Origin of the sequence: Sphingomonas corticis, from assembly GCF_012035195.1 — a bacterium.
GTDB lineage: Bacteria > Pseudomonadota > Alphaproteobacteria > Sphingomonadales > Sphingomonadaceae > Sphingomonas > Sphingomonas corticis.
In genome coordinates, this window is the sequence record NZ_JAAVJH010000003.1 from 223,944 (window position 1) to 447,047 (window position 223,104).

Here is a 223,104-nt window from a genome sequence, read left to right on the forward strand (position 1 = left end):
TCGCTCTCGAAGATTGTGCGCGCCACGCGGATGGTGACGTCGGGCCGCATGGCGAGGAGGGTGGTGGTGAACTGCTCCACCGCGCTGGGCACGTCCTCTCCCACCGCCGCGGGCGCGAAGCCGGCGACCCACGACTGGTAATTCGCCGCCATCGAATCCAGCAGCGCGACGATGTCGTCCGGCTCGAACCCGCCGACATAGCCGGCGTCGTTGATGTAGCGCGGCGAGGCGTTGAGGAGGACGAGCCGCTCGAACCGCTCGGGCATCTCCACCGCGGACAGGATGCCGACGGCACCGGCGACGGAGTGGCCGACGAAGCTGCATCGCGCGACGCCCAGCTCCTCCAGCAGGTCGAGGAAGTCGTCGGCGAAGTCGGCCAGATGGCGATAGTCGCCCGGATCGAAGCCGTCGGGCAGCAGTGGGCCGGTGCCCGGCAAGTCGAAGAGGATCACCGTCGCCCGTGCCGGCACGGCATCGACGATTCCGTCCCACGCGTGCTGGTCGGTGCCGAAGCCGTGGCCGAAGACGACGATGTCCGGACCATGCCCGATGGTGCGAACGTGGTGTCGCCGTGCCAGCGGTCCGTTCAGCTGGATCAAGGGTGCGTGCCCGTCCGATCGGCGTCCGTCATCCGCGCGTCCCATCTCCCCTGTCGACCAGCGAACCGGCTTCCCCACCGATTCGATCCGGTCCTGCTGCAACGTCCGTAAGCGTCCGTTCGATCCGAAGTTATTCAACGCTCCTAATACGTTGGTCTAAGCAGGAGGACTAGGGGGCCGTCCCGCAGCCATTGCTTAACCCTGCCGGCCGCTGATCGATCGCAGCATTAGCGCGAAGGGGATCGGCGACGATGGGCATGGGGCGGACGACACGTGGGAGCCGGCATTTCGCCGCCACCGCGCTGGCGTGCGCCCTCGTGCCGGCAAGCCAGGCCGCCGCCGCCTCGACGCCCGCCGGACAGGTGATCCGCAACGTCGCCACGCTGACGCTCGGCACGCAGCAGCAGCAGGTCGCCAGCAACGAGGTGACGCTGACCGTCGCGCACGTGGTCGACGTTGCCGTGGCCGCGGTGGTGGCGTCGCGACCGCAGGCGGACGTGGCGCGTGAGGAGGTGCCCTTTGTCGTGCGCAACACCGGCAACGCGGCCGAGCGCTACCGCCTGTCCGCCGCGGCGACCCCCGCTGGCGTTTCCGTCGTCGAGCTGGCGGCCGAGGGCCTGACGGACGGCGAGATCGTGCTGGCGGCCGGCGAGGAGCGTCGCGTCACCGTTGCGCTGGCCGGGGTGCGCGATGCGGCCGGCGACGCGACGGTCACGCTCACCGCCACGGCCGCGACCGGCCACGGCGCGCCGGGTACGCCGGTGGGCGACGCGGTGATCGGCGCGGGCGGGGCGAGCGCGTCGGCGCGCGCGGTGCTGACCCGCGGCACCGGCGCGCTGTCGCCGGGCGCCGCGCCAACGCTGTCGAAGTCGCAGAGCGTCGCCGCGCCCGACGGGTCGGCTCGCCCGGTCAGCGGCGCGATCGTCACCTATCGGCTGGAGGCCGCGTTCCCGGTCGACACGCCTGCGGTCTCGATCGACGACGCCATTCCGGCGGGGACCGTCTTCGTGCCGGGCAGCGTGACGCTGGACGGCGCGGCGCAGAGCGATGCCGCCGACGCCGATGCCGCCCGCTTCGACGGCACCGCCGTGCGCGTCGCCATGGGCGACCAGCCCGGCGGCGCTACCCGCATCGTCCGCTTCCAGGTCCGCATCAAATGAGGAGGTTTGTCGTGTCCCCCCTTCGTCCGTTCACGGCGCTCGCCCTGGCGGCGGCCGTCCTTCCCGCCGCCGCGCGGGCGTCCGGGCCGCTGGAAGTCGCGTCCAGCGTGCTGGTGGAGGCGCGCAGCCGCGCCGCCGACGGCACCACGCGCGTCGCGCTGGTGCCGGCACGCCGGATCGTGCCCGGCGACCGCGTGACGGTGGTGCTGGCGTATCGCAACACCGGCGCGCGCCCGATCGCCGACGTGGCCTTCGACAATCCGGTGCCGGCGGGCCTCTCCTATCGCGCGCCGGCGCCGGGATCGGCCGCGCCGGAGGTGTCGGCGGACGGGCGCAGCTACGCCCCGCTCGCCGGACTGCGCGTCGGCATGCGCGCCGCCACCGGCGACGACGTGCGCCACGTCCGCTGGCGGCTCGACCGCCCGATCCCCGCCGGCGCCAGCGGCCGGCTCGCCTTCACCGCGGTGCTGCGGTGATCTTCGCCAACTTCCCTCCGTCACGTCGAAAGGAACCCCCCGTCATGTTCGCTCGAAGGGCGCTGGCCGTGCTGACGGCCGGCACCGCCATGTCCGCGCTGGCCACCCCGGCCGACGCGCAATCCGCCGCGGCGCAGACCGCCGCCGGCACGGTGGTGAACAACACCGCCGCGGTCACGTACAGCGTGAACGGCACGCAGCAGACCACCAGCTCCACCACCGCGACCTTTGTGGTGGACCGCAAGGTGAACTTCACCCTGGCCGTCGACCAAGTCGGCTTCACGCAGGTGAACCTGGGGCAGCAGAATGCGGTCACGACGTACAAGGTCACCAATCTGACCAACGCGGCACAGGACTTCCTGCTCGATCCCGACCAGCAGAACATCTCGCTCGGGATCCTGCCCGGAACGGACAATTTCGACATCGCCGGGATGAAGGCCTACGTCGATTCGAACGGCAACGGGGTCTACGACGCCGGGGTCGATACGAAGGAGTACATCGACGAGCTGGCGCCCGACGCCTCTGCGACGGTCTTCATCGTGGGCAACGTGCCGACCAGCGCGTCGGCGAACCTGGCGTTCGTGTCGCTGCACGTCATCGCGGCGGAGGGTGGCGCGTCGGGCACGAAGGGGGCGGCGCTGATCGCCACCGACCTGAACCTCGCCAACGCGGACAGCACCGTGGACGTGGTCTTCGCCGACGACGATACGGACGGCACGCTGTACCTGGGCGATATCGCGCGCAACGGGCAAGGGCGCGTCTATTCCGGCTACGAGGTCGGCACGCGCAACGTCGCGCTGACCGTCGCCAAGTCGGCGAAGATCCTGTCCGACGGCGTCAACCTCGTCAATCCGAAGGCGCTGCCCGGGGCCACGGTGGAATATTGCCTGCGCGTGTCGAACGCCACGCTGACCGCGGCGGCGGACGGCGTGACGCTGACCGACGCGCTGCCGGCGCACACCACCTACGTGCCGGGATCGATCTCCATCGGCACGCCCGGCCTGCTCGGCGTCGCGTGCGTCGTGTCCGGTTCGGCCGAGGACGACGACGCGAACGACGCGGGCGAGACCGACGGCGCGACCGCCTCCTACGACACGGCCAGCCGCACGCTGAGCGCGCGGCTCGACCGGGTCGGCGGCGGCGGCGCCACGGCGGTGGCGTTCCGCGTGACCATCGACTGACCCCATCCCTCCTGAACGAGGAGCGATCCCCTCCGGCGCGTGTCCCCCTCGCGCCGGAGGCGGTAACCCTATGCCCGTCGTCCGTCCCTTCCTGCTCGCCCTCGCCGGCATCGCCGCCGTCGCCGCCTCCGCGGCGGCGCAGCAGGTCGCGCGCGTGGAGAACACGGCGACCCTGTCCTACGGCGCGTCCGACGCGCGCCGCACCGTCGCGTCGAACACCGTCGCGCTCGACCTGTCGCGGGCGAAGAAACCGACGACGCTGAGCTTCCGCATGCCCGCGCCCGGCGCGCAGCTGCCCGGCACCACGTGCGAGACCAGCCCCACGCTGCGCTACACCCCCGCGCCGATCGACCAGGCGATGCTGGCGAGCGCGCAGCGGATCGCAGCCATCGACGGGCAGCAGCCGATCATCATGGTGCTGGAGAACGAGGGCGGCAACCGCGACCCCGCCGTGCGCGAGACCTCCACCGTCACCGTCTCCTCCACCCACTTCAAGCTGGCGCTGCCGCTGCTGGAGACCGGGCCCGACACCGGCGTGTTCGCCGGCGGCATCCCCGCGCCCGGCACCAATCCGCAGAACGCCGCCTGCGACCCGCGGCTGGAGCGCGGCGCGTGGGTCACCGCGTCCTTCACCGAGGATGAGTTCAGCCTCGCTTCCAGCATCAGCCTGCTGATCGATCCGCTGGGCGAGGTGTTCGATTCCGCCACCGGCGCGCTGATCGACGGCGCGCGCGTGACGCTGCTGGACGACGATGACCGGCCCGCCGACGTGTTCGGCGACGACGGTGTCAGCCGCTATCCTTCCACCGTCGTCAGCGGCGCGTCGGCCACCGACGCCAGCGGGCGCGTCTATCCGTTCACGCAGGGGCATTACCGCTTTCCGCTGGTGGCACCGGGCCGCTACCACCTGAAGATCGAGCCGCCCGCCGGCTATACCGCGCCGTCCACGCGCAGCCAGGAGGAACTCGCCCGGCTGCGCGATCCGCGCGGGCGCAGCTTCATCGTGAACGACGCGTCGTTCGGCGCAGCCTTCCCGCTGCTGACGCCAGAGCCCTTCTTCTCCGACATCCCGCTCGACCGGCAGGGCGAGACGCGGCTGCTGGTGACGAAGACCGCGTCCGTGCGCGAGGCATCGCCGGGCGATTTCGTGCAGTATCGCGTCACTGTCGCCAATCGCGGCGACACGCCCGCGCGCGACGTGCGCGTCACCGACATCCTGCCGCGCGGTCTGCGCTACGAGCGCGGGTCGGCGCGGGGCGCGGGGACGCCGGAGATCGCGGCGGACGGGCGGACGCTCGCCTTCACCGTGGCGCAGATCGCGCCGCGCGCCACGCAGGAATTGAGCTACGTCGTCTCCGTCGTGCCCGGCGCGCCGCCTGGCGAGGCGGTGAACCGCGTGCTCGCGTCAGGCGCCGACGGCGCCACGGGGAACGAGGCGGCGGCGTCGGTGCGGCTGCGCCCGCTGCTGTTCACCGACGGCTTCACCGTGCTCGGCCGCGTGACCGAGGGCGCGTGCGGCGACGCCGACGCGCACCGTCGCGGGGTGCCGGGTATCCGCATCCTGTTGGAGGACGGCACCTACGTCGTCACCGACAAGGACGGCCTGTACCATATCGAGGGCGTGCGCCCCGGCCGCCACGTCGTGCAGATGGACGAGGCGACGATCCCGGCGAGCCATGCCGCGCAAACCTGCGGCGGCGACACGCGCGACGCCGGCTCCGCGCTGTCCCGCTTCGTCGAGAGCGACGGCGGATTGGTGAAGCGCGCCGACTTCCGCCTGGAGCTGACCGGCCGCCCCGCGGTGGCCGCCGAGGCGGAGGCGCCCGGCGACGACGCACGGGCGGCGGGCGACCGCGACTGGTTTGCGGGTCAGGCGCCGGGCGTGGCGCTGCTGTTCCCGCACATGGACCACAACCCGCGCGCGCCCGCGATCCGCGTGGTGGTGAAGCACCGACCGGGGCAGCGCGTCGCGCTGACGATCGACGGTCGGCCCAGCGACCCGCTCGCCTTCGACGCGACCGATACCGATCCCACGGGCACGATCGCGATCTCACGGTGGAGCGGCATTCCCCTGGTGGAGGGCGACAATCGGCTGGAGGCGCGGGTGCTGAACGCCGACGGCGGCTTGGCGGAGACGCTGACCCGCACCGTCCACGCGGCGGGCGCGCCGGCGCAGGCGGTGGTCGTGCCTGCGCTCAGCCGGCTCGCCGCCGACGGCGTCACCGCACCGCGCATCGCCGTCCGGCTGACCGATCGCGCCGGCCGTCCGGTGCGCTCGGGGACAGTGGTGCCCTTCGAGGTCTCGGCGCCCCATGCCGCCGCCACCGACGCCGCGCTGGACCAGACCCGCGCCGCCTCCGGCAACGCGGCGCTGGCGACCGCGCGCGTCGTCGGCGACGATGGCATCGCGCTGCTGACGCTGCGCCCCACCGCGCAGGCGGGGGCGGCACGCGCCAGCCTGACACTCGCCGACGAGAAGGGGGCACACCGCGTCGATGTGCGCGCCTGGCTGGTGCCCGCGGCGAAGACCTGGACGGTGGTCGGCTTCGGCGCCGGCACGCTGGGCTACGACGTCCTGAACAAGCACGGGCGCTCGCTGCCGTGGTATTCGCGCGGGAAGATCGTGTCCGACGGCCAGCTGGCGCTCTACGCGAAGGGTCGCGTGAAGGGCGAGTGGCTGGCGACGATCGCCTATGACAGCGACCGCTCGCGCGACCGGACGCGCGGCCGGCTCGGCACGATCGATCCCGACCGCTACTACACCGTCTACGGCGACAACACGCGCCAGGGCCAGGACGCCGCGACCGAGCGCAAGCTGTACCTGCGGCTGGAACGGCGCGAGCTGGTGGCGCTGCTGGGCGATTACGAGACCGGCTTCACCGACACGCAGCTCGGCCGCTACAACCGCACGCTGAACGGTGCGAAGGTCGCCTACGAGGGGCGCCACGTCAGCGTCACCGCCTTCGCGGCGAACAGCGACGAGCTGTACGGGCGCGACGAGATCGCCGGCAACGGCCTTTCCGGCCCGTACCGCCTGTCCGTGCGCGACATCGTGCCGAACACCGACAAGCTGCGGATCGAGGTGCGCGACCGCTACCGTTCGGAACTGATCGTCTCGTCCACGGCGATGGTGCGCCACATTGACTACGACATCGATGCGGAGATGGGCACGATCCGCTTCCGCGAGCCGGTGCTGAGCCGCGACGCCAACCGGAATCCGGTCTTCATCGTCGTCGATTACGAGACCTACGGCGCCGCCCGCCGTCGCGTCGCGGGCGTGCGCGCCGCCGCGCGCACGGTGGACGGGCGCGGGGAAGTCGGCGTCACCGCGCTGCATGACCAGGCGCTGTCCGACGCGTCGCTGATCGCGGTCGACGCCCGCGCCCGCCTGTCCGGCGCGACCACGCTGCGCGTCGAGGCGGCGACCGGCGGACGGCGCGGCTTGCAGGCGGGGCAGGCGTGGCTGGTCGAGGCGGAGCATCACGGGCCGGGCGTCGACCTCCTCGGCTACGCGCGCCAGCAGGACGCGGGCTTCGGCGTCGGCCAGCAGAACGGGGTGGAGGCGGGCAGCCGCAAGATCGGCGTGGACGGGCGCGTCGCGCTGACCGATCGACTGTCCGTCACCGGCACGGCGTGGCGCCAGGACCAGTTCCTGACCGGCGCGGCGCGCACCGCCGCCGACGTGCGCGCCGAGTGGCGCCGTGCCGCCGGCACCGCCTTCGCCGGCGTGCAGCTGGCGACCGATCGCGGGCAGGACGGCGGTGACCGGACCTCCAACCTGTTGACGCTGGGCGGCACGCAGGCGCTGCTCGCCGGGCGGCTGACGCTGGGCGCGCAGACGCAGCTGGCGCCCGGCGGTTCGAAAGACAGCGTCGACTTTCCCGTCCGCCACCAGCTGACCGCCGCCTACCGCCTGACACCCGGCGTGCGCCTGATCGGCGGATACGAGATCGCCGACGGCAGCGGCTTCACGACGCAGACCGCGCAGCTGGGCTTCGACCTCGCCCCCTGGTCCGGCGCGAAGCTGACGAGCACGATCAACCGCCAGGCCGCGGCGGAGCAGGCGGTGGCGAGCGAAGACGGGATGCGTACCTTCGCGCAATACGGGCTGACGCAGTCGCTGCCGCTCGGCCCGCGCTGGACGATCGACGCGACGCTGGACGCCGCCAGCACGCTGCGCGGTCGCCTGCCCGAGGGCGCGCGCGTCACCGCCTTTCAGCCCGCGGCGACCGGCGGCGCGCTGACCCGCGACGGCACCAACGAGGATTTCGCCGCGCTGACGCTGGGCGCCAGCTATCGCGGGCCGGACTGGTCGTGGAACGGGCGGGCCGAGTGGCGCGCCGCTGACAGCGGCGATCGCCTGGGCCTGACCAGCAACCTGCTGCGTACGCTGGGCGACGGGAAGACGATCGCCTCCGCGCTGCGCTGGTACGAGGCGCGGCAGCAGGGGGGCACCACCGCGCGTTTCGCCAGCGCGGACCTGTCGATGGCGTGGCGCCCGCTCGACAGCCGCTGGTCGCTGCTTGACCGCGTGCAGCTGCGCCACGAGCGCGCCGACGCGGGCTTCGCCGGCCGCAACCCGCTGGGCGGCATCGGCTACGCCACGGGCGCGGGCGCGCAGGACAGCTTCCGCGTCCTCGGCAATGTCGCGGTCAACTATCGCAGCGAGGCGGAGCGCGCGCGGCGCGGCTGGGAGGCGACGCTCTACTACGGCGCCAAATGGGTCGACGGCAGCTTCGGCGGCGACGATTTCGCCGGCTACACCGACGCGGTCGGCTTCGATGTCCGGCGCGCGCTGGGGCGCCGGATCGACGTGGGCGCGCAGGGGTCGGTGCAGCACAGCTGGTCGCGCGGCACGCTGGCCTATGCCGCCGGTCCGGTGATCGGGCTGTCCCCCGGGGGCGACCTGTGGCTGACCGCCGGCTACAACCTGTCCGGCTATCGCGACCGCGACGTGGCGGAGGATCGCTACACCCGCGCCGGCCCGTTCCTGACGCTGCGGATGAAGTTCGACCAGCGCGACGTCGGCACTGCCGCGCGCCGGCTGGGGGCAGGGCGGTGAGGGGGCCGTTGCTCCCCGCGATCCTGCTCGCGCTGCCCGCCACGGCGGCGGCCGATCCGCTGACGATCACGAAGACCGCGACGGTCGTCTCCGATCCGCTGGGCAACGCGTTGCCCAGATCGCTGCCCGGATCGATCGTCGACTACCGCACCCGCGCCACCAATCCGCTGGCGAACGCGCTGAAGACGGTGGCGGGCGTGAAGCTGGAGGAGCCGCTGCCGGCGAACACCGTCCTCTACGTCGGCGACCTCGCCGGCGCGGGGAAGGGGCCGGTCGAATTCGCCGACGGCAACCTGCTCGGCACCGGGCTGCTGTCGAGCGGGCTGACCTACAGCTATTCCTCGCTCGCCGCGCCGGGCGACGGACTGGAATTCTCCGACGGGACCAGCTGGTCCTACGTGCCCGTGCCCGACGCGGCCGGCTACGACGCGCGCATCCGCGCCGTTCGCGTCACGCTGGGCGCCAGCTTCGCCGCCACCGCTTCCTTCCAGCTCCGCTACCGCGTGAAGATCCGTTGAGGACACCGACGATGACCGCACTCCTTCGCCATCCGCCCTCGCTCCCCGACCTGCCGCCGGAGCGCCGCAGCCACGTGCGCCAGCGCACCTGCTTCGCCGTGGGCAAGCTGACCGAGCACGGGTCTGAGCGGGTGTGCATCGTGCGCAACCTGTCCGACCAGGGCGTCGGCATCGAGCTGGACGCGCCGCCGGCGCCCGGTGCACGCGTGCGGATCGAGGCGCGCTCGCTGGAGCCGGCGGACGCCACCGTGATCTGGTCGCGCGACCGGCTGGCGGGGTTGCGGCTCGACGTGCCGGTGCTGGCCCCGCCGGCGGACCAGCGCCCGCGCAGCCCGCGCTTCACCTTCGCGCGCAACGCGCGACTGATCGTCGACGATCAGCTGATCGACGCGCCGCTGCGCGACATCGCGCTCGGCGGCGCGCGCATCGGGCGGACGCTGCCGGCGCGGACGGGCACCTTGCTGGTGCTGCTGGTCGGCGAGCTGTCGCTGACGGGGCGGCTTTGCTGGCAGGACGGCGGCGCGGCGGGCATCCGCTTCACGCGCCCGCTCGCCGCGCGAGAGCTCGCCGCGCTCCTGGAGGCGGCGCGATGAGCTACCAGCGGCTGATGCAGGACCATGCGACGATCGAGGCGCTGATCGCCGACCTGCTCCACGCGACGGCTGGGGAAGCGCACCCGGCGCGCGCCAGCGCCCTGCTGGAGCGGCTGGCGGTCGTGGTGCGCGATCACCGTGCCCGGGAGGGCGCGGTGCTGCGCGCGACGATGGAGAGCGCGGCGGGAGACCGGCACGCCGCGACGGCGGTGGCGGCGATGCACGACGTCGGCGAGCTGGAAGAGGACTGGTCGCAGTATCTCTACCGCTGGTCGCCCGACGCCGTGGCCGGACAATGGCCGCTGTTCTGCCGGGTGACGGCGGTCATGATGCCCATGGTCCGCGCCGAGCTGGCGCGCGAGGCGGGCATCCTCTACTCCCTGGCCGTCCACCTGGGTGTGCTGGCGGCGGTTGAGGCGCCCTCGTCGCTCACGCCGCCATGACGGGGAACAGCGCGCTCTCCTCATAGGCCATGCGCCGCCGCAGCCGCCGCGCCAGCAGCCGCGCTTCCGACCGGTAGCGCGGCCATTCGGCGTGGATGCGCGACGGCGTCCAGCCGGCCATGTGGCTGGCGAGATCCGCATCCAGCGCGCGGTCCAGCCCCTGGTAGAGCGCGCCGCCGCGCAGCTTCGTCATGACGCCGGGATAGGCGGTGCGCTCCACCGCCAGGTGCATTGCCAGCTCGCGCACCAGCGCCCAGCGCAGGCGGGAGAAGGCCATGTCGGTCGGCGCCTGCGCGCCGTCGAAATAGACCTCGAGCTGGTCCAGCGTCGCGCGGACGTGGTCGTGGTCGTCGCGCAAACGGTCGGTCAGGTGGCGTTGCGGGTGCTCCATGACCCGACGCTCGGCAATCGAGGTTGACGAGTTCTTGCCTGACCCCGCCCATGCGGCCGGCGTGCGACCAACGTCTTACGCCTGCGCGACCTTCGCCTGTCCCAGCTGCCGCCGGATCTCGGCGGGAAGCGTCAGCGGATCGAACGGCTTCACGATCACCCCCGCCGCGCCGCGCGCGCGATAGGCGTCGAGGTCCGCCTCGCGACCGCGCGCGGTCACGAAGATCACCGGCACGTCGCGGGTCTCCCCGCGCTCGCGCATCTCCTCCGCCAGCGCCATCCCGCCCATCCCCGGCATCATCACGTCGACCAGCGCGGCGTCGAACTGCGGCTCTGCGCGCAGCAGTTCCAGCGCCTCCTCGCCCGACCCGGCGAAGCGCGCGTCGATCGCGCCGTCCAGCCGCAGCGACAGCGCGACGATGTGCCGAATGTCGGCATCGTCGTCGACGTAGAGCAGTCGCAGGGCAGGTGGCGATGCCGCGCCCGTCACGACGCACCCTCCTGCGCGCTGCGCAGCAGCGGCCCGGCGGCGAGCAGCGCCTGCGCGCGGTTGGTGACGCCCATCTTCCGGAACACGGCGGTCAGGTGCGCCTTCACCGTGGCTTCGGTGATGCTGAGGTCATAGGCGATCTGCTTGTTCGAGCGGCCGTCGGCGAGCGCGAGCAGCACCGCATATTGCGCCTTGGACAGCGTGGCGATCTGCGCGCGCGCGGCGGCGATCAGCGGATCGGGCGCGACGTTCGATGGAAAGTGCGTCCGTCCCGCCAGCACCTCGCGAAGGATGCCGGCGATCGTGTCGAGCGGCTGGCTCTTGAACAGGAAGCCCGCCGCGCCCAGCGCCTTTGCCGCCTCGATCAGATGCGACTGCTCGTGCGCGGTGACGATCACGATCGGCGTCGCCGGTGCGTATTGCTGCAACTGGAGCATTCCGGCGTAGCCGTGCGAATCGGGAAGCGCGAAGTCGAGCAGGATCAGCCGGTAGGGCGTCAACCGGCTGAGCAGCGGCACCGCCTCGGCCACCGTCCCCGCGGTGTCCACCTGCACACCGGGCAGCGCCGCGCGCGCCGCCAGCGACAGTCCCTCCCGCGTCAGCGGGTGGTCGTCCGTCACGAGAATACGTGCTCCCCCCACGATGCAACCGCCTCCCCTGCTGCCTCGTTCATAACATAAATCGGTCAGGCCACTTTACCATGCGAAACCGATCCCGCTAGTCGAAGCTTGAGCAAAACAAATGAAAAACAATGGTGTAGTCCTTGTGGTCGCATCATCGGACGGTGCGGCGGCCATCACGACTCTGGCCCATGGGTTTTCGGACTGGCGGGTCGAGCTGGCTGACGTGGAGACGTGCTGCGCCGCCGATGTCGCGGCGTGCACGCCGGACCTGCTGGTCGTGCACGGCGCCGCGTCGCTCGTTGCCGCGGTTCGTGCGCTCGACGGTCCGACGGCGCGCGTGCCCGTCGTCGTCGTCGCCGCGGCTGGGGTGGAGGGAGCCGACGAACACCTGCGGGAAATCGGCCCCGTGGAGGCGGGAGTACTGGCGCGGCGATGGACGCCGCAGCCACTGCCCGACCTCGACCGGCTGGCGGCGGCGCTGGGCGCGGAGGAGATCCGGCGGCTCGCGAGCGGCCTGCGAGACCAGTTGGTCGTCGCGCTGAAGGGACTGGACGACGACGGCGGCGACCCCGCGCTCGCGCACCGCGTGGCGGGCTTCGCCGGGATGCTGGGGCTCGGCGCCCTGGGACAGCGCTGGAACGCGGTGTCGCATGGTGCGCGCGACGGCATCCCCGCGCTGCGCATCGACACGCGGCGCGCCATCGCGGCGCTCGATCGCGCCGTGGCCTCACCAATGCCGCTTGTCTAGCTTTCGCGCCAGCGTGCGGCGATGCAGCCCCAGCCGCCGCGCCGCCTCGGAGATGTTGAAATCCGTGTCCACCAGCGTCTGGTGGATGGTCTCCCATTCCAGCGTGCGGATCGACGTGGGGCGGGTGGCGAGGTCGGTGGCCGCATCACCCTCCACCCGCTCGAACGCCGCCTCGATGTCGTCGGTATTGGCGGGCTTCGTCAGGTAGTTGGTCGCGCCCAGCTTGATCGCCTCCACTGCGGTGGCGATGCTGGCGAAGCCGGTCAGCACCACGATCCGTGTCGTCGCATCCGCCTCGTGCAGCAGGCGGATGCACGTGAGGCCGGAGGCGCCGCCCAGCCGCAGGTCGACCAGCGCGTGCGTCGGTGCGAACCGTGCCGCGGTGTCGGCCAGCCCCTCGGGCGAGGGGAGCAGTTCGACGGCGTAGCCGCGCCGCTCGAACGATCGCGCCAGCGTCTTCGCCAGCACGGCGTCGTCCTCCACGATCAGCAGGCGGCGCGGCTCCATCGTCAATCCTCCAGCGCGAGCGCGGCGAACGGCAGCCGCAGTGTCACCACCGCGCCGCCGGCGGCGCGGTTGCGCGCCTCCAGCGTGCCGCCCAGCTGGCGCAGCACATTGCTGGAAAGGAACAGGCCCAGCCCCGCGCCGCGCCGCGTCTTCGTGCTGTTGTAGGGGCGACCGACCGAGGCCAGCATCTCGGCCGGAAAGCCCGGCCCGTCGTCGGCGGCGTGGATGACGAGGTCGTCGTCCTCGCGTTCGACCGTCAGCACCACATGTGCCGCCCCCGCCTCCGCCGCATTGTCGACCAGGTTGGACAGCGCCTGGCCCAGGGCGCGGTCGGCGACGATGGCGACGTCGCCGACGCGGTTCTCGATCGTGATCGGCCCGCGTGTGCCCGTTGCGATGCCGGACAGGAAGCGGGCGAGGGTGGTGCGCTCGGGCGCCTCGCCCGTCACCTCCCCCGCGGCGAAGAGGATGCCGGCGACGATCTCCTTGCAGCGCGCCACCTCCGCCTGCATCTCCGCCACCTCGGCGGCCAGCGCGGGATGGTCGCGCACCGTGGCGTCGCCGCGCCAGTCGCCCAGCACGATCGACAGCGAGGCGAGCGGCGTGCCCAGTTCGTGCGCGGCGCCGCTGGCGAGCAGGCCCATGCGCACGATCTGCTCCTCCTCGCCCGCGCGCTGGCGCAGCACCGCCAGCCGCGCGTCGCGGTCGCGCAGGTTGCGCGCGATCCGCGTCGTGAACGTGACCAGCAGCACCGCCGCCAGCGTGTAGTTGAACCAGCCCGCCAGCACGTGCGGCGGGGACAGCGTGCTCGCCATGCCTTCCGGCAGCGCCAGCGGCGGGGCGAGCAGCGCCAGCGCGGCGAAGGCGAGGCTGGTGAGCACCACCAGCGTCCAGCTCGCCCACGCCTCCAGCAGCACCGCGCCCAGCACGACCTGCAGCAGGTAGAGCGAGACGAAGGGATTGGTCGCGCCGCCGCTCAGCCACAATTGCCCGGTCAGGCCGGCGACATCGATCAGCAGCGTGGCCAGCAGCGCCTGCTGCGTCGCGGGCCAGCGTCGCCGCGTCAGCATCGCGGCCAGGTTCAGCCCGGCGAGCAGCGCCACGATGGCCAGCATCGGTGTCAGCGGCAGCGCGACGTCGAGCAAGAGGCGCACGGACAGGATGGTCGCCAGCTGCCCGGCGACCGCGAGCCAGCGCAACTGTACCAGCAGCCACAGGTTGCGCCGCGTCGCCTCGTCGCCGACGGGTCGACGCGCCGTCACGCTGCCCCCTCGCGTCGCAGCGCCCGCCAGGCGAGGATCGCGACGAGCGCGGCGAGTGCGAACCAGGTGAGCGCGTAGACGAGGTGGTTGTCGGCGAAGCGCACCACCGTCATGCCGCCGCGGGGCCAGCCCGCGCCGGCGGCATCGGCGTCGATGAAATAGGGCGCCGCATCGCCCAAGCCGCCGGCTCGCGCGATCGCGGCGACGTCGCGCGAGTACCAGCGGCCCGCGGCGGGATCGTTGCTGCGCAGGAACGCGCCGCCCGGCTCGCTGACGCGCAGCAGTCCGGTGACGAAGCGCGCGGAAGGCGGGGCGATCCGCGCGCGTTCCGCCGCGGGAACGAAGCCGCGGTTGACCAGCACGGTCCAGCCCGCCGCCGTGTCGAACGGCGTCACCACCCAATAGCCGCCGCCCAGCGCGGTCACCGCCTGCACCAGCACGTCCGCGCGGGCGCGGTAGCGCCCATCGGCGCGGACGCGGGTGTAGGCGTCTCCGGCGTCGATCGTGCGCCACGCCGCCGGACCCGGCGCGGTGACCGGGGCTGCGGCCAGGCGGCGCTCCACCTGCGCGACCAGCGCGTGCTTCCATGCGCGCCGCTCGACCTGCCAGATCCCGAGCGCCAGCAGCACGGCCACCGCCGCCAGCGCCGCCGCGACGGCGACCCCGCGGCGCCGGCGCACGGCGGCTACATCCCGCCCGACATGTCGCCCATGCCCGGCATCATGTTGGCGTTCATGTGGTACATCACCCACAACGATCCCGTCAGCGCGATGACGACGACGATGACGGTGAAGATCAGCGCCATCATGGTCCAGCCGTTCTCCGACTTGGTGTTCATGTGGAGGAAGTAGACCATGTGGACGAGGATCTGCACCACGGCGAAGACCATGCAGATGCCGGCCGCGGTCTGCGGCCCGACGATCCCGTCCGCCATCACGATCGCGAACGGCACGGCCGTCAGCAGGACGGAGAGCGCGAAGCCGATCAGGTAGGATTTGCGCGTGCCGTGCGGTGCGCCGCCGTCGTGGTCCGCGGCCGCTCCATGGGCGTCGTGATGGGCGCTCATCGCAGCACTCCGAGCAGGTAGACGAAGGTGAACACGCCGATCCAGATCACATCGAGGAAGTGCCAGAACAGCGACAGGCATTGCAGCCGGCGGACGTTGGCGGGGATCAGCCCGCCGCGCGCCACCTGCACCATCAGCACCGCGAGCCAGACCAGGCCGAAGGTGACGTGCAGACCGTGCGTGCCCACCAGCGTGAAGAAGGAGGAGAGGAAGGCGGAGCGCTGCGGTCCCGCGCCCTCGTGCAGCAGGTGGCTGAACTCGTAGAGCTCGATCCCGAGGAACGCCGCGCCGAACACCGCGGTCGCCGCCAGCCAGCCCAGCGTCGCGCCGCGCCGGTCCTCGTCGCTGGCGATCATGGCCAAGCCGTAGGTCAGCGAGGAGAACAGCAGCATCGCGGTATTCACCGCGACCAGCTTCAGGTCGAACAGCTCCTTGGGCGTCGGCCCCCCGGCATAGGCCGAGCCGTAGACGCCCCAGGCCGCGAACAGCATCGCGAAGATGAGGCAGTCGCTCATCAGGTAGAGCCAGAAGCCCAGCATCGTGCTGCCGCCCGCGGGATGCTCGTGCGGGTCGAGATCGTAGAAGGCGGGCGCCTCGGTGCCTGCGGCCGTCGTCGCCATGGCTCAGGCCTCCGCCGGCTTCGTCGACGCGAGGCTGTGCGTCCGCGCATCCTCGACGCGCGCCACCTCCTCGGCCGGGATGTGGTAGTCGCCGTCGTAGTCGAAGCTGTGCCAGATCGCGAAGCCGACGATCCCGGCAAAGGCGAGGATCGCGAGCCACCACATATACCAGATCATCGCCAGCGCGGTGACCGCGGACAGCCCGGCGAGGACGACGCCCGCTGCGGTGTTCTTCGGCATGTGGATGTCCCGGAAGCCGCCCACGGGGCGCTCGGCCTCGCGGCTCTTCATGTCGTACCAGGCGTCGAGATCGTGGACGACCGGCGTGAAGGCGAAATTATACTCCGGCGGCGGGGAGGAGGTCGCCCATTCCAGCGTGCGCCCACCCCACGGATCGCCGGTCACGTCGCGCAGCCGCTCGCGGTCGCGCACGCTGACGTAGAGCTGGATCAGCAGCGCCAGGATGCCCATCGCGATGATCGCCACGCCGATGCCCGCGATGACGAACCAGATCTGCAGCGACGGATCCTCGAAGTGGCGCAGCCGCCGCGTCACGCCCATCAGGCCGAGGATGTAGAGCGGCGTGAACGCCACCCAGAAGCCGACCACCCAGCACCAGAAGCTGATCGTGCCCCAGCGCTTGTCCAGCGTGTAGCCGAATGCCTTGGGCCACCAGTAATTGATGCCCGCGAACATCCCGAACAGCACGCCGCCGATGATGACGTTGTGGAAATGCGCGACGAGGAACAATGAGTTGTGCAGCACGAAGTCCGCCGGCGGCACCGCCAGCAGCACGCCCGTCATACCGCCGATGACGAACGTCAGCATGAAGGCGATCGTCCACATCATCGGCAGTTCGAAGCGGATGCGCCCCTTGTACATCGTGAACAGCCAGTTGAAGATCTTGGCCCCCGTCGGGATCGAGATGATCATCGTCGTGATGCCGAAGAAGGAATTGACGCTCGCGCCTGATCCCATCGTGAAGAAATGGTGCAGCCACACGAGATAGGCCAGGATCGTGATGACCAGCAGCGCGTAGACCATCGACGTGTAGCCGAACAGGCGCTTGCCGGTGAAGGTCGACGTCACCTCGCTGAACACGCCGAACGCCGGCAGGATCAGGATGTAGACCTCCGGATGCCCCCAGATCCAGATCATGTTCACGTACATCATCGGGTTGCCGCCCAGCGTGTTCGTGAAGAAGTTGGTGCCGACGTAGCGGTCGAGGCTGAGCATCGCCAGCACCGCGGTCAGGATGGGGAAGGCGGCGACGATGAGCACGTTGGTGGTCAGCGCCGACCAGGTGAAGATCGGCATCTTCATCAGCGTCATACCCGGCGCGCGCATCTTCACGATGGTCGCGATCAGGTTGACGCCGGAAAGCAAGGTGCCCACGCCCGCCACCTGGAGCGCCCATATGTAGTAATCGACGCCGACGTCGGGTGAGTAGTCGAGCCCCGACAACGGCGCCATCGCCAGCCAGCCGGTCCGCGCGAACTCGCCGACGAAGAGGCTCGCCATCACGATCACCGCGCCGGCCGTCGTCATCCAGAAGCTGAAATTGTTGAGAAACGGGAAGCTGACGTCGCGCGCGCCGATCTGCAGCGGGACGACGTAGTTCATCAGGCCGGTGACGAACGGCATCGCCACGAAGAAGATCATGATGACGCCGTGCGCGGTGAAGATCTGGTCGTAATGGTGCGCGTTGAGGTAGCCCTCGTTCCCGCCGAAGGCCATTGCCTGCTGCAACCGCATCATGATCGCGTCGGCGAAGCCGCGCAGCAGCATGACGAGGCCGAGCACCATATACATGATGCCGATCTTCTTGTGGTCCACGCTGGTGAACCAGTCGCGCCACAGCCAGCCCCACAGCTTGAAGTAGGTGAGCGCGCCGACCAGCGCGACGCCGCCCAGCGCCACCATCGCGAAGGTCGCGATCAGGATCGGTTCGTGGATCGGGAAGCTCTCCAGCGTCAGGCGGCCGAAGATGGTCTTCAATAAGGTGTCGGACATGATGCTCAGCTCAGGCCGGAGACCGGGCGCCCGGGGAGGGCGTGCGGATCGAGGCGGGTCATGTTGCGGTTGCTGCCGTCATCCTCGGGAGAGGCGTTGCCGGCAGGCTGGCCATGGGGGGCGGACATGTGCGGGCTGCTGCCCTTCTCGCCCGGCTCCTTCTGCAGCGCGCCCTCGGGACGGCCGGGCTGCGCCGGGCGATTGTTGACGGGAGGATGCGTGCCATGACCCATCGTGTCGCCCATGCAGGCCTGGCCCGGGCGCACGCACATCTGCACGGCGCGCTCGAAGAGTCGCGGCTCAATCGCGGCGAAGCGGAGGGTCGGCACCTTCTCGCTCGGCCGCTCCAGCGTCAGATAGGCGCGCGTGTCCAGCCGCTGTCCGCCCCCCTTCACCGCCGCGACCCAGCGGTCGAACCCGGTCGAGTCCATCGCCAGCGTGGGAAAGCGCATGTCGGAGAAGCCGGCGCCGGAATAGTTGGCGGACGCGCCCTCGAACCGGCCGGGCCGGTTCAGCACGGCGTGCAGCTTCGTCTCCATGCCGGGCATGGTGTAGATCATGCCGGCCATCGCGGGCACGTAGAAGGTGTTCATCACCGAGGAGGAGGTGAGGCGGAAGCGCACCTGGCGATCGACCGGCACGACCAGCTCGTTCACCGTCGCGATGCCCTGCTCGGGATAGATGAACAGCCATTTCCAGTCGAGCGAGACGACCTGCACCTCCAGCGGGCGCTGCCCCGCCGGCACCGGCTTGCCCGCCGCCAGCCGGCTGAGCGGACGGTAGGGATCGAGCGTGTGCGTCGCCACCCAGGTGAGCGCGCCCAGTGCGATGATGATGAGTAGCGGCGCGGACCAGATCACCAGCTCCAGACCGGTCGAATGGTCCCAGTCGGGCTTGTACTCCGCGTCGCGGTTCGTCGCGCGGTATCGCCACGCGAACAGCACCGTCAGCACCATCACCGGCACGATGATGAGGAGCATGAGGAAGGTCGACCACAGGATCAGGTTCGCCTGCTGGCGCGCCACATCACCGGCGGGATTCATCACGACCCAGTCGCAGCCGGCCAGGGCCGGGAGCGCGAGAAGCGGGAGGGCACGGAGGAAGCGAGTCATGACAGCAGCCAGCTAGTCCTCGTTGTGCACCTGCGAAATAGGACAATTTGTCCTATCCCCTGCAACGCACGACGCGACTATTTGCCCCGCTCGAGCGTTCGGAATCACGGAAACATATGATGGTTGAGGCTACCGCCCATTCCGCGCCGCTGGAGCGCGACGCCCGCGCCATCCACGGCCACGATGACGCGCACGTCAATCCGGCGGAGATCGCCATCGGCGTCATCATCGGCCGTACGTCCGAGTTCTTCGACTTCTTCGTCTACGCGCTCGCCTCGGTGATCGTGTTTCCCGCGCTGGTCTTCCCGTGGATGGACCGGCTGACCGCCACCTTGTGGTCGTTCGCGATCTTCCCGCTGGCGTTCATCGCGCGGCCGATCGGCACGCAGATCTTCATGGCGATCGACCGGCGCCACGGCCGCGGCACGAAGCTGACCATCGCCTTGTTCCTGCTCGGCACCTCGACCGTGGCGGTGGCCTTCCTGCCCGGCGCGGCGCAGGTCGGCATCTGGTCCGCGCTGCTCCTCGCCCTGTTCCGCATCGGACAGGGGATCGCGCTTGGCGGGGCATGGGACGGGCTCGCCTCGCTCCTCGCGCTCAACGCGCCCGAGCAGAAGCGCGGCTGGTGGGCGATGGTGCCGCAGCTGGGCGCTCCGCTGGGCCTGATGCTGGCGAGCGGGCTGTTCGCCTTCTTCCTCGGCACGCTGTCGCCGGAGGATTTCATCAGCTGGGGCTGGCGCTATCCCTTCTTCGTCGCCTTTGCCGTCAACGTCGTCGCGCTGTTCGCTCGGCTGCGCATCGTGGTGACTCCGGAATACAACGAGATGTTCAAGAGCCGCGAGCTGACGCCTAGCCGCGTGACGGCGACGCTGAAGGCGCAGTGGCGCAACATCGTCATCGGTGCCTTCGCGCCGCTCGCCAGCTTCGCGCTGTTCCACATGGTGACGGTGTTCCCGCTGTCGTGGGTGGCGCTGTTCACGCGCGAGAGCATCACGCGCTTCCTGCTGATCGAGCTGGTCGGCGGGATGTTCGGCGTGGCGGCGATCATCGTCTCCGGCCTGCTCGCCGATCGCATCGGGCGGCGCTCGCTGCTCGGCTATACCGCGGCGGCGATCGCCGTCTTCTCCGGCTTCGCGCCGCAGCTGCTGGACGCGGGGGAGCGCGGGGAGGCGGTGTTCATGATCGGCGGCTTCATCCTGCTCGGCCTGTCGTTCGGCCAGTCGTCGGGCGCGGTGACCAGCAACTTTCCCAAGCGGGCGCGCTACACCGGTGCGGCGCTGACCAGCGATCTGGCCTGGCTGTTCGGCGCCGGTTTCGCCCCGCTGGCGGCGCTGCTGCTGGCCGAATGGTTCGGGCTGATCGCGGCGGGCGCCTACCTCCTGTCGGGCGCGGTCGCGACGCTGATCGCGCTCGGCCTCAACAAGGAACTCGGGCGGCGGCTCGACTGAGATGGGCGTCCAGCCGCTCGCGCGTGCCCGGCGGCACGTGGAGACCCAGCTTGCTGCGCCGGAACAGCACGTCCTCGCTCGTCCGCGCCCATTCCCGCGCGACCAGGTGATCCACCTCGCCCGTGGTCAGCCCGCCGCCCAGGTCCTCGCCCCCCGCAGCGAGGATCGCGGCGGCGTCGGTTCCGTAGGCGCGCACCAGCCGCCGCAGCCGCGCGGTCGCGGCGCCGGGATGCGACGCCTGTAGCCCGAGCACCAGCGCCTCCGCATCGCCGTCGGGCAGCGCGCCGCCGGGCAGCGCCTGGCCGGCGGTCCAGTCCGCGGAGGCGGGAAGCCACGGTCCCAGCGTCGCCATCGCGTGTTCGGCGAGCTTGCGGTATGTCGTGATCTTGCCGCCGAAGATGCTGAGCAGCGGCGCGCCCTCGCCGTCGAGGTCGAGGACGTAGTCGCGCGTCACCGCGGAGGCGCTGGCGGCGTGATCGTCGTGCAGCGGGCGGATGCCCGCGTAGCTCCACTTCACGTCGCCCTCCGCCACCGGCCGGGCGAAGTAGCGCGCGACCGTCTCCAGCAGGTAGCGCGTCTCATCCGGTGCGATCGTCGCGGGGCCGGGCGACTGCGTCCACGGCTCGTCGGTGGTGCCGACCAGCGTGAAGTCGCGCTCGTAGGGGATGGCGAAGACGATGCGGCGGTCGGGGTTCTGCAGCATGAAGGCGTGCTCGCCCGCGTACAGCCGCGGCACGACGATGTGGCTCCCCTTCACCAGCCGCACGCCGGGACGCTGCCGGTTGGAGGGCACGCGCCCGAGCACGTCCGCCACCCACGGTCCCGCCGCGTTGACCAGAATGCGCGCGCGGATCTCCCGCGCGGCGCCGCCGTCGTCGATGACCGCGCGCCAGCCGTCGGCGTCCCGGCGGGCGGACAGGAAGCGCGTGCGCGTCAGCACCTCGGCGCCGCGATCCGCCGCGTCGCGCGCGTTGAGGACGACCAGCCGGCTGTCGTCCACCCAGCAGTCGGAGTAGACGAACGCCTTGCCGCGCCGGTCGGACAGCCCCTCGCCGCAGGCGCCGTCCAGCGGCACGGTCTGCGTCCCCGGCAGCGAGCGGCGGCCGCCGATGTGGTCGTAGAGGAACAGCCCCGTTCGAACCAGCCACGCCGGCCGCGGCGAGCGCGTCTGCGGCAGCACGAAGCGCAGCGGCCAGATGATGTGCGGCGCGATGCCGAGCAGCCGCTCGCGCTCGCGCAGCGATTCGCGCACCAGCCGGAACTCGCCATATTCCAGGTAGCGCAGCCCGCCGTGGATCAGCTTGGTCGATGCCGAGGAGGTGTGGCTGGCCAGGTCGTCCTGCTCGACCAGCGTCACCGTCAGCCCGCGCCCGGCCGCGTCGCGCGCGATGCCCGCGCCGTTGATGCCCCCGCCGACGATGAGTAGATCGCGCATCGACCCCCTGTACGCGCCGCGCCGCCTGCGCGAAAGGTGCGCTAGCGGAACGAGCAAACGGGGGAGAGCGGATGGCGGACCACATCCTTGTCATCGACCAGGGCACCACCTCCACCCGCGCCATTGTGTTCGACGGCGAGGCGCGCCGCGTCGCCATCGCGAAGCGCGAATTCGCGCAGCATTACCCCGCGCCGGGCTGGGTCGAGCACGATCCCGCGGACATCTGGCGCGACACACTGGCGGTGGCGCGCGAGGCGATGGAGCGCGCGGCGCGACCGATCGCGGCGATCGGCATCACCAACCAGCGCGAGACGGCGGTGGTGTGGGACCGCGCCACGGGCGAGCCGATCCACCGCGCCATCGTGTGGCAGGATCGCCGCGGTGCCGACACCTGCCGCGCGCTCAAAGGGGAGGAGGCGACCGTGCGCGCGCGCACCGGGTTGCTGATCGATCCCTATTTCTCCGCCACGAAGATCGCCTGGATCCTGGACAACGTCGCGGGCGCGCGGGCGCGCGCGGAACGTGGCGAGCTGGCGTTCGGCACGATCGACAGCTTCCTGATCCATCGCCTGACCGGCGGCGCGGTCCACGCCACCGACGTCACCAACGCCAGCCGCACGATGCTGTTCGACATTCACCGCGGCGAGTGGGACGAGGAATTATGCCACCTGTTCCGCGTGCCCGCGGCGATGTTGCCGCAGGTACACGACAATGCGCACCTCTACGGCACCACCGCCGCCGGGCTGTTCGACCGCCCGCTGCCGATCGCGGGCGTGGCCGGGGACCAGCAGGCGGCGCTGTTCGGCCAGGCCTGTTTCGCGCGCGGCATGGCGAAGTCCACCTATGGCACCGGCTGCTTCCTGCTGCTCAACACGGGCGAGGAGGCGATCGCGTCGGAGCACCGCCTGCTGACCACCCCGGCGTGGCGCAGCGGCGGGACGACCACCTACGCTCTGGAGGGGTCGATCTTCGTCGCCGGGGCAGCGGTGAAGTGGCTGCGCGACGGACTGGGCGTCATCACCCACGCGTCGCAGACCGACGACATGGCGACGCAGGTGCCCGACAGCCACGGCGTCTATATGGTGCCCGCCTTCACCGGGCTGGGCGCACCGCACTGGGACGCGCAGGCGCGCGGCGCAATCTACGGCCTGACGCTGGGGGCCACCGCCGCGCACCTGGCGCGCGCCGCGCTGGAGGCGGTGGCCTATCAGACGATGGATCTGGTCGACGCGATGGTGGCGGACGGCGGCGAGCGGCCCGCGATCCTGCGCGTCGACGGCGGCATGGCGGCGAACGACTGGCTCTGCACCTTCATGGCGGGGATGATCGGCACCCCGGTGGAACGCCCGCACGACCTGGAGACCACCGCCCGCGGCGCCGCCTTCCACGCCGGGCTGGCGACCGGGGTGTGGAGCGGCACCGACGAACTGGGCAGGCTGTGGCAGCGCGAGCGTTGCTTCGAGCCCTCCATGGCCGACGACCGTCGCATCGCGCTGTCGGCGGGATGGCACGACGCGGTGCGGCGGACGCTTACCGGCGACTGAGGCGGGGCGGGCTTGACCGCGGAGGGGAGGATGATAGCCGCCACCGCCTGTCCACTGCGCGAGCGATCCTTGCCCATCTTCAAACCCTTACTGGCCGGTGCCAACCTGCGCGACCGGCTGGTCGCGTGCCTGTGCGCCGCGATCGGCATTGCGCTCACCATCGTCGTCTGCGCCGGGTTGCCGCTGGCCCGCGCGGACCTGCCGATCATCGTCGCGCCGCTGGGCGCCTCGGCGGTGCTGGTGTTCGCCGTGCCGTCGAGCCCGCTGGCGCAGCCGTGGCCGGTGGTGGGGGGCAACACGATCTCGACCCTGGTCGGCGTCGCCGCCTTCCACCTCGTGCCGCAGCCGACGCTGGCGGCGGGGGTGGCGGTCGGCGCGGCGATCCTCGTCATGTCGCTGCTGCGCTGCCTCCACCCGCCCGGCGGCGCCGCTGCGCTGACCGCGGTGATCGGCAGCCAGGGCATCCACGACGCGGGCTATGCCTTCGCCTTCGCGCCGGTCGCGATCAATTCGATTGCGCTGGTCGCGCTGGCCATGTTCCTGCACCGCGCCACCGCCCACAGCTACCCGCACGAACCCGCTCCCGCCGTGACGGTGCGGTGGCTCGACCCGGCGGACGTCGACGCCGCGCTGGAGGAGATGCACGAGAGCTTCGACATCGCGCGCGAGGACCTCGACGCGCTGCTCGCCCGCGCCGAGCGCCACGCTGAGGCGCGGCGCGGGCGCTGACGCCCGACTATTTTCGGGCTTTCCCCACGCGCCCCGTCGGTTACATTGATGGTAGCGATAACGCAGGTGAGGATAGGCGAGGATGCCACGCAGTAGCGGCACGGACGCGACATGAGCGCGCCCACCTTCGATCCAACGCGCGCCGCGCTGATGCGTCCCGCCGGGCGCCGACGCTGGGGCGTGGTGGCGCTGCTCTTCGCCGCGACCGTCATCAACTACATCGACCGGCAGATGATCGGCATCCTCAAGCCGACGCTCTCCGCGGAGTTCGGCTGGTCGGAGGGCGATTACGCGGACATCGTCTTCTTCTTCACCGTCGCCTACGCCATCGGCTACGTCAGCTTCGGGCGCATCGTCGACAAGGTGGGGACGCGCATCGGCTATGCCGTCGCCTTTGTGATCTGGCAGGGCGCGCATATCGCGCACGGCCTCGCGTCAGGGGTCACGCAGTTCGCGATGGCGCGGTTCGCGCTCGGCATCGGCGAGTCGGGCAGCTTCCCCTCGGCGATCAAGGCCGTGACCGAGTGGTTCCCGGCGCGCGAGCGGGCGCTGGCGATCGGCATCTTCAACGCCGGCGCGAACGTCGGCGCGGTGGTGACGCCGCTGTTGGTGCCGTTCCTGGTCGTCACGGTCGGCTGGCGCATGGCGTTCGTCGTCACCGGCGTCGCCAGCCTCGTCTGGCTGGCGGCGTGGTGGGCGCTCTACCGTCGTCCGCGCGAGACCGCGGCGGTCGCGCCGGACGAACTGGCGTGGATCGAGCAGGATCCGCCCGAACCCGTCGCAACCGTGCCGTGGACGCGCGTGCTGCTGACGCGCGAGACCTGGGCCTATGCGCTCGGCCGCTTCTGCATCGATCCGATCTGGTGGTTCTTCCTGTTCTGGCTGCCGGGCTATCTCGGCGAGCGCTACGGCCTCGATCTCAAGAGCTTCGGTCCGCCGCTGGTCGCGATCTACCTCATCTCGGACCTGGGCAGCGTGGCGGGCGGGTGGCTGTCTTCCCGGCTGCTGCACCGCGGCTGGGGCGTGAACGCGGCGCGCAAGGCCACGATGGCGCTGGCCGCGGTCGCGGTACTGCCCGTCCTCTTCGCGCAGGGGATCGACAATCTGTGGCTGGCGGTGCTGGTGATCGGCATCGCCACCGCCGCGCACCAGGCATTCTCGGCGAACCTCTACGCCATCCCCACCGACATGTTCCCGCTGGCCGCAGTCGGATCGGTGATCGGCATCGGCGGCACGGCGGGGGCGGTCGGCGGCATGGTAATGGCGAAGTACGCCGGCTTCGTGCTCGACCGGATCGGCAGCTACGTGCCGCTGTTCGCCGTCGCGGGCAGCGCGTACCTGGTCGCGCTGCTCCTCATCCACCTGCTCTCGCCGCGCCTCGCCCGCGTCGACATGGCGCGGTGAGGTCGCGTCAGGCGCCCGGCGGCGTGGGCGCCTTCTCCTGCCGCTCGCGATAGAATTGCTGCACGACGGCCCAGCCCTCCGCCGCGCTCTCGCAGTAGCGGAAGATGCCGAGGTCGCGCTCGGAGATCACGCCCTCCTCGACCAGCGCCTCGAAGTTGACGACGCGCTCCCAGAACTCGCGGCCGAACAGCAGCACGGGAATCGGCTCGATCTTGCCCGTCTGGATCAGCGTCAGCAGTTCGAACAGCTCGTCGAACGTGCCGAAGCCGCCAGGGAAGGCCGCCAGCGCGCGTGCGTGGAGCAGGAAATGCATCTTCCGCAGCGCGAAATAGTGGAATTGCGTGCTCAGCGCGGGCGTGACGTAGGGGTTGGGCGCCTGCTCGTGCGGCAGGACGATGTTCAGGCCGATCGATTCGGCGTGCACGTCCGCCGCGCCGCGGTTGGCCGCCTCCATGATCGATGGCCCGCCGCCCGAGCAGACGACGAAGTGCCGCTTGCCCGCCTCGTCGCGCGGGAAGTTGGAGCACAATTGCGCGAGCTCACGCGCCATGTCGTAGTAGCGCGACTTGGCGACCAGCCGCTCCGCCACCTTCCTCGCCTTGTCGTCGGTGGCGAGATCCAGCAGCGCCTGTGCCTTGGCGGGCTCGGGTATCCGCGCCGATCCGTAGAAGACGAAGGTGGAGCCGATATGCGCCTCGTCCAGGATCACCTGCGTCTTCAGCAGCTCCAGCTGGAAGCGCACGGGCCGCAAATCCTCGCGCAGCAGGAAGTCCATGTCCTGGAACGCCAGCTTGTACGCCGGGCTTTCCGTCTGTGGGGTGGAGATGCTCTGCTCGGCGGCGCGGGCATCGGTGCTGGCACGCGGGAAAACGCGGCTGGGAACGCGGGTCTCTGTCATCCCAGCGCGATACGGCCGGTTGATGACGGGGGCAAGTAAGCGAGGTTAGCGACAGAAGTTCGCGCCGTCGTCTTCCAGGTGGAGGTGGTCCTTGTGCGCGGCGTTGTAGTCCGGCGACAGCACGGTGCCGAAGCGGCGGCAGGCGGAGGTGCGGATGGTCTGGAGGAACCGGCGCACCTGCGGATCGGCGCTGTTCCAGTCGGACAGGATCGAGACGCGGCGCCCGTCCTTCAGCTCGAACGCGGACACGTCGATCGCATTGGCCAGCGCGTGGCCCGACCGGCGCCCCGGCCCCTTGGTGCCGATGGTGTTGCGGCAGGCGTAACTGCCCATCGTCAGGATGCGCGACAGCTCGCTGCCCAGGATCTGGTAGGCCGCGGGCGCCACGCCGTTGCGCGCCCAGGCGGCGAAGGCGCGCGCCTGACCGCAGCGGATCGCGCCCAGGTTCGCGGTGGGCACGCCGATGTCGAGCAGCTTCACCGTGCCGACCAGCCCGCATCCGGGCGCGAACTGACGGTCGGGCAGGGGCGTGAAATCGACGCCCAGGTTGCGCAGGTCCGTCTCGCACGCCGCGGTCTCGCGGATGGAAGGGCCCGCCACCTTGCCGATCGGTGGTGGCGGCGCGGGGCGCTCCGTGCGGCCGCAGGCGGCGAGCAGGGCGAACAGCGCCAGCGCCGCGCTTCGGCGCCGTCCCGTCGTGCCGTGCCACATGCTGATGCCGCCCCTTGCCACGGGCGACGCCTACGCCGCGACGGATGAACCGCCAATGGCCGCGGGGCGAACGGTGCGGCCGGTCAGTCGAAGCTCGCCGCACGCTCCAGCCGCGCCGCCTGCATCGCCGACAGTTGGGCGATCAGCCGCCGCAGCAGCAGGACAAGCGGCACGTCGATCAGCAGCGAGCCGACGAAGAACCAGTCCACCACGATCAGCTCCGCCCCGGTGTCCGCCTGCAGCGACACGCGGAACACGAGATTGTCGAGCAGCGTGGTGGCGATCCACTATCCCCACCCGTCCTGATCCAGCCGGGCAGGGCGACGGTATCCGGTCGGTCCGGATTTCACCGTCGCGGTTTACGCCTCGCGCACTCCTTGGAACGGTTTCCACAGATTGCCGACCGCCACGAAGAACCAGCCGACGTTCCAGTCGGGCGGCATGGTCATCGCGGCACTGAAGGCATGGGCATTGCGACCCGCCACGTAGATCCAGCGGAAGACCAGGATGCCGCAGATGATCGACGCCAACATGTAGACAAGGGCGGCGATTTCCGTCCCGGTCAGCGGAGCGTCGGCGTTCACGGTAGTGAAGCGCCGGGACCCATCTTCGATCATCGCGCTCAACATCATGATTTCAATGCGCAATGCCAGTGCCTCCACAGCATCGGCCCCCGACCAGATCCTAAGGCCACGATCGTGCGTCTTGCCAGCGCCAGCGGCATCTGTGTCCCGATCGGCTTCTCCATGACGAAACCACGCCGGGGGTGTTCGATACTGTCGAGCGGACGATTGCGGTTGCCAGCCCGCCGCCGCGCGGCTAGTGCCGTCGACGGGCCACGCGGTCCCAACGCCGCGCGTGCTCTCTGTAAGGAGAGTTGAATTGACCGACGTTACCAAGCCGCAGGCGAAGCCTGCGCGGCCGCACTTCTCGTCCGGCCCCTGCGCCAAGCCGCCGGGCTACGACCCCGCCAGCCTCGCCACCGCGGTCCTCGGCCGCTCGCATCGTTCGAAGCTGGGCAAGCAGCGACTGCAATATTGCATCGAGCTGATGCGCGAGCTGCTGAATCTGCCCGACACGCATCGCATCGGCATCGTGCCCGGATCGGACACGGGCGCGTTCGAGATGGCGATGTGGACGATGCTGGGCGCGCGCCCGGTCACCGCGCTGGCGTGGGAGAGCTTCGGCGAGGGCTGGGTGACCGACGCGGTCAAGCAGCTGAAGATCGACCCGACCGTGCTGCGCGCCGACTACGGCCAGCTGCCGGACCTGTCCGCGGTGGACTGGTCGGACGACGTCCTCTTCACCTGGAACGGCACCACCAGCGGCGTGCGCGTGCCGGACGGCGACTGGATCGCCGACGATCGCGAGGGGCTGTCCTTCGCCGACGCGACCAGCGGCGTCTTCGCCTACGACCTGCCGTGGGACAAGATCGACGTTGCCACGTTCAGCTGGCAGAAGGTGCTGGGCGGGGAGGGCGCGCACGGCGTCCTGATCCTGGGCCCGCGCGCGGTCGAGCGGCTGGAGAGCCATACCCCCGCCTGGCCGCTGCCCAAGGTGTTCCGCCTCGTGTCGAAGGGCAAGCTCGCCGAGGGCGTGTTCAAGGGCGAGACGATCAACACGCCGTCGATGCTGGCCGTCGAGGATGCGATCTGGGCGCTCGAATGGGCCAAGTCGCTGGGGGCGGGCGGTTTGATCGCGCGCTCCGACGCCAATGCCGCCGCGCTGGATCGCATCGTCGCGGAGCGCGACTGGCTCGGGCATCTCGCGGTGGACGAAGCGTCTCGGTCGAGGACCAGCGTCTGCCTGACGGTCGATGCCGACGAGGCGGTCATCAAGAAGATGGTGGCGCTGCTCGAGGCGGAGGACGCCGCCTACGACATCGGCGGCTATCGCGATGCGCCGCCCGGTCTGCGCATCTGGTGCGGCGCCACGGTCGACACCGCCGATATCGAGGCGATGGGGCCGTGGCTCGACTGGGCTTATGCGACCGCGAAGGCCGGCTGACGAAATACGTCACCCCAGCGAAAGCTGGGGTCTCTCTCCCCATAGCGTGCCCATGCAGCACGAGATCCCGGCTTTCGCTGGGATGACGAGGTGAACCATGCCCAAGGTACTGATTTCCGACAAGATGGACCCCCGCGCCGCCGAGATCTTCCGCGAGCGCGGCGTCGAGGTGGACGAGATCACCGGCAAGACGCCGGACGAGCTGAAGGCGATGATCGGCCAGTATGACGGCCTGGCCATCCGCAGCTCGACCAAGGTGACGAAGGACATTCTCGAGCACGCCACCAACCTGAAGGTCGTCGGCCGGGCCGGCATCGGCGTCGACAACGTCGACATCCCTGCCGCCTCGGCCAAGGGCGTGGTCGTGATGAACACGCCGTTCGGCAACTCGATCACCACGGCGGAGCACGCGATCGCGCTGATGTTCGCGCTCGCGCGCCAGCTGCCGGAGGCGGACGCCTCGACGCAGGCGGGCAAGTGGGAGAAGAACCGCTTCATGGGCGTCGAGCTGACGGGCAAGACGCTGGGCCTGATCGGCGCGGGCAACATCGGCTCGATCGTCGCGGATCGCGCGCTCGGCCTCAAGATGAAGGTGGTCGCCTTCGACCCGTTCCTGACTGAGGAGCGCGCGGTGGAGATGGGCGTGACCAAGGCGACGCTGGACGAGCTGCTCGCCCGCGCCGACTTCATCACGCTGCACACGCCGCTGACCGACCAGACGCGCAACATCCTGTCGGCGGAGAACCTCGCGAAGACGAAGGCGGGCGTGCGCATCATCAACTGCGCGCGCGGCGGCCTGATCGACGAGGCGGCGCTCAAGGCGGGGCTGGACAGCGGCCACATCGCGGGCGCCGCGCTGGACGTGTTCGTCGAGGAACCTGCGAAGGCCTCGCCGCTGTTCGGCACGCCGGGCTTCGTGTCCACGCCGCACCTCGGCGCCTCCACCACGGAGGCGCAGGTCAACGTCGCGATCCAGGTGGCCGAGCAGATGGCCGACTATCTCGTGTCCGGCGGCGTGACGAACGCGCTCAACATGCCGAGCCTCTCCGCGGAGGAGGCGCCCAAGCTGCGCCCGTACATGGGGCTGGCGGAGAAGCTGGGCAGCCTGGTCGGCCAGCTGACCACCGGCGCGATCGACCGCGTGTCGATCCACCGCGAGGGCGCGGCGGCGGAGCTCAATCCCAAGCCCGTCACCAGCGCCGTCCTGACCGGCTTTCTGCGCACGCAGACCGATACGGTGAACATGGTCAACGCCCCCGTCCTCGCCCGCGACCGCGGCATGGAGGTGCGCGAGGTGCGGATCGAGCGCGAGGGCGACTATCACACCCTGCTGCGCGTATCCGTCCGGACCGCGGACGGCGAACGCTCGGTCGCCGGCACGCTGTTCGGTGACGCCAACCCGCGGCTGGTCGAGCTGTTCGGCATCAAGGTGGAGGCGGACCTCGCCGGGCACATGCTGTACGTGGTGAACGAGGACGCGCCCGGCTTCATCGGCCGCATCGGCACGCTGCTGGGCGAGCGGGGCGTGAACATCGGCACCTTCCACCTCGGCCGGCGCCAGGCGGGTGGTGAGGCGGTGCTGCTGCTGTCGGTGGACGGCGCGGTGTCGCCCGAGCTGCTGGCGCAGGTGAAGGCGCTGCCGGGCGTGAAGACGGCGATGGGGCTGTCGTTCTGACGTGGTGATCTCCTCTCCCCGCTCGCGGGGAGAGGGCCGGGGAGAGCGGGCGTGCGGCGAGCGGGCGGCGAGTTGCTCAACCGCGCCCGTGGTACCATCTGCGTGCAGGCCGCCTCCATGCCGTCAAGTCCAAGCGGCAGGTCTTGATCGCGGGGTTCATCGCAGACTTTGCCTCCAAGTCGCGCCGACTCGTCATCGAGGTTGACGGCGACACCCATGCGGGCGACGAAGCGCGCGACGAGCGCCGGACGGCGGTGCTGGAGGCGCATGGCTACCGGGTCATCCGCTTCACCAACGCGGATGTGGCGATGAATTTTGACGCGGTTTCGGAGGCGATCGTAGCGACGACGGCTGCCCCTCTCCCCGACCCTCTCTCCACGGGGGAGAGGGAGAAGTGACCGCGCTCCTGCCCGAGGGGCTGCGCGACCGGCTGCCGCCGTTCGCCGACGCCGCCGCCGCGATCGAGGCGCGGGTGCTGGCCGCCATCCACGCGCATGGCTACGAGCGCGTCGATCCGCCGCTCGCGGAGTTCGCCGACGCGCTCGGCACCCGGCTGAAGGCCGGCGCACTGTCCGACGCGGTGCGCTTCGTCGATCCCGTGTCGCAGCGCACGCTCGCGATCCGGCCGGACATTACCGCGCAGGTCGCGCGGATCGCCGCGACGCGGATGGGGCATCACCCAAGGCCGGTGCGCCTCTCCTATGCGGGCTCGGTGCTGAAGCTACGCGCCTCACAGCTGTCGCCCGCGCGCGAGTTGCGGCAGATCGGCTGCGAGCTGTTCGGGCTCGACACCGTCGCCGCGGCGAGGGAGGTGGCGAGCGTCGCCGTCGATGCGCTGGAGGCGGCGGGAGTCGCCGACCGGTCGGTGGACTTCACGCTGCCCGACCTGGTCGACACGCTCGCCGCCGGGCCGCTGCCGGTCGCGCCCGACGCACTGGCCGCGCTGCGCGAGCGGCTGGACGCCAAGGATGCCGGCGGGGTGGCGGCGATCGCGCCCGCCTACCTGCCGCTCGTCGCCGCGGCGGGGCCGTTCGCGCCCGCGCTGGAACGGCTGCGCGCTTTCGACACCGCGGGCGTGCTCGCGAGCCGGCTCGACGCGCTGGCCGAGATCGCCGCCGCGTTGGAGGGGCGCGCGGCGATGACGCTCGACCCGACCGAACGCCACGGGTTCGAATATCAGACATGGCTCGGCTTCTCCCTGTTCGCGCGCGGCGCGGCGGAGGAGGTCGGGCGCGGCGGCACCTATACCGTGGTGCACGAGGACGGCGAGGAGGAGGCCGCGACCGGATTCTCACTTTACGCCGGCCGGCTGGTGGGCGAGGCGCCGGCGAGCGAGCGGCGGCGGCTGTTCCTGCCGTTCGGCACGCCGGCAGCGGAGGCGACGGCGCTGCGCTCGCAAGGCTGGGTGACGGTGGCGGCGCTGGAGCCGGGCGACACGCCGGAGGCGCAGCTGGCGACGCACTTCTGGGTCGGGGGAGAGGCGCGGGCGCTGCCGGAATGACGGTGGAGACGGTCGGCGCGATCCTCGTCGATAACGGACGAGTGCTGCTGGGGCGGCGCGCCGGGCACAAGACGTTCGCCGGCTGCTGGGACGTCATTGGCGGTCATGTCGAGCCGGGAGAGACGATCGACGCTGCGCTCCATCGGGAGCTGTCGGAGGAACTCGGTATCACCGGCTCGTCGGCCACCTATATCGAGACCCTCGTAATCGGCGATGGGAACGGATCGTCCGTGCCGCTGCATCTCTTCGCGATCCCCGGGTGGCGCGGCACGCCGGGGGTGCGAAACGACGAGCATGACGAACTGCGATGGTTCGACCTTGCGGAGGCGGCCGTCCTTCACCCGGTCGTCACCGACGATTATCGCCGCGTCCTGGCGTCGCTGCGCATCCCGCGCGGTTGACCCTCCCGGGCGGGAAGGCTAACCGCCCGCCCGAACGTTTCGCAACCCCCGCGCGCCGAGTCCTGTCGAAGGGCCCGCGGGGTATCCCCGGCAGGGTGGAGACGTGTATCCATGGGCAACGTAGCGGTCATCGGCGCGCAATGGGGCGACGAGGGCAAGGGCAAGATCGTCGACTGGCTGGCCGAGCGCGCCGACGCGGTCGTCCGGTTCCAGGGCGGCCACAACGCCGGGCATACGCTGGTCGTCGGCGAGCAGGTGTACAAGCTGTCGCTGCTGCCGTCCGGCATCGTGCGCGGCACGCCGTCCGTGATCGGCAACGGCGTGGTGCTGGATCCCTGGGCGCTGCGCGACGAGGTGGCGCGGCTGGCGGCGCAGGGCGTGAAGGCGACGCCGGAGACGCTGCGGATCGCCGACAATTGCGCGCTGATCCTCCCCTTCCACCGCGACCTCGACGCGCTGCGCGAGGATGCCTCCGGCGCGGGCAAGATCGGCACGACGCGGCGCGGGATCGGCCCGGCGTACGAGGACAAGGTAGGCCGGCGCGCGATCCGCGTCTGCGACCTCGCCCATCTCGACCAGCTGGAGCCGCAGCTCGACCGGCTGACCGCGCATCACGACGCGCTGCGTGCCGGCTTCGGCGAGGGGCCGATCGACCGCGAGCGGCTGCTGGCCGATCTCGGCGAGATCGCCGGGTTCGTGCTGCCGTTCGCCAAGCCGGTGTGGCGCGACCTGAACGCCATGCGACAGGCCGGCAAGCGCATCCTGTTCGAGGGCGCGCAGGGCGTGCTGCTGGACATCGACCACGGCACCTATCCCTTCGTCACCAGCAGCAACACCATCAGCGGGACCGCCGCGGGCGGATCAGGCCTGGGGCCGGGGGCGGTGGGGTTCGTGCTGGGCATCGCCAAGGCGTACACCACGCGCGTCGGGTCGGGTCCGTTCCCGACCGAATTGGGCGACGCGACGGGCGAGCGACTGGGGCAGCGCGGGCATGAGTTCGGCACCGTGACCGGGCGCAAGCGGCGCTGCGGCTGGTTCGACGCGGTGCTGGTGCGACAATCGGCGGCGGTGGGCGGCATCACCGGCATCGCGCTGACGAAGATCGACGTGCTGGACGGCTTCGACGAGGTGCGGATCTGCACCGGATATCGGCTGGACGGCGCGGTGCTGGATTATTTCCCCAGCCATGCCGCGGACCAGGCCAGGGTGGAGCCGGTGTACGAGAGCATGGAAGGCTGGCAGCAATCCACCGCTGGAGCGCGCAGCTGGGCCGACCTGCCGGCGCAGGCGGTGAAGTACATCCGCCGGGTGGAGGAACTGATCCGCTGCCCGGTGGCGCTGGTGTCGACCAGTCCCGAGCGCGAGGACACCATCCTCGTCCGCGATCCGTTCGCCGACTGAGAAGCGAGGCGTTCGCCGATTGAGGAACGGGGCCGGCACGCGTCGTGCCGGCCCCGGTCGCGTCAGCCCTGAGGCGGGGTGGTCGTGCCCGAGACGCTGCCCTGCGTCGTCGCGCTGCCGCTGGCGGCGCCCGGCGGCGTCATGGTCGAGGTGCCGACACCGGTACCGGTCGTCGCGCCGACACCACCCATCGGCGTGGTCGCCGTGGTGCCCGCGCCGATGGTCGTGTCGGTGGACGTGCTGGTCGGCGGCGTGCCGGTGGGCGGCGTCGCCGTGGTGGTGGTCGACGTGCCGGTCATCGTGTCCGCGGTCGTGCCCGTGCGGCCCGTGGTGGAGCCGCGGCGCGTGGTGCTGCGGTCCGGCGTGCGCTGGGTCGAGCGAGTGGTCGTCTGGTTGGGCGTCGTGCTCATCGTCGAGGAGCCGGTCTGGCCCGACATCGTGCTGCCCATCGTGCCGGCCTGGCCCACCGTGCCGCCGACGGTGGAGCCGGTGGTGCCGGTCACACCGCCCGCGATCTGCGCGCTCGCGCCCACGGGAAGCAGCAGCGCCGCCGCGGCGAAGGGAATGATGCTCTTCATCGATACTCTCCTCTGTTCTTCCGCGTGCCAACGACCTGGATAGAGAGGACGTTCCTTCGGCCTGTCCTAGATCAGGCCACATTGCGCACGGTGGAGCAGCGCCTGGTCCGCCAGGACCAGCGCCACCATCGCCTCCACCACCGGCACGCCGCGGATGCCGACGCACGGATCGTGGCGGCCCTTGGTCATGATCTGCGTCGCCGCGCCCTCGCGCGTGATCGTGTCCACCGGCGTCAGGATCGAACTTGTCGGCTTGAACGCGACGCGCAGGCGGATCGGCTGGCCGGTGGCGATCCCCCCGGCGATGCCGCCGGCGTGGTTGGCGAGGAACACGGGCCCGTCGTTCCCGGGGCGCATCGCGTCGGCGTTCCGCTCCCCCGACAGCGCCGCGGCGGCGAAGCCGTCGCCGATCTCCACGCCCTTCACCGCGTTGATCGACATGGCGGCGGCGGCGAGTTCGCTGTCCAGCTTGGCGTAGAGCGGCGCGCCCCAGCCTGCGGGCACCCCCGTCGCCTCGCACGCGATCACCGCGCCGAGCGAGGAACCCGCCAGCCGCGCGGCGTCCACTGTCTCCTCCCACCGCGCGGCGGCGGCGGCGTCGGGACAGAAGAAGGGATTGGCGTCGATCTGCGCATCGTCGAAGGCGGCGGGATCGATCGCGTCGCCGCCGATCGCCTCCACCCAGGCGCGGACGCGCACCTGCGGCACGACCAGCCGCGCCACCGCACCCGCCGCGACCCGCGCCGCCGTCTCGCGCGCCGAGGAGCGGCCGCCGCCGCGATAGTCCCTGAACCCGTATTTGGCGTCATAGGCATAGTCGGCGTGGCCGGGGCGATAGGCGAGCGCGACGTCCGAATAGTCCTTCGAGCGCTGGTCGGTGTTCTCGATCATCAGGCTGATCGGCGTGCCCGTCGTCCGCCCCTCGAACGTGCCGGACAGGATGCGCACCGCGTCCGGCTCGCGCCGCTGCGTGGTGAAGCGCGAGGTGCCGGGCCGGCGCCTGTCGAGCCAGGGCTGGATATCCGCCTCGGTCAGCGCGATTCCCGGCGGGCATCCGTCGACCACTGCGCCGAGCGCCGGCCCGTGCGATTCGCCCCAGGTGGTGAACCGGAAGACGCGGCCGAAGGTGTTGAAACTCATGCGACGGCTCCGGCGCGCCGTCCCGCATGTCGGCGCGAATGTTGAGAGTGTTGAGGCGCCAGCGCGTTTTCAACGGCCGGTGGGAAGAGGCGGGAGGGAGCGGCGGCGGACATGGGCGCTGCTGTGGCAGAAGTGGGGAAGGTAGGACAGGGGGCGTCGGGAGAGCGGTTTCGTGCGAGGCAGATGATCGCGGGCGACGCTTTCCTGTTTCCCCGTACCCGGTCGCCCATTTCGGGGATATGCGATCGGTAACAGGTCTCGGGAAGATTGATGCCCGTTCGTGCCATTCGGCTTATCGCGGAGGGCGTGTTCCCGGCCATTGTTCCAATCGGGAACGGTGTGACGTGAGGGGGTGGACGGCTCCTGCACCAGCGTAGCTGTGCAATGATGCGGCTGTGAAGCCACGTCTGCCTGGGCTCACAGGAGCAATTCACCTGATCGCGCGTAGACCAGCCTTCACGCCGATCGGCGGCGTGTTGCAGGAGTCCATGATGAAGATCTTGGTTGCAGCTGCGCTGATGCTGAGCGCGGCGAATGCCCATGCGCAGGCGTCTGCCTCTGATTACCCCAGTTGCGATCTGAAAGGCCAGCGCGCGCTCAAGGGCGATATGGGCGGATCGATCACGGACCCGAGACAGGCACATGTCTCCGTCCGCGCCAACATTCTCGAAGCAGACCTGGGCAACGCCCGTATTGCGCGACACCTCACCCAGGCGACGGCCGACTCACTCTACGACCGTGTCGAGGCGGCAAGGGCGGGCGCCGATCGTCATACCAAGCGTCAGGGGTTTCTCAGCGCCGGTGAGGTCGCCTCCTATGACCGGGAGCTCGATGCGGTCGCGATGCAGCTCTGCCGCCACGTCGCGGCCCCTGTCCAAGATGCGACCGGGAGCGTTGGCGACTATCTCCAGCACCGTGCAGCGAGTTTGAACAGCCGCATCGACCGCGCGGTAAGGAAACGCAGCCTGACCCGTCGAGAGGCGGCGAAACTGCATCGTGCGGTGGGCCAGGTGCAAACGGAGGCCGGTCATCTCCAGACGGTCGATGGCACGATCGGTCGGCCGGATGCCGATCGGATGAACCAGCGCCTGACCGACGTCGAACGTGTACTGACGCATCAGCCATAGGCTTGATACGGCCATCTCCACTTTTCGAGAACTCGATCCCTTTCGGGAAAGCCGACCCGGGAGTTCGGAGCGGTAACATGGTGCTTTCAAGCGTGCGGGTCCTCGCCAGCCTGGCGGTCATCCGTCACTGGCGCTGACGCAGTTCGCGCGTCAGCCCCCGCCGAGCGCCGCGAACGCCGCCGCGTGGCGTGCCTCGCCGCGTTCGCCGCAGGGGATCAGGCCGCCCTGCAGCGGCAGTGCCATCAGATAGTCGCCGGCGTAGGGCGAGGCGAAGTTGCGTGCGTAATCGGCGTGGAAGCCGAAGCGTTCGTAATAGGCGGGTTCGCCCAGGACGAAGCAGAGGACGACGCCCGCCTCTTCCAGCTGCACCAGCCCGGCGTGGATCAACGCCTCCGCCACGCCTTGCCGGCGATAGGGCGGGGCGACCGCCACGGGGGCGAGCGCCACCGCGGCGAGCGGCTGGCCGCCCACCTCCACCACCATGCGGCTGAACGCGGCGATCCCGGCGAGCGCGCCCGTCGCCTCCTCCGCCGCGACCAGCATCAGCACCATGTCGCCGTCGACGCACAGGCGCCGCACGAGGTCGGCCTCGTCCGCCGCGGGGAAGCTGTCGCGCAGCAGCGCGCCCACCGCGGCGACGTCGCCGGCGCCGGCGGGGCGGATCGCGATCGTCATGCCGTCACGCCAGCGCCCTAAGCCAGCGCGATATCGGGCGCGTCTTCCGCCTTCATGCCGATGACGTTGTAGCCGGCGTCGACGTGGTGCACCTCGCCCGTCACGCCGCTGGCGAGATCGGAGAGGAGGTAGAGGCCGGCGCCGCCGACATCCTCGATCGTGACGTTGCGGCGAAGCGGCGAGTTCAGCTCGTTCCACTTCATGATGTAGCGGAAATCGCCGATGCCCGATGCCGCCAGTGTCTTGATCGGCCCGGCGCTGATCGCGTTGACGCGGATGTTCTCCGGCCCCAGGTCCATCGCGAGATACTTCACGCTGGTCTCCAGCGCGGCCTTGGCGACGCCCATCACGTTGTAGTGCGGGATCACCTTCTCCGCGCCGTAATAGCTGAGCGTCAGCAGACTGCCGCCGTCGGGCATCATCGCCCGCGCGCGCTTCGCCACCGCGACGAAGCTGTAGGCGGAGATGTTCATCGTCAGCAGGAAGTTCTCCAGCGACGTGTCGACGTATTTGCCGCGCAGCTCGTTCTTGTCGGAAAAGCCGATCGCATGGACGACGAAGTCGAGCGTCGGCCAGTCCGCCTTCAGGTCGTCGAACGCGCGGTCGAGCGCCGCCATGTCGCTGACATCGCAGTCGATCAGCTTCGCGGTGCCGAGCTGCTCGGCCAGCGGGCGGACCCGCTTCTCCAGCGCCTCGCCCTGGTAGGAGAAGGCGAGCTCCGCTCCCGCCTCGCTCAGCTTCTGCGCGATCCCCCACGCCAGCGACCGGTCGTTGGCGAGCCCCATGATGAGCCCGCGCTTGCCTGCCATCAATCCGTTCACGCCGTCCCCGCTGCCTGTTTCGCCTGTGTCGTGGCCGTCCCCTCTACTACCCGCTCGGGCGGTTCCGCCAGTGCCGCGTTGAGGTGCGCGCCGAAAACGAGGCCGAGGCCGATGAGATAGAAGAACAGGAGCATCACGACGACGCCCGCCAGGCTGCCGTAGGTGAGGTCGTAGCCGCCGAGCTGCGACAGCACGAAGGGCAGGGCGGCCGTCATGCTGACCCACCAGGCGGCGGTGAACAGCGCCCCGGGCCATTTGCGGTTCTTCGAGTAGCGGTACTTGGACGGGGTGACGAAGTAGAACAGCATGTAGAGCGCGCCGAACATGATGGCGGCGGGGATGAAGCGGGCCAGGCCGAGCCAGCCGGCAACGTCCTGCGCGAAGGGCAGCAGGCGGTAGATGAACTGCTCCGCCGCGGTCAGCACGCCCTGCACCAGGAACGACATGAGCGCGAGCACGACCGAGGCGACGATGCCCAGGCTCAATCCCAGACGTGCGCGCCACAGCGACTGCGAACTCTTCGTGCCGTAGGCGCGGCGGAAGATGTCGCGGATCGTCTCGACGAAGCTGCCGACGGTCCACAGGCCGACGAGGCCGCCCAGCCACAGCAGCGATCCGGTGCGCGCCTGGAGCACGTCGGCGATCGGCTTGCGCAGCAGATCGGCGACGTCGGGCGGCAGGACGGAGAGGAAGCTGGCGACCGCGCGCTGCGTCTCCGCGCTCTGCCCGACGAGCGAGAGGACTGCGGCGGCGACGATGAAGAAGGGAAACAGCGTCATCAGCGCGAGGTAGGCGAGATTGCCGGCGTGGATGAAGCCGTCGTTGTAGACGCCCAGCGCCGATCGCTTCACGATCTCGAACGCGGCGCTGCCGGGCTTCACCTTGGCGTATTCGCGGTTCAGCACGGTACGCGCGCGGCCGTGGTGGTGGGCGCGGGCCTCGGGCGTCAGCTCGCTGTTGGCGGCGGTATCGGTCACGGCAATCCCCCTTGCGGGAGGTTAGACGCCCAGTGCCGAACGCGGGTTCCCCGCGGGCGTCCAGCCGGCGACGAAGGCGGCCAGCGCGGCGTCGTCCGCGGGCACGTCAACGATCAGCGTCACCAGCTGGTCGCCGCGCCCGCCGCCCTTCTTGTGGAAGCCGCGGCCCTTGATGCGCAGCGTGCGACCCGAGGTGCTGCCGGCGGGGACGGTCAGCATCACCGGCTTCTCCACGGTGGGCACCTTCACGGCGCCGCCCTCCACCGCCTCCTTCAGCGTGATCGGCAGGTCGAGGCGCACGTCGTCGCCGTCGCGGGTGAAGAAGCGGTGCGGCTCCACCTCGATCGTGACGATCGCGTCGCCGGCGCCGCCTGGGCCGGCGTCGCCCTTGCCCGACAGGCGCATCTGCGTGCCGTCCTCGACGCCGGCGGGCAGCTTCAGGTCGATCGTCTTGCCGTCGGCCAGCGTGATCCGCTGCGGCGCCAGCGCGGCGGCATCCGTCAGCGGGACGCGCAGGCGATAGGCGACGTTGCCGCCCCTGGGCGGAGGCGCCGCGCCGCGTCGCCCGAACCCGCCGGAGAAGCCGCCGCCCCCGCCGCCGAACCCGCGCCCGCCGAACAGCCCCTCGAAGATGTCGGACACGTCCGGCCCGCCGCCGGCACCCTCGCCGCCGAAATCGAAGTTCTGCGCGCGAAAGCCGCCGCCGGGCGCGCGCGCGCCGCCGAAAGGCATCGTCGGATTGCCGTCGCCGTCGATCTCGCCGCGGTCGAAGCGGGCGCGCTTGTCCTTGTCGTTCAACAGGTCGTAGGCATTGGTGACCTGGCTGAAGCGTTCCGCGGCCTTCGGATTGTCCTTGTTGCGGTCCGGATGCAGCTCCTTGGCGAGCTTGCGATACGCCTTCTTGATATCCGCCTCGCTGGCGCCGCGCGCCACGCCCAGCGTCGAATATGGATCGGCCATGGGTTCCCCGGTTGGTGTGTTACCTCGCTATGTGGGGGAAGCGCGGCGAGAGCGCAATGCACGCGGGGAAAGGGGCGGGAGCCGGGTTCCGTTCGTGCCGAGGAGAGGTTGAGCCCGTCGAAACCCCGTCTCGAAGCAGCTGCGCGTGGCGGTGCTTCGAGACGCGTCTTCGGCTTCGCTCAGCCGCTCCTCAGCACGAACGGGGAAGCTCAGCCGCCCGCCAGCTTCTTGCCGATCAACATCGACTGGCCCGCACCCGAATCGGGCACGATCTCGCCGTTGCGGTCGGTGATCTCGGCCCAGTGCGCCGCCACGCCCTCGGGCGACAGGTCGTCGCCGGTCAGCAGCTTGCCCGGCGTCAGCGTGACATAGCTCGCCTGGAACACGCCCGCGCCGGCCCCGACGATCTGGTTCGTCGGCGCATCCTCGCTGACGAGGTAGAGGGCGGCGGGAACGACCTTCTCCGGTGCGAAGGCCTGGAAGGCGGCCTCGGGAAACAGGTCCTCGGTCATGCGCGTGCCCGCGACGGGGGCGATGGTGTTCACCTTGATGTTGTTCTTCGCGCCTTCGAGGTACAGCGTCTTCGTGAGGCCGGCGAGGCCGAGCTTCGCGGCGCCGTAATTCGCCTGGCCGAAGTTGCCGAACAGACCGGTGGAGGACGCGGTCATCAGGATGCGGCCGTAGTTCTGCTCGCGCATCGTCTCCCACACCGCCTTGGTCGCATAGGCGCTGCCGAGCAGGTGGACGTTGACGACGAAGGCGAAGTCCGCGGGCTCCATCTTCGCGAACGTGCGGTCGCGCAGCACGCCGGCGTTGTTGAGGAGGATGTGGACGCCGCCCCACTTCTCCTTGGCACGCGCGACCATCTCGACCATCTGGTCGTATTCGGTGACGCTGGCGCCGTTGGCCATCGCCTCGCCGCCGGCGGCCTCGATCTCCGCCACCACCTTCTGCGCGGCGTCGGAGGCGCCGGTCCCGGTGCGGTCGCCGCCGAGGTCGTTGACGACGACCTTCGCGCCGCGGCGGGCGAGTTCGAGCGCATATTCGCGGCCCAGGCCACCGCCGGCACCGGTGACGATGGCGACCTTGTTGTCGAAACGGATGGACATGGAAAAGGCGCTCCCCTCGCTTGGATCGGAAGCGCCCTCCATACTCGACCTTCTAACCGGCGCAACCGCCGGTTGACGTTTCCGTCAGCTCAGCCGTCAGCGACGGGTACGCTTCGAGCGGCGCGCGTCGCTGGCCTGCATGCAGCCGTCGTACTGACCCTTCTTGCAGATCGGGTAGCTCTCCTTCGCCGGGGGCGGCGGGAAGGCTTCGGACGGCGACTGTGCGGCCTGGAAGCGGACGTTCGCGCCCGGCTGCACCGGGCCGGAGGCGCCGTTGCCCGCCGGGGCGTAACCGCCCGACGTCTCCGTGGCGGGGCCGGCGCCGGTCGCGGGCGCGCCCATCGGCGGGGTGGCGGCGTCGCCGGTCGTCGGCGTGGCGGGAGCCGGCGACTGCGTCGTCATGCCCGGATCGGCGGGCGCGGTGGCCGGATCGGCCGGCGCGGCCGCGGGGTCGGCGGTCGTGGCGGCGGGGTCGGCGGGCGTCGCGGTGTCCGGCGGCGTGGTGGTCGACTGGTCCGCGGGCGTGGTCTGCGCCGAGGGCGGGGTCGCCGGCGGCGTGTCCTGCGCGATGGCGGGCACCGCGATCACCGCCGCGGCGGCGAGAAGGATCGACTTCATCGGATGGTCTCCTGTCGAGGCGCCACGACGGACGCGGGAACATCAATAGCGGCCGGCCAACGCCCGACGGCGACCTTGGGTTCAATGAAGCGGCAAATTCGTTGCGAAGGCGGAATCCTCTCGGTGGCCGGCCGCGCCAGCACCGAGCCGCTGTACGCCGCAGGCACCTCGTCGCCCCGGCCTCGTGCCCGGGTCCCCCGTGCCGCGAACTCGAAGGCTGGTCGGAGTGCGGCACCGTGGATGCCGGGACAGGCCCGGCATGACGGGAGGGAGGTCGGTTGTTCGACCGGCCGAGGCTGAACGGCATCCCCATCCGGTTGGCGCCTGCACCTGCCTCCCCTGCGATCGGTGGGGAGAAGCGACACGTCGACAAGCTCGGTGCGAACGGGGAAGCTGGTCGTGCGACGACGCCCGGTCAATGCCCCGCGTCGAGGGCGTAGCCGGCGGAGCGGACGGTGCGGATGATGTCGGGGCGGCCGCCCTCGTTGATCGCCTTGCGCAGGCGGCGGATGTGGACGTCGACGGTGCGGCTCTCGATGTCGCTGTCGTGCCCCCACACGCTGTCCAGCAGCCGCTCGCGCGAGAAGACGTGGCCGGGATGTTCGAGGAAGTGCTTGAGCAGCCGGAACTCGGTCGGCCCCAGCGGGATCACCTCACCGCCGCGCCGGACCTTGTGGCCCACCGTGTCCATCTCGAGGTCGGAGTAGCTGAGCGCCTCCCCCGCCAGCGCCGGGCGCACGCGGCGCAGCACCGCGCCGACGCGCGCCACCAGCTCGCGCGGGGAGAAGGGCTTCGTCACGTAATCGTCCGCCCCGGTTTCCAAGCCGCGGACGCGATCCTCCTCCTCGCCGCGCGCGGTGAGCATGATGATCGGCACGTTCTGCGTCTCCGCGGCGCGGCGCAGGCGGCGGCACACCTCGATGCCGGACAGCCCCTCCACCATCCAGTCGAGCAGGACGATGTCGGGCGGCGTCTCCTTGGCGAGCAGCAGCGCCTCCTCGCCGTCGATGGTGTGCTGGACGTCGAAGTCCTCGCGGGTGAAATGCCAGATCAGCAACTCGGCCAGCGCCGAATCGTCCTCCACCAGCAGCATCCGTGCATTGGCCATCACTGATTTCCCCATTCGCGATCGGTCATCTGGTTCCCGGTGGCGGCGAAATGGACCATCTCCGCGACGTTGGTCGCGTGGTCGCCGATCCGCTCCAGGTTCTTGGCGACGAACAGCAGGTGCGCGCACTGGCTGATCGTCTTCGGATTCTCGACCATGTAGGTGACGAGCGTCCGGAAGATGCTGTCGTAGAAATCGTCCAGCGTGCGGTCGCGGCGGACGATCTCGACCGCCTTGGCCGCGTCGCGCGCGGCGAAGGCATCGAGCGCGTCGTGCACCATTTCCGCCGCGATCTTCGCCATGGCGGGAACGGTGGACAGCGGCTCGATCCGGTGCTCGCCCTCGATCAGCGGCACGCGCTTGGCGATGTTCTTCGCATAGTCGCCGATCCGCTCCACCACCGCGGCGATCTTCAGCGCCGCGACCACCTCGCGCAGGTCGTTGGCCAGCGGCGCGCGCAGCGCGATGATGCGCACCGCCGTCCGCTCCACGTCCGCCTCGATCGCGTCGATGCGGCGGTCGTCCTGGCGGATGCGGTCGGCGAGTTCGAGGTCGCCGCGCTGCAGCGCCGTCATCGCGTGGCCGATCGCCGCCTCCGCCAGGCCGCCCATCTGCGAGATGAGGCCGCGCAGCTGCCCGATGTCCTGATCGAACGCCTTGACCGTATGTTCCTGCTGGCTCGCCATGGCTCCGCTCCTCAGCCGTACCGGCCGGTGATGTAATCCTTCGTCCGCTCCTCGCGCGGGTTGGTGAACATGGCGGAGGTGTCGCCGTATTCGACCAGTTCGCCGAGGTGGAAGAAGGCCGTCTTCTGCGACACGCGCGCCGCCTGCTGCATGTTGTGCGTGACGATGACGATGGCGTAGCGGCCGCGCAGGTCGGAGATCAGCTCCTCGATGCGCGCGGTCGCGATGGGATCGAGCGCGCTGCACGGCTCGTCCATCAGGATGACTTCCGGATCGACGGCGATGGCGCGTGCGATGCACAGCCGCTGCTGCTGGCCGCCCGACAGCGCGGTGCCCGATTCGGACAGGCGGTCCTTCACCTCGTTCCACAGCCCCGCGCGCTGGAGCGAGCGTTCGACGATCTGCGCCAGCTCCGCCTTGGATCGCGCGAGACCGTGGATGCGCGGGCCGTAGGCCACGTTCTCGAAGATCGACTTGGGAAAGGGGTTCGGCTTCTGGAAGACCATGCCGACCCGCGCGCGCAGCTGCACCACGTCCATCGCGCGGGCGTAGATGTCCTCCCCGTCCAGCCGCACGTCGCCCTCCACGCGAGCGCCGGCGATCGTGTCGTTCATGCGGTTCAGCGTGCGCAGGAAGGTGGATTTGCCGCAGCCCGACGGGCCGATGAAGGCGGTCACCTCGTCCTGGCGGACGTGCAGCGACACGTTCCGGATCGCCTGCTTGGCGCCATAGAAGACGTTGACGCCTTCGGCCGTGATTTTCGCGTGATCGGTCACCAGCGGGTCTCGAAGCGGTTGCGGAGGTAGATGGCGAGGCCGTTCATCGCGAGCAGGACGACGAGCAGGACGATGATCGCCGCCGACGTCTTCTCGACGAAGCCCTGGCTGACCTCGTCCGACCAGAGGAAGATCTGCACCGGCAGCGCGGTGGCGGGGTCGGTCAGCCGGTCGGGCGGGGCGGCGATGAAGGCCCGCATCCCGATCATCAGCAAGGGTGCGGTCTCGCCCAGCGCGCGCGCCATGCCGATGATCGTGCCGGTGAGGATGCCGGGCAGCGCGAGCGGCAGGACGTGGTGGAAGACGACCTGTACGCGGGATGCGCCCAGCGCGCGCGCGGCGTCGCGGATCGAGGGCGGCACGGCCTTGATCGCGTTGCGGCCAGCGATGACGATGACGGGCATCGTCATCAGCGCGAGCGTCAGCCCGCCGACCAGTGCGGCGGAGCGCGGCAGGTGGAAGGTGCCGAGGAACACCGCCAGCCCGAGCAGGCCGAAGATGATCGACGGCACCGCGGCGAGATTGTTGATCGACACCTCGATCACGTCGGTGACGCGGTTCCTCGGCGCATATTCCTCCAGATAGAGCGCGGCGAGGACGCCGATCGGGAAGGCGAGCGCCATCGTCACCGCCATGGTCAGCAGCGATCCCTTCAGCGCGCCCCAGATGCCCGCGCGGGTGGGATCGGTGGCGTCGGCGCCGGCGAAGAAATCGGTGTTGAGGCCGCTTGACAGCCGGTCGCCCAGCCGGCGCACCGAAGCCTCCGCCTCGGGCGTGCCGCGGCCCTTGCGCGCGATGTCGATCTCCGTCGCCACCGGCACGTCCAGCACGGTGCGGCGGCCGAGGAGGCCGGGATCGCGCTTCACCGCGTCGCGCACGACGAGCCACGCGCCGTCGGACAGGATCGCCGCTCCGCCGGCGGGGGCGAAGGCGGCGTCGGCGGCGCGATCCACCGCGTTCTCCAGCCCCGCGCCCGCCAGCGCCAGGTCCGCGCCCGGCCCCATCAGCCGCGCGCCCTCGATCCTGACGTCCGACAGGTCCAGCGGCAGCGCGACGCGGGTCTCGACGAAGCCGCCGGCGCCGCGCGCCACCATGGAGACCAGCAGGAAGGCCAGGAAGGCCGCGGACGCGAGGATGGCGGCGAGGCCGAGCAGGCGGAAGCGCCGCTCCGCCGCGTAGCGCCGCCGCAGCCGCCGCTGCATCGCAGGCGCGCGCCAGTCGGTGGGCTGCCGCTCAGTCATACGCCTCGCGATACCGCCGCACGACCATCAGCGCGACGACGTTCAGCATGAAGGTGATCGCGAACAGCGTGAGGCCGAGCGCGAAGGCGGCGAGCGTCTTCGCCGAATCGAACGCCGCCTCGCCGGTGAGGAGATCGACGATCTGCTTCGTCACCGTCGTCGTGCTGGCGAAGGGATTGAGCGTCAGCGTGGCAACGCCGCTGGCCGCCATCACGACGATCATCGTCTCGCCGATCGCGCGGCTGACCGCCAGCAGCACGCCGCCGACCACGCCGGGGAGGGCGGCGGGGACGAGGACCTGCCGGATCGTCTCCGACCGGGTGGCGCCCATCGCCAGGCTGCCGTCGCGCATGGAGGCGGGAACCGCGGCGAGGCTGTCGTCCGCCATGGAGGAGACGAAGGGGACGATCATCACGCCCATCACCAGCCCCGCGGCCAGCGCGCTCTCCGACGTGGCGTTCGCGATGCCGAGCGCGACGCCCAGCTCGCGCACCGCGGGCGCCACCGTCAGCGCGGCGAAATAGCCGTAGACGACGGTCGGCACGCCGGCGAGGATCTCCAGCAGCGGCTTGATCCAGCGGCGCGTGGCGGGCGCGGCATATTGCGTCAGGTAGATCGCGCTCATCAAGCCGAGCGGGATCGCCACGGCCATGGCGATGATCGCGCCGATGAAGAACGTGCCCCAGAACAGCGGCACCGCGCCCAGGCTCGCGCCCGGATCGCGCGGGTCGATGACCTGCGGCGACCAGTGCGTGCCGAACAGGAAGTCGGCCACGGGCACGATGCGGAAGAAGCGCGCGCTCTCGACGAGGAGGCTGGCGACGATGCCGAGCGTCGTCAGGATGGCGAGGAGCGAGGCGGCGAGCAGCAGTGCCATCACCACCCGCTCCACGTGCGTGCGTGCGGAGAAGCCGGGACGCACCGCGAGGAACGAGAGCGCACCGCCGGCGAAGGCGAGCAGCAGCGCGGCGACGCTGGCGATCAGGTCGAACCGGTCCTGCGCCGCGGCATAGGCGGGGGCGAGCCGCGAGGAGAGCGGGTGGAACGCGCCATAGGCGTACCCGTTTGCCAGGTTGCGCGCCTCCGACAGGATCGCGGCGCGGTCCAGCCCGGGCGGCGGCAGCGCGGCGGCGGCCGGGGTGGCGATCACGGCGTCGGTGACGAGCGCGGGGGACGTGAACTGCCACACGCTGAGGAACAGCAGCGCCGGGATCAGCGTACACAGCGCCACGAACCAGCCGTGGTGCTGCGGCAGCGAGCTGAAGCGCCGCTGCGTCCCTGCGCGGAACCGCGCCGCACGGGCACGGGCGCTGACCCAGCCGATCAGCGCCAGCGCGGCGACGAGGAAGAGGAGGCCGGAAGCGGGCATCGTCAGTGCAGGGTCGCCGGATCGAGCGGCGTCTCGCGCACGATCGTTTGCGCCGCGGCGGCGCGCACCGCGGGCGGCGAGGCGATCAGGCCGCGGCGCACCAGCGGGCCGTCGTCCGACCACAGCCGCGCATAGTCGCGCAGGAAGGCGCGCAGGCCGGGGATGGCGTGCAGGTGCGCGGTCTTCACGTAGAGGTAGAGCGGGCGCGCGCCGGGGTATCGGCCGGCCGCGATGGCGCGATAGTCCGGCGCCACGCCGTCCACCGCCACGCCGCGCACCGCGCGCAGGTTCTCCTCGAGATAGCCGTAGCCGAAAATGCCGATCGCCTGTGGATTGGCCTGAAGCTTCTGCACGATCAGATTGTCGTTCTCGCCCGCGTCGATGTAGCCGCCGTCCTCGCGCACGCGCTGGCAGCGCGCCTGGAATGCGGCCTCGTCGCGCGCCTTCAGCGCCGCCGCGGCGGGATCGACCGCGAGGCAGCCCCTGGCGAGGATCAGCTCGGCCAGCGCGTCGCGCGTCCCGCTGGTGGCGGGCGGGCCGTACACCTGGATCGGCGTGGCGGGCAGCGCCGGGTTCACGTCGCGCCAGGCGCGCGCGCGATTGGGCCGGCCGCCGGGGGCGAGCGCCAGCGCGCGATACAGGTCCGCGCTGGTCAGCGCCATGCGCGGACCGTCCAGCGCCTCGGCGAAGGCGATGCCGTCGATGCCGACCTGCACCTCGACGACGCCGCCCACGCCGTTGCGGCGGCACTGGTCGTATTCGGCGCGCTTCATCCGCCGCGACGCGCCCGCGATATCGGGATGGCGCGCGCCGATGCCGGCGCAGAACAGCTTCATCCCCGCGCCCGTGCCGGTCGATTCGATCACCGGCGGCTTCGCGGCGGGATGGTTGGCGAGATATTGTTCGGCGACGAGGGTGGTGAAGGGATAGACGGTGGAGGAGCCGACCGCCTTGATCTGGTCGCGCGCGCCCTCGCCCGCGCCCGCCGCCTGATCGACGCACGCGCAGCAGAACAGCGCCGGCAGCAGCGCGGCGAGCGTCGAGAGGCGACGCGGCATCACTTCCCCGCAACGACGCGCCGCCCCCGTTGGCGGCGCATGACGCCCGCGGCCTTGTGACAGCCGCGTTACGCCTTGATGACAGCGGGAGCCGCCGCCGCCGGCAACGCCACGGTGACGCGCGTACCCACGCCCGGTTCGCTGGCGATGTCCAGCCGGCCGCGATGCCGCTCGACGATGTGCTTGACGATGGCGAGACCAAGGCCGGTGCCGCCCAGCGACCGGCTGCGCCCCGCGTCGACGCGATAGAAGCGCTCCGTCAGCCGCGGCAGGTGATCGGCCGCGATGCCGTCTCCCTGGTCCGCGACGACGAGGCAGGCGAGCCCCTCTCGCGGTGTCAGCGAGACGCGGACGGGCGTGCCGGCGCGGCCGTACTTCATCGCGTTGCCGACCAGGTTGTGGAGCAGCTGCGACAGCTGTGCGGCGTCGCCGGTCACCTCCGGCACGTCGGCGGCGACGTCCAGCACGATGTCCCGGCCGCGATCGCCGTGGGTGGTCGCCAGCGTGGCACATACCTCCCGCGCGGAGGCGGCGAGATCGACGCGGGTGCTGGGCAGGCGGAACTTGTCCGCCTCGATCCGCGACAGGCTCATCAGATCCTCGACCAGCCGCTCCATCCGCCGCGCCTCGTCGAAGACGATGCCGAGGAAGCGGTTGCGCAGGGCTGGCTCCTCCCCGGCGGCGTCCTGCAGCGTCTCGACGTAGCCGAGGATCGAGGCGAGCGGGGTGCGCAGCTCGTGGCTGGCGTTCGCCACGAAGTCCACGCGCATGCGCTCGGCCGCGTGCTCGGCGGTGCGGTCGGACAGCTGCACCACCGACGTCGCCGGCCCGATCGCGGCGGCGCGCATCAGCCAGCGCCCCTCCAGCCCGCCCAGGCCGACCAGCTCGATCGCGCCCGGCCGGCCGGTGGCGGCATCGGCGAGATGCTCCGCCGCGCCGGGGTGTCGGATCGCGACGCGCGCATCCTCCCCGACGACGTGGGCGCCAAGCAGCGTGCGCGCCGCGGCGTTGGCGTCGGCGACGCGGCCGTGGCGGACGACCAGCACGGGATCGGCCACCCCCTCCAGCACGCCGCCGCCCTCGTCCGGCGGGGTGGCGGCTGGCGCTTCGGGCGCCGGGGCGTCGGGCTCGTCCATCGTGGCCACGATCGCCAGCAGCGCGGCCCCGCCCGCCAGCGTCGCGAGCGCGGCCTGGCCCGAACCGGACAGCAGATAGACCACGCCCGCGGTGGCGAGCGCCACCGCGACGGCGAGCCAGGTGCGCAGCGGAAGCTCGTCGATCACGCGCGGCGGTGTAGCGGAAGCGCGGCGGCGTGCGCCACGGGAAACTGGTGGCGACTTCCGGCTTCACCCTTGCCGCTTGGACTCCGGCACGAGGCCGGGTGACGGTACGCCGTGACGGCCCGCGCCATCCCGCATCGGCACAGCGCGCCCGGAGCCGGGATTGTGGCCGCGTTAGCGATATGGAAGTGCGCGGCGTGGCAGGACGCGCGCACGATGGACGACACTCCCCCCTCCTCACCCACCCGCCGCGCGCTGATGCTGGGCGCCGCGGGGGCGGCGAGCGTGGTCTCGATCCGGCCGGCGCTGGCGCAGGCGGCGGGATCGGTGATGTTGTGCGAGATTCCGGTGCCCGACGCCGGACGCGCCGGCGGCTACGTCGCCGCGGACGGGACGGTCGTGCCCGCGGGCACGCAGGGTGCCTTCGCGCCCCCCGGCCGACCGCTGAAGGGCGAGGACGTGCGCCGCGCGATGAACGGCGGCGGGACGCTGCCGGGCATGGACTATCAGCGCAGCCAGGCATATCTGAAATATGTCTCCAGGCTCCAGCGCGGAACGGCCGGCTTCACCTGCTTCGTCTCCGTCCAGATGTTGCGCAGGTAGCGCCCCCGTGCTGCGCGGGCCGGGGGAAGCGGCCTTCGTGCTGCGCCCGCTCGGCGCGCTGACCGCGCTGTACCACCGCCCGTCCGCCACCACCCACCTGCTGGCCCCGCCCGCGCCGGAGATCCTGCGCGCTCTCGCCGGCGGGGAGATGACGGAGGCGGCGCTGCTGGCGGCACTGGCGCGCGACTACGACCTGGCCGATCCCGACCCGGCGGCGCTGGCGGCGCGGGTGGAGGAGCTGGTCGCCGCCGGACTGGTGGAACGCGCGTGAGGCACGCGACCTCGCGGCGGATCGGCCCGATAGGCTTCCGCATCGGCAGCGACTGGCGCGCGCCGGTCGCCCTGCTGGACGCGCTCTACGCCGATTACCCGGTTCCCACCGTCGCCGACGCGACGGTGCGGCTGACGGCGACGCGGCCGTGGCGGCGCCGGGTGCGGCCCGCGATCGCGCTCGGCGGCGACCTGATGCTGCCGGACGCCGCGCCGCTGCCGCTGGAACACGGCCTGCTGGCGGCCGAGATGGCGATGAACCTGCAGGTGGCGCTGGGGCATCGCCGCCACCTGCTGCTCCACGCCGCGGCGGCGGAGCGCGACGGGCGGTGCGTGATCCTGACGGGGGAGAGCGGGGCGGGGAAGTCGACGCTGTCCGCGCTGCTGATGGCGGCGGGGTGGCGCTTCTTGGGCGACGAGTTCGTGCTGATCGACCTCGCCAGCGGCATGGCCCGGCCGTTCCCGCGGCTCGTCAGCCTGAAGAACGAGAGCGTGGCGGAACTGGCGCGGCGGATGCCCGGCGCGCGCTTCGGCCCGGTGCTGCAGGGAACGCCCAAGGGCACGATCCGCCACCTGGTGCCCGATGCGCGCGCCGTCGCGGCGATGGACGTGCCCGCCACTCCCGCGCTGCTGCTGTTCCCCCGCTTCGGTGCCGCGCGCGCGGTGCGGCGGGTGGACGAGGGCGAGGCGTTCGTGCGGCTGACGCAGGCGTCGACCAACTACGCGCTGCTGGGCGAGGCGGGGTTCGACGCGCTGACGCGGCTGGTGACGCGCGTGCCGGCGCGGGCGATCGACTATGCCGACAGCGACGAGGGCGTGACGCTGGTGGAGGACCTCTGGTGCGCGCTATAGAGCGGCTTACGGAGCTGCTGGCGCATCCCACCGGGCCCGTGCCCGACGATGCGTGGACCGCGCTGCTGTGCGTCGCGCGGGCGGAGCAGCTGTCGGGCGCGCTGGCCCACCGGCTGGCGGGCGTGGCCGTGCCCGCCCCGGTCGCGCCGCTGCTGGCGGAGGCGCGGGGCGCGGCGGCGGAGCAGCGCCGCGCCGCCCTGTTCGAGGCGGAGATGGCGCGACGCGCGCTCGCGCCGCTGGGGGTGCCGGTGCTGCTGCTGAAGGGAACGGCCTATGTCGCGGCGGGGCTGTCCGCGGGGCGAGGGCGGGCGATCGGCGACCTGGACGTGCTGGTGCCGCGCGAGGCGCTGGGCGCGGTGGAGGCGGCGCTGCGCGCGGCGGGGTGGCGGGACGTGAAGGACGACGGCTACGACGACGCTTATTACCGCCGCTGGATGCACGAGCTGCCGCCGCTGGTGCATCCGGCACGCGACCGGCTGATCGACGTCCACCACACCATCCTGCCGCCCACCGCGCGCATCGCGCCCGATGCCGCGGCGCTGGTGGCGGGCGCGGTGCCGCTGCGCGACGGGCTGTTCGTGCTGTCGCCCGAGGACATGGTCGTCCACGCCGCGCTGCACCTCCTGGCGGACGGTGACCTGGCGGGCGGGCTGCGCAACCTGTTCGACATCGACCGGCTGCTGCGCGAGTTCGCCGACGCGGACGAAGACTTCTGGCTAAAGCTGACCGCGCGGGTGGCCGAGCATGGCGCGGGGGCGCCGGTGGCACGGGCGGCGCGGCTGGCGCACGCGCTGTTCGGCACGCCGGTGCCGGGCGAATGGCGCGCGCCCGCGCCCGGCGACGGCGTGTTCCGCCGCCGCCTGCTGGCGCGCGACGACTGGGGCCGGGAGGATCGCGCGGCGACGCGGCTCGCCTTCTACGTCCGCTCCCACGCCATCCGGATGCCGCCCGCGCTGCTGGCGCGGCACCTGGCGATCAAGGGGTGGAAGCGCTGGCGCGGGAGGCGGGGGAAGGACCGCGCACGATCCTGACGACGATCAGCACGCCGACGATGACGTAGGTATCGGCCAGCCAGTCCATCACGTCGCAATCGCGCCCGATCGCGGGGATCGACTGGAACACCTCGATCAGCGCGCCGAGGAACGACAGCCGCTCGCCGATGCGATGCAGCGGGCTGCGCGGGAAGCCCGCCACCGCCAGGATCGTCAGCGTGCCGAACGCCGCCATGTGCTGCCACTTGTCGCCGACGTGGAGCGACGGCGGGCGCGGCGTCAGCGCCATCGCGACCGCGCCGATCAGCGCGGCGACCAGCAGGATGCGGGCGAGGCGCGCTACCATCGTTCCAGCACCGGCAGCAGCTGGTCGAAATGCGTGATCGTCGCGTCCGCGCCGGGCGTTTCGTGGCCGAAACCGAAGTCGCAGCCGACGACGGGCACGCCCGCCGCGTGCGCCGCCTCGACGTCGTAGCGCGAATCGCCCACGAACGCGGCGCGGCCGCCGCCGCAGCGCTCGATCATGGCCAGGATCGGGTCGGGCGCGGGCTTGTTGCGGCCCGGCCCCATCGTGTCGCCGCCGATGATGCACGCGAACCGGTCCGCGAGACCGAGCCGGGCCAGCAGCTCGCGCGAGATCGCCTCGCGCTTGTTCGTCACCACCGCCACCGTCACGCCCCGCACGGCGAGCGCGTCCAGCGCCTCGCGCGCGCCGGGATAGGGCGCCGTGTGGTCGGTCAGGTGCGCGCGGTACCACTCGCCGTGCAGCGGCAGCAGCCGCTCCTCCAGCGCCGGATCGGTGCCGCCGGTCGCCGCCAGCACGCGGTGCAGCAGCTGCTGCACGCCGCCGCCGACGTAGGACAGCGCCTGCGCGCGCGGGATCGGCGCGCGCCCGGCGAGCGAGAGCGTATGGTTGACCGCGGCGGCGAGGTCCTCGCCGGTGTCCAGCAGCGTGCCGTCCAGGTCGAAGCCGACGATGTCGAAGGGAAAGCGGGACATGTGCGGGGCGCGTTGCCTCGCGACGCCGAACTTGGCAAGCGGCGCGGATGACCGATCCGATCGCCGCCGTCATCCTCGCCGCGGGCAAGGGCACCCGCATGAAGTCCGTGCGCCACAAGGTGCTGCACCCGATCGCGGGCAGGCCGATGCTGCTGCACCTGATCGACAGCCTGGACCGCGCGGGCGCGACGCGGCGCGTGGTGGTGGTCGGTGCCTCGGGCGAGCAGGTGGAGGCCGCGGTCGCGGGCACCGGAGTGGAGATCGCGTGGCAGCACGAGCAGCTGGGCACCGCCCACGCCGCCTTGCAGGCGAAGGCCACGCTGGCCGGGTTCGACGGCATCGCGATCGTCTGCTTCGGCGACACGCCGCTGCTGTCGACCGATACCGTCGCGCGACTGGCCGAGCGGCTGGTGGCGGCGGATGCGCCGATGGTCGCGGTGCTCGGCTTCCGTCCGCGCGACGCGCGCGCTTATGGCCGCATCATCGCCGATGCCGACGGCACGATCCGCAAGATGGTGGAGTTCAAGGACGCGAGCGCCGAGGAGCGCGCGGTCGACCTGTGCAATTCGGGCGTCACCGCGGTGCGCACGCGCGACCTGTGGCGGCTGCTGGAGGCGGTCGGCAACGACAATGCGGCGGGCGAATATTACCTGCCCGACGTGGTGACGCTGGCCATCGCCGAGGGCGCGCGCGCGGTCGCGATCGAGACGGGCGAGGACGAGGTCGCCGGCATCAACAGCCGCGGCGAACTTGCGGCGGTGGAGGCCGGATGGCAGCGCGCGCGGCGGGAGCGGGCGATGGCGGACGGCGCGACGCTGACCGCGCCGGAGACGGTGTGGTTCGCGCACGACACGCAGCTCGGTCGCGACGTGACGGTGGGGCCCAACGTCGTGTTCGGTCCCGGCGTCAGCGTGGCGGACGGTGCGACGATCCACGCCTTCAGCCATGTCGAGGGCGCGACGGTGGGCGCCGGCGCGGAGGTCGGCCCGTATGCCCGGCTGCGCCCCGGCGCCGTGCTGGGCGAGGCAAGCAAGGTGGGCAATTTCGTCGAGATGAAGAAGGCGGTGCTGGGCGCGGGGGCGAAGGCGAACCACCTCACCTACCTGGGCGACGCGGACGTGGGCGCGGGCGCGAACATCGGCGCGGGCACGATCACCTGCAACTACGACGGCTTTCTGAAGTATCGCACGACGATCGGCGCGGGCGCCTTCGTCGGATCGAACAGCGCGCTGGTCGCGCCGGTGGCGATCGGCGACGGGGCGATCGTGGCGGCGGGATCGGTGGTGACGCAGGACGTTCCCGCCGACGCCCTGGCGCTGGTGCGCCCGGCGCAGGTGGCGAAGGCGGGCTGGGCCAGGCGCTTTCGCGAGATGATGGCGGCGAAGAAGGCGGTAGGCCGAGCTTGACCTGATATCACCTTATGATATCAACGCGGCATGACCCGCATCCTCGCCGATCTGCCGGAAGACGATGTGAGGTGGCTCGACAGCCGCGCCGCGCAACTCGGCAAGTCGCGCGCGTCGGTGCTGCGCGAGGCGGTGTCGACCTACAAGGCGCAGGCCGAGGGAACGGACGACGACTGGCTGAAGGCCGGATTCGGGCTGTGGGCGCGCGAGGGCCTGGCCATCGATCCGCACGAGTACGATCGTCAGCGTCGCGCCGAATGGACGCGGCCGTGGGACGACGACTACGAAGACGTGCGTGCCGAGTCGCCGGATTGTTTCGACGAGCAGGACGATCGGGAGCGCGCGCATTATCTGCGCCTCACGGGCAAGGCGGACACCCCGTCCGGTCCGGACGAGCGGTGAGCGGCTACGGGCTGGACGCCAACATCCTGATCGACGCCCTGCTCGGGCACCCGCCGGCCCACGCGGAAATCCGCCGGATCGCCGACAGCGGTTCGGGTATGTGGATCAGCCGCGTGGCGTGGATCGAGGCGCTGTCGAAGGGGGGCGAAGGCACCGTGCGCGAGGCGCGTCGCTTCCTGGGCCGGTTCCGCATGGACGAGATCGACGCGGAGATCGCGGATCGCGCCGCCGCGCTGCGGCGCGAGCGGCCGCGGCTGAAATCGCCGGACGCGATCATCCTGGCCACCGCGCAATTGCGCGGGCGCGTCCTCGTCACCCGCAACGTCAAGGATTTCCCGGCGGCGATGCCGGGCATCCGCGTCCCCTACATCCTCTGAACGGAAGCATCGCGCCATGTGTGGAATCGTCGGCATCCTGGGCCGTGAAGACGTCGCCGACCGGCTGCTCGAAGGGCTGAAGCGGCTGGAGTACCGCGGCTACGATTCCGCCGGCATCGCGACGCTGCACGACGGCGCGATCGATCGCCGCCGCGCATCGGGCAAGCTGAGGAACCTGGCCGCCGTCCTCGACGCCGAGCCGCTGCCGGGCACCATCGGCATCGCGCACACGCGCTGGGCCACGCACGGCGGCCCGACGACGAACAACGCGCACCCGCACGCCACCGACGAGGTCGCCGTCGTCCACAACGGCATCATCGAGAACTTCAAGCCGCTGCGCGAAGCCCTTGAAGCGAGGGGTCGCGTGTTCACCAGCGAGACCGACACGGAGGTGGTCGCGCATCTGGTGAGCGAGCGGGTGGAGGCCGGGGACGACCCCGTCGCCGCGATGCGCGCGGTGCTGCCGCAGCTGCACGGCGCCTTCGCGCTCGCCATCCTGTTTCGACGGCACGAGGGATTGCTGATCGGCGCCAGGCTCGGCTCGCCGCTGGTGGTCGGCTACGGTCCGGAGAGCACGGGGGACGAGCTGTACCTGGGCTCCGACGCGCTGGCGCTGGCCCCGCTGACGCAGCGCATCTCCTATCTCGACGAGGGCGACTGGGTGGTGCTGACCCGCGACGGCGGGGTGCAGGTGTACGATCGCGAGAACGATCCGGTGAAGCGCGACGTGGTCGCCTCGGGCGTGTCCGACGTGTCGATCAGCAAAGGCAACCATCGCCACTTCATGCTGAAGGAGATCTACGAGCAGCCGATCGTCGTCGCGCAGACGCTGCGGTCCTACCTCCAGCGGCTGGAGGAGCGGGTGACGCTGCCCGTGCCCGACGACTTCGACCTCGCCGCGATCCGCCGCGTCACCATCGTCGCGTGCGGCACCAGCTTCTACGCCGGCATGGTCGCGAAATATTGGTTCGAACAGTTCGCGCGCGTCCCCGTCGACCTCGATGTCGCGAGCGAGTTCCGCTACCGCGCGCCGGTGATGGAGGAGGCGGGGCTGATGATCGTCATCAGCCAGTCGGGCGAGACCGCCGACACGCTCGCCGCGCTGCGCCACGCCAAGGCGGAGGGGCAGAAGATCGCCGCGGTCGTCAACGTCCCGACCAGCACGATGGCGCGCGAGGCGGACCTGCTGCTGCCCACCCACGCCGGACCGGAGATCGGCGTGGCCAGTACCAAGGCGTTCACCTGCCAGCTGGCCGTCCTCGCCGCCCTGGCCGCCAATTTCGCGCGCGCCAGGGGGCGGCTCTCGCCCGACGAGGAGCGCGAGATCGTGACTCACCTGGCCGAGGCGCCCGCCGCGCTGAACGCCGCGCTGTCCTACGACGAGGCGATCGCCGCGATGGCGCCCGCGGTGGCGGGGGCGCGCGACGTGCTCTACCTCGGCCGCGGGACCGACTATCCGCTGGCGCTGGAAGGCGCGCTGAAGCTGAAGGAAATCAGCTACATTCACGCCGAGGGCTATGCCGCCGGCGAGATGAAGCACGGGCCCATCGCACTGATCGACGAGGCGGTGCCGGTGATCGTCATCGCGCCGTCCGGCCCGCTGTTCGAGAAGACCGTCAGCAACATGCAGGAGGTGCAGGCGCGCGGGGGCAAGGTGGTGCTCATCAGCGACGCGCAGGGCATCGCCGCGGCGGGCAAGGGCTGCCTCGCCACGATCGAGATGCCCGAGGCGCACCCGCTGATCGCGCCGCTGGTCTACGCGGTGCCGGTGCAGCTGCTGGCGTACCATGTTGCGGTGGCGAAAGGCACGGACGTGGACCAGCCGCGCAACCTCGCCAAGTCGGTCACCGTCGAGTAGCCGCGCGCCGCGCCAGCCACCACCCGCCCGCCAGCGCGGCGACCCCGGCCGCGAGTGCGGGGGCGTGGCGATGCAGGCTGACCCGGCGGCCGTGCTGCACCGCGGATCGCTCGCGTCCGTCGGTGCCCGCGGTGTCGAGATTGTCGCCCGGCGTGGGTGCGCGGGCCGGATCGCGCATGGTCTTCGCGAACAGGCCGCCGGCGAGGTCGAGCAGCCACGGAAAGTGCATCACCGTCAGCGCCTGCAACCGGCCGAGGCCACCGACGGCGATCTCGCGGCGCGGATGCTCTGCGGCATGGAGGATGGCGTCGGCGACCAGCTGCGGATCGTAGACCGGGGGCGGGATCAGCGCCTCGCCCTGCTGATGGTTGGCGGCGTGCTGCGCCACCGGCGTCGCGATCCCGGACGGCTTCACCAGCGTGACCGACACGGGCGCCTTCGCCGCGGCCAGCTCGACGCGGAGCGAGCCGATGTAGCCGGCGACGGCGTGCTTGGACGCGGCATAGGCGCCCATCACCGGGGTCGGGATGTCGGCGACGATGGAGGCGACGGTGACGAGCGCGCCGCCACGCTCGCGCAGGCGCGGCACCGCGGCGAGGGCGCCGTGAACCGTGCCGAAATAATTGGTGCGGAACAGGCGCTCGTGCTCGTCCATCGGCGTGTCGAGCAGAGCGGCGTAGATCGCGACGCCGGCGTTGCTGACCCAGGTGTCGATGCGGCCGAAGCGGGCGACGGCATGCGCGGCGGCGGCCTCCACCTCGGCCAGCACGCCGACGTCGGCGACGACATGGTCCGCCTCTCCGCCCGCGCCGACGATGTCGCGCACCGCCTGCGCCAGCGCGGCCGCGTTGCGGGCGACCAGCACCACCTTCGCACCGCGGGCGGCGGCGGTGCGGGCGGTGGCGAGGCCGATGCCGGAACTGGCACCGGTGATGACGATCACCTGCTCGGCCACCGGCTTCAGGCGGAATGATGTCATGCGATTTCCTGGGCTTGAGGCGGGCGACCAACCGGGGGCGAGCGGCCCGGTTCCCATCAGGGCGGCTTTTCGCCTATGTCCCGCGGGTGAAGCGCCTCGCCATCCTGCTGCTCATGCTGCCGCTCTTCGGCTATGCCGCCGCCGCCGCGGTGGCGAGCCGGATGGCGGCGAATCCGGGATGGCGGGCGGCGGAGCGGGGCGTGACCGTGTTCGTCGAGGACAATGGCATCCATACGTCGATTGTGCTGCCCAAGCGGGCGGCGGGGGTGAACCTTGCCGCGGCCTTCCCCACCGACGACATCGCCGACCCGCGGTACGGCGGCTGGGGCCACGTCGCCGTCAGCTGGGGCGAGCGCGGCTTCTTCGTCGGCACGCCGACATGGTGGGACGTGCGCCCGGCGACCGTGCTGCGCGCGGCGGCGGGGAGCGATGCCACCGTCCTCCACGTCGAGCACGTCGCGCCGCCGGTGGCGGACCGGGGCATTCGCCCGCTGGTGCTGCGGCCGGGGGAATACCGCCGCCTCGCCGCCTTCGTCCTCGCCTCCCGCCGGAACGGAGCGGCGGTGCGGGGCTATGGCGGGTACGACGCCTTCTATCCTGCCCGCGGACGCTACGACGCCGTGCACACCTGCAACGACTGGACCGGGCGGGCGCTCGCCTTCGCCGGCGTCCGCACGGGACGGTGGACGCCGACGTCGGGCGCGGTGATGGCGTGGCGCTAGCCGCCCAGGCCGGTCTGGTTCGCCATCTCGCCGCGTTGCGCCGCCAGCGTGGGCGGGGCCCCGGTGGCGGGGCGCAGCGCCTCGCGCTCGCTGTCGGGCACCGGGGCGGTGGGATCGGGCCGGAAGGCGTCGGGCGCGCGCTCCGTCCCCGGCGTCGGCGCGTCGGCGGCGAGATCGGGCACCGGGTGCTCGGCGTTGCCCGGCTCGCGGCCGAGCGGGCGGTCGAGCCAGCCGAGCTTCAGCGCGCCGAACACCGCCGCGGCGACGGTACCGACCGCGGTGGCGGCGGCGATGGCGACGGTGCGGCCGGCGGTCTTGCCGTGTCCGCTCGAGCCGGAGGCCGGGCGGGTCGCCGGGCGCTTCTTCGAAGAGGTGGTCATGCCGTCCTCAACCGCCGGGGCGGGCGCGTCGTTCCCGCCGCTCATGCCGGCACGGCCCCGTTCACTGCTCCGTCCACGGCCGCGTCGGTGCGGAGCGGGAGGGTCTTGCCGGTCTGCCGGTCCAGCCCGCGGGCCACCCAGCTGTCGAGCGCCAGCGCGCCGACGACGAAGGCGAGCGCGCCCCACGTCGCGCGGTTGCGCGGGCTGTTCGCCACCGCGGCGCCGGCGGCGGCGATATCCATCACGTCGCCCGCGGCACGGTTCCATACGTTGGTGGCGTGCGCGGGGGCCATCAGCAGATTGGCGCCGGCGAGCAACTCGCGCGCGCCGAAGGCACGGACCAGCCCCTCGTGCCCGTCGGCGTCCAGCACGCGGGTGAGGCGGCGCGGGGCGAGCAGCTCGACCGCGCCGAGCGCGATCGAGAAGATGCCGAGGCCTAAACTCAACTTCTTGTAATCCATGTCATTCTCCGCTGACGGACGGGTCGGGTGGCGGGCAACGGGAGCGCGCGGGAGAGGTTCCCCGCGCGCGCCGCTCAATCCTTCAGCCCCGCCGGAACGGTGCCGCCGCTCTTCTCCAGCTCGCGCATCACCGCCTTGTGCAGCCAGATGTTCATCTCCGCCGAGCCGTCCTTGGCGCCGGTGTAGCCGAGCTCGGTCGCCAGTTCCTTGCGGTTGGCCAGGCTGGAATCGAGATCGAGCAGCTTCATCAGGTCGACGATGGAGGTGCGCCAGTTGAAGTCGGGATTGCCCTTTCGCTGGGCGATGCCGGTGAGGACCTGCTCGACGTCCACGGCCGCGGCGGGGGCCGGGGCGGGAGCGGGGGCGGGGGACGGGGCGGCGGGAGCGTGCGGCGCCGGGGTGGGCGCCGGAGCGGCGCGGGGGGCGGCCTGGGTCGGCTGCGGCGTGGGAGCGGGGGCGGCGTCCTTCTTGCCGGAGAACTGGCCGCCGAGCGGGCCGTGATCGCCGAAGATCGCCTTCTTGATGCTGCCGAAGATGCTCATGTCGTTGTGTTCTCCACGATTTTCGCTGTCGTCGCGGGCGGGAGAACGCGTCGGCGCGGGAGGGTATCCGGCGCGCGCGGCGAAGAAGGCGTCGCGCGCCGCGGCGGCGCGGGCGAGGTCGGGCACGGGCGCGGGGCCCATCGCCGCGGCTTCCCGCGCCGTCAGCGCACGCTCGTAATCGGCGTCGCCGGGCTCGCCGAACTCGTGATCGTCGAAGCCGGCGGGCGGGGGAAAGCGCGTGCGCCAATCGCGCTCGTCCTCGTCCCACCACACCGGCGGATCGAGCGCGTCCCCGGCCGAATGTTGAGCGTGTTGAGGCGCCGGCGCGGATCCGACGGGGCCGGGCGGGGGCGCGAAGGCGACGATGCCGGCGGCCTCGGCACGGAGCCATTGCTCCGCGGTCCAGCGCGCGCGGGCGGCGGGATCGAGATCGGCCACCGCCGCGTCGGCGGCGCCGGTGCGGCAGAAGCGGTCGGCGGCGGCGAGCGCGTAGACCGGCGCGAGCGCGGCGGCGGCGTCGGGCGGCTCGGCCGAGGGATCGGCCAGCGTGCCGCAGCGCCGGGCGAGGAAGCGGCCGGCGCGCGCCGGCCCTTCCTCCGCATCGACGAGGCCGAGAAAGGCGTCGAACTCCTGCGCGACCAGCCGCGCCGCCTTCACGTCGGCGTCGGCGTCGGCCTCCACCTGGCGATCGAGCCGGGCGAGGAGGCTCATCGCCAGGCGATTGTCGTGGCGGTGGCGGGTGACGACGGCATCGCCGCGCACGACGGTGTCGACCTGGCCCTGGAGCGCGCGGACGAGCAGCGTCTCCGCAATGGCGTCGCGCGCGACCAGCGTGGCGGCGCGCCAGCCGAGCGCGAAGGCCGCGCCCTTGGCCGTGCGGCGATAGGCATAGGCGGAGGCCGGGGAAAGCCCGACGCGGGCGCAGGCGCCCTCCACGCCATGCCCCTCGGCAATCGCCTCGAGAAAGGCGCGCTGCGCGGCGGTGGACCAGCCGTCCTGCCGGCGGGAGGGGAGGAGGGGGGAGTCGCCCTCGCCGCGGAAGGCGGGCGGCGTGGTGGCGCGGCGGGCGGGGGCGGTGATGCCCTCCATGGGTGTCATGACGGTCATGCGCGGGCGGCCTTGCTGGGGGGCGGGAGGCCGGGAGGGTGCGGGGTGTTGGCGGGTGTAGGACAGCGCGCCGCGCGAGGCGGTAGCGGAGCTACCGGCGAGGCTTCGAGCGGCGCGCCCGGCCAGCGGCGCTATAGCGCCGTCTGACGGCGCGGCTTTGCCGCGGCGGGGCCGGGGGCTTTGCCGCGGAGGGGCCATTGACCTTCACCTTTTTGTAGTTACATATATGATCCGGTGGACATCAGCTTCGATCCCGCCAAGCGCGCCAAGACGCTCGCCGAGCGTGGGCTGGATTTCGCCGATGCGGGGCGGGTGTTCGCCGGACTGACGATGACGCGGTCGGACGATCGCTTCGATTATCCCGAACCGCGATTTCAGACGTTCGGCCTGCTGGACGAACGATTGGTGATGGTGGTGTGGGCGGAGGTGGAGGAGCGCCGTCGCATCATCTCGATGAGGAAGTGCAATGAGCGAGAACGTGATTGGTTCGCCCAGCAACTGGGTTGATCCCGACGATGCGCCCGAGTGGACAGAGGCGATGTTCGCCGAGGCGGAGGTGCGCGTCGGCGATGAGGTGATCCGCCCCGGCAAGTGGCGGAGCGCCGGCCGCCCGCCGCTGGGTGCGGCGACCAAGCGCCAGGTGACGCTGCGGCTCGATCCCGACGTGATCGCGAAGTTTCGCGAGGGCGGGCCGGGGTGGCAGGGACGGATGAACGAGGCGCTGCGGAAGGCGGTGGGGTTGTAGATTGGCTTGGTGTCCAAGCCAACTTATTCCAAAGGCTCACTCAAGCTTGGGGCGGGACGCGTCCTGCCTAGAGTAGACGGCTCAATGAAAATCTGCGATAAGCACGCACGGCGACGGTCGAGTTTGGACCCCGATCCGTCGCCGCTCTTACCCCTTGTGGAAGGGGGCAGTGTGTCTCGTTCAACTCCCTACGGAGTTGTGTCAGATAACAAACGGATCATGTGCCACATGATCTGTGTCCAACTCTCCGGGGGGCTGAGCCCGCCCTCGGTCGGGCGCCGTGGGGGCTTGTTTAGCCAAACATGCTTTCGCGTGTTTGGCTGTCGTTTGAGGAAGCGCCAACTTCCTCGACGTCTGGGGAGGCTTCGGCCTCCCCATTCTCGTTGAGACGGGATTTGAGCGCTACTTTCATGCCGTTACGCTCAATCGTACCGTCTTGCTTCATCTCTGATAGCCCTGGGGACACAGAACTCATTGGTATTTCGCTTCCACGACGGTGCGACGCGGCTTCCTGAATTTCGTTTGCGCTCAGCCAGACGCTCTCAGATTGTGAGAGCACCTCCCACATGAAAGCTTTGTTGGTTGATGCGCGGTACGGATTGCCAGTCTGCTCGCTGGGATCGAACTCACTAACCTCCGAGGTGTTAAGAAGGTCGAAGTCGCTTGGCGCAGACACTCCCCCCATGCGGCTAAGCACGCGCCCCGCCGCGAGGAGATCGCCAATCTCTCCTTGGAGAGTATCAATCCGCTGCTGCGCATCAATGATGGCGCGTTTTGCCGCTTCCACCGCGGCTTGCGCCGCACGGATCCGATCTTCAACGACTCGAACGGTAAGGACAGTCTCCATCTCCAAGCCTGTACGCCATAGGCTTGGGGATTGCAAGCTTGGGACTGTGGGTGGAACAAAAGCACAACAAGATTTCAAGGGCCGGGTAGATCTGAGTTAAATCAGTGACTTTGGTCTGGTTACTCCGCCGCCACCGCCTCCCGCTTCCCCAGCAACGGCGCCAGATACCGGCCGGTGAAGCTCCCGCTCACCCCCGCCACCGTTTCCGGCACGCCCTCGGCGACGATCTCGCCGCCCTTCACGCCGCCTTCCGGGCCAAGGTCGATGACCCAGTCGGCGGTCTTGATGACGTCGAGATTGTGCTCGATCACCACCACCGAATTGCCTTGCTCCACCAGCGCGTGGAGCACTTCGAGCAGCTTGCGCACGTCCTCGAAGTGGAGGCCGGTGGTCGGTTCATCGAGGATGTAGAGCGTCGAGCCGGTGGCGCGGCGGCTGAGTTCCTTGGCGAGCTTCACGCGCTGCGCCTCGCCGCCCGACAGCGTGGTCGCCTGCTGGCCGACCTTGATGTAGCCGAGGCCCACCTCGACCAGCATCGCCATCTTGTCGCGGATCGGCGGCACGGCCTTGAAGAACTCGGCGGCGTCCTCGACCGTCATATCGAGCACGTCGGCGATCGAGTGCCCCTTGAACTTCACCTCCAGCGTCTCGCGATTGTAGCGCTGGCCGTGGCAGACGTCGCAGGTGACGTAGACGTCGGGCAGGAAGTGCATCTCGATCTTCAAGACGCCGTCGCCCTGGCACGCCTCGCACCGCCCGCCCTTCACGTTGAAGCTGAAGCGGCCCGGCTTGTAGCCGCGCGCCAGGGATTCCGGCAGGCCGGCGAACCAGTCGCGGATCTGGGTGAAGGCGCCGGTGTAGGTCGCCGGGTTCGACCGCGGGGTGCGGCCGATCGGGGACTGGTCGATATCGATGACCTTGTCGAGATGGTTGAGGCCCGTCACCTTGTCGTGCTTGCCGGCCAGGATGCGCGCGCCGTTCAGCTCCCGCGCGGCGGCGGCGTAGAGCGTGTCCAGCGTGAACGACGACTTGCCCGAACCCGAGACGCCGGTGATGCAGGTGAAGGTGCCGAGCGGGATCGACGCCGTCACGCCCTTCAGATTGTTGGCGGTGGCGTTGTGCACCGTCAGCTTCTTGCCCGATCCCTTGCGGCGCTTCGCCGGCACGGGCACTTCGCGCTTGCCGGTCAGGTAATCGGCGGTGACGCTGGTCTTGGACTTGAGGAGCTGCTTGAGCGTGCCCTGGGCGACGATCTCGCCGCCGTGGACGCCCGCGCCGGGCCCCATGTCGATGACGTAATCGGCGGTGCGGATCGCGTCCTCGTCATGCTCGACGACCAGCACGGTGTTGCCGAGATCGCGCAGGCGGCGCAGCGTGGCGAGCAGCATGTCGTTGTCGCGCTGGTGCAGGCCGATCGAGGGTTCGTCCAGCACGTAGAGGACGCCCGACAGCCCGCTGCCGATCTGCGAGGCGAGGCGGATGCGCTGGCTCTCGCCGCCCGACAGGGTGCCCGACGTGCGGTCGAGGTTGAGATAGTCGAGGCCGACGTTGTTGAGGAAGCCGAGCCGCTCGACGATCTCCTTCAGGATGCGCTCGGCGATGGCGCGCTGCTGGTCGCCCAGGTGGTTGGGCAGATCGGTGAAGAAGGCGAGCGCGTCGACGACGGACAGGCGCGTGGCGTGGCTGATGTCCTGCATCGCCACCTTCACCGCCAGCGCCTCCGGCTTCAGGCGCGCGCCGTGGCAGGTCTCGCAGGGTTGCGAGGACTGGTACTTGCCCAGCTCCTCCTTCATCCACGCGCTTTCCGTCTGCAGCATGCGGCGGTTGAGGTTGCCGATCACGCCCTCGAACGGCTTCTTGACGTCGTAGCTCTTGCGGCCGTCGACGAAGGTGAGCGTGACGGGCTTTCCCTTCGTGCCGTGGAGGATGGTGCGGCGCACCTCCTCGGGCAGGTCGGCCCACGGCGTGTCGAGCGCGAAGTCGAACGCCTTCGCCAGGCTGCCCAGCACCTGCATGTAATAGGGCGAGGGCGGGTTGGACTTCGCCCAGGGAACGACCGCGCCCTTCTTGATCGAGAGGGCGTGATTGGGGACGACGAGGTCCTCGTCGAAGATCAGCTTCTCGCCGAGCCCGTCGCAGGCCGGACAGGCGCCCTGCGGCGCGTTGAAGGAGAAGAGGCGCGGCTCGATCTCGCTGATCGTGAAGCCGCTGACCGGGCACGCGAACTTCTCGGAGAAGACGATCCGACCCGGGGGGGCGTGATCGCCCAGCACGACGCTCTCCGGCGTGCGCGGCTCCACCGGATCGGCGGGGTCGACGTAGGCGAGGCCGTCGGCGAGCTTCAGCGCCTGCTCGAAGCTGTCGGCCAGGCGGCCCGCGATGTCGTCGCGCACGACCAGGCGGTCGACGACCACTTCGATGTCGTGCTTGTACTTCTTGTCAAGCGCGGGCGCCTCGTCGATCTCGTGGATCGTGCCGTCGATGCGGACGCGGGTGAAGCCCGCCTTCTGCCACTCGGCCAGCTCCTTGCGATACTCGCCCTTGCGGCCGCGCACGACGGGGGCGAGGAGGTAGAGCCGCGTTCCTTCCGGCAGCGCCATGACGCGGTCGACCATTTGCGACACCTGCTGCGCCGCGATCGGCTCGCCGGTGGCGGGGGAATAGGGGATGCCGACGCGCGCCCACAGGAGGCGCATGTAATCGTAGATCTCCGTCACCGTCGCCACGGTGGAGCGCGGATTGCGGCTGGTCGTCTTCTGCTCGATCGAGATGGCGGGGCTGAGCCCCTCGATATGGTCGACGTCGGGCTTCTGCATCAGCTCCAGGAACTGGCGCGCATAGGCGGAGAGCGATTCGACGTAGCGGCGCTGCCCCTCGGCATAGATGGTGTCGAAGGCGAGGGAGGACTTGCCCGAGCCCGACAGGCCGGTGATGACCGTCAGCGTGTCGCGCGGGATGTCGACGCTGACGTCCTTCAGATTGTGCTCGCGCGCGCCGCGGACGCTGATGTGCGATAGGGACATAGCGTTGATCTGTTCCAGATTTGTTCGGGTCGGGCAAGCGCCGCTTGCGCCCGCCATGTGGGGCGGTGGCGCGGGACGGGCAAGGTGCGCTTGTCCCACGGCGATGCTGTCTTATCTATGTGGCACACAAGGTGGCGAGGCGGACCATGGGCGAGAAGAAGAAGAAGCGCATTCCCAAGACGGTGGCGGGGGTGAAGGTGCCCAAGGAACTGCGCAAGGCGGGCGAGAAACTGCTGGACCAGGCGCAGCGGCCGGAGACGCAGGCGAAGATCGCGGGCGTGCTGACGATGGCGGCGGGCGCGGTGGCCGCCGCGGCGGCGAAGAAGCGGGCGGAGCAGGCGGCGCCGCGGCCGCAGGAGCCGCGGGCGGAAGCGCACGCCGGGCGAACGGGCACCGACCCGCAGGCGGTGGCCGACGCGATCGGGCAAGCGGCGGAACAGGTGCTGTCGAAGCTGTTCGGGCGGCGGGTCTGAGCCGACCATGCGCGCGGGAGACGCCACGCGTGGCATTGTGGCTTTCAAGTGTGACGCATCTATAATACACCCGTTGTGACGGTTGACGTGAAACAATTACAGTTGTAATCGTCAGTCGAATCAGGGGATTGCCGATGTCTGTTCGCGTGGAGCGCCGTTCGCGGCGGGGGGCGGCGTGCGCCGTGTTGCTGGTCGCGATGCCCGCGCCGGCGGCTGCGCAGACCGCGGGCGCGCCGGTCAGCAATCCGGCGCCGGAAGGGCCGCAACCCGCCGGGCAGCCTGATCGCGTGACCGGGCGGCGCAGCTACGACGCGGCGTGGTTCGCGCCCTTCGCCCCCGCCACCGCGCTGCAGATGGTGCAGCGCGTGCCCGGCTTCACGATCGAGCGGATCGACGAGGGCGTGCGCGGCTTCGCGCAGGCGGCGGGCAACGTCGTCGTCAACGGGCAGCGCCCGGCGGCGAAGAGCGACGACGTGGAGACCATCCTCTCCCGCATTCCCGCCAGCCGCGTGCTGCGGATCGAGATCGGCACCGGCGAGCAGTTCGGCGCGGAGTTCGCCGCCAAGCCGCAGGTGCTGAACGTGGTGACGACGCAGGCGGGCGGCATGGCCTCCACGCTGGAAGGCGCGTACCGCCGCAGCTTCAACGGCGAGATCCTGCCGCAGGGGCGCGCCTCCACCCTGGTGAAGCGCGGGCGATCCACCTTCAACCTGGCGCTGAACGTGGACAACGAGACCAGCGACGAGGAAGGGTTCGATCGGGTCACCGCGCTGCCCACCGGGGTGGAGACCGAGTTCCGCCGCAAGCACAACAATATCCGCGATCCGCTGGCGACGCTGTCCGGATCGTGGGCGTTCGACGACGGCGCGAACCGCACCGCGCACCTGAACGGCCGCCTGGCCCGCGGGCGCTATGCGCTGACGCAGGAGAACGACGTGACGCGGCCGGGAGGGTTCGCGCGCGAAGATGCGCTGACGCAGCGTCGCACGCTGACGGAGTTCGAGATCGGCGGCGACGTGACCCGGCCGTTCGCGGGGGGCGGGCTGAAGGCGATCGCGCTGGTGACGCGTCGCGACCGCGACGGGCAGGACCGCTCGCTGTTCGACCTGGCCGCGCCGACCGGGTTCGACCAATCCTATACCGAGCGGCTGGAGGAGACGCTGGGACGCGTCGTCTACAATCGCGCCGACCTGTCGGGGTTCAACGTGGAGGCGGGGGCGGAGGGCGTCGTCAACCGGCTGGTCAGCCGCAACGACCTGTTCTCGCTGGCGGCGGGCGGCGGGCGGACGCGGATCGACCTGCCGGTGGACGACGCGACGGTGAAGGAACTGCGCGGCGAGGCGTTCGTCAACGTCGGCCGCGCGCTGTCGCCCCAGCTGCGGCTGGACGGCGGGCTGACCTTCGAGGCCTCGCGGCTGACGGTGACGGGCGACGTCGATGCGGCGCGTACCCTGTCGTTCCTGAAACCGCGCGTGGTGCTGGACTGGCGGCCGAGCGCGAAATGGCACGCGCAGCTGGTGGTGCAGCGCACCGTTGCGCAATTGCAGTTCAGCGACTTCATTTCCACTGCGGAGCTGGGGACCGAGCGGGTGAACGGCGGCAACGCCGCGCTGGTGCCGCAGCGCAGCTGGGAGACGCTGGCGACGCTGGAGCATCCGATCCTGGGCGACGGCGTGGTCCGCGTGGAGGCAGGGTTCAACCGGGTCGAGAAGGTGCAGGACCGCGTACCGACGCCCGAGGGGTTCGACGCGCCGGGCAACCTGGGCGACGGTAGGGTCTACATCCTGCGCACCCGCGTCGAGGCGCCGCTGAAGCAGGTGGGGATCAGGGGCGGGCGGCTGACGCTGTACGGCTCGCTGGTGCCGACCAGCGTGCGCGACCCCTATACCGGGCGGCTGCGGCCGTTCAGCGGCAATTCGCTGTTCTACGGCGAGGCGAGCTTCCGCCAGGACCTGGGCAAGTTCGCCTGGGGCTTCGGCGTGGAGCAGGGGACGCACAGCATCAGCTATCGCCGCGAGGAGGAGGACGAGCGCTGGAGCGACCTGTACGCCACCGCCTTCGCCGAGTGGCGGCCGGACGCGCGCACGACGCTGCGCCTCGAGCTGGACAATGCGCTGGATTCGCAAGCGTACGCGGATCGCCGCTTCTTCACGCCCGACCGCCGCACGCCCGCGCCCGACGAGCGCGAGGAGCGCGTGCGCAACCGCCACGTCCTGCCGGTGGTGAGTTTCCGGCGGACGTTCGGCTAGGAATTCATCCTCCCCGGCACGGGGCGGGGGGACCAGCCGCAGGCTGGTGGAGGGGGTGGGCGGCAGGCGGTGCGCTTCGTGGCGCTCCCCCTCCACCACGAAGCTTCGCGTCGCGGTCCCCCCTCCGCGTGCCGGGGAGGATAGCCTTGCCACTGCTGCCATAAGTCATGTTATGCTCGGCTGCGAGGGAGAGCAGGCATGAACTACGAGCAGATCGACTATTCCGTCGCGGACGGCATCGCCACCATCACGCTGAACCGGCCCGAGAAGCTGAACGCCTTCACCGGCGTCATGATGGCGGAGATGATCGACGCGTTCGACCGGATCGACGCCGACGACGCGGTGCGCTGCGTGATCGTGACGGGGGCGGGGCGGGCGTTCTGCGCCGGGGCGGACCTGTCCGCGGGAGCGAAGACCTTCGACTACGACCAGCGCACCGACCGGCCCGAGAAGGGCGGCGGCGCGAAGACGCTGACCTATGACATGGAGGAGGCGCGCGACGGGGGCGGGCGGCTGACGCTGCGCATCTTCCGGTGCCTGAAGCCGGTGATCGCGGCGGTGAACGGCGCGGCGGTGGGCGTGGGATCGACGATGCAGCTGCCGATGGACATCCGCCTGGCCAGCGAGAGCGCGCGCTTCGGCTTCGTCTTCGCGCGCCGCGGGATCGTGCCGGAGGCGGCGTCGAGCTACTTCCTGCCGCGGGTCGTCGGCATCAGCCAGGCGCTGGAATGGTGCTATTCGGGGCGGGTGTTCGATGCGCAGGAGGCGCTGAAGGGCGGGCTGGTGAAGGAAGTGGTGTCCGCCGACCGACTGCTGGCGCGCGCCAACGAACTGGCGCGCGAGATCGCGGACAACACCGCGCCGGTCTCCGTCGCGTTGACGCGGGCGATGCTGTGGCGTGGCCTCGGCTATTCCAGCCCGATGGACGCGCACAAGGTGGACAGCCGCGCGATCCTGTCGCGCGGGCGATCGGGCGACGCGAAGGAGGGCGTGACCTCGTTCCTGGAGAAGCGCCAGCCGGTGTATCCCGACCGGGTGAGCGGCGACATGCCCGACTTCTTCCCGTGGTGGGAGGAGGAGCGGTACGCGTAGCATCGTCATGCCGGGCTCGTCCGGCGTCCAGGGCGGACAGGCGTCGGCGCTCGGGGCCGGGCCTGCGGAACACGGCCGGGGTGACGGACGGTTGTAGGCGGATGGACGACGACAAGAGACTGGCCGCGGAGGCGGCGCTGGCTGAGGTGCGCGACGGGATGCTCGTCGGGCTGGGCACCGGCTCCACCGTCGCCTTCCTGATCGCGGCGCTGGCGGCGCGCGCGCCGCGGGTCGACTATGTCGCCACCAGCGAGGCGAGCGCGGCGGCGGCGCGCGCCGGCGGGCTGGCGGTGCGCGACATGGGCGAGGTGGCGCGCGTGGACCTGACCATCGACGGCGCGGACGAGGTGGACGCGCGGCTGTACGCCATCAAGGGCGCGGGCGGGGCGATGCTGCGCGAGAAGGTGGTCGCCGCCGCCAGCGATCGGATGGTGGTGATCGCCGACGGATCGAAGCGGGTGCGCGCGATCGGCGCGGCGAAGCTGCCGGTGGAGGTGCTGCCGTTCGCGCGTGCCTTCGTCGCGGCGCGGCTGGCGGGGCTGGGCGCGCAGGTCGAAGCGCGCAAGACGTTGACCGACAACGGCAACCTGATCCTCGACGCGCGGTTCGCCGCGATCGCCGACCCGCAGGCGCTGGCGGCGGCGATCGACGCCATCCCCGGCGCGCTCGGCCACGGGCTGTTCCTCGACGAGGTGGATGCCGCCTATGTCGCCGCGGACGGCATCGTTACGCGGCTGGAACGCGACGGAGCGAGCGGTTAAGGGGGCGCGAATCCGCAACCCGGGCGACCGGCACGCGTTCGACCGCCAACCCCCGTCACGAAGGCGACCCATGACCGACACCGTTCACGAGGACGGCAGCGCGCAGCGGCTGCAGATCGACACCATCCGCACGCTCAGCATGGATGCGGTGCAGAAGGCCAATTCGGGCCATCCGGGCACGCCGATGGCGCTGGCGCCCGTGGGCTGGACGCTGTGGTCGAAGTTCCTGCGCTACGACCCCGGCGCGCCGCAATGGCCCAACCGCGACCGCTTCGTGCTGTCGGTCGGCCACGCGTCGATGCTGCTCTACTCGCTGCTGTACCTGGCCGGTGTCGAGGAAGTGGACGGCGACGGCAAGAAGACCGGGCAGCCGGCGGTGTCGCTGGACGACATCCGCCAGTTCCGCCAGCTGTCGAGCAAGACGCCGGGCCATCCCGAATACCGCCACACCACCGGCGTCGAGACGACCACCGGGCCGCTGGGCGCGGGCTGCGGCAATTCGGTGGGCATGGCGATCGCGGAGCGCTGGTTCGCGGCGCGCTACAACAGGCCCGGCTTCGCGCTGTTCGACCACGACGTCTACGCGCTCGCCGGCGACGGCGACATGATGGAGGGCGTCAGCGCCGAGGCGGCGAGCCTGGCCGGCCACCTGAAGCTCAGCAACCTGTGCTGGATCTACGACAGCAACCACATCTCGATCGAGGGGGGCACCGACCTCGCCTTCGACGAGGACGTGGGGAAGCGGTTCGAGGCGTATGGCTGGCGCGTGCTGCACGTCAACGACGCCAACGACGTGGCCGAGCTGACCGACGCGTTGCAGACGTTCCGCGACACCGACGACCGGCCCACCTTCATCGTCGTCCACTCGGTGATCGGCTGGGGTTCGCCGCGGGCCGGCACGGAGAAGGCGCACGGCGAGCCGCTGGGCGCGGAGAACGTGGCGAAGACCAAGGAAGCGTACGGCTGGCCGACGGAGCCCGACTTCTACGTGCCCGACGGCGTGCGCGAGGGGTTCGAGGGCGCGGTGCGCGGCCGCGGCGCGAAGGCGCGCGAGGACTGGGAAGCGCTGTTCGCGCGCTATCGCGAGCAGTTCCCGGCCGAGGCGGCGGAGCTGGACCATATCTTCGCCGACACGCTGCCGGACGGGTGGGACAGCGAGATCCCGACCTTCGACGCGGACGAGAAGGGCGTCGCCAGCCGCGACGCGGGCGGCAAGGTGCTGAACGCGATCGCAGGCAAGGTGCCGTGGCTGCTCGGCGGATCGGCGGACCTCGCGCCGTCGACCAAGACGGACATCAAGGGCGCGCCCTCGTTTGAGGCGGGGAATTACGGCGGCACGAACTTCCACTTCGGCGTGCGCGAGCATGGCATGGGCGCGGTGGTGAACGGCATGTCGCTCAGCCACCTGCGCGCGTACGGCTCCACCTTCCTCGTCTTCCTCGACTATATGCGCGCGCCGGTGCGGCTGGCCGCGATCATGGAAATCGGGTCGGTGTTCGTCTTCACGCACGACTCGATCGGCGTGGGCGAGGACGGGCCGACGCACCAGCCGATCGAGCATCTGGCGACGATGCGCGCGATCCCCGGGCTGGACACCATCCGCCCCTGCGACGCCAACGAGGTGGCGGCGGCGTGGCGCGCGGTGATGACGACCGGTGACACGCCCGCGGCGCTGGTGCTGTCGCGTCAGGCGCTGCCGACGCTGGACCGCACGAAATACGCGAGCGCGGACGGGCTGGCGAAGGGCGGCTACGTGCTGGCCGATTCGGATGGAACGCCCGACGTGATCCTGATCGCCACCGGATCCGAGGTGTCGCTGGCGGTGCAGGCATACGAGCAGCTGAAGGCGGACGGCGTTGCGGCGCGCGTCGTCTCCATGCCGAGCTGGTATCGCTACGAATTGCAGGACGACGGCTACAAGGAGAGCGTGCTGCCCAAGGCGGTGAAGGCGCGCGTCGCGATCGAGATGGCGGGCGAGATCGGCTGGGATCGCTACACCGGCTACGAGGGGCGGATCATCGCCATGTCCACCTTCGGCGCGTCGGCACCGATCGACAAGCTGCGCGACAAGTTCGGCTTCACCGTGGAGAACGTGGTGAAGGTGGCGAAAGAGGTGATCCACACCACATCCCGTCCGTCCTGAGGAGAGGCTGAGCGCAGTCGAAGGCTCGTCTCGAAGGACATGTGCTTCGAGACGGCGTTTCGACTTCGCTCAACGCCTCCTCAGCACGAACGGTGGACGCGACGAAGGAGTGACGAAGGTGAGCAAGCTCAAGGACCTCGGCGCGGCGGGCACGGCCCCGTGGCTGGATTTCGTCGACCGCAAGTTCCTCGCAGAGGGCGGCCTGCAGACGCTGGTCGACGAGGACGGGCTGACCGGCGTCACGTCCAATCCGACCATCTTCGAGAAGGCGATGGGCGCGCAGGACGTCTATGCCGAGGGTTTCGCCGACTATGACGCGGCGAACCCCGGTGCGGAGCCGATGGCGCGCTACGAGAGCCAGGCGGTGAAGGACATCCAGGCGGCGTGCGACACGCTGCGCCCGGTCTACGACCGGCTGGAGGCGAAGGACGGCTATGTCAGCCTGGAAGTCTCGCCCTATCTCGCGCTGAAGGGGCCGGAAACCGCCGAGGAGGCGGAGCGGCTGTGGAAGGCGGTGGACCGGCCCAACCTGATGATCAAGATCCCCGGCACCGACGACGGCGTGCGCGCGATTCGCGACACGATCGCCAAGGGGATCAACGTCAACGTCACGCTGCTGTTCGGCCAGCAGGCGTATCAGGCGGTCGCGATCGCCCATGCCGAGGGGCTGGAGGAGCGCGTTTCCAAGGGGCTGCCGATCGAGCGGATCGCGAGCGTCGCCAGCTTCTTCGTCAGCCGGATCGATTCGAAGATCGACGAGAAGATCGATGCCGGTGTCGGCGGCGAGGAGGCCAAGGCGCTGAAGGGCAAGGTGGCGATCGCCAATGCGAAGCTCGCCTATGCCTGGTGGCAGGAGTTCGTGGCGTCGGAGCGCTGGCAGAAGCTGGCGGCGAAGGGCGCGCAGCCGCAGCGGCTGCTGTGGGCGTCCACCGGCGTCAAGAACCCGGACTATCCCGACACGCTGTACGTCGACACGCTGATCGGGCCGGAGACGGTGAACACGATGCCGCCCAAGACCATGGACGCGTTCCGCGACCATGGCACGGTGGCGCAGACGCTGACCGCGGACGTGGACGAGGCGCGGCGAGTGCTGGCGGAGACCGAGCGGCTGGGGCTGGACCTGGACGGCGTGACCAAGGGGTTGGTGGACGAGGGCGTGGCGAGCTTCGTGAAGTCGTTCGACGACCTGCTGGCGACGATCGGGAAGAAGTAGCGCTTCCCTTCTCCGGCGGGCTATCGTGCGCGACAACGGCCTGCTCGCGTCGTCACTCCGGGCCTGTCCCGGGGTTCATCATACCGCTTACTCTTCCGCGGGAGGGTCTTGCGGAGCGGTGGATGCCGGGGACGAGCCCGGCATGACGGGGCAGTAGAGCGTCATGGCGGCTTTCGCCCACTTTCCGACATAGCGCGACCTGCTACGATGTCTCGCAGGAGGCTACGTGACGATCTACCAGCGGTTCCGAATTTGGGTCGATGAGGTTCAGTCGGGAAGTCTCTACGCGGGCAAGCTGCTGTATGCCGCTGGCGCACTTCCGCTGTTCGCCACTCCGATTTTTGGCGATTGGTGGCGTATTCCGGGGGTCGTCCTCGCGGATGCGTGGATGGTCTTCTTGCTTAGGAGGCTTTGGCTGATGGCGAAAACTGGCCTGATCGCCAGTGACGTTCCGCAGGGCCGCTTAGTAGATAAGGTCGTGAACCGGCCTTCCGACGAAATGACGAAGAACGGCAGCTAACCACCACTTCCCGCCGTTCAGCGCCTCACCTTACACCGCCGCCCGCACCGTCTCGCGCCCCGCGCCCCACGTCGCCAGCGCCTCGACGATCCGCGGCACCGCCTTGCCGTCGCCGTAGGGATTGTGCACCGCCGCCATCGCGGCGCGCGCGGTCTCGTCGGTGAGGAGGCGGGTGGCCTCGGCGACGATCGCCTCCACGTCCGTGCCGACCAGCCGCACCGTGCCGGCGTCCACCGCCTCCGGCCGCTCGGTCGTGTCGCGCAGGACGAGGACGGGCTTGCCGAGCGAGGGCGCCTCCTCCTGCACGCCGCCGCTGTCGGTCAGCACCAGCGTCGCGGCGTCGAGCATCGCCACGAAGGGGAGGTAGTCGAGCGGGGCGATCAGCTTCACGTTGGCGCGGCCGGACAGGAGGCGGCGGACGGGTTCCTGTACCTGCGGATTGAGGTGGACGGGGTAGACGAAGTCGCAGTCGGCGAAGCGATCGGCCAGGCGGGCGAGCGCGGTGCAGATCCGCTCGAACCCGCCGCCGAAATTCTCGCGGCGGTGGCCGGTTACGAGCACCAGCCGGCGGCCGGGGGCGGGCAGGGGAAGGGTGTGCGTCACTTCCGCGTGAAGGTTGCGGTCGGTGCGCAGCCGGGCGACGACCGCCAGCAGCGCGTCGATCACGGTGTTGCCGGTGACGTGGACCGTGGCAGGATCGATGTTCTCGCGCCACAGATTGCCCGCGGCGCGCGGCGTCGGCGCGAAGTGGAGCGCGGCGACGCCGCCCGTCAGGCGGCGGTTCGCCTCCTCCGGCCAGGGCGAATAGAGGTCGCCGGTGCGCAGGCCCGCCTCGACGTGCGCGACGGGGATGCGGTGCCAATGGGCGCAGAGGCTGGCGGCGAGCGTGGTCAGCGTATCGCCGTGGACGAGGACGATGTCGGGCCGGTCGCGCGCGAACACGCCGGCGAGGCCGGAGAGGATCGCCGTCGCGGTGCCGGTCAGGTCCTGTCCGGGGCGCATGACGGCCAGGTCGTGGTCGGCGGTGAGCGCGAAGAGGCGCAGGACCTGGTCGAGCATTTCGCGATGCTGCCCCGTCACGCACACGCGCGCATCGAAACGCGCGTCGGCGGCGAGCGCGAGGGCGAGCGGCGCCATCTTGATCGCCTCCGGCCGCGTGCCGAAGACCGTCATCGCGCGGATTGCCATGCCCCGTCCCCCTTGACCTGGATCAGGTCATAGCCGGGAAAGGTGGACAAGGGGTTTCAAACCCCCTTCCGTTCGTCCTGAGGAGAGGCTGAGCGAAGTCGAAGCCTCGTCTCGAAGGATGCTCAGGTCGGACCGTCCGTCGGACGATCCTGATTATGCCGGGGCATATTCACCTGAGCATGGGCTTCGAGACGGCATTTCGACAGGCTCAATGCCTCCTCAGCACGAACCGAGGAGGGGTTGGGGAGGCGCCCGTCAGCGCCCGATCGACGTGTAGCGGAAGCCGGCGCGCTCGGCGTCGGCGGGCGCGTAGACGTTGCGCAGGTCGACCATCGCCTTGCCGGTCATTGCGGCGGCGAGGCGGCGCAGGTCGAGGCCGCGGAACTCGTTCCACTCGGTGACGATCGTGACGGCGTCGGCACCGGTCGCGGCGTCATAGGCGTCGCGGCAGTAGGTGATGCCGGGCATCTCCTTCTTCGCCGCCTCCATCCCCTCGGGATCGAAGGCGCGCACGGTGACGCCGGCGTCGAGCAAAGTCTGCACGATCGACAGGCTGGGCGCGTCGCGCATGTCGTCGGTGTCGGGCTTGAAGGTGAGGCCGAGGACGGCGACGGTCTGTCCCTTCGGCTCGCCGTCGAGGGCGTGCAGCACCTTGCGCCCCATCGCGCGCTTGCGCGTGTCGTTCACCGCCACCACCGCCTCGACGATGCGCGAGGGGGTGTCGTAATCCTCCGCGGTCTTCAGCAGCGCGAGCGTGTCCTTGGGGAAGCAGGAACCGCCGTAGCCCGGGCCGGCGTGGAGGAACTTGCGGCCGATCCGGTTGTCGAGGCCGATGCCGCGGCTGACGTCCTTCACGTCGGCGCCCACCGCCTCGCACAGGTCCGCGATCTCGTTGATGAAGGTGATCTTCGTCGCGAGGAAGGCGTTGGCGGCGTATTTGATGAGTTCCGACGTGCGGCGCCCGGTGAACAGGATCGGGTTCTCGTTGAGGTAGAGCGGACGGTAGATCTCCTGCATCACGCCCTTGGCGCGCGGGTCCTCGGTGCCGATCACGACGCGGTCGGGCCGCTTGAAGTCGCCGATCGCGGCGCCCTCGCGCAGGAACTCGGGATTGGAGACGACCGCGACCGCGTCCGCGGCATGGCCCGCGTCGCGCAGGATCGCCTCCACCTTGTCGCCGGTGCCGACGGGCACGGTGGACTTGGTGACGACCACGGTGGGGCCGTCGATCGCTTCCGCGATCTCCTGCGTGGCGGCGAAGACGTAGGAGAGGTCGGCGTGGCCGTCGCCGCGGCGCGAGGGCGTGCCGACGGCGATGAAGATCGCGTCGGCGCCCGCGACCGCGCTCTTGAGGTCGGTGGTGAAGGTGAGCCGGCCCGCCTTCACGTTGTCGGCGACCAGCGTGTCGAGGCCGGGCTCGTAGATCGGCATCCGCCCCGCTTCGAGCGCGTCGATCTTGCCCTGGTCCTTGTCGACGCACACCACGTCGTGGCCGAAGTCGGAGAAGCAGGCTCCCGACACCAGGCCGACATAGCCCGAGCCGATCATCGTGATCTTCATGCGTTATCCTTGGCTGGATGCCCCGTTTCCCCGCGTCTTAGAAGGCGCGGCGGACAGGGGCAACTAGCTGGCGAGGCGGAGCGGCGCCGGCGCGGGCGCGCGCGGCTGGTCCGGCCAGATGCCGCGGGTGTCGTACACGCGCTTGCCCGCGCGCTCGTCCAGCGGGACGGAGCGGAACAGGTCGTGGTCGACCAGGACGATCATGGTCGCGCAGGTCTCGATCGCAGTGTCGAGGTCGGTCAGCGTCGCGCCGGTGCCGTCGAAGGCGGACGGGAGCGCGGCGGCATAGGGTTCGACCACGCGGATGCGATCGCCGAAGCGTCGCGCCAGGGCGGCGGCGACCTTCAGCGCGGGGCTCTCGCGGAAGTCGTCGATGTTCGCCTTGAACGCGAGGCCGAGGCAGGCGACGGGGCCGCGCGTCGCCTCGATCAGCGCCGACGCTTGCGCGACCACGTGGTCGCTCTTCGCGTCGTTCACTTCGCGCGCGGTACGGATCAGCGGCGTGTTCGCCGGGTCGCCGTGGACGAGGAACCAGGGATCGACCGCGATGCAATGCCCGCCGACGCCGGGCCCCGGCTGGAGGATGTTGACGCGCGGGTGGCGGTTGGCGAGGCGAATGACCTCCCACACATCGACGCCCAGCGTGTCGGCCACGCGGCTCAATTCGTTGGCGAAGGCGATGTTGACGTCGCGGAAGGCGTTCTCGGTCAGCTTCGTCATCTCCGCCGCGTGGGCAGTGGTGGTGACGCAGGCGCCGCGCACGAAGCGGCGGTAGAAATGCAGCGCCTTGCGCGCGCAGCGCGGGGTGATGCCGCCGATGACGCGGTCGTTGTCGATCAGTTCGACGAGGATGCGGCCGGGGAGGACCCGCTCGGGGCAGTAGGCGATGGCCACGTCGGCGCCCTCGCTGCCGGGCAGCCTCAGGTCGGGACGCAGCTGCGCCAGGAAATCGCGCACCTTCTCCGTCGTGCCGACGGGGGACGTGGATTCGAGGATGACCGTGTCGCCCGGTTTCAGCACGGTGGCGACCGTGGTGGCGGCCTTCAGCACGTAGCCGATGTCGGGCGCGTGGTCGGCGTCGAAGGGGGTGGGGACGGCGATGACGAAGACGTCGGCGGGGGCGATCTGGGTCGAGGCGGTCAGCTTCCCGCGCGCGACCACGCCGGAGACGAGGCCGTCGAGGTCCACCTCCTCGATATGGACGCGGCCGGAATTGACTGTCTCGACCACCTGGGGCGACACGTCGACGCCCAGCACCCTCGCCCCGGTACGTGCGATGACGGCGGCGGTGGGCAGGCCGATGTAGCCGAGGCCGAGGACGCAGACTGTCAGTTCGGTGTCGTCGCGCAACGTGGTCGCTCCCTTTGCGCGGGGCGGTGTGCGCGGGGAGGGGTTGAGATTGGGTTCACGCGAAGGCGCGAAGGCGAGGAAGGAAGGGCTGGTTCGCGCAGAAGCGCGGAGGCGCAGAGAGGTAGAGAGTTCACGCGGGGGCGCGGAGATTGTTTCCTGCGACTTCGTCTCGCGTCAGCGAGACAGGGTCATGTGCGGCTTGCCTGTTGTTGAGCCGCCGATGGCGGCTCGGGAGCTTGCGGCTGGCGATGGTCCTCCGCGTCTCCGCGTCTCTGCGCGAACAACACCCTTCTTCTTCGTGTCTTCGCGTGAACCCTACCGCAGGAACGGCGCGGCGATCTCCGGTCGCACGCGCATCAGGCGGCCGGTGGCGCGGTCGAGCATGGCCCAGGTGGTGATGCCCTCCACCAGCACGCGGCCCTGCTTCACGAAGCGGAAGTGGCGGTCGAAGCGGGCGCCGCGGGGGGCCTCGGGCACCCAGGTCTCGCCCGTCACGGTCTCGCCTTCGGCCAGGTTGCCGCGATAGTCGATGGCGTGGCGCGTCACGACCCACACGAAGGCGTCGCGATGCTCGTCCGGCGCGACCGCGTGCCAGTGCGCGACGGAGAGGTCCTGGATCCAGCGCACCCACACCGCATTGTTGACGTGGCCGAGCTCGTCGATGTCCGCGGGCGCGGCGGTGAAGGCTTGCGAGAAGGTCATGATCGGCGCCCCTGATACCAGCGCCATGCGCCGAAGAGCACCCCCGCCGCCAGCAGCCCGCCGACCAGCCACCACAATCGGGCGTCGTGGCGCAGCCGGCCCATCACCTCCTCGAACGCCTCGCCGAAGAGGTAGCCGATCGAGGTGAACAGCACGCCCCATGTGGCCGCCGAGGCGAAATTGACCGCGGCGTAGAGGCGGAGCGGCACCTGCGTGGTGCCGATCGCGATCGGGCTGACGGTGCGCAGCCCCCACAGGAAGCGGAAGGCGAAGATGAAGCCGATCGGGCGCCGCTCCACCAGCGCGACGGCCCGCTGGAAGGCGGGTCGCGCGCGGATCTTCACCACCCAGCGGTGGTCGCGGAAGCGGCGGCCGAAGGCGAACCAGCCCTGGTCGGCGAGGAACGAGCCGAGCGCGGCGGCGAGCATCGCGCCGGGCAGCGAGATCAGCCCCTGGTGCGCGAGGAGACCGCCCGCGGTCACCGCCGCCTCGCCCTCCAGCGCGGCACCGGCGAACACCGCGGCGACGCCCCAGCGCGCGACGAGGGCCTCGATCGTCACTTGCCGCAGAGCTTTCCGGTGTCGCGGCAGAAGGCGGCGAGCGTATCCTTCTTGAGGTCGACCTCGCCGAGGGCCGACAGCGCCTCCGCCATCACCGGGGGCTGGAGCGCGCGCAGGCGGCGCTGCTCGGGACTTTCCAGCTGCGTCACCAGCACGCGCAGCTCGGGCACGGAGAAGCGCCGGGCATAGGCGCGGCCGAAGGCGGTCTCGATCCGCGCGACCCCCGCCTTGAACGTGGCGTCCGCGGTGGCGCGCAGCCGCTGCTTCTCCGCGGCGGACAGTTCCGGATGGTCGGCGACCAGCGCGTCGGTGTCCTTCTTCGCCACCAGCGGGAGGAGCGCCATGATCGAGCCGGCGCGCGCGACGCGGACCGCCAGTGCCTCCGCCTCCGCGGACGGGGCGGCGCCGATCGCGGTGGTGGGGCGAGGGAGCTGAGTCTGTGCCGCGGCGGGCGCGGTGGGGGCGGCTTGGGGGAGGAGGAGGAGGGCGATCAGCATGATGCGGCGTTCCTTGCCATCGTCAACGCGGACGTGACCTGAGGGGCCGGTGTCCACGGTGCCGCATTGCCGGACGACGCGGAGGTGCGGCACGGTGGATGCCGGGACAGGCCCGGCACGACCGAGAAGGGGGGATTGCGGACCCTCACTCCTCCACGCCCAGTTGCCACAGGACGAAGGCGTGTTCCTCCGCCGCCTCGCGCAAGGACTCGAACCGGCCGGACTTGCCGCCGTGCCCGGCGCCCATGTTGGTCTTGAGCAGCAGGACGTTGTCGTCGGTCTTCGTCGCGCGCAGCTTCGCCGCCCATTTGGCGGGTTCCCAATAGGTGACGCGCGGATCGTTGAGGCCGCCGGAGATGAACAGCGGCGGATAATCCTGCGCACGCACGTTGTCGTAGGGGCTGTAGCCGCGAATCAGGTCGAAGGCCGCCTTGTCCTCGATCGGATTGCCCCATTCGGGCCACTCGCCCGGCGTCAGCGGCAGCGTCTCGTCCAGCATGGTGTTGAGCACGTCGACGAAGGGCACGTCGGCGATGACCGCCCCCCACAGCGCGGGATCGGAATTGACCACCGCCCCCATCAGCTCGCCGCCGGCGGAGCGACCGGCGATGGCGATCCTGCCTTCCGCGGTCCAGCCGTCCGCCACCAGCGCCCGCGCCACGTCGACGAAGTCGTTGAAGGTGTTCTGTCGCTTCGCGAGCTTGCCGTCGTGGTACCATTGCTGCCCAAGGTCGTCGCCGCCGCGGATGTGCGCGATGGCATAGGCGAAGCCGCGGTCGAGCAGGCTGAGGCGGCCGGTGGAGAAGCCCGGCGGGATGGCGTGGCCGTAGGCGCCGTAGGCGTAGAGGAACAACGGGCGCGAGCCGTCGCGTGGGAAGCCGTTCGGGTACACGATGGAGACGGGGATCATCGTGCCGTCGCGCGCGGCGATCTTCAGCCGCTGCGTCTCGTACTTGCCCGCGTCGTAGCCGGACGGGATCTCCTGCACCTTCAGCACGGTCAGCTCGCCGGTCGCCACGTCGTAGTCGTAGACGGTGCCGGGCGTGACCATCGATTCGTAGCCGAGGCGGACCACCCGCTGGTCGTATTCCGGATTGTCGCCGGTGCCCGCGGCGTAGCTGGCCTCCGGAAAGGCGATCCGCTTCGGTTCGCCGCCGGCGTAGGAATGGATCTCGATCTGGTCGAGCCCGTCCTCGCGCCCCTCCACGACGAAGAAGTCGGCGAAGCAGTCGACGCCGGTCATGTAGAAATGCGGGCTCGGCGCGATCCGCTCGGTCCACTCGCCCGGCGCCGCGATCGGCGCGGTGACGAGGCGCCACATCGGGTCGGTGTCGTTGGTGTGGATGAACAAGGTGTCGCCGTGCGTGTCGACGTCATATTCCCGGCCCGGCTGGCGGGGCGCGACGAGGATGGGGTCGGCGAGCGGATCGCCCGCGGGATAGAGGCGGATCTCGCTGGTCACGTGGTCGCCGGTGCCGATCACGATCCAGCGGCGGTCGCTCGTCTCGCCCACGGCGACGCGATAGCCTTCGTCGTCCTCGTGATAGATCTCCACATCCCCGGCGGGATCGGTGCCGAGGCGGTGAAAGCGCGCGTTGTCCGTCCGCCACTCCTTGTTGGCGAGGCCGTAGAGGAAGCCGGCATCGTCGGCGGTCCACACGATGTCGCTCAGCATCCCCGGGATCACGTCGGGGAGGTGATCGCCGGTGGCGAGGTCCTTCACGCGGATGGTGAACCGCTCGGAGCCATTGTCGTCGATGGCGTAGGCGAGCTTCATGCCGTCGTTCGAGATGGCGAAGGCGCCGAGACGGAAATATTCCTTGCCCGCAGCCAGCGCCGGTTCGTCCAGCAGCAGTTCGTCGTCGCCCCCGGCGACCGGGCGGCGCCACCATTTGCGATATTCGCCGCCGGTCTCGTAGGCGGTCCAGTACAGCCAGTCGCCGTCCTTCTGCGGGACGGTGCTCTCGTCCTCCTTGATGCGTGCCTTCATCTCCTCGTAGAGTCGGTCGACCAGCGCGCGGCGAGGCGCCATCTGCGCCTCGAACCAGGCGTTCTCCGCTTCGAGATAGGCGAGCACGTCCTTGTCCTGGACGTCGGGATAGTTCGGATCCTTCAGCCACGCCCAGGGATCGTCGATCGTGACGCCGTGGCGAGTAAAGGAATGCGGGCGGGTGGCGGCGATGGGCGGCGTTGCTGTCATGCGCCTCCTCTAGCGCGTCGTTCCGGGCTTGTCCCGCGGTCCACGGCGGCGCACATCGCGCGGATGGCGATCGGCGGCATGGCATGACGGTGGTGACGCGGTTCGCGCCGTCGCCGACCGGGCGGCTGCACCTGGGCCACGCCTGGTCGGCGATCCTGTCGCACGATTTCGCGCGGGCGCGGGGTGGTCGGTTCCTGCTGCGGATCGAGGATATCGACGGGACGCGCAGCCGGGCGGAGCATGTTGCGACGATCGTCGAGGACCTGCGCTGGCTGGGGCTGTCGTGGGACGCGGACGTGGTGTTCCAGTCGGCGCGGCTGGCGCGCTACGCGGCGGCGCTGGCGCGGCTGCGCGCGATGGGGCTGCTGTATCGCTGCTACTGCACCCGCGCGGAGATCGCGGAGGCGATGAGCGCGCCGCACGGGGCGGTGGCGGTCTATCCCGGCACGTGCCGCGGGGCGCCGGAGCGGGACGCGCCGTTCTGCTGGCGGATCGACATGGCGGCGGCGGTGGAACGCGCGGGGGCGCTCGACTGGACCGACCACGGGCGCCCGATCGTCGCCGATCCCGCCGCGCAGGGCGACGTGGTGCTGGCGCGCAAGGACGCGCCGGCGAGCTACCACCTGGCCGTCACCGTCGACGACGCGGCGCAGGGGGTGAGCGACGTGGTGCGCGGCGTCGACCTGTTCGCGGCGACGCACGTCCACCGCCTGCTCCAGGCGCTGCTGGACCTGCCGACCCCGGCGTACCACCACCACCCGCTGCTGGCCGGCGCGGACGGTGAGCGGCTGGCCAAGCGCCACGGGGCGCCCGCGCTGGCGGCAATGCGCGCGGCGGGAGAGGACGGCGCGGCGGTCGCGGCACGATTGCGCGCGGGGGTCGGCGTGCCTACATCCGGCCCATGAACACCTTCCTCGTCATCCTGCTGGTCGCCGCGATGATCGCCACGGTGGTCGCGCTGGTGCGCGGCATCGTCTCCTTCCTGTCCGAAGCGAGCGCGGAGGCGCGCGGGCAGGGCGGCCCCACCGCGGCGCAGCTGAAATCCAACCGCATGATGCAGATGCGCATCTTCTTTCAGGCGCTGGCGATCCTGATCGTGGTCGTTATCCTGTTCGCCGCCGGGCGTACCTGATCCTCCCTTGGTCAAGCTGAACCGCATCTACACCCGCACCGGCGACGCCGGGACGACGGGGCTGGTCGACGGCAGCCGCGTGTCCAAGGCGGACGCGCGGATGGTGGCGATCGGCGAGGTGGACGAGGCGAACAGCGCGATCGGCGTCGCCATCGGCACGGTGGCGGATGCCGGATTGGCGGCGCTGCTGACGCGGGTGCAGAACGACCTGTTCGACCTGGGGGCCGACCTGGCGACGCCGGGTGAGGATTTCGCGCCGTCGGAGGTGGTGCTGCGCATCGTACCCGCGCAGGTCGCGCGGCTGGAGGCGGAGATCGACGCGCTGAACGCGGACGTGCCGCCGCTGACCAGCTTCGTCCTGCCGGGCGGGGCGGCGGCGCCGCTGCACCTGGCGCGCGCGATCGTGCGCCGGGCGGAGCGCGCCGTGGTGGCGATGGGGGCGGACGCCAACCCGCAGGCGCTCGCGTATCTCAACCGCCTGTCCGATCTTCTGTTCGTCGCCTGCCGGAAAATGAACCAAGATCAAGGTGGAGACGTTCTATGGCAGCCGGGCGCGCAGCGCTGAGACGGTAGCCGACGCTTCCCGATCCGAAGCGCCGCAAGGGGTGGGGAGCGAAGCGGCCATGTCGACACGTCCTGCGATGCTGGCCATGCCGCGTCCGCTCGCCGCCCTGTTCGCCGAGGTCCGGGCGCGCACGGTCGCGCTGACGGCGCCGCTGTCCGACGCGGACGCCAGCGTCCAGTCGATGGAGGACGCCAGCCCCGCCAAATGGCACCTGGCGCACACCACCTGGTTCTTCGAGACGTTCGTGCTGCGCGACCATGTGGCGGGCTATCGCCTGCACGATGAGCGCTTCCCCTTCCTGTTCAACAGCTATTACGAGGCGGAAGGCCGCCGCCACGCGCGCGGGCGCCGCGGCATGGTGACGCGTCCGACGCTGGACGAGGTGCTGGCGTATCGCGCCGCGGTGGACGCGGCGATGGAGGCGGCGTTCGACGACCTGTCCGCCGATGCGCAGGCGCTGGTGCGGCTGGGCTGCCACCACGAGGAGCAGCACCAGGAACTGCTGGTGACGGACATTCTCCACCTGTTCGGCGAGAACCCGCTGGAACCCGCGCTGTTCGCGCCCGCCCCCAAGGTGCCGGTGGCGATGCCCGGTGCGATGGGATGGATCGAGAGCGCGGAGCGGATCGTCGAGATCGGGCACGAGGGGCGCCGCTTCGGTTTCGACTGCGAGGGGCCGCGCCACCGCGCGCTGCTGCCCGCGCACGCCATCGCCGACCGGACGGTAACGAACGGCGAGTGGCAGGCGTTCATCGCCGACGGCGGCTATCGCGACCCGCGGCTGTGGCTGGCGGACGGCTGGGCCTGGGTGCAGCGCGAGGGCGTGGACGCGCCGATGTACTGGGAGGAGAGGGGCGGCACGTGGACGCGCTTCGGGCTGGACGGGCGGCGCCCCGTCGATCCCGCCGCGCCGGTGACGCACGTGAGCCTGTACGAGGCGGACGCGTTCGCCACCTGGGCCGGCGCGCGGCTGCCGACCGAGTTCGAGTGGGAGGCCGCCGCCGCGGCGCACGACCCGTGCGGGGGCAACCAACTGGATACCGCCGGCGCGGTCGAGCCGCGGCCGGCGGCGGGTGGCCCGGCGTTCTTCGGCGACGTATGGGAATGGACCGGGTCCGCCTATCGCCCGTACCCCGGCTTCCGCACCGTCGAGGGCGCGGTGGGCGAGTATAACGGCAAGTTCATGAGCGGGCAGTTCGTGTTGCGCGGCGGCAGCTGCGCCACGCCGCGCGGGCACGTGCGCGCGAGCTACCGCAACTTCTTCTACCCGCACCAGCGCTGGCAATTCACCGGCGTGCGCCTGGCCAAGGACATCTGACCATGCTGAAGCCCGAGATCGAGGACGGACAGGCCAGCCTCGCCGACCCGCAGTTCCGCGCCGACGTGCTGGCCGGGCTCGCCCGCCGCCCACGCGCGATCCCGGCGCGCTGGTTCTACGACCATCGGGGGTCCGAGCTGTTCGAGGAGATCACCCAGCTCCCCGAATATTATCCGACGCGCACCGAGACTGCGCTGCTGCGCTCGCTGTGCGGCGACTTGCCACAGCTGACCGGCGAGGGACGCGCGGTGGTGGAATTCGGCAGCGGATCGTCGGTGAAGACGCCGATCGTGCTCGAATGCGTGAAGCCGTCCGCCTATGTGCCGATCGACATTTCCGGCGAGTTCCTGCGTGAATCCTCGCGCACGCTGTCGGCGGCCTTCCCGGATCTGCTGGTGCTGCCGTTCGAGGCCGATTTCACCCGACCGCTGACGCTGCCGCGCACGATTGCCGGCGCGCCCAAGCTGGGCTTCTTCCCCGGCTCCACGATCGGCAATCTGACGCCGTGGGCGGCGACCGACCTGCTGCGCGCGATGCGCGCCTCGCTGGGCGAGGGGGCGATGCTGCTGATCGGCATGGACCGGATCAAGGCGCCCGAGGTGCTGGTGCCCGCCTATGACGACGCGGCGGGGGTGACGGCGCGGTTCAACCTGAACCTGCTGGAGCGCATCAACCGCGAGCTGGACGGCGACGTCCCGATCGACGCCTTCCGCCACGAGGCGCGCTGGAACGACGACCGTGCGCGGATCGAGATGCACTTGACGGCGACGCGCGACGCCGCGTTCCACGTCGACGGCCGCCCCTTCGCCATCGCCGCGGGCGAGTCGATCCACACGGAGAACAGCCACAAATACGGCCCGCGCGACGCGCGCATCCTGCTGCGCGGCGGCGGGTGGACGCCGCTGCGCGAGTGGACCGACGACGACGGGCGGTTCGCCGTCATCCTGGCGGAGGCGCAGGCGGAGCGCGTGGCGCCTTAGGCGACGGTGGGCGCGAAGACACGAAGTAGGAAGGAAAAAGGCGGTTCGCGCAGAGGCGCAGAGACGCAGAGGGAGTTCGGCCTTGGCGACGTCTCGCGTCAGCGCGACAGGATCAGCTTTCAGCGCCGGTTCCTGAGCCGCCTGCGGCGACTCGCCCTACAGCAGCAGGCGGATCTCTCGCGCCTCCGCGCCTCCGCGCGATTCAATCTCCTTCTCCTCCGCGCGTTCGCGTGAACCGCTACGTCGCCGCCGCCTTTACCGCGTCGCAGATGCGGTCGACCACGCGCTCCACCTGCTGGCTGTTGTCGCCTTCCGCCATCACGCGGATGACGGGTTCGGTGCCGGACGGGCGGATGACGAGGCGGCCGGCGCCCTTCAGTTCGGCCTCCGCCTGTGCGATCACCGCCTTCACCGCCTCGGCCTCCAGCGGCCGGCCGCCGGCGAAGCGCACGTTTTTCAGCAATTGCGGCAGCGGCTCGAAGCGGTGGAGCACCTCGCTCGCTGGGGCGCCCTGGCGCTTGATCTCGGCAAGGATCTGAAGCGCGGCGACCAAGCCGTCGCCGGTGGTGGCATAGTCGCTGAGGATGATGTGACCCGACTGCTCCCCGCCGACGTTGTAACCGCGCGCGCGCATCGCCTCCAGCACGTGGCGGTCGCCCACCTGCGTGCGGACCAGGCCGATGCCCTGCGCGGCGAGGTGGCGTTCGAGGCCGAGGTTGGACATGACGGTGGCGACCAGCCCGCCGCCCGCCAGCGCGCCGCGCCGCGCCCAGCCGGTGGCGATCGTCGCCATCAGCTGGTCGCCGTCGATCACGCGGCCCTTCTCGTCCACCACGATCAGCCGGTCGGCGTCGCCGTCGAGCGCGATGCCGAGGTGCGCGCCGTGCTCCACCACCGCCTGCGACAGCGCCTGCGGATGGGTGGAGCCGATGCGGTCGTTAATGTTGAGGCCGTTGGGATTGACGCCGATCGATACGAGGTCGGCGCCCAGTTCCCACAGCGCCTCGGGCGCGACCTGATAGGCGGCGCCGTTCGCGCAATCGACCACCACCTTCAGCCCGTCCAGCGTCATGTCGGCGGGGAAGGTGGACTTGGCGAAGTGGATATAGCGGCCGCGCGCATCCTCGATCCGCTTCGCCCGCCCGATCTCGCCCGAGGGCGCCAGCGTGACGTCGCCGTCGATGGCGGCCTCGATCGCCTCCTCGTCCGCGTCGGACAGCTTGAAGCCGTCGGGCCCGAACAGCTTGATCCCGTTGTCGGCGAAGGGATTGTGGCTGGCGGAGATCATGACGCCCATGTCGGCGCGCATCGACTTCGTCAGCATCGCGACCGCGGGCGTGGGCATGGGACCGACCAGCGTCACGTCCATGCCGACGCTGGTGAAGCCCGCCTGCAGCGCGCTTTCCAGCATGTAGCCGGACAGGCGCGTGTCCTTGCCGATGACGACGCGGTGGCGGTGGTCGCCGCGCAGGAAGTGGCGGCCGGCCGCCATGCCGACCTTCATCGCCATCTGCGCCGTCATCGCGCCCGCGTTGGTCAGCCCGCGGATGCCGTCGGTGCCGAAATATTTCCTTGCCATGCGCCCACCCTTCGCCTTCGCTGCGCGGCCTTTAGTCCGAACGCGTGAAAAGAGCGAGAATGTCGCAAGCCACCCGCATCCTGTTGTCGCTCGTCGCGGGCCTTCTCGCCGGAATCGCGCTCGCCGCCTTCGCGCCGGGGGCGGTGGAGCCGGTGGCGGAGGTGGCGCAGCCGATCGGAACGGCGTGGCTGAACGGGTTGCAGATGACGATCGTGCCGCTGGTCGTCAGCCTGCTCGTCACCGGCATCGCCGCGACGGCGCAGGCGGCCAGCGCGGGGCGGCTGGCGGCGCGCGCGATCGGACTGTACCTGGCGATGATGACGGCGTCGGCGGTGCTCGCCTCGCTGCTGACGCCGCTGCTGCTGGAGCTGTTCCCCATCCCCGCGGCCTCCGCCGCCAGCCTGCGCGGGGCACTGTCCGACCTCGGCCCGGTCCCGCCCTCGCCCAAGCTGGGCGACTTCATCGCCGCGGTGGTCCCCGCCAACGTGGTCAAGGCGGCGGCGGAAAGCAGCTTCCTGTCGCTGATCGTCTTCACGCTGATCTTCGCCTTCGCGATCCTGCGCGCGTCGGCGGAGGCGCGCGACCTGCTGGTGCGGTTCTTCACCGCGCTTCGCGACGTGATGCTGATCGTGATCGACTGGGTGCTCTACGCCGCGCCGGTGGGCGTCGGCGCGCTGGCGCTGGTGGTCGGCGCGCGCGCGGGAACGGGGGCGTTCGGCGCGCTGGTCCATTACATCCTGATCGTCTCCGCGGTGGGCTGGATCATCACGATCGCGGCCTATCCGCTGGGCATCCTCGGCGGCCGGGTCTCGCCGGGGCGGTTCGCGCGCGGGCTGCTGCCGGCGCAGGCGGTCGCGGTGAGCACGCAATCCTCGCTCGGCTCGCTGCCCGCGATGCTGGAAGGTGCGCGCGGGCTGGGCGTGCCCGTGACCACCGCGGGCGTGACGCTGCCGATCGCGGTCGCGATCCTGCGCGCGACCGGGCCGGCGATGAACCTGGCGGTGGCGATCTATGTCGCGACGTGGTTCGGCGTCGCGATCCCGCCCGCGATCATGGCGACCGCCGTCATCGTCGCGACGCTGACGTCGCTCGGCTCGGTCAGCCTGCCCGGCAGCGTCAGCTTCCTGTCCGCCATCTCGCCGATCGCCTCCACCATCGGCGCACCGGTGGCGCCGCTCGGCCTGCTGGTGGCGGTGGAGACGCTGCCCGACATCACGCGGACGCTCGGAAACGTGACGATGGACGTCGCCACCACCGTGCTGCTCGCGCGTTGGAACGGCGATGAGGAGAGTGGCGATGCAGACGAGGTACCTGGGTGAGCTGGCCGTATTCGCGATCGGCATCGGCTGCATGCCGATGGCGGGCGTGACGAAGGGCATGTACGGCGAGGCGGACGAGGGCGAGAGCATCGCCACCATCCACCGGGCGATCGACCTGGGCGTGACCTTCTTCGACACCGCGGAGGTCTATGGCCCGCACGCCAACGAAGAGCTGCTGGGCCGCGCGATCAGCGGAAAGCGCGAGGGGCTGGTGATCGCCACCAAGTTCGGCTTCCGCATCGGCACGGACGGCGGGCCGCCCACGGGCGTCGATTCCTCGCCCGAGAACGTGCGGCGCGCGTGCGAGGGGTCGCTACGGCGGCTCGGCATCGAGACGATCGACCTCTACTACCAGCATCGCGTGGATCCCGCGGTGCCGATCGAGGAGACCGTGGGCGCGATGGCGGAGCTGGTGCGCGAGGGCAAGGTGCGGCACCTGGGCCTGTCGGAGGCGGGGGCGGGCACGCTTCGGCGCGCGGCGGCGGTGCATCCGATCGCGGCGTTGCAGAGCGAATACTCCCTGTGGGAGCGCGACGTCGAAACCGAAATCCTGCCGGTCGCGCGCGAGCTGGGCGTCGGCTTCGTGCCCTATTCGCCGCTCGGCCGCGGCTTCCTGACGGGGCAGATCGCATCGCGTGCGGACCTGCCGGCGGGCGACTATCGCCTGAACGATCCGCGCTACTCCGAGGAGAATTTCGACCGCAATCTGGCGATCGTCGACGTGGTGAAGACCATCGCCGCGCGCCACGGTGCCAGCGCGGCGCAGGTGGCGCTGGCGTGGCTGCTGGCGCAGGGGGAGGACGTGGTGCCGATCCCCGGCAGCAAGCGGCGCACGACGATGGAGGACAGCGTGAAGGCCGCCGCCGTGACGCTGGACGCCGACGACCTCGCCCGGCTGGACGCCGCCGCGCCGCGCGGGAAGACGGCCGGGCCGCGCTACGGCGAGCGGATGATGGCGATGACGCGGCTCTGATATCCTCCCCGTGCCGGAGAGGAGACTCAGACCCGATCGGCCGGCGCCAGCACGCACGCGCCGCCGGTTTCGACCTGGATCGTGGCGTGGCCGATGCCGAAGCGGTCGTGGAGCATCGCCTGCGTGGTGCGCAGGAACTCGTCGCCGGGGTGGCCGGCGGGGATGCACAGGTGCGCGGTGAGGCCCGGCTCGGTGGTGGACATCGGCCAGATGTGGAGATCGTGCACCTCGCCGACGCCGGGCAGGGCGGCGAGCGCGGCCTGCACCCTGTCATAGTCGATGCCGCGCGGGACGGCGGCGAGCGACATCTCCACCGTCTCGCGCAGCAGGCCCCAGGTCTGCGCAAAGATCACCGCGGCGATCACCAGGCTGACCAGCGGGTCGATCCAGCCGATGCCGGTCAGGTAGATCGCGATGCCGGCGACCACCACGCCGGCGGAGACCAGCGCGTCCGCCGCCATGTGCAGGTACGCGCCGCGGATGTTGACGTCGCCCTCGCGCCCGCGCGCGAACAGCCAGGCGGTGAGCGCGTTCACCGCGACACCCGCCGCGGCCACCGCGGACACGGCCAGGCCGGGGACGTGCGGCGGCTGGCCGAAGCGCTGCACCGCCTCCAGCGCGATGGCGCCGATCGCGACCAGCAGCAGCAGCGCGTTGGCGAGCGCGGCGAGGATGGTCGACCCCTTCAGCCCGTAGGTGAAGCGCTTCGACGGCGCCTTGCGCGCCAGGGCCGCCCCGCCCCAGGCGACGGCGAGGCCGAGCACGTCCGACAGGTTGTGCCCCGCATCCGCCAGCAGCGCCATCGAGCCGAACGCGAACCCCGCCGCCGCCTCCGCGGCGACATAGGCGAGGTTGAGGCCGATGCCGATCGCGAAGGCGCGGTCCCAGCGGTCGGGCGGCGCGGCGTGGCCGTGGCCGTGGCCGTGGGCATGCCCGTGGTGCTGGCCGTCGCGGTGGTGATGGTGGTGGTGGCCGTGACCCATGCGCGCGTGCGTATCACCGGCGGGGCGGGTGATGCTAGCGCATCGGGGAGCGCGGAATGGGGAGGGGCGGGCGTGCCTCGTCATAACGGGCTCGTCCCGGCATCCACGGCGCGACGTCTTCCGCGGCGGAGGGTCGCGGCACGGTGGACCCGGGACGAGCCCGGTGTGACGAGGCGGAAACAAGTCTTGCATTCAGACGGATGGATTTCCGTCAAGCCTTTTTTGCGCGGAGGCAGGAAACCATCCCGGCGGCCGCGCATTCATCGCACCGACAGCTTCGGCTGGCCGATCAGGATAGGTCAGATGAAACAAATTATGCCGCTCGTTCTAGCACTTGTCCCCTTTGCCGTCGTGTGCGGCGCGTGCGTGGCGGTGCCGTAGGAGCGCAAACGAGCCCCCCGGCGTCGCGACCCTCCCCCCCCGCTAGCGACGCCAACGGAAAGGCCCGCCGGGATCGCTCCCGGCGGGCCTTTTTGTCGCCTGCAACGGACCGGAGCGGCTTACGCCTGCTCCGGCTCCTCGGCGCGCGGCGTCTCGGCGGTGGCGCCGGGTTCCGCGTTGGGGTCGTAGTCCTCGGTGAAGCCGCCCTGGTCGCGGCCTTCCTCGAACACCTGCGCCATGACGTCGACGCCCTGCGCCTGCATCTCGGCCTCCTCGGGCGAGCGCGCGACGTTGACCTTCACCGTCACGACGACTTCGGGATGCAGCTGCACCTTCACGTCGTACACGCCGATCGCCTTGATCGGGCGATCGAGCACGACCTGCGACTTGGTCACCTTGTGACCGTCGGCCTGCAGCGCCTCCACCAGGTCGCGCACCGCGACCGAGCCGTAGAGCTGGCCGGTGTTCGACGACTGGCGGATCAGCGTGATCTGCGCGTCCTTGAAGCTGCCGGCTTCCTTCTCCGCGTCGCCGCGGCGGGCGGCGTTGTCGCTCTCGATGCGGGCGCGGTTGGCCTCGAAGACCTTCCGGTTCGCCTCGTTGGCGCGCAGCGCCTTCTTGCGCGGCAGCAGGAAGTTGCGGGCGAAGCCGTCCTTCACCTTCACCACGTCGCCGATGCCGCCGAGCTTCTCGACGCGCTCGAGCAGAATAACGTCCATCTCGATCCGCTCCTTACTTCACGACGTAGGGCAGCAGGCCCAGGTGGCGTGCGCGCTTGATCGCCTGGGCGAGCTCGCGCTGCTTCTTCGCGCTCACCGAGGTGATGCGCGAGGGGACGATCTTGCCACGCTCGGACACGAAGCCCTGGAGCAGGCGGACATCCTTATAGTCGATCCGCGGCGCGTCCTTCGCGCTGAACGGGCACGACTTGCGGCGGCGGAAAAACGGGCGCGCCATTATGCGTTCTCCTCTTCGCGCTCGCGGCGCGGACCACGATCACCCCGGTCGCCGCCGCGGTCGCCGCGGTCGCCACGACGCTCGCGGTCGCGCTCCTGCTTGCGCATCATGACGGTCGGGCCCTGCTCGTGCTCGTCCACGCGGACGGTCATGTAGCGGATCACGTCCTCGTTGATGCCGGCCTGACGCTCCAGCTCGGCGACGGTGTCGCCCGGCGCGTCGATCTCGAGCATCACGTAATGCGCCTTGCGGTTCTTCGCGATGCGATAGGCGAGGGAGCGCAGGCCCCACGTCTCGGTCTTCACGACCTTGCCACCGTGGTCGGTGACGATCTTCGTGGCGTTTTCCGCCAGCGCGTCCACTTGCGCCTGTGCCAGGTCCTGGCGCGCAAGGAACGTGTGCTCGTACAGAGCCATGCGTTCGCTTTCGTGTTGGCCGATCGCTGACATGGCCCCGTGCCATGCCCCTCCGGCTGTCGTCTTTTCCGCGCCGGCCGAGCCAGCGGGACGCGGGCCTGTAGCGGGGGACGCGCGAAAACGCAACCGGATCGAAAGGATGGCGGGCGCAGGGACGCGGGCATGGACATGCGACCGATCGACCGCCTGGAGGCGGCGCCGCGCCACGGGCTGGGGCTGGCGGCGGTGCTGATCGCCGCCGTCGCGGCGCTGGCGGCGGGATGGGTCGGGTTCATGGCCTCCGACGACGAGCTCTACTGGCACGGCGCGATGGCGTGGCTGACGCAGCCGCCGGCCGCGGGGGCGGACCATTGGTCGACGCGCTTCCCGCTGGTGCTGACGTTCGCGGGCGTGCTGCGCGTGATGGGGCAGGGGTACGCCGCCTTCGCCGTCACCGCGCTGATCTTCTACGTCCTGCTGGTCGCCGTGACGGGCGTCTATGCCGCGCGCGTCGCGGGCGCGCGGGCGGGGTGGATCGCGGCGCTGCTGACCGCCTCGCTGCCGGTGGTGGTCGGCAATGCGACCACCGTGTCGGTCGACCTGGTCGAGGCGAGCGCGCTGCTGGCCGGCGCGCTGCTGCTGGCCGACGCGGGCGCGGACCGACGCGGGCTGATGCGCGCGGGCGGGGCGGGGATGCTGTTCGGCGTCGCGATCCTGTGCCGCGAGACCAGCGTGCTGCCGCTGGCGAGCCTGGGGCTGCTGTTTCTGCACGGCCGCCCGGTGCCGCGCGTGGCGATCCTGGCGGCGGGGGCGGGCTGCGCCGTGGTGCTGGGTGGCGAGGCGCTGTTCCAATACGCGCTGACGGGCGATCCGCTGCGTCGCTGGACGATCGCCTTCCACCACGATTCGCACATCGACCGCGCCGCCAACATGGAGGGCAACGTCCTGCTGTGGCCGCCAATCGACCCGCTGCTGGTGCTGCTGGTGAACGACGATTTTGGCTGGCTGTTCTGGCTGCTGCCGGTGGCCCTCGCATCGGGCGCGACGCGCGTGCTGCTGTGGCCCGGGCGGCGGCGGCTGGTGGTGGTGGCGGCGATGGCGGCGGCGAGCTTCCTGCTGGTCGCCGCGCTCCACACCAAGCTGGTGCTGAACCCGCGCTACTTCACGCTGCCCGCGCTGGTGGCGGTGATCGTCGTCGCCGCCTCAGCCGCGCGGATGCGCGCGGGGCGGCGCGCGGCGCTGCTGGGCGCGACGGTGGGCGCGAACCTGCTGCTGCTGTCGGCGGGGAACGCGCACCCGCACTGGCCGATGGAGGCGCTGGTGCGCGCGGCGGGCGACTTCCCGCGCGAGACGGTGGCGGGACCGGCGGGCGACGTGCGCCGCGCCGCGCTGTCGCTGCGCTATGCCGGCCGCCGCAACGTGGCGGCGGCGCCGACGGCGCCGGGCGGGTTGCAGATCGCGCGTGCCGACGCGGGCGTCGCGGGGCGGATCGTCGCGCGCTATCCCTCGCCGCCGACGCGCCTGGGCGCGGTGGTGCGCGCGCTGGGCCTCGCCCCGCTGGTGCCCGCGCCGGTCGCGCGGCGGCTGTTCGCGCCCGCGCCGGACATGGTGCTGATCCGCCTGCGCGATTGACCCGGGCCGGTTGACCGCCACCGCCGCGCGCGCCTAGCAGCACCCTCCTTCGTGAAGGAGAGGTTTCATGCGCGCGTTCATCTTTCCCGGGCAGGGCAGCCAGGCCGTCGGCATGGGCGTGGCGCTCGCCGCCGCCAGTCCGCACGCGCGCGAGGTGTTCGAGGAGGTGGACGACGCGCTGGGCCAGTCGTTGCAGAAGCTGATGGCGGAAGGACCGGCGGACGAGCTGGTGCTGACGGAGAATGCGCAGCCGGCGATCATGGCGAACGCCATCGCGACGCTGCGCGTGCTGGAGCGCGAGGGCGGCGTTCGGCTGGCCGACAAGGCGGACTATGTCGCGGGCCACTCGCTGGGCGAATATAGCGCGCTGTGCGCCGCGGAGGCGCTGGACCTCGCCACCACCGCGCGCCTGCTGAAGACGCGCGGGCGCGCGATGCAGGCGGCGGTGCCGGTGGGCGAGGGCGCGATGGCCGCGCTGCTGGGCGCCGACGTCGAGAAGGCGGTGGTGATCGCGGGCGCCGCGGTGGACGCGATCCTGGCGGAGGGCGGCGAGGCGCTGGTCTGCACCGTCGCCAACGACAACGATCCGACGCAGGTCGTCCTCTCCGGCCATCGCGCGGCGGTGGAGCGCGCGGTGGCGCTGGCCAAGGAGATGGGCGCCAAGCGCGCGCTGCTGCTGCCCGTGTCGGCGCCGTTCCACTGCGCGCTGATGGAGGATGCGGCGGTGGCGATGGAGGCGGCGCTGCTGGACGCGGACCTGCGCGCGCCGCTGGTCCCCGTGTTCGCCAACGTCGACGCGGCGGCGGTGGCGGAGCCCGGCGCGATCCGCCACCTCCTCGTCCAGCAGGTGACGGGTCGGGTGCGCTGGCGCGAATCGGTGCTGGCGATGGCCGCGGCGGGGGTGACGGAGTTCGTCGAGTTCGGCGGCAAGGTGCTGGCGCCGATGGTGAAACGCATCGCGCCCGACGTGGAGGCGGTGAGCGTGGTTTCGATGCACGACGTGGAGGCGTTGGTTAAAAGGTTGTAGAGTTCTCGCGAAGACGCGAAGACGCGAAGATGGCGGATATCGAGGCAGCGGCGGCGGACGTCATCGACGTGTCGATGCGCATCCACCGCGAGCTGGGACCGGGGCTGTTGGAGAGCGTATACGAAACCGTGCTTGCCACCAAGCTTGCGCGGCTTGGCTATCGAGTGGCACGTCAGGTGCCGGTCTCCTTCTCTTTCGAGGACATGGTCTTCGATGGAGCGTTTCGCATCGACCTGCTGGTCGAGGACACGCTGCTGGTCGAAATCAAATCCGTCGACCGCTTCAATGCCGCTCATTTGAAGCAATTGCTTACCTATCTGCGCCTGACCAAGCAGCCCCTGGGGCTGCTCGTGAACTTCGGCGGAGCCACGCTTCGCGAAGGGCTTCGCCGGGTGGTGAACGGTCACGAACCCTTCGCGTCTTCGCGTCTTCGCGTGAACAAGTAAGAGGAATTTTTGATGTTCGAACTTTCCGGCATGACCGCCCTCGTCACCGGTGCCAGCGGGGGGATCGGGTCCGCGATCGCGCAGGCGCTCGCCTCGCGGGGGGCGCGGCTGGCGGTTTCGGGGTCGAACCGCGACAAGCTGGAGGCGTTTCGCGCGTCGTTGGCGGGGGATCACGTCGCCTTGCCGTGCGACCTGTCCGAGCCCTCCCAGGTGGACGCGCTGGTGCCGCAGGCGGTGGCGGCGCTGGGCAAGGTCGACATCCTCGTCAACAACGCCGGCGTCACGCGCGACAACCTGGCCATGCGGATGAAGGACGAGGAGTGGGACCAGGTGATCCGCGTCAACCTGGAGGCCGCGTTCCGGCTGATCCGCGCCGCCGCCAAGCCGATGATGAAGGCGCGGTTCGGGCGGGTCGTGTCGATCACCTCCGTGGTCGGACAGACGGGCAATCCCGGCCAGGCGAACTATGCCGCGTCCAAGGCGGGGCTGGTCGGCATGTCCAAGGCGCTGGCGCAGGAACTGGCCAGCCGCAACATCACCGTCAATTGCGTCGCCCCCGGCTTCATCCGCTCGGCGATGACCGACGCGCTGCCCGACGCCCAGAAGGAGGCGCTGACGGCGCGCATCCCCGCCGGCACGCTGGGCGAGGGGACGGACGTGGCCGCCGCGGTGGTCTATCTTTCCAGCCGCGAGGCGGGGTACGTCACCGGGCAGACGATCCACGTCAATGGCGGCATGGCGATGGTGTAGTAAGAGCCCGCCGTACGCCGAACGCCGCAACGACCGCCCTTGTCACGAAACGTCCTGCGTTCTACCTGCGTTCAGGATTAACCCAACGACCCCCCAATTCGAGAGAGGGACATTTATGAGCGAGACCGCCGACCGCGTGAAGAAGATCGTCGTCGAGCATCTCGGCGTCGAGGCCGAGAAGGTCACCGAGGACGCCAGCTTCATCGACGATCTGGGCGCGGACAGCCTCGACATCGTCGAGCTGGTGATGGCGTTCGAGGAGGAGTTCGGCGTCGAGATTCCCGACGACGCGGCGGAGAAGATCTCCACCGTGCGCGACGCGATCACCTACATCGACGAGCACAAGGGCTAAGGCCTCCCCTCTTCTTCCGTTCGCCCTGAGCTCGTCGAAGGGCTGCTCTCCTTCCCGGCGAAGGGGAGCAGAACGGGGCTTCGACAGGCTCAGCCCGAACGGGTTGGGCCTGTTTTCGCGTCCGGGCCCCGGCACAGATCACTTCGGAGAATCGTATGCGTCGCGTCGTCGTCACCGGTCTCGGCCTTGTCACTCCGCTCGGAGCCGACGTGGAGACCGCCTGGGCCAACATCCTGGCGGGCAAGTCCGGCGCCGCGCAGATCACGCGCTTCGACGCGAGCGACTACAAGTGCCGCATCGCGTGCGAGGTGAAGCCGGCAGGGCACGAGTACGGCTTCGATCCGGGCAAGCGCGTCGACCACAAGGTGCAGCGCCAGGTCGACCCCTTCATCGTCTACGGCATCGACGCCGCCAGCCAGGCGCTGGAGGACGCGGGCCTGACCGAGATGAGCGAGGCGGAACGGTTCCGCGCCGGCGCCTCGATCGGCGCGGGTATCGGCGGGCTGCCGGGCATCGAGAGCGAATCGATCGTGTTGCACGAGAAGGGGCCGGGCCGCGTCAGCCCGCATTTCGTCCACGGGCGGCTCATCAACCTCATCACCGGGCAGGTGACGATCAAGTACGGCCTGATGGGCCCCAACCACGCCGTCGTCACCGCCTGCTCCACCGGCGCGCACTCGATCGGCGACGCGGCGCGGATGATCGCGATGGACGATGCCGACGTGATGCTGGCGGGCGGCGCGGAAGGCGCGATCTGCCCGCTGGGCATCGCCGGCTTCGCGCAGGCGCGCGCGCTGTCGACCGCGTTCAACGACCAGCCGGAGAAGGCGAGCCGGCCCTACGACCGCGACCGCGACGGCTTCGTGATGGGCGAAGGCGCGGGCGTCGTCGTGCTGGAGGAATATGAGCGCGCCAAGGCGCGTGGCGCGAAGATCTACGCCGAGGTGATCGGCTACGGCCTGTCCGGCGACGCGTACCATGTGACGGCGCCGCATCCGGAAGGATCGGGCGCGTACCGGTCGATGGAGATGGCGATGCGCAAGAGCGGGCTGTCGCTCTCCGACATCGACTATATCAACGCGCACGGCACCTCCACGCCGCTGGGCGACGAGCTGGAACTGGGCGCGGTGCGGCGGCTGTTCGGCGACGCCATCGGCGGGCTGTCGATGAGCTCGACCAAGTCGGCGATCGGCCACCTGCTGGGCGGCGCGGGCGCGGTGGAGAGCATCTTCTGCATCCTGGCGCTGCGCGACCAGATCGTGCCGCCGACGCTGAACCTCGACAATCCCAGCGAGGGCTGCGCCGGCGTGGACCTGGTGCCGCACCAGGCGAAGAAGCGGAAGGTGACGGCGGTGCTGAACAATTCGTTCGGCTTCGGCGGCACGAACGCGTCGCTGGTGATGAAGGCGGTTTGACCTGAGAGCCTGACGATGTGCTCCCGCGCAGGCGGGAGCCTAGACTGGGTCCCCGCCTGTGCGGGGACACGAGGAGTGTCCGATGCGGAAGCTGGGTTGCCTCGGACTGCTGGTGGCTGTCGCCATCGCCGCCGCGCTGTGGATCGCGCAAGGGTGGAAGGGCGCCGGCCCCGCCGCCCGCCCGCTGGCCTTCACCGTGCCGCAGGGCTCGACGCTGGCGTCGGCGGCGGAGCGGCTGGAGGCGGCCGGCGCGATCCCCTCCGCCACGCGCTTCCGCCTCCAGGCGCGCGTGTTCGGTGGGGGCGGATCGATCAAGGCCGGGGAATATGAGATCCCCGCGGGCGCCAGCGCGTCGCAGATCCTGGACATCCTGCAATCCGGCAAGGCGCTCCAGCGCGTCGTCGTCGTGCCGGAGGGGCTCCCGTCCGTCATGGTGCGCGACGTGCTGCTGAAGGCGGACACGCTGACCGGCGACGTCGCGGTGCCGCGCGAGGGCAGCGTGCTGCCCGACGGCTACGCCTTCGAACGCGGCGAGACGCGCGCCGCGGTGCTGGGTCGGATGCAGGCGGCGATGACGCGCTATCTGGCGGAGGCGTGGAAGCGGCGGAAGCCCGCGACGATCGCGAAGACGCCGGAGCAGGCGATCGTCCTCGCCTCCATCGTCGAGAAGGAGACGGGCAAGCCCGAAGAGCGCCGCACCGTCGCCGCGGTCTATTCCAACCGCCTGCGGCTGGGGATGCCGTTGCAGGCCGATCCCACCGTCATCTACCCGATCACCAAGGGCCGCCCGCTCGGCCGGCGCATCCGCCAGTCGGAGCTGCGCGCGAAGAACGGGTACAACACCTATGCCAGTGCCGGGCTGCCGGTGGGGCCGATCGCCAACCCCGGGCGCCTGTCGATCGACGCGGTGCTCGACCCGGCGCAGACGAAGGCACTGTACTTCGTCGCCGACGGCACCGGCGGGCACGTCTTCGCCGACACGCTGGAACAGCACAACGCCAACGTGAAAAAATGGTACGCCATCCGCCGCGCGCGCGGCGAGATGTAGCGGCGCGTCAGGCGGCGTCGCGCCGGACCCACGCGGCGTCGATCCAGGCCAGCGCCTCGCCGTAGTCGACGAACACGCGATAGTTGGACGGCGTCAGCACCCGTCGGCCCTGCAACGCCACCAGGGCGGACGAGACCACGGTCGCGATGGGAGCGGGGTTCATCGCGGCGCTGCGCAACGACAGGTCGTGCAGTCCCGCCGCGACCTCGCCCGACTGCACCGGGCAGGCGCGCGCATCGGTGAGGATCGCGAAGCCGTCGTGCTGCTCGCGGATCCGCGCGCCGGCGGCGAACACCTCCGCACCGAAGCGCGCGAGCAATTCCGCCGACCAGAAACCGTGCATTCGGATGTAGAGGACTCGCTCGCCGGGATCGAAGTGCAGATCGTACACGGGGCGCTCCTGCTCGATAAGGACCGGATCAGGCGACGCGGCGCGATGCCGGCATGTGCGCGTCGATCCACGCCCGCGCCTCGTCGATATCGAGGAAGGTGCGGCAGTTCGGCGCGGTGAGCACGCGTTCGGACTGGAGCTTGCCCAGCATCGATCCCGCCACCGCGGCGATGGGAAAGGACGTGAGCCGCACCGCCTTGCGCATCAGCGCCTCGACCCCGCCGATCACCTCGTTCGTCTGGATCGGCGCCTGGCGCATATCGGCGAGAACGGCGACGGGCCCGTGACGAAGGCGCAACGCGGTGAACTTCGCCACCGCCTCCGCCGAGAAGGCGGCGATCGTGGCGACCGTCCAGAAACCCCAGGTGGTGATCTCCAGCGTCCGCGTCGCGTCGATATAGGCGATCTTGTACATACCTCCCGATAGACCCGGCGCACCGAAGAATTGGTTAAGCGCGGCGCCGGGATCTGCCCGAAACGGACGCGATCAACCGCGCAGCGCGGCCGCCGCGCGCGCCTTTGCCTCGATCTCCGCCGGCGTGCCGCCCGTCACCCAGCTGCCGCCGACGCACAGCACCGGCTCCGCCGCCAGCCACTCGGGCGCGCTCGCCTCGGTGATGCCGCCGGTGGGGCAGAAGCGGCACTGGTAGAAGGGCGCGGCGAGCGCCTTCAGCGCCTTGATCCCGCCGCTGGTCTCCGCCGGGAAGAACTTGAAATGGGTAAGGCCGAGGTCCAGCCCGCGCATGATGTCGCCCGCGCTCGCCACACCGGGAAGGAAGGGGATGCCGCTGGCGATCACCTTCTCGCCCAGCCGCGTCGTCAGGCCGGGGGAGACGATGAACTCGGCGCCGGCGGCCTGCACCTGATCCACCTGCTCACCGGAGACGACCGTCCCGGCGCCGACGATCGCGCCGGGCACCGTCTTCATCTCGGCGATGGCGTCGAGCGCGGCGGGGGTGCGCAGCGTCACTTCCAGCACGCGCAGCCCGCCGGCGACCAGCGCCTGGGCCAGCGGGCGCGCCTCCGCGGCGTCCTTGATGACCAGCACGGGGATGACCGGGCTGGTGCGCATGATGCTGGCGATGTCGGTCACTGTGCGTGCTCCGTCTGTTATCGGTGTTCTTGGGCAAAGGCGGCCGCGGCGCCGAACAGGCCGGGCTGGGGATGGGTGATGAGCTTGACCGGCAGCTTCGCCATCATCGACTGGAAGCGACCCTTGGCGACGAAGCGCTGGTCGAAGCCCGAGCGCAGCAGCTTGTCCTTGATGCGCAGGCCAAGGCCCCCGGCGATCACCACGCCCGCGGCGCCGTGCGCGAGCGCGAGATCGCCCGCCACCGCGCCGAGCGCGAGGCAGAAGCGGTCCAAGGCGGCGAGCGCGATGGAATCGCTGCCTTCCAGCGCCTCGGTCCAGATCGCCTTGTCGTCCTTGTGGATGTACGGGCGGCCTTCCAGCTCGGCCAGCGTCTCGTAGATGGCGACGATGGCGGGGCCGGCGACCACGCGCTCGGCGGAGACGCGGGTGAAGGTCTTGCGCAGCCGCTTCAGCAGCGCATCCTCGATCCCGTCGAGCGGGGCATAGTCCATGTGCCCGCCCTCGGTCGGCAGGACGTGATACTGGCCGTCCGTCTTGAACACCTGTGCCACGCCCAGCCCGGTGCCGGGGCCGCAGACGGTGGTGATGCCCTGGGCGGGCAGCGGCACGTCAGGGCCGCACAGATGCTCGAAATCCTCGTGCGGCAGCTGCGCAACGGCGTGGCCGATGGCACCGAAATCGTTGATGATCGTGTAGGTCGCAGCGCCGAGCCGCTCCGGGATCAGCGACGGGCGGATGACCCAGGGATTGTTGGTCAGGCGGATGACGTCGCCGGTGATCGGCGAGGCGACGGACAGCGCGGCGGCCGGGGGCAGGGTGCCGCCCTGGCGCGCGCGGAACGCCTCGTACGCGGTCTGGAGGCTGGCGTGCTCCGCGGTCTTCAGCGTCACCGGCTCGCCCAGCGCGCGCACGCGGCCGCCGTCGACCTCCGCGATGGCGAAGCGGGCATGGGTGCCACCGATATCGACCGCTACGACTTGCATTCGACTAACTCCCTCTCGCTCGCCCTCACCCTTCCGCGCCTCCGGCGCTCCCTGCCTCTCCCGCCGGGAGAGGGAAGGGGCCCGCCCGGCGCAGCCGGGTGGGAAGGGTAAGGGCGACTTTGTCGCTAGAGCCCCGCGCCCGCCAGCACCGCGCTGGCGCCCTTCTCCGCCTCGTCCGCCGCGCCGCGGAACAGGCCGAACAGCTCGCGGCCCATGCCGGTGGCCGCGGGCGGCGCCTCGGCGGGGACGCGCAGCGCCCATTCGTCGGCCGGCACCAGCACCTCCAGCGTGCCGGCTTCCGCGTCCAGCCGAACGAGGTCGCCGTCGCGGACTAGGCCGATCGGGCCGCCGCCTAGCGCTTCGGGCGAGACGTGGATCGCGGCGGGCACCTTGCCGCTGGCACCCGACATGCGGCCGTCGGTGACGAGCGCCACCTTGAACCCGCGGTTCTGGAGCACGCCGAGCGGGGGGGTCAGCTTGTGCAACTCCGGCATCCCGTTGGCGCGCGGACCCTGGAAGCGAACGACGACGACGACGTCGCGCTCCAGCTCGCCATTCCTGAACGCCTCCAGCACCTCAAGCTGGTCGGCGAAGACGCGCGCGGGCGCCTCGATCACCCAGCGGTCGCGCTCCACCGCGGAGACCTTGATGCAGGCGCGGCCGATGTTGCCGGTCAGGATGCGCATCCCGCCGTCGGGCGCGAAGGGGGCGGCCGGGGTGCGCAGGATGGTGTCGTCGCCGCTCGGCCCGGCCGGCTGCCACGCCAGCGTCTCGCCGTCGAGCACCGGGCGCTCGCCATAGGCGGCGAGGTCCGCGCCCGCGACGGTCATGATGTCGCGGTGGAGGTGGCCCGAGGCGATCAGCTCCCTGATGACGAAGGGCATCCCGCCCGCCGCCTCGAACCCGTTCACGTCGGCCGACCCGTTGGGATAGACGCGCGCGATCAGCGGAGTGGCGCCGGACAGCCGGTCCATGTCCTCCCAGTCGATCACGATCCCCGCCGCGCGCGCGATGGCGGGCAGGTGGAGGAGATGGTTGGTCGAGCCGCCGGTGGCGAGCAGGCCCACCGCGGCGTTGACGATCGCCTTCTCGTCCACGCACAGCCCCAGCGGGCGGTAATCGTCGCCGCGCCAGCCGATCGCGGCCAGCCGCTGCGTCGCGGCGCGGGTCAATTGCTGGCGCAGCTTCGTGCCCGGGTTGACGAAGGCGGCGCCGGGCATGTGGAGGCCCATCACCTCCATCATCATCTGGTTGGTGTTGGCGGTGCCGTAGAAGGTGCAGGTGCCCTGCGAATGATAGGCGGCGATCTCCGCCTCCAGCAGCTCCTCGCGCCCGCAATCGCCGGTGGCGTAGCGCTCGCGCACCGCGGCCTTGGCCTTGTTCGGCAGGCCCGAGGGCATCGGTCCGCCGGGGATCAGCACCATCGGCAGGTGGCCGAAGCGCAGCGCGCCCATCAGCAGGCCGGGCACGATCTTGTCGCAGATGCCGAGCAGCGCCGCCCCCTCGAACGTGCCATGGCTGAGCGCGACCGCGGTGGACAGCGCGATCGTGTCGCGGCTGAACAGCGACAGCTCCATGCCGGCATAGCCCTGCGTCACGCCGTCGCACATCGCGGGCACGCCGCCCGCCACCTGCGCGGTCGCGCCCACCTCGCGCGCCCACACCTTCATCAATTCCGGATAGCGGTAATAGACCGCGTGGGCCGACAGCATGTCGTTGTAGGCGGTGACGATGCCGATGTTCATCGCGTCGCCCGGCTTCATCGCGTCGCGATCCTCCGGCGTGCCCGCATAGGCGTGGGCAAGATTCGCGCAGCCGAGCCGCGGGCGGCCGATCCACGTCTCCCGCTCGCGCTCGATCAGCGCGAGATAGGCGGCGCGGGACGCGCGCGACCGTTCGATGACGCGGTCGGTGACGGCGGAGATGGTGGGGTTCATCATGGGTCGTTCGCTAACTTCCGTTCGTGCCGAACCTAGTCGAAGCACAAGCGCCGCGCCTACCCTTCGACTTCGCTCAGGGCGAACGGAGGACGGCGGAATACGTATTCAGCGCATCGCAGCCGGCGCATCACGCCGCCCAGTGAATGTCCACCGGCAGCTCCACCTCCGCCAGCACGCGGCCGATGGGATAGGGGGAGCCGGCGCCCTCCTTGATCGCGTCCTCGATGACCTTGCGCTTCTCCTTGCCGGTAACGGCGATCATCAGCGCGCGCGCGGTGACGATGCCCTGGCGGCTGAGCGAGACACGGGCGACGGGCGCCTCGGGAGGCAGCGGATCGGGCATGACGCCCAGCGCGCGGCGCTCCTTGGGCCCGTTCAGCGCCTCGTCCAGGTCCGGTCCGGGGAAGATCGAGGCGGTGTGGCCGTCGCCGCCGACGCCCAGCAGGCACAGGTCGAGCGGCCAGTGCAGGTCGCCCAGCAGCGCGTCGGCGCTGCGGCCCGCGGCCTTGTAGTCCGGCACCGCCTTGGGCACCACGGGGATCACGCGCGCCCCCTTGGGAATGAAGGTGCGGCCCAAGGCGGTCACGTTGGACAGCGGATCGCCCAGCGGCACGATCCGCTCGTCGGTCGGCACGATCGTCACCCGCTTCCAGTCGAGCTTGGCCTTGGCCAGCTTCTCGTAGGCCGGCAGCGGCGTCTTGCCACCGGCCAGCGCGATCACCGCGGAGCCGCGTGCGTCGATCGCGCTTTCGATCACGAACTGCACGTCACCGGCGATGGCCTCCGCCAGCTCGTCCGCGTCGTCATATTCCCACCATTCGATTTCGGTCATCATTCTTCCTCTTCTCCCTCTCCCCGGTGGGAAGAGGGATCGAAACTAATCGTCCATCCACGTCACGCCGTCGCGCTCGGTCAGGGCGACGGCGGCGTTGGGGCCCCAGGTGCCGGCGGGATAGTGTTTGGGCTTGGTGCCGTTGGCTTCCCAGCCGGCGCGGATCGCGTCGATCCAGGTCCACTGGGCCTCCACCTCGTCGCGGCGCACGAACAGCGTCTGGTCGCCCTCGATCAGGTCGAGCAGCAGGCGCTCGTAGGCGATGCGGCGGCGGGTGCCGGCGAATTCGGCGTCGAGCGACAGCTTCAGCGGCACCTCGCGCAGGCGCACGCCCTCGCGGTCGAGCCCCGGTTCCTTGGCCATCACGAGCAGTTCGATATATTCCTCCGGCTGAAGGCGGATGACGAGCGTGTTGGGCTGAAGCAGCCCGCCGCGACCCGCGAACATCGAGTGGGGCACCGCCTTGAACTGGATCGCGATCTCGCTGCGGCGCACCGCCATGCGCTTGCCGGTGCGCAGGTAGAAGGGCACGCCCTGCCAGCGCCAGTTGTCGACGTGCGCCTTGATCGCGACGAACGTCTCCGTGTCCGAATCCTTGCCGAGCTCCTCGTCGTAGCCCTTGACGATCTCGCCCTTCACCGCGCCGCCGAGGTACTGGCCGGTGACGGTGCAGTGCGGCACGTCAGCGGGCGTCATCTGGCGCAGCGAGCGGAACACCTTCGCCTTCTCGTCGCGCACCTCGGTCATGTCGTAGCGGGCGGGCGGCTCCATGGCGATCAGCGCGAGCAGCTGGAGCATATGGTTGGCGACCATGTCGCGCAGAGCGCCGGCGCCCTCGTAATAACCGGCGCGATCCTCCAGCCCGACCGTCTCCGCGATCGTGATCTGCACGTTGTCGATGCCGCGCGCGTTCCACACCGGCTCGAAGAAGGAATTGCCGAAGCGCAGCGCGAGGATGTTCTGCACCGTCTCCTTGCCGAGGTAATGGTCGATGCGGAAGATCCGCTCCTCGGGAAAGACCGCGGCGACGGTGTCGTTGATCTCCCGGCTGGAGGCGAGGTCATAGCCGAGCGGCTTCTCGAGGCCGATGCGTACCGTGTCGCCGGCGAGGCCCACTTTCTCCAGCCCCTTCACCGCCGGCTCGAACAGCGAGGGCGCGGTGGACAGGAAGATGGCGAGCCCGCCGGAGACGTCGCCGATCTTGTCCGCCAGCGCCTGGAACGTGCTCTCGTCGGAGAGGTCCGCGGGCTGGAAGAACAGGCGGTCGAGGAAGCTGCCGATCGCGGCATCGTCCTTGCGGTCGGCGGGCAGGAACTCGTCCAGCGCCTCGCGCGCCTCCTTGCGGAAGCCCGCGTCGTCCAGCTCGCCGCGGGCGGAGCCGGTGATGGTCAGCGCGGCAGGCAGCAGCCCGTCGGCGTGCAGGCCGTACAGCGATGGCAGCAGCATCCGCTTCGCCAGGTCGCCGGTCGCACCGAACAGCAGCATCTTCGCTACCGGATTGCGCTGCATGATCGCTCCTTCGTCGGTTCGGCCGCGCCCTAGCGGATGCGGAAAGGGGTGGCGAGATGAATACGTAGGCGGCGATCCGGCCCTCGCGCCGTTCGTGCTGAGCGAAGTCGAAGCACAGCCACCAGCGCGTGGCCTTCGACTTCGCTCCGGCCGAACGGACGTCAGTTCAGACCCGCAACCCCGCCAACGGGTCCAGCCCGGCCATCAAATTCAGGTTCTGCACCGCCGCGCCCGACGCGCCCTTGCCAAGGTTGTCGAGCGTGGCGACGAGCCGCGCCTGGGTGGCGTCGGCGAAGACGTACAGGTCGAGCGCGTCGCTCGGCGGCTGGTCCGTACGGAGCAGCAGCTCGTCCGCCGCTTCGTCGTGCACGCGGACCAGTGCCGCGCCGTCGAACGCGGCGTGCAGCGCGTCGAGCAGTGCGGTGCGCGAGGGGCGGGCCGGAAGGGCCGCAAGGTGAAGCGGCACCTCCACCACCATGCCGCGATAGGCGTTGACGACTCCCGGCGCGAACACGGGCGCATGGGCGAGGCCGGCGTGGCGCTGCATCTCCGGCACGTGCTTGTGCCCGAGTGCGTAGCCGTAGCCGCGAAAGGCGAGGTCGCCCTCCGACTCGAACCGGGCGATCAGCGCCTTGCCGCCGCCCGAATAGCCAGAGACCGCATTGACCGTCAGCGGCCAGTCGGCGGGGATCAGACTGGCGCGGACCAGCGGCGCGACCAGCGCGAGAAAGCCAGTGGGATAGCAGCCCGGATTGGAGACGAAGCGCGCGTTCGCAACGTCGAAGCCGAGCTCGGGAAAGCCGTAGGTCCAGCCGTCCGCGGTGCGGTGCGCGCTCGACGCGTCGATCACGCGCGTGCGGTCGTTGGCGATCATCGCCACCGCGTCCTTCGCCGCGGCGTCGGGCAGGCAGAGGATGACGACGTCCGCGTCGTTGATCGCGGTGCGCCGCGCGTCCACGTCCTTGCGCCGGTCGTCGGCAAGCGTCACCGTCTCGATCCCCTCGCAACTCGCCAGCCGTTCGCGAATCTCGATGCCGGTGGTGCCCTCCGCCCCGTCGATGAAGACGGCGACGCTCACGTCGCGGCCTCCAGCGCGGCGGCATCGACGTAGCCGACCAGGCCGTGCGCCACGGCAATGCCCCACGCCCGCCCCCCGGTGACGTCGAGCACGTCGAACGCCTCGCCCGGCTCCAGCGCCGCGACCGGCGCGGTGCCGTCGACGAGCGGTGCCGGGAAGGCGAGCGTGCGGCGGACGGGAAGCGCGTAGTGCGGCGCGAAGACGCGATCGGCGAGACGGGCGTCGGCGAGATCGGGCCGCACCGCGAAGACGCGCGGGTCGAGCGGCCGCGACGGCCCGGTCAGCGCAAAACCGCTACGCGCTGGCGAGCCGGGGCGGGATGGTGCCGCCTGCGCCGGGTGCATGGTCGTCGCCGTCGCCGATGAGATGGCCGAACTCCTCAAGAAACTCTTCCCCTTCGGACGTGCGCGCCACGAAGATATTGCGCTTGTCGCTGTCGTCCCGCTGGCGGCGCAGATAGCCCAGCGCACCGAGGCGGTTCAAGGCGCGCGTCACCACCGGCTTCGACACGTTCAGGACGCGCGCCAGCCCGCGCACGGTGTGCGGCCCGGGTCTGAGATAGACGACGAGCAGCAGCGCCATCTGTCGGTTGGTGAGGTCGGGTTCGCCCGACCGCACATAGTCGACGAGGGCGTTCATCCAAGAACTGAGTTCGGGCTGCGCAAAGCTTGCCACGTGACCGTCCTGTCCAGCTGGGCGCCCGCGGGCGTTCCGTGTTCGTGCCGTGATTAACGCCCGCTCGCGCGGCTGGTTTCAGTCGTGTCACGATTTCCGTGGCCGCTTTCCACGGCTTGATCGTTGCGCCGCCGTGACGATGGTGCGGTTGATCGACGCGCGCCGTGCGCCTATGTGCCCGCGGTCAGCCTCCCAGCCGGATCGCGTTCTCGACCTATGTTCACCTTTCTCCTCGTCGTGCAGGCCATCATCGCGGCGGCGCTCGTCACCGTCATCCTGATGCAGCGGTCGGAGGGCGGCGGGCTCACCTCGTCGGGCAGCCCGTCCGGCCTGATGTCCGCGCGCGGTGCGGCGGATTTCCTGACGCGGGCGACGTCGATCCTGGCGAGCGCATTCGTGCTGATGAGCATCCTGCTCGCGTTCCTGGCGGCGAATCGCGGTGCGACCAGCGTCGATACCTCGCTCCAGCGGCGCGCGCCCGCGGCGCAGACCGGCCCGGCCGCGGCGCCGGCGCAGCAGCAGGCGCCCGCGCCCGCCCCGGCCGACAACGGCGGCGTCCCGCTCGCGCGCTGAACGGCGCTCCATTATCGGCAGAACGCGCGCGGCGACCCCACGCCGCGCTTGTGCGGACTCGTACTTCAAGGTTAGGCGCATCCTCCCATGGCGCGGTATATCTTCATCACCGGCGGCGTGGTTTCCTCGCTGGGCAAGGGTCTCATGGCGGCGAGCCTCGCGGCGCTGCTGCAGGCGCGCGGCTATCGCGTGCGCATCAGGAAGTTCGATCCCTATCTGAACGTCGATCCGGGCACGATGAGCCCGTATCAGCACGGCGAGGTCTACGTGACCGACGACGGCGCGGAGACGGACCTGGACCTTGGCCATTACGAGCGCTTCACCGGCGTGTCGGCGCGCCAGTCGGACAACGTCACTTCGGGGCGGATCTACAAGACGATCATCGAACGCGAGCGGCGCGGCGACTATCTCGGTGCGACGGTCCAGGTGATCCCGCACGTGACGGACGCGATCAAGGCGTTCGCGCGCGCGGAGACCGACGACCTCGACTTCGTGCTGTGCGAGATCGGCGGGACGGTGGGCGACATCGAATCGCTCCCCTTCATCGAGGCGATCCGCCAGCTGAAGAACGAGGTGGGACGCGGGAACGCGATCAGCGTCCACGTGACGCTGGTACCCTATATCGCCGCGGCGGGCGAGCTGAAGACGAAGCCGACGCAGCATTCGGTGCGCGAGATCGCGGCGCTGGGCGTGCAGCCCGACGTGATCGTCTGCCGCTGCGAGCAGCCGCTGCCGGCGAGCGAGCGCGCGAAGATCGCCCTGTTCTGCAACGTGCCGGAGAGCGCGGTGATCCCGGCGCTGGATGCCAAGAGCATCTACGCGGTGCCGCTGCAATATCACGGCGAGGGCCTCGATTCCGAAGTGCTGCGCGCCTTCGGCATCACGCCCTCCTCCGCCCCCGACCTCAGCCGGTGGGAGGAGATCGTCGAGCGGCTGATGCATCCGGAGGGGGAGGTGACGGTCGGCGTCGTCGGCAAGTACGTGGGACTTCAGGACGCGTACAAGTCGCTGAACGAGGCGCTGGTCCACGGCGGCATCGCGAACCGGGTGAAGGTGAACATCCGCTGGATCGACGCCGAACTGTTCGAAGGCGACGAGGCGGAGATCGCGGGGCATCTGGAGCCGTGCCACGCCATCCTGGTCCCCGGCGCGTTCGGCGAGCGCGGGGCGGAGGGGAAGATCGCCAGCGTGCGCTTCGCCCGCGAGCGCGAGATCCCCTATTTCGGCATCTGCTTCGGGATGCAGATGGCCTGTATCGAGGGCGCGCGCGACCTGGCCGGGATCGCCGCGGCCTCCTCCACCGAATTCGGACCCACCGAGGAGCCGGTCGTCGGCCTCATCACCGAGTGGATGACCGAAAAGGGGTTGGAGAAGCGCGCCGCCGACGGCGACCTGGGCGGGACGATGCGGCTGGGCGCCTATGACGCGAAGCTGGCGGGCAACAGCGTGGTCGCGTCGATCTACGGCGGCGACGCGATCAGCGAGCGGCACCGCCACCGCTACGAGGTGAACACCGCCTATCGCGAGCGGCTGGAAGCGGGCGGGCTCGTGTTCTCCGGCCTGTCGCCCGACGGAATGCTGCCCGAGATCGTGGAGCGGCCCGACCATCCGTGGTTCGTCGGCGTGCAGTTCCATCCGGAGTTGAAGAGCAAGCCGTTCGAGCCGCACCCGCTGTTCGCCAGCTTCATCGCGGCCGCGGTGAAGCAGAGCCGGCTGGTGTGATCTAAGCGGCCTTGCCGGGCGTCCGCTGCGGCCCCCGCCCACCGCGCCTCGGCGTCGGAAGGTGCGTTCGATACAAGGTTGGGAGGCGCAGGGAGCTGCCGACCGAATAAGGGAAAGGCGCCCGGACCCTGCGGCCCGGACGCCCCCACCGGCGCTTCGAAAGGGAGCAAAGAAGCGCCGATCGGTCCGGCGCGGTCGCGCGTCAGGCGGCCTGCGCCTCGTCGTCGGTCCGGTTCTCGACCGCGGCGAGGGGCGCGCCCGTGCGGATCGCGACCTTCTTCGGCTTCATCGCGTCGGGCACCTCGCGGACCAGGTCGATGACCAGCAGGCCGTCGACGAGCCGCGCGTCCTCCACGAAGACGAAGTCGGCGAGCTCGAAACGGCGCTCGAAGCTCCGCGTCGCGATGCCGACGTGCAGGAAGTTGGCGTTATCCTGCCCGTTGTTGCGGGCTTCGTCCTTCTTTCCGGCCACCAGCAGCAGGTTCTGCTGCGCGGTGATCTCGATCTCCTCGCGGCTGAAGCCGGCGACGGCGAGCGTGATGCGGTAGCGGTCGTCCGCCACGCGCTCCAGGTTGAAGGGCGGGTAGTTCTCCGACGCGCCGCGCGCATTCGCCTCGATCATGTCGAACAGACGGTCGAAGCCGATGGTGGAGCGGCGATAGGGGGTGAGATCAAAACGCATATCAAATCCTCCGAACGAAGCGAGTTGACGTCGGGCGCCCGCCCATGGCGCGGCGCCGATCGATGCGCGGCCCGACAGCGGCACCGCGCAGACGAGAGATGGGTGCGGCGCGAAGCGTTTCAAGGGTGCGGTAAATACCTACTTTCTTGATGGGCATTGATCGTTGCGTGCAGGTTGCGCGGGAACGAAGAAGAGGGGAATTGCCGTGTCGATCACGCTCGCCATGTTGCTGGCCGCGCAGACGGGCGAGGCGATCGCCCCGCAGGTGCCGTCGCCGCCCGCCCCCCCGGTCGTGGTGGGCGCGCCGGACGCGCCCGCGACCACCCCCGGCGATCCCGACCGTACCGAGGCCGAGGTGCAGCGCAGCTCCGCCGCCGCCGACGTCGTCGTCACCGCGCGCCGCCGCGCGGAGCAGGCGCAAAACGTGCCGATCCCGATCAGCGTGGTCGGCGTGAAGGAACTGGACGCCACCGGCAGCTTCAACGTGCAGCGGCTGCAGCAATTGCAGCCGACGCTGCAATTCTACTCGACGAACCCGCGCAACTCCTCCGTCAACATCCGCGGGCTCGGCGCGCCGCTGGGCCTCACCAACGACGGCATCGACCAGGGCGTCGGCGTCTACATCGACCAGGTGTACCTCAGCCGCGTGGCCGCGGCGACGCTCGATTTCCTCGACGTGCAGCAGATCGAGACGCTGCGCGGGCCGCAGGGGACGCTGTACGGCAAGAACACGGTCGCGGGCGCGATCAACATCACCAGCCGCGCGCCCAGCTTCACCTTCGAGGGGCGGGCCGAGGTGACGGTCGGCAATCTGGAGTTCAAGCAGGCCAAGGCGTCCGTCTCCGGCCCGATCACCGACCAGGTTGCGATCCGCCTGGGTCTCGCCGCCACCAGCCGGCGCGGCACCGTGTTCAACGTCGCCACCGGCAACTACGTCAACGAGCAGGACAATGTCGGGCTGCGCACCGCCATCCTCTACAAGCCGAGCGAGGACCTGAGCTTCACGCTGGCGGGCGACTACAGCCGCCAGAACCCGGAATGCTGCGCGCAGGTGTTCGTGCGCGTCGGATCGACGCAGCGCGCCGCCAACCGCCAGTTCGACGCGCTGGCCGCGGCGCTGAACTACGAACCGCCGAGCCGCGATGCCTTCGATCGCGTGACCGACCTGGACGCGGACCTGAACGCGCGGAACGAGCTGGGCGGCCTGTCGCTGCGCGGCGAGTACGCGCTGGGCGAGGGGACGCTGACGTCGGTCACTGCCTATCGGTTCTGGAAGTGGCTGCCCGCCAACGACCGCGACTTCACCGGGTTGCCGATCACCACGCTGTCGCAGAACCCGACGCGGCAGGACCAGTACACGCAGGAATTCCGCTACGCCGGCGAGGGGAAGGGCTTCGACTACGTCGTCGGGCTGTTCGGCTTCTACCAGGACATCCACACCACCGGCACGCAACGGCAGGGCGCGGCGGCGAGCCGCTGGCTGATCGCGCCGCCCGCGGGGGGCTGCGTCGCCGGGTCGACCGCGCTGGCGTGCGACCCGAGCGTGCTGGACGGGCTGACCGCCAGCAACGACATCCGCCTGAAGAACTTCAGCGGCGCGATCTTCGGCAAGCTGAACTGGAACGTCACCGACCAGATCACGCTCTCGCCCGGTGCGCGGCTGAACTACGACGACAAGGTCGGCAGCTACGTCAGCATCGTGCGCGACGCGGCCGGCAACCTCGTCCCCTATTCGGGCGGCACCGCGCGCCAGGCGGCGCAGCGCGACGCGATCCAGCCTCAGGCGTTCGAGGACGAGGCGTTCCGCGCCTGGAACGCGACCTACGACATCACCGCGTCGTACAAGCCGTCGCGCGACGTGCTGGTCTACGGCACCTACGCGCACACGTTCAAGTCGGGGGGGCTGAACCTGAACGGCGTGCCCGTCGTCAACGGCGTGGTGCAGACGCAGCTGGCGCAGATCGATCCGGAGAAGGTCGACCATTTCGAGCTGGGCGCGAAGACGCAATTCTGGGACCGCCGGGTGACGCTGAACGTCACCGGATACTGGACGCAGATCAGCGACTATCAGGCGATCGTCAACAACCAGTCCACGTCCACGCTGCGCGGCTATCTCGCCAACGCCGGCAAGGTGCGGGTGCGGGGCGTGGAGGCGGACTTCTCCGTCCGGCCGAGCGACCGCTTCACTCTCTACGTCAACGGCGCCTTCAGCGACGCCAAGTACCTCGACTTCGAGAACGCGCCGTGTCCGCCGGAACGCTCCGGGGGCCCCGCCGCGCCGATCGGCAGCCCCGGCGGCGCGGCGGGCGTGCCGGGCGCGCAGAGCCCGGTGCTCTGCGACATTTCCGGCCAATGGCTGCCCGGCATCTCCAAGTTCGCCTTCTCCTATGGCGGCGAGTACAATCTGCCCGCGCAGGTGTTCGGCAACGACGGCGAGGCCTATGTCGGCATCGACGCCAATTCGCGCACGAAGTTCTCGTCCAACGCCTCGCGCTCGATCTACACCGATATCGATGGGTACACGCTGGCGAACGTGCGCGCCGGCTTCCGCACCGACAGCGGCGTCAACGTCTTCGGCTGGGTGCGCAACGCGTTCGATACCGAATATTACGAAGTGCTGGCGACGACGCCGGGCAACACCGGGCTGATCGCGGGCAACGTGGGGGACCCGCGGACGTACGGGCTGACGGTGGGGCTGAGCTTCTGATCGCGCGGGCGGGGAGGGGCGACGCTCCCCGTGCGTCGGGTCAGTCGCCGGTGACGTCGCCCTCCTCGTCCACCTGCTTCGTCGCGACATGTTCCAACACGTCGGTCTGGATCAAGCAAGACGCCGGCGCGCAAAAGCAAACGCCCGGGCCGTGCGTTCACGACCCGGGCGCCTGCGTGACGATCGCTCGTCAGCCCCCAATTTCGCCCCTCCGCCCGCGCGCCTCGTGTTCGAAGCGGGGCGGGAGAAGCTGTTCCCCGAACCACGGCCATTGCCTGTGTGCCAGTGCGGTCCGTGTACGGGGCGCCATGGGCACGTGTCGACCAAAATGAACGTGGGATAAACCGATTGCGGCGAGGCTGTGACGATTCCGCCACACGCCCGCCCGCTACGCGCCCGATTGCGCCGGCGGGGCGCAGCATCTAGAGCCGCATCCATGTTGCTGTCGCGATACGAGAGCATGATCGCGCGGCGCTACCTGCTGCCGGGCCGGGGCGAGCGCTTCATCGTGCTGGTGGCGGGCTTCTCGCTCGGCGCGGTGATGCTGGGCGTCGCCGCGCTGGTGATCGTCATGAGCGTGATGAACGGCTTTCGCGCGGAGCTGTTCGACAAGATCGTGGGCCTCAACGGCCATGCCGTGGTGCAGGGGTTCAACGGCCGCCTGCCCGACTGGCGCCGCGTGGTTGCGGAGGCGCGGGCGACCCCCGGCGTCACCAGCGCGACCCCGCTGATCGAACAGCCGCTGTTCGCGACGTACAACGGCCGCGCCGAGTTCATCCTGCTGCGCGGAATGCGGGTGGAGGACATCCGCAACAATCCCGCGATCCGCAGCAAGGTGGTGGTGGGCAGCCTCAACGCCGTCACGACGGGCAGCAACAACATCGCCGTGGGCGCGCGGCTGGCCGAGGCGCTGGGGGCGACGGTCGGCTCGGAGATCTCGCTGGTCAGCCCGCAGGGACAGACCACGCCGTTCGGCACGGTGCCGCGCATCGTCAACTATCGTATCGCCGCGATCTTCGAGGTCGGCATCTACGATTACGACAAGGCGTACGTGATGATGCCGATGGCGGACGCGCAGACGTTCCTGCTGATGGGCGACAGCGTGGGCATGGTGGAGCTGGACACGGTGGACGCCGACAAGGTGGGCACGATCCTGGCGCCGCTGGCGCAGAAGGTGGCGGGCGTGGCGGTGATCGCCGACTGGCGCCGGCTGAACGCGGAGCTGTTCGACGCGCTGGCGGTGGAGCGGGTGGCGATGTTCGTCGTGCTGTGCATCATCATCCTGGTCGCCGCCTTCAACATCGCCTCCTCGCTCATCATGCTGGTCCGCGCGAAGACGCGCGACATCGCGATCCTGCGCACCATGGGCGCCAGCCGCGGGGCGATGCTGCGCATCTTCATGACGGTGGGCACGACGATCGGCGTGCTGGGCACGCTGGCGGGCCTGGTACTGGGCGCGGTGTTCCTGTTCTATCGTCAGGCGGTGGTGAACTTCGTGCAGCTGGTGACGGGGCAGAATCTGTGGGACCCGTCGATCCGTTACCTGACCGAGCTGCCGTCGAAGCCCGATCCCGTCGAGATCGCCGCGATCGTCCTCGTCACGCTGCTGATGACGTTCCTGGCCACCGTCTACCCCGCGTCCAAGGCGGCGGGGACGGACCCGGTCGAGGTGCTGCGCTATGAGTGATGCAAGCGAAGCGGCGCACGGCCAGCGCGGCGACGCCGGCGCCATCGGGCGCGGCTTCGCCGCGTCTGACGGCGCGGTGGGTGACGGTGCCGCCCCCGTCCTGCAGACCACCGGCCTGTCCCGCGCCTTCACCCAGGGGGGCGAGACGATCCATGTGCTGCGGGGTGTCGACCTCGCCATCGCGCCGGGGGAGATCGTGGCGCTGCTGGGCCCGTCGGGTTCGGGCAAGTCGACCCTGCTCCAGGCGGTCGGCCTTCTGGAGGGCGGGTTCGAGGGGTCGATCCGCATCGCCGGGACGGAGGCGGCGAAGCTGGACGCGGCGGGACGCACCGACGTGCGGCGCGACCGGCTGGGCTTCGTCTATCAATTCCACCACCTGCTGCCCGATTTCGACGCGATGGAGAATGTCGTCCTGCCGCAGCTGATCCACGGCGCGGAGCGCGCGGCGGCGGAGGATCGCGCGACCACGCTGCTGACCGCGCTGGGCGTCGGCCACCGGCTGCGCCACCGCCCGGCGCAGCTGTCCGGCGGCGAGCAGCAGCGCGTGGCCGTCGCCCGCGCGCTGGCCAACCGCCCCGCGCTGGTGCTGGCGGACGAGCCGACCGGGAACCTCGACGAGCATACCGCGGACCGCGTGCTGGGCGAGTTCCTGCGGCTGGTGCGCGAGGAAGGGTCCGCCGCGCTGGTGGCGACGCACAACGAGCGGCTGGCGGCGAAGATGGACCGCGTCGTCAGGCTGCACGAGGGTGTGCTGACGTAGAGGAGGCGGACATGGCGGCGATCACCGATTTGCGGGTTACTGGCGCCGACGGGGCCGCCGTTCCGCTCGACCGCTGGAAGGGGCAGGTGCTGCTGATCGTGAACACCGCCAGCAAGTGCGGCTTCACTCCGCAGTACGAGGGACTGGAGGCGCTGCACCGCCGCTACGCCGCGCGCGGGTTCGAGGTGCTGGGCTTCCCCTGCAACCAGTTCGGCGCGCAGGAGCCGGGCGACGCGGCGGAGATCGCCAGCTTCTGCTCGCTGACCTACGACGTGACCTTTCCCCTCTTCGCGAAGATCGACGTCAACGGGGCGGACGCCGACCCGCTGTTCGAGCGGCTGAAGGCCGACGCGCCGGGATTGATGGGGACGAAGGCGATCAAGTGGAACTTCACCAAGTTCCTGATCGACCGCGACGGGCGCACCGTGCGCCGCTACGCCCCGACCACGAAGCCGGAGGAGCTGGCGAAGGACATCGAGGCGCTGCTGTGAGCCGCCTCGACCCGACGGGCACCTGGCGCATCCTGGCGGCGATGTTCGTGCTGATCTGCCTGGTGATGGTCGGGCTGCTGTCGCTGATGGCGGTGCTGCACTTCCGCTGAGATGCTATCCCGGCGTGGCGAAGGCGGGGGCGCCGCTGCGGTGGTCGTTCGCGGCCATGATCGCCGCGGCGCCGCCGAACACGAAGCTGATGCCGAGGAGATAGCCCGGCAGCGTCAGCGCGGAGAAGGGCACGGTCAGCACGATGAAGGCGGCGAGCAGGATGTTCACCACGCCCATCGCGATCAGCAGCCCGCGCCGCCGCCGCGTGCGCACGCCGAACACCAGCTCCATCACGCCCCGCGCGCCCAGCCAGATCGCGACCATCAGCGTCAGCGACACCGCGCCCGCGACCGGATTGAACGCCATCACCGCGCCGACGACGACCGAGAGGATCCCGAAGACGATCGCGTAGCCGCGCGATTCGCTGCCCCGGCCGAGCGCGCCAGCCGCGATCGAGAACAGGCCGGAGACGAGGAAGGCGACGCCCACCGCCACCGTCGCCGCGACGGTCGCGATCCACGGCCACACGAAGGCGGCGAGCCCGGCCAGCACGGACACGATGCCATAGGCCATGATCCAGCCCCAGCCCGCGCCGGTGGTGGGCGAAGGAGCGCGCGTATCGGTCATGTTGATGATCCTCCTGTTGCGCGGCGAACGGAAAAGGAGGCGGGCGGTTCCTCGCGCCCGAACACCCTCGCCACGCAGGTTCCGTCACCCCGGCCCTGTGCCCACAGCCCCGGCATGACGGCAGCGGAGGTAGCGACATGATGGCGCGGCGCTACGCCGAACCGGATCGATCCGCGCTGGTCGAATCGCGCGTCGCGCACTAGCCTGGGCCGATGGCGCATTCCGGGTTCGTACCGCTCCGCATCTTCTCCTCCTACACCATGCTGGACGGCGCGATCGATCCCAAGGCGATCGCCAAGCGCGCGGCGAAGCTGGGCTTTCCCGCCGCCGGGCTGACCGACCGCAACGGCCTGTACGCCGCCATGGCCTTCTCCGACGCGGCGGCCGGCGCGGGGGTGCAGCCCGTCATCGGCACGATGCTGGGCGTCGCGCGGCCCGACCTGCCCGATGGCGTCGCCCCGCAGGTCGACTGGATAGCGCTCTACGCGCAGGACGCTGCGGGCTACGACAATCTGTGCGCGCTGGTGAGCCGCGCGCATCTCGACCGGCCGATCGAGCTGGCGCCGCACGTCGGCTTCGACGTGCTGGAGCGGCACGCCGCTGGCGTCATCGCGCTGACCGCGGGAGGCGAGGGCGGCGTGGCGCGGCTGTTCGCCGAGGGGCAGCCCGACCGTGCCCGCGCCTATGCCGACCGGCTGGCGGCGATCTTCGGCGACCGGCTGTACGTCGAGCTGAGCCGGCGCGACGACGCGGTGGAGGCGGCGGCGGAAGCGGAACTGATCGACCTCGCCTACGATCGCGGCTGGCCGCTGGTGGCGACCAACCCGTGCTGCTTCGAGGAAGCGGATTTCGGCTCCGCGCACGACGCCATGCTGTGCATCGCCCATTCGACCTACGTCGAGAGCGACGATCGCCCGCGTTCGTGCGGCCATGCCTGGATGAAGCCCGCCGAGAAGATGCGCGCGCTGTTCGCCGACCTGCCCGAAGCGATCGAGAACACGCTGGTCGTCGCGCAGCGCTGCGCGGTGGCGGCGCCCAAGCGCAAGCCGATCCTGCCCAGCCTGGCGGGCGACCGCGAGGGCGAGGCGGCGATGCTGCGCGAGGAGGCGCGGCGCGGGCTGGACGCGCGGCTGGCGCGAATCGCGGAACTGTCCGCGTCCGCACAGCCGGAGGACTGGACCCGGCCCTATCGCGAGCGCCTGGAATTCGAGCTGGACGTCATCATCCAGATGGGCTTCCCCGGCTATTTCCTGATCGTCGCCGACTTCATCCAATGGGCCAAGTCGCACGACATTCCCGTCGGCCCCGGCCGCGGTTCGGGCGCGGGCAGCGTGGTCGCCTGGGCGCTGACGATCACCGATCTCGATCCGCTCGCGCTCGGCCTGCTGTTCGAGCGCTTCCTCAATCCCGAGCGCGTGTCGATGCCCGACTTCGACATCGACTTCTGCGAAACCCGCCGTGGCGAGGTGATCCGCTACGTCCAGGAGAAGTACGGGCGCGACCAGGTGGCGCAGATCATCACCTTCGGGAAGCTGAAGGCGCGCGCGGTGCTGAAGGACACCGGGCGCGTGCTGCAGATGAGCTACGGCCAGGTCGACCGCCTCGCCAAGCTGGTGCCCAATCACCCGACCGACCCCTGGACGCTCGATCGCGCGCTGAACGGCGTGGCCGAACTGGCCAAGGAATATGCCAACGACAACGACGTGCGCCGCCTGCTCGACCTGGCGATGAAGCTGGAGGGGCTGCCGCGCCACTCCTCCACCCACGCCGCGGGCGTGGTGATCGGCGACCGGCCGCTCGCGCAGCTGGTGCCGCTGTACCGCGATCCGCGCTCGGACATGCCGGTGACGCAGTTCGACATGAAGTACGTCGAGGGCGCGGGGCTGGTGAAGTTCGACTTCCTGGGCCTCAAGACCCTGTCCGTCCTGAAGAAGGCGGTGCAGCTGCTCGCGAAGCGCGGGATTTCGGTCGATCTCGACGCGCTGCCGTGGGACGACGAGGGCGTCTATCGCCTGTTGCAGAAGGGCGACACGGTCGGCGTGTTCCAGCTGGAATCGGAGGGGATGCGGCGCACGCTGTCCGCCGTCCGCCCGACCAACTTCGGCGACATCATCGCGCTCGTCTCGCTCTACCGCCCGGGCCCGATGGACAACATCCCGTCGTTCGGCCGCCGCAAGCAGGGGCAGGAGGAGATCACCTATCCCCACCCCCTGCTCGAACCGATCCTGAAGGAGACCTACGGGATCTTCGTCTATCAGGAACAGGTGATGCAGGCGGCGCAGGTGCTGGCGGGCTACTCGCTCGGCGGCGCGGACCTGCTGCGCCGGGCGATGGGCAAGAAGATCAAGGCGGAGATGGACGCGCAGCGCGCGACCTTCGTCGAGGGGTGCGCCGCGCACAACGGCATCGCGAAGAACTACGCCAACCAGCTGTTCGACTTGATCGACAAGTTCGCCGGGTACGGCTTCAACAAGTCGCACGCCGCCGCCTATGCGCTGCTCGCCTATCAGACGGCGTGGCTGAAGGCGCACCATCCGGCGGAATTCTACGCCGCGTCGATGTGCTACGACCTGCACCTCACCGACAAGCTGGCGATCTTCGTCGACGACGCGCGCCGGCTGGGCGTGCCGATGCTGGGACCGGACATCAACGCCAGCGTGGCGGAGTTCGACGTGCAGGCGGGCGCGGACGGCGAGTGGGGGGTCCGCTACGCGCTGGCGGGGCTGAAGTCGGTGGGCGAGGGCGCGATGGAGCGGCTGGTCGAGGAACGCGCCAACGGCGCCTTCGCCAGCCTCGACGATTTCGCCACCCGCGTCGATCCGCGGCTGCTGAACAAGCGCCAGCTGGAGACGCTGGCCGCGGGCGGCGCGTTCGACACGCTGGAGGCGGACCGCGCGAAGGTGCACGCGGTGGCGGAGACGATCCTGGCGGTGGCCGCGCGCACGCACGAGGGACGGACCAGCGGACAGGGCGGGCTGTTCGGCGGCGAGGCGCACGCGGGCGACGCGATCAAGCTGCCGGCGTCGGCGCGCTGGACGCTGGCCGAGCGGATGGAGCAGGAGAAGGAGGCGTTCGGCTTCTACTTCTCCGCGCATCCGGTCGACCGCCACCGCCACCTGGCGAAGATGCACGGCGCGCGCGCCTTCGCCTCGCTGGGCGAGTTGCAGATCGCCGACGGCGCGCGTGTCGGCGCGACCATGGCGGTGCTGGTGGAGGAGGCGCGGTGGCGCACCTCCGCGCGGGGCAAGCGCTACATGATGGCGACGCTGTCCGATGCGACCGGCCAGTTCGTCGCCACCTGTTTCGAGGATGCGGTCGCCAAGGACCTGGAGGACGCCGCGCGCGTCGGCGGCTGCGCGCTGGCGACGGTGGAGCTGGACCGTCGCGCGGGCGAGGAGACGCCGCGCGTGACGGTGAAGGCGCTGCGCCCGTTCGAGGGGCTGGCCAATGCCGCGCGCTTCGCGCTGGAGGTGACGGTCGCCGACGCCGCGGCGGTGGCGGCGCTCGCCGCGCTGATCGGCGGGGAGCGCGGCGCGCGCGGCAAGGTGTCGCTGCTGGTGCCGCTGACCGGAGGTACGACCGCTCGGGTGGTGCTGGGACGCGACTTCCGGCTGGACGCGGAACTGGCCGAGCGGATCGAGGGACTGCCCGGGGTGACGGGGGTGACGTTCGAGATCGAGGAGACGCGGCTGCGCTCGGTGGGGTGAGCGGGCGCCCCGCCGCTCGTTCTGCCTCGTCATGCCGGGCTGGTCCCCGGCATCCACCGTCCCGCAAAGCCGGCCGCTTTCGACTCTGAAGTGACGGTGACGGAAGGGAAGGTGTTCACGCGGAGTCGGGGAGAGTTGCGCTTCTGGCGGAGCTCCGCGAAGCGGAAGGGCCAAGGTGACGCTCTGGCTTGAGGAGCCGCCGATCGCCGCTCGGTGCGGCGGGGCCAGCACTTGATTCTCGGGCCTCCGCGCCTCCGCGTGAACCTCTTTTCGTCCCGTCAGAACAATTCCCCCTGCGCCCCCGGCGGCGGGCGGAACAGGTCGCGGCGCAGGTTCAGGCGGCGGCGCTCGTCGCTGAAGCCGGCGCGGGTGCGCGCGATGCGGAAGCGGGTGCGCAGCAGGTCCGCCCACGGTCCCTGCCCCCGCATCCGCGAGAAGAAGCCGGGATCGTTGTCGCGCCCGCCGCGCAGCGACTGGATCGTCGCCATCACCTTGCCCGCCCGGTCGGGAAAATGCTCGTCCAGCCAGGCGCGGAACAGCGGCGCCACTTCCCACGGCAGCCGCACCGGGATGAAGCTGACGCCGCGCGCGCCCGCGGCCGCGGCGGCGGCGACCACCGCCTCCACCTCGTTGTCGGTGATGGCGGGGATCACCGGCGCCATGTTGACGTAGGTCGGCACCCCCGCGTCCGCGAGCGCGCGCACCGCCGCCAGCCGCCGCGCGGGCGTGGGCGCGCGCGGCTCCACCGTCATCGCGATGCGCGGATCGAGCGAGGTGACGGAGATCGCCACCGCCGCCAGCCCCTTCGCCGCCATCGGCGCCAGCAGGTCGATGTCGCGCACGACGCGGTCGGACTTGGTGGTGACGATCAGCGGGTGGTCGCACTCGGCCAGCACCTCGATCACCTCGCGCGTCACGCGCCAATGCGCCTCGATCGGCTGGTACGGATCGGTGTTCGTCCCCATCGCGATCGGCTCGCACACGTAACCCTTCTTCGACAGCTCGGTGCGGAGCAGCGTCGCGGCGTCGGGCTTGGCGAACAGCTTCGTCTCGAAATCCAGGCCGGGGGACAGGTCGTGATAGGCGTGGCTGGGACGCGCGAAACAGTAGATGCAGCCGTGCTCGCAGCCGCGATACGGATTGATCGAGCGGTCGAAGGGGACGTCGGGCGAGGTGTTGCGCGCGATGATCGTGCGCGGGTGTTCCACCGTCACCGTGGTGCGCAGCGGCGGCGCCGCACCGTCCACGTCGTCGCGCGCGTCCAGCCAGTCGCCGTCCGCGTCCGCCTGCGGCACGCCGAAGCGCTTGCTCTGCGTGTTCAGCGTCGCGCCGCGATGGGGCCGGGGATTCGCCATTGCGCGATCCTACGGCACTCGATAGAACATAGCAAGAACATGGGAGACGGACGGATGGCACGCCTCAACTACCTCGAACTGCCGACCCGCGACCGGGAGGCGGCCAAGCGCTTCTACGCGGCGGCGTTCGGCTGGACGTTCACCGACTTCGGGCCGGACTATGCGGCGACGCTCAGCGGCGACACGGACCTCGGCGTCGATGCCGCGGACGATCGGATCGCCGCGCCGCTGCCGGTGATCGAGGTGGAGGATCTGGAGGCGACGCAGGAGGCGGTCGCCGGTGCGGGCGGCACGATCACCGTGCCGATCTTCGCCTTCCCCGGTGGCCGGCGGTTCCACTTTCGCGACGCCGACGGGCACGAACTGGCCGCATCGCAGCCCGGCTGAGCGTCACCGCTCGCGCAGGCGCGGCATCAGTTCGACGAAGTTGCAGGGGCGGTGGCGGCTGTCGAGCTGGTCCTTCAGGATGCCGTCCCACCCCTCCTTCACCGCGCCGGTCGAGCCGGGCAGCGCGAAGATGTAGGTACCGCGCGCGACGGCGGCGCAGGCGCGGCTCTGCACCGTGGAGGTGCCGATCGTCCTGAAGCTGAGCCAGCGGAACAGCTCGCCGAAGCCGGGGATCATCTTCTCCGCGACGCGCTCCACCGCCTCGGGCGTCACATCGCGGCCGGTGACGCCGGTGCCCCCCGTGGTGACGATGCAGTCGACGCTCGCGTCGTCGATCCAGCGGTGCAGCTGCGCGACGATGTCGTCGGCGTCGTCGCGCAGGATCAGGCGGTCTGCGAGCACGTGCCCCGCCTCCGTCAGTCGCGCGACCAGCGTGTCGCCCGAACGGTCCTCCGCCGGCCCGCGGGTATCGGAGACGGTCAGCACCGCGATGCGGACGGGGTGGAAGGGAAGCGAGGCGTCGATCGGCATGCCGGCGTCGTACCGTCCCTCGGCGCGGCGATCCAGCGCAGCGTATCATCCTGATACATCAACCATTTAACCAGATTTCCTGTAACAATCGCGCATGTTCTGCACCGCTGGAGCGCGTACATCGCCTGCCACGCCTTCACCGACGAAGGTGAACAGGGGATAGACAACAAGATGAACAGGATCATCGCCGGTGCCGCGATTGTTGCCGCTACCGTCATCGCCGCTCCGTCCGGGGCCGCCACCGTCGCGGGACAGCTGAACGCGCAGGGCACCGCAGACTATCGCTTCACCAGCGCGGGCGGCAACTTCACCGTCTCCGTCGCATCCGCCGGAGCGAACCCCGTTCACGACCCCAGCGTCTATATCTTCAAGGACAATAGCTCCACGCTGTCGGCGAAGACCGGCGAGTTCGTCGCGTACAACGACGATTACTTCAGCCTCAGCTCGTTCATCAGCGTGAACCTGGCGGCGGGCAACTACATCATGTCGGTCGGCCGCTATTACTTCAGCGAGGCCGAGGCGCGCTCGGGCATGGCCGATTACGGTGCCAACCAGACCTTCAATCTCACGACGTCGCAGGCGGTCAGCGCGGCGGGCGTGCCGGAGCCGGCGACCTGGGCATTGATGATCCTGGGTTTCGGCGCGGTCGGTGGGGCGATGCGCCGCCGCGCGGCCGGCGCCGCGGTCCGCTTCGCGTAAGATCGTTCTCCGCGGGGGCGGGCTTTCGCGTTCAGTTGGCGTGGGTGCCGCCTGCCGCGACGATGGCATTGGCGGCGATCGCGCTGGTCGCCGGCGCGGCGTTCATCCGCACCGCGCTGGCGCCGGGCAGGCCGGGGAAGCGCGGCCACAGCCCCTGGGCGAGCGCGGCGCGGCTGGGCGAGGCGATCTTGCCCGCCTGCCGTTCGTACATCCAGTAATTGCGCAGCACGGTGACGACGTAGCCGCGCGTTTCCCAATAGGGGATGCTCTCGATGTAGAGGAGCGGGTCGCCGCCGTCGCGGACGATCGCGTTCCACTCGCCGACGGGCTTCGGCCCGGCATTGTACGCGGCGATCACCTTGGGCAGCAGGCCGCCGGTCAGCCCCATGTCGCGCAGCCGCTCGATATGGCGCTGGCCGATGTCGATGTTGGTCGACGGGCGCGTCAGCGCCGCGGTGTCGACCGTCAGGCCGCGCTCGCGCATGTAGTCGGTCGCGGCGGCGGGCATGATCTGCATGAGGCCGTAGGCGCCCGCCGGGCTCTTCACCTTCGTGCGGAAGCCCGATTCCTGCAGCGCATGGGCGTAGACCAGCGCCTTGTCGACGCGCCACCCGGTGTCGGGCGTCCAGTTGGGCGAGGGGTAGCGCGCCTCCGCGGTGGCGGTGACGCCCGCGGGCATGTTGTGCGCCAGCCACACGGTGGTGGCGGGCAGGTCCATCTGCTCGGCCAGGCGCGTCAGGCTGGCGAATTCCGCCGGGCTGCCGATGCGCGCCTGCTGCCGGATCACGCCCTCGGCCGCGTCAGCCTCGCCGATCTCGATCAGCGCGGCGGCGACGCGCACGTTGGGGCGCTTCTCCAGCACCAGCCAGTCGCCCGAGCCGGTGGAGGAGAGGAGGTCCGCCGCCTTCTTCGCCGCCGCGCGCGGATCGGCGAGGCCGAGCGCCTCGCGCGCCAGCAGCCCGTAGAAGGTCTCGCGATATTGCGACGCCTGCTTCAGCCGCGCCTCGACCCGGTCGGGCCGGCCGCAGCGCATGTCGGCGCGCGCGGTCCAGAAGGTGGCGGTGGCGCGCAGGTCCGTATCGGCGGCGCGGGCGGCCACGCCCTCGAACGCGGGCGCCATGGCGGCGCAGTCGTTCTGGCGCCACGCCGCCAGCGCGCCCGTCCAGCGCGCGTGGATGGCCCATTCGCCGCTGCCGTCCTGCGCCGCCGCGGCCAGCCGCCGCGCGTCGCCGTCGCGCGCCATCAGATAGTAGATCCAGGCGATGCGCGACTGCCATTCCGTGGTCGCCTCCGGCGTCAGGCCCGAGGTGGCGTTCAGCAGCGCCTCCGCCTCCTCGCCCATGTCGCCCTTGACGAACGGCTGCATCTTCAGCGCGAGATCGGCCGCGATCAGGTCGCTCCTCGTCGCCTTGGCACGCACGCGCGCGGGGGCGCCGTCCTGCCAGATCAGCCGCTGCTGCACCGGCAGCGGGGCGAGGTCGGCCATGCCCCGCGCGCGCGCCAGCCGCTCGATCTCCGCCGCCTGCGGCAGTTCGGGCGCCTCCGCCAGCAGGCGGGCAAGCGCGTCGCCCTCGACCCGGGGCGATCCCTTGGCGGTGTACAGCTCGGCGCGGGCATAGGCGTGCAGCGGGCCGGGGGCGAGGCCGTCGAGCGCGATCTGCGCGTCGGTCCAGCGGCCCTCGCGGATCGCGGTGAAGACGGTGCGATAGCCGCCGCGCTGCTCCGGCGTCAGCTGCGCGGGCAGGCTGGCGGACAGTGCGAAAGGGGCCGGGGCGGGCGGCGCGCTGCCCGCCGGTGCGCCCGCGTCGGCGTCCGCCGTTGCGGCGGTCATGGCGAGGACCAGCCCGCCGATCCTTCCCAATACTGGCGTTCCCGTTCCTGCCGTTCTTTTCACCCCGGCAACTCCCCGTTCAGCAGCAACAGGTCGCGCCACGCTTCCGCCTTGGCCGCCGGCCGCTCGATCAGCAGCCGGGGGTGGTGGGTGGCGACGACCTGGGTCACGGTACCGTTCTTATGGTGAAGGGGATGGTAACGTCCCCGCGCCTCTGCCGCGTTCGTCGTCAGGATGGCACGGGTCGCCGCATCTCCCATCACCAGCAGCCGCTTCGGCGCGACCAGCCCGGCGTGATGGCGCGCGATCTCCCCCAGTCGCGCCTCCACGTCGCGCGGCACGCGGCCGATCGGCGGACGGCGCGCGCAGACCGAGGCGAGCAGCACCGTCTCGCGCGACTGGCCGATCGCGGCGAGCATCCGGTCGAACAATGCGCCGACCGCACCTTCGAGCAGCGCCTCCCGGTCGCCGCGCTCGGGACAGTCGAGCAGCACCATGATCGACGCGTCCGCGGGGCCGCGCGACGCGAACGCCGCGCCGCCCCAGTCGCGGTCGGGCGCCTGTTCCCCGGCACGCCACGCCGCGAACGCCTCCAGCGTGTCGGGCAGGGCGGCGGCGGGCGCCGCAGGAGAGGAGGCAAATGAGGGATGGGGGGCGGGCGTCGCCGGCTCGATCGGAGCGGGCGCGTCCAGCCACGCGAAGGGCGCATCCTCCACCAGCACGTCGACGCCCGCGTCGCGCCACCATTCCAGCGCGCTGGCCGTCAGTGCCTGCCAATCGAGATTCTGGTCGGCCCCCATCGCCTTGTCGGTAGCAGCTTTCGTCCCGCGTGAGGAGATGCGCCGCGCGGGCGTCCTTTGTGCCATTGACGGCAGGGGCCGTTCGCTGGCACCGCGAACGGCGGGGAAGGTGGCGGAACGGGGCCGGAATGCCCGTACCTCATCTTCGAAAAGGAGAAGACGAGTGAGCGATCGCGAATCCATGCCGTATGACGTGGTGATCGTCGGCGCCGGCCCCGCCGGCCTGTCGGCGGCGATCCGGCTGAAACAGGTGGCGGCACAGCGCGAGGCCGACATCTCCGTGTGCGTGCTGGAGAAGGGATCGGAGGTCGGCGCGCACATCCTGTCCGGCGCGACGATCGACCCGCAGGCGCTGGACGAGCTGCTGCCGACGTGGCGCGAGGACGGCTGCCCGCTGGCCGAGGTGCCGGTGACCAGCAACCTGCACTGGGTGCTGACGAAGGGCGGCAAGTTCAACCTGCCGCACCTGTGGACTCCGCCGTTCCTGCACAACAAGGGGACGTACACCGGCTCGCTGGGCAATCTGTGCCGCTGGCTGGCCGGCAAGGCGGAGGAGCTGGGCGTGGAGATCTTCCCCGGATTCGCCGCGGCGGAGATCCTGTTCCACGAGGACGGGAGCGTGAAGGGCGTCGCCACCGGCGACATGGGCGTGGCGCGCGACGGCACGCGCAAGCCCGACTGGCAGCCGGGGCTGGAGCTGCACGCCAAATATACCTTCTTTTCCGAAGGGTGCCGCGGGCATCTGTCCAAGGAGCTGATCCGACTGTTCGACCTGGCGCGCGACAGCGACCCGCAGGTCTACGGCCTGGGCGTGAAGGAGCTGTGGGACATCGACCCCGCGCTGCACGAGCAGGGAACCGTGGTGCACACGCAGGGCTGGCCGCTCAGCGAGCATGGCGCCAACGGCGGCGGCTGGATCTACCACCAGGCCAACGGGCAGGTCTCGATCGGCTTCGTGACGTGGCTGAATTATTCCAACCCCTACGTCTCCCCGTTCCAGGAAATGCAGAAGTGGAAGACGCACCCGGCCGTCGCCGCGCTGCTGAAGGGCGGCAAGCGCGTCAGCTACGGCGCGCGCGCGATCAGCGACGGCGGGTTGCAGTCGATCCCCAAGCTGGTGTTCCCGGGCGGGGCGCTGATCGGCGACAGCGCGGGCTTCCTGAACGTGCCGCGGATCAAGGGCACGCACACCGCGATGAAGACGGGGATGCTGGCCGCCGAAGCCGCGGTGGACGCGATCGTCTCGCAGCGCCAGTCGGACGAGCTGGCCGCCTATCCGCAGGCGTTCGAGACGTCGTGGGTGAAGAAGGAATTGTCGATCGTCCGCAACGTGGTGCCGCTGGTGAAGAAGTTCGGCGACTTTCTCGGCTCCGGCATCGCGGGCGTCGCGATGTGGATGGAATATCTCGGCCTCAAGTGGCCCTTCACGATGAAGCACCATCCCGATCACGAGAGCCTGTGGCGCAAGGACCTGGTCTCGAAGATCGACTATCCCAAGCCCGACGGCGTGCTGACGTTCGACCGCCTGTCCAGCGTGTTCCTGTCGAACACCAACCATGAGGAGGACCAGCCGGTCCACCTGACGCTGAAGGACCCGTCGATCCCGGTCGAGTACGACCTGCCGATGTACGACGAGCCGGCGCAGCGATACTGCCCGGCGGGCGTGTACGAGATCGTCGGCGAGGACACGGGCGATCCCCGGTTCGTCATCAACGCGCAGAATTGCGTCCACTGCAAGACGTGCGACATCAAGGACCCCACGCAGAACATCAACTGGGTGGTGCCCGAGGGGGGCGGCGGGCCGAACTATCCGAATATGTGAGGATGGCATCGGGGGTGGCATGTGAGGGGTGGCCGCGGCAGGCCGTGCTGGGCTAGGCTGGCGGCATGACCCGTCTCCAACCCGCCGCACCACCCCGGCGCACGCCGGGGGCCCGTTGCGTCGGCCAGGATGACGGACCCCGGCGCGCCGTCACGATCGTTCCCCGGCTGAATCCCGGCGTGCGCCGGGGTGGTCGCCTCCTCGCCGTCGCCGCGCTGCTGCTCGCCACCCCCGCGCACGCCGTCACCGGCGACCTCGCCGCGTACATGCGCGCGCGCGCCGCCGATGCGGACGGGCGGCCGGCGGCGGCGGCGCAGGATTACGCCCGCGCGCTTGCCGCCGACGCCGCCAGCCCGGTGGTCGCGATCCGCGCCTATCGCGAGGCGGTGCGCGCGGGCGACCTGGCGCTCGCCGACCGCGCCGCCGCGGCGCTGGGCGGGGCGGCGCCCGCCGACGCCGCGCTGCTGGCCGCGGGACAGGCGGTGCGCGATCCCGCCACCGCCGGGGCGGCGATCGACCGGCTGGCCGCGGGACAGTTCGCCATCTTCGCGCCCGCGCTGCGCGCCTGGACCGGCCGGGAGAGCGCGACGCCGGCTGCCACGAGCGCGGGAGGAGGCGACGCCATCGCGCGCCGCCTGCTGGAGGAGACGCGCGCGCTGGCGCAGATCGCGCGCGGCGACACCGATGCGGGCCTGGCCGCGCTCCACGCCCGGCTGGGCAACGATCAGGCGGCGCAGGACAACCGCCTGTTCGCGGCGCGGCTGCTGATCGCGCAGGGCAAGGCGGCGGCGGCGCGCACGCTGCTGGTGGGCGAGGCGCCCGCGATCGTCGCGCTGCGCGCGCGGGTGGACGATCGCGCCGCGGGCGTGGCGCCGACGCTGGCCTCCGCCGCCTCGCACCTGTTCGCGCGGGTCGCCTCCGACCTCGCGCTCGGTCCGCCCTCGCCGGTCAGCTACGCGCTGCTGCGCGCGGCGCTGCGCGCGGACCCGCGCAACGATCGCGCCGCCATTCTGCTCGCCGGGGCGCTGGCGCGCGACGGCGCGACCGACCAGGCGGTGGCGACGCTGGCCGCGATCCCCGCCGACAGCATCCACGCCGCCGCCGCCGCCACCGGGCGCGTGCAGATCCTGGCGGCCGCCGGCCGCGACGAGGAGGCGCTGGCCGCCGCGCGCGCCGCGGGAACCGCCAGCGCGGCGGACGCGAGCCGGCTCGCCGACCTGTACCTGCGGCTCGATCGCCCGGCGGAGGCGGTGCCGCTCTACCGCGCCCTGGTCGAGCGCGCGGGAGCCGGTTGGGCCGAGTGGCTCCAGCTGGGTGCCGCGCTGGAGCTGGCCGGCGACTGGGCGGCGGCGCGCCCGGCGCTGGAGCGGGCGGTGGCACTGGGGCCGGAGCAGCCGCTGGCGCTCAACCATCTCGGCTACTCGCTGATCGAGCATGGCGAGCGTGCGGGCGCGGCGCAGGCGATGCTGGAGAAGGCGGCGCGACTGCAGCCCGACGACGCCGCCATCGCCGATTCTCTGGGCTGGTCCTTCTATCGCCGCGGGCAGCTGGCGCGCGCTCTGCCGCTGATCGAGCGCGCCGCCGCCGCCGACCCGGCCAATGCGGAGATCGCGGAGCACCTGGGCGACGTCTACTGGTCCGCCGGGCGCCGGTTCGAGGCGCGCTACGCCTGGACCGCGGCGCGGCAGATGGGCGAGGGCGACGATGCCGCGCGGCTGGCGACGAAGATCGCGGACGGGCTGTGATACGGGAGGCCGCGCCGGCGAAGATCAACCTCGCGCTCCACGTCCGCCGCCGCCGCGACGACGGCTATCACGAGCTGGAGACGCTGTTCGCCTTCGCGCGCCACGGCGACGAGGTGGAGGTGCAGCGCTGGCCGGTGCCCTGCTTCGCGGTCGTCGGGCCGTTCGCCGCGGGACTGGCCGGATCGGACAATCTGGTCGTCCGCGCCGAAGCCGCGTTCCGCGCCGCGTTCGGCGTCGCGCAGCCGCACGCGATCATGCTCGACAAGCACCTGCCCGTCGCGTCGGGCATCGGCGGCGGATCGGCCGACGCGGCGGCGACGCTGCGCGCGCTGGCGCGGCTGCACGGCGTGGCGGCGGACGACCCGCGACTGTTCGCCGTCGCCGCCGCGCTCGGTGCGGACGTGCCCGCCTGCCTGCTCGGCCGCGCCACCTTCGGCAGCGGGCGCGGGGACGCGCTGGTGCCGGTCCCGGGGCTGGGCGATATGCCCGCGCTGCTCGTCAATCCCGGTGTGGCGGTCTCCACCGCGGCGGTGTTCGCGCGGTGGGACGGGACCGACCGTGGCCCGGTCGCCGCGGGCGAGACGCTGGCGCGCGCGCTCGCCGGGCGCAACGATCTCCAGTCGCCCGCGGCGGCGATCGCCCCGGTGATCGCCGAGGTCGTCGCGCTGCTCGCCGCCCAGCCGGGCGCCACGCTGGCGCGGATGTCGGGATCGGGCGCGACCTGCTTCGCGCTGTTCGCCGACGCCGCCGCGCGCGACGCCGCCGACGCCGCCGTGGCGTGCGCGCGGCCCGGCTGGTGGCGGCTGGCGACGACGATCGCGTGATCGCGCTGCACCTCGACGCGGGCGTCGCGACGCTGACGCTGGATCGCGCGCCGGCGCGCAACGCCCTGCCCGTGGCGGCGTGGCACGCGCTGGCGGATGCAGCGGCGCGGGTGGACGCGGACGCGCGCGTCGTCGTGATCGCCAGCGCGGTGCCCGGGATCTTCTCCGCCGGCGCGGACCTCGCCGAACTCGCCCGGCTGACCGACGACGTGCCCGCGCGCGCCGCCTTTCGCGAGGCCATGCGCGCGGGGATCGAGGCGGTGGCGCGGCTGCCGGTGCCGACGCTCGCCGCGGTGGAAGGCGGATGCTTCGGCGCCGCGGTGGCGCTGGCGATGGCATGCGACCTGATCGTCGCCGCGCCGGCCGCGCGTTTCGCCATCCCGCCGGCGCGGCTGGGCATCGGCTATCCCGCGGCGGACGTGGCGCGGCTGGTCGCGCGGGTGGGGCAGGGGGCGGCGGCGCGGCTGCTGTTCACCGCCGAGGCGATCGACGCGGACGAGGCGCGGCGGATCGGCCTGGCCGACGCGATCGGCAATCCCGCCGCCGTCGCCCACCGCATCGCCGCCAACGATCCGGGGGCGCTCGCCCTTCTGAAGCGGATGCTGCGCGATCCCGGCGACGTCGCGCACGACGCCGCGTTCGAGGCGAGCTTCGGCAGCGCTGCCTTTCGCGCAGGGACGCAGCGCTACCGCCCTTGATTTCGCACTGAAGTTCTCCACTTGTTCTTTTGGAACGGATGGGGTACATCCAACACTCGCGTTGAACGAAGCGCGCGGGTGCTCTAGCGAGGGACAAGGCAGATGGCCGCCAAACTTCAGGTGATCGACACGGGCATGGCAACCGCGACTACGGATCGGCAAAAGGCGCTGGACGCCGCACTGGCGCAGATCGACCGCGCCTTCGGCAAGGGCTCGGCGATGAAGCTGGGCCAGAAGGAGACGATGCAGGTCGAGGTGATCTCGACCGGCTCGCTCGGCCTCGACATCGCGCTGGGCGTCGGGGGGCTGCCGCGCGGCCGCGTGATCGAGGTGTACGGGCCGGAGAGCTCGGGCAAGACCACGCTCGCGCTGCACGTGATCGCGCAGGCGCAGAAGATGGGCGGCACCGCCGCGTTCGTGGATGCCGAGCACGCGCTCGATCCCGTCTACGCGAAGAAGCTGGGCGTCAACATCGACGAGCTGATCGTGTCGCAGCCCGACACGGGCGAGCAGGCGCTGGAGATTACCGACACGCTGGTCCGTTCCAACGCGATCGACGTGCTGGTGGTCGATTCGGTCGCCGCGCTGGTGCCGCGCGCCGAGATCGAGGGCGAGATGGGCGACAGCCACGTCGGCCTGCAGGCGCGCCTGATGAGCCAGTCGCTGCGCAAGCTGACCGGATCGATCAGCCGCTCGCGCTGCATGGTGATCTTTATCAACCAGCTGCGCATGAAGATCGGCGTGATGTACGGCAATCCGGAGACGACGACGGGCGGCAACGCGCTGAAGTTCTACGCCTCCGTCCGCCTCGACATCCGCCGAACCGGGCAGATCAAGGATCGCGACGACATCGTCGGCAACGCGACCCGCGTGAAGGTGGTGAAGAACAAGGTCGCGCCGCCGTTCAAGCAGGTCGAGTTCGACATCATGTACGGCGAGGGCATCTCGAAGATCGGCGAGATCCTGGACCTGGGCGTAAAGGCCGGGCTGGTCGAGAAGTCGGGCGCCTGGTTCAGCTACGACAGCGTCCGCATCGGCCAGGGACGCGAGAACGCGAAGACCTTCCTGCGCGAGAATCAGGAGATGGCCGACCGCCTGGAAAAGGCGATCCGCGCCCGCACGGAGGCGGTGGCGGAGGAAATGATGGTCGGCGAGGGGCCGGACGACGACGTCTGATCGCGCGACCTGGAGAGGGCGGATCGACGCGGACGGGTGGCGTCGACGGGTCGACGGTCGAGCGGGGCGGTGCTGCATGACACGGGCAGGCGGGGAGGCAGGCGGGGAGGTGGCGGTGGCGCCGGCGCGGCCGGGCCCGCGGCTGGCGGGCGGTGTCGCCCTTCTCGCGCGGCGGTGACCGACGCTGCCGCCTGGACCGGCGCGGTGGGGCGCAGCTGGGCGGCGGAACATGCGCGGACCGAGCGTGCCTTTGCCGCGATCGGCGCGACGCTGGACGCCGCGGTCACCGCCGTGGCACCCGCGGCCGGGTGCGCGGTGGACCTGGGCTGTGGCGTCGGCGGCACCGCGCTCGCGCTCGCCGCCGTGCGACCGGAACTGGCAATCACCGGCGCGGACCTGTCCGAAGACCTGCTCGCGATCGCCCGCGGGCGCGTCGGCGGACGGGGCGGTCCCGCCTTCGTCGCGGGCGATGCGGTGGCGGTCGCGGAGGAACTCGCGCCTGTCGACCTCCTCGTCTCGCGCCACGGCGTCATGTTCTTCGCCGATCCCGCTGCGTCCTTCGCGCGGCTGCGCAAGGCGTGCCGGCCGGGCGCGCCGCTCGTCTTCTCCTGCTTCCGCCCGCGACGCGAGAACGACTGGTCGGCCGCGGTCGACGCCGCGCTCGGCCTCCGCGTGCCGGCGTCACCGGGCTACGCCCCCGGTCCGTACGGCTTCGCCGATCGCTGCTTCGTCGCCGGGATGCTCGCACGAGCCGGGTGGCGCGACGCCGGCGTCGCCGCGCACGACGTCCGCTACGTCGTCGGCGCCGGCGCGGATCCGGTCGCCGACGCGCTCGGCTTCTACCGCCGCATCGGCACGGCCGCCGCGGCGCTCGCCGCCGCCGACCCGGCGACGCGCGCCGCGATGGAGGCGCGGCTCGCCGACCTGTTCGCCGCACGGACCCGCGACGGCGTCGTCGCGTTCACTGCCGCGATCTTCGTCTGGCACGCCGTCGCAGCAGGGGACACCGAATGACCATCATCGTCCACCATCTCGAGAACAGCCGCTCGCAGCGCGTGCTGTGGCTGCTGGAGGAGCTGGAGCTGCCCTACGAGGTGAAGCGCTACGAGCGGGACAAGGCGACGATGCTCGCCCCGCCCGAGCTGCGCGCGATCCACCCGCTCGGCAAGTCGCCGGTGATCGAGGACACCGCACCGCAGGACGGGGGCGGGCGCCGGGTCGTGGCGGAGACGGGGGCGATCGCCGAGTATCTGGTCGATCGCGCGGACGGGCGGCTCGGCTCGCCGTCGCGCCGCGACGCCGCGCTCGATTACCGCTTCTTCCTGCACTATGCCGAGGGCTCGCTGATGCCGCCGCTGCTGCTGCTGCTGGTCCTCTCGCGCATCCCGTTGCTGGGCAAGCGCGCGGCAAAGCGGGTGCAGCCGATGCTGGACCGCCACCTCGACTTCGTCGAGGCGCGGCTGGCGGACCGCCCCTGGTTCGCGGGCGATGCGCTGACCGCGGCGGACGTGATGATGAGCTTCCCGCTGGAGGCGGCGGTCAGCCGCGGCGGCCTGGGCGCATCGCGTCCGAACACCATGGCGTGGCTGGAGCGCGTCCACGCGCGTCCCGCCTACCAGCGCGCGCTCGCCGCGGGCGGCCCCTACGCCTATGCCGGCGGGCCAGCGTGATCGCGGGAGCGTGACGATCCCCGCTCGTCCGCCGAGCGACGGCCGACCTTCGCTCGCGCCGGTGCAAGGCGCGACGTCACCGGTGATCTCGCCGCGCCGAGACGCGTGTCGGGATGGCGGAGGTTGGCGAGGTACGGCCGACGATGCGCGTCGCGCGCCGTCGTATCGGGCTGCCCGATCGGGTCCCGGTCGCCGCCCCTGAGCAGCGTCGGGTCGGGTCATCGCGCCGGCTATGCGTGACGCGCGAACCGCACCGCGACTACGTGACGGGGCCGCGATCCGTCGCCGGACGCGAGCGGTCGGCGAGCCGCCGGCGCCCCGCCTCCGCCCGCCCGATCACCAGCCCCACGGCCGCTCGCGATACCATTTGGTGATGACGTACTTGGTCCCGGCGCGCACCTTCATGCCGTGGTGGATCGTGGCGGGGTTCAGCAATCCGTCCGCGCGGCGATTGTCCCAGCAGACCAGCTTTCCCGTCTCCGGCTGGATCGTCTTGTCCACCGCCTTGAACCGCGTCGCGCCGCCCGCCTCGGGTTCGTTGAGATAGACCATCGCCGTCCACGTCCGGTTGCCCGCGACCGAGCAATAGCGGTCGTAATCGACGCCGTTCGGCTCGAAATAGTCGGTGTGCGCCTTGAACTCCTGCCCCACGGCGTAGCGCTGGCCCTGCAGCGGCTCGCCGTGCAGCGGGTCGAGGCCGGTGAACGCGGCCAGCGCCGCGTCCACCGCCGCCACCAGCGGGTCCGCGGCGGCCAGGTCGCAGGTCTCGCTGGTGCGGAACGCCGCGTCGCCGTTGAAGTCGGACACGGTGGAGGGGCGGCGCTGCGCGTCGATCATCGCGACCAGCCCGGCGCAGGCGCCCGCGTCGAGGAAGCCACGCTTCACGAACAGCGTCAGCTTGGGGCTGGGTACTCGCTGGATGCCCGGCTGCGCGGCGATGCGCGCGGCGATCGATGCGTCGGCCATACCGATGTTCCTGCCACCGCGCGCGCCCGCACCTCAAGCGGAGAAATATTACACAAGGCTGCAATGCCGCTGTAACATGTCGCACGTAGCCGGCGCGGGCGGGAGTTTTGCAGGCGGATGCGATTGAAGTTCGACGCCCGGGCACGGGCGATCCTCAGGCGGCTGCCGGTGGTCAACGTCTATTCGGTGGTGGAACTGGCGCTGCTCGCCGGGCTGGCGGTGCAGGCGGCGCGGCTGCTGTGGACGATCGTCACCCCGGTCGCGCCGCTGGGCGCCTGGGTGCCGACCGGCCCCGCCATCCCCGCCGATCCCGCGGGCGTGATCGCCGGCTTCGACCCGTTCTTCCGCGTCAGCGGCGCCGCGCAGGCGCAGGGACCGGCGGCGGTCACCTCGCTTCAGCTGACGCTGTTCGGCACCCGCATCGATGCCGCCGCCGGCGGCGGCTCCGCGATCGTGGCGGGGCCGGACGGGATGCAGCGTTCGGTCAGCGTGGGTGAGGAAGTGGCGCCCGGGGTCGTGCTGAAGGCGGTGGCGTTCGACCACGTCACGCTCGATCGCGGCGGCGCGGCGGAGGACCTGTTCCTCGACCAGTCCGGCGCTGCCGGCGCCCCCGCGGCGCCGCCCCCCGCCGCGGGCGCCCCGCTGACCGCCGGCGCGCCCGCGGTGGGCGGCGGCAGCGCGATCCCGGTCGATCAGCTCCGCGCCGACATCACTGCCATTCCGCGCATCGACGCCGGCCGGATCAGCGGCCTGACGGTGCGCGGGCAGGGCGGCTCCGCCTTCGCCGCCGCGGGCCTTCGCGACGGCGATGTCGTGACCGCGATCGGCGGGCGTCCCATCGCCGGCCCGGCCGATCTCGACCGGCTGGCGCGCGAGGGCGCGGCCGCCGGCACGCTGGCGCTGACGGTCGAGCGCGGCGGCCAATCCCTTCCGCTGACGATCCCGGTGGCCCAGTGATGCGTTCCCTCCTCGCCGCCACCGCGCTGGTCGCTACCCTTTCCGCGCCGCTCGCCCTCCCCGCCGCGGGGCAGACCACGCTGAACGTGCGCGACGCCGACATCCGCGCCTTCATCGCCGACGCGGCGAAGGTGACGGGGCGTACCTTCATCATCGACAGCCGGGTGCAGGGGAAGGTGACGGTCGTCACCGACCGTCCCTTGTCGCGCTCCGAGTATTTCGAGGTCTTCCTCTCCACGCTGCGCGCCAACGGGCTGGTCGCGGTGCCCACCGCCAACGGCAGCTTCCGCGTCCAGCCGATCGAGGGCGCGGCGTCGCAGCCGGGCCGGGTGGGCGTGGCGGGCGCGGCGCGCAACAGCCTGGTGACGGAAATCATTCGGCTGCGCTCGGTCGACGCGACGCAGGCGGTGGAAACCGTGCGCCCGCTGGTCAGCGCGCAAGGGTCGGTGACGGCCAACCGCGGCGGCAACAGCCTGGTCGTGGTCGATTTCGCCGACAACATCCGCCGCGTGCGCGAGGTGATCCGGCGCGTCGACACCGACACTGCGGCGACCCGCATCGTCGCGCTGCGCAACGCCCGCGCGGCGGAGGTGGCCACCGCGCTCGCCGGGCTGATCGGCGCGCAGCCGGGCGGCGCGGCGGGCGGGGTGGGCGCGTCGGCGGTGGCGATCGAGAGCAGCAACGCGGTCGCGCTGCGCGGCGATCCCGCCACGGTCGCGCGGCTCGCCGGCCTCGCCCGCGATCTCGACCAGCGCGCGCGCAACGCGACGGAGATCAAGGTCGTCTTCCTGGAGAATGCGGATGCGGCGCAGCTGCTGCCCGTGCTCCAGCAGCTGGTCGGCCAGGCGCCCGACGCGATCCAGGAGACGACGCTGACGAAGACGGGCGTCAGCAGCACCAGCAGCAGCAATGGCAGCGGCACCACGCCGTCGTCGGGTCTCGCCCCGCAGCAGTCGCAGACGACCACGACCACCACCGGCGGCGGGGCCGCGCCGCAGCAGGCGGCGATCACCGGCGCGGGCGGGCGCACCGCCGCGGTTGTCACGCGCTTCGCCGGGGCCAACGCGATCGTCATCGCCGCGCCCGCCGACGTGCAGCGCCAGCTGTCCGACGTGATCGAGAAGCTGGACCGCCGCCGCCAGCAGGTGATGATCGAGGCGATCGTCGCGGAGGTGTCCGACCAGACGGTGAACCGGCTCGGCGCGCAATTCCTGCTCGGCAATCTCGACGGCGGCGCGTTCGCGGCGTCCACGTTCAGCAATTCCGCGCCCAACATCCTCCAGATCGCGGGTGCGGTGGGCGCGCAGGCGCTCGGCTCCTCGCGTACCGTCACCATCGGCGCGGACGGCACGCGGACGGAGACAACGACGAACAACTCCGCGTCCGACCAGCTGACGCAATCGGCGATCAATTCGATCATCGGATCGTCGGGCGGGTTCGGCGGGTTCGGCGGGCAGATCGGCTCCACCGTGTTCGGCGCGATCATCAATGCGGTGAAGGGCGACACGCAGTCCAACCTGCTCCAGGTGCCGCAGCTGATGACGCTCGACAACCAGGAAGCGCACACGCTGGTCGGCCAGGAAATCCCGATCACGACGGGGCAGGCGCTGTCGAACAATTTCGACAACGCCTTCCGCACGGTCCAGCGACAGAACGTGGGCATCGGGCTCGACGTGCGCCCGCAGGTGAATTCGTCGGGGACGGTGAAGCTGAACCTGCACCTGGAGGTCAGCTCGATCGCAGGGCCGGTCAGCAGCGACAATTCGGACCTGATCCTCAACAAGCGCGAGGTGGAGACCACGCTGACGCTCGACGACGGATCGATCGGCGTCATCGCGGGGCTGCTGAGCGACGAGGAGCGGCGCACGATCGAGAAGATCCCGCTGCTGGGGGACATCCCCGTGCTCGGCAATCTGTTCAAGTCGCGCGCGCGGACGCGGGCGAAGACGAACCTGATGATCTTCCTGCGCCCGCGCATCATCCGCACCGCGGAGGACAACCGCCGCGTGACCGAGCAGAAATACGGTCAGGTGCGGCTTCAGCAGGGGATGCAGGAGCCGGGGACCGAGCCGTCGATCGACGCGCTGGTGCGCGACTATCTCGGCGCCAGCCCGCCGCTGCCCCCCGCGGGCGAGCCGGGCAGCATCGAGGATCCGCGCGTCGGCGTGCCGGTGCAGCGCAACTCCACCGTCGTGATCCCGCGGGAGAAGCGGCGGTGATCGTCCGCACCGGCGCCGAGCCGGAGGCCGGTGAGGTGCTGGCCGAGGCGCCGTCGATCGCGGTACCGCCGGTGGCGCTTCCCTACGCCTTCGCGCGCCGGTTCGGCGTGTGCCTGTCGGGCGAGAAGGTGGCGCTGCGAGAGGGCAGCGATCCGCGTGCGCTGATCGAGGTGCGCCGCGTGCTGCGCCGCCCGTTCGACGTGGAGGTGGTCGCGCCGACCGCCTTCGACCGGCTGCTGAGCGACAATTACGCGATGGACGGTCAGGCGACCGCCGCCGCCGCGGTGGGCATGGGCGACGAGCTGGACCTGCTGGCGGAGGGGCTGCCCACCGCGGAGGACCTGCTCGACACCGCCGACGACGCCCCCGCCATCCGCCTCATCAACGGCATCATCGCCGACGCCGCGAGGAATGGCGTCAGCGACATCCATATCGAGCCGTACGAGACCGGCCTCGTCGTCAGGATGCGGATCGACGGCGTGCTGCGCGAGACGCTGCGGATGCCGCCGCACGTCGCGCCCGTGGTGGTCAGCCGTGTGAAGGTGATGGCGCGGCTCGACATCGCCGAGCGGCGCGTGCCGCAGGACGGACGCATGGGGCTGACGCTGGGCGGCAAGCTGCTCGACGTGCGCGTCTCCACCTTGCCCAGCCGCGCGGGCGAGCGCGTGGTGCTGCGCATCCTGGACAAGGAGAATGCGGGCATCGACCTCGACGCGCTGGGCATGACGGCGCCGATGTACGCGCTGCTGCGCGAGGCGATCGCGGAACCCAACGGCATCATCCTCGTCACCGGGCCGACCGGCAGCGGCAAGACAACCTCGCTCTACGCCGTGCTGCGCCTGCTGAACGACGGCAGCCGCAACATCCTGACCGTTGAGGACCCGGTCGAATATGCGGTGGAGGGCGTCGGCCAGACGCAGGTCAATCCCAAGGTCGGCCTCACCTTCGCCGCGGGGCTGCGCGCCATCCTGCGCCAGGATCCCGACACGGTGATGATCGGCGAGATCCGCGATCGCGAGACCGCCGAGATCGCGGTGCAGGCATCGCTGACCGGGCACCTCGTCCTGTCCACCGTGCACACCAACGACGCGGTGGGCGCGATCACGCGGATGCGCGACATGAAGGTGGAGCCGTTCCTGCTCGCCAGCACGCTGCGCGCGGTGATCGCGCAGCGGCTCGTGCGCCGGCTGTGCCCCGCCTGTCGCCACGCGGTGCCCGCGGGCGAGACGGTGGCGCCGCTGCTGGGCGTCGACCCGGCGGCGACGGTGTACGAGGCGGTGGGGTGCGAGCAGTGCAACCGCACCGGGTTCAAGGGCCGCATCGGCGTGTTCGAGGCGGTGCGCGTCGACGCGACGATTCGCCGCCTCATCAACGAAGGCGGCGACGAGGACGCGATCGCGCGCCACGCCTTCGCGCCCAAGGAAGGCGGGGGTGGCGACACGCTGGCGACTGCGGCGCGGCGGCTGGTGGAGCAGGGGCTGACCACCGCGGAGGAGGCGGTGCGGGTGAGCCGGGCGGAGAATGCGGACGCGGACACGGCGGCGATGGGCGATGCGTGAGCCGATCCTATCCTCCCCGGGACGGGGAGGGGGACCGCTCGCGAAGCGAGTGGTGGAGGCGGCGTGCCACGAGACGCACCGCCTGCGGCCCGCCCCCTCCACCATGCTGCGCATGGTCCCCCTCCCCATGCCGGGGAGGATGTAGGAGGTTGGCTGACTTCGACTATCTCGCCATCGACACGCGCGGTGCCGAGACGCGCGGGCACGTGGCCGCGGCGTCGATCGACGCGGCACGCGCGGCGCTCGACCGCCGTCGCCTGTACGTCGTGCGGATCGAGCCCGGCGCCGCGCCCGCCGCGCGCGGGCGGCCGCTGTTCGGGCTGGACCTCGCGCGCCGGAAGATGTCGGGCAAGCAGCTGACGCTGTTCACCCGCCAGCTCGCGACGCTGAGCCGCGTGTCGCCGCTGGAGGAATCCTTGCGCACGATCACGCGCCAGACCGAACAGGAGCACGTGCGCACCATCGTCGCCGCGGTCCACGCCGCGGTGGTGGAGGGACGCCGCCTCGCCGACGCGATGGCGCGCGAGCCGAGGAGCTTCCCGCCGCTGTACCGCGCGATGGTGGCCGCGGGCGAGAGTTCGGGCACGCTGCCGACCATCCTCGAGCGGCTCTCCGTCCTCCTCGAACGCCAGGCGGAGATCCGCGGCAAGCTGCTGACCGCCATGGCCTATCCGACGATCCTCGCGGTGGTCGCCATGGGCGTCGTCATCGCGCTGATGGCCTTCGTCGTCCCGCAGGTGGTGGAGCAGTTCGACACCGTGGGTCAGGAGCTTCCGCTGCTCACCCGTCTCGTCATCGCGCTGTCCGCGCTCATCACCGGCTGGTGGTGGCTGATCCTGCTGCTCGTCGGCCTGGCCGCGATGGCGGGCTGGGCGGCGCTGCGCCAGCCGCCGGTGCGACTGGCATTCGACACGTGGCTGCTGCGCGTCCCGCTTCTGGGACGGCTGCTGCGCGACCTGCACGCGGCGCGGATGGCGCGCACGCTGTCGACGATGGTGGCGAGCCGGCTGCCGCTGCTGGAGGGGCTGAACCTGACCGCGGGCACGATCCACAACCGGCGGCTGAAGGCGGCGTCGGACGAGATCACCGACGCGATCCGCGGTGGCGGCAGCCTGTCCTCGGCGATGCGGCGTACCGCGGTGTTCCCGCCGCTGCTGGTCTATCTCACCGCCAGCGGCGAGGCGGCGGGGCGGCTGGACGAGATGCTGGAGCGCGCCGCCGACTATCTCGAGCGCGAGTTCGACCGCTTCACCGCCACCGCCATGTCGCTGCTGGAACCCGCCATCATCGTCGTGATGGGCGCGGTGGTGGCGACCATCGTGCTCTCCATCCTGCTGCCGATCCTCCAGCTCAACACGCTGGCGGGACAATGAGGTTCTGATGCTCATTCCTTCCGAAATCTCCCATCCTCCGCTCACCCTGAGCGAAGTCGAAGGGCACGCCCCGCGCATGGGCTTCGACTGCGCTCAGCCCGAAGGGAGAGGCAGTGTGCCGGGGAAGCCTCGATTCTCACCCGCCTGGGCCCCGGCCTCCGGCGGGGCGGCCTCGCGCCATCGCAAGCGCCGGCGCGAGGCGGGCTTTACCCTGGTCGAGCTGATGGTCGTCATCGTCATCATCGGCCTGCTCGCCACCATCGTCGCGCTGAACGTGCTGCCGTCGGGGGACACCGCGCGAGTGCAGAAGGCGAAGGCGGACATCGCCACGATCGAGCAGGGGCTGGAGCTCTATCGCCTTCAGATGGGCAGCTATCCGACGACCACCCAAGGGCTGAACGCGCTGGTCACCGCGCCCGCCGGGGTGGACGCGGGCCGCTATCAGGCGGGCGGCTACATCAAGCGGCTGCCGGAGGATCCGTGGAACCGCGCCTATCTGTACGCCTCGCCCGGACAGCACGGCGCCGCCGACGTGTGGACACTGGGCGCGGACGGCAAGGACGGGGGCGAGGGGATCGATGCCGACATCGGCTCCTGGCAGTAACGGCCGGAAACGCGAGCGTTCCTGGCCCTGGGCCCCGGCCTTCGCCGAGGCGGCCTCCCGCCGTCGCGAGCGCCGGCGGGAGGCCGGCTTCACGCTGGTCGAGCTGATGGTCGTCATCGCCGTCATCGGCATCGCGTCGGCGGCCGTGGTGCTGGCGATGCCCGATCCGCGCGGAAGGTTGATGGACGAGGCGGCGCGCTTCGCCACGCGCACGCGCGCCGCGCACGAGGCGGCGATCGTCGCCGGGCGCCCGGTCAGCCTGTGGATCACGCGCGAGGGCTATGGCTTCGACGCGTGGCGCGGCGGGCGCTGGACCCCCGCGGATGCCGCGGGACTGAAGGTCGCGCGCTGGAACGAGGGAACCCGCGCGGTGGGGCTGGTGCGCGAGCGGGTGACGTTCGACCCCACCGGCCTCGCCGACCGCCCGCTCACCGTCACGCTGACGCGCGAGGGTACGCGGGCGGAGGTCGCCGTGGCGGCGGACGGAAGCGTCCGTGTCGCGGGGTGAGCGGTCGGGCCGCAACCCGGCCTGTGCCGGGTTCACGCTGGTCGAGATCATGGTGGCGCTCGCCGTCTTCAGCCTCGCCGCGCTGGCGCTGATCCGGCTGGAAGGGCAGACGATCCGCTCCACCGGCGTGGTGCGCGCGACGCTGCTGGCGCAGATGGTGGCGCGCAACGTCGCGATCGACGCGGTCACCGCCGCCGCGCCGCCGCCGCGCGGTCGCGCCAGCGGGGTGGAGGAGAACGGCGGCCTGCCGTGGCGCTGGACGCGGACGGTGTCGGCGATCGGCGACGGCGACGTGCAGCGCGTGGACGTGACGGTGGCGGATGCGGCGGGCACGCGGCTCGGCCGGATGACGATGGTGCGCCCGCCCGATCCGCCGATCGCGACGGTGGGGCGGTGAGGCGGCTTCGGCGAGCCGGCGCCTCGCGCGGGGCCCCGGCCGTCGCCGGGGCGCCCGATCGCGCGAGAAGCGAGCGTTCGGGCGGCTTCACGCTGGTCGAGGTGATGATCGCGCTGATGATCTTCGGCATGATCGCCGCCGCGGGCGTCGCGCTGCTGGCCTTCAGCGTGCGCGCGCAGGGCGCGACGGACGCGGTGCTGGACGATCTCGGCGCGGTGAACCGTCTCGCCTCGGTGATGACCGCGGACCTGGCGCAGGCGCAGGACCGCCCGGTGCGCGACGAGGCGGGCGTGCGGCTGCCCGCCTTCGCCGGGGCGACCGGCGCGGTGCCGCTGCTGCGGCTGGTGCGCGCGGGCTGGGCCAATCCCGACGCGGTGCCCCGCGCGGACCTGCAGAAGGTGGAATATCGGCTGACCGGCGGCACGCTGGAACGGATCGCCTATCCCGCGCTGGACGGCGCGCCGCCGTTGTCGCCCGCCGCGCTGGTGGAGGGCGTGCGCGAGGCGCGGGTGCGCTTCCGCTACGCCGGGGCGTGGAGCGACCGGTGGGAAGGGGACGCGCAGGCCGCGCTCCCTCGCGCGGCGGAGCTGACGCTGCTGCGCGAGGACGGGCGCCGCTACCGCATGATGTTCCTGGTCGGGACCGGCGCGCCGCGCGCGCAGGCGACTCCCGATCCGCAACCCACCGGTGCGCCGCCCCCATGAGGCGCCGGCGTAAGGGCGAGCGCGGCGCCGCGCTGCTCACCGTGCTGCTGCTGGTCGCGGTGATCGCGGTGATGGCCGCCACGGCGCTGGAGCGACTGCGGCTGTCGACGCGCATCGCCGCCAACGCGGTCGCGATCGACCGGGCGCGTGGCTACGCCTATGCCGCGGAGACGCTGGCGACCACGCGCGTCACCGCGCTGCTGCGCCAGTCGCCCGACCGCGTGGCGCTGATCGGCGGGTGGAGCGGGCGGCCGTTCGGCCTGCCCGTGCCCGGCGGCACCGCCACCGCGCGCGTCACCGACGGCGGCAATTGCTTCAACCTCAACGGTCTGGTCGCGCGCGCGCCGGACGGCAGCTATGCCGCCAATCCGTTCCAGATCACGCGCTTCGCCCGGCTCGCGCGCGTACTGCGCCTGTCGGAGGGCGAGCGGATCGCCGCCGCCACCGCCGACTTTATCGACAGCGACGACGTGGCGCTAGCGCAGGGCGCGGAGGATGCGAGCTATCGCGGGCGGCGCACCGCGGGCACGCTGCTGGCCGATCCGAGCGAGCTGCGCGCGGTCGCCGGCGTGGATGCGCCCTCCTATGCCGCGCTGCGGCCGTGGCTCTGCACGCTGCCGCTGGCCGAGCCGTCGTCGATCAACGTCAATACCCTGCTGCCGGAACAGGCGCCGCTGCTGGCCATGCTGATGCCCGACGGCGTGGGGCCGGAACAGGTCCGCGCGCTGCTGCTGCGCCGGCCGGAGACGGGCTACGCCAGCACCGACGCGTTCTGGAACCAGCTGTCGCTGGGCGGCGCGGGCACCGCCGCGTTCGACGCGCGCCAGCAGACCAGCGTGAAGACAAGCTGGTTCCGCCTGGCGGTGGACGTGGTCGCGGAGGGCGCCGAATTGCACGAGACCGCGCTGATCGACGCGCGGAGGCTTCCCGTCCGGCTCGCATCGCGGCAATGGGGGGATGCGCCATGACGACCGCCACGCTCCTCTTCCTGCCGCCCGACGAGGCCGCGCCGTGGCGCTGGTGGCGCGTGGCGGGCGACGCGGTGGTCGACGAGGGCGAGGGGCTGCCCGCGCCGGACGATGCGGCGGTCGTCGCGGTCGCGCCCGCGGACGCGGTGACGCTGCACTGGGCGGACCTGCCCGCCCGCTCGCCCGCACAGGCGATGGCCGCGGCGCGCATCGTCGTCGGCGATGCGACGGCGGTGCCCGCGCACGACCTGCACGTGGCGGTCGGCCGCGATGCCGCGGGTGGGGAGCGCGCGGTGGCGGTGGTCGCGCCCGATCGCATGGCGGGCTGGCTGGCGCGGCTGGCGGCGGAGGGGATCGATCCCGCCGCGATCGTCCCCGCGCCGCTGCTGCTGCCCGCCCCCGAGGAGGGCCATGTCCGGGCCGATCTGGCCGGGCAATCGGTCGTTCGCGGGCGGACGAGCGGCTGGGCCGACGAGGCGCGGCTGACCGACCTGGTCACCGCGGGAACGGCCCCGGAGACGCTGCCGCGCGACGTCGTCCACGCCGCCGCCGCCGCGTCGCTCGCCGCACTGCCGCTCGACCTGCGGCAGGGGCCGTTCGCGCGCCGTACCCGCCGCGCGATCGACTGGCCGCTGGTCCGCCGGCTGGCGGCGATGGCGGCGCTGATCCTGCTGCTGACGCTGGCAATCGACGTGGTGCGGATCGCGCGCTATTCCTTCGGTGCCGACGCGATCGAGGCGCGTGCGGACACGATCGCGCGCCAGGGCCTGGCCCGCGGCGCGGCGGCGGGGGAGGGCGACGCCGGGCGGATGCTGGCGGCGCGGCTCTCTTCACTCCGCGGTCCGGGCGCGGGATTCAGCGCCACCGCCGCCGCGGTCTATCAGGTGGTGCAGGCCTCCCCCGGTGCGGAAGTGACGGGATTGCAGTTCGAACCGAACGGCACGATGCGCGTGTCGCTGTCGGCGGCCAGCGAGGTCGAGGCGAATGCGGTCAAGGCGCGGCTGGAGCGCGCCGGCTTCGCCGTCACGGCCAGCGTGTTCCAGTCCGCCAACGGCCGCCTGACCGGCGACCTGACGGTGGCGCCATGAGGAGGCCGCGGTGAAGGAACTGCGCGACTGGTTCGCCGGGCGATCGCTGCGCGAGCGGCGGCTGATCCTCGTCATGCTCGGCCTCGCCGCGGTGACGCTGGTGTGGGCGGCCGTCATCATGCCCGTGCGCAACGGCCTGTCCTCCACCCGCGCGCGCTACACCGACGCGGTGGTACGACTAGGCGAGGCACAGGCGGGGCTGGCGCAGGTGAAGGCGGCGCAGCGCCGTGCCGGGCCGCCGCTGGCCGGCGCGCTGGCCGATGCGGTGCGCACCAGCGCGCAGGGCGCGGGGCTGACGCTGTCGACGCTGGATCCGGACGGTGCCGACCGCGTGCGCGCGGGCGTGGCGTCGGCGCGGGCGGGCGCGCTGACCGCGTGGATCGCCGGGCTGGAGGGCAGCGGCGTGCTGGCGGAGGCGGTGACGGTGGCGGGCAACGGCGATGGCACCGTCAACGCGCAGATGACGCTGGTACGGCGGGGGGCGTGATGCGGATCCGCCTGGCCACCCGTCGCCGCACCCTGTTCCTGGCGCTGTTCGTGGCGGCGCTGCTGCTGTTCCTGCCGATGCGGCTGGCGCTGGGCTGGGCCGGCCTCGATTCGCAGGGTTTCTCCGCGCGCGAGGTGACGGGCAGCCTGTGGTCCGGCCGGCTGGTGGAGGCGCGCTTCGGCGACGTGGCGCTGGGCGATCTCGATGCCGGGGTCTCGCCGCTGGCGCTGCTGATCGGGCGCGCGCGGATCGCGCTGGAAGGGCAGGCGGCCGACCCGGCGCAGCGCCTGTCCGGCACCGTCGAGATCGCGCGCAACCGCGCGGCGGTGCTGGACGCGGACGGGCCGCTACCCGCGGGCGCCGCCTTCGCCCCGCTGCCCGTCACGGGGCTGGACCTCGACGACGTCAGCGTCCGCTTCGTCGACAATGCCTGCGAGAGCGCGGACGGGCGTGTGCGCGCGAGCCTGGCGGGCAGCTACCTCGGCCAGCCGCTGCCCGGCAGCGTCAGCGGCGGTGCGCGCTGCGACGGCGGCGCGCTGCTGCTGCCGTTGCAGAGCCCCGGCGGGGTGGAGGGGGTGGCGCTGCGGTTGTGGCCCGACGGGCGCTACCGCGCGGAGATGACGCTGGTGCCGAGCGACCCCGCGACGGCGCAGCGGCTGGACGCCAGCGGCTTCGTCGCCAACGGCGCGGCGCGCATGATCGCGATCGAAGGGCGGTTCTGAACGGCCGGTTCTCCCCGCTTGCACCCGCGCCGATGTGCCGCTAGGGGGCGGCTCTTCGCGGCGACCGTAGTTCAATTGGTTAGAGCGCCGGCTTGTGATGCCGGAAGTTGCGGGTTCAAGTCCCGTCGGTCGCCCCACTCCGCCGCTTCGGGCTGGCGTTCCCGGTCAAACAATAATATTGCGCTGCGAAGCAACGATCTTCTGCGCGAGTGATGCGGCCATGACCTCCGTTTGGGACTATCCCGACTTCGACGCTCACGAGGGCGTCCACCTGTTCACCGATCCCGCGAGCGGGTTGAAGGCGGTGATCGCGATCCACTCGACCGCGCTCGGCCCGGCGGCGGGCGGCGTGCGCTTCTGGCACTATGCCGACGACGCGCGCGCGGTGACGGACGCGCTGCGGCTGTCGCGCGGCATGAGCTACAAGAACGCGATGGCCGGGCTCGAACTGGGCGGGGGCAAGGGCGTGGTGCTGGCGCCGCGACCGGGCGAGACGATCGCCGACGCGCAGCTGGTGGCCTTCGGCCGCGCGGTCGAGTCGCTCGGCGGGCGCTACGTCACCGCGGAGGACGTCGGCATGTCCGAGGCGCGGATGAAGGTGATCGCCGTCGAGACGCGCTACGTCTCCGGCCTGCCGGTGGCCGAAGGCGCGGCGGGTGGCGACCCCGGTCCGTTCACCGCGCACGGCGTCTACCTGGGCGTGAAGGCGGCGGCGAAGCGGGGTCTCGGCACCGACGACATGCGCGGGGTGCGAGTCGCGGTGCAGGGCACGGGATCGGTCGGCGGCGGCCTCGCCCGGCTGCTGGCCGGCGACGGCGCGGTGCTGACGCTCGCCGACGTGGACCAGGCGCGCGCGGAGCGGCTGGCGGCGGAACTCGGCGCGACGACCGTGGCGCCCGACGCGGTGCTGGCGGCGGACGTCGACATCGTCAGCCCCAATGCGCTGGGCGCGATCCTGACCGAGGCCTCGATCGCTTCGCTGAAGGCGCGGATCGTGGCGGGCGGCGCCAACAACCAGCTCGCGACCAGGGAGGACGGCCGCCGCCTGCACGAGGCGGGGATCGTCTACGCGCCCGACTACGTCATCAACGCGGGCGGCATCATCAACGTCGGCCTGGAGTATCTCGGCCACGGCGACGAGGCCGAGGTGATGGCGCGCATCGCGCAGATCCCCGGCCGGCTCGACCAGGTATGGGACGAGGCGGCGGCGACGGGCGATCCCACCGCCGAGGTGGCGGACCGGATCGCGGCGCGGCTGATCGGGCGCTGAGCTTGGCCTGACGATCGGTCGGCGGCCAGGGGGCACGACGGAGCGCCGTACCGCGCGGTGCGCGCTGGGGTGACGGGGTGACGGGGTGACGGGGTGACGGGGTGACGGGGTGACGGGGCCGGCATTATCCCCTATCGCGCGCGCGTGCCTTCGCTCCACGCCTTCGCCAATCCCGCGCGCTTCCTGAAGATCGCGCGGCCGCTGACGCCGGTGCTGCTGCTGCTCGGCGCGGCACTGGTGGCGATCGGCTGCTGGGCGGGGCTGACGCGGACGCCGGCGGACTATCTGCAAGGGGAGACGGTACGCATCCTCTACATCCACGTGCCCGCCGCCTGGCTGGGTATGGGCGGGTGGAGCGGGATCGCGATCTCCAGCCTCGTCTTCCTCGTCTGGCGCCACCCGCTCGCCGACGTGGCGGCGCGGGCGATCGCGGTGCCGGGGGCGACCTTCGCCGCCCTGTGCCTCGTCACCGGCGCGATCTGGGGACGGCCGACGTGGGGGACGTGGTGGCAGTGGGACGGGCGGCTGACGTCGATGCTGCTGCTGTTCTTCGTCTACCTCGGCTATCTCGCGCTGGCGCAGGCGGATCGCGAGCGCGGCGGCGACGGGCGCATTCCCGCGCTCTACGGCCTCGCCGGCACCGTGCTGCTGCCGATCATCCGCTATTCCGTCGTGTGGTGGAACACGCTGCACCAGGGGGCGAGCATCGGGCTGACGCGATCCAGCATCGACGGCGCGATCCTGTGGCCGCTGCCGTTCACGATCCTCGGCTTCACCCTGCTGTTCGGCGCCATCGTGCTGATGCGGATGCGCACCATCCTGGCGCGCGCGAAGGCCGAAGCCCGGTTGCGGCGCAAGGCGCGGCCGGCGGTGGTGGCGTGAACCCCTGGCCCTTCGTCGCCGCGGCCTATGCGGTCACGCTCGGCACCACCGGGCTGGTCCTGCTGCTCGCCTGGCGGGCGATGCGCGAGGCGGAGAAGTGACCGCGAAGAACCAGCGGCTGGCGCTGGCACTGCTGGCGGTGGGCGCGATCCTGGCCGCGGCCCTGCTGGCGCTGTCGGGCCTGAAGGACCAGGCTGCGTTCTTCTACGCCCCCGGTGACGTGGCGCGCGCTGTGCCCCCGCCCGACCAGGCGGTGCGGTTGGGCGGCATGGTGCAGAAAGGGTCCATCCGCCGCGCGCGCGACGGCGTGTCGATCGCCTTCGTCGTCACCGACGGGCGCGCGACCACGCCCGTCACCTTCAGCGGCATCGCGCCGGACCTGTTCCGCGAGGGGTCTGGCGTCGTGGCGGAGGGGCATTTCAACGCCGACCGTTCCTTCACCGCCACCAACCTGCTGGCCAAGCACGACGAGAAGTACATGCCGCCCGAGGTCGCCGGGCGGATGCACGAAACGACGACGCTGGAGGATTGAGCGGCGATGGGGTTCCTCGCGCTCGCGATGCTCGCCGTCGCCGCCTTCGCCGGGCTGGTGCTGCTGCGGGTCGACCGGCTGCTGTGGTCGCTGGCCGCGGCGGCGCTGTGCCTGGGCGCCGCGGGTTACGCGTGGCAGGGGCGGCCGTCGCTGCCCGCCGCCCCGGCGCGCGCGGTGGCGACGGTGACGCCGATCGAGCCGAGCGCGATCGCGCTGCGCGACAGCCTGCTCGGCCGCTACACCGCGGACACCGCCTATCTGATCGCGTCCGACGCGATGGCGCGCGTCGGCGATACCGGCGCGGCGGCGCGCGTGGTGCTGGGCGGCGTCGCCAAGCTGCCGCGCAGCTTCATCCTGTGGACGTGGCTGGGCACCACGCTGGCGGCGGATGCGCGCGATCAGGTGTCCCCGCCTGCGCTGCTCGCCTTCCGCCGTGCCGCGCAGCTGGCGCCGGAGCATCCCGCGCCGCCCTTCTACCTCGGCATGGCCTATGTCCGCGCCGGGCAGTTCCGCGAGGCCCGGCCGTACTGGGCGCGCGCGCTGGCGCTGTCGCCCGCGCGGACCTCGTACCGGCAGGAGATCGCGCTGCGCCTGTCGCTGCTCGACCGGCTGCTGGCGAGCGGGGCGGTGCGATGACGAAGGAGACCGCATGACGCTCGTGATCCCCGCCCTTCCGCCCGTGCTGCTGCCCGTCGCCGGGGGCGGCGACTATCCGGTCGGCCGCATCTTCTGCATCGGCCGCAACTATGCCGACCATGCGCGCGAGATGGGCGGCGACCCGGCGCGCGAGGCGCCGTTCTTCTTCACCAAATGGGCGCAGGCGGCGGTGCCGTCCGGCACGACGATCGCCTATCCGCCGCAGACGCGCGACTATCAGCACGAGGTGGAGCTGGTGGTCGCCCTGGCGCACAGCGGGCGCGACATCCCGAAGGCCGACGCGCTGAGCCACGTCTACGGCTACGCGGTCGGCCTCGACATGACGCGGCGCGACTTGCAGGCGGCGGCCAAGGCGGCGGGGCGGCCGTGGGACGCGGCGAAGAACGTGGAAGAGGGCGCGCCGGTCGGCCCGATCCACCCGGCCACCGCGGTCGGCCATCCGGACCGCGGGCCGATCGCGCTCGCCGTCGACGGCGCGGTGCGGCAGGAGGGCGACCTCGCCGACATGACCTGGCCGGTGCCCGCACTGATCGCGCATCTCTCCACCTTCTACCGGCTGGAGCCGGGCGACCTGATCTTCACCGGCACGCCCGCCGGGGTCGCCGCGGTGGAGCCGGGTGCGGTGCTGACCGGCACCATCGCCGGGCTGGAGCCGCTGACGATCACCGTCGGCGCGGCGGCGGCGTGAGCGCGCCCGTCCTCCACGGCTATTACCGCTCCACCGCGTCGTGGCGGGTGCGGATCGCGCTGGCGCTGAAGGGCGTCGATCACGCCGACGCCTTCCGCCACCTGCGCAAGGGGGAGCAGCGCGACGCGGACTTCCTGGCGCTAAACCCGCAGGGGCTGGTGCCGGCGCTGGCGGTCGACGGCGCGGTGCTGACGCAGAGCCTGGCGATCTGCGAATATCTCGACGAGATGTACGCGGACCCGCCGCTGCTGCCCGCCGCGCCGGTCGCGCGGGCGCGGGTGCGCGCGGCGGCACAGGCGATCGCGTGCGACATCCACCCCGTGCAGAACCTGAAGGTGCTGCAACGGTTGCGCGCGCTGGGCGTGGACGCGGACGCATGGGCGCGCGAGACGATCGATGACGGGCTGGCCGCGGTCGACGCGCTGCTGCGCGCGGAAGCCGGGCCGTTCGCATTCGGCGCGCAGGTGACGCTGGCGGACCTCTGCCTGGTGCCGCAGCTCTACAATGCGCGGCGGTTCGGCGTCGACCTGCGCTGGCCGCGGCTGCTGGCGATCGAGGCGGCGTGCGGGGCGCTCGACGCCTTCCGCCGCGCCGCGCCAGAGAACCAGCCCGACGCGGAGTGACGCTCAGCGCCAGCGCGCCTGCGCCCGCGTCGCCACCGGCCCGCCCGCGCCTGCGGTCCACAGGTCGAGGCGTCCGTCGACCACGTCGCCCGCGTGCAGCCGCATCGGCTGGCCGTCGAACAGCGGCGATGCGCTGCGGAAGGTGAAGTCGTCGGGTGGCGCGCCGCGCACCCGCGCGGCGAGGTGCAGCAGCAGCGTCGCCTGCAGCGGACCGTGGACCACCAGGCCGGGATAGCCTTCCACGCCCGTTGCGTAATCGCGGTCGTAGTGGATGCGATGGCCGTTGAAGGTCAGCGCGGAATAGCGGAACAGCAGCGTGGGCGTGGGGACGATCGTTTCCACCGCCGTGCCGGCCGTCGCCGCGTCGGCAGAGGGCGGGGCCGCGCCGCCCGCGTCGCGATAGACGATCGACTGCCGCTCGCGCACCATCGTCGCGCCGTTGGCGTCGATGCGATGATCGACGGTGACGAAGCACAGGGTGCCGCTGCGCCCCTCCTTCTCGACGACGTCGACGATGCGCGAGGTGCGGCGCACGTGGTCGCCGACGGTCAGGTCGCCGGCGAAGGCGATCTCGCTCCCCGCCCACATCCGGCGCGGCAGGGCGACGGGAGGAAGGAAGCCGCCGCGCGCGGGGTGGCCGTCCTCGCCCAGCGCATCGGCCGGGGCGACGGACTGGCAAAGGCAGAAGTGGATCAGCCGTGGGGCCGGCTCGCCCTCGCGCGGCGCAGCGCCGGGCAGCGCGAGCGTCGCGTGGAAGCGGGCGGCGAGGGCGGGGGTCAGCACGTCCTCCGCCGCCTCCTCGCGGCCGATCCAGTCGGTGATGCCGGGCATCAGTAGGACCGCGGCAGGCCGAGCACGTGCTCGGCAACGTAGCTGAGGATCAGGTTGGTCGAGACCGGCGCGACCTGGTACAGCCGCGTCTCGCGGAACTTGCGCTCGACGTCGTACTCGCAGGCGAAGCCGAAGCCGCCGTGGAATTGCAGGCAGGCGTTCGCCGCCTCCCACGATGCCTTGGCGGCGAGATACTTCGCCATGTTCGCCTGCGTCCCGCACGGCAGCCCCGCGTCGTAGCGGCGGCACGCCTCGAACCGCATCAGGTTGGCGGCCTCCACTTCGACGAACGCCTCCGCGATGGGGAATTGCACGCCCTGGTTCTGCCCGATCGGGCGGCCGAACACGTGGCGCTCGGCGGCGTAGCGCGCGATCCGGTCGACGAACCAATAGCCGTCGCCGATGCACTCCGCCGCGATCAGCGTGCGCTCGGCGTTGAGGCCGGTGAGGATGTAGCGGAAGCCCTGGCCTTCCTCGCCGATCAGATTCTCCGCCGGGATCTCGAGATTGTCGAAGAACAGCTCGTTGGTCTCGTGATTGACCATGTTGAGGATCGGCCGCACGGTCATGCCGTTCGCCTGCGCCTGCTTCACGTCGACCAGGAAGATCGACAGCCCCTCGGACCGTTTCGCCACCCGGTCCACGGGCGTGGTGCGCGCCAGCAGGATCATCAGGTCGCTGTGCTGGATGCGGCTGATCCACACCTTCTGCCCGTTGACGACGTAGCGGTCGCCGCGCCGCTCGGCGGTGGTGCGCAGGCGGGTGGTGTCACTGCCCGTGGTCGGCTCTGTCACGCCCATCGATTGCAGCCGCAGCTCGCCACGCGCGATCGCGGGCAGGTAGCGGCGGCGCTGCTCCTCCGACCCGTGGCGGACCAGCGTGGTCATGTTGTACATCTGCCCGTGGCAGGCGCCCGAATTGCCGCCGGCGCGGTTGATCTCCTCCATGATGACGGAGGCCTCGGCGAGGCCCAGCCCGGCGCCGCCATATTCCTCGGGGATCAGCGCGGCCATCCAGCCGGCGTTCGTCAGCGCATCGACGAACGCCTCGGGATAGGCGCGCGCCTCGTCCACGCCGCGGTGGTATTCGTCGGGAAACTCGCGGCACAGCGCGCGGACGGCGTCGCGGATCTCGTCATGGCCGTCGCCCGCCGTCGTCTGCATCGCGCTCTCCTCGCCTGTCCCCCGGCGTTACGGAACGGACGGGGCGAGGGGAAGGGGCGACGCCTTAGTTGTAGCGGCGCAGGATCCCGGCCAGTTTGCCCTGGATCCGCACCTGTGCGGGCGCGTAGCGCTGCGGATCGTAGGCGCGGTTGGCGGGGTCGAGCCGCACCATCGCGCCCTCGCGGCGGAAATACTTCAGCGTCGCCTCCGCCTCCTCGATCAGCGCCACGACGATCTCGCCGTCGCGCGCCACTTCCTGTCGGCGGATCAGCGCATAGTCGCCGTCGAGGATGCCGGCCTCCACCATCGAGTCGCCCGCCACCTCCAGCGCGAAATGATCGCCCGAGCCGAGCAGTGCGGCGGGCACGGGAAGCGAGGTGGAGCCCTCGAACGCCTCGATCGGAACGCCGGCGGCGATGCGGCCGTGCAGCGGGATCTCGATCACGTCGTTCGCGGGCTGCGGCACCGGGCGCGCCCGCGCGGGGGCGGTGCGCTTCGCCTCCGCGCGTTCGGGCACCTTCAGCACTTCCAGCGCGCGTGCGCGGTTGGGCAGCCGGCGCAGATAGCCTCGCTCCTCCAGCGCGCTGATGAGCCGGTGGACGCCGGACTTGCTCTTCAGCGACAAGGCCTCCTTCATCTCCTCGAACGAGGGAGAGACGCCGCTCTCCGACAAGCGGTCCTGGATGAAGCAGATCAGGTCGTGCTGCTTGCGCGTGAGCATGGCCGGGGTTCCCTGTTGCGAACAGACGTGGAACCAATATGGAACGTCGGCGCCGCCGTCAAGCGATCATCAGGATTTCCGCCGAGTCGCCCGCGCGGGCCGCCGGGGCATGGGGCGCGCGCACGACCAGGCAGGTGGAACGCGCCAGCGTCATCAGCATGGAGGAGTCCTGGATCGCCGCCACGCGCACCCGTCCGTCGATCACCGCGCCGCGCAGATAGTCGGTGCGTGGCCCGTTGGCGGGCAGGTCCTCGCCCAGTAGTGCGGTGGCGGTGTGGAGGAAGGGATCGCGCGCGCCGGACAGGTGCGCGACCAGCGGACGCACGAAGAGCAGCGCGGTGACGAAGGCGGACACGGGGTTGCCCGGCAGGCCGACGACGGTCATGCCGCCCCCCGGTCGAACGGCGCGCCGCCCCGCCAGCATCGGCTTTCCCGGCCGCAGCGCGATGCGCCAGAAATCCAGCGCGACGCCCGCCGCCTCCAGCGCCGGGCGGACGAGGTCGTGGTCGCCCACCGATGCGCCGCCGGTGGTGACGAGCACGTCGGCCTCGACGCCGGCGAAGGCGGCGGTCAGCGCGTCCATCCGGTCGGGCAGGATGCCCAGGTCGACGATCGCCGCGCCCGTTTCCGCCAACAAGGCGCGCAGCAGCAGCCGGTTCGATTCGGGCAGGTCGTCCGGCCCCGCCGCACCCGGTTCGGCCAGTTCGTCGCCGGTGGCGGCGATGGCGACGCGCACCGGGCGCGCGACGGCGACGCGGTCCACCCCGGCGGTCGCGGCCACGGCGAGCCGCGCGGCGGTGAACCGCTCGCCCGCGGGCACCAGCACGTCGCCCTGCGCGAAGTCCAGCCCGCGCACCCGCACGTTGCGCGCGCGATGCGGCGGCCCCTCGCCGTCGAGATGGAGCGTCGCGCCGTCCCGCCGCGCCTCCTCCTGCACCAGCACCGTGTCGGTACCCGGCGGCATGGCCGCGCCGGTGAAGATCCGCACCGCCTCGCCCGCGCCGACCGCGCCGTCGTGCGGGCGCCCCGCTGCGCTCTCCCCGATGACGCGCCACGGGCCGGGCAGGTCGGCGAAGCGAAGCGCGTAGCCGTCCATCGCCGACAGGTCGCGCGCGGGCTGCGTCCGCCGGGCGACCACCGGCGCCGCGGCGTAGCGGCCGAGCGCGTCGGCGAGCGGCACCTCGCACGGGGGAACCGGCGCGGCGAGCGCGAGGACGCGCGCCTGCGCGTCGGCGACGGGAAGAAGGGTCATGCGCGCGTCGTGCGGCGTCCCTGGCCCGCGATCAAGCGTTCATCCCTGCGGCTGGCGCGCCGGCGGCTCTTTCGGCGCGGGCTGCTGCTGGCCGGGATGGGGATCCTTCCTCAGCTGCTCGTGCCCGCTCAGGATCTGGCCGATCATGAACGTGCCCCAGATCATCGCCGCGATCACGGCGATGACCAGCGCGACACGCGCGGGGCGGGGGCGGGGGGGTGGGCGATCGTTGTCGTTCATGCCATGGCGTCAACGGCTTGGGACGCGCACGGTGCCGCAAGTTGATGAGGATCAGCCAGCTTCCGGCGCGCGCCAGTCGCCCGACTTGCCGCCGGTCTTCGACAATAGGCGGATGCCCTCGATCGTCATCGCCTTGTCCACCGCCTTCACCATGTCGTAGATCGTCAGGAGCGCGACGGACACGGCGGTCATCGCCTCCATCTCCACTCCGGTCTTTCCCTCGGTCGCGACGGTGGCGGTGGCGACCACCGCGTCGTCCTCCAGCCGCAGGTCGATGGCGACGCGGGTGATCGGCAGCGGGTGGCACAGCGGGATGAGGTCCCCGGTGCGCTTAGCGGCCATGATCCCGGCGACGCGGGCGACGGCCAGCACGTCGCCCTTCGCGGCGCCGCGATCGCGAATGGCGTCCACGGCGGCGGGGGTGAGGCGGATGCGCCCGCTCGCCACCGCCTCGCGCCGGGTGGGTGGCTTGCCGCCGACGTCGACCATGTGCGCGGCGCCGGTGTCGTCGAGGTGGGTGAGCGTCATGCGGCCTTCTCGCCGGATCGTGGCGGCAAGTCGAGTTCGTTCACGCGGAGGCGCGGAGAGTTGGTTCGCGCAGAGACGCGGAGGCGCAGAGGGGTGGCGTGCTGGGAGCCGGTCAAAGCCGTCGCAGGCGGCTCACCATCGTTGCTGCGGCGCTCCTGCCTGCGGCGCGAGGCGAGCGCACCGTCTCTGCGCCTCCGCGTCTCTGCGCGAAACGAACCTAGCCCACCAAGGCGCGGGTCGCCGCCTCGACGTCCTGCTGCCGCATCAGCGCCTCGCCGATCAGGAAGCAGCGGATGCCGTGCTCGGCCATCGCATCCAGGTCGGCGCGGCTGGTGAGGCCGCTCTCGGCGACGAAGGTGCAGTCCTGGGGCGCATCGGCGACCAGTTCGTAGGTGCGCTGGAAATGCACCTCGAAGGTGCGCAGGTCGCGGTTGTTGACGCCGATCAGGCGCGAGCGGAGGCGGGCGGCGCGCGCCATTTCCGCCGCATCGTGCACCTCGACCAGCACGTCCAGCCCCGCCTCCAGCGCCGCGGCCTCGCACTCCGCCGCCTGCGCGTCGGACAGCACGGCCATGATGAGGAGGATCGCGTCGGCACCGATCGAGCGCGCCTCCAGCGCCTGCCACGGGTCGATCGTGAAGTCCTTGCGGATCACCGGCAGGTCGCAGGCGGCGCGCGCCTGGCGGAGGTAATCGTCGTTTCCCTGGAAGTAGCGCTCGTCGGTGAGGACGGACAGGCACGTCGCGCCCCCCGCACGATAGGCGCGCGCGTGGCCGGGCGGATCGAAGTCGGCGCGGATCAGGCCCTTGGACGGGCTCGCCTTCTTGATCTCCGCGACCAGCGCGTGGCGGCCCGAGGCGGCGGTGCGGTCCAGCGCGGCACGGAAGCCGCGCGGGGCGGACGGGGAGGGCGGGGGCGCGGGGTTCGCCGCCTTGCGGGCGGCCACCTCCTCGCGCTTGGTGGCGATGATCGTGTCGAGGATGGTCATCAGAAGGCGATCCAGCGGTCGAGCAGGTCGCGCGCGGCGCCGGCGTCGATCGCCTGCGCCGCGCGCGTGGCACCGGCGCGAAGGTCTGCCGCGACGCCGGCAAGCACCAGCGCGGCGGCGGTGTTCAGCAGCACCGCGTCGCGATAGCCGCCCGCCTCCCCGCCGAGCAGGCGGCGCAGCGCCAGCGCGTTATAGGCGGGGTCGCCGCCGCGGATCGCGATGGTCGGGTGGCGCGGCAGCCCCGCGTCCTCGGGCGCGATGCGCGGCGGAAGCGCGGCGGTGCCGATCGAGACGACGCGCGTCGGGCCGGCGCCGGAGATCTCGTCCAACCCCTCCTCGCCCGCGACGACGAACGCCGCCTCGCTGCCCAGTTGCGCCAGCGCCTCGGCGTAGAGCGGGGCATAGTCGGGCCGGGCGATGCCGATCAGCTGGCGCGTCACCCGCGCCGGATTGGCGAGCGGGCCCATCAGGTTGAAGATCGTGCGCCGACCGATGCGGCGGCGGATCGGCGTGATCCGCTTCATCGCGGGGTGATGATTGCCCGCGAAGAGGAAGCAGATGCCGAGTTCCGCCAGCGTCGCCTCCGCCTGCGCGCCGGCGCGATCCATGTCGAGCCCGAGCGACTCCAGCGTGTCCGCCGCCCCCGCCTTGGAGCTTGCCGCGCGATTGCCGTGCTTCGCCACCGGCACGCCGCAGGCCGCGACGACCAGGCTGACCGCGGTGGAGACGTTCAGCGTGTGCTGCCCGTCGCCGCCGGTGCCGCACACGTCGATCGCGCCGGCCGGCGCGGTGATGGGGATCAGCCGCTCGCGCAGCGCGCGCGCCGCCTCGGCGATCTCGATCGAGGTCTCGCCCCGATGCGACAGGGCGAGCAGGAAGTCGGCCACCGCCTCCTCGCTGGTCCTGGCGTCGAGCAGGTCGGCGAAGGCCTGCGCCGCGGTCTCGCGCGACAGCGGCGAGGCGGGGTCGGGCAGCAGCGCGCTCACGGCCGCAGCCCCGCCTCGCGCAGGAAATTGGCGAGCATGTCGTGGCCGTGCTCGGTCGCGATGCTCTCGGGATGGAATTGCACGCCGTGGATCGGCAGGTCGCGGTGGCGGAAGGCCATCACGGCGCCGTCGGGCGCGGTGGCGTTTACCGCCAGCGCGTCGGGCACGTCGGTGACGATCAGCGAGTGGTAGCGCGTGGCGGTGAAGGGCGTCGGCAGGCCGGCGAACACGCCGGTACCGTCATGCGCGATCGCGCTGGTCTTGCCGTGCATCAGGCCGCCGCGCACCACGCGCCCGCCGAAATGCTGGCCGATCGACTGATGCCCCAGGCATACGCCGAGCAGCGGGCGGCGAGCCTCGGCCGCGGCGGCCACCAGGTCCAGGCTGATCCCCGCCTCGTTGGGCGTGCACGGACCGGGCGAGATCAGCAGCGCCTGCGCCCCGGTCGCCAGCGCCTCCGCCGCGGTCAGCGCGTCGTTGCGCTCTACGCGCACCTCCACGCCCAGCTCCATCAGGTAGTGGACCAGGTTCCAGGTGAAGCTGTCGTAATTGTCGACGACCAGGATCATGAGCGGCGACATAGCGGACCCGGGCGGGCGCGCAATCTATTGCGATCCGGCAATGCACGCGAAATATCGCGGCGGAGAAAAGCGCGCATGACGGCGTTGTTCTTTCGTTCGAGGAGCCTGTCCGATGCGCCGCCGTCCCTTCGCCTTCGCCGCCGCTTTCGCCGGGGCCATCGTGCTCCTTCCCGCCGCCGCCCCCGCGCAGCAGGCGCCGCAGCGGATCCGCAACGTCCAGCTGACCGGGACCGAGCCGTGCCCCAAGGCGCAGGGCGACGAGATCGTCGTGTGCAGCCGCATCTCGCCCAACGAACAGTTCCGCATCCCCAAGGAGTTGCGCAACACCGCCGAGCCCGCGCCGCAGAACCAGGCATGGGCGAACCGCACGGTCACCGCGGAGACGACCTCGCGCGTCGCCGCGGGCCTGCCGAACACCTGTTCCCCCGTGGGCACCGGCGGGCAGAGCGGCTGCGCCCAGGCCTATGCCCGCGCCTGGGCGGCGGAGCGGCGCGCGGCGGAGAAGAACGATTCGATGATCCCCGGCGGCGGCGTGGATACGTCGGGGGAGTGAGCGGCGGGCGTTGACCGCGCCGCCCTCACCCTTCCGCGGCTTCGCCGATCCCTCCCTCTCCCGGCGGGAGAGGGAAGGGGCCCGCCCGGCGGGGCCGGGTGGGAAGGATGAGGACAGAATCTACTGGCCGAACCCCGGCGCGCTCGCCTGCGCCAGTGCCTCCCGCGCCGCGGCGAACAGCGCGCCGGACTTCGCCTCGCACTCGCGCTGCTCGTAGGCGGGGTCCGAATCGGCGACGATCCCCGCGCCCGCCTGCACGTGGATGGTGCCGTCCTTCACCACCGCGGTGCGCAGGACGATGCACGAATCCATGCTGCCGTCGGGCGAGAAATAGCCGACGCCGCCGGCATAGGCGCCGCGCCGCTCCCCCTCCAGCTCGGCGATCACCTGGCACGCGCGCACCTTGGGCGCGCCGGAAACGGTGCCGGCGGGGAAGCCGGCCAGCAGCGCCTCGATCGCGTCGCGCGCGGGGTCGAGCCGGCCGACGACGTTCGACACGATGTGCATGACGTGGCTGTAGAATTCGACGCCGTAGCTGTCGGTCACGTTGACGCTGCCCGGCGCGGCGACGCGGCCGACGTCGTTGCGGCCGAGGTCGAGCAGCATCAGGTGTTCGGCCCGCTCCTTCGCGTCGGCGAGCAGGCCGTCGCGGTTCGCCGCATCCTCCGCCGCCGTCCGCCCGCGCGGGCGGGTGCCGGCGATGGGACGGATCGTCACCTCGCCGTCGCGCACGCGCACGAGGATCTCCGGCGAGGAGCCGGTCAGCGCGAAGCCGGGCAGGTCGAGGTGGTAGAGGAACGGCGAGGGGTTGATCCGCCGCAGCGCGCGATACAGCTCGAACGCAGGCAGCGGGAAGGGCGCGGTGAAGCGCTGCGCCAGCACCACCTGAAAGACGTCGCCCGCGACGATATAGTCCTTCGCGCGCAGCACCATGTCGCGATAGGCGCCCTCGGCCAGCACCGGCGTCGGTTCGATCGCGAGCGCGTCCGCGGTCACGCGCGGCGGCAACGGTGCGTGCGCCAGCCGCGCCTCCACGGCGTCGAGCCGCTCCTCAGCCGCGGCGACGATCGCGGCGGGATCGCGGTTCGCGTCCGGCCACACCGGCGCGACGAGGAACAGCGCGTCTGCCAGTCGGTCGAAGACCAGCACCACGGTGGGCCGCACGATCATCATGTCGGGCAAGCCGAGCGGATCGGCGGCCGGTTCGGGCAGGTCCTCGACCAGCCCGATCGTCTCGTAGCCGAAATAGCCCACCAGGCAGGCGAGCGCGCGTGGCAGCTCCGCGGGCACGTCCATCCGGCACGACGCGACCAGCGCGCGCAGCGCGTCGAGCGTGGGCCGGTCGTGCGGGACGAAGGCGTCGCGGTCGTCGAGCCATCGCGCGTTCACCTCCGCGCGGTGGCCGCGGGCGCGCAGCACCAGGTCGGGCGCAAGGCCGATCAGGCTATGCCGCCCGCGCACCGCGCCGCCCTCCACCGATTCCAGCAGAAAGTCGCCGCGCCCCGGCTCGATCAGCTTCAGCGCGGCGGCGACCGGCGTCTCCGTGTCGGCGACGCGTCGGCGCCAGACCAGCGCCGGGCGGCCCGCGTCCAGATCCGCGGCCAGTCGGGCGGCCAGTTGAGCGGGGGCGTCGCTCACTGCTCGCCCGTGCCCAGCAGGTCCTTCTTCAGCTTGTCGATGTTGCCTTGGTTGCGCTTCACGCCGACCGACGCGGCGACGGCGCGGGCGAATTGCTGGACATATTCCTGCCCGATCGAGCGGCCCAGGTCCGCGCGGGTCGCCATGACGACGCCGGGCTGCTTCGTCGCGTCGCCCGGTACGACCTGGTCCAGCTTCATCACCGCCCAGCCGTCCCCGGTCGGCGACGGGATCGTGCGCGCGCCGCCCGGCTTCATCGAGAACATCAGCGCGAGCAGCGGGTTCACCTGGCGCCCGGCCTGCAATTGCGAGCGGGTGGCGGCCAGCGGCTGCGGCGCGGGGCCGCGCACGCCCGCCTGGCGCAGCGCGTCGGCCAGCGAGGCGCCCCTGTTCACCAGCGCGACGACGCGGTTCGCCGCGTCGCGGGCGGCACGGCTGCGGCGGTCGGCGACGATGTCCGCCGCCACCTGGTCGCGCACCTGCGCCAGCGGGCGAGGCGCGGCGCGCACGATACGGTCGAGCCCCACCACGGCGAAGCCGCCGTCGCTGCCCACCGGCACCGTGGTCGGCGTGTCGCCCTCCTCAGCGGCGAAGCCGGCGGCGACGATGGCGGCAAGCGCGGGATCGGCGGCGACACCCGGCTTCTCCGGATCGGTGCCGTTGGCCAGCAGCGCGGGCGTCGCCTGCGCCGTCAGCTTCTGGTCGGCGACGACCTCCGCGATGCTGGCGTTGTCGGCCAGTGCATCCTCCACCGCATCACGCGTGCGCTGCAGCGCGGCGGCGGCCTTCTCGTTCGATACCTTGGTGGCAAGCTCGGCACGCGCCTGATCGAGCGACTTGCCCGGCACCTGCGCGATCGCCTCCACCCGCGCCACGACGAAGCCGATCGCGCCGCGCACCGGGCCGACCACCGCACCCCGGCCCGCGCCGAAGGCGGCGTCGGCGACCGCCGCGCCCGCCGTCTGCGCCAGCGCGGCCTTGTCCGCGCGCTCGACCTTGCGCGGCTCCAGCCCCGCGGCCCGCGCGGCGGCGTCCAGCGCGGTGCCGCCCTTCACCTTCGCGGCGAGCGCATTGGCGGCATTCTGGTCCAGCACCGTCACCAGCGTCACGTCGCGCGTCTCGCGCGCGGCATAGGCGGCGCGATCCGCCTCGTACGCCTTGCGGATCTCCGCGTCGGTGGGCGCGGCCTGCGCCTTCACGCTCTCCGGCGTGACCGTCGCGTAGCGCATCACCCGCCGCTCCGGCACGGTGTAGCGCGCCACGTTGCGCTGATAGAACTGGCCGATCTCCGCGTCCGTGGGCGCAGGCCCGGCGGGGACGGCGGCGAAGGGCACCAGCGCCACCTGCCCGCTGCGCCGCTCCAGCAGCAGCGAGGCATAGGGCAGCGCCACCTGCTGCGGCACCTGCGTCGCGCCGATCGTCGGCACGATCAGGAACTGCGTCATCGTCTCGCGCGCGATGTCGCGCTGCACCTGCGCGTCGGTCAGCCCCTGCTGGCCGATGATCCGCTCGTAGGCGGCCTGGTCGAACTGGCCGGTGGGGCCGCGGAAGGCGGGAATGTTGCGCAGCTCGCTGCCCACCAGCGCGCGGCTGACGGCGAGGCCCTGGTCGCGGCCGAAATTCTCCAGCGCGGCGCCCGTCACCATCCGCTCCAGCAGACCCTCCACCCCGCCGGCGTTCACCAGCTGCTCCACCGTCACGTCGGGCTGCTGCTGGCGCGCGACGCGCAGCTCGTCCTGCACCCGCTTGCGCAGGTCGGCCGAGGCGATCGATTTCCCGTCCACCACCGCCACCGCGTCGCCGCCCAGCACCCCGCCGCCCGCGCCCGCGATCCCGGTGATGTCCCCCGCCGCGAAGGCGAGCGCGATCACGCCGAGAATGCCGAAGGTGATGACGTAGCCGACCTTCGAATTGATGAGGCGGCGGACGAAGCTGAGCATGGAGCGTGGGACCGGCTGTTTGGAACCGGCACGCTTTAGGGGTGGCGCACGGTGGCATCAAGCCGGCGTCGTTGCTAGGCGCGGGCATTCAACGAGGCGAAGGGGCGGGGACGATGCGACGCAAGCTGGTGGCGGGAAACTGGAAGATGAACGGCAGCCGCGCGGCACTGGCGGAGCTGGACGCGATCGCCGCGGCGGCCCGCGCGCACCCGGACGTGGACGTCGCCGTCGCCGTCCCCTTCACGCTGATCGCACCCGCGGCGGAGCGGGTGCCCGGCCTCGCCATCGGGGCGGAGGACCTGCACGAGGCGGAGAGCGGCGCGCACACCGGCTGCGTGTCCGGCGCGATGCTGGCGGAGGCGGGCGCGCGCTTCGCCATCGTCGGCCATTCGGAACGGCGGCACGACCAGGGCGAGACCAGCCAGGACGCCTGGGCGAAGGCGGCGGCGGCGCATCGCCACGGCTTGCAGGTCATCCTGTGCTGCGGCGAGACCGGGGCGGAGCGCGATGCCGGCCGCGCCGAGCGCGTGGTGCAGGCGCAGATCGAGAAGTCGCTGCCGGAAAATGCGAGCGGCGACTGGCTGACGCTCGCCTACGAGCCGCGCTGGGCGATCGGCACCGGCCGCACGCCGACGCTGGAGGACATCGCCGCGATCCACGCCATCGCGCGCGCGAAGATGCGGCAGCTGGTGGGCGACGCGGCGGACGGCATCCGCATCCTCTACGGCGGGTCGGTGACGGGCGAGAACGCGCGCGACATCATGTCCACGCCCGACGTGGACGGCGCGCTGGTCGGCGGCGCCTCGCTGACCGCCGCGAAGTTCGTGCCGATCATCGAGGCAGCGACGCGGAAGGGCGGCGCATGATCGAGCCGCTGCCGCCCGTTCGCCGCGTCGTCACCGCGATCGACGCGGACGGCCGCTCCTTCATCGCGGAGGCGGGGCCGTCTCCCGCGGGCTTCGCGCTGCCCGGCTCGCCGTTTCGCAGCGACAACATCTGGCGCACCCACGCCGCGCCCGCGCCGGTGGATGCGCCCGACGACATCGCCGCGCATCGGGGCGTGCTGCCCCCCGCGGGCGGCACGGTGCTGCGCGTCATCGACTTCCCGCCGATGGAGGGTACGCGCGAGGAGCAGGCGGCGCTGGCGGCGAAGGTCTTCGCGCTGCTGTATCCCGACGCGGACCACCAGGTGGGCAGCGACCGCTCGGCGGGGATGCACACGACGGACACGGTCGACTACGCGATCGTGCTGGCGGGCGAGATCTACGCCGTGATGGACCAGGACGAGGCGCTGCTGACCGCGGGCGACGTGCTGATCCAGCGCGGCACCGCGCATTCCTGGGAGAACCGCTCCCGCCGGATGGCGCGGGTCGCCTTCGTGCTGGTGGACGGGGTGCGGGGGTAGCGAGTGTCTGGCGATTACCCAGCCTCCGTTCGGCCTGATCGAAGTCGAAGGCTACGCGCGACGGTGGCTGTGCTTCGACTTCGCTCAGCACGAACGGAGCTTGCTTGCGCCGCGCGCTAGATCGCTCCGGTCATGGCGAGAGGCTCAGGAACCGAACCGCGCCTTCAGCACCGTCCACGCCGCGCGCAGCCCGTACGCCTCGCCCCCCTTGGGCCGCCCGGGCTTCGCCGCGGGCCGCCAGGCGAAGGTGTCGAGATGCGCCCAGGCGATCCCGCGCGGCACGAAGCGGCGCAGGAACAAGGCGGCGGTGATCGCGCCGGCGAAGCCGCCGTCGGGCGCGTTGACCATGTCCGCCACGTCGCTCTTCAGCATGTCGTCGTAGCCATCGTGCAGAGGGAGCCGCCACAGGGGATCGTACGCCCGCTCCCCCGCCGCCAGCAGCTCCGCCGCCAGCGCCTCGTCCTGGACGAAGGTGGCGGGCAGGTCCGGCCCCAGCGCCACCCGCGCCGCGCCGGTCAGCGTGGCGAAATCGAGGATCAGGTCGGGTGCGCCCTCCACCGCCTTGGCGAGCGCGTCGCCCAGGATCAGGCGCCCTTCCGCGTCGGTGTTCGTGTTCTCCACCGTCAGCCCCAGCCTCGTGGCCAGCACGTCGCCGGGGCGGAAGGCCGCGGCGGAGACGGCATTCTCCACCGCGGGGATCAGCAGGTGCAGCCGCAGCTTCAGCCGCCGCGACATCACCAGGCCGGCGAGCGCCAGCGCGTGCGCCGCGCCGCCCATGTCCTTCTTCATCAGCCGCATCCCCGCGGACGGCTTGATGTCCAGCCCGCCGGTGTCGAAGCACACGCCCTTGCCCACGATCGCCACGCGCGGGTGCGCCGGGTCGCCCCATTCCAGTTCGATCAGCCGCGGCGCGCGCTCCTTTGTGGCGGCCTGGCCGACGGCGTGGATCATCGGATAGCCGGTCGCGAGCGCGTCGCCGCGGGTGACGGTGACGCTGGCGCCGTGCGCGCGGGCGAGCGCGTCCGCCTCCGCCTCCAGCTCCGCCGGGCCCATGTCGCTCGCGCCGGTGTCGACCATGTCGCGCACCCGCGCGGTCGCCTGCGCCAGCCGCACGGTCTCTTCGATCCGCCCCGGCTCCCCCGTCAACAGGACGCGCGGACCGTGCGCCTCCACCGCCTTGTACCGGGTGAAGCGATGCTGCGCGAGACACCAGCCCAGCATCGCCGCCCCGGGCTCACCCGCGTCCGCGAGCCGGTACGTCCCTTCCGGCAGGCCATCGCCCAGCGAGGCGATGCGCCACGGCGAGGCGGAATCCTCGTCGCAGACCAGCAGCATCGACCACTCCTCCGCCGCCTCGCCCGGCAGGATCGCGCGGTTGCCCGGCTTCCCCGTCACCCGCGCCGCCGCGGTGGCGGTGCGCACGCGCTGGGGCTGGCGCGCCAGCCACGCGTCGAAGGCGTCGGGATGGACGACGTGGATGCCGCGGGCGGGCTGGCCGCGGTCGGGCTGGAGCAGGGCGGAGAAGTCGGTCATCGCGGGCGACCAAAGCAGGACTTTGCCGGCCGTGCAATGAACCCTACATCGCCACGATGACCACGCACTCGACTCGCATGCTGATCCTCGGCTCCGGCCCCGCGGGCCTTTCCGCCGCCATCTACGGCGCGCGCGCGGGAATGAAGCCGATCGTCGTCCAGGGCATCCAGCCCGGCGGGCAGCTGACCACCACCACCGATGTGGAGAATTATCCCGGCTTCGCCGACGTCATCCAGGGACCCTGGCTGATGGAGCAGATGCAGAAGCAGGCCGAGCATGTCGGCACGACGCTGCTGTGGGACACGATCGTCGACGTGGACCTGACGCGCCGCCCCTTCCGCCTGACCGGCGACGACGGCGACGTGTACGAGGGCGAGGTGCTGGTGATCGCCACCGGCGCGCAGGCGAAGTGGCTGGGCCTCGCGTCGGAGGACGCGATGAAGGGCAAGGGCGTCAGCGCCTGCGCCACCTGCGACGGCTTCTTCTATCGCGGCAAGAAGGTGGCGGTGATCGGCGGGGGCAACACCGCGGTGGAGGAGGCGCTGTACCTCACCAACCATTCGGACGACGTGACGCTGATCCACCGCCGCGACACCCTGCGCGCCGAGCGGATCCTGCAGGAGCGGCTGTTCGCGCACCCCAACATCACCGTGCTGTGGAACAAGGAAGTGCGCGAGTTCGTCGACGGCGGCGGCACCGCGGGCCTCGTTGCGCTCGACCTGGAGGATACCGTCACCGGCGAGCACAGCCGGCTGGACGTGGAGGGCGGCTTCGTCGCGATCGGGCACCATCCGGCGACCGAATTGCTGCGCGGGCACCTCGCGCTCGACGAGGACGGCTATGTCGCGGTGGAAACGGGCTCGACCCGCACCAGCGTGCCGGGCGTGTTCGCGTGCGGCGACGTGATGGACAAGACCTATCGCCAGGCGGTGACCGCGGCCGGCACCGGCTGCATGGCGGCGCTGGACGCGGAGCGCTTCCTGGCGGCCGCGGAGTTCGACCAGATGAAGGAAGCGGCGGAATAGGGCTGGCCTGCTGACGGCGCGCCGCGAACCTTCGGGCGGCCGAGCGGGTCAGCCTGCCGCGTGCAGGATCGCCCGTTCCACCGCGTCGATGTCGCCCGCGCGGGCGAAGCTGTGCGAGGCGGTGTCGACCATCACCGGCACGATCGCCGAGCCGCGCGCGGCGGCGGCGAAGGCGAGGGCGGTGGCGTCGCCCGCGGCCAGGACCACCGTCGCGCGCGTGCCCCAGCGCTCGATCGCGCCGACGACCGGCGGCACCTCCGCCCGAGCCGGACGCAGCAGCTTCGCCACGCCGCGCGCCAGCTTGCGCAGGTCGACGCCGCCGCGCAGCAGCCGCCGCCACTCGGCGGGATCGCGCAGGCTGGCGGCATAGCCCGCGCGGATCGCCGCCGCCGGTGGCAGGTCGTCCGCCTCCGCGCCCGTCCACGGATTGCTCAGCACGACGGCGTCGATCCCCATCAACGCGCCCGCGCCCGCCAGCAGCGTGGCGGCGTCGCAATTGCCGTAGCCGACGACGCGCGTCACGCCGGTCTCACGCAAGGCGGCGAGCGCGGCGGCCAGGTCGGGCGCGGCGGCCGCGAAGCCGCGGTTCTCCCCGGTCGAATCGCCGATCCCCCGGCGATCGTAGCGGAGGACGCAAAGGCCGCGCGCGGCCAGCCGCGCCGCCAGCATCGCCATGCCGCGATGTGCGCCCGCGCGCACCTCGTTGCCGCCGGACACGATCAGCACCCCGGTGGCGCCCGCCGCCCGGTCCAGCGTCGCCATCAGCGTCTCGCCGTCGCACGCGATGGCGATCACGTCGCGCATCGTTCGATCCATGCGGCGATGTCGTCGGCGAGCACGCGGGCAAGCGCCGCGTCGCCGCGCGGCTCGCTGGCGCGCCACAGCGGAGCGCCGGGAACGTGCCGGTCGGCCGCGCGCGGGTCGCCGTCCAGCCGCACCACGCGCAGCGGCCCCGCGACCCACGGCTCCGCCGCCGCCAGCGCGGCGACCATCGCCTCGTCGATCGCATTGCCCGCATAGTCCGCCGCGCCGCCGAGCGCGCGGACGCGCCGCCATTCGCGCACCTGCGCCGCGCCGGAAACGGGCGACAGGTACCAGCGGCTCGCCACCCGCGCCTCCGCGTCGAGCAGCGCCCCGCCGCGCAGCGCGACGACGTGGACCGGGCCGGGCAGCTCCGCCGCCACGGCGGCGAAGGCTGCGCGCCACTCGGCCAGCCGAGCGTCGGCGGTGGGGACCAGGCTGTCGTTCTGGCCCGGCAGGTCGGGCAGCGCCGCGCCGATCCCGCGCGCGGCCAGGCGCCGCAGCACCTCGACCAGCAGCGCGCGGGTGCGGTTGCCCTCCTCGAACAATGCGGCAGCGGCGAGAACGGTGGGCCCTTGCGCGGGGCCGAAGCGCAGCATCGCCTCGCCGTTGGCGCAGCGTTCCGCCCGCTGGGTCACGCCCGCCACGCCGAAACGATCGCCCGCCTTGATCTGCATCTGCGCAACCGAGGATCGTTCCGCCTAAAGATCAGCGACTTACGAGGGGAGTTGTCGTGACGGACCGGACCAAGCGCCATCTCGCGGCGGCCCTGCTGGTAGCGTTGCTGGCCGCGACGTTCCTCCTCGACACGGGGAGCCGCGTCGGCGCCGCGTTCGACGGCCTGGGCTGATCGCGGCGTCAGACCAGCGCCTTGCCCGCGGCGAAGCGGGTGAGCGCGCCGAAGGTCTCCAGCATCTCGCCGTCCACCTCGTCGTCGTCGATGACGATGCCCAGCCGATCCTCCAGTTCGGTCAGCACGCCCGCCACCGCCATCGAGTCGAGTTCGGGCAGCGCGCCGAACAACTCGGTATCGGCGTCGAACCCGGCGACGCGGCCCGCGTCCAGCGACAGCACGTCGCGCAGCACCGCGCGGACGGTGTCCTCCACCTGATCCATGCCCTCCGCCCTCACGCGCCTCTCCCCGTATTGCTGCGCCCGCGAAGGCGGAGCGATAGGCGCGGGGGATGAAATCCGCAACGGCTTGGCGCTATGAGGCGGCCATGGTGCCGCTCGACCCCGTTCCGCAACCGATCGACCACGCCCTGCGCGGCGCGCCGGACGCGCCCGCGCTGGTCCTGCGCGACGCGGTGACGACCGTGGCGGAGGCGGAAGCGGCGGTGGCGCGGCTCGCCGGCTGGCTGGCGGCCCAGGACCTCGCGCCCGGCGACCGCGTCGCGACCTGGCTGCCGAAGACCGCCACCGCCTGCCTGATCCCGCTCGCCGCGGCACGCGCGGGGCTGGTGCACGTGCCGGTCAATCCGGTGCTGAAGCGCGCGCAGGTGGCGCATATCCTGGCCGACAGCGGCGCGCGGCTGCTGCTGACGCAGGCGGTGCGGGCGGCGACGCTGGAGCCGGGCGACGCGCCGCGGGTGGCGACGGAGGCGGGGGAGGGCGACGCGCTGCCCCGCTCCACCGCCGATCCGCAGGGACTGGCGGCGATCCTCTACACCTCGGGTTCGACCGGCCGGCCCAAGGGCGTGATGCTGAGCCACGCGAACCTGTGGCTCGGCGCGGTGTCGGTGGCCTACTATCTCGGCATCGAACCGGACGACCGGGTGCTGGCGGTGCTGCCGCTGTCCTTCGACTACGGGCAGAACCAGCTGTTCTCGACCTGGATCGCGGGCGCGGCGGTGGCGCCGCTCGACTATCTGACGCCGCGCGACGTGGTGAAGGCGGTGGCGCGCGTCGGCGCGACCACGCTGGCGGGCGTGCCGCCGCTGTGGACGCAGCTGCTGGAGGCCGACTGGCCCGCCGGGACCGCGGGGACGCTGCGGCGGCTGACCAACTCGGGCGGGGCGCTGACCCCCGCGATGGTCCGCGCGTTGCGCGCGCGCTTCCCGGCGGCGCGGCTGTTCCCGATGTACGGCCTGACCGAAGCGTTCCGGTCGACGTATCTCGACCCGGCGCTGGTCGACGCGCATCCCGATTCGATCGGTCGCGCCATCCCCTTCGCCGAGGTGCTGGTGGTGCGCGGCGACGGCAGCGCGGCGGCGGCGGGGGAGCCGGGCGAGCTGGTGCACGCCGGCCCGTTGGTGGCGCAGGGATATTGGCGGGATCCGGAGCGGACCGCGGCGCGCTTCCGCCCCGCGCCGGCGCATGCGCGCCACCGCGGCATGGCGGTGTGGTCGGGCGACACCGTGGTCGCCGATGCGGACGGGCTGCTCCGCTTCGTCGGGCGCGACGACGAAATGATAAAGACCGCCGGCAACCGCCTGAGCCCGCAGGAGATCGAGGAGGCGGTGACGGCCGGGCCGGAGGCGGCGGAGGCGGTCGCCGTGGGCGTGGCGGACGCGCGGCTGGGACAGGCGATCGTCGTCGTGGCGCGCGGCGATCCCGCCGGGGAGGCGACGCTGCGAGAGCGGCTGAAGCGCGACCTGCCCACGTACATGCAGCCAGCGCGGATCGAATGGCGCGACGTGCTGCCGCGCAACGCCAACGGCAAGCTGGACCGCGCGGCCATCGCGACGGAGGTGCGCGCGTGAAGCCGATGGGACCGATCCCTCCCGAGTTCGCCGGCCAGCAGGGCGCGCTGACCATCGGCGGCCGCAGCGCCGACGATTGGGTGGCCGCGCACGGATCGCCGCTGTTCGTCTACGATCCGGCGATCGTCGCCGCGCGGGTGGCGCGGTTCCGCGCGGCGATGCCGGCGGCGGTGGACCTGCATTACGCGGTGAAGGCCAATCCCTTTCCGCCGCTGCTCGCCGCGGTGGCGCCGCTGGTGGACGGGCTGGACGTCGCCTCCGCCGGGGAACTGGCGAAGGCGCTGGCGGTGAAGCCGGGAGGCGCGATCAGCTTCGCCGGGCCGGGCAAGCGCGACGCGGAGCTGGAGGCCGCCGTCCGTGCCGGCGCGACGCTGAACGTCGAGAGCGAGGGGGAAGCGACGCGGGCGCTGGCGATCGGCGACCGGCTGGGCATTGCGCCGCGGCTGGCGGTGCGCGTCAATCCCGACGTGGAGCTGAAGGGGTCGGGCATGAAGATGGGCGGCCGCGCTTCGCCCTTCGGCGTCGACGCGGAGCGCGCCGCCGCGCTGGTGCGCGCGATCCGCGGCGGCGGGGCGGACTGGCGCGGCTTCCACATCTTCGCCGGGTCGCAGGCGCTGGACGCGGGCGCGATCGTCGAGACCCAGGCGGCGACGCTGGCGCTGGCGACGCGGCTGGCGGCGGAGGCGGGCGCGGCGCCGCCGATGCTGAACCTGGGCGGCGGCTTCGGCGTGCCCTATTTCGCGGGCGACGTGGCCGTGGACGTGGCGCGCATCGGCGCGGCGCTGGCGGAGGCGCTGGCGGCCACCGACCTGCCCGGCACCGGCTTCGCGATCGAGCTGGGCCGCTGGCTGGTGGCGGAGGCGGGCGTCTATCTGACCCGCGTCGTCGACCGCAAGGAGAGCCGCGGGGAGACCTTCCTGATCGTCGACGGCGGGCTGCACCATCAGCTGGCGGCGAGCGGCAATTTCGGCACCGTCGTGCGCCGCAACTATCCGCTGGCGGTCGCCACGCGGATGGGAGAGGCGGCGACGGAGGAGGCGTCGGTGGTCGGCTGCCTGTGCACTCCGCTCGACCGGCTCGGCGACCGCGTCGCGCTGCCGCATGCGAAGGTGGGCGACGTGATCGCGATCTTCCTGGCTGGAGCTTATGGCGCGTCCGCCAGCCCGACGGCGTTCCTCGGTCATCCGGCGGCGGCGGAGGTGCTGGCTGGCGAGGGATGACCTCACACAAAGACACGAAGCCACGAAGAGAGGAAGCAGGGCGGCTGCGCCGCAGGCAGTAATCTTCTCTCTCTCTCTCTCTCTCTCTCTCTCTCTCTCTCTCTCTCTCTCTCTCTTCTTCGTTCGTGGCTTCGTGCCTTCGTGTGAGTCCCCTCTCGCCGTGCCAACCACCAACCCCCTCCGTTCGCTTGGAGCGAAGTCGAGAAGCATCGCGCCCGATGAAGAAGGGCTTCTCGACTGTGCTCGAAGCGAACGGAGGGAGGAGGCCGGCCGCCGCGCCCACCACGCTAAACGCTATCTTCACCTCTCCCGCCGCATAGCCCCTCGCAAAGCGCGGCATCGCGCGGGTGGAGGTTCGTTCATGCGGTTCGGTCGCGTTTCGCTGGGGATGCTGGGGTTGCTGGCGGGGTGCGCGGGCGGCGGCGGCCGGTCGGAGCTGCCCCCCGCCACCTTCGTCGCCACCAAGGAACAGCCGGGCGAGGAATATGTCATCGGCCCGCTCGACAGCCTGCAGATCTTCGTCTGGCGCAATCCCGAGCTGTCGGCGAAGGTGCAGGTGCGTCCCGACGGCCGCATCACGACGCCGCTGATCGCGGACATGCCCGCGGTGGGCAAGACGCCCGCGATGCTGGCCACCGACATGAAGCTGGCGCTGGGCGAGTATATCAAGGAGCCGATCGTCTCCGTCATCGTCGACGGCTTCTCCGGCACGTTCAGCCAGCAGGTGCGCATCGTGGGCGCCACGCAGAAGCCGGCCAGCCTGCCCTATCGCGCCAACATGACGCTGCTGGACGCGATGATCGCGGTGGGCGGGCTCGGCGAATATGCCGCGGGCAACAAGGCGCGGCTGATCCGATACGACCGCGCGACCGGTACCCAGAAGGAATACGGCCTGCGCATCGGCCGCCTGCTGAAGAACGGCGATGCCAGCGCCAACGTGAAGCTGGAGCCGGGCGACGTCATCATCATTCCGGAAAGCATGTTCTGACGTGACGGGCCTGTTCGAGGAACTGCGCATCGCGCTGCACACGGTGTGGACGCGCCGCTGGCTCGGGCTGGCGGTGGCGTGGTGCGTGTGCGTGGCGGGCTGGCTGGTCGTCAGTCAGATGCCCAGCAAGTACGATTCGCGCGCGCGCGTGTTCGTGCAGATGCGCTCGGTCCTGCCCGCGGGCACCGATCCCGGCGTCGCGGCGTCGCAGGCGCAGGACATCGACACGGTGCGACAGACGCTGACCAGCGCGGTGAACCTGGAGAAGGTGGTACGCGGCACCGACCTGGCACAGGGCGTCGCCAGCGACCGCGACGTGGCCGATCGCGTCGCCGGGTTGCAGACCGCGATCAAGGTGGTGGCGCAGCAGAACAACCTGTTCGAGATCACCACCACCGCCGCCTCGCCGAAGCTGGCCGCCGCGATCACGCAGAAGCTGATCGACATCTTCGTCGAGACGAACCTGAGCGACGATCGCCGGCAGGCGACGCAGACGCTCGCCTTCCTGGACGGTCAGCTCGGCACGCTGGGTGCCAAGTTGCAGGACGCGGAGGCCAAGCGCACCGATTTCCAGAACCGCTACCTGGGCGCGCTGCCGGGCACGGGCACGATCAGCGACCGCATCGGCGCGGCGCGCACGCAGATGAGCCAGGTGGACGGCGATCTCGCCGCCGCCGCCAGCAGCCTCGCCGCGGTGCAGGGGCAGATGGCGGCGACGCCGCGCAGCGTGGCGGGCGGTGGCGGCATCGCGCCGGGCATGGGGCCGGCGCGCGCGCGGCTGGCGGCGATCCAGGGCCAGCTCGCCGACGCGCGCGGGCGCGGGTATACGGACAACCATCCGGACGTGGTCGCGCTGAAGCAGCAGCTCGCGCTGGCGCAGGCCGCCGCGCGCGGCGAGCCGGTGGCGGCGGGCGGCGACGGCAGCGTCGCCAATCCCGCCTTCCTCTCGCTCCAGGCGATGGTGGCGGACCGGCAGTCCGCGGTCGCCGCGTTGCAGATGCGCAGGCGCCAGCTGCAGGGCGACCTCGACCAGCTGACGGCGAAGCTCGCCGGCGATCCCGCCGTGGCGGCGGAGCAGGGCGAGATCGACCGCAGCGCCACCGTGCTGAAGGACCAGTACGACCAGCTGCTCGCCCAGCGCGAGCAGGTGAGCCTGCGCGCGCAGGCGCAGACGCAGACCGACGCGGTGAAGTTCAGCGTCATCGACCCGCCCACCGCGCCGCGCGTGCCCACCGCGCCCAACCGCCCGCTGCTGTTGTCGGGCGTGCTGGTCGCCGGGCTTCTCGCCGGCGTGGGCGCCGCCTTCGCGATGGGGCAGGTGCAGGCGACCTTTGCCACCGCGCAGCGGCTGGAGAAGGTGTCCGGCATGACCGTGATCGGCTCGGTCGGCGAGATGCTGACGCGCCGGCAGGAGGAGGAGCGCCGCCGCCGGCTGAAGTGGTTCGCGGGCGCCACCGCCGCGCTGGCGGTCGCCTATGTCGGCCTGCTCGGGCTGGAGATGGTGCAGCGGGGGCTGGCGGCATGACGCAGGGATCGCTGATCGAGCAGGCCGCGCGGGTCTACGACTTCGACGCCTATTTCCGCGCCAGCCCCGCCGCGCTGCGCCAGGCCGACGCGCCGGCGCCGGCGGACGACGTGCGCCCGATCGAGCGGGCGCCCGCGCCCGCGGCCGGCGACGTCATGCCGACGCTGGCGGCGATCCCGGTCGAGTTCCTCGCGCATGGCGGCGAGGACGAGGAGGACTGGACCCCCCCGCCGTCGGACATCGCGCTGATCGACCGCACGATGCTGGCGGAGAAGGGGATGCTCGTGCCCGGCGCCCCCGTCGGCGCGCTGGCGGAGGAGTTCCGCCTCATCAAGCGCCAGCTGCTGCTGACGGCGGACGAGGTGGGCGAGGGGCCGAAGGGGGAGCGCGCACGCACGATCCTGGTCGGATCGGGCAAGCCGGGGGAAGGCAAGACCTTCTGCGCGATCAACCTGGCCATCAGCCTCGCCGCCGAGCGCGACGTGGAGATCCTGCTGGTCGACGCCGATTTCGCCAAGCCCGACGTCATGGCATCGCTCGGCCTCGACGATTCGACCGGGTTGCTCGACGTGCTGGGCGATCCGACGATCGATCCGGAGAGCTGCGTCGTGCGCACCGACGTGCCGCAGCTGTCGCTGCTGCCCGCGGGCAAGCGCAGCCACGCCGACACCGAGCTGCTGGCGAGCCGCCGAACCGAGCAGGTGCTGGACCGGCTGCTCGCGGCCAACCCGCGCCGCATCATCGTGTTCGACACGCCTCCCGCGCTCGCCGCCTCGCCCGCCTCGGTGCTGGCGTTGCTGGTGGGGCAGGTGATGCTGGTCGTCCGCGCCGACCGCACGACGGAAGCCGACGTGCGCGAGGCGGTGCAGCTGCTCGACGGGTGCGAGGAGATCGCGCTGGTCCTCAATTCCGTCAGCTACGAGCCGGGGCGCGGGCGTTTCGGCAGCTACTACGGTCAGGAGGGGTGATCGTGTCCGGTCGCACGCATCTCGTGCTTTCCACCCCGGCGTACGCCGGGGTCCAGGTGGGTGACCAAGCGTCTCCATCGCCGACGTTTGCGCAACTGGACCCCGGCGTACGCCGGGGTGGCGTGTTGGTGATGGTCGTCGCTTCGCTCGCCGCCACGCCCGCCGCGGCGCAGAGCGACCGGGCGCACTACGTCCAGCCCTATGTCGAGGTGGCGCAGGCGGTCGCCGCGGACCTGTCGAACGATGACGTCACGACGTACACCTCGCTCGCCGCGGGCGTGGACGCGGGCGTCAACACCGCGCGGTCGCAGGCGCAGATCAGCTACCGCTACGAACGCCGCTTCGACTGGGCGGACGATCAGGTGACGCAGGACGTCCACTCCGGCCTCGCCCGCGCCGCGGTGACGGTCGCGCCGGGGCTGAACCTGGAAGCGGGCGGCATCGCCACGCGCGCGCGTACCGACATCCGCGGCGCGGCGCCCGGCAATCTCGTCGGCGACGTCGCCAACGTGTCGCAGGTCTACTCGCTCTACGCCGGCCCCTCGCTCGCTACCCGCGCCGGGCCGCTGAACGTGGGCGCGAGCTATTTCGTCGGCTTCACCAAGGTGGAGACCCCCGACGTCCCCGGCCCGGTGCCGGTGCAGCGGCTCGACTATTTCGACACGTCCACCAGCCACCTCGCGCAAGGATCCGTGGGCACCGCGGCGGGCGAGGTGTTCCCCTTCGCGATCCAGCTGTCCGGCGCGTACGAGCGCGAGGACGCGAGCCAGCTGGACCAGACCTACGAGGGCTGGTTCGGCCGCGGCGACGTGACGCTGCCGCTGTCGGGCCATGTCGCGATCCGCGGCGGCGTGGGCTACGAACGGATCAAGGCGACGCAGCGCGACCCGCTGGTCGACGCGACCGGCGCGCCGCTCCTGGACGGCAACGGCCGCTACGTCACCGACCCGGCTTCGCCGGAACGGATCGCCTACGATACCGACGGCCTCATCTACGACGCCGGGGTGATCTGGCGGCCCAGCCCGCGGCTGGAATTGCAGGCGAGCGCGGGCTGGCGCTACGGCGGCGAGACCTATTTCGGCTCGCTCAGCTACGCGATCGACCGCAACGTCGGCCTGGCGATCGTCGCCTACGACGGCGTCGAGACCTTCGGCCGCCAGCTGCGCGACGGGCTGCGCGAGCTGCCGACCGCCTTCGAGGCGCGGCCCGATCCGTTCGGCCAGCAGTTCGCCGGCTGCGTCTTCGGCGCGCGGCCCGGCACCGGCGGCGCCGGCGCAGGTGGCTGCCTGAACGACGTGTTCCAGTCGATCGCGACCGCCAGCTACCGCGCGCGCGGCATCGACGCCGTGCTGAGCGCCAGCTACGGCCGCACCCGCTTCGGCATCGGCGGGGGGTACGCCAACCGCCGCTTCAATGCGCCCCGGTCAGGCACCGGGGGCGGCGTGCCCGGCATCGTCACCTACGGGCTGGAGGACCAGAGCGCCTACGCCCAGGCCTTCTACGGCCGCGACCTGTCACGCATCTCCGCCATCGACCTGACCGTCTTCGGCAGCTGGTATTCCAGCGGGCTGGCGAACGGGCTGGGCGCGGGCGGCGACGTTTACGGCGGCGGCGCCAATGCCACCTACTCGCTCCAGCTCGGCCGGCTCGGCACGCTCGCCTCGATCGGCCTCTACGGCTTCGACCAGGAGGGGTTCGATACCCAGTGGTCGGCACAGGCGCTGCTCGGCGCGCGCTACACCTTCTGACGGACGAACGACGATGTACGACGCCTTCTTCGGCCTCTCCGACCGCCCGTTCCAGCTGACGCCCGACCCGCGCTTCTGGTTCGACACCGCCACGCACCGCAAGGCGATGGCGTACCTGGGCTACGGCCTGGCGCAGGGCGAGGGCTTCATCGTCATCACCGGCGACATCGGCGCGGGCAAGACGACGCTGGTCGGCCACCTGATGGAGCGGATCGACCCCGCCAGCCTGAACGCGATCCGCATCGTGTCCACCGCGGTGCGCGCGGAGGACCTGCTGCGCATCGTCGCCGACGGGCTGGGCGTCGCGCCCGAGGGGAAGTCCAAGGCGGAACTGCTGCTGGCGATCGAGCGCGGCCTCCACGCCGTGGCGCGCAGCGGGCGGCGCACGTTGCTGGTCGTCGACGAGGCGCAGGCGCTTCCCGTCTCCGCGCTGGAGGAGCTGCGGATGCTCAGCAACTTCCAGGCGGGCGGGCACGCCATGCTGCAGATCTTCCTGCTGGGCCAGCCGGAGTTCCGCGAGCGGCTGAACGGGTCGGAGCGGCTGGAGCAGCTGCGCCAGCGCGTGATCGCGATCCACCACCTCGATCCGATGGGCGCGGACGAGATCGCGGCCTATGTCGCGCACCGCCTCCAGGTCGCGGGCTGGCAGGGGCGTCCCGTCATCGCCGACGACGCCTGCGCCGCGATCCACGCCGCCAGCGACGGCGTGCCGCGCCGCGTGAACCAGGTGATGACCCGCGCGCTCCTCCACGCCTCGGTGATGCAGGCCGACACGATCGACGCCGCGCTGGTCGCCGCGGTGATGGCGGACCAGGGGGTCGAACTGCCCGCCCCCGTCGCCCCTTCGGTGGTGGTCGAGCCGGAGGAGGATGCCGTCGCCATCGCCCCGCCGGTGGAAGAAGCCGCGCCCCGCGCCGCCCGGCATGACGAACATGCGCTCGACGCGCGCGTCGCCACGCTGGAGGCACGCATCGCCGAGCAGGACGAGGCGCTGCGCCGCGTGCTGACGCTGCTGATGGACTGGGTCGAGAAGGACGCCGTGCCGGAGGCGCTGCGGGGCGCGGCATGACCGTGCTGAACGCGCTGTCCGTCGACGTCGAGGAGTGGTTCCAGGTCGGCGCCTTCGAGCGCACGATCGACCGTGCCGACTGGGACGCGCTGGAATCGCGCGTTGCCGACAACAGCGCGCGCGTGCTGGACCTGTTCGCCGCCGCGGGGGTGAAGGCGACCTTCTTCACGCTCGGCTGGGTCGCGGCGCGCCACCCGCGACTGGTCCGCCGCATCGTCGAAGAGGGGCATGAGATCGCCAGCCACGGCTGGGACCACGCGCGCGTCTTCACGCTCGACGCCGCCGCCTTCCGCGCCGACCTCGCCCGCGCGAAGGCCGCGCTGGAGGATGCCGCCGGCGTCGCCGTCACCGGCTATCGCGCGCCCAGCTTCTCCATCGACGCGCGCACGCCCTGGGCGCACGCGGTACTGGCGGAGGAAGGCTATCTCTACTCCAGCAGCGTCGCGCCGCTGCGCCACGACCATTACGGCTGGCATGGGTCGCCGCGCTTCGCATGGCGCCCGCACGCCGATGCCGCGCTGGTCGAGCTGCCGGTGACGGTGGCGCAGATCGCCGGGCGGCGCGTCGCGACGGGGGGCGGCTTCTTCCGCCTGCTCCCCGCCGCGCTGACCGACCTCGCCATCCGCCAGTCCAATGCGCAGGCGCAGCCGGGCATCTTCTACTTTCATCCGTGGGAGGTCGATCCCGGCCAGCCCCGCGTCGCCCATGCGCCGCTGCGCTCGCGATTGCGCCACTACAGCCGGCTGAAGGCGATGGCGGGGAAGCTGGACGGGCTGATCCGCCGCCACGCCTGGGGCCGCGTCGACCACGTGGTCGAGCGGCTGCCGGGCGACAGGCTGGCGGCATGACCGCGCCGCTGCTCCGCGCCCCCGTCGGCGTGCGCCGCGCGCGACCGTCCGACCGGGCGCGGATCGAGGCGTTCGTGCGCGCGCATCCCGGTGCCACGCCCTTCCACCTGCCCGCCTGGGGCGAGGCGGTGGAGGCGGCGTGCGGCCAGCGCGCGATCACGCTGATGGCGGAGCGCGCCAACGGCACGCTGGCGGGCGTCCTGCCGATGACGCACGTGCGCTCGCCGCTGTTCGGCCGGGCGCTGGTGTCCTGCGGCTTCGCCGTCGACGGCGGCGCGCTGGGCGAGGCGGAGGCGCTCGCCTCGGGCGCCAGCGCGCTGGCGGCGACGCTCGGCTGCCCCTCGGTGGAGCTGCGCGGCGGCGCGGCGCCGGCGGGTTGGGCGGTGGATGCCGCGACCTACGTGGGCTTCGCGCGCGACCTCGCCGGCGACGACGAGGCGCAGCTGCTCGCCATTCCGCGCAAGCAGCGCGCCGAGGTGCGCAAGGCGCTGGCCGCCGACCTGACGATCGACATCCACGCCGACGCGGACGTGCACCACCGCGTCTACGCCGAATCGGTGCGCAACCTGGGCACGCCGGTCTTCCCGCGCGCGCTGTTCCGCGCCGTGCTGGCGACGATGGACGCCGACGTGCTGACCGTGCGCCATCGCGGCCGCGCGGTGGCGAGCGTGCTGAGCCTCTACTGGCGCGGCACCGTCCATCCCTATTGGGGCGGCGGCACGCGAGAGGCGCGGGAACTGCGCGCCAACGACCGGATGTATGTCGCGCTGATGGCGCACGCCCGCGCGCGCGGCTGCACGCGCTTCGACTTCGGCCGGTCGAAGGCCGGGACGGGCGCGGCGGCGTTCAAGAAGAACTGGGGCTTCGAGCCGCGCCCGCTCGCCTATGCGACGTGGAGCGCGGGCGCCCCCCGCGTGGTGAACCCGCTGGACCCGAGATACGCGCTGATGGTGCGCACGTGGCGGCGCCTGCCGCTGCCGCTCGCCAATGCGGTCGGGCCGTGGATCAGCCGGGGGCTGGGGTGAGGCCCGCCGCCTCCATCCTCTCCCTTGTGCCGAGCAGGCATGGCCGATGACCGACATCCTGTTCCTCGCGCATCGCGTGCCGTTCCCGCCCGACCGCGGCGACCGCATCCGCAGCTTCCACGTGCTGCGGCACCTCGCCGCGCGCGCACGCGTGCACCTCGTTGCCTTCGCCGATACCGCCGCGGACGTGGACGTGCCGCCCGCCTTCCGCGCGATGCTGGGCGAGTGCGTCGTCGTCCATCGCACGAAGTCGCGCGCGCGTGCCGCGGCGGAGGCGCTGGCCGGCGGGCGTCCGGTCTCGCTGGCCGCGTTCGACGACGCGCGCGTCCATGCCGCGGTGCGCGACATCGTGGCGCGCCATCCGGTCGCCGCCACCTACGCCTTCTCCGGGCAGATGGCGCAATATCTGCCCGCGCACGGCCGGCGCATCATGGACTTCGTCGACGCTGATTCGGCGAAGTTCGCCGCCTATGCCCGCGGGCCGCTCGCCTGGCCGATGCGGCGCGAGGCGCGGCTGCTCGGCGCCTACGAGCGACAGGTCGCCGCGAACGTCGACGCCGCCCTCTTCGTCAGCGCGGCGGAGGCGACGCTGGTGCCGGGCGGGCGCGTGCTGGAGAACGGCATCGACACCGCCGTCTTCGATCCCGCCGCTCCCTTCGCGCCGGTGGTCGGGCAGGGGCGGCTCGTCACCTTCATCGGACAGATGGACTATCGCCCCAACGTGGAGGCGGTGGTCGCCTTCGCGCGCGAGATGCTGCCGGCGGTCCGCGCGCGTCACGCCGACGTGCGCTTCGCCATCGTCGGCCGCGCGCCGACCACCGCGGTGCGGGCACTGGCCGGGGAAAGCGTGATCGTGACGGGCGAGGTCCCCGACGTGCGCGGCTGGCTCGCCGCGTCTGACGTGGTCGTCGCGCCGCTGCTGATCGCCCGCGGGGTGCAGAACAAGGTGCTCGAGGCGATGGCGATGGCGCGCCCCGTCCTCGCCTCGGCGGCGGCGGCGGAAGGGATCGACCATGCCGGCACGATCCGCGTCGGCGAAGGCGCGGAGGCGGTGTGCGCACTGCTGGACGATCCCGCCGGCCTCGGCCCCGCCGCGCGCGCGCGGGTGGTGGCGCGCTACGGCTGGGACGCCGCGCTGGCGCCGCTCGACGCGATGCTGGGGCTGGCTTCCCTGAAGGCCGCGGCATGACGCCGACGATCGCCACCACCCCGGCGAGCGCCGGGGTCCAGTTGGGCGACATCGGCGAGCCGCAACGGCCGCCTCCGCGACTGGGCCCCGGTGTTGGCCGGGGCGGGGCGGGGACTTGGCCCCGCCACCTCGCCATCCTCGCCGTCACCGCCACTCTCCTCCTCGCGCTGTTCCGGCAGGACGTGCGCGACGTCGCGCGCATCTGGTGGACCAGCACCACCTTCGGCCACTGCCTCTTCATCGCGCCCGTCGTCGCCTGGCTGATATGGACCCGCCGGCGCGAGGTCGCGGCGCTGCGTCCTGTCGGCTGGCTTCCTGGCGTCGCGATCGTCGCCGCGGGTGGGTTCGCGTGGCTGCTCGGCGATGCGGGCAGCGTCGCGCTGGCGCGGCAGGCGGGGCTGCTGGTGATGGTGGAGGGCGCGGTGGTCGCCTGCCTCGGTCCCGCGGTCGCGCGCGGGCTGCTGTTCCCGCTCGCCTATGCCGGCTTCATGATCCCGCTCGGCGACGGGCTGGAGCCGCCGTTGCAGGACGCGACCGTCGCGATGGTGCTGCCGATGCTCCACCTCGCCGGCGTGCCCGCGGTCGTGGACGGCGTGCTGATCCACGCCGGGCGCTATTGGTTCGAGGTCGCGGAGGCGTGCTCGGGCGCGAAGTTCGTGCTGGCCATGCTGGCCTATGGCGCACTGGTCGCCAACGTGGCTTTCCGCGGCTGGCGCCGGCGGGCGCTGTTCCTCCTGGCCTGCGTCGTCGTTCCGGTCCTTGCCAATGCGGTGCGCGCCTTCGCCACCATCTATGCCGCGCACCTGACCAGCGTGGAGGCGGCGACGGGGTTCGACCATATCGTCTACGGCTGGATCTTCTTCGCGGTCGTGATGGCGGCGCTGATGGCCGGCGCGTGGCGCCGGTTCGATCGCGCGCCCGACGACCCCGCCTTCGATCCCGCGCGGATCGGCACCGAGCCGCGGATGACGCTCCACCCGGCGGTCGCCGCCGCGCTCGTCCTCGCCACCGCCGCGACCTTCCCGGCGTGGAGCGCCGCCGTCGCCGCGCGCGCCGCGCCGCTGCCGGCGCGGATCGACCTGCCCGCGGTCGCGGGCTGGCAGCGCGCGGCGATAAACGGCATGCCGTGGCAGCCGGTCTATCCCGCCGCGGACCATTATCTCTACGGTCGCTATCGCCAGGCGCACGGGCGCGCCGTCGACATGGGCGTGGCCGTGATCGCCGGCCAGCGCGAAGGCCGTGAGCTGGTCGGCTACGGCATCGGGGTGCTGGGCGAGGCGACGCGCTGGACCCGCGTGGCGGACCTGCCCGCGATCGACGGCGGCGCGGCGGTGCGGATCGTCGCCGCGGGGGCGGACGGCCGCCCGGTCGAGCGCGTCGTCGCGACCTGGTACCGCGTCGGCGGCACGCTGACCGGCAGCGGCACGCGCGCGAAGATCGCGACGGTGCGCGACAAGCTGGACGGCGGAACGCAGGTCGCGGTCGCGATCCATCTGTCGGCGACCGGGCCAGACGCGGTGGCGGCGATCCGTGCCTTTCGCGCGGCACTGGGGCCGGTCGACGCGGCGGCGGATCGAATCGTCTATCCTCGTTCGTCCTGAGGAGGCATTGAGCTTGTCGAAAGGCCGTCTCGAAGGGCAAGGGCGGTTCGAGACGAGGCTTCGACAAGCTCAGCCTCTCCTCACCACGAACGGCTAGGGGCTTAGATCGGGCATGTGCGGGTTCGCGGGGCTGTTCTATCCCGCCGTGGCGAAGCCGGTCGATCCGGCGCGGGTGCGCGCGATGGGCGAGGCGATGGCGCATCGCGGGCCGGACGGCGCGGGCACGTGGACCGCGCCCGGCGTGGGGCTGGCGCACCGCCGCCTGTCGATCATCGACCTCGCCGGATCGCCCCAGCCGATGGTGGATGCGGACGAGCGCCACGCGATCGTCTTCAACGGCGAGATCTACAATTTCCGCGACCTGCGCCGCGAGCTGGAATCGCGCGGCCGCGTCTTCCGCAGCGACGGCGACACCGAGGTGCTGCTGCAAGGCTATGCCGAATGGGGGCCCTCGCTGCTCGACCGGCTGAACGGCATGTTCGCCTTCGCCATCCACGATGCCCGGACGCAGACGCTGTTCCTGGCGCGCGACCGCATGGGCGTGAAGCCGCTCCACTATGTCGAGCTGTCCGACGGCGCGCTGGCCTTCGCGTCGGAGCTGAAGGGCCTGGTCGCCCATCCGCTGCTGCGCCGCGCGCCCGACGTGCGCGCGGTGGAGGATTTCCTCGCCTTCGGCTACGTGCCCGACGACGCCTGCTTAGTCGCGGGCGTGAAGAAGCTGCCCGCCGGCCATTTCCTGCTGCTGGAGCGAGGAAAGCCCGTGCCCGCGCCGCAACGCTGGTGGCAACTGTCGTTCGCCGACCGCGCGCGCGGGTCGGTCGCGGCGCTGGAGGAGGAGCTACTCCACCGCCTGCGCGAGGGCGTCACCAGCCGCATGGTCGCCGACGTGCCGCTCGGCGCGTTTCTCTCCGGCGGGGTGGACAGTTCCGCGGTCGTCGCGCTGATGGCGGAGGCGAGCCGCCACGCGGTCAAGACCTGCACGATCGGCTTCGACGAGGCGGGGCACGACGAGCGCGCCCATGCCGCCGGCGTCGCCGCGCGCTTCGCCACCGACCATCGCGAACGGGTGGTGAGGAGCGATGATTTCGCGCTGATCCCCACCTTGGTCCACGCCTTCGACGAACCCTTCGCCGACGCCTCCGCGCTCGCCACCTGGCAGGTGTGCGCGCTGGCGCGCGAGCAGGTGACGGTGGCCCTGTCTGGCGATGGCGCGGACGAGGCGCTGGCCGGCTATCGCCGCCACCGCTTCCAGGCGGCGGAGGAGCGCGTGCGCGGCCTGATCCCCGCCGGCGTGCGCTCCCCGCTGTTCGGTGCGCTGGGCGCGGCCTGGCCCAAGGCGGACTGGGCACCGCGCCCGCTGCGCGCGAAGGCGACGCTCATGAACCTGGCGCGCGACGGGGCGGAAGGATACGCCCGCTCGGTCGGCGTCACCACGCCTGAGCTGCGCGCCGCGCTGCTGACCGACGCGGCGCGTGGCGCCTTGCAGGGCCATCGTGCCGAGGACCGCTACGTAGCGGCGATGCGCGACGCGCCCGCGCGCGACGCGCTGGACCGCGCGCAATATGCCGACATGGCGATCTGGCTGCCCGGCGACATCCTGACGAAGACCGACCGCACCAGCATGGCCGTCAGCCTGGAGGCGCGCGAGCCGCTGCTCGACCACCGGCTGGTCGAGTTGGCGGCGCGGCTTCCCTCCTCGATGCGGTTGCGCGGGGGCGAGGGCAAGTGGCTGATGAAGAAGGCGATGCAGCGCTACCTGCCACGCGACATCCTGTATCGGCCGAAGATGGGGTTCGTGACGCCGGTGAGCGCCTGGTTCCGCGGCCCGCTGGCGGAACAGGCCACCGCGCTGGCCCGCTCGCGCACGCTGGCGCGAACGGGATGGTTCGACCTCGAGCGGCTCGGGCGGCTGGCGGAGGCGCATCGCGCGGGCCGCGAGGAGCACGGGCGGACCTTGTGGCAATTCGTCATGCTGGAGCGGAGTTTGGTGCGGCTGTTCGGGTGATGGATCACTCGATCCCGTTCGTCCTGAGGAGCCGCTTCGACTTCGCTCAGCCCCTCCTCGCCACGAACGGGGTCTCACGTGCAGACGAAAAAGGGGAAGGGGCGGGTTGATCCCGCCTCCTTCCCCTGCACCCTCTCCGTGCTTCTTCTCGGCCCCGCCGCGGGCAAAGCCCGCGTCGTCAGACGCCGCGGGCGCGCCGCTGGCCGGGCGTGCCGCGAGGTGGCCGCAGCGTCGCTGCGGCCGTCCCGCGTCACGCCGCGAATTGGTTCATCGTGTTGTGCACGCCGCCCGCCTTCAGCGCGGCCTCTCCGGCGAAATATTCCTTGTGGTCGTCCCCGATGTCGCTGCCGCTCATGTTCTGATGCTTCACGCAGGCGATGCCCTGGCGGATCTCCTGCCGCTGCACGCCCTTCACGTAGCCGAGCATCCCGGCCTCGCCGAAATATTCCTTCGCGAGATTGTCCGTCGACAGCGCCGCGGTGTGGTACGTCGGCAGCGTGATGAGGTGGTGGAAGATCCCCGCCCGCGCCGCCGCGTCGCGCTGGAACGTGCGGATCTTCTCGTCCGCCTCCGCCGCCAGCGGCGTCGCGTCATAATCGACGCTCATCAGCTTGGCGCGGTCATAGGCGGAGACGTCCTTCCCCGCCTCGGCCCACGCATCGAACACCTGCTGGCGGAAGTTCAGCGTCCAGTTGAAGCTGGGCGAATTGTTGTACACCAGCTTCGCGTCGGGCACGACCTCACGGATGCGGTCCACCATCGACGCGATCTGTTCGATGTGCGGCTTCTCCGTCTCGATCCACAAGAGGTCCGCGCCGTTCTGCAAGCTGGTGATGCAGTCCAGCACGCAGCGGTCCGCGCCCGTCCCCTCGCGGAACTGGAACAGGTTGCTCGCCAGCCGCTTGGGCCGCACCAGCTTGCCGTCCCGCTCGATCACCACGTCGCCGCGCAGTGCCGTCAGGTCGGTCACTTCCTCGCAGTCCAGGAAGGCATTGTACTGGTCGCCGATGTCGCCGGCTTCCTTCGAATAGGCGATCTGCTTCGTCAGGCCCGCGCCGAGCGAATCGGTGCGCGTCACGATGATGCCGTCCTCCACGCCCAGTTCGAGGAAGGCGTAGCGGCAGGCGCGCACCTTGGCGAGGAAGTCGTCGTGCGGCACCGTCACCTTGCCATCCTGGTGCCCGCACTGCTTCTCGTCGCTGACCTGGTTCTCGATCTGCAGCGCGCAGGCGCCCGCCTCGATCATCTTCTTCGCCAGCAGGTAGGTCGCCTCGGCATTGCCGAAGCCCGCGTCGATGTCGGCGATGATCGGCACGACGTGCGTCTCATAGCCGTCGATCGCGTGGATCAGCCGCTGCGCCTCGATCTCGTTCCCCGCCTCGCGCGCCTTGTCCAGGTCGCGGAACATCATGCCCAGCTCGCGCGCGTCGGCCTGTTTGAGGAAGGTGTACAGTTCCTCGATCAGCGCGGGCACGCTCGTCTTCTCGTGCATCGACTGGTCGGGCAGCGGGCCGAAGTCGCTGCGCAGCGCCGCGACCATCCAGCCGGAGAGATAGAGGTAGCGCCCCTTGGTGCTGCCGAAATGCTTCTTGATGCTGATGAGCTTCTGCTGGCCGATGAAGCCGTGCCAGCAACCGAGCGACTGCGTGTAGTTGGCGGGATCGGCGTCATAGGCCGCCATGTCGCGCCGCATGATACCCGCGGTGTATTTCGCGATGTCGAGCCCGGTGTTGAAGCGGTTCTGCAGGCGCATCCGCGCGACCGCCTCCGCGTCGATGCCGTCCCACGTGCCGTTGTGGCCGCGGATCAGCGTGTCCGCGCCGGCGATCTGATCCTGATAGGTCACGGATGGTCCCTCTATGGTCTTGCGCCACCGCCGTTCGCCCTGAGCGAAGTCGAAGGGCACGGGTGACGCATGGACTTCGACTTCGCTCAGCCCGAACGGGCGTTGGTCTCGGGGGAATGCCCGCCGGCGCTTGCGTCACCGGCGGGCCCCTTTCCTCCCCAGGAAACTCAGCCCAGCCGGCCGAGCCGGTGGTAGAGGTTGGAGAATTTGGACGAGCGCGGATCGTCGGCGATCTGCTTCACGTAATTGGCGACCGCTTCCTTCATCAGGCCGAAGTCCTCGGTCGAGAAGACGGCGCGGCTGCGCTGCGGTTCGGTGGTCATGGTGCGGCTCCTGCTTGGCGTTGCGCAGTAGCTAATTCACAGGATTTCACGCGAACAGGCGCTTTCGCGCGCTTTCAGGGTCGTCGCGTCGCGATGGGCGAGGTTCATTGTTGTGCAGCTGTAAATACTTTACAGACGCGTCATGGTACGCGAGAAACTGATGGCCGGGCACGTCGTCCGGCGGCTGCGACGGCGGCTGGCGCTCAGCCAGGCGGCGATGGCGGAGATGCTGGGGATCAGCCCCAGCTACCTGAACCTGGTCGAGCGCAACCAGCGCCCCCTGTCGGCGACGCTGCTCGTCCGGCTGGCGGAGACCTTCGACCTGGATCCGCGCGCGCTCTCCGCCGCGGAGCCGGGCGGCGGCGCGGCGGCGATGCGGCGGCGGCTGGCCGACCCGCTGTTCGCGGACCTGGAGATCGACCGCGCCGAGCTGGAAGAGTGGCTGGCCGCCGCCCCGTCCGGCGCGGAGGCGTTCGCGCGCGCCTACGACCGCGGCGGGTCGGGGGGGGCGGCCCCAGCCGACGACGATCCCGTCGCCGCGGTCCGGCGCGAGATCGAGCGCTGGCGCAACCATTTCGCCGATCTCGACGCCGCGGCGGAGGCGCTGGCGGACGAGCTGCGGCTCGGCGCGGGCGACCTTTACGGCGCGATCGCGGAGCGGCTGCGCACCCGCCACCAGCTCGCCATCCGCGTGCTGCCTGCCGAGGTGATGCCCGACGCGCTCCGCCGGCTCGACCTCCACGCGCGGCAGCTGCAACTTTCCGAACTGCTCGACCCCGCCAGCCGCACCTTCGCCGCCGCGTTCCAGCTGGCGCAGATCGAGGCGCGCGAGGAGGTGGAGGCGCTGGCCCGCGGCGCCGGCTTCGCCGATCGCACCGCCGAGCGGCTCTACCGGCGGCACCTGTGCGGCTATTTCGCGGCGGCGGTGATGATGCCCTACGCACGGTTCCTGCGTGCGTGCGAGACGACGGGCTACGACATCGAGCTGCTGCAACGCCGCTTCGGCGCCGGGTTCGAGCAGGTGGCGCACCGTCTGACGACGCTGAGCCGCGTCGGCGCGCGCGGGCTGCCCTTCTTCATGGTCCGCGTCGACCGCGCCGGCGTCGCGTCGAAGCGCTACGCCGGGGCGAGCGGTGCCGCGCTGGTGGAGGCGGATGCGCGCTGCCCGCTGTGGCGGCTGCACCACGCCTTCGACCGGCCGGGGACGCTGGCGGTGCAGCTGGTGGAGCTGGAGGACAATGCCCGCTTCCTGACGATGGCGCGCACGGTGTCGCCGCAGGGGCGGCGCTACGGCCTGGTGGCGGCGGAGTTCGCCGTGGGACTGGGCGTGGAGGCGGGGCTGGCGGGGCCGCTCGCCGCCGCGCGCGGGCTGGATCTCGCCGGGCTGGCGACGCCGATCGGGCTCGGTTGCCGCCGCTGCCTGCGTCCCGCCTGCCCGCAGCGCGCGGCACCGCCGGCGGGTCGCGCCTGGGTGGTGAACGAGCGCGAGCGCGGGGTCAGCGCGATCGCCTTCGCCGGCGACTGAATGTGAGCGAGTGTTTCTGCCCGCCGCCGCACGCTTTACACCACGCCGGGGCGCGGCGAAGGCCGCGCGCATGTCACCGATCCGTCATCTTCTGACGCTCGCCGCCGCGTTGGCGCTCGCCACCCCGGCGGCGGCGCAGGTCGACCACGACCTCAGCACCTGGGTGAACCTGACCGCGACCGGCCCGATCGCGGGCAAACTGATCTACTTCGCCGAGGTGCAGCCGCGCGTCGGCCGCGATGCCGAGGACGTGGAGCAGCTGCTGCTGCGCCCCGCCATCGGCGTGCAGGCGACCCCGAACCTGCAACTCTACCTCGGCTACGCCCATGTCGAGGAGCCCGCGGCGGGCGAGAACGAGGAGCGATTGTTCCAGCAGGCGACGCTGTTCGTGCGCGACCTGCCCGGCGAGCTTCAGTCGCGCACCCGGCTGGAGCAGCGCTGGCGAACCGACGGGCGCGACATGCAGTGGCGGCTGCGGCAGATGCTGCGCTACGAATATCCGGTCGCCAGAAAGCTGGCGCCGATGGCCTCGGTGGAGGCGTTCGTCGCGCTCAACGAACCCGACTGGCGCCCGCGCTCCGGCTTCGACCAGCTGCGCACCTTCGTCGGCGTGGAGCTGGGGCTGAAGGGCACGTCGACGATCGAGGCGGGATATCTCAACCAGATCGTCGATCGCGCAGGGCCGGCATCGCGGATGAACCACGTGCTCTCGGTGTCGCTGTTCCTGCGGCATTGATCGGCGTCACCACCACCCTTCCCATCGGCGCAGCCGATGAAAAGGGTGAGGGCGATCACGCCCCCGCGTCGGTCAGCCGTCCCAGCTGCTCCGCGCTCAGTTCCAGCGTCATCGCGCCCAGCAGGTCTTCGACCTGCTTCACCGACGTCGCGCTCGCGATCGGCGCGGTGACGCCGGCCTGCGCGGTCAGCCATGCCAGCGCGACCTGCGCGTGGGTCGCGCCGGTCTCCGCCACCACCGCGTCCATCGCGTCGAGCACGGTCCTGCCCTTGCCCTCGAGGAGGTCGCCCATCCGCCCGCCGCGCACGCTCTGCGACAGGTCGTCGCGCGAGCGGTACTTGCCGGTCAGGAACCCGCTGGCGAGCCCGTAATAGGGCAGGACGCCCACGTTGTGCTCGACGCAATGGTCCTGCAACTCGCCCTCGAACCTGTGCCGGCTGACCAGGTTGTACTCGGGCTGCAGCACGTCGTAGCGGGGCAGGCCGGCGGCGCGTGCCGCCTCGTTGGCGCTCTTGAGCCGCGCGGCGTGGAAGTTGGACGCGCCCAGCACGCGGACCTTGCCCGCCTCCACCAGCCGCGCGAACGCCTCCAGTACCGCCTCCTGCGGCACCGCCTCGTCGTCCTGGTGCGCATAGTAGAGGTCGATCCGGTCGGTGCCGAGCCGCCGTAGCGAGGCGTCGCAGGCCGCGGCGATGCGCGCCGGTGCCAGCTTCTCGCCGCCCTCGCCGGGCAGCATCCCCACCTTGGTCGCGATCAGCACGTCGTCGCGCCGCCCGCTGCGCGCCAGCCACTCGCCGATCATGCTCTCCGATTCGCCGCCGCGATGCCCCGGCACCCAGGCGGAATAGACGTCGGCGGTGTCGATCATCGTGCCGCCGCCCCCGACGAAGGCGTCCAGCACGGCGAAGCTGGCGTCGCGATCCGCAGTCCAGCCGAAGACGTTGCCGCCCAGCACCAGCGGCGTGATCTTCAGGTCGGTGGCGCCCAGGCGGCGGCGCGGCGTATCGGTCATCGTGGGTCGGTCCCGTTGTCGGTCACGTCGTCGAGCGAGACGCTGTTCGCGTCCAGCATGGCCGCGGCGTCGTTCAGCTGCCGTTCCTCGTCCCGCGTCAGCCCGCCGGGCGGGTCGTCGCCGCCCGAGCAGGCCGCCAGGAGAAGCAGGGCCGCGACCGTGCCGCCGCCCCGCCGTCCCGTCCGCATCAGTCGCGGATCGCGTTGCCGGCGCGGGTCAGCGCGTTGCCGGTGGCATCGGCGGCATCGTCCGCGGCGTTGTCGATCGAGCGGCCCGCGCGGTCGAGCGAATTCTCCGCCCCCGCCAGCGCGTCGTCGGTCGCGGCCTCGACATCGCGCGAGGCGTTCTCCGCGGTGGCGGCGGTATCGGCGGCGATCACGTTGCCGGCCTGCGCGCTCTCGTCCTGCGCGCGCTCGCTGCACGCCGCGGTGGACAGCGCCGCGGCGAGCGCGAGGCCGATGGTGGTGGCGATCTTCATAGGTCATCTCCCCGTTACGCAGCTGGAACGCTTGCCAGCGGGCCACTTAACGAAGCAAGGCTGCGGAAAGGTCCGGCGCGGGCAGGGGTGGCCGTTGACCGCATATAAAGATATCTTTATATCTTGATCGCATGGCGGCGGCACTCGACATCTTTCAGGCATTGGCGGACCCGTCCCGCCTGCGCATCGTCGCGCTGCTGCGCGCGATGGAATTGTCGGTGGGCGAGCTGGCGCAGGTGCTGGGGCAGAGCCAGCCGCGCGTGTCGCGCCACGTCAAGATCCTGGCCGATGCGGGCCTGACGGAGCGTCGCAAGGAAGGCAGCTGGGTGTTCGTGGCGCTGGGCGATCCCGCGCGCGTCGCCCCCGTGCTCGCCGCACTCGACGCCTGGGGCGAGGAGCGGGAGACGGCGGCGGACGCCGCCCGGCTCGCCGCGGTGCGCGCCGACCGCGCGGCGGCGGCCGCGGGCTGGTTCGAGACGCACGCGGGCGAGTGGGACGCGATCCGCTCGCTCCACATCGCCGAGGACCAGGTGGAGGCGGCGATGATCCGCGCACTGGAGGACCAGCCGATCGGCCGGCTGATCGACATCGGCACCGGCACCGGGCGCATGATCGAGCTGTTCGCCGCGCGCGCCACCCACGCGCTGGGCATCGACCGCTCGTCGGAGATGCTGCGCCTCGCCCGTGCGAAGATCGGGCAGCAGGGGCTCGCCAACGCGGAGCTGCGCCAGGCCGATCTCTACGCGCTGCCGATGGCGGACGGCGCGGCGGACGTGGCCATCATCCATCACGTGCTTCATTTCGCGCAGCAGCCCGGCGCCGCCATCGCGGAGGCGGCGCGCGTGCTCGGCCCCGGCGGGCGGCTGCTGATCGCCGACTTCGCCCCGCACGATCGCGAGGAGCTGCGCGCGAAGGACGCGCACACCCGGCTCGGCTTCTCCGACGCGCAGATCGAGACCTGGTTCGCGAGCGCGGGGCTGCGGCCGGCGCGGGTGGACACGCTCGAGGGCGGCGAACTGACGGTGAAATTGTGGCTCGCGCGCAAGCACGGCGCGCCGCTGAGAGAGGTGAAGGCGGCATGACCTTGTCGGTGCAGGAAATGACCGAGGCGGCGCGCGCGCTGGACGGGCCGCTCTACGCCGACGTCGGCGGCGACGTGGCGGTCAGCTTCGAATTCTCCCCCCCCAAGAGCGAGAAGGCGGAGGAGGTGCTGTGGCAGTCGATCGAGACGCTCGCGCCGCTGAACCCGCGCTTCCTTTCCGTCACCTACGGCGCGGGCGGCTCCACGCGCGACCGCACCCACGCCACGGTGGCGCGGATCGCGCGCGAGACGCAGGTGCCGGCCGCGGCGCACCTCACCTGCGTGGAGGCGACGCGCGCGGAAATCGACGCCATTGCGGAAGAATATTGGGCCGCGGGGGTGCGCCACATCGTCGCGCTGCGCGGCGACGCGCCGGCGGGCGCGACGGCCTATGCGCCGCATCCCGGCGGCTACGAGAATGCCGCCGCGCTGGTGGCGGGATTGCGCCGGCTGCATCCGTTCGAGATATCGGTGGCGGGCTATCCCGAATGCCACCCCGATTCCTCGGACCAGGTCGCCGACCTCGACAATCTGAAGCGGAAGCTGGACGCGGGCGCCAACCGCGCGATCACGCAATTCTTCTTCGAGCCCGAGACCTTCTTCCGCTACCGCGACGCCGCGGCGGCGGCGGGGATCGACGCGGAGATCGTGCCGGGGATCATGCCGATCGCCAGCTTCGCCGGGGTCAGGAAGATGGCGGCGATGTGCGCCACCGACGTGCCGGCGTGGTTGGCGCGACTGTTCGCCGGGCTGGACGATCATCCCGCGGCGCGACAGCTGGTGTCGGCGACGGTGGCGGCGGAATTGTGCCGCAAGCTGTACGCAGGCGGCGTGAAGCAATTCCACTTCTACACGATGAACCGCGCCGAGCTGAGCTTCGCGATCTGCCACCTGCTCGGCGTGCGCGCCGGGCAGGGAGAGGCCAAGGCGGCGGCCTGACATTCCCCTCCCGCTCGCGGGAGGGGCTAGGGGAGGGCCTGTCTCCTCTAGGCGGATGCGATCGAGACAGGCCCTCCCCCGACCCCTCCCGCAAGCGGGAGGGGGGAGATTGCAGATGACCCCTCGCGAAACGTTCAAGGCCGAAGCGGCGAAGCGCATCCTCGTCACCGACGGCGCCTTCGGCACCGAGATCCAGAACTGGAAGCTCTCCGAGGCCGATTACGCCGGCTCGCTGGCGCTGGGCCACGATCAGAAGGGCAACAACGACATTCTCGCGCTGACCAAGCCCGAGGTGCCCGAGGCGATCCACCGCGCGTATTTCGAGGCGGGGGCCGACATCGCGGAGACGAACACCTTCTCCGCCAACCGCATCAGCCAGGCCGATTACGGGGCGGAGAGCCTGGTGCGGGAGATCAACGTCGAGAGCGCCGCGCTCGCCCGTCGCATCGCCGACGAATTCCAGGGGAGGGACGGCCGCCCCCGCTTCGTCGCCGGCGCGATCGGGCCGACGAACAAGACGCTGTCGCTGTCGCCCGACGTCAACGATCCCGGCTATCGCGAGATCGACTTCGACTATCTGAAGCAGGTGTACAGGGAGCAGACCGACGCGCTGGTCGAGGGCGGCGCGGACTTCATCCTGATCGAGACGGTGTTCGACACGCTGAACGCCAAGGCGGGAATCATGGCCGCGATCGAGGCGGGCGAGGCGCTGGGCCGCGACCTGCCGATCATGCTGTCGATGACGCTGACCGACCTGTCGGGCCGCAACCTGTCCGGCCACACGGTGGAGGCGTTCTGGCACGCGGTGCGCCACGCGCGTCCGCTGACGATCGGCCTGAACTGCTCGTTCGGTGCGGAGCAGCTGCGCCCGCACGTGAAGACGCTGAGCGAGATCTGCGACACGCTCATCATGGTCTATCCCAATGCCGGCCTGCCCAACGAGCTGGGCGCCTATGACGAGGCGCCGGCGACCACGGCGGGGCTGGTCGGCGAATGGGCGGTGGCGGGGCAGGTGAACGTGCTGGGCGGCTGCTGCGGATCGACGCCCGCGCACATCAAGGCGATCGCCGAAGCGGTGAAGGGCCTGCCGCCGCGCGCGATCCCCACGCCGGCGGTGCGCACGCGGCTGGCCGGGCTGGAGCCGTTCACGATGGCGGCGTGAATATCCTCCCCGGACGGGGAGGGGGACCGCTCGCCGAAGGCGAGGGGTGGAGGGGGTTCTCCACCTGGTGACGCGCTAGCGGAGAACCCCCTCCACCAGCCTGCGGCTGGTCCCCCTCCCCGCGCCGGGGAGGATAGAGAAAGAAGAATGACCACTTCCTCCACCCACTTCGTCAACGTCGGCGAGCGCACCAACGTCACCGGTTCCGCCGCTTTCAAGAAGCTCATCATGGCGGGCGACTACACCCGCGCGGTGGAGGTCGCGCGCAGCCAGGTGGAGAATGGCGCACAGGTGATCGACGTCAACATGGACGAGGGCCTGCTCGACGCGCACGCGGCGATGACGACCTTCCTGAAGCTGATCGCCGCCGAGCCCGACATCGCGCGCGTCCCGGTGATGATCGACAGCTCCAAGTGGGACGTGATCGAGGCGGGGCTGAAATGCGTCAGCGGCAAGCCGATCGTCAATTCGATCAGCATGAAGGAGGGCGAGGAGGCCTTCCTGAAGCACGCCCGCATCTGCATGAACTACGGCGCGGCCGTGGTCGTCATGGCGTTCGACGAGCTGGGGCAGGCCGACACGCAGGCGCGCAAGGTCGAGATCTGCGAGCGCGCGTACAGGCTGCTGACCGGCATCGGCTTCCCGCCCGAAGACATCATCTTCGATCCCAACGTCTTCGCCGTCGCGACCGGGATCGAGGAGCACAACAATTACGGCGTCGACTTCATCGAGGCGACGCGCGAGATCAAGGCGCGCTGCCCGCACGTCCACATCTCCGGCGGGCTGTCGAACCTGTCGTTCAGCTTCCGCGGCAACGAGCCGGTCCGCCGCGCGATGCACTCGGTGTTCCTGTACCACGCCATCCCCGCGGGCATGGACATGGCGATCGTCAACGCCGGCCAGCTCGACGTCTACGACCAGATCGACCCCGAACTGCGCACCGCGTGCGAGGACGTGGTGCTCAACCGCGATCCCGAGGCGGGCGACCGGCTGGTCGCGCTGGCCGAGAGATATCGCGGCACCGACGCGGTGGCGGAGAAGCAGGCCGCCGAATGGCGCGGGCTGGAGGTGACGAAGCGGCTGGAATATGCGCTGGTGAAGGGCATCGACGCGCACGTCGTCGAGGATACGGAGGAGTTGCGCCAGCAGGTCGCCGGCCGCGGCGGGCGGCCGATCGAGGTGATCGAGGGACCGCTGATGGACGGCATGAACGTCGTCGGCGACCTGTTCGGCAGCGGCAAGATGTTCCTGCCGCAGGTCGTGAAGTCGGCGCGCGTCATGAAGAAGGCGGTGGCGCACCTGCTCCCCTTCATCGAGGCGGCGAAGGAGCCGGGCGCGAAGGGCAAGGGCAAGGTCGTGATGGCGACCGTGAAGGGCGACGTCCACGACATCGGCAAGAACATCGTCGGCGTCGTGCTCCAGTGCAACGGGTTCGAGGTGATCGACCTGGGCGTCATGGTCCCCTGGTCGCGCATCCTGGAGGCGGCGAACGAGAACGACGCGGACATGATCGGCCTGTCCGGCCTCATCACGCCCTCGCTGGACGAGATGGTGACGGTGGGCGAGGAGATGCAGCGCGCGGGGATGACGATGCCGCTGCTGATCGGCGGCGCGACCACGTCCAAGGTGCACACCGCGCTGCGCATCGCACCCGCGTACACCGGGCCGGTGGTGCACGTGCTGGACGCCAGCCGCGCGGTCGGCGTGGCGACGACCCTGGTCAGCGACACGCAGCGCGACGATTACGTCGTGAAGGTCGCCGCCGAATATCAGGCGGTGCGCGACGCGCGCGAGGGCAAGGGGCAGAACGCGCTGCTGCCGCTCGACGTGGCACGCCAGCGCGGCTTCGTCGCCGATATGGCGCTGAAGGCGCCTGCGCCTGCGAAGCCAGGGGTGCACGTGTTCGACGACTGGCCGCTCGCCGACCTGGTCGAGCACATCGACTGGACGCCGTTCTTCCGCGCCTGGGAACTCGCCGGCAATTTCCCCGCGATCCTCGACGACGCGGTGGTGGGCGAGAGCGCCACCGGCCTCTACGCCGACGCGCGCGCCATGCTGGAGCGCATCGTTTCGGAGAAATGGCTGACCGCGCGCGGGATCGCCGGGCTGTGGCCGTGCCATCGCCACGACGACGACGTGTGGGTCCACGACCGGCACAGCGTCGACCGGCGGACGCCCGACGGCGGCAGCGTGCCGGAAGGCTTCCGCCTGCCCGACCTCGACCGCCGCAACGAGCATTCCACGCGGCTCCCCTTCCTGCGGCAGCAGATCGCCAAGCGGGAAGGGCGCGCGAACATGTGCCTGGCCGACTTCATCGACCCCGCGGGCGACTGGATCGGCGGCTTCGCCGTCGGCATCCACGGCATCGACGCGCACCTCGCGCGCTACAGGGCGGCGCACGACGACTATAACGACATCCTGCTGAAGGCGCTGGCGGACCGGCTCGCGGAGGCGTTCGCCGAGGCGCTCCACGCGCACGTCCGCCGCGAGCTGTGGGGCTACGCGCCCGACGAGCAGCTGACCAACGACGCGCTGATACGGGAGCAGTATCGCGGCATCCGTCCGGCTCCGGGCTATCCCGCCTGTCCCGAACACTCGCTGAAGCGCACGCTGTTCGACCTCCTCGACGCGGAGGCGAACGTGGGGCTGGAGCTGACGGAGAGCTTCGCCATGCTGCCGACGGCGGCGGTCAGCGGCTTCTACTTCGGCCACGCGCAGGCGGAGTATTTCGGTGTCGCGCGCATCGGCGAGGATCAGGTGGCGGACTATGCCGCCCGCGCCGGGGTGGACCTGGAGCGCGCAACGAGGCTGCTGCGGCCGAACCTGGATTGATCCGCTCGCATTGATCGGTGCCGTTGCCGCCGAGTCCGCCGCACCCTAGATGGGCGGCATGTCCGGCTACGGCCCGCCCACGCGCTTCAACGAGGAAGCCGCCACCTACACCGTCCGCGGTTCCGACGCGCCCGATCTGAACGCGGGCGTGGCGGCGATCCGCAACGTGCTGAAGACCTTGCCGCTGAAGCCCGGCGTGTACCGGATGCACGATGCCAAGGGTGACGTGCTCTACGTCGGCAAGGCACGCGCGCTGAAGAACCGGGTCGGCAATTACGTGCAGGTCGACCGGCTGTCCAAGCGATTGCAGCGGATGGTCGCGCAGACGCGGTCGATGACGATCGTCACCACCAACAACGAGGCCGAGGCGCTGCTGCTGGAGGCGCAGCTCATCAAGCGCTATCGGCCGCCGTACAACGTGCTGCTGCGCGACGACAAATCGTTCCCCTTCATCCTGCTGCGCGCCGACCACCAGTTCCCGCGCATCCAGAAGCACCGCGGCGCGCGCCGCGCGAAGGGCGATTACTACGGCCCCTTCGCCAGCGCGGGCAGCGTCAACAACACGCTGAACGCCTTGCAGAAGCTGTTCCTGCTCCGCTCGTGCACCGACGGCTTCTTCAAGACGCGCGACCGCCCGTGCCTGCTCTTTCAGATCAAGCGCTGCTCCGCGCCGTGCGTCGGCCGCATCGACGACGCCGGCTATGCCGAGCTGGTCGCCGACGCGAAGAAGTTCCTCGCCGGCAAGACCACCGACGTGCAGGCCAAGCTGGGCGCGGAGATGACCGCCGCGGCCGAGGGCATGGACTTCGAGCGCGCGGCGGTGCTGCGCGACCGGTTGAAGGCGCTCACCTTCATCCAGGGGACGCAGTTCATCAACGCCGAAGGGGTGGGCGACGCCGACATCTTCGCGATGGCGTGCCACGAGGGGCTGATCGGCATCGAGGCGTTCTTCATCCGCGGCGGACAAAATTGGGGCCATCGCAGCTTCTTCCCCGCGCACACCGTCGGCGTGGAGGAGGACGAGGTGCTGACCCAGTTCCTCGTGCAATTCTACGAGGAGGTGCCGCCCGCGCGCACCGTGTTCGTCGACCGCCAGCTGGCGGAGGCGGAGGTGCTGCAACAGGCGATGTCGACGCAGGCGGGGCGCAAGGTCTCGCTGGAGGTGCCGCAGCGCGGCACCCGCCGCCGCCTGCTCGACCAGGCGAAGCGCAACGCGCAGGAGGCGCTGGAGCGGCGGCTGGCCGAATCGACCACGCAGGCGAAGCTGAACCGAGAGGTCGCCGACCTGTTCGAGCTGGCGGAGCCGCCGCAGCGGATCGAGGTGTACGACAACAGCCACATCCAGGGCACGAACGCGCTGGGCGCGATGGTGGTCGCCGGGCCGGAGGGGTTCCGCAAGGGCCAGTACCGCAAGTTCAACATCAAGTCGGCCGCGACCGACGACGATTTCGCGATGATGCGCGAGGTACTGACCCGCCGCTTCAGTCGCGCGCTGGAGGAGGATCCCGACCGCGACGGCGGCGAGTGGCCCGATCTCGTCCTGCTGGACGGCGGGCGCGGGCAGCTGAACGCGGCGAAGGCGGTGCTGGAGGACCTGGGCATCGAGGACGTGTGCCTCGTCGGTGTCGCCAAGGGCCCGCACCACGGGCGCGAGGGGCGCGAGGTGTTCCACCTGATGGACGGGCGCGAGCTGACGCTGCCGGTCAACTCGCCGCTGTTGTTCTACCTGCAACGCCTGCGCGACGAGGTGCACCGCTTCGCCATCGGCGCGCACCGCGCCAAGCGCGCGAAGGCGATGGGCGCGTCGCCGCTGGACGAGGTGCCCGGCATCGGCCCGGCGCGCAAGAAGGCGCTGCTGATGCACTTCGGCACCGGCCGCGCGGTGCGCAACGCCAGCCTGGAGGACCTGCGCAAGGCCCCGGGCGTGTCGGCCGCGGTGGCGCAGCAGGTGTACGACTTCTACCACGCGAAGTGACGGGCGGGGCGGCCGGCAAGTTTCGGCCGGTCTTTGGTGACGGACACGCCCGATCGTCTCCCGACGGTACAAGTCTCGGGGAAGATCGATGATGCCCGCGATGTCACGCCGCCACCAAGTCCTTGACGGAAAAGGGATCGGGTGAAGTATCGCCATCGCTGCGACGCTTCGCCTCTTCATGGGCGCGGTGGACGATCTGGTTGATATTGTAAGAACCGAGTGGCGCGATATTCTGTCAACATATGACGGCACATGATGCGGATCGCATCCGGGGAGGAACGACATGCTTCTTGCAACCTTGGCATCGGCCCCCTTTCTGGCCGCGGCACAAATGGCGGGCCTCCCGCCCGAACCGCCCAGCCCCGCCGCTTGCGTCAATCTGACCAGCGCGGAGATCGTGGAAGCCATCTCCAACGCGGAGATCAGTATATATGATGCAGGAGGGAAATTCTCAGTATCCTATTATTTCATATCATCGACTAAGGTAACCATATATCACAGCCTTGGTCTTCCAGGAACACTAAATTACATAGTTTCTAATAACTCGATTATAATAAACGGAGGTGATCCTAAATATCTTTGTAGGTTTCGTGGAATGCTATTCTTGAGGTATGAGTCGAAGGGATATACAAGGTATGTCGAGAGAAAAATCGTTAAAAGATTAATGTAGGTTGAATCGGATTTGTTGTGAGGAGGATGACATGTTCAGTATTCTGAACGACATTAAATATTGGGGAAATGATTTCTGGCTGATTCATCCTGATTTTAGTCCAAGCAATCTGGAGGCCAGTGCAGCCGTGAGTTTTCAGAACACGATCGCACAGCTGGCAACGAATTTGTACAACAATGCGTCTTTAACGATCGCGCCTATCCTCGACGCGATCGGCAGTGCAGGCGGGCTGCGGATCGGGCTGTCACCGGACTATCCCGCCGCTTGGATACCGGAGAATTTCAGAAATAATTTCAATGCGTCGTACATGCTGTTCGATCCATCGGTGAATTTCCTCGCCTTCGACGAGACCGGTCGGTCATTCTCCGTGGAAACGAGGGTCGTCTTCGCCCACGAACTCTCCCATTCGACCGGTCGCCTCGACGTGGCCTCCGATCTGCCGAACGGCGCCACGAGCGATGCTCTGATGAATACGGCCACCTTCGACCATGTCGGCGACAACCTCCGCTACGAGCATCAGGTCAGCGACGAACTGGGCATATCGACGAAGCGGCTATCCTACCTCGGCACTTTCCGCGAAGGCGATTCCCGGTTCGCCGATTACGATCTGACCGAGTCCTTCTCGAACGATCAGATCGTCTCCATCGTGCGCCTCGGCGATCAGGCGACTTCGCAGATCGATAACGACATCGACTTCTCCGCTTATACCTCCAACCCGGACGTGCTCGCCTTCGGCTTTACGGGCGACGACACGATGAAGGGTTCGGGCGGGACCGATCATTTTTGGGGAGGCACCGGGCACGACGAACTTCGCGGCAACGGCGGCGCCGATCGGTTGCATGGCGAGGCGGGCGACGATCGCCTCTACGGTGGTGACGGCAGCGATCATCTCTACGGCGGTGAGGGGCAGGACGTCCTGCGTGGCGAGGGCGGGGACGACACGATCTACGTCGACGATTACGACGGCGGCGACACGATCCGTGGTGGCGACGGATACGATACGGTCGATTACAGCCGAAGCAACCATATCGAGATCGTTCGGGGGAGCGGCAGCACGCTGCTAGGCGACGCGACCGACAACTCCGCAACGGGCGACCTTCTCGACGGCATCGAGCGCATCATCGGCTCGGCCTACAGCGACATCATCTACGCCAACGATGCAGGCATGACGCTTGATGGCGGTGAGGCCGGCGACGAATTGCACGGCGGCGCCGGCGCGGATCATCTCATCGGCGGCGAGGGTTCCGATCTGCTGTACGGCGGTGCGGGCGACGATACGTTCGTCGTCGAGGACGATTCACTTGTGGACGGTGGTGACGGCGACGACGTGATCTATGCCGTCAACGCGGGCGAGCTGTATGGCGGTGCCGGATCGGACACGATCGTCGCGACGAACGCCAGCCGGATCGGCGGCGGCACCGGCGACGACGTCATCAATGTGACCGGATCGTACAGCTCGGTCGGTCTCGAGACGGGGGATGGGTATGACATCGTCAATGTGGCCTCGCCTAATTCGGAATTGATCTTGGCATCGTCGATCGCGAAGTCGGCGTGGTCGGTAGTGGTGGACCTCTATGAATGGACCGCCGATTTCATTAGCGGCGACCCGGACGTGTCATGGTGGACGGTCGACGGCCACGTCGTCATGACCAACGGCCCGGACCAAATCAGGTTCAACAACCTGCAATTCAGCGTCCGGACCAACACCGATCTACCGTTCGACGTGTCGTTGATCGTCGAGGTGACCAACTACTATCTCCAATATGCAGCCGATTACAATTCCTATTATGAACCACTGATTGGTTACGAAAATCCGAACGGTTACACTACGTTCGCAGACTTCGGTGTGGTTTGATCGCGATTGATCGCCAGTTTCCTTAAAGCGGGCCGACGAGACGACATGGTGCGGTTTTCACTCGCCGTCCGTCCCTACTCCCCATGCCACGGCACCGACGCGTGCCGGTCGCGCAGCACCTGCGCCATCCGCCGCCCCGCGTCCGGATCGGTCTCGCGCAGCAGCGCCAGCGTGGACAGGATCAGCTCGGGATCGTCGTGCCACCCGCGCAGCTCCGCCGCCAGCCAGCGCAGCCAGTCCGCCGCATCCACCGCGCGCGGGGCGGGATCGAAGCCGAGCCGCGGGTGCGCGGGCGGCGACACCTCCCAGCGCCACGCCGCGGCCAGCACGTCGTGCGCGGGCTGGAGCGCGTGGAGCGCGCCCGGCTCGGGCCAGTCCTCCGCCGGACGGCCCGCGATGCGGCACGCGTTGCGGTAATGCTGCTCGCCCGTGGCGACGATCAGCGCGAGTGCGGCGGCGGTCACGTCGCGCTGGCGCCACGCCAGCGCGGTGTCGTCACCGTCGAACTGATCGAACACGAGCATCCGCCATCCCCTCCCGCCGGTACCGCGCTTAGCCCAATCTTCACGTCCCGCCGATAGCCCCGGCGGCGATGCCGCACGCCTTCGTCACGATCGATACCGAATTCGCGTGGCGACACCACGTCGCCGGGTGGGATGCCGCCGCGATCCACGCCCGCTCGGTCGAGCCGGCGGGCGTCGGCCTGTCGGCGCAGCTGGCGCTGCTGGCGCGCCACGGGCTGAAGGCGACCTTCTTCGTCGATCCGATGCCCGCGCTGGTCCACGGCATCGACTGGGTGCGGCGGATGGTGGAGCCGGTGCTGGCGGCGGGGCAGGAGGTGCAGCTGCACCTCCACGCGCAATGGGCCGGCGCCTGCGCGCACGACCGCACGCGTCACGCGCGGTTCGAGCTGACCGAGTATAGCGCGGTGGAGCAGCGCGCCCTGCTGGCGCGCGCCGCCGCGCTGCTGGCGGACGCGGGCGCGCCGCCGCCGGTCGCCTTCCGCGCCGGCAGCTACGGCGCGAACGACGATACGCTGGCGGCGCTCGCCTCGCTCGGCATCGCCTACGACAGCAGCCACAACGGCTGCCACGCGCCCTGGCCCAGCGCCATCGGCCTGCCCGCGGCGCGGATCGCGCCGGTGGTGCGGCGCGGCGTGGTGGAGGTGCCGGTGACGCTGGTCGAGGACCGGCCCGGCCAGTGGCGGCACATGCAGGTGTGTGCGCTCTCCGCCGCGGAGATGCGCGCCGCGCTCGACCATGCGGTCGCCGCCGGCCATGCCGCGGTGACGATCGTCGGCCACAGCTTCGAGCTCGCCAATCGTGCCGGCACCGCGCCCAACCGCGTCCACCTGCGCCGGTTCGAGGCGCTGTGCGCGATGCTGGCGGCGCGGCGCGACATGCTGCCCACCGCGCATTTCGCCGATCGCCCGGCGCTGCCGCTCGGCCGCGACGATCGCGCGCTGGCGCCGAGCGCGCTGCGGCTGCGCTGGCGCCAGGCGGAGCAATTGTGGTCCACCTTGGTCGCCGAGCGCGTGGCGTGACGCTGCGCTTCCAAGTCGGCGCGCGCACGCTGGCGACGATCCCGCGGCGGCTGCGCCGCGTCGCGCTGTCGCTCGATCAGGCGCTGGCGGGCCACGTCCCCGCGCTGCCGCCGCTGGCGGACGCGCAGGGTTATCTCGTCACCTCGGTGCCCGACGGCGCGGCGCTCGACTGGCCCGGCCTCGCCTTCGTGCGCCAGCGCTACGATCGCCACTACGTCGATCTCTCCGCGGGGGAGGCGGCGTGGCGCGCGGGGCTGTCCGGCCAGGCGCGCGCGACGATGCGGCGCAAGGCGAGGAAGCTCGCCGCGGCGGGCGGCGGCGCGCTCGACATCCGCCGCTATCGCACCGCGGACGATCTCGCCGCCTTCCACCCGCCGGCACGCGCGGTGGCGCGGCTGACCTATCAGGAGCGGCTGCTCGGCTCCGCGCTGCCGGAGAATGCGGCGTTCCAGCACGGGCGCGAGGCGCGTGCCTGGCTGCTGTTCCTCCACGGCGCGCCGGTCGCCTATCTGTGGTGCGGCGCCGACGGCGACACGTTGCGCTACGATTACGTCGGCCACGATCCCGCGCACCACGCGCTGTCGCCGGGCAGCGTGCTGATGGAGGCGGCGCTGGTCGATCTCTTCGCGGATCGCTTCGCCCGCTTCGACTTCACCGAGGGGGAGGGCCAGCACAAGCGCACGCTGGCGAGCGGCGCGGTGGCGTGCCGCGACCTGATTCTGCTGCCGCCCACGCTGGCGAATCGCGCCGCGGTGGGCGCGGTCGGCGGCTTCGACGCGGCGATGCGTGCGGCAAAGGGCTGGGCCGAGCGCCCGATGCTGCGCGCGCTGGCGAGACGGGTGCGGCGATAGGCCTCGTCGTCCCTGCGCAGGCTGGGACCCATCGCTGTCTCGTCCTGACACGCAACTCACACGAGGCGCGCACCGCCCGCCCGTCCCGAGGTATCGCGACAGGCGACAGGCATGGACCCCTGCCTTCGCAGGAGCGACGCGGTATGAAGGCCTGATGCACCTCGTCGCCGACGCCATCGTCCTCTCCGTCCGCGCCCATGGCGAGCACGGCGCGATCGTGCGCGCGCTCACCCGCGAGGACGGCGTGCAGCCGGGATACGTGCGCGGCGGCCACGCGCGTCGGCTGCGCCCGGTGCTCCAGCCCGCGAACCTGGTACGTGCCGAATGGCGCGCGCGCACCGACGAGCAGCTCGCCGCGCTGACGGTGGAGCTGGTGCACAGCCGCGCGCCGCTGCATGCCGAGCCGCTCGCGGCGGCGGCGCTGGAGTGGCTGACCGCGCTGACCGCCGCGACCCTGCCGGAGGCGCAGCCCTATCCGCGGCTGCACGACGCGCTGGCGGCGACGCTGGACGCGGTGGAGGCGGCGCCGAGCGCGGCGGGATGGGCGGGGGCGCTCGCGCGCTACGAACTGCTGGTGCTGGCGGAACTGGGTTTCGGGCTCGACCTCTCCGCCTGTACCGTCACCGGCGCCACCGACGACCTCGCCTTCGTCAGTCCGCGCAGCGGTGCCGCGGTCAGCCGCGCGGGCGCCAGCGGGTACGAGGCACGGCTGCTGCCGCTGCCCGCGTTTCTCACCGCGGGCGGTGCGGCGGACTGGCGCGATACGCTCGCCGCGCTGGCGATCACCGGGCACTTTCTCGCGCGCGACATCATGACGGACCGGCGCCGCGAGGCGCTGGCCGCGCGCGAGCGGCTGGTGGCGCGATTGCAGCGGGCGGTTGCGTGAGCGCGCGCGCCGGGCCATGCGGCTGGCCATGACAAAGCTGATCGCGCTGCTCGCCGGGGACGGCATCGGACCCGAAGTGACCGGGGAGGCGCGCCGCGTGCTCGACGCGCTGGCGCTCGACCTCGCGTTCGAGGAAGCGGAGGTCGGGGGCGCCGCCTATCGCGCGCACGGCCACCCGCTGCCGCCGGAGACGGTGGCGCTGGCGCAGCGCGCCGACGCGGTGCTGTTCGGCGCGGTGGGCGACCCCGCCTTCGACGCGCTCGACCGCGCGCTGCGGCCCGAGCAGGCGATCCTGGGCCTGCGCAAGGCGCTGTCCACCTTCGCCAATCTGCGCCCGGCGAGGGGTTTCCCCGGGCTGGAGGAGGCGAGCACGCTGAAGCCGGAGATCGCGCGCGCCATCGACCTCGTCATCGTTCGCGAGCTGAACGGTGACGTCTATTTCGGCGACAAGGGCCGCCGTACCACAGACGCGGGGCTGCGCGAGGGGCACGACCTGATGCGCTACGACGAGGCGGAGGTGCGCCGCATCGCGCACGTCGGCTTCCGCACCGCGCGCACGCGCAGCGGCCGGCTTTGCTCGGTCGACAAGGCGAACGTGCTGGAAACCTCCCAGTTGTGGCGGGACGTGGTGATCGAGGTGGCGGCGGACTATGCGGACGTCGAGCTGACGCACATGTACGTCGACAATGCCGCGATGCAGCTGGTGCGCAATCCGGCTGCGTTCGACACGATCGTGACCGGCAACCTCTTCGGCGACATCCTGTCCGATCAGGCCAGCATGTGCGTCGGCTCGATCGGCATGCTGCCCTCCGCCTCGCTCGACGCCGACGGCAAGGGATTGTACGAGCCGATCCACGGCTCCGCGCCCGATATCGCGGGGCAGGGGAAGGCGAACCCGTGCGCCGCGATCCTCTCCGCCGCGATGATGCTGCGCCACTCGCTGGGCGAGGCGGCGGCGGCGGACCGGATCGAGGCGGCGGTGGCGACCGCGATCCGCGGCGGCATGCGCACGCCGGACCTCGGCGGCACCGCCACCACCCGGGCGATGGGCGACGCGGTGCTGGCGGCGCTCTGATCGCAGGCCCGCCCCCGGTGCTGGACCTCGCCCCGCTCGATCTGGCGATCGTCGTCCCGGTCTTCAACGAGCGCGAGAATGTCGCCACGCTGGTGGCGCGGCTCGACCGTGCGCTGGACGGCCTGGCGTGGGAGGCGATCTTCGTCGACGACGACAGTCCGGACGGCACCGCCGAGGCCGCGCGCGACCTGGCGCGGGTGGACCGCCGCGTCCGCGTGATCCAGCGCATCGGCCGGCGCGGCCTGTCGAGCGCCTGCATCGAGGGGATGTGCGCCACCGCCGCGCCGGTGGTGGCGGTGATCGACGGCGACCTCCAGCACGACGAGACGCTGCTCCCCGCCATGGTCCGCGCGCTCGCCGATCCCGCGCTCGACCTCGCCATCGGGTCGCGCTTCGTCGCCGGCGGCAGCACGGGGGAGTGGGACCGCGACCGCGTGGCCAAGTCCGCCCTTGCCACGCGCCTGTCGCGCTACGCGATGAAGACGGAGCTGAGCGACCCGATGAGCGGCTTCTTCGCGATCCGCAGCGCGGTGCTGCGCGACCTCGTCCCCCGGCTGGGCGGCATCGGGTTCAAGATCCTGCTCGACATCATGAGCGCTAGCCCGCGCCCGCTCGCCTTCGTCGAACTGCCCTACACCTTCCGCACGCGCGCCGCGGGGGAGAGCAAGCTCGACCACGTGGTCGCGATGGAATATCTGATCGCGCTCTACGACCGGCGGTTCGGCCGCGTCGTGCCGGTGCGCTTCGCGATGTTCTCCGCCATCGGCGCGATCGGTACCGGGGTGCACATGGGCGTCCTCAGCCTCGGCTACGTGCTTCTCGGCTGGCCGTTCCTGGCGTCGCAGATCGTCGCGACGGTGGCGGCGCTGACCTTCAACTTCTTCCTCAACAACGCGCTCACCTATCGCGACCGGCGGCTGCGCGGGTGGCGCGCGCTGGTCGACGGGTGGGTCTCGTTCGCGCTCGTCTGCTCCGTCGGCGCGGTCGCCAACGTCGGCGTGGCGGCGTTCCTGCACGACGTGCGGCAGGGCGCCTGGGCGGCGTCCGCGCTGCTTGGCGTGCTGGTGGGCGCGGTGTGGAACTACGCGCTGTCCTCGCGCTTCACCTGGGGCCGCTACCGCTAGTCACACCCAGCCGGGGAACCACGTCCATCGCCGGAACGCGCCCGCATCGGTCAGCGCCTGCCCGCTCAGCACCGGCAGGAAATAGAGCGTCAGCGCGAAGGCGGCGAGCAGGAACGCCTCGTCCCACGGGCGGGCGCGCCAGCGGTCGAACGCCACCGCGATCGCGACGCACAGGAACACGCTGGCCGGGTAGAAATAATAATAGAAGCCCAGCGACTTGGGGATGACGGCGAATTGCGCCACCGCCAGCGTGAAGAGGAGGGCCGGCGCCAGCAGCCGCGCCGCGCCCGTCTTCACCCAGCCATGGTAGAGCGCGGCCACCGCGGCGAGGCCGCCGTACATCACCACGGGGTTGCCGATCAGCAGGATGCCGCGCTGGGCCCCGTCCGCAGGCTCGTAGAGGTACCAGATCGGGCGCAGCAGCAGCGGCCACGTCCACCATGGCGACTGATAGGTGTGGTGCGGCAGGACCTGCCTCTGCCGAAGGTACATGTCCCATTGCAGCGGCAGCAGCGACTTCAGCGTGACGGCATCCTGCGCGTAGAAGAACGCCGGCAGGAACGTCGCGAAATAGGTCAGCACCGATACGCCGCCCAGCAGCGCCAGCGCGGGAACGATGCGCAGGTCCGACCAGCGCCGCGCATCCTCGCGCTTCAGATGGACGAAGGCGGCGGCGGCGAACGCCACGTAGGGCGCCGCCGCCCATTTGCACGCGGTGGCGAGGCCCAGCAGCACCGCCCCCGCGATCCACGCCGACCGCCCGCGCCGGCGCATCGACCAGCCCAGCACGACGATCGCCCAGGTGAGGAACGCGACCATGAACGTGTCCAGCATCGCGATCCGCGCCTGGACGTAGACGGTGAAGCCCAGCAGCGCGCACGCCGCCGCCACCAGCCCCGCGCGCATCCGCCCGGTCAGGAGGTGCGCCAGCGCGAAGACCCCGGCCACCGTGGCGCTGCCCGCCAGCGTCGACATGAAGCGCCATGCGAACGGCGTGTCGCCGAACAGCGCGATGCCGATCGCGATCAATTCCTTGCCCAGCGGCGGATGCTCGACGTTCGCCGGTCCGCTCAGCGCCAGCATCGCGCGCGCCGCGGGAAGATAATGGACCTCGTCGAAGACGGGCATGTGCGGCACGGACAGCCGCACGAGAAAGATCGCCTCTGCCGCGACCGCGAGGAGGAGGGCGACGAGCCAGGGCTTGCGGATCGTCTCGCTCACGTGCGGCTTGTGCGCGAGCGGCGGTTCGGGATCAAGCCGCGCCGCCGGCCCCACCGTCCTCCCCCTTGTCACCCCGCCCCCCGCGGGGCAAAGCGGCGCCATCATGAAGCGTCGTACCGGGCAGGACCGTTCGATCACCGCCACCTGGCGCCCCGCCACGCTCGCCGTGCGCGGCGGCACCGCGCGCAGCGAGTTCGGCGAGACCAGCGAGGCGATCTTCCTCACCTCCGGCTACAGCTACGATTGCGCGGGCGACGCCGCGGCGCGCTTCGCCGGCGAGCAGCAGGGGATGACCTATTCCCGGCTCCAGAACCCCACGGTGGAGATGCTGGAACACCGCATCGCCCTGCTGGAGGGGGCGGAGGCGTGCCGGACGATGGCCACCGGCATGGCGGCGATGACCGCGGTGCTGCTGTGCCAGTTGCAGCAGGGCGACCACGTCGTCGCCGGCCGCGCCGCGTTCGGCTCGTGCCGCTGGCTGGTCGACACGCTGCTGCCCAGGTTCGGCATTGCCACGACGACGGTCGACGCGCGCGATCCGCAGGCGTTCGCCGACGCGACCCGTGCGGAGACCAAGGTCTTCTTCTTCGAGACGCCGGCGAACCCGACGATGGACGTCGTCGACCTCAAGGCGGTGTGCGGCATCGCGCGCGAGCGCGGCATCCGCAGCGTCGTCGACAACGCCTTCGCCACTCCCGCGCTCCAGCGTCCGATGGACTTCGGCGCGGACGTGACCGCCTATTCGGCGACGAAGATGATGGACGGGCAGGGCCGGGTCCTCGCCGGGGCGGTGTGCGGGACGCAGGATTTCATCGACAACACGTTGCTGCCGTTCACGCGCAACACCGGCCCGACGCTGTCCGCCTTCAACGCCTGGGTCGTGCTGAAGGGACTGGAGACGCTGGACCTGCGCATCCGCCGCCAGTCGGACAACGCGCTGGAGGTCGGCCGCTTTCTCGAAGGCCGCGTGCCGCGCATCCTGCATCCCGGGCTGCCGAGCCATCCGCAGCACGACCTCGCCATGGCGCAGATGGCGGCCGCCGGGCCGATCTTCGCCTTCGAGGTGGAGGATCGCGCGCAGGCGCACGCGCTGCTCGACGCACTGGCGCTGATCGACATCTCGAACAACATCGGCGATTCGCGCTCGCTGATGACGCATCCCGCCTCCACCACCCATTATGGCGTCGCCGCGGAGGCGCGGGCGGAGATGGGCGTGACGGAGGGGCTGCTGCGCCTCAACATCGGGCTGGAGGATCCGCGCGACCTGATCGACGACCTCGACCAGGCGCTGCGGCAGGTCGGGCTGTGAGCGCCGCATGATCGAGGCCCTCTTCCCCGCGGCGGCGACGACCGGGGACGTGACGGTGCGCGTCTCGGCCAGCTACCTGCCCGAACAGTCGGAGCCCGAACGGGGGCGCTGGTTCTGGGCGTACCACATTCGCATCGAGAACGGCGGCGCGCGCACCGTCCAGCTGCTGACCCGCCACTGGATCATCACCGACGGGCGCGGCGCGCGGCACAGCGTGGAGGGCGAGGGCGTGGTCGGCGAGCAGCCGCTGATCGAGCCGGGCGCCAGCTACGACTACGTCTCCGGCTGCCCGCTCTCCACGCCCACCGGCGCGATGCAGGGCAGCTATCGCATGATCGGAGAGGACGGCCGGCTCTTCGACGTCGCCATCCCCCGCTTCGCCCTGTCCGCCCCCGCGGTGGCGGAGTGACGGGAAGCGCCCTCACCCTTCCGGCGCTGCGCGCCTCCCTCTCTCTCCCGTCGGGTGAGGGAAGGGGCCCGCTCGCGCAGCGAGTGGGAAGGGTGAGGGTGACCCGATGAAGCGCACCCACCTCCCGCTGAACGGCCTGCGCGTGCTCGACGCGGCGGCGCGGCACCTCAGCTTCACCCGCGCGGCGGACGAGCTGGCGGTGACGCCCGCCGCGGTCGGCCAGCAGATCCGCGCGCTGGAGGATACGCTGGGCGTCGTCCTGTTCCGTCGCACGACGCGCGGGCTGGAGCTGACGGCGGAGGGCGAGGGCGGGCTCGCCGCGCTGCGCGAGGGCTTTCTCCAGTTCGAGGAGGCGGTGCGCGCGATGCAGGCGGGGCAATCGTCCAAGTCGATCGCCATCGCCGCCCCGCGCGAAGTGATCGACAAGTGGTTGCTGCCGCGCCTGGCGGAGATCGCGACGGGGGAGGCCGACCTGCGCTTCTCGCTGGTCACCGCCGACGACGGGCTGGATTTCACCGAGGCGAACCTTGACCTCGCGATCCGCTGGGGCGAGGGGCCGGGCACGCTGGAGGGCGAGGCGATCGAAAGCGAGGGCTTCGTCACCGTCGCGCGGCCCGGCGGCGGCGCGGACGCCGCGATCGGCTGGCCCGGCGGTCCGGACGGCGACGGCACCGTGCGCGTCGGCGACGCCGGTCTCGCGATCGATGCCGCGGCGGCGGGGCTCGGCCGCGCGACCGTGCCCGAGCTGCTGGCCACGCGCGATATCGCCGCCGGCCGCGTGGCAGTCGTGGGCGAGGCGACGCCGTCGCGCTTCGGCTATTGGCTGGTCGCGCCGACGCCGCAGTGGCGGCAGAAGAAGGTGCAGGCGCTGGTGGAGGCGCTGGGCGGGTGACGCCGGTGCTGGCGACCGCGCGGCTCACCTTGCGACCGCGGTTGCCCGGCGATGCCGCGGCGCTGTTCCCGACGATGGCCGATCCCGCGGCGATGCGCTGGTGGTCGTACGCGCCCGTCGCCAGCATCGCCGAACTCGACGATCGCTTCGCGGGGGAAGCCGCGGGGTGGCGGCGTTGGATCGTCACCCGCTCGGGGGAAGATCGCGCGATCGGCCTGGTGGGCGCGGGCGAGAAGCGGCAGGGCGGCGTCACCGAGATCGGCTATCTGATCGCCACGGATGCCGGCGGACAGGGCTATGCGCGCGAGGCGGTAACCGCGGTGATCGACCGGCTGTTCGCCGAGGGGCAGCGCCGCGTCTGCGCCGATACCGATCCCGACAACGTGGCGTCGAACCGCCTGCTGGAGGCGCTCGGCTTCCGACGCGAGGGCCTGCTGCGCGGCGAGTGGGCAACGCATATCGGCGTGCGCGACAGCGTGATCTGGGGATTGCTGAGGGGGGATTGGCGATGCGGGTAGGATGGGCGCTGCTGGCCGGTGCGGCGCTGGCGAGCGGAGCGGGCGCGAGCACCTATGGCATGCCGCGGACGATCCGCTGCCCGGTGGGCGGCGAGACCTTCCAGTGGCCGACCCTTGCCAGCTACTCGCGCTGGGGGGCGCTCCCCGATGGGCAGCCGATCGGCTCCGCGCCGTTCCCGCTGCCGATCCCGCAATGTCCGAAGAACGGGCTGCCCGTCTACGACGATTTCGACAAGGCGGCGGTGGCGAAGCTGGCGCCGCTGGTCGCGAGCGCGGAGTTCAAGGCGCTGCGCGCCGCCGGCGAGACGCCGCGCTACCTCACGCAATGGCTCCAGCAGCGCATGGGCGCACCCGCGATCGATTCGGCCTGGGTGCTGTTGCAGGCGAGCTGGGAAGCGAAGAACCGCGACGATCCCGCGCGGGCGTCGCGGTACAACGCGGAATATGTCGCGCGCGCCGCGTCTCTGGCGGGCGATCCGCTTGCCGTCCACGGGATGGCGGCACGGCGGGTGAACGCCTTGCGCGAGCTCTCGCGCTTCGAGGAGGCAGAGGCGGCGCGCACCGCGCTCCTCGCCGTGCCCGTGACCGGGGAGGGCGACGAGCGCCGGGAGCGTGAGGGCTGGCACCGCTATCTCACATCGCTGGCCGCACCGATCGCGCGCCGCGACGCGGCACGCGCGCCGATCGACCTGCTCGGCCGGCGCGATCAGGCGTTCCGCTGCCTCGGCGCGGGACGGGAGGGCGAACCCCCGCTCACCGCCTTCGAGCGCGACCATTGCGCCACGCCGGAGCTGGTTCACGAGGTCGATGGACTGCGCAAGGTGCGCGAGGCGATGGACGCGGCGCGGAACTGACGCCATCCCCGCGCACGGGTCAGTAGCTCGCGCCGTCAACCGGGCGGATCGGCAATCCCCGGCACAGCGCGGGATCGAACATGCGCAGGTTCACGCCCATCCGCGGATAGGCCGGGTCGGTCGACGTCCAGTGCGTGGTGCACCCGCAGATCGGGCAATGCCACAGGTCCAGCGCCCCATCGCCCTGCCGGTATGCGGCGCCCTCACCGGCGACGGTCACGCGGTCGGGCGCGCAATAATGCGACAGCCCCGCGGTGCGCCGGCAGATCGAGCAATTGCACTCGGCCGCTTCCACCGGCGTGTCGTACAGGACGATCGTCACACGCCCGCAATGGCAGCCGCCACGATGCTCGCTCACCTCGCGCCTCCCGCGGCTGTCCTACACGCCCACGACCGGCCAGACTGGCGGTCGCTCTTTCCCATGTCCCCGCCTGCACGCGGGTTCCCGGCCTCAACATTCGCCGCGAGAACCGCGCCGGCGCCTCAACATCCTCAACGGTCGCGTGGCGGGGGGATCAGCTCTTCAGCTTCCACCCGCTCTTCAGCAGGCGATAACACAGCAGCGCCAGCACCACGTCGATCGCGAGGATCACCGCACTGCCCAGTAGCACCGGCGAGTCGGCGGTGCCGAGGAAGCCGTAGCGAAAGCCGGAAATGACGTAGAAGAAGGGGTTCACGTGGCTGAACGCGCGGAACGCGGGCGCCAGGTGGTCGACCGAGTAGAAGGTGCCGCTCAGCAGCGTCAGCGGCGCGATGACGAAGTTGGTGACCGCGGCGGCATGATCGAACTTCTCCGCCCAGATCGACGTCAGCACGCCCGCGAGGCTGAGGAACACCGCGCCGAGCAGCCCGAACCACAGCACCGCCAGCGGGTGCCGCGGCATCACGTGGACGCCGGGCCACAGGCTCATCGCCAGCCACACGGTCGCGCCGACGCAGAAGGCGCGCGTCACCGCTCCGCCGGTCAGCGCCGCGAGCAGCTCGGCGGTGGACAGCGGCGGTTGCAGATAGTCGACGATCGTCCCCTGGATCTTGCCGACCAGCAGCGAAAAGCTGGCGTTGGCGAAGGCGTTCTGCAGCATCCCCATGACGATCAGGCCCGGCGCGACGAAGTCGGCGAAGGCCACCGTCTCCCCGCCGACGCGCACCGGGCTGCGCGCGCCGTTGGCGACGGTGAAGATGACGAGGAACAGGAGCGTCGTGATCGCCGGCGCCCACACGGTCTGGAGCTGCACCTTGAAGAAACGGCGTACCTCCTTCACATAGAGGGTCTTCAGGCCGCCCCAATTGACGTTCCGGATTACCGGTTCGCCGGGGGCGTTTCTGATCGCCGAAGGAATCTCGCCGAGGGGGGGCTGGCTGCTCATGGCGCAAGCGGGTAACCGCTCGCGCCCCGGCCCGCAACAACACCCCGCAACAACGCCCCGCAGGGCTGTGAAGGAACGATTGCCATGTCCTGGACCGAGGAGCGGATCGGAACGCTCAAGACGATGTGGGAGGCCGGGCAGACCGCCAGCCAGATCGCCGAGGCGCTGGGCGGCGTCAGCCGCAACGCCGTGATCGGCAAGGCGCATCGCCTGGGGCTCCAGTCGCGCCCGTCCCCCGTCGTCAGCAAGGAGGAGGCGAAGGCCGCCGCCGAGCGCGAGAAGCAGGCTGCCGTGGCCGCACCCGAGCCGGAGCCGGCGCCGTGGGAGGAGGTGGCGGAACCCGCTGCGCCGGCCCCGGTGGAGGCGGTCGCGCCCGTCGTCGAGGAGGACGAGGAGGAGGATGAGCCCGTGCGTGCCGCTCCGGCGCCCGCGCCCGCCTCCATCCCGCTTCCCGAGCCGCGGCGCGAGCCGGTGCTGCGGTCCGTCGGCCCCGGCGGCTTCGTGCGCCAGGCGCCGGGCGAGCAGCAGCCGCCGATCGCCCCCGCGCCGCCGCGCCGCCTGGTGCCCGCGCGCACGGCGCCGGAATATGCCGACAAGACGTCGCTGCTCGATCTCAACGACCGCATCTGCAAGTGGCCGCTCGGTCACCCTGGTGAGCCGGATTTCCATTTCTGCGGCGAGAAGGTGAACCCCGGCTTCCCCTATTGCGTCGCGCATTGCGGCCACGCCTATCAGGCCCAGCTGCCGCGCCGCGACCGCCGCGCGCCCCCGCTGCCGTTCGGCGGCCCGCGCGCGCGCTGAGCGCGGCGAGGCCGAAGCGTGGCGGCCCGCCAGCGGCGCTCAGCCGGGCGGAGGTGCGCGGGTCCCGCGCTACGCGGTGCGTAGCGCGGGTCGCATCACGTCAGAACCGGAACGCCGCCGTCGCCCGGATCGAGTGCCAGCGGAACTTGTCGTCCGAGCGACGGAAGTCCGTGCCCGCCGTCGTGCCGCCGTTGGCCGCGTTGGTGAAGGGCGTGCCCGCGGGCCCTGCGGCGCGGACGCGGAAGTCGTTGTCCTGATACTGGTGGTACAGATACTCGAGCCCGACGGAGAAGTTGTCGCCGATCTTCTGCTCGACGCCGCCGCCGCCCTGGATGCCGAACTGGTTCTTCTTGCCCGACTGGGTGAAGGTGTTCGTGCTCTGCGACGAGGTGAAGTCGCGGTCGATGCGGGCGTAGCCGGGGCCGAACGTGCCGTAGAACAGCGTCTGGTCGTTCGGCGTGAAGCCGGCGCGGGCGCGGATGCCGGCTTCCCAGTTGATGCTGCGGTACATCACGTAATTGGCCGGCGTGGAGGAGAAGCCGGTGACCTGGTCGTTGATCTCCGTCTTGCCGAACTCGCCGACGACGCCGACGACGAAGCTGCCCATCTGCTGGTCGATGCCGACGCGGCCGTAATAGGCCCAGCCGTCCTCGTCGTTGCGGCAGCCTGCACCCGCCGGGATCGCCGGATTGGCGGCGGTGCGACCGGGCGCATTGGCGGAGACGCCGCGGCCGTTGCAGAAGCCGGGCGCGAAGGCGTTGGCGCCGGTGCCGGTCAGCACGGTGTCGCCGAAGCGCCCGTCCAGGTTGCGGTCGAACAGGATCGAGCCGCCGTCGCTGCCCTGCACGTCGTATCCGCCGGCGGCGCCGACGTAGATGCCGTTGAAGCCCGTCGGCTCGCCATCCTGCGCCGCGGCGGGGGCCGCCACCGTCACTGCCGCCATTGCCGCCAGAAGAAAGGCCTTCGTCACATCATCACTCCCTGAAAGATACGGGAGCCGCAACGGGACCAACGCAGGTTAAGTTTCGTGACGAAGCGTTTCCGTTGCCTCGTTGTGGCATTTATGTGACAGATGGGCGGCGCTCTTGGGTTCCCGGCTTGTTCCCGCTATGCGGATGCCATGGCCGACGACCTCTTCGCAAACGCCCGCAGCGAGCAGCCCGCCTATGACGCGTCCGCGATCGAGGTGCTGGAGGGGCTGGAGCCGGTCCGGCGCCGCCCCGGCATGTACGTCGGCGGGACGGACGAGCGCGCGCTGCACCATCTCGCCGCCGAGGTGCTGGACAATGCGATGGACGAGGCGGTGGCGGGCCACGCCACCCGGATCGAGATCGTGCTGGAACCGGGCAATCGCCTGACCATCGTCGACAACGGCCGCGGAATGCCGATCGACCCGCATCCCAAATTTCCGGGCAAGAGCGCGCTGGAGGTGATCCTCTCCATGCTCCATTCCGGCGGCAAGTTCAGCGGCAAGGCCTATGCTACCAGCGGCGGCCTGCACGGCGTCGGCGTTTCGGTCGTCAACGCGCTGTCGAGCGAAACGGTGGTGGAGGTGGCGCGTGATCGCCAGCTCTATCGCCAGCGCTTCTCGCGCGGGCAGACGCTGGGGCCGCTGGAGACGGTCGGCGCGGCGCCCAACCGCCGCGGGACCAGCGTGTCGTTCGTGCCCGATACGGAGATCTTCGGCCCCGAACTGGGCTTCAAGCCGGCGCGGCTCTACCGGCTGGCGCGGTCGAAGGCGTATCTCTTCGCCGGCGTGGAGATCCGCTGGAAGTGCGCCGCCGCACTCGTGGAGGGCACGGACACGCCGGCCGAGGCGGTGTTCCAGTTCCCCGGCGGCCTCGCCGATCACCTGCGCGAGCAGCTGGCCGGCCGCGAATGCGCCACGGCGGACTTCTTCGCCGGCACGCAGGACTTCGCGGAGCAGCAGGGCAAGGTGGAATGGGCGGTCGCCTGGCCGCTGTGGAGCGAGGGCAGCTACAGCTGGTATTGCAACACCATCCCCACGCCCGACGGCGGCACGCACGAGCAGGGACTGCGCCAGGCGCTGGTACGCGGCCTGCGCCAGTTCGGCGAACTGGTCGGCAACAAGCGCGCCAAGGAGCTGACCGCTGACGACGTGATGGTCGGCGGCGAGCTGATGCTCAGCGTTTTCATCCGCGATCCGCAGTTCCAGTCGCAGACCAAGGACCGGCTGACCTCGCCTGAGGCGGCCGGACTGGTCGAAAAGGCGATGCGCGACCATTTCGACCATTGGCTGAGCCACAACATGGAGCGGGGCAAGGCGTTGCTCGGCTACGTGCTCGACCGCATGGACGAGCGGCTGCGGCGCAAGGCCGAGCGCGAGGTGAAGCGCAAGACCGCCACCTCCTCGCGCAAGCTGCGGCTGCCCGGCAAGCTGACCGACTGCGCCGCCGACAGTCCCGAGGGGACCGAATTGTTCATCGTCGAGGGTGATTCGGCGGGCGGCTCGGCGAAACAGGCGCGCGACCGCAAGACCCAGGCGATCCTGCCGATCCGCGGCAAGATCCTGAACGTCGCCAGCGCCACCGCGGCGAAGATCCTCGCCAATCAGGAGATCGCCGACCTGATCCAGGCGCTGGGTTGCGGCACCCGCAAGGAGTGCCGGCCTGACAACCTGCGCTACGAGAAGATCGTCATCATGACCGACGCCGACGTCGACGGCGCGCATATCGCGACGCTGCTGATGACCTTCTTCTTTCAGGAGATGCCCGATCTGGTCCGGCGCGGGCACCTGTATCTGGCGCAGCCGCCGCTCTACCGGCTGACCGCGGGGGCGAAGTCCGCCTACGCCCGCGACGACGCGCACCGCGCCGAGCTGGAGCGCACCGTGTTCCGCGGCAAGAAGGTGGACGTGGCGCGGTTCAAGGGGCTGGGCGAGATGAACCCCGGCCAGCTGCGCGAGACGACGATGGATCCCAGATCGCGCTCGATGATCCGCATCACCCTGCCGCAGGAATATGAGGAGCGGGCGGGCGTGAAGGACCTGGTCGACCGGCTGATGGGCACCAACCCCGCGCACCGCTTCGCCTTCATCCAGGAGAATGCCGCCCGGCTGGAGGACGAGGCGATCGACGCGTGAGGCCGATAAACCTTGCCAGCCGGCTGGCGATCGGCACGTCGCTCGCCGCGGTCCTGCCCGTCGCGTCGGTCTGGCTGCGTGGGCAGGCCGGAATCGACCGTTGCCTCGATGCGGGAGGCACTTGGCGCGACGGGCGGTGCGCTGGTGCCGGGCCGGGGCGCTGATCGGCCTCAGTCGTTCCCGCCGATCCAGTCGCCCAGGTTGCCCAGCGCCGAACCCTCGCCGCGGTTCTGGCCGCCGCCGCGTGCCGCCGCCATCATCCGCCCGGCGAGCCGGGAGAAGGGGAGCGACTGCACCCACACCCGGCCGGGCCCGCGCAGCCGCGCGAAGAACACGCCTTCGCCCGCCTTGAACATGGTGCGGATACCGCCGACGGTGACGAGGTCGAAGTCGATCGACGGCGTGTAGGCCGCGAGGCAGCCGGTATCGACGTGGATCTCCTCCCCCGCGCGCAGCTCGCGCTCGACCACCGTGCCGCCCATCTGCACGAACACCCAGCCATCGCCGTCGAGCCGCTGCATGACGAAGCCCTCGCCGCCGAACAGCCCGGTCATCACCTTGCGCTGGAACTCCACGCCGATCGACACGCCCTTGGCCGCGGCGAGGAAGCTGTCCTTCTGGCAGATCAGCGTGCCGCCCACCTGGTCCAGCCGGATCGGCAGGATCGCACCGGGCGTGGGGCTGGCGAAGGCGACGCGCGCCTTGCCGTGGCCGTGGTGCGTGAAGACGGTCATGAACAGGCTCTCGCCCGTCAGCAGCCGCTTGCCCGCGCCCAGCAGCTTGCCCATGAAGCCGCCGTCATCGCCAGACGAGCCGTCGCCGAACACGGTGGTCATCTCCACCGCGGCGTCCTTCCACACCAGCGCGCCCGCTTCCGCCACCGCGCTCTCGCCGGGATCGAGCTCGATCTCGACGAATTGCAGCTCCTGCCCCTTGATCTCGAAGTCGATATCGTCGGCGACGCCGCTGCGGCGCTGGTGGCTCCACGGACTGCTGGTCATCTGATGCTCCCGGCGGACGAGGTGTGCCATCTAGATAGGGCACTGTTTGCGCGCAAGCGGTGTTGATTCGCAGGCATGCTCACCTGTATCAGGCGGCGGCGGGCGGTCTCCATGGGCCGCCCTTGCTCTTTCAAAGGAGACCAGCCCGTGTCGATCCCAGCCCTCATGCCCGTCTACCCGCGGTGCGATGTGCGGCCGGTTCGAGGCGAGGGCTGCTACCTCTACGGCGAGCGAGGCGAGGAGTATCTCGATTTCGCCGCGGGGATCGCCGTCAATGCGCTCGGTCACGGCCATCCCGCGCTGACGAAGGCGATCGCGGAGCAGGCCGCGACGCTGATGCACGTCTCCAACCTCTACGGCAGTCCGCAGGGCGAGCGCTTCGCGCAGCGGCTGGTGGACGCCAGCTTCGCCGACACGGTGTTCTTCACCAATTCCGGCACGGAGGCGGTGGAATGCGCGATCAAGACCGCGCGCCGCTTCCACCATGTCGAGGGCAACCCGCAGCGGCACACGCTCATCACCTTCAACAACGCGTTCCACGGGCGCACGATGGGGGCGATCAGCGCGACCAACCAGGCGAAGATGCGCGACGGCTTCGAACCGCTGCTGCCCGGCTTCGCCTACGCGCCGTTTAACGATCTCGACGCCGCGCTGGCGTTGATCGACGACAGCACCGCCGGGTTCATGGTGGAAACGGTGCAGGGCGAGGGCGGGGTGACCGCCGCGTCGACGGAGTTCATCCAGGGCCTGCGTCGCGCGGCGGACGACCACGGCCTGCTGCTGGTGCTGGACGAGGTGCAGTGCGGCTACGGCCGGACCGGCAGGATGTTCGCCTACGAGCATTACGGCATCACGCCCGACATCATGTCCGTGGCGAAGGGGATCGGCGGCGGCTTCCCGCTTGGCGCGTGCCTGGCGACGGAGAGGGCGGCCAAGGGCATGGTCTTCGGCACGCACGGTTCCACCTACGGCGGCAATCCGCTGGCGATGGCGGCGGGCGAGGCGGTGCTCGACGTGATCCAGGGCGACGGCTTCCTCGACCACGTGGCGCAGATGGGCGAGCGGCTGCGCGCTGCGCTGGAGCAGATGATCCCCAACCACGACGACCTGTTCGTGCCCGGGATCCGCGGCAAGGGCCTGATGCTGGGCGTGCAGCTGAAGGCGCCGGCGGACGCGCGCGCGTTCGTGGCGCACCTGCGCGACCGGCACGGGCTGCTCACGGTGTCCGCGGGCGAGAACGTCGTCCGCGTCCTCCCGCCGCTCGTCATCGAGGAGCGGCACGTGGAGGAATTCGTGCAGAAGATGAGCGACGGCGCCCGCGCCTACGTGCCCGTCGCCGACGATTGACAATCGATACCTCCCCGGCACGGGGAGGGGGACCATGCGCAGCATGGTGGAGGGGGAGTGCCACGGGCGGATCGCAAGCGGCGATCCCCTCCACCACCGGCTTCGCCGGCGGTCCCCCTCCCCATCCTGGGGAGGTATGACATGCGCCATTTCCTGAACTTGACCGATGCGGGCGCCGATGGCGTCGCCGCCATGCTGGCCGACGCGCTGGACCGCAAGCAGGCGCGCGTGGGCTGGCCCCGTGGCCGCGCCGATGCCGACGCGCCGCTCGCCGGCCACGTGCTGGCGATGATCTTCGAGAAGAATTCCACGCGTACCCGCGTCAGCTTCGACATGGCGATGCGGCAGCTGGGCGGGCAGACGATCGTGATGGAGGCGGGGCAGATGCAGCTCGGGCGCGGCGAGACGGTGGCCGACACCGCGCGCGTGCTGTCGGGCTACGTCGACGCGGTGATGATCCGCACCGACGACCACGCCAAGCTGGAGGAGATGGCGCACCACGCGACCATCCCCGTCATCAACGGCCTGACCGACGCCTCCCACCCCTGCCAGATCATGGCGGACCTGCTGACGATCATCGAGCAGGGGCACGCGCTGCCCGGCCTGAAGGTGGCGTGGCTGGGCGACGGCAACAACGTGCTTGCCTCGATCATGGAAGCCGCCGGCCTGATGCAGTTCGACGTCGTCGCCGCCTGTCCGCAGGGCTTCATGCCGCCCGACGGTGACGTTGCGCTGGGCCGCGGTCGCGCGCGGGTCGTCGCCTCGCCGCAGGAGGCGGTGGAGGGGGCGGACGTGGTCGTCACCGACTGCTGGATCTCGATGGGTCAGGCGCACGCGGACACGAAGCTGGCGGCGATGATGCCCTATCAGGTGGACGGGGCGCTGATGGCCCGGGCAAAGCCGGGCGCGCACTTCCTCCACTGTCTGCCCGCGCACCGCGGCGAGGAGGTGACGGCCGACATCATCGACGGACCGCAGTCGCTGATCTGGCAGGAAGCGGAGAACCGCCTGCACGCGCAGAAGGCGGTGCTGCGCTGGTGCTTCGGGCAGATCGGTTGAAGCGGGGCACGGCTCGTCCCACCTAGGGGCCGAGCGTCGAGCCCGGCGCACCTTCCGTTCGGCCTGGGCGACGTCGAGACGATGCGCCGCCGTGGCTGTGCTTCGACTTCGCCCAGCACGAACGGACGTTCGTGTTTCCGATACCAAGGTGACGATGACCGACCCCAACCGTGCCGACCCCAACCACAGCGACCTCGACCGCGCGCTCGGCTTCACCATCCCCGCGCGGCACACGCGCGGGCGGATCGCGCGGCTGGGGCCGGTGCTCGACGCCATCCTCGCCGCGCACGCCTATCCTCCCGCGATCGAGCGGCTGCTGGCCGATGCGCTGGTGCTGACCGCGCTGGTCGGTGCGACGCTGAAGGATCCGCAGGGGCAGCTGACCTTGCAGACGCAGACGCAGGCGGGCGTCGTGACGCTGCTCGTCTGCGACTACCGCGGGGGCGAGCTGCGCGGCTACGTCCAATTCGACGCGGAGAAGCTGGCCGGGCTGCCGGCCGAGCCGTCGCTGGCCGCGCTGTTCGGGCAGGGCTATCTCGCCATCACCTTCGACCTCGCCGCGACGGGCGAGCGCTACCAGGGCATCGTGCCGCTGGACGGCGACACGCTGGCCGCGGCGGTGGAGCATTATTTCGTGCAATCGGAGCAAATTCCGACGCTGGTCCGCACCGGCCTCGCCAAGGATCCCGAGGGGCGCTGCGTCGCGGGCGGGCTGCTGCTCCAGCACCTGCCCGAGGGCGAGGACGGGCGCGAGCGGCTGCACACGAAGCTCGATCATCCCGAGTGGGACCACGTCTCCGCGCTGGGCGCCACGATGGGCATCGACGAGCTGGCGGACGCGGCGCTGCCGCTGGAGACGCTGGTGTGGCGGCTGTTCAACGAGGAGAGCGAGGTGCGCGTCCTGGCCGACACGCCGCTCTCGCGCGGATGCCGGTGCGACGTCGACTACGTCCGCTCGGTGATCGCCAAATTCCCGCTGGAGGACCGGCGCGCGATGGCCGACGCGGACGGGATCATCGCGGTGGACTGTGCCTTCTGCTCGACCGTCTTCCCGCTTCACGTCGACGATGCCGCGGGCGTTTAACGGCCGTTAACCTGAGCGGTGGTAGAGCGTCTCTCGTGCTGATCTTCTTCGCGGCACGATTTCTCCCTAGCGGCCCGCACGGGCCGAACTGGGCCGCCCGACGGGGCGGCCCATTTTTTTGCGCGGTCCGCCGACGTTGCGATTCGCGGCGGATGCGACTAGCGGCGGCGCGATCATGGCAACGATGACCCCTGCGGTGGCGCTCGTCTCGGGCGGCCTGGATTCGATGGTTTCCGCGGCGCTGGCGCGCGAGGCGGGGCACCCGCTGCTGGCGCTGTCGATCGACTATAACCAGCGGCACCAGGTGGAGCTGGCGGCGGCGCGGCGGATCGCGACGGCGCTGGGCGCGGAGCGGCACGTGGTGCTGCCGATGGACCTCAGCGTCTTCGGCGGCTCCGCGCTGACCGACCGCGACATCGACGTGCCCAAGGACGGTGTCGGCGACGGCATTCCCGTCACCTACGTGCCCGCGCGCAACACGATCTTTCTCAGCCTGGCGCTCGGCTGGGCGGAGGCGGCGGGGGCGCGCGACCTGTTCGTCGGCGTCAACGCGCTCGACTATTCGGGCTATCCCGACTGCCGGCCAGAGTTCATCGCCGGGTTCGAGACGCTGGCCGAGCTCGCCACCAAGGCGGGGGTCGAGGGGCAGCCCTTCCGCATCCGCGCGCCGTTGCAGGCGATGACCAAGGCGGACATCGTGCGCGAAGGCGCGCGGCTGGGGCTGGACATGGGACTCAGCTGGTCGTGCTACGATCCCGCGCCGGGCGGGCTCCACTGCGGCACCTGCGACAGCTGCCGGTTGCGGCACAAGGGGTTCGAGGAGGCCGGCGTTGCCGATCCGACGCGATACGCGATCGTGCCGCCGGCGCCCTGACGATGAGCTACGCGGTGAAGGAGCTGTTCCTGACGCTCCAGGGGGAGGGCGTGCAGGCCGGACGGCGCGCGGTGTTCGTGCGCTTCGCGGGATGCAACCTATGGTCGGGACGCGAGAAGGACCGCGCGAGCGCGATCTGCCGCTTCTGCGACACCGACTTCGTC

221 protein-coding genes and 1 tRNA gene (2 of these 222 running past the window's edge) are annotated in these 223,104 nt (G+C 71.2%); 128 read left to right on the forward strand and 94 right to left on the reverse strand.

Translation table 11 applies throughout. The features are described 5' to 3' along the window. Nucleotides 1-599 carry the 5' portion of an alpha/beta fold hydrolase gene (locus HBH26_RS06095; protein ID WP_168133712.1) on the reverse strand. 205 nt of this gene lie to the left of the window's left edge, so the window shows 599 of its 804 coding nt (coding positions 1-599); its start codon is at nt 597-599; its stop codon lies off the left edge, out of view. Between the two features lie 251 nt (nt 600-850). Here HBH26_RS06095 and HBH26_RS06100 point away from each other — a divergent pair, with 251 nt between their 5' ends. The 7 genes from HBH26_RS06100 (at nt 851) to HBH26_RS06130 (ending at nt 10,032) form a co-directional block, all read left to right on the forward strand. Next, nucleotides 851-1,759, forward strand: coding sequence for a hypothetical protein (locus HBH26_RS06100; RefSeq protein ID WP_168133713.1), 909 nt, complete (start codon nt 851-853; stop codon nt 1,757-1,759). A gap of 11 nt (nt 1,760-1,770) precedes the next feature. After that, complete coding sequence (locus HBH26_RS06105; RefSeq protein WP_338057268.1) at nt 1,771-2,235, forward strand: hypothetical protein; 465 nt, start codon at nt 1,771-1,773, stop codon at nt 2,233-2,235. Between the two features lie 44 nt (nt 2,236-2,279). Next, the gene (locus HBH26_RS06110) at nt 2,280-3,416 is read left to right on the forward strand and encodes a DUF11 domain-containing protein (RefSeq protein ID WP_168133715.1); all 1,137 of its coding nucleotides are present in this window, start codon (nt 2,280-2,282) and stop codon (nt 3,414-3,416) included. A 70-nt stretch (nt 3,417-3,486) separates the two neighbouring features. Further along, nucleotides 3,487-8,478 carry a DUF11 domain-containing protein gene (locus HBH26_RS06115; protein WP_168133716.1) on the forward strand — a complete coding sequence of 1,664 codons (4,992 nt, stop codon included), beginning with the start codon at nt 3,487-3,489 and terminating at the stop codon, nt 8,476-8,478. An 8-nt stretch (nt 8,479-8,486) separates the two neighbouring features. After that, nucleotides 8,487-8,996 (forward strand): hypothetical protein, encoded by a 510-nt coding sequence (locus HBH26_RS06120; RefSeq protein WP_168133717.1) that lies wholly within the window; start codon nt 8,487-8,489, stop codon nt 8,994-8,996. Between the two features lie 11 nt (nt 8,997-9,007). After that, complete coding sequence (locus HBH26_RS06125) at nt 9,008-9,589, forward strand: PilZ domain-containing protein (protein WP_168133718.1); 582 nt, start codon at nt 9,008-9,010, stop codon at nt 9,587-9,589. Then, on the forward strand, nt 9,586-10,032 hold the full coding sequence (locus tag HBH26_RS06130) for a hemerythrin domain-containing protein (RefSeq protein WP_168133719.1): 447 nt from the start codon (nt 9,586-9,588) through the stop codon (nt 10,030-10,032). The genes HBH26_RS06125 and HBH26_RS06130 overlap by 4 nt, the downstream gene beginning before the upstream one ends. Here HBH26_RS06130 and HBH26_RS06135 read toward each other — a convergent pair. The 3 genes from HBH26_RS06135 to HBH26_RS06145 all read right to left on the reverse strand — a co-directional run bounded on the left by HBH26_RS06135 (nt 10,019) and on the right by HBH26_RS06145 (nt 11,532). Next, nucleotides 10,019-10,423 carry a hemerythrin domain-containing protein gene (locus HBH26_RS06135; RefSeq protein WP_168133720.1) on the reverse strand — a complete coding sequence of 135 codons (405 nt, stop codon included), beginning with the start codon at nt 10,421-10,423 and terminating at the stop codon, nt 10,019-10,021. The two genes, HBH26_RS06130 and HBH26_RS06135, sit on opposite strands and share 14 nt — an antisense overlap. Nucleotides 10,424-10,498: 75 nt before the next feature. Next, nucleotides 10,499-10,912, reverse strand: coding sequence for a response regulator (locus HBH26_RS06140; protein ID WP_338057269.1), 414 nt, complete (start codon nt 10,910-10,912; stop codon nt 10,499-10,501). Then, nucleotides 10,909-11,532: a response regulator transcription factor gene (locus HBH26_RS06145; RefSeq protein ID WP_338057270.1), complete on the reverse strand. Its 624-nt coding sequence runs from the start codon at nt 11,530-11,532 to the stop codon at nt 10,909-10,911. Before HBH26_RS06145 ends, HBH26_RS06140 begins: the two co-directional genes overlap by 4 nt. Nucleotides 11,533-11,758: 226 nt before the next feature. On the opposite strand from HBH26_RS06145, the gene HBH26_RS06150 reads away from it, so the two are divergent. After that, a complete protein-coding gene (locus HBH26_RS06150; RefSeq protein WP_168133722.1) occupies nt 11,759-12,283 on the forward strand; it encodes a hypothetical protein in 525 nt (174 codons plus the stop codon). Here HBH26_RS06150 and HBH26_RS06155 read toward each other — a convergent pair. Genes HBH26_RS06155 through cyoA form a run of 7 tightly spaced genes read right to left on the reverse strand, consistent with a single transcriptional unit; the run spans nt 12,263 to nt 18,863 of the window. Then, entirely contained in the window at nt 12,263-12,790 is a 528-nt protein-coding gene (locus HBH26_RS06155; protein ID WP_168133723.1) for a response regulator transcription factor, read from the reverse strand. The two genes, HBH26_RS06150 and HBH26_RS06155, sit on opposite strands and share 21 nt — an antisense overlap. 2 nt (nt 12,791-12,792) lie before the next feature. Then, a complete protein-coding gene (locus HBH26_RS06160; protein ID WP_338057271.1) occupies nt 12,793-14,052 on the reverse strand; it encodes an ATP-binding protein in 1,260 nt (419 codons plus the stop codon). After that, nucleotides 14,049-14,732: an SURF1 family protein gene (locus HBH26_RS20395; protein WP_338057272.1), complete on the reverse strand. Its 684-nt coding sequence runs from the start codon at nt 14,730-14,732 to the stop codon at nt 14,049-14,051. The genes HBH26_RS06160 and HBH26_RS20395 overlap by 4 nt, the downstream gene beginning before the upstream one ends. 5 nt (nt 14,733-14,737) lie before the next feature. Then, complete coding sequence (cyoD, locus tag HBH26_RS06165) at nt 14,738-15,118, reverse strand: cytochrome o ubiquinol oxidase subunit IV (protein ID WP_168133725.1); 381 nt, start codon at nt 15,116-15,118, stop codon at nt 14,738-14,740. Further along, nucleotides 15,115-15,738 (reverse strand): cytochrome o ubiquinol oxidase subunit III, encoded by a 624-nt coding sequence (gene cyoC / locus HBH26_RS06170; RefSeq protein WP_168133726.1) that lies wholly within the window; start codon nt 15,736-15,738, stop codon nt 15,115-15,117. Before cyoC ends, cyoD begins: the two co-directional genes overlap by 4 nt. A 3-nt stretch (nt 15,739-15,741) precedes the next feature. Beyond that, entirely contained in the window at nt 15,742-17,751 is a 2,010-nt protein-coding gene (gene cyoB / locus HBH26_RS06175) for a cytochrome o ubiquinol oxidase subunit I (RefSeq protein ID WP_209308362.1), read from the reverse strand. 5 nt (nt 17,752-17,756) lie between these two features. Further along, nucleotides 17,757-18,863: a ubiquinol oxidase subunit II gene (cyoA, locus tag HBH26_RS06180; protein WP_168133727.1), complete on the reverse strand. Its 1,107-nt coding sequence runs from the start codon at nt 18,861-18,863 to the stop codon at nt 17,757-17,759. A 119-nt stretch (nt 18,864-18,982) separates the two neighbouring features. Between cyoA and HBH26_RS06185 the strand changes: the two genes are divergently transcribed. Then, on the forward strand, nt 18,983-20,311 hold the full coding sequence (locus tag HBH26_RS06185; protein WP_168133932.1) for an MFS transporter: 1,329 nt from the start codon (nt 18,983-18,985) through the stop codon (nt 20,309-20,311). Here HBH26_RS06185 and glpD read toward each other — a convergent pair. Then, nucleotides 20,280-21,746: a glycerol-3-phosphate dehydrogenase gene (gene glpD, locus HBH26_RS06190; protein WP_168133728.1), complete on the reverse strand. Its 1,467-nt coding sequence runs from the start codon at nt 21,744-21,746 to the stop codon at nt 20,280-20,282. The two genes, HBH26_RS06185 and glpD, sit on opposite strands and share 32 nt — an antisense overlap. Before the next feature lie 71 nt (nt 21,747-21,817). On the opposite strand from glpD, the gene glpK reads away from it, so the two are divergent. From glpK to HBH26_RS06205, 3 genes are all read left to right on the forward strand, one after another. Next, nucleotides 21,818-23,290, forward strand: a complete 1,473-nt coding sequence (glpK, locus tag HBH26_RS06195; protein ID WP_168133729.1) for a glycerol kinase GlpK — start codon at nt 21,818-21,820, stop codon at nt 23,288-23,290. 69 nt (nt 23,291-23,359) lie between these two features. Beyond that, nucleotides 23,360-24,019: an HPP family protein gene (locus HBH26_RS06200; RefSeq protein WP_168133933.1), complete on the forward strand. Its 660-nt coding sequence runs from the start codon at nt 23,360-23,362 to the stop codon at nt 24,017-24,019. Nucleotides 24,020-24,130: 111 nt separating this feature from the next. Then, nucleotides 24,131-25,423: an MFS transporter gene (locus tag HBH26_RS06205; protein ID WP_239024602.1), complete on the forward strand. Its 1,293-nt coding sequence runs from the start codon at nt 24,131-24,133 to the stop codon at nt 25,421-25,423. A gap of 7 nt (nt 25,424-25,430) precedes the next feature. Here the strand turns inward: HBH26_RS06205 and HBH26_RS06210 are convergent, their stop codons facing one another. The 4 genes from HBH26_RS06210 to HBH26_RS06225 form a co-directional block, all read right to left on the reverse strand. Next, nucleotides 25,431-26,321, reverse strand: a complete 891-nt coding sequence (locus HBH26_RS06210) for an LOG family protein (protein WP_168133730.1) — start codon at nt 26,319-26,321, stop codon at nt 25,431-25,433. Between the two features lie 45 nt (nt 26,322-26,366). Continuing rightward, nucleotides 26,367-27,053, reverse strand: a complete 687-nt coding sequence (locus HBH26_RS06215) for an extensin family protein (protein ID WP_420824978.1) — start codon at nt 27,051-27,053, stop codon at nt 26,367-26,369. A gap of 62 nt (nt 27,054-27,115) precedes the next feature. Continuing rightward, a complete protein-coding gene (locus tag HBH26_RS06220; protein ID WP_168133731.1) occupies nt 27,116-27,280 on the reverse strand; it encodes a hypothetical protein in 165 nt (54 codons plus the stop codon). 111 nt (nt 27,281-27,391) lie between these two features. Continuing rightward, complete coding sequence (locus HBH26_RS06225; RefSeq protein ID WP_168133732.1) at nt 27,392-27,694, reverse strand: DUF4328 domain-containing protein; 303 nt, start codon at nt 27,692-27,694, stop codon at nt 27,392-27,394. Nucleotides 27,695-27,914: 220 nt separating this feature from the next. On the opposite strand from HBH26_RS06225, the gene HBH26_RS06230 reads away from it, so the two are divergent. The 6 genes from HBH26_RS06230 to HBH26_RS06255 all read left to right on the forward strand — a co-directional run bounded on the left by HBH26_RS06230 (nt 27,915) and on the right by HBH26_RS06255 (nt 34,017). Then, complete coding sequence (locus tag HBH26_RS06230; protein WP_209308363.1) at nt 27,915-29,039, forward strand: phosphoserine transaminase; 1,125 nt, start codon at nt 27,915-27,917, stop codon at nt 29,037-29,039. Between the two features lie 97 nt (nt 29,040-29,136). Next, entirely contained in the window at nt 29,137-30,714 is a 1,578-nt protein-coding gene (gene serA, locus HBH26_RS06235) for a phosphoglycerate dehydrogenase (RefSeq protein ID WP_168133734.1), read from the forward strand. Nucleotides 30,715-30,857: 143 nt separating this feature from the next. Beyond that, entirely contained in the window at nt 30,858-31,112 is a 255-nt protein-coding gene (locus HBH26_RS06240; RefSeq protein WP_239024603.1) for an endonuclease domain-containing protein, read from the forward strand. Next, complete coding sequence (locus tag HBH26_RS06245) at nt 31,109-32,215, forward strand: ATP phosphoribosyltransferase regulatory subunit (protein WP_168133735.1); 1,107 nt, start codon at nt 31,109-31,111, stop codon at nt 32,213-32,215. Before HBH26_RS06240 ends, HBH26_RS06245 begins: the two co-directional genes overlap by 4 nt. Next, nucleotides 32,212-32,616 (forward strand): NUDIX domain-containing protein, encoded by a 405-nt coding sequence (locus tag HBH26_RS06250; protein WP_168133736.1) that lies wholly within the window; start codon nt 32,212-32,214, stop codon nt 32,614-32,616. The genes HBH26_RS06245 and HBH26_RS06250 overlap by 4 nt, the downstream gene beginning before the upstream one ends. Before the next feature lie 111 nt (nt 32,617-32,727). Then, nucleotides 32,728-34,017 carry an adenylosuccinate synthase gene (locus HBH26_RS06255; protein ID WP_168133737.1) on the forward strand — a complete coding sequence of 430 codons (1,290 nt, stop codon included), beginning with the start codon at nt 32,728-32,730 and terminating at the stop codon, nt 34,015-34,017. 62 nt (nt 34,018-34,079) lie between these two features. Here HBH26_RS06255 and HBH26_RS06260 read toward each other — a convergent pair whose 3' ends face one another. Together HBH26_RS06260 and aroC are read right to left on the reverse strand one after the other, a co-directional pair. Next, a complete protein-coding gene (locus tag HBH26_RS06260; protein WP_168133738.1) occupies nt 34,080-34,595 on the reverse strand; it encodes a hypothetical protein in 516 nt (171 codons plus the stop codon). A gap of 66 nt (nt 34,596-34,661) precedes the next feature. After that, nucleotides 34,662-35,735 carry a chorismate synthase gene (aroC, locus tag HBH26_RS06265; RefSeq protein ID WP_168133739.1) on the reverse strand — a complete coding sequence of 358 codons (1,074 nt, stop codon included), beginning with the start codon at nt 35,733-35,735 and terminating at the stop codon, nt 34,662-34,664. A gap of 395 nt (nt 35,736-36,130) precedes the next feature. Between aroC and HBH26_RS20400 the strand changes: the two genes are divergently transcribed. Further along, a complete protein-coding gene (locus tag HBH26_RS20400; protein ID WP_209308364.1) occupies nt 36,131-36,862 on the forward strand; it encodes a hypothetical protein in 732 nt (243 codons plus the stop codon). Between the two features lie 150 nt (nt 36,863-37,012). Here HBH26_RS20400 and HBH26_RS06275 read toward each other — a convergent pair whose 3' ends face one another. From HBH26_RS06275 to HBH26_RS06335, 13 genes are all read right to left on the reverse strand, one after another. After that, entirely contained in the window at nt 37,013-37,537 is a 525-nt protein-coding gene (locus HBH26_RS06275) for a GNAT family N-acetyltransferase (RefSeq protein ID WP_168133740.1), read from the reverse strand. A 17-nt stretch (nt 37,538-37,554) separates the two neighbouring features. Next, nucleotides 37,555-38,346, reverse strand: a complete 792-nt coding sequence (gene fabI, locus HBH26_RS06280) for an enoyl-ACP reductase FabI (protein ID WP_209308365.1) — start codon at nt 38,344-38,346, stop codon at nt 37,555-37,557. 8 nt (nt 38,347-38,354) lie between these two features. Continuing rightward, nucleotides 38,355-39,335, reverse strand: a complete 981-nt coding sequence (locus tag HBH26_RS06285; RefSeq protein ID WP_338057273.1) for a YihY/virulence factor BrkB family protein — start codon at nt 39,333-39,335, stop codon at nt 38,355-38,357. A 21-nt stretch (nt 39,336-39,356) separates the two neighbouring features. After that, nucleotides 39,357-40,295, reverse strand: a complete 939-nt coding sequence (locus HBH26_RS06290) for a DnaJ C-terminal domain-containing protein (protein WP_168133742.1) — start codon at nt 40,293-40,295, stop codon at nt 39,357-39,359. Between the two features lie 209 nt (nt 40,296-40,504). Next, nucleotides 40,505-41,404, reverse strand: coding sequence for an SDR family NAD(P)-dependent oxidoreductase (locus HBH26_RS06295; protein WP_168133743.1), 900 nt, complete (start codon nt 41,402-41,404; stop codon nt 40,505-40,507). Between the two features lie 96 nt (nt 41,405-41,500). Beyond that, complete coding sequence (locus HBH26_RS06300) at nt 41,501-42,022, reverse strand: hypothetical protein (protein ID WP_168133744.1); 522 nt, start codon at nt 42,020-42,022, stop codon at nt 41,501-41,503. A gap of 415 nt (nt 42,023-42,437) precedes the next feature. Further along, nucleotides 42,438-43,130, reverse strand: coding sequence for a phosphate regulon transcriptional regulator PhoB (gene phoB / locus HBH26_RS06305; RefSeq protein ID WP_168133745.1), 693 nt, complete (start codon nt 43,128-43,130; stop codon nt 42,438-42,440). Then, nucleotides 43,130-43,816, reverse strand: a complete 687-nt coding sequence (phoU, locus tag HBH26_RS06310; protein ID WP_168133746.1) for a phosphate signaling complex protein PhoU — start codon at nt 43,814-43,816, stop codon at nt 43,130-43,132. Before phoU ends, phoB begins: the two co-directional genes overlap by 1 nt. An 11-nt stretch (nt 43,817-43,827) precedes the next feature. Then, nucleotides 43,828-44,592 carry a phosphate ABC transporter ATP-binding protein PstB gene (gene pstB, locus HBH26_RS06315; RefSeq protein WP_338057274.1) on the reverse strand — a complete coding sequence of 255 codons (765 nt, stop codon included), beginning with the start codon at nt 44,590-44,592 and terminating at the stop codon, nt 43,828-43,830. Continuing rightward, nucleotides 44,589-45,833 carry a phosphate ABC transporter permease PstA gene (gene pstA / locus HBH26_RS06320; RefSeq protein WP_239024604.1) on the reverse strand — a complete coding sequence of 415 codons (1,245 nt, stop codon included), beginning with the start codon at nt 45,831-45,833 and terminating at the stop codon, nt 44,589-44,591. Before pstA ends, pstB begins: the two co-directional genes overlap by 4 nt. Beyond that, nucleotides 45,826-47,202 (reverse strand): phosphate ABC transporter permease subunit PstC, encoded by a 1,377-nt coding sequence (pstC, locus tag HBH26_RS06325; protein ID WP_168133747.1) that lies wholly within the window; start codon nt 47,200-47,202, stop codon nt 45,826-45,828. Before pstC ends, pstA begins: the two co-directional genes overlap by 8 nt. A 2-nt stretch (nt 47,203-47,204) precedes the next feature. After that, on the reverse strand, nt 47,205-48,260 hold the full coding sequence (locus tag HBH26_RS06330; protein WP_168133748.1) for a substrate-binding domain-containing protein: 1,056 nt from the start codon (nt 48,258-48,260) through the stop codon (nt 47,205-47,207). 68 nt (nt 48,261-48,328) lie between these two features. Then, nucleotides 48,329-49,543: an ATP-binding protein gene (locus tag HBH26_RS06335; protein ID WP_168133749.1), complete on the reverse strand. Its 1,215-nt coding sequence runs from the start codon at nt 49,541-49,543 to the stop codon at nt 48,329-48,331. A gap of 213 nt (nt 49,544-49,756) precedes the next feature. Between HBH26_RS06335 and HBH26_RS06340 the strand changes: the two genes are divergently transcribed. The 4 genes from HBH26_RS06340 to HBH26_RS06355 are packed head-to-tail and all read left to right on the forward strand — an operon-like array spanning nt 49,757 to nt 52,296. Next, nucleotides 49,757-50,143, forward strand: coding sequence for a hypothetical protein (locus HBH26_RS06340; RefSeq protein ID WP_168133750.1), 387 nt, complete (start codon nt 49,757-49,759; stop codon nt 50,141-50,143). A gap of 7 nt (nt 50,144-50,150) precedes the next feature. After that, a complete protein-coding gene (locus HBH26_RS06345) occupies nt 50,151-50,414 on the forward strand; it encodes an HPr-rel-A system PqqD family peptide chaperone (RefSeq protein ID WP_338057275.1) in 264 nt (87 codons plus the stop codon). After that, nucleotides 50,411-51,265, forward strand: coding sequence for an HprK-related kinase A (locus tag HBH26_RS06350; protein WP_168133752.1), 855 nt, complete (start codon nt 50,411-50,413; stop codon nt 51,263-51,265). The genes HBH26_RS06345 and HBH26_RS06350 overlap by 4 nt, the downstream gene beginning before the upstream one ends. After that, nucleotides 51,253-52,296 carry a nucleotidyltransferase domain-containing protein gene (locus HBH26_RS06355; protein ID WP_420824979.1) on the forward strand — a complete coding sequence of 348 codons (1,044 nt, stop codon included), beginning with the start codon at nt 51,253-51,255 and terminating at the stop codon, nt 52,294-52,296. Before HBH26_RS06350 ends, HBH26_RS06355 begins: the two co-directional genes overlap by 13 nt. On the opposite strand, the gene HBH26_RS06360 is transcribed toward HBH26_RS06355, so the two are convergent. After that, nucleotides 52,241-52,603, reverse strand: a complete 363-nt coding sequence (locus HBH26_RS06360) for a VanZ family protein (RefSeq protein WP_168133753.1) — start codon at nt 52,601-52,603, stop codon at nt 52,241-52,243. The genes HBH26_RS06355 and HBH26_RS06360 overlap by 56 nt on opposite strands. Then, nucleotides 52,597-53,256 carry an HAD-IA family hydrolase gene (locus tag HBH26_RS06365; protein WP_168133754.1) on the reverse strand — a complete coding sequence of 220 codons (660 nt, stop codon included), beginning with the start codon at nt 53,254-53,256 and terminating at the stop codon, nt 52,597-52,599. The genes HBH26_RS06360 and HBH26_RS06365 overlap by 7 nt, the downstream gene beginning before the upstream one ends. Before the next feature lie 47 nt (nt 53,257-53,303). On the opposite strand from HBH26_RS06365, the gene glmU reads away from it, so the two are divergent. Genes glmU through glmS form a run of 4 tightly spaced genes read left to right on the forward strand, consistent with a single transcriptional unit; the run spans nt 53,304 to nt 57,299 of the window. Continuing rightward, nucleotides 53,304-54,662, forward strand: coding sequence for a bifunctional UDP-N-acetylglucosamine diphosphorylase/glucosamine-1-phosphate N-acetyltransferase GlmU (glmU, locus tag HBH26_RS06370; protein WP_168133755.1), 1,359 nt, complete (start codon nt 53,304-53,306; stop codon nt 54,660-54,662). A 30-nt stretch (nt 54,663-54,692) separates the two neighbouring features. Then, nucleotides 54,693-55,064, forward strand: a complete 372-nt coding sequence (locus tag HBH26_RS06375; RefSeq protein ID WP_168133756.1) for a ribbon-helix-helix protein, CopG family — start codon at nt 54,693-54,695, stop codon at nt 55,062-55,064. Beyond that, on the forward strand, nt 55,061-55,441 hold the full coding sequence (locus HBH26_RS06380; protein WP_168133757.1) for a PIN domain-containing protein: 381 nt from the start codon (nt 55,061-55,063) through the stop codon (nt 55,439-55,441). Before HBH26_RS06375 ends, HBH26_RS06380 begins: the two co-directional genes overlap by 4 nt. 16 nt (nt 55,442-55,457) lie before the next feature. Then, a complete protein-coding gene (glmS, locus tag HBH26_RS06385; RefSeq protein WP_168133758.1) occupies nt 55,458-57,299 on the forward strand; it encodes a glutamine--fructose-6-phosphate transaminase (isomerizing) in 1,842 nt (613 codons plus the stop codon). On the opposite strand, the gene HBH26_RS06390 is transcribed toward glmS, so the two are convergent. Beyond that, complete coding sequence (locus HBH26_RS06390; protein WP_168133759.1) at nt 57,286-58,278, reverse strand: SDR family oxidoreductase; 993 nt, start codon at nt 58,276-58,278, stop codon at nt 57,286-57,288. The two genes, glmS and HBH26_RS06390, sit on opposite strands and share 14 nt — an antisense overlap. A gap of 86 nt (nt 58,279-58,364) precedes the next feature. Here HBH26_RS06390 and HBH26_RS06395 point away from each other — a divergent pair, with 86 nt between their 5' ends. Continuing rightward, a complete protein-coding gene (locus HBH26_RS06395) occupies nt 58,365-59,000 on the forward strand; it encodes a DUF2459 domain-containing protein (RefSeq protein ID WP_338057276.1) in 636 nt (211 codons plus the stop codon). On the opposite strand, the gene HBH26_RS06400 is transcribed toward HBH26_RS06395, so the two are convergent. The 3 genes from HBH26_RS06400 to HBH26_RS06410 all read right to left on the reverse strand — a co-directional run bounded on the left by HBH26_RS06400 (nt 58,997) and on the right by HBH26_RS06410 (nt 60,383). Next, complete coding sequence (locus HBH26_RS06400) at nt 58,997-59,425, reverse strand: hypothetical protein (protein ID WP_168133761.1); 429 nt, start codon at nt 59,423-59,425, stop codon at nt 58,997-58,999. The genes HBH26_RS06395 and HBH26_RS06400 overlap by 4 nt on opposite strands. After that, nucleotides 59,422-59,841 carry a hypothetical protein gene (locus HBH26_RS06405; protein WP_168133762.1) on the reverse strand — a complete coding sequence of 140 codons (420 nt, stop codon included), beginning with the start codon at nt 59,839-59,841 and terminating at the stop codon, nt 59,422-59,424. Before HBH26_RS06405 ends, HBH26_RS06400 begins: the two co-directional genes overlap by 4 nt. Before the next feature lie 74 nt (nt 59,842-59,915). Beyond that, nucleotides 59,916-60,383 carry a DUF3597 domain-containing protein gene (locus HBH26_RS06410; protein WP_168133941.1) on the reverse strand — a complete coding sequence of 156 codons (468 nt, stop codon included), beginning with the start codon at nt 60,381-60,383 and terminating at the stop codon, nt 59,916-59,918. Between the two features lie 1,341 nt (nt 60,384-61,724). On the opposite strand from HBH26_RS06410, the gene HBH26_RS06415 reads away from it, so the two are divergent. Both HBH26_RS06415 and HBH26_RS06420 read left to right on the forward strand, forming a co-directional pair. Beyond that, the gene (locus tag HBH26_RS06415; RefSeq protein ID WP_168133763.1) at nt 61,725-61,997 is read left to right on the forward strand and encodes a BrnT family toxin; all 273 of its coding nucleotides are present in this window, start codon (nt 61,725-61,727) and stop codon (nt 61,995-61,997) included. Then, nucleotides 61,957-62,235, forward strand: coding sequence for a BrnA antitoxin family protein (locus tag HBH26_RS06420; protein WP_168133764.1), 279 nt, complete (start codon nt 61,957-61,959; stop codon nt 62,233-62,235). Before HBH26_RS06415 ends, HBH26_RS06420 begins: the two co-directional genes overlap by 41 nt. A 292-nt stretch (nt 62,236-62,527) precedes the next feature. Here HBH26_RS06420 and HBH26_RS06425 read toward each other — a convergent pair whose 3' ends face one another. Both HBH26_RS06425 and uvrA read right to left on the reverse strand, forming a co-directional pair. Then, entirely contained in the window at nt 62,528-63,082 is a 555-nt protein-coding gene (locus HBH26_RS06425) for a hypothetical protein (protein WP_168133765.1), read from the reverse strand. A gap of 119 nt (nt 63,083-63,201) precedes the next feature. Further along, complete coding sequence (gene uvrA, locus HBH26_RS06430; protein WP_168133766.1) at nt 63,202-66,105, reverse strand: excinuclease ABC subunit UvrA; 2,904 nt, start codon at nt 66,103-66,105, stop codon at nt 63,202-63,204. Between the two features lie 131 nt (nt 66,106-66,236). Between uvrA and HBH26_RS06435 the strand changes: the two genes are divergently transcribed. From HBH26_RS06435 to HBH26_RS06465, 7 genes are all read left to right on the forward strand, one after another. Next, the gene (locus tag HBH26_RS06435) at nt 66,237-66,578 is read left to right on the forward strand and encodes a hypothetical protein (protein WP_338057277.1); all 342 of its coding nucleotides are present in this window, start codon (nt 66,237-66,239) and stop codon (nt 66,576-66,578) included. A gap of 146 nt (nt 66,579-66,724) precedes the next feature. Next, nucleotides 66,725-68,827: a TonB-dependent receptor gene (locus HBH26_RS06440; protein ID WP_168133767.1), complete on the forward strand. Its 2,103-nt coding sequence runs from the start codon at nt 66,725-66,727 to the stop codon at nt 68,825-68,827. A gap of 198 nt (nt 68,828-69,025) precedes the next feature. Continuing rightward, entirely contained in the window at nt 69,026-69,919 is an 894-nt protein-coding gene (locus HBH26_RS06445; protein ID WP_168133768.1) for a crotonase/enoyl-CoA hydratase family protein, read from the forward strand. Nucleotides 69,920-70,020: 101 nt separating this feature from the next. Further along, on the forward strand, nt 70,021-70,680 hold the full coding sequence (gene rpiA / locus HBH26_RS06450; RefSeq protein ID WP_168133769.1) for a ribose-5-phosphate isomerase RpiA: 660 nt from the start codon (nt 70,021-70,023) through the stop codon (nt 70,678-70,680). Nucleotides 70,681-70,750: 70 nt separating this feature from the next. Beyond that, nucleotides 70,751-72,823 (forward strand): transketolase, encoded by a 2,073-nt coding sequence (gene tkt, locus HBH26_RS06455; protein ID WP_168133770.1) that lies wholly within the window; start codon nt 70,751-70,753, stop codon nt 72,821-72,823. A gap of 118 nt (nt 72,824-72,941) precedes the next feature. Continuing rightward, nucleotides 72,942-74,036, forward strand: a complete 1,095-nt coding sequence (gene tal, locus HBH26_RS06460; protein ID WP_168133771.1) for a transaldolase — start codon at nt 72,942-72,944, stop codon at nt 74,034-74,036. A gap of 226 nt (nt 74,037-74,262) precedes the next feature. Then, nucleotides 74,263-74,556, forward strand: a complete 294-nt coding sequence (locus tag HBH26_RS06465) for a hypothetical protein (RefSeq protein WP_168133772.1) — start codon at nt 74,263-74,265, stop codon at nt 74,554-74,556. 30 nt (nt 74,557-74,586) lie between these two features. Here the strand turns inward: HBH26_RS06465 and wecB are convergent, their stop codons facing one another. The 7 genes from wecB to HBH26_RS06500 all read right to left on the reverse strand — a co-directional run bounded on the left by wecB (nt 74,587) and on the right by HBH26_RS06500 (nt 82,613). Beyond that, nucleotides 74,587-75,744: a non-hydrolyzing UDP-N-acetylglucosamine 2-epimerase gene (gene wecB / locus HBH26_RS06470; RefSeq protein WP_168133773.1), complete on the reverse strand. Its 1,158-nt coding sequence runs from the start codon at nt 75,742-75,744 to the stop codon at nt 74,587-74,589. A gap of 255 nt (nt 75,745-75,999) precedes the next feature. Further along, entirely contained in the window at nt 76,000-77,304 is a 1,305-nt protein-coding gene (locus HBH26_RS06475; protein WP_168133774.1) for a UDP-glucose dehydrogenase family protein, read from the reverse strand. Nucleotides 77,305-77,367: 63 nt separating this feature from the next. Beyond that, a complete protein-coding gene (wecC, locus tag HBH26_RS06480) occupies nt 77,368-78,654 on the reverse strand; it encodes a UDP-N-acetyl-D-mannosamine dehydrogenase (protein WP_168133775.1) in 1,287 nt (428 codons plus the stop codon). 315 nt (nt 78,655-78,969) lie between these two features. After that, nucleotides 78,970-79,356, reverse strand: a complete 387-nt coding sequence (locus HBH26_RS06485; protein ID WP_168133776.1) for an acyl-CoA thioesterase — start codon at nt 79,354-79,356, stop codon at nt 78,970-78,972. Next, a complete protein-coding gene (locus HBH26_RS06490; RefSeq protein WP_168133777.1) occupies nt 79,353-79,916 on the reverse strand; it encodes a VTT domain-containing protein in 564 nt (187 codons plus the stop codon). The genes HBH26_RS06485 and HBH26_RS06490 overlap by 4 nt, the downstream gene beginning before the upstream one ends. Further along, the gene (locus HBH26_RS06495; RefSeq protein WP_168133778.1) at nt 79,913-80,413 is read right to left on the reverse strand and encodes a hypothetical protein; all 501 of its coding nucleotides are present in this window, start codon (nt 80,411-80,413) and stop codon (nt 79,913-79,915) included. Before HBH26_RS06495 ends, HBH26_RS06490 begins: the two co-directional genes overlap by 4 nt. Nucleotides 80,414-80,558: 145 nt before the next feature. Beyond that, nucleotides 80,559-82,613 carry a S9 family peptidase gene (locus HBH26_RS06500; RefSeq protein WP_168133779.1) on the reverse strand — a complete coding sequence of 685 codons (2,055 nt, stop codon included), beginning with the start codon at nt 82,611-82,613 and terminating at the stop codon, nt 80,559-80,561. An 83-nt stretch (nt 82,614-82,696) separates the two neighbouring features. Between HBH26_RS06500 and gluQRS the strand changes: the two genes are divergently transcribed. Genes gluQRS through egtD form a run of 5 tightly spaced genes read left to right on the forward strand, consistent with a single transcriptional unit; the run spans nt 82,697 to nt 86,608 of the window. After that, on the forward strand, nt 82,697-83,518 hold the full coding sequence (gene gluQRS, locus HBH26_RS06505) for a tRNA glutamyl-Q(34) synthetase GluQRS (protein WP_168133780.1): 822 nt from the start codon (nt 82,697-82,699) through the stop codon (nt 83,516-83,518). Further along, a complete protein-coding gene (locus HBH26_RS06510) occupies nt 83,515-83,745 on the forward strand; it encodes a twin transmembrane helix small protein (protein WP_168133781.1) in 231 nt (76 codons plus the stop codon). The genes gluQRS and HBH26_RS06510 overlap by 4 nt, the downstream gene beginning before the upstream one ends. Nucleotides 83,746-83,752: 7 nt before the next feature. Next, the gene (locus HBH26_RS06515; protein WP_168133782.1) at nt 83,753-84,310 is read left to right on the forward strand and encodes a cob(I)yrinic acid a,c-diamide adenosyltransferase; all 558 of its coding nucleotides are present in this window, start codon (nt 83,753-83,755) and stop codon (nt 84,308-84,310) included. Nucleotides 84,311-84,368: 58 nt separating this feature from the next. Beyond that, nucleotides 84,369-85,628 carry an ergothioneine biosynthesis protein EgtB gene (egtB, locus tag HBH26_RS06520; protein WP_420824980.1) on the forward strand — a complete coding sequence of 420 codons (1,260 nt, stop codon included), beginning with the start codon at nt 84,369-84,371 and terminating at the stop codon, nt 85,626-85,628. A gap of 2 nt (nt 85,629-85,630) precedes the next feature. After that, entirely contained in the window at nt 85,631-86,608 is a 978-nt protein-coding gene (gene egtD, locus HBH26_RS06525; protein WP_168133783.1) for an L-histidine N(alpha)-methyltransferase, read from the forward strand. Nucleotides 86,609-86,846: 238 nt separating this feature from the next. Here egtD and glmM read toward each other — a convergent pair whose 3' ends face one another. After that, on the reverse strand, nt 86,847-88,187 hold the full coding sequence (glmM, locus tag HBH26_RS06530; RefSeq protein WP_168133784.1) for a phosphoglucosamine mutase: 1,341 nt from the start codon (nt 88,185-88,187) through the stop codon (nt 86,847-86,849). A gap of 59 nt (nt 88,188-88,246) precedes the next feature. On the opposite strand from glmM, the gene HBH26_RS06535 reads away from it, so the two are divergent. After that, nucleotides 88,247-89,506 carry a dicarboxylate/amino acid:cation symporter gene (locus HBH26_RS06535; protein ID WP_168133785.1) on the forward strand — a complete coding sequence of 420 codons (1,260 nt, stop codon included), beginning with the start codon at nt 88,247-88,249 and terminating at the stop codon, nt 89,504-89,506. Next, a complete protein-coding gene (locus tag HBH26_RS06540) occupies nt 89,484-90,479 on the forward strand; it encodes an aldo/keto reductase (RefSeq protein WP_168133786.1) in 996 nt (331 codons plus the stop codon). Before HBH26_RS06535 ends, HBH26_RS06540 begins: the two co-directional genes overlap by 23 nt. Before the next feature lie 26 nt (nt 90,480-90,505). On the opposite strand, the gene HBH26_RS06545 is transcribed toward HBH26_RS06540, so the two are convergent. From HBH26_RS06545 to rpsF, 4 genes are all read right to left on the reverse strand, one after another. Then, the gene (locus HBH26_RS06545; protein WP_168133787.1) at nt 90,506-91,462 is read right to left on the reverse strand and encodes a cation diffusion facilitator family transporter; all 957 of its coding nucleotides are present in this window, start codon (nt 91,460-91,462) and stop codon (nt 90,506-90,508) included. A 500-nt stretch (nt 91,463-91,962) separates the two neighbouring features. Then, nucleotides 91,963-92,562, reverse strand: coding sequence for a 50S ribosomal protein L9 (rplI, locus tag HBH26_RS06550; RefSeq protein WP_168133788.1), 600 nt, complete (start codon nt 92,560-92,562; stop codon nt 91,963-91,965). Nucleotides 92,563-92,575: 13 nt separating this feature from the next. Then, nucleotides 92,576-92,800, reverse strand: a complete 225-nt coding sequence (gene rpsR / locus HBH26_RS06555) for a 30S ribosomal protein S18 (RefSeq protein ID WP_007403456.1) — start codon at nt 92,798-92,800, stop codon at nt 92,576-92,578. Beyond that, complete coding sequence (gene rpsF, locus HBH26_RS06560) at nt 92,800-93,216, reverse strand: 30S ribosomal protein S6 (RefSeq protein ID WP_168133789.1); 417 nt, start codon at nt 93,214-93,216, stop codon at nt 92,800-92,802. Before rpsF ends, rpsR begins: the two co-directional genes overlap by 1 nt. A gap of 162 nt (nt 93,217-93,378) precedes the next feature. Between rpsF and HBH26_RS06565 the strand changes: the two genes are divergently transcribed. The 7 genes from HBH26_RS06565 (at nt 93,379) to mltG (ending at nt 99,865) form a co-directional block, all read left to right on the forward strand. After that, nucleotides 93,379-94,827 (forward strand): glycosyltransferase family 39 protein, encoded by a 1,449-nt coding sequence (locus tag HBH26_RS06565; protein WP_168133790.1) that lies wholly within the window; start codon nt 93,379-93,381, stop codon nt 94,825-94,827. A gap of 67 nt (nt 94,828-94,894) precedes the next feature. After that, complete coding sequence (gene fabD / locus HBH26_RS06570) at nt 94,895-95,854, forward strand: ACP S-malonyltransferase (protein ID WP_168133791.1); 960 nt, start codon at nt 94,895-94,897, stop codon at nt 95,852-95,854. Between the two features lie 29 nt (nt 95,855-95,883). Next, nucleotides 95,884-96,300, forward strand: a complete 417-nt coding sequence (locus tag HBH26_RS06575) for a GxxExxY protein (protein ID WP_168133792.1) — start codon at nt 95,884-95,886, stop codon at nt 96,298-96,300. Nucleotides 96,301-96,312: 12 nt separating this feature from the next. Beyond that, a complete protein-coding gene (gene fabG, locus HBH26_RS06580) occupies nt 96,313-97,050 on the forward strand; it encodes a 3-oxoacyl-[acyl-carrier-protein] reductase (protein ID WP_168133793.1) in 738 nt (245 codons plus the stop codon). Nucleotides 97,051-97,165: 115 nt separating this feature from the next. Beyond that, nucleotides 97,166-97,402: an acyl carrier protein gene (locus HBH26_RS06585; RefSeq protein ID WP_168133794.1), complete on the forward strand. Its 237-nt coding sequence runs from the start codon at nt 97,166-97,168 to the stop codon at nt 97,400-97,402. Between the two features lie 155 nt (nt 97,403-97,557). After that, nucleotides 97,558-98,817 (forward strand): beta-ketoacyl-ACP synthase II, encoded by a 1,260-nt coding sequence (gene fabF / locus HBH26_RS06590; RefSeq protein WP_168133795.1) that lies wholly within the window; start codon nt 97,558-97,560, stop codon nt 98,815-98,817. 82 nt (nt 98,818-98,899) lie between these two features. Further along, nucleotides 98,900-99,865 (forward strand): endolytic transglycosylase MltG, encoded by a 966-nt coding sequence (gene mltG / locus HBH26_RS06595; protein WP_168133796.1) that lies wholly within the window; start codon nt 98,900-98,902, stop codon nt 99,863-99,865. A 7-nt stretch (nt 99,866-99,872) separates the two neighbouring features. Here mltG and HBH26_RS06600 read toward each other — a convergent pair whose 3' ends face one another. The 10 genes from HBH26_RS06600 to HBH26_RS06645 form a co-directional block, all read right to left on the reverse strand. Next, nucleotides 99,873-100,256, reverse strand: a complete 384-nt coding sequence (locus tag HBH26_RS06600) for a hypothetical protein (protein WP_168133797.1) — start codon at nt 100,254-100,256, stop codon at nt 99,873-99,875. A 28-nt stretch (nt 100,257-100,284) separates the two neighbouring features. Continuing rightward, nucleotides 100,285-100,671 (reverse strand): hypothetical protein, encoded by a 387-nt coding sequence (locus tag HBH26_RS06605; RefSeq protein WP_168133798.1) that lies wholly within the window; start codon nt 100,669-100,671, stop codon nt 100,285-100,287. Nucleotides 100,672-100,743: 72 nt separating this feature from the next. Further along, the gene (gene eda / locus HBH26_RS06610) at nt 100,744-101,328 is read right to left on the reverse strand and encodes a bifunctional 4-hydroxy-2-oxoglutarate aldolase/2-dehydro-3-deoxy-phosphogluconate aldolase (protein ID WP_168133944.1); all 585 of its coding nucleotides are present in this window, start codon (nt 101,326-101,328) and stop codon (nt 100,744-100,746) included. A gap of 38 nt (nt 101,329-101,366) precedes the next feature. Further along, nucleotides 101,367-102,332 (reverse strand): glucokinase, encoded by a 966-nt coding sequence (gene glk, locus HBH26_RS06615; protein WP_168133799.1) that lies wholly within the window; start codon nt 102,330-102,332, stop codon nt 101,367-101,369. 125 nt (nt 102,333-102,457) lie between these two features. Next, complete coding sequence (edd, locus tag HBH26_RS06620; protein ID WP_168133945.1) at nt 102,458-104,269, reverse strand: phosphogluconate dehydratase; 1,812 nt, start codon at nt 104,267-104,269, stop codon at nt 102,458-102,460. 130 nt (nt 104,270-104,399) lie between these two features. Next, nucleotides 104,400-105,107 (reverse strand): 6-phosphogluconolactonase, encoded by a 708-nt coding sequence (gene pgl / locus HBH26_RS06625; RefSeq protein ID WP_420824981.1) that lies wholly within the window; start codon nt 105,105-105,107, stop codon nt 104,400-104,402. A gap of 42 nt (nt 105,108-105,149) precedes the next feature. Next, the gene (gene zwf, locus HBH26_RS06630; RefSeq protein ID WP_168133800.1) at nt 105,150-106,613 is read right to left on the reverse strand and encodes a glucose-6-phosphate dehydrogenase; all 1,464 of its coding nucleotides are present in this window, start codon (nt 106,611-106,613) and stop codon (nt 105,150-105,152) included. Between the two features lie 166 nt (nt 106,614-106,779). Beyond that, nucleotides 106,780-107,691: an N-acetyl-gamma-glutamyl-phosphate reductase gene (gene argC, locus HBH26_RS06635; RefSeq protein ID WP_168133801.1), complete on the reverse strand. Its 912-nt coding sequence runs from the start codon at nt 107,689-107,691 to the stop codon at nt 106,780-106,782. Then, nucleotides 107,688-108,035 carry an SH3 domain-containing protein gene (locus HBH26_RS06640; RefSeq protein WP_239024605.1) on the reverse strand — a complete coding sequence of 116 codons (348 nt, stop codon included), beginning with the start codon at nt 108,033-108,035 and terminating at the stop codon, nt 107,688-107,690. Before HBH26_RS06640 ends, argC begins: the two co-directional genes overlap by 4 nt. After that, nucleotides 107,986-108,330 carry a MarR family transcriptional regulator gene (locus HBH26_RS06645; protein WP_168133802.1) on the reverse strand — a complete coding sequence of 115 codons (345 nt, stop codon included), beginning with the start codon at nt 108,328-108,330 and terminating at the stop codon, nt 107,986-107,988. The genes HBH26_RS06640 and HBH26_RS06645 overlap by 50 nt, the downstream gene beginning before the upstream one ends. A 252-nt stretch (nt 108,331-108,582) precedes the next feature. Between HBH26_RS06645 and secG the strand changes: the two genes are divergently transcribed. Next, complete coding sequence (gene secG, locus HBH26_RS06650) at nt 108,583-108,939, forward strand: preprotein translocase subunit SecG (protein ID WP_168133803.1); 357 nt, start codon at nt 108,583-108,585, stop codon at nt 108,937-108,939. Nucleotides 108,940-109,026: 87 nt separating this feature from the next. Beyond that, the gene (locus HBH26_RS06655; protein ID WP_168133804.1) at nt 109,027-110,661 is read left to right on the forward strand and encodes a CTP synthase; all 1,635 of its coding nucleotides are present in this window, start codon (nt 109,027-109,029) and stop codon (nt 110,659-110,661) included. 202 nt (nt 110,662-110,863) lie between these two features. Here the strand turns inward: HBH26_RS06655 and HBH26_RS06660 are convergent, their stop codons facing one another. Continuing rightward, a complete protein-coding gene (locus tag HBH26_RS06660) occupies nt 110,864-111,343 on the reverse strand; it encodes an Hsp20 family protein (RefSeq protein ID WP_168133805.1) in 480 nt (159 codons plus the stop codon). A 223-nt stretch (nt 111,344-111,566) separates the two neighbouring features. On the opposite strand from HBH26_RS06660, the gene HBH26_RS06665 reads away from it, so the two are divergent. The 4 genes from HBH26_RS06665 (at nt 111,567) to HBH26_RS06680 (ending at nt 116,988) form a co-directional block, all read left to right on the forward strand. Continuing rightward, nucleotides 111,567-114,050 (forward strand): TonB-dependent receptor, encoded by a 2,484-nt coding sequence (locus tag HBH26_RS06665; protein ID WP_209308403.1) that lies wholly within the window; start codon nt 111,567-111,569, stop codon nt 114,048-114,050. A 436-nt stretch (nt 114,051-114,486) separates the two neighbouring features. Beyond that, nucleotides 114,487-115,737, forward strand: coding sequence for a lipoprotein-releasing ABC transporter permease subunit (locus HBH26_RS06670; RefSeq protein WP_168133807.1), 1,251 nt, complete (start codon nt 114,487-114,489; stop codon nt 115,735-115,737). A gap of 115 nt (nt 115,738-115,852) precedes the next feature. After that, on the forward strand, nt 115,853-116,497 hold the full coding sequence (locus HBH26_RS06675) for an ABC transporter ATP-binding protein (RefSeq protein ID WP_239024630.1): 645 nt from the start codon (nt 115,853-115,855) through the stop codon (nt 116,495-116,497). Between the two features lie 11 nt (nt 116,498-116,508). Next, nucleotides 116,509-116,988 (forward strand): glutathione peroxidase, encoded by a 480-nt coding sequence (locus HBH26_RS06680; RefSeq protein WP_168133809.1) that lies wholly within the window; start codon nt 116,509-116,511, stop codon nt 116,986-116,988. 114 nt (nt 116,989-117,102) lie between these two features. On the opposite strand, the gene HBH26_RS06685 is transcribed toward HBH26_RS06680, so the two are convergent. Then, on the reverse strand, nt 117,103-117,666 hold the full coding sequence (locus HBH26_RS06685; RefSeq protein WP_168133810.1) for an HdeD family acid-resistance protein: 564 nt from the start codon (nt 117,664-117,666) through the stop codon (nt 117,103-117,105). A 212-nt stretch (nt 117,667-117,878) separates the two neighbouring features. Here HBH26_RS06685 and dnaE point away from each other — a divergent pair, with 212 nt between their 5' ends. Further along, nucleotides 117,879-121,373 (forward strand): DNA polymerase III subunit alpha, encoded by a 3,495-nt coding sequence (gene dnaE, locus HBH26_RS06690; protein ID WP_168133811.1) that lies wholly within the window; start codon nt 117,879-117,881, stop codon nt 121,371-121,373. Nucleotides 121,374-121,651: 278 nt separating this feature from the next. Here dnaE and HBH26_RS06695 read toward each other — a convergent pair whose 3' ends face one another. Next, the gene (locus HBH26_RS06695) at nt 121,652-122,728 is read right to left on the reverse strand and encodes a PA0069 family radical SAM protein (protein ID WP_168133812.1); all 1,077 of its coding nucleotides are present in this window, start codon (nt 122,726-122,728) and stop codon (nt 121,652-121,654) included. A gap of 54 nt (nt 122,729-122,782) precedes the next feature. On the opposite strand from HBH26_RS06695, the gene HBH26_RS06700 reads away from it, so the two are divergent. Next, entirely contained in the window at nt 122,783-123,115 is a 333-nt protein-coding gene (locus HBH26_RS06700; protein WP_168133813.1) for a VOC family protein, read from the forward strand. Between the two features lie 3 nt (nt 123,116-123,118). On the opposite strand, the gene moaB is transcribed toward HBH26_RS06700, so the two are convergent. Then, nucleotides 123,119-123,646, reverse strand: coding sequence for a molybdenum cofactor biosynthesis protein B (moaB, locus tag HBH26_RS06705; RefSeq protein ID WP_168133814.1), 528 nt, complete (start codon nt 123,644-123,646; stop codon nt 123,119-123,121). A 171-nt stretch (nt 123,647-123,817) separates the two neighbouring features. Here moaB and HBH26_RS06710 point away from each other — a divergent pair, with 171 nt between their 5' ends. Next, nucleotides 123,818-124,345 (forward strand): DVUA0089 family protein, encoded by a 528-nt coding sequence (locus HBH26_RS06710; RefSeq protein ID WP_168133815.1) that lies wholly within the window; start codon nt 123,818-123,820, stop codon nt 124,343-124,345. 31 nt (nt 124,346-124,376) lie between these two features. Here the strand turns inward: HBH26_RS06710 and HBH26_RS06715 are convergent, their stop codons facing one another. Together HBH26_RS06715 and HBH26_RS06720 are read right to left on the reverse strand one after the other, a co-directional pair. Then, nucleotides 124,377-126,176 (reverse strand): lytic transglycosylase domain-containing protein, encoded by a 1,800-nt coding sequence (locus HBH26_RS06715; protein WP_209308368.1) that lies wholly within the window; start codon nt 126,174-126,176, stop codon nt 124,377-124,379. A 59-nt stretch (nt 126,177-126,235) separates the two neighbouring features. Next, a complete protein-coding gene (locus HBH26_RS06720) occupies nt 126,236-126,976 on the reverse strand; it encodes a uracil-DNA glycosylase family protein (RefSeq protein ID WP_168133816.1) in 741 nt (246 codons plus the stop codon). Nucleotides 126,977-127,139: 163 nt separating this feature from the next. Between HBH26_RS06720 and HBH26_RS06725 the strand changes: the two genes are divergently transcribed. From HBH26_RS06725 to HBH26_RS06755, 7 genes are all read left to right on the forward strand, one after another. Next, a complete protein-coding gene (locus tag HBH26_RS06725) occupies nt 127,140-128,798 on the forward strand; it encodes a 4Fe-4S dicluster domain-containing protein (protein ID WP_168133817.1) in 1,659 nt (552 codons plus the stop codon). A 65-nt stretch (nt 128,799-128,863) separates the two neighbouring features. Beyond that, complete coding sequence (locus HBH26_RS06730; protein ID WP_239024606.1) at nt 128,864-130,543, forward strand: tetratricopeptide repeat protein; 1,680 nt, start codon at nt 128,864-128,866, stop codon at nt 130,541-130,543. After that, nucleotides 130,540-131,367 (forward strand): 4-(cytidine 5'-diphospho)-2-C-methyl-D-erythritol kinase, encoded by an 828-nt coding sequence (locus tag HBH26_RS06735; RefSeq protein WP_168133818.1) that lies wholly within the window; start codon nt 130,540-130,542, stop codon nt 131,365-131,367. The genes HBH26_RS06730 and HBH26_RS06735 overlap by 4 nt, the downstream gene beginning before the upstream one ends. Further along, nucleotides 131,340-132,065 (forward strand): enoyl-CoA hydratase/isomerase family protein, encoded by a 726-nt coding sequence (locus tag HBH26_RS06740; protein ID WP_338057278.1) that lies wholly within the window; start codon nt 131,340-131,342, stop codon nt 132,063-132,065. The genes HBH26_RS06735 and HBH26_RS06740 overlap by 28 nt, the downstream gene beginning before the upstream one ends. Nucleotides 132,066-132,167: 102 nt before the next feature. Continuing rightward, complete coding sequence (gene recA / locus HBH26_RS06745; protein WP_168133819.1) at nt 132,168-133,241, forward strand: recombinase RecA; 1,074 nt, start codon at nt 132,168-132,170, stop codon at nt 133,239-133,241. A gap of 174 nt (nt 133,242-133,415) precedes the next feature. Further along, nucleotides 133,416-134,255, forward strand: a complete 840-nt coding sequence (locus HBH26_RS06750) for a methyltransferase domain-containing protein (protein ID WP_168133820.1) — start codon at nt 133,416-133,418, stop codon at nt 134,253-134,255. After that, the gene (locus tag HBH26_RS06755; RefSeq protein ID WP_168133821.1) at nt 134,252-134,911 is read left to right on the forward strand and encodes a glutathione S-transferase family protein; all 660 of its coding nucleotides are present in this window, start codon (nt 134,252-134,254) and stop codon (nt 134,909-134,911) included. Before HBH26_RS06750 ends, HBH26_RS06755 begins: the two co-directional genes overlap by 4 nt. Nucleotides 134,912-135,247: 336 nt before the next feature. Here HBH26_RS06755 and HBH26_RS06760 read toward each other — a convergent pair whose 3' ends face one another. Then, complete coding sequence (locus HBH26_RS06760) at nt 135,248-135,877, reverse strand: prolyl hydroxylase family protein (protein ID WP_168133822.1); 630 nt, start codon at nt 135,875-135,877, stop codon at nt 135,248-135,250. Nucleotides 135,878-135,994: 117 nt separating this feature from the next. Here HBH26_RS06760 and HBH26_RS06765 point away from each other — a divergent pair, with 117 nt between their 5' ends. The 19 genes from HBH26_RS06765 to maiA all read left to right on the forward strand — a co-directional run bounded on the left by HBH26_RS06765 (nt 135,995) and on the right by maiA (nt 152,115). Beyond that, nucleotides 135,995-136,834: a type II secretion system protein N gene (locus HBH26_RS06765; protein ID WP_168133823.1), complete on the forward strand. Its 840-nt coding sequence runs from the start codon at nt 135,995-135,997 to the stop codon at nt 136,832-136,834. Continuing rightward, nucleotides 136,834-139,053, forward strand: coding sequence for a type II secretion system secretin GspD (gene gspD / locus HBH26_RS06770; RefSeq protein WP_168133951.1), 2,220 nt, complete (start codon nt 136,834-136,836; stop codon nt 139,051-139,053). The genes HBH26_RS06765 and gspD overlap by 1 nt, the downstream gene beginning before the upstream one ends. Before the next feature lie 35 nt (nt 139,054-139,088). Then, the gene (locus HBH26_RS06775) at nt 139,089-140,612 is read left to right on the forward strand and encodes a GspE/PulE family protein (protein ID WP_168133952.1); all 1,524 of its coding nucleotides are present in this window, start codon (nt 139,089-139,091) and stop codon (nt 140,610-140,612) included. Nucleotides 140,613-140,761: 149 nt separating this feature from the next. After that, a complete protein-coding gene (gene gspF / locus HBH26_RS06780; protein ID WP_168133824.1) occupies nt 140,762-141,985 on the forward strand; it encodes a type II secretion system inner membrane protein GspF in 1,224 nt (407 codons plus the stop codon). A 115-nt stretch (nt 141,986-142,100) separates the two neighbouring features. Then, nucleotides 142,101-142,589 carry a type II secretion system major pseudopilin GspG gene (gspG, locus tag HBH26_RS06785; protein ID WP_338057280.1) on the forward strand — a complete coding sequence of 163 codons (489 nt, stop codon included), beginning with the start codon at nt 142,101-142,103 and terminating at the stop codon, nt 142,587-142,589. Beyond that, nucleotides 142,564-143,097 (forward strand): GspH/FimT family pseudopilin, encoded by a 534-nt coding sequence (locus HBH26_RS06790; RefSeq protein ID WP_168133826.1) that lies wholly within the window; start codon nt 142,564-142,566, stop codon nt 143,095-143,097. The genes gspG and HBH26_RS06790 overlap by 26 nt, the downstream gene beginning before the upstream one ends. Then, on the forward strand, nt 143,084-143,494 hold the full coding sequence (gene gspI, locus HBH26_RS06795; protein WP_338057281.1) for a type II secretion system minor pseudopilin GspI: 411 nt from the start codon (nt 143,084-143,086) through the stop codon (nt 143,492-143,494). Before HBH26_RS06790 ends, gspI begins: the two co-directional genes overlap by 14 nt. Then, a complete protein-coding gene (gene gspJ, locus HBH26_RS06800; RefSeq protein WP_338057282.1) occupies nt 143,491-144,198 on the forward strand; it encodes a type II secretion system minor pseudopilin GspJ in 708 nt (235 codons plus the stop codon). The genes gspI and gspJ overlap by 4 nt, the downstream gene beginning before the upstream one ends. Next, nucleotides 144,195-145,166 (forward strand): type II secretion system minor pseudopilin GspK, encoded by a 972-nt coding sequence (gene gspK, locus HBH26_RS06805; protein ID WP_168133827.1) that lies wholly within the window; start codon nt 144,195-144,197, stop codon nt 145,164-145,166. Before gspJ ends, gspK begins: the two co-directional genes overlap by 4 nt. Further along, on the forward strand, nt 145,163-146,254 hold the full coding sequence (gene gspL, locus HBH26_RS06810) for a type II secretion system protein GspL (RefSeq protein WP_168133828.1): 1,092 nt from the start codon (nt 145,163-145,165) through the stop codon (nt 146,252-146,254). Before gspK ends, gspL begins: the two co-directional genes overlap by 4 nt. 10 nt (nt 146,255-146,264) lie before the next feature. Beyond that, nucleotides 146,265-146,741 carry a type II secretion system protein GspM gene (gspM, locus tag HBH26_RS06815; protein ID WP_168133829.1) on the forward strand — a complete coding sequence of 159 codons (477 nt, stop codon included), beginning with the start codon at nt 146,265-146,267 and terminating at the stop codon, nt 146,739-146,741. Next, nucleotides 146,741-147,463 (forward strand): type II secretion system protein N, encoded by a 723-nt coding sequence (locus HBH26_RS06820; protein ID WP_168133955.1) that lies wholly within the window; start codon nt 146,741-146,743, stop codon nt 147,461-147,463. Before gspM ends, HBH26_RS06820 begins: the two co-directional genes overlap by 1 nt. Nucleotides 147,464-147,523: 60 nt before the next feature. Continuing rightward, nucleotides 147,524-147,600 (forward strand) — tRNA-His (locus HBH26_RS06825). Between the two features lie 83 nt (nt 147,601-147,683). Beyond that, nucleotides 147,684-148,733 carry a Leu/Phe/Val dehydrogenase gene (locus HBH26_RS06830; protein WP_168133830.1) on the forward strand — a complete coding sequence of 350 codons (1,050 nt, stop codon included), beginning with the start codon at nt 147,684-147,686 and terminating at the stop codon, nt 148,731-148,733. Between the two features lie 144 nt (nt 148,734-148,877). Beyond that, nucleotides 148,878-149,615, forward strand: coding sequence for a heme ABC transporter permease CcmC (gene ccmC / locus HBH26_RS06835; RefSeq protein WP_168133831.1), 738 nt, complete (start codon nt 148,878-148,880; stop codon nt 149,613-149,615). Nucleotides 149,616-149,712: 97 nt separating this feature from the next. Next, the gene (gene ccmE / locus HBH26_RS06840; protein WP_168133832.1) at nt 149,713-150,147 is read left to right on the forward strand and encodes a cytochrome c maturation protein CcmE; all 435 of its coding nucleotides are present in this window, start codon (nt 149,713-149,715) and stop codon (nt 150,145-150,147) included. A 6-nt stretch (nt 150,148-150,153) separates the two neighbouring features. Continuing rightward, nucleotides 150,154-150,783, forward strand: a complete 630-nt coding sequence (locus HBH26_RS06845) for a tetratricopeptide repeat protein (protein WP_168133833.1) — start codon at nt 150,154-150,156, stop codon at nt 150,781-150,783. Between the two features lie 13 nt (nt 150,784-150,796). Beyond that, complete coding sequence (locus HBH26_RS20630) at nt 150,797-151,492, forward strand: fumarylacetoacetate hydrolase family protein (RefSeq protein ID WP_168133834.1); 696 nt, start codon at nt 150,797-150,799, stop codon at nt 151,490-151,492. Further along, nucleotides 151,489-152,115, forward strand: coding sequence for a maleylacetoacetate isomerase (maiA, locus tag HBH26_RS20635; protein ID WP_168133835.1), 627 nt, complete (start codon nt 151,489-151,491; stop codon nt 152,113-152,115). The genes HBH26_RS20630 and maiA overlap by 4 nt, the downstream gene beginning before the upstream one ends. A 3-nt stretch (nt 152,116-152,118) precedes the next feature. Here the strand turns inward: maiA and HBH26_RS06860 are convergent, their stop codons facing one another. The 9 genes from HBH26_RS06860 to HBH26_RS06900 form a co-directional block, all read right to left on the reverse strand. Then, nucleotides 152,119-152,946 carry an HTD2 family dehydratase gene (locus HBH26_RS06860; protein ID WP_168133836.1) on the reverse strand — a complete coding sequence of 276 codons (828 nt, stop codon included), beginning with the start codon at nt 152,944-152,946 and terminating at the stop codon, nt 152,119-152,121. Next, on the reverse strand, nt 152,946-154,109 hold the full coding sequence (locus HBH26_RS06865) for an acyl-CoA dehydrogenase family protein (protein WP_168133837.1): 1,164 nt from the start codon (nt 154,107-154,109) through the stop codon (nt 152,946-152,948). The genes HBH26_RS06860 and HBH26_RS06865 overlap by 1 nt, the downstream gene beginning before the upstream one ends. A 64-nt stretch (nt 154,110-154,173) precedes the next feature. Further along, nucleotides 154,174-154,830, reverse strand: coding sequence for a transcriptional repressor LexA (gene lexA, locus HBH26_RS06870; RefSeq protein ID WP_168133838.1), 657 nt, complete (start codon nt 154,828-154,830; stop codon nt 154,174-154,176). Between the two features lie 58 nt (nt 154,831-154,888). Then, the gene (locus HBH26_RS06875; RefSeq protein ID WP_168133839.1) at nt 154,889-156,082 is read right to left on the reverse strand and encodes a molybdopterin molybdotransferase MoeA; all 1,194 of its coding nucleotides are present in this window, start codon (nt 156,080-156,082) and stop codon (nt 154,889-154,891) included. A 39-nt stretch (nt 156,083-156,121) separates the two neighbouring features. Next, nucleotides 156,122-156,322, reverse strand: coding sequence for a hypothetical protein (locus HBH26_RS06880; RefSeq protein WP_168133840.1), 201 nt, complete (start codon nt 156,320-156,322; stop codon nt 156,122-156,124). Between the two features lie 51 nt (nt 156,323-156,373). Next, nucleotides 156,374-156,850 (reverse strand): cyclic pyranopterin monophosphate synthase MoaC, encoded by a 477-nt coding sequence (gene moaC, locus HBH26_RS06885; protein WP_168133841.1) that lies wholly within the window; start codon nt 156,848-156,850, stop codon nt 156,374-156,376. Nucleotides 156,851-157,067: 217 nt separating this feature from the next. After that, on the reverse strand, nt 157,068-157,838 hold the full coding sequence (trpC, locus tag HBH26_RS06890) for an indole-3-glycerol phosphate synthase TrpC (RefSeq protein WP_209308370.1): 771 nt from the start codon (nt 157,836-157,838) through the stop codon (nt 157,068-157,070). Continuing rightward, a complete protein-coding gene (gene trpD / locus HBH26_RS06895) occupies nt 157,838-158,824 on the reverse strand; it encodes an anthranilate phosphoribosyltransferase (RefSeq protein WP_168133842.1) in 987 nt (328 codons plus the stop codon). Before trpD ends, trpC begins: the two co-directional genes overlap by 1 nt. After that, complete coding sequence (locus HBH26_RS06900; protein ID WP_168133843.1) at nt 158,821-159,393, reverse strand: anthranilate synthase component II; 573 nt, start codon at nt 159,391-159,393, stop codon at nt 158,821-158,823. The genes trpD and HBH26_RS06900 overlap by 4 nt, the downstream gene beginning before the upstream one ends. 124 nt (nt 159,394-159,517) lie before the next feature. On the opposite strand from HBH26_RS06900, the gene HBH26_RS06905 reads away from it, so the two are divergent. After that, the gene (locus HBH26_RS06905) at nt 159,518-159,958 is read left to right on the forward strand and encodes a hypothetical protein (RefSeq protein WP_168133844.1); all 441 of its coding nucleotides are present in this window, start codon (nt 159,518-159,520) and stop codon (nt 159,956-159,958) included. A 120-nt stretch (nt 159,959-160,078) separates the two neighbouring features. Here the strand turns inward: HBH26_RS06905 and HBH26_RS06910 are convergent, their stop codons facing one another. Together HBH26_RS06910 and HBH26_RS06915 are read right to left on the reverse strand one after the other, a co-directional pair. Continuing rightward, the gene (locus HBH26_RS06910; protein ID WP_338057283.1) at nt 160,079-161,596 is read right to left on the reverse strand and encodes an anthranilate synthase component I family protein; all 1,518 of its coding nucleotides are present in this window, start codon (nt 161,594-161,596) and stop codon (nt 160,079-160,081) included. Beyond that, a complete protein-coding gene (locus HBH26_RS06915) occupies nt 161,593-163,536 on the reverse strand; it encodes a peptidylprolyl isomerase (protein WP_168133845.1) in 1,944 nt (647 codons plus the stop codon). The genes HBH26_RS06910 and HBH26_RS06915 overlap by 4 nt, the downstream gene beginning before the upstream one ends. A gap of 113 nt (nt 163,537-163,649) precedes the next feature. Here HBH26_RS06915 and tpiA point away from each other — a divergent pair, with 113 nt between their 5' ends. Beyond that, a complete protein-coding gene (gene tpiA / locus HBH26_RS06920) occupies nt 163,650-164,402 on the forward strand; it encodes a triose-phosphate isomerase (RefSeq protein WP_168133846.1) in 753 nt (250 codons plus the stop codon). Further along, nucleotides 164,399-164,941, forward strand: coding sequence for a cupin domain-containing protein (locus tag HBH26_RS06925; protein ID WP_168133847.1), 543 nt, complete (start codon nt 164,399-164,401; stop codon nt 164,939-164,941). Before tpiA ends, HBH26_RS06925 begins: the two co-directional genes overlap by 4 nt. Before the next feature lie 144 nt (nt 164,942-165,085). On the opposite strand, the gene HBH26_RS06930 is transcribed toward HBH26_RS06925, so the two are convergent. Then, nucleotides 165,086-166,474, reverse strand: a complete 1,389-nt coding sequence (locus tag HBH26_RS06930) for a leucyl aminopeptidase family protein (protein ID WP_168133848.1) — start codon at nt 166,472-166,474, stop codon at nt 165,086-165,088. Nucleotides 166,475-166,530: 56 nt separating this feature from the next. Between HBH26_RS06930 and trxB the strand changes: the two genes are divergently transcribed. Next, nucleotides 166,531-167,499, forward strand: coding sequence for a thioredoxin-disulfide reductase (trxB, locus tag HBH26_RS06935; RefSeq protein ID WP_168133849.1), 969 nt, complete (start codon nt 166,531-166,533; stop codon nt 167,497-167,499). A gap of 48 nt (nt 167,500-167,547) precedes the next feature. On the opposite strand, the gene HBH26_RS06940 is transcribed toward trxB, so the two are convergent. The 3 genes from HBH26_RS06940 to HBH26_RS06950 form a co-directional block, all read right to left on the reverse strand. Next, nucleotides 167,548-168,303, reverse strand: coding sequence for a hydrolase 1, exosortase A system-associated (locus tag HBH26_RS06940; RefSeq protein WP_168133850.1), 756 nt, complete (start codon nt 168,301-168,303; stop codon nt 167,548-167,550). Then, nucleotides 168,291-168,977: an alpha/beta hydrolase family protein gene (locus HBH26_RS06945; RefSeq protein ID WP_239024607.1), complete on the reverse strand. Its 687-nt coding sequence runs from the start codon at nt 168,975-168,977 to the stop codon at nt 168,291-168,293. Before HBH26_RS06945 ends, HBH26_RS06940 begins: the two co-directional genes overlap by 13 nt. A gap of 181 nt (nt 168,978-169,158) precedes the next feature. After that, nucleotides 169,159-169,416, reverse strand: a complete 258-nt coding sequence (locus HBH26_RS06950; RefSeq protein ID WP_168133959.1) for an acyl carrier protein — start codon at nt 169,414-169,416, stop codon at nt 169,159-169,161. A gap of 104 nt (nt 169,417-169,520) precedes the next feature. Between HBH26_RS06950 and HBH26_RS06955 the strand changes: the two genes are divergently transcribed. The 12 genes from HBH26_RS06955 (at nt 169,521) to HBH26_RS07010 (ending at nt 185,188) form a co-directional block, all read left to right on the forward strand. Then, the gene (locus HBH26_RS06955) at nt 169,521-171,002 is read left to right on the forward strand and encodes an AMP-binding protein (RefSeq protein WP_168133960.1); all 1,482 of its coding nucleotides are present in this window, start codon (nt 169,521-169,523) and stop codon (nt 171,000-171,002) included. Continuing rightward, nucleotides 170,999-172,222, forward strand: coding sequence for a pyridoxal-dependent decarboxylase, exosortase A system-associated (locus HBH26_RS06960; RefSeq protein WP_168133851.1), 1,224 nt, complete (start codon nt 170,999-171,001; stop codon nt 172,220-172,222). Before HBH26_RS06955 ends, HBH26_RS06960 begins: the two co-directional genes overlap by 4 nt. A gap of 361 nt (nt 172,223-172,583) precedes the next feature. Next, on the forward strand, nt 172,584-173,210 hold the full coding sequence (locus HBH26_RS06965) for an XrtA/PEP-CTERM system exopolysaccharide export protein (RefSeq protein ID WP_168133852.1): 627 nt from the start codon (nt 172,584-172,586) through the stop codon (nt 173,208-173,210). A 1-nt stretch (nt 173,211) separates the two neighbouring features. After that, on the forward strand, nt 173,212-174,735 hold the full coding sequence (locus tag HBH26_RS06970) for an XrtA system polysaccharide chain length determinant (protein WP_168133853.1): 1,524 nt from the start codon (nt 173,212-173,214) through the stop codon (nt 174,733-174,735). Then, nucleotides 174,732-175,703, forward strand: coding sequence for an AAA family ATPase (locus HBH26_RS06975; RefSeq protein ID WP_168133854.1), 972 nt, complete (start codon nt 174,732-174,734; stop codon nt 175,701-175,703). The genes HBH26_RS06970 and HBH26_RS06975 overlap by 4 nt, the downstream gene beginning before the upstream one ends. Nucleotides 175,704-175,834: 131 nt before the next feature. Beyond that, a complete protein-coding gene (locus tag HBH26_RS06980) occupies nt 175,835-177,451 on the forward strand; it encodes a hypothetical protein (RefSeq protein ID WP_168133961.1) in 1,617 nt (538 codons plus the stop codon). Nucleotides 177,452-177,464: 13 nt separating this feature from the next. Further along, nucleotides 177,465-178,520, forward strand: a complete 1,056-nt coding sequence (locus tag HBH26_RS06985; protein WP_168133855.1) for an ExeA family protein — start codon at nt 177,465-177,467, stop codon at nt 178,518-178,520. Further along, a complete protein-coding gene (locus HBH26_RS06990) occupies nt 178,517-179,368 on the forward strand; it encodes an XrtA system polysaccharide deacetylase (RefSeq protein WP_168133856.1) in 852 nt (283 codons plus the stop codon). Before HBH26_RS06985 ends, HBH26_RS06990 begins: the two co-directional genes overlap by 4 nt. Beyond that, a complete protein-coding gene (locus HBH26_RS06995) occupies nt 179,365-180,393 on the forward strand; it encodes a FemAB family XrtA/PEP-CTERM system-associated protein (RefSeq protein WP_168133857.1) in 1,029 nt (342 codons plus the stop codon). Before HBH26_RS06990 ends, HBH26_RS06995 begins: the two co-directional genes overlap by 4 nt. 46 nt (nt 180,394-180,439) lie before the next feature. Then, a complete protein-coding gene (locus tag HBH26_RS07000) occupies nt 180,440-181,582 on the forward strand; it encodes a TIGR03087 family PEP-CTERM/XrtA system glycosyltransferase (RefSeq protein ID WP_168133858.1) in 1,143 nt (380 codons plus the stop codon). Beyond that, nucleotides 181,579-183,183, forward strand: coding sequence for an exosortase A (gene xrtA, locus HBH26_RS07005; RefSeq protein ID WP_168133859.1), 1,605 nt, complete (start codon nt 181,579-181,581; stop codon nt 183,181-183,183). The genes HBH26_RS07000 and xrtA overlap by 4 nt, the downstream gene beginning before the upstream one ends. Nucleotides 183,184-183,295: 112 nt before the next feature. Further along, on the forward strand, nt 183,296-185,188 hold the full coding sequence (locus tag HBH26_RS07010) for an XrtA/PEP-CTERM system amidotransferase (RefSeq protein WP_168133860.1): 1,893 nt from the start codon (nt 183,296-183,298) through the stop codon (nt 185,186-185,188). A gap of 250 nt (nt 185,189-185,438) precedes the next feature. Here the strand turns inward: HBH26_RS07010 and HBH26_RS07015 are convergent, their stop codons facing one another. Then, nucleotides 185,439-187,034, reverse strand: coding sequence for an isocitrate lyase (locus HBH26_RS07015; protein WP_168133861.1), 1,596 nt, complete (start codon nt 187,032-187,034; stop codon nt 185,439-185,441). A gap of 167 nt (nt 187,035-187,201) precedes the next feature. Then, complete coding sequence (locus HBH26_RS07020) at nt 187,202-187,357, reverse strand: hypothetical protein (RefSeq protein ID WP_168133862.1); 156 nt, start codon at nt 187,355-187,357, stop codon at nt 187,202-187,204. A gap of 142 nt (nt 187,358-187,499) precedes the next feature. On the opposite strand from HBH26_RS07020, the gene HBH26_RS07025 reads away from it, so the two are divergent. Continuing rightward, a complete protein-coding gene (locus tag HBH26_RS07025) occupies nt 187,500-188,882 on the forward strand; it encodes a helix-turn-helix domain-containing protein (RefSeq protein ID WP_168133863.1) in 1,383 nt (460 codons plus the stop codon). Nucleotides 188,883-188,952: 70 nt separating this feature from the next. Beyond that, entirely contained in the window at nt 188,953-189,618 is a 666-nt protein-coding gene (locus HBH26_RS07030) for a DUF2490 domain-containing protein (RefSeq protein ID WP_168133864.1), read from the forward strand. Nucleotides 189,619-189,673: 55 nt separating this feature from the next. Here the strand turns inward: HBH26_RS07030 and HBH26_RS07035 are convergent, their stop codons facing one another. From HBH26_RS07035 to HBH26_RS07045, 3 genes are read right to left on the reverse strand one after another with little or no spacing between them, the layout of a single operon-like run. After that, a complete protein-coding gene (locus tag HBH26_RS07035) occupies nt 189,674-190,630 on the reverse strand; it encodes an aldo/keto reductase (protein ID WP_168133865.1) in 957 nt (318 codons plus the stop codon). Next, nucleotides 190,627-190,818, reverse strand: a complete 192-nt coding sequence (locus HBH26_RS07040; protein ID WP_209308372.1) for a hypothetical protein — start codon at nt 190,816-190,818, stop codon at nt 190,627-190,629. Before HBH26_RS07040 ends, HBH26_RS07035 begins: the two co-directional genes overlap by 4 nt. Beyond that, nucleotides 190,818-191,108: a hypothetical protein gene (locus tag HBH26_RS07045; RefSeq protein WP_168133866.1), complete on the reverse strand. Its 291-nt coding sequence runs from the start codon at nt 191,106-191,108 to the stop codon at nt 190,818-190,820. The genes HBH26_RS07040 and HBH26_RS07045 overlap by 1 nt, the downstream gene beginning before the upstream one ends. Before the next feature lie 131 nt (nt 191,109-191,239). On the opposite strand from HBH26_RS07045, the gene HBH26_RS07050 reads away from it, so the two are divergent. From HBH26_RS07050 to HBH26_RS07080, 7 genes are all read left to right on the forward strand, one after another. Next, complete coding sequence (locus HBH26_RS07050) at nt 191,240-192,190, forward strand: ArsR/SmtB family transcription factor (RefSeq protein WP_168133867.1); 951 nt, start codon at nt 191,240-191,242, stop codon at nt 192,188-192,190. Further along, nucleotides 192,187-193,128, forward strand: coding sequence for a methylenetetrahydrofolate reductase [NAD(P)H] (gene metF / locus HBH26_RS07055; protein WP_168133868.1), 942 nt, complete (start codon nt 192,187-192,189; stop codon nt 193,126-193,128). Before HBH26_RS07050 ends, metF begins: the two co-directional genes overlap by 4 nt. 115 nt (nt 193,129-193,243) lie before the next feature. Beyond that, nucleotides 193,244-194,290: a homocysteine S-methyltransferase family protein gene (locus HBH26_RS07060; protein ID WP_168133869.1), complete on the forward strand. Its 1,047-nt coding sequence runs from the start codon at nt 193,244-193,246 to the stop codon at nt 194,288-194,290. Between the two features lie 147 nt (nt 194,291-194,437). Beyond that, nucleotides 194,438-197,122: a methionine synthase gene (gene metH / locus HBH26_RS07065; protein ID WP_168133870.1), complete on the forward strand. Its 2,685-nt coding sequence runs from the start codon at nt 194,438-194,440 to the stop codon at nt 197,120-197,122. Between the two features lie 58 nt (nt 197,123-197,180). After that, a complete protein-coding gene (gene uvrC, locus HBH26_RS07070; RefSeq protein ID WP_168133871.1) occupies nt 197,181-199,097 on the forward strand; it encodes an excinuclease ABC subunit UvrC in 1,917 nt (638 codons plus the stop codon). 283 nt (nt 199,098-199,380) lie between these two features. Further along, on the forward strand, nt 199,381-199,767 hold the full coding sequence (locus HBH26_RS07075) for a hypothetical protein (RefSeq protein WP_168133872.1): 387 nt from the start codon (nt 199,381-199,383) through the stop codon (nt 199,765-199,767). 31 nt (nt 199,768-199,798) lie between these two features. Then, complete coding sequence (locus HBH26_RS07080) at nt 199,799-201,622, forward strand: calcium-binding protein (RefSeq protein ID WP_168133873.1); 1,824 nt, start codon at nt 199,799-199,801, stop codon at nt 201,620-201,622. Between the two features lie 74 nt (nt 201,623-201,696). On the opposite strand, the gene HBH26_RS07085 is transcribed toward HBH26_RS07080, so the two are convergent. Beyond that, entirely contained in the window at nt 201,697-202,146 is a 450-nt protein-coding gene (locus tag HBH26_RS07085; protein ID WP_168133874.1) for a hypothetical protein, read from the reverse strand. Nucleotides 202,147-202,214: 68 nt separating this feature from the next. Between HBH26_RS07085 and HBH26_RS07090 the strand changes: the two genes are divergently transcribed. The 5 genes from HBH26_RS07090 (at nt 202,215) to HBH26_RS07110 (ending at nt 207,101) form a co-directional block, all read left to right on the forward strand. Then, the gene (locus tag HBH26_RS07090; protein WP_168133875.1) at nt 202,215-203,165 is read left to right on the forward strand and encodes a polysaccharide deacetylase family protein; all 951 of its coding nucleotides are present in this window, start codon (nt 202,215-202,217) and stop codon (nt 203,163-203,165) included. Then, nucleotides 203,162-204,016 carry a GNAT family N-acetyltransferase gene (locus tag HBH26_RS07095; protein WP_338057285.1) on the forward strand — a complete coding sequence of 285 codons (855 nt, stop codon included), beginning with the start codon at nt 203,162-203,164 and terminating at the stop codon, nt 204,014-204,016. Before HBH26_RS07090 ends, HBH26_RS07095 begins: the two co-directional genes overlap by 4 nt. A gap of 154 nt (nt 204,017-204,170) precedes the next feature. After that, the gene (gene recO, locus HBH26_RS07100) at nt 204,171-204,902 is read left to right on the forward strand and encodes a DNA repair protein RecO (protein WP_168133877.1); all 732 of its coding nucleotides are present in this window, start codon (nt 204,171-204,173) and stop codon (nt 204,900-204,902) included. Between the two features lie 28 nt (nt 204,903-204,930). Beyond that, nucleotides 204,931-205,977, forward strand: coding sequence for a 3-isopropylmalate dehydrogenase (leuB, locus tag HBH26_RS07105; protein WP_168133878.1), 1,047 nt, complete (start codon nt 204,931-204,933; stop codon nt 205,975-205,977). 17 nt (nt 205,978-205,994) lie between these two features. Beyond that, complete coding sequence (locus tag HBH26_RS07110) at nt 205,995-207,101, forward strand: glycosyltransferase (RefSeq protein ID WP_338057286.1); 1,107 nt, start codon at nt 205,995-205,997, stop codon at nt 207,099-207,101. Here HBH26_RS07110 and HBH26_RS07115 read toward each other — a convergent pair whose 3' ends face one another. After that, nucleotides 207,102-208,322 (reverse strand): glycosyltransferase family 39 protein, encoded by a 1,221-nt coding sequence (locus HBH26_RS07115; RefSeq protein WP_338057287.1) that lies wholly within the window; start codon nt 208,320-208,322, stop codon nt 207,102-207,104. 103 nt (nt 208,323-208,425) lie between these two features. Here HBH26_RS07115 and HBH26_RS07120 point away from each other — a divergent pair, with 103 nt between their 5' ends. The 5 genes from HBH26_RS07120 to HBH26_RS07140 all read left to right on the forward strand — a co-directional run bounded on the left by HBH26_RS07120 (nt 208,426) and on the right by HBH26_RS07140 (nt 212,304). Then, a complete protein-coding gene (locus tag HBH26_RS07120) occupies nt 208,426-209,631 on the forward strand; it encodes a trans-sulfuration enzyme family protein (RefSeq protein WP_168133879.1) in 1,206 nt (401 codons plus the stop codon). 10 nt (nt 209,632-209,641) lie between these two features. Further along, nucleotides 209,642-210,040: a Co2+/Mg2+ efflux protein ApaG gene (gene apaG, locus HBH26_RS07125; RefSeq protein WP_168133964.1), complete on the forward strand. Its 399-nt coding sequence runs from the start codon at nt 209,642-209,644 to the stop codon at nt 210,038-210,040. Nucleotides 210,041-210,146: 106 nt separating this feature from the next. Continuing rightward, nucleotides 210,147-210,932 carry a LysR family transcriptional regulator gene (locus tag HBH26_RS07130; protein WP_168133880.1) on the forward strand — a complete coding sequence of 262 codons (786 nt, stop codon included), beginning with the start codon at nt 210,147-210,149 and terminating at the stop codon, nt 210,930-210,932. Beyond that, entirely contained in the window at nt 210,929-211,450 is a 522-nt protein-coding gene (locus HBH26_RS07135) for a GNAT family N-acetyltransferase (protein ID WP_168133881.1), read from the forward strand. The genes HBH26_RS07130 and HBH26_RS07135 overlap by 4 nt, the downstream gene beginning before the upstream one ends. Next, nucleotides 211,441-212,304: a hypothetical protein gene (locus HBH26_RS07140; RefSeq protein ID WP_168133882.1), complete on the forward strand. Its 864-nt coding sequence runs from the start codon at nt 211,441-211,443 to the stop codon at nt 212,302-212,304. The genes HBH26_RS07135 and HBH26_RS07140 overlap by 10 nt, the downstream gene beginning before the upstream one ends. A gap of 19 nt (nt 212,305-212,323) precedes the next feature. On the opposite strand, the gene HBH26_RS07145 is transcribed toward HBH26_RS07140, so the two are convergent. Both HBH26_RS07145 and HBH26_RS07150 read right to left on the reverse strand, forming a co-directional pair. Next, the gene (locus tag HBH26_RS07145) at nt 212,324-212,662 is read right to left on the reverse strand and encodes a GFA family protein (protein WP_168133883.1); all 339 of its coding nucleotides are present in this window, start codon (nt 212,660-212,662) and stop codon (nt 212,324-212,326) included. A gap of 157 nt (nt 212,663-212,819) precedes the next feature. Continuing rightward, nucleotides 212,820-213,671: an ABC transporter permease gene (locus tag HBH26_RS07150; RefSeq protein WP_168133884.1), complete on the reverse strand. Its 852-nt coding sequence runs from the start codon at nt 213,669-213,671 to the stop codon at nt 212,820-212,822. An 84-nt stretch (nt 213,672-213,755) separates the two neighbouring features. On the opposite strand from HBH26_RS07150, the gene HBH26_RS07155 reads away from it, so the two are divergent. Continuing rightward, nucleotides 213,756-214,472 carry a GcrA family cell cycle regulator gene (locus HBH26_RS07155; RefSeq protein ID WP_168133885.1) on the forward strand — a complete coding sequence of 239 codons (717 nt, stop codon included), beginning with the start codon at nt 213,756-213,758 and terminating at the stop codon, nt 214,470-214,472. 100 nt (nt 214,473-214,572) lie between these two features. Here HBH26_RS07155 and HBH26_RS07160 read toward each other — a convergent pair whose 3' ends face one another. Continuing rightward, complete coding sequence (locus HBH26_RS07160) at nt 214,573-215,442, reverse strand: outer membrane protein (RefSeq protein ID WP_338057288.1); 870 nt, start codon at nt 215,440-215,442, stop codon at nt 214,573-214,575. A gap of 150 nt (nt 215,443-215,592) precedes the next feature. Here HBH26_RS07160 and parE point away from each other — a divergent pair, with 150 nt between their 5' ends. Then, nucleotides 215,593-217,575, forward strand: coding sequence for a DNA topoisomerase IV subunit B (gene parE, locus HBH26_RS07165; RefSeq protein ID WP_168133886.1), 1,983 nt, complete (start codon nt 215,593-215,595; stop codon nt 217,573-217,575). 170 nt (nt 217,576-217,745) lie between these two features. Here the strand turns inward: parE and HBH26_RS07170 are convergent, their stop codons facing one another. Continuing rightward, the gene (locus HBH26_RS07170; RefSeq protein ID WP_168133887.1) at nt 217,746-218,576 is read right to left on the reverse strand and encodes a TIGR00266 family protein; all 831 of its coding nucleotides are present in this window, start codon (nt 218,574-218,576) and stop codon (nt 217,746-217,748) included. Nucleotides 218,577-218,723: 147 nt separating this feature from the next. Here HBH26_RS07170 and HBH26_RS07175 point away from each other — a divergent pair, with 147 nt between their 5' ends. From HBH26_RS07175 to queE, 5 genes are all read left to right on the forward strand, one after another. Further along, a complete protein-coding gene (locus tag HBH26_RS07175; RefSeq protein ID WP_168133888.1) occupies nt 218,724-219,923 on the forward strand; it encodes an acetylornithine transaminase in 1,200 nt (399 codons plus the stop codon). A gap of 141 nt (nt 219,924-220,064) precedes the next feature. Beyond that, nucleotides 220,065-220,982, forward strand: coding sequence for an ornithine carbamoyltransferase (gene argF / locus HBH26_RS07180; protein WP_168133889.1), 918 nt, complete (start codon nt 220,065-220,067; stop codon nt 220,980-220,982). 154 nt (nt 220,983-221,136) lie between these two features. Continuing rightward, nucleotides 221,137-222,066, forward strand: coding sequence for an Hsp33 family molecular chaperone HslO (gene hslO, locus HBH26_RS07185; RefSeq protein WP_168133890.1), 930 nt, complete (start codon nt 221,137-221,139; stop codon nt 222,064-222,066). A gap of 175 nt (nt 222,067-222,241) precedes the next feature. Then, the gene (gene queC / locus HBH26_RS07190; protein ID WP_168133891.1) at nt 222,242-222,940 is read left to right on the forward strand and encodes a 7-cyano-7-deazaguanine synthase QueC; all 699 of its coding nucleotides are present in this window, start codon (nt 222,242-222,244) and stop codon (nt 222,938-222,940) included. 2 nt (nt 222,941-222,942) lie between these two features. After that, nucleotides 222,943-223,104: the start of a 7-carboxy-7-deazaguanine synthase gene (gene queE, locus HBH26_RS07195; protein ID WP_168133892.1), read on the forward strand. It continues 471 nt past the right edge of the window; 162 of the gene's 633 nt are visible here — the first part of the coding sequence; its start codon is at nt 222,943-222,945; the stop codon falls past the right edge of the window.

Excerpts from the sequence above, each read along its gene's own strand:
- HBH26_RS06100 (WP_168133713.1), top strand. The coding sequence starts at position 851 with ATGGGCATGGGGCGGACGACACGTGGGAGCCGGCATTTCGCCGCCACC.
- HBH26_RS06110 (WP_168133715.1), top strand. The coding sequence starts at position 2,280 with ATGTTCGCTCGAAGGGCGCTGGCCGTGCTGACGGCCGGCACCGCCATG.
- HBH26_RS06115 (WP_168133716.1), top strand. The coding sequence starts at position 3,487 with ATGCCCGTCGTCCGTCCCTTCCTGCTCGCCCTCGCCGGCATCGCCGCC.
- HBH26_RS06125 (WP_168133718.1), top strand. The coding sequence starts at position 9,008 with ATGACCGCACTCCTTCGCCATCCGCCCTCGCTCCCCGACCTGCCGCCG.
- HBH26_RS06130 (WP_168133719.1), top strand. The coding sequence starts at position 9,586 with ATGAGCTACCAGCGGCTGATGCAGGACCATGCGACGATCGAGGCGCTG.
- HBH26_RS06135 (WP_168133720.1), bottom strand. The coding sequence starts at position 10,423 with ATGGAGCACCCGCAACGCCACCTGACCGACCGTTTGCGCGACGACCAC.
- HBH26_RS06155 (WP_168133723.1), bottom strand. The coding sequence starts at position 12,790 with ATGGAGCCGCGCCGCCTGCTGATCGTGGAGGACGACGCCGTGCTGGCG.
- cyoD (WP_168133725.1), bottom strand. The coding sequence starts at position 15,118 with ATGAGCGCCCATCACGACGCCCATGGAGCGGCCGCGGACCACGACGGC.
- cyoC (WP_168133726.1), bottom strand. The coding sequence starts at position 15,738 with ATGGCGACGACGGCCGCAGGCACCGAGGCGCCCGCCTTCTACGATCTC.
- cyoB (WP_209308362.1), bottom strand. The coding sequence starts at position 17,751 with ATGTCCGACACCTTATTGAAGACCATCTTCGGCCGCCTGACGCTGGAG.
- cyoA (WP_168133727.1), bottom strand. The coding sequence starts at position 18,863 with ATGACTCGCTTCCTCCGTGCCCTCCCGCTTCTCGCGCTCCCGGCCCTG.
- HBH26_RS06185 (WP_168133932.1), top strand. The coding sequence starts at position 18,983 with ATGGTTGAGGCTACCGCCCATTCCGCGCCGCTGGAGCGCGACGCCCGC.
- glpD (WP_168133728.1), bottom strand. The coding sequence starts at position 21,746 with ATGCGCGATCTACTCATCGTCGGCGGGGGCATCAACGGCGCGGGCATC.
- glpK (WP_168133729.1), top strand. The coding sequence starts at position 21,818 with ATGGCGGACCACATCCTTGTCATCGACCAGGGCACCACCTCCACCCGC.
- HBH26_RS06205 (WP_239024602.1), top strand. The coding sequence starts at position 24,131 with ATGAGCGCGCCCACCTTCGATCCAACGCGCGCCGCGCTGATGCGTCCC.
- HBH26_RS06210 (WP_168133730.1), bottom strand. The coding sequence starts at position 26,321 with ATGACAGAGACCCGCGTTCCCAGCCGCGTTTTCCCGCGTGCCAGCACC.
- serA (WP_168133734.1), top strand. The coding sequence starts at position 29,137 with ATGCCCAAGGTACTGATTTCCGACAAGATGGACCCCCGCGCCGCCGAG.
- HBH26_RS06250 (WP_168133736.1), top strand. The coding sequence starts at position 32,212 with ATGACGGTGGAGACGGTCGGCGCGATCCTCGTCGATAACGGACGAGTG.
- HBH26_RS06255 (WP_168133737.1), top strand. The coding sequence starts at position 32,728 with ATGGGCAACGTAGCGGTCATCGGCGCGCAATGGGGCGACGAGGGCAAG.
- HBH26_RS06260 (WP_168133738.1), bottom strand. The coding sequence starts at position 34,595 with ATGAAGAGCATCATTCCCTTCGCCGCGGCGGCGCTGCTGCTTCCCGTG.
- aroC (WP_168133739.1), bottom strand. The coding sequence starts at position 35,735 with ATGAGTTTCAACACCTTCGGCCGCGTCTTCCGGTTCACCACCTGGGGC.
- HBH26_RS06275 (WP_168133740.1), bottom strand. The coding sequence starts at position 37,537 with ATGACGATCGCGATCCGCCCCGCCGGCGCCGGCGACGTCGCCGCGGTG.
- fabI (WP_209308365.1), bottom strand. The coding sequence starts at position 38,346 with ATGGCAGGCAAGCGCGGGCTCATCATGGGGCTCGCCAACGACCGGTCG.
- HBH26_RS06290 (WP_168133742.1), bottom strand. The coding sequence starts at position 40,295 with ATGGCCGATCCATATTCGACGCTGGGCGTGGCGCGCGGCGCCAGCGAG.
- HBH26_RS06295 (WP_168133743.1), bottom strand. The coding sequence starts at position 41,404 with ATGTCCATCCGTTTCGACAACAAGGTCGCCATCGTCACCGGTGCCGGC.
- HBH26_RS06300 (WP_168133744.1), bottom strand. The coding sequence starts at position 42,022 with ATGAAGTCGATCCTTCTCGCCGCCGCGGCGGTGATCGCGGTGCCCGCC.
- phoB (WP_168133745.1), bottom strand. The coding sequence starts at position 43,130 with ATGGCCAATGCACGGATGCTGCTGGTGGAGGACGATTCGGCGCTGGCC.
- phoU (WP_168133746.1), bottom strand. The coding sequence starts at position 43,816 with ATGGCGAGCCAGCAGGAACATACGGTCAAGGCGTTCGATCAGGACATC.
- pstA (WP_239024604.1), bottom strand. The coding sequence starts at position 45,833 with ATGACTGAGCGGCAGCCCACCGACTGGCGCGCGCCTGCGATGCAGCGG.
- pstC (WP_168133747.1), bottom strand. The coding sequence starts at position 47,202 with ATGCCCGCTTCCGGCCTCCTCTTCCTCGTCGCCGCGCTGGCGCTGATC.
- HBH26_RS06330 (WP_168133748.1), bottom strand. The coding sequence starts at position 48,260 with ATGCCGCGTCGCCTCTCGACGCTCGCCGCGCTGCTGCCGGCGCTGTTC.
- HBH26_RS06340 (WP_168133750.1), top strand. The coding sequence starts at position 49,757 with ATGGACGACACTCCCCCCTCCTCACCCACCCGCCGCGCGCTGATGCTG.
- HBH26_RS06360 (WP_168133753.1), bottom strand. The coding sequence starts at position 52,603 with ATGGTAGCGCGCCTCGCCCGCATCCTGCTGGTCGCCGCGCTGATCGGC.
- HBH26_RS06365 (WP_168133754.1), bottom strand. The coding sequence starts at position 53,256 with ATGTCCCGCTTTCCCTTCGACATCGTCGGCTTCGACCTGGACGGCACG.
- glmU (WP_168133755.1), top strand. The coding sequence starts at position 53,304 with ATGACCGATCCGATCGCCGCCGTCATCCTCGCCGCGGGCAAGGGCACC.
- HBH26_RS06375 (WP_168133756.1), top strand. The coding sequence starts at position 54,693 with ATGACCCGCATCCTCGCCGATCTGCCGGAAGACGATGTGAGGTGGCTC.
- glmS (WP_168133758.1), top strand. The coding sequence starts at position 55,458 with ATGTGTGGAATCGTCGGCATCCTGGGCCGTGAAGACGTCGCCGACCGG.
- HBH26_RS06390 (WP_168133759.1), bottom strand. The coding sequence starts at position 58,278 with ATGACATCATTCCGCCTGAAGCCGGTGGCCGAGCAGGTGATCGTCATC.
- HBH26_RS06400 (WP_168133761.1), bottom strand. The coding sequence starts at position 59,425 with ATGAGCGGCGGGAACGACGCGCCCGCCCCGGCGGTTGAGGACGGCATG.
- HBH26_RS06405 (WP_168133762.1), bottom strand. The coding sequence starts at position 59,841 with ATGGATTACAAGAAGTTGAGTTTAGGCCTCGGCATCTTCTCGATCGCG.
- HBH26_RS06410 (WP_168133941.1), bottom strand. The coding sequence starts at position 60,383 with ATGAGCATCTTCGGCAGCATCAAGAAGGCGATCTTCGGCGATCACGGC.
- HBH26_RS06420 (WP_168133764.1), top strand. The coding sequence starts at position 61,957 with ATGAGCGAGAACGTGATTGGTTCGCCCAGCAACTGGGTTGATCCCGAC.
- HBH26_RS06425 (WP_168133765.1), bottom strand. The coding sequence starts at position 63,082 with ATGGAGACTGTCCTTACCGTTCGAGTCGTTGAAGATCGGATCCGTGCG.
- uvrA (WP_168133766.1), bottom strand. The coding sequence starts at position 66,105 with ATGTCCCTATCGCACATCAGCGTCCGCGGCGCGCGCGAGCACAATCTG.
- HBH26_RS06445 (WP_168133768.1), top strand. The coding sequence starts at position 69,026 with ATGAACTACGAGCAGATCGACTATTCCGTCGCGGACGGCATCGCCACC.
- rpiA (WP_168133769.1), top strand. The coding sequence starts at position 70,021 with ATGGACGACGACAAGAGACTGGCCGCGGAGGCGGCGCTGGCTGAGGTG.
- tkt (WP_168133770.1), top strand. The coding sequence starts at position 70,751 with ATGACCGACACCGTTCACGAGGACGGCAGCGCGCAGCGGCTGCAGATC.
- wecB (WP_168133773.1), bottom strand. The coding sequence starts at position 75,744 with ATGGCAATCCGCGCGATGACGGTCTTCGGCACGCGGCCGGAGGCGATC.
- HBH26_RS06475 (WP_168133774.1), bottom strand. The coding sequence starts at position 77,304 with ATGAAGATCACGATGATCGGCTCGGGCTATGTCGGCCTGGTGTCGGGA.
- HBH26_RS06485 (WP_168133776.1), bottom strand. The coding sequence starts at position 79,356 with ATGACCTTCTCGCAAGCCTTCACCGCCGCGCCCGCGGACATCGACGAG.
- HBH26_RS06495 (WP_168133778.1), bottom strand. The coding sequence starts at position 80,413 with ATGCTGATCGCCCTCCTCCTCCTCCCCCAAGCCGCCCCCACCGCGCCC.
- HBH26_RS06500 (WP_168133779.1), bottom strand. The coding sequence starts at position 82,613 with ATGACAGCAACGCCGCCCATCGCCGCCACCCGCCCGCATTCCTTTACT.
- gluQRS (WP_168133780.1), top strand. The coding sequence starts at position 82,697 with ATGACGGTGGTGACGCGGTTCGCGCCGTCGCCGACCGGGCGGCTGCAC.
- HBH26_RS06510 (WP_168133781.1), top strand. The coding sequence starts at position 83,515 with ATGAACACCTTCCTCGTCATCCTGCTGGTCGCCGCGATGATCGCCACG.
- egtB (WP_420824980.1), top strand. The coding sequence starts at position 84,369 with ATGTCGACACGTCCTGCGATGCTGGCCATGCCGCGTCCGCTCGCCGCC.
- egtD (WP_168133783.1), top strand. The coding sequence starts at position 85,631 with ATGCTGAAGCCCGAGATCGAGGACGGACAGGCCAGCCTCGCCGACCCG.
- glmM (WP_168133784.1), bottom strand. The coding sequence starts at position 88,187 with ATGGCAAGGAAATATTTCGGCACCGACGGCATCCGCGGGCTGACCAAC.
- HBH26_RS06535 (WP_168133785.1), top strand. The coding sequence starts at position 88,247 with ATGTCGCAAGCCACCCGCATCCTGTTGTCGCTCGTCGCGGGCCTTCTC.
- HBH26_RS06540 (WP_168133786.1), top strand. The coding sequence starts at position 89,484 with ATGCAGACGAGGTACCTGGGTGAGCTGGCCGTATTCGCGATCGGCATC.
- HBH26_RS06545 (WP_168133787.1), bottom strand. The coding sequence starts at position 91,462 with ATGGGTCACGGCCACCACCACCATCACCACCGCGACGGCCAGCACCAC.
- rplI (WP_168133788.1), bottom strand. The coding sequence starts at position 92,562 with ATGGACGTTATTCTGCTCGAGCGCGTCGAGAAGCTCGGCGGCATCGGC.
- rpsR (WP_007403456.1), bottom strand. The coding sequence starts at position 92,800 with ATGGCGCGCCCGTTTTTCCGCCGCCGCAAGTCGTGCCCGTTCAGCGCG.
- rpsF (WP_168133789.1), bottom strand. The coding sequence starts at position 93,216 with ATGGCTCTGTACGAGCACACGTTCCTTGCGCGCCAGGACCTGGCACAG.
- HBH26_RS06565 (WP_168133790.1), top strand. The coding sequence starts at position 93,379 with ATGGACATGCGACCGATCGACCGCCTGGAGGCGGCGCCGCGCCACGGG.
- fabD (WP_168133791.1), top strand. The coding sequence starts at position 94,895 with ATGCGCGCGTTCATCTTTCCCGGGCAGGGCAGCCAGGCCGTCGGCATG.
- HBH26_RS06575 (WP_168133792.1), top strand. The coding sequence starts at position 95,884 with ATGGCGGATATCGAGGCAGCGGCGGCGGACGTCATCGACGTGTCGATG.
- fabG (WP_168133793.1), top strand. The coding sequence starts at position 96,313 with ATGTTCGAACTTTCCGGCATGACCGCCCTCGTCACCGGTGCCAGCGGG.
- HBH26_RS06585 (WP_168133794.1), top strand. The coding sequence starts at position 97,166 with ATGAGCGAGACCGCCGACCGCGTGAAGAAGATCGTCGTCGAGCATCTC.
- fabF (WP_168133795.1), top strand. The coding sequence starts at position 97,558 with ATGCGTCGCGTCGTCGTCACCGGTCTCGGCCTTGTCACTCCGCTCGGA.
- mltG (WP_168133796.1), top strand. The coding sequence starts at position 98,900 with ATGCGGAAGCTGGGTTGCCTCGGACTGCTGGTGGCTGTCGCCATCGCC.
- HBH26_RS06605 (WP_168133798.1), bottom strand. The coding sequence starts at position 100,671 with ATGTACAAGATCGCCTATATCGACGCGACGCGGACGCTGGAGATCACC.
- eda (WP_168133944.1), bottom strand. The coding sequence starts at position 101,328 with ATGCGCACCAGCCCGGTCATCCCCGTGCTGGTCATCAAGGACGCCGCG.
- glk (WP_168133799.1), bottom strand. The coding sequence starts at position 102,332 with ATGCAAGTCGTAGCGGTCGATATCGGTGGCACCCATGCCCGCTTCGCC.
- edd (WP_168133945.1), bottom strand. The coding sequence starts at position 104,269 with ATGAACCCCACCATCTCCGCCGTCACCGACCGCGTCATCGAACGGTCG.
- pgl (WP_420824981.1), bottom strand. The coding sequence starts at position 105,107 with ATGATGACCGAAATCGAATGGTGGGAATATGACGACGCGGACGAGCTG.
- zwf (WP_168133800.1), bottom strand. The coding sequence starts at position 106,613 with ATGCAGCGCAATCCGGTAGCGAAGATGCTGCTGTTCGGTGCGACCGGC.
- HBH26_RS06640 (WP_239024605.1), bottom strand. The coding sequence starts at position 108,035 with ATGCACCCGGCGCAGGCGGCACCATCCCGCCCCGGCTCGCCAGCGCGT.
- HBH26_RS06645 (WP_168133802.1), bottom strand. The coding sequence starts at position 108,330 with ATGAACGCCCTCGTCGACTATGTGCGGTCGGGCGAACCCGACCTCACC.
- secG (WP_168133803.1), top strand. The coding sequence starts at position 108,583 with ATGTTCACCTTTCTCCTCGTCGTGCAGGCCATCATCGCGGCGGCGCTC.
- HBH26_RS06655 (WP_168133804.1), top strand. The coding sequence starts at position 109,027 with ATGGCGCGGTATATCTTCATCACCGGCGGCGTGGTTTCCTCGCTGGGC.
- HBH26_RS06660 (WP_168133805.1), bottom strand. The coding sequence starts at position 111,343 with ATGCGTTTTGATCTCACCCCCTATCGCCGCTCCACCATCGGCTTCGAC.
- HBH26_RS06665 (WP_209308403.1), top strand. The coding sequence starts at position 111,567 with ATGTTGCTGGCCGCGCAGACGGGCGAGGCGATCGCCCCGCAGGTGCCG.
- HBH26_RS06670 (WP_168133807.1), top strand. The coding sequence starts at position 114,487 with ATGTTGCTGTCGCGATACGAGAGCATGATCGCGCGGCGCTACCTGCTG.
- HBH26_RS06680 (WP_168133809.1), top strand. The coding sequence starts at position 116,509 with ATGGCGGCGATCACCGATTTGCGGGTTACTGGCGCCGACGGGGCCGCC.
- HBH26_RS06685 (WP_168133810.1), bottom strand. The coding sequence starts at position 117,666 with ATGACCGATACGCGCGCTCCTTCGCCCACCACCGGCGCGGGCTGGGGC.
- dnaE (WP_168133811.1), top strand. The coding sequence starts at position 117,879 with ATGGCGCATTCCGGGTTCGTACCGCTCCGCATCTTCTCCTCCTACACC.
- HBH26_RS06695 (WP_168133812.1), bottom strand. The coding sequence starts at position 122,728 with ATGGCGAATCCCCGGCCCCATCGCGGCGCGACGCTGAACACGCAGAGC.
- HBH26_RS06700 (WP_168133813.1), top strand. The coding sequence starts at position 122,783 with ATGGCACGCCTCAACTACCTCGAACTGCCGACCCGCGACCGGGAGGCG.
- moaB (WP_168133814.1), bottom strand. The coding sequence starts at position 123,646 with ATGCCGATCGACGCCTCGCTTCCCTTCCACCCCGTCCGCATCGCGGTG.
- HBH26_RS06710 (WP_168133815.1), top strand. The coding sequence starts at position 123,818 with ATGAACAGGATCATCGCCGGTGCCGCGATTGTTGCCGCTACCGTCATC.
- HBH26_RS06715 (WP_209308368.1), bottom strand. The coding sequence starts at position 126,176 with ATGACCGCCGCAACGGCGGACGCCGACGCGGGCGCACCGGCGGGCAGC.
- HBH26_RS06720 (WP_168133816.1), bottom strand. The coding sequence starts at position 126,976 with ATGGGGGCCGACCAGAATCTCGATTGGCAGGCACTGACGGCCAGCGCG.
- HBH26_RS06730 (WP_239024606.1), top strand. The coding sequence starts at position 128,864 with ATGACCCGTCTCCAACCCGCCGCACCACCCCGGCGCACGCCGGGGGCC.
- recA (WP_168133819.1), top strand. The coding sequence starts at position 132,168 with ATGGCCGCCAAACTTCAGGTGATCGACACGGGCATGGCAACCGCGACT.
- HBH26_RS06755 (WP_168133821.1), top strand. The coding sequence starts at position 134,252 with ATGACCATCATCGTCCACCATCTCGAGAACAGCCGCTCGCAGCGCGTG.
- HBH26_RS06760 (WP_168133822.1), bottom strand. The coding sequence starts at position 135,877 with ATGGCCGACGCATCGATCGCCGCGCGCATCGCCGCGCAGCCGGGCATC.
- HBH26_RS06765 (WP_168133823.1), top strand. The coding sequence starts at position 135,995 with ATGCGATTGAAGTTCGACGCCCGGGCACGGGCGATCCTCAGGCGGCTG.
- gspD (WP_168133951.1), top strand. The coding sequence starts at position 136,834 with ATGCGTTCCCTCCTCGCCGCCACCGCGCTGGTCGCTACCCTTTCCGCG.
- HBH26_RS06790 (WP_168133826.1), top strand. The coding sequence starts at position 142,564 with ATGCCGACATCGGCTCCTGGCAGTAACGGCCGGAAACGCGAGCGTTCC.
- gspK (WP_168133827.1), top strand. The coding sequence starts at position 144,195 with ATGAGGCGCCGGCGTAAGGGCGAGCGCGGCGCCGCGCTGCTCACCGTG.
- gspL (WP_168133828.1), top strand. The coding sequence starts at position 145,163 with ATGACGACCGCCACGCTCCTCTTCCTGCCGCCCGACGAGGCCGCGCCG.
- HBH26_RS06820 (WP_168133955.1), top strand. The coding sequence starts at position 146,741 with ATGCGGATCCGCCTGGCCACCCGTCGCCGCACCCTGTTCCTGGCGCTG.
- HBH26_RS06830 (WP_168133830.1), top strand. The coding sequence starts at position 147,684 with ATGACCTCCGTTTGGGACTATCCCGACTTCGACGCTCACGAGGGCGTC.
- HBH26_RS06845 (WP_168133833.1), top strand. The coding sequence starts at position 150,154 with ATGGGGTTCCTCGCGCTCGCGATGCTCGCCGTCGCCGCCTTCGCCGGG.
- HBH26_RS20630 (WP_168133834.1), top strand. The coding sequence starts at position 150,797 with ATGACGCTCGTGATCCCCGCCCTTCCGCCCGTGCTGCTGCCCGTCGCC.
- HBH26_RS06860 (WP_168133836.1), bottom strand. The coding sequence starts at position 152,946 with ATGCCCGGCATCACCGACTGGATCGGCCGCGAGGAGGCGGCGGAGGAC.
- HBH26_RS06865 (WP_168133837.1), bottom strand. The coding sequence starts at position 154,109 with ATGCAGACGACGGCGGGCGACGGCCATGACGAGATCCGCGACGCCGTC.
- lexA (WP_168133838.1), bottom strand. The coding sequence starts at position 154,830 with ATGCTCACGCGCAAGCAGCACGACCTGATCTGCTTCATCCAGGACCGC.
- HBH26_RS06875 (WP_168133839.1), bottom strand. The coding sequence starts at position 156,082 with ATGACCCTTCTTCCCGTCGCCGACGCGCAGGCGCGCGTCCTCGCGCTC.
- HBH26_RS06880 (WP_168133840.1), bottom strand. The coding sequence starts at position 156,322 with ATGAACGACAACGATCGCCCACCCCCCCGCCCCCGCCCCGCGCGTGTC.
- moaC (WP_168133841.1), bottom strand. The coding sequence starts at position 156,850 with ATGACGCTCACCCACCTCGACGACACCGGCGCCGCGCACATGGTCGAC.
- trpC (WP_209308370.1), bottom strand. The coding sequence starts at position 157,838 with ATGACCATCCTCGACACGATCATCGCCACCAAGCGCGAGGAGGTGGCC.
- HBH26_RS06900 (WP_168133843.1), bottom strand. The coding sequence starts at position 159,393 with ATGATCCTGGTCGTCGACAATTACGACAGCTTCACCTGGAACCTGGTC.
- HBH26_RS06905 (WP_168133844.1), top strand. The coding sequence starts at position 159,518 with ATGCGCCGCCGTCCCTTCGCCTTCGCCGCCGCTTTCGCCGGGGCCATC.
- HBH26_RS06915 (WP_168133845.1), bottom strand. The coding sequence starts at position 163,536 with ATGCTCAGCTTCGTCCGCCGCCTCATCAATTCGAAGGTCGGCTACGTC.
- tpiA (WP_168133846.1), top strand. The coding sequence starts at position 163,650 with ATGCGACGCAAGCTGGTGGCGGGAAACTGGAAGATGAACGGCAGCCGC.
- HBH26_RS06925 (WP_168133847.1), top strand. The coding sequence starts at position 164,399 with ATGATCGAGCCGCTGCCGCCCGTTCGCCGCGTCGTCACCGCGATCGAC.
- HBH26_RS06930 (WP_168133848.1), bottom strand. The coding sequence starts at position 166,474 with ATGACCGACTTCTCCGCCCTGCTCCAGCCCGACCGCGGCCAGCCCGCC.
- trxB (WP_168133849.1), top strand. The coding sequence starts at position 166,531 with ATGACCACGCACTCGACTCGCATGCTGATCCTCGGCTCCGGCCCCGCG.
- HBH26_RS06940 (WP_168133850.1), bottom strand. The coding sequence starts at position 168,303 with ATGCGCGACGTGATCGCCATCGCGTGCGACGGCGAGACGCTGATGGCG.
- HBH26_RS06945 (WP_239024607.1), bottom strand. The coding sequence starts at position 168,977 with ATGCAGATCAAGGCGGGCGATCGTTTCGGCGTGGCGGGCGTGACCCAG.
- HBH26_RS06950 (WP_168133959.1), bottom strand. The coding sequence starts at position 169,416 with ATGGATCAGGTGGAGGACACCGTCCGCGCGGTGCTGCGCGACGTGCTG.
- HBH26_RS06955 (WP_168133960.1), top strand. The coding sequence starts at position 169,521 with ATGGTGCCGCTCGACCCCGTTCCGCAACCGATCGACCACGCCCTGCGC.
- HBH26_RS06965 (WP_168133852.1), top strand. The coding sequence starts at position 172,584 with ATGCGGTTCGGTCGCGTTTCGCTGGGGATGCTGGGGTTGCTGGCGGGG.
- HBH26_RS06975 (WP_168133854.1), top strand. The coding sequence starts at position 174,732 with ATGACGCAGGGATCGCTGATCGAGCAGGCCGCGCGGGTCTACGACTTC.
- HBH26_RS06980 (WP_168133961.1), top strand. The coding sequence starts at position 175,835 with ATGGTCGTCGCTTCGCTCGCCGCCACGCCCGCCGCGGCGCAGAGCGAC.
- HBH26_RS06985 (WP_168133855.1), top strand. The coding sequence starts at position 177,465 with ATGTACGACGCCTTCTTCGGCCTCTCCGACCGCCCGTTCCAGCTGACG.
- HBH26_RS06990 (WP_168133856.1), top strand. The coding sequence starts at position 178,517 with ATGACCGTGCTGAACGCGCTGTCCGTCGACGTCGAGGAGTGGTTCCAG.
- HBH26_RS06995 (WP_168133857.1), top strand. The coding sequence starts at position 179,365 with ATGACCGCGCCGCTGCTCCGCGCCCCCGTCGGCGTGCGCCGCGCGCGA.
- HBH26_RS07000 (WP_168133858.1), top strand. The coding sequence starts at position 180,440 with ATGACCGACATCCTGTTCCTCGCGCATCGCGTGCCGTTCCCGCCCGAC.
- xrtA (WP_168133859.1), top strand. The coding sequence starts at position 181,579 with ATGACGCCGACGATCGCCACCACCCCGGCGAGCGCCGGGGTCCAGTTG.
- HBH26_RS07010 (WP_168133860.1), top strand. The coding sequence starts at position 183,296 with ATGTGCGGGTTCGCGGGGCTGTTCTATCCCGCCGTGGCGAAGCCGGTC.
- HBH26_RS07020 (WP_168133862.1), bottom strand. The coding sequence starts at position 187,357 with ATGACCACCGAACCGCAGCGCAGCCGCGCCGTCTTCTCGACCGAGGAC.
- HBH26_RS07025 (WP_168133863.1), top strand. The coding sequence starts at position 187,500 with ATGGTACGCGAGAAACTGATGGCCGGGCACGTCGTCCGGCGGCTGCGA.
- HBH26_RS07030 (WP_168133864.1), top strand. The coding sequence starts at position 188,953 with ATGTCACCGATCCGTCATCTTCTGACGCTCGCCGCCGCGTTGGCGCTC.
- HBH26_RS07035 (WP_168133865.1), bottom strand. The coding sequence starts at position 190,630 with ATGACCGATACGCCGCGCCGCCGCCTGGGCGCCACCGACCTGAAGATC.
- HBH26_RS07040 (WP_209308372.1), bottom strand. The coding sequence starts at position 190,818 with ATGCGGACGGGACGGCGGGGCGGCGGCACGGTCGCGGCCCTGCTTCTC.
- HBH26_RS07045 (WP_168133866.1), bottom strand. The coding sequence starts at position 191,108 with ATGAAGATCGCCACCACCATCGGCCTCGCGCTCGCCGCGGCGCTGTCC.
- HBH26_RS07050 (WP_168133867.1), top strand. The coding sequence starts at position 191,240 with ATGGCGGCGGCACTCGACATCTTTCAGGCATTGGCGGACCCGTCCCGC.
- metF (WP_168133868.1), top strand. The coding sequence starts at position 192,187 with ATGACCTTGTCGGTGCAGGAAATGACCGAGGCGGCGCGCGCGCTGGAC.
- HBH26_RS07060 (WP_168133869.1), top strand. The coding sequence starts at position 193,244 with ATGACCCCTCGCGAAACGTTCAAGGCCGAAGCGGCGAAGCGCATCCTC.
- metH (WP_168133870.1), top strand. The coding sequence starts at position 194,438 with ATGACCACTTCCTCCACCCACTTCGTCAACGTCGGCGAGCGCACCAAC.
- uvrC (WP_168133871.1), top strand. The coding sequence starts at position 197,181 with ATGTCCGGCTACGGCCCGCCCACGCGCTTCAACGAGGAAGCCGCCACC.
- HBH26_RS07075 (WP_168133872.1), top strand. The coding sequence starts at position 199,381 with ATGCTTCTTGCAACCTTGGCATCGGCCCCCTTTCTGGCCGCGGCACAA.
- HBH26_RS07080 (WP_168133873.1), top strand. The coding sequence starts at position 199,799 with ATGTTCAGTATTCTGAACGACATTAAATATTGGGGAAATGATTTCTGG.
- HBH26_RS07085 (WP_168133874.1), bottom strand. The coding sequence starts at position 202,146 with ATGCTCGTGTTCGATCAGTTCGACGGTGACGACACCGCGCTGGCGTGG.
- HBH26_RS07090 (WP_168133875.1), top strand. The coding sequence starts at position 202,215 with ATGCCGCACGCCTTCGTCACGATCGATACCGAATTCGCGTGGCGACAC.
- recO (WP_168133877.1), top strand. The coding sequence starts at position 204,171 with ATGCACCTCGTCGCCGACGCCATCGTCCTCTCCGTCCGCGCCCATGGC.
- leuB (WP_168133878.1), top strand. The coding sequence starts at position 204,931 with ATGACAAAGCTGATCGCGCTGCTCGCCGGGGACGGCATCGGACCCGAA.
- HBH26_RS07120 (WP_168133879.1), top strand. The coding sequence starts at position 208,426 with ATGAAGCGTCGTACCGGGCAGGACCGTTCGATCACCGCCACCTGGCGC.
- HBH26_RS07130 (WP_168133880.1), top strand. The coding sequence starts at position 210,147 with ATGAAGCGCACCCACCTCCCGCTGAACGGCCTGCGCGTGCTCGACGCG.
- HBH26_RS07140 (WP_168133882.1), top strand. The coding sequence starts at position 211,441 with ATGCGGGTAGGATGGGCGCTGCTGGCCGGTGCGGCGCTGGCGAGCGGA.
- HBH26_RS07150 (WP_168133884.1), bottom strand. The coding sequence starts at position 213,671 with ATGAGCAGCCAGCCCCCCCTCGGCGAGATTCCTTCGGCGATCAGAAAC.
- HBH26_RS07155 (WP_168133885.1), top strand. The coding sequence starts at position 213,756 with ATGTCCTGGACCGAGGAGCGGATCGGAACGCTCAAGACGATGTGGGAG.
- parE (WP_168133886.1), top strand. The coding sequence starts at position 215,593 with ATGGCCGACGACCTCTTCGCAAACGCCCGCAGCGAGCAGCCCGCCTAT.
- HBH26_RS07170 (WP_168133887.1), bottom strand. The coding sequence starts at position 218,576 with ATGACCAGCAGTCCGTGGAGCCACCAGCGCCGCAGCGGCGTCGCCGAC.
- argF (WP_168133889.1), top strand. The coding sequence starts at position 220,065 with ATGCGCCATTTCCTGAACTTGACCGATGCGGGCGCCGATGGCGTCGCC.
- hslO (WP_168133890.1), top strand. The coding sequence starts at position 221,137 with ATGACCGACCCCAACCGTGCCGACCCCAACCACAGCGACCTCGACCGC.
- queC (WP_168133891.1), top strand. The coding sequence starts at position 222,242 with ATGGCAACGATGACCCCTGCGGTGGCGCTCGTCTCGGGCGGCCTGGAT.